Source organism: Bacillus sp. FJAT-27225 (genome assembly GCF_001685025.1).
Lineage (GTDB): Bacteria > Bacillota > Bacilli > Bacillales > Cytobacillaceae > Bacillus_D.
On record NZ_MAYU01000012.1, the window covers coordinates 457,014 to 687,699 of the forward strand.

216 protein-coding genes, 7 pseudogenes, 3 riboswitches and 1 other annotated feature (2 of these 227 only partly in view) are annotated in these 230,686 nt (G+C 42.3%); of the genes and pseudogenes, 69 read left to right on the forward strand and 154 right to left on the reverse strand.

The features are described 5' to 3' along the window. Window positions 1-134: the beginning of a LegC family aminotransferase gene (locus tag A8F94_RS09685; RefSeq protein WP_066199011.1), read on the reverse strand. Its footprint begins 1,048 nt before the window's first position; only the first 134 of its 1,182 coding nucleotides appear in the window; its start codon is at window positions 132-134; the stop codon falls past the left edge of the window. Beyond that, entirely contained in the window at window positions 131-1,135 is a 1,005-nt protein-coding gene (locus tag A8F94_RS09690; RefSeq protein WP_066199014.1) for an NAD-dependent 4,6-dehydratase LegB, read from the reverse strand. The genes A8F94_RS09685 and A8F94_RS09690 overlap by 4 nt, the downstream gene beginning before the upstream one ends. A gap of 869 nt (window positions 1,136-2,004) precedes the next feature. Between A8F94_RS09690 and A8F94_RS09695 the strand changes: the two genes are divergently transcribed. After that, window positions 2,005-2,274: a hypothetical protein gene (locus A8F94_RS09695; RefSeq protein WP_066199017.1), complete on the forward strand. Its 270-nt coding sequence runs from the start codon at window positions 2,005-2,007 to the stop codon at window positions 2,272-2,274. A gap of 635 nt (window positions 2,275-2,909) precedes the next feature. Here the strand turns inward: A8F94_RS09695 and A8F94_RS09700 are convergent. The 9 genes from A8F94_RS09700 to A8F94_RS09740 all read right to left on the reverse strand — a co-directional run bounded on the left by A8F94_RS09700 (window position 2,910) and on the right by A8F94_RS09740 (window position 15,378). Next, window positions 2,910-4,853, reverse strand: coding sequence for a glycoside hydrolase family 125 protein (locus A8F94_RS09700; protein ID WP_066199019.1), 1,944 nt, complete (start codon window positions 4,851-4,853; stop codon window positions 2,910-2,912). Between the two features lie 186 nt (window positions 4,854-5,039). Continuing rightward, on the reverse strand, window positions 5,040-6,146 hold the full coding sequence (locus A8F94_RS09705; protein ID WP_066199021.1) for an ABC transporter ATP-binding protein: 1,107 nt from the start codon (window positions 6,144-6,146) through the stop codon (window positions 5,040-5,042). Window positions 6,147-6,171: 25 nt separating this feature from the next. Further along, the gene (locus A8F94_RS09710; RefSeq protein ID WP_066199023.1) at window positions 6,172-7,020 is read right to left on the reverse strand and encodes a carbohydrate ABC transporter permease; all 849 of its coding nucleotides are present in this window, start codon (window positions 7,018-7,020) and stop codon (window positions 6,172-6,174) included. A gap of 12 nt (window positions 7,021-7,032) precedes the next feature. Then, window positions 7,033-7,959 (reverse strand): carbohydrate ABC transporter permease, encoded by a 927-nt coding sequence (locus A8F94_RS09715; protein WP_066199025.1) that lies wholly within the window; start codon window positions 7,957-7,959, stop codon window positions 7,033-7,035. Between the two features lie 75 nt (window positions 7,960-8,034). Continuing rightward, window positions 8,035-9,495 (reverse strand): extracellular solute-binding protein, encoded by a 1,461-nt coding sequence (locus tag A8F94_RS09720; RefSeq protein ID WP_066199027.1) that lies wholly within the window; start codon window positions 9,493-9,495, stop codon window positions 8,035-8,037. A 14-nt stretch (window positions 9,496-9,509) separates the two neighbouring features. Next, entirely contained in the window at window positions 9,510-10,688 is a 1,179-nt protein-coding gene (locus A8F94_RS09725) for a glycerate kinase family protein (RefSeq protein ID WP_066199030.1), read from the reverse strand. Window positions 10,689-10,906: 218 nt separating this feature from the next. Next, complete coding sequence (locus A8F94_RS09730; protein WP_066199033.1) at window positions 10,907-12,271, reverse strand: glycosyltransferase family 4 protein; 1,365 nt, start codon at window positions 12,269-12,271, stop codon at window positions 10,907-10,909. Between the two features lie 12 nt (window positions 12,272-12,283). Continuing rightward, entirely contained in the window at window positions 12,284-14,029 is a 1,746-nt protein-coding gene (locus A8F94_RS09735) for a sugar phosphorylase (protein ID WP_254660827.1), read from the reverse strand. A 158-nt stretch (window positions 14,030-14,187) separates the two neighbouring features. Beyond that, window positions 14,188-15,378, reverse strand: a complete 1,191-nt coding sequence (locus tag A8F94_RS09740) for a CdaR family transcriptional regulator (RefSeq protein WP_066199037.1) — start codon at window positions 15,376-15,378, stop codon at window positions 14,188-14,190. A 164-nt stretch (window positions 15,379-15,542) separates the two neighbouring features. Between A8F94_RS09740 and A8F94_RS25710 the strand changes: the two genes are divergently transcribed. Beyond that, window positions 15,543-15,911, forward strand: coding sequence for a hypothetical protein (locus tag A8F94_RS25710; RefSeq protein WP_066199043.1), 369 nt, complete (start codon window positions 15,543-15,545; stop codon window positions 15,909-15,911). 41 nt (window positions 15,912-15,952) lie between these two features. Here the strand turns inward: A8F94_RS25710 and A8F94_RS09750 are convergent, their stop codons facing one another. From A8F94_RS09750 to A8F94_RS09755, 3 genes and pseudogenes are all read right to left on the reverse strand, one after another. Continuing rightward, complete coding sequence (locus A8F94_RS09750) at window positions 15,953-16,156, reverse strand: hypothetical protein (RefSeq protein WP_066199048.1); 204 nt, start codon at window positions 16,154-16,156, stop codon at window positions 15,953-15,955. After that, window positions 16,153-16,251 (reverse strand): annotated as a pseudogene (locus tag A8F94_RS26170) (AAA family ATPase); the annotation flags it as partial. The pseudogene A8F94_RS26170 and the gene A8F94_RS09750, both read right to left, overlap by 4 nt. Further along, window positions 16,250-16,822 (reverse strand): annotated as a pseudogene (locus A8F94_RS09755) (ROK family protein); the annotation flags it as partial. The pseudogenes A8F94_RS26170 and A8F94_RS09755, both read right to left, overlap by 2 nt. Before the next feature lie 352 nt (window positions 16,823-17,174). On the opposite strand from A8F94_RS09755, the pseudogene A8F94_RS24960 reads away from it, so the two are divergent. Continuing rightward, window positions 17,175-18,504 (forward strand): annotated as a pseudogene (locus A8F94_RS24960) (IS3 family transposase). 302 nt (window positions 18,505-18,806) lie between these two features. Continuing rightward, a riboswitch (cyclic di-GMP riboswitch) is annotated at window positions 18,807-18,891 on the reverse strand. Between the two features lie 176 nt (window positions 18,892-19,067). Here the strand turns inward: A8F94_RS24960 and manA are convergent. Beyond that, window positions 19,068-19,907: a mannose-6-phosphate isomerase, class I gene (gene manA, locus A8F94_RS09770; RefSeq protein ID WP_368072780.1), complete on the reverse strand. Its 840-nt coding sequence runs from the start codon at window positions 19,905-19,907 to the stop codon at window positions 19,068-19,070. Window positions 19,908-20,363: 456 nt separating this feature from the next. On the opposite strand from manA, the gene A8F94_RS09775 reads away from it, so the two are divergent. Both A8F94_RS09775 and A8F94_RS24965 read left to right on the forward strand, forming a co-directional pair. Continuing rightward, window positions 20,364-21,008, forward strand: a complete 645-nt coding sequence (locus A8F94_RS09775) for a hypothetical protein (protein WP_066199053.1) — start codon at window positions 20,364-20,366, stop codon at window positions 21,006-21,008. A gap of 361 nt (window positions 21,009-21,369) precedes the next feature. Beyond that, window positions 21,370-21,474 (forward strand): annotated as a pseudogene (locus tag A8F94_RS24965) (IS3 family transposase); the annotation flags it as partial. A 162-nt stretch (window positions 21,475-21,636) separates the two neighbouring features. Here the strand turns inward: A8F94_RS24965 and wecB are convergent. Then, window positions 21,637-22,737, reverse strand: coding sequence for a non-hydrolyzing UDP-N-acetylglucosamine 2-epimerase (wecB, locus tag A8F94_RS09780; protein ID WP_066199058.1), 1,101 nt, complete (start codon window positions 22,735-22,737; stop codon window positions 21,637-21,639). A gap of 1,839 nt (window positions 22,738-24,576) precedes the next feature. Between wecB and A8F94_RS09785 the strand changes: the two genes are divergently transcribed. Further along, a complete protein-coding gene (locus A8F94_RS09785) occupies window positions 24,577-25,167 on the forward strand; it encodes a serine O-acetyltransferase (protein ID WP_066199062.1) in 591 nt (196 codons plus the stop codon). Between the two features lie 458 nt (window positions 25,168-25,625). Here A8F94_RS09785 and A8F94_RS09790 read toward each other — a convergent pair whose 3' ends face one another. After that, window positions 25,626-26,954: a UDP-glucose dehydrogenase family protein gene (locus tag A8F94_RS09790; RefSeq protein ID WP_066200419.1), complete on the reverse strand. Its 1,329-nt coding sequence runs from the start codon at window positions 26,952-26,954 to the stop codon at window positions 25,626-25,628. A gap of 294 nt (window positions 26,955-27,248) precedes the next feature. Between A8F94_RS09790 and A8F94_RS09795 the strand changes: the two genes are divergently transcribed. After that, window positions 27,249-27,989 carry a polysaccharide lyase gene (locus tag A8F94_RS09795; protein WP_066199065.1) on the forward strand — a complete coding sequence of 247 codons (741 nt, stop codon included), beginning with the start codon at window positions 27,249-27,251 and terminating at the stop codon, window positions 27,987-27,989. Window positions 27,990-28,162: 173 nt separating this feature from the next. Here A8F94_RS09795 and A8F94_RS09800 read toward each other — a convergent pair whose 3' ends face one another. The 16 genes from A8F94_RS09800 to A8F94_RS09875 all read right to left on the reverse strand — a co-directional run bounded on the left by A8F94_RS09800 (window position 28,163) and on the right by A8F94_RS09875 (window position 49,790). Beyond that, complete coding sequence (locus A8F94_RS09800) at window positions 28,163-29,608, reverse strand: flippase (protein WP_077247639.1); 1,446 nt, start codon at window positions 29,606-29,608, stop codon at window positions 28,163-28,165. Window positions 29,609-29,702: 94 nt separating this feature from the next. Beyond that, complete coding sequence (locus A8F94_RS09805) at window positions 29,703-30,467, reverse strand: glycosyltransferase family 32 protein (protein ID WP_066199068.1); 765 nt, start codon at window positions 30,465-30,467, stop codon at window positions 29,703-29,705. Between the two features lie 34 nt (window positions 30,468-30,501). Next, window positions 30,502-31,845: a hypothetical protein gene (locus A8F94_RS09810; RefSeq protein ID WP_066199069.1), complete on the reverse strand. Its 1,344-nt coding sequence runs from the start codon at window positions 31,843-31,845 to the stop codon at window positions 30,502-30,504. A gap of 559 nt (window positions 31,846-32,404) precedes the next feature. Next, window positions 32,405-34,123: a hypothetical protein gene (locus tag A8F94_RS09815; RefSeq protein ID WP_254660828.1), complete on the reverse strand. Its 1,719-nt coding sequence runs from the start codon at window positions 34,121-34,123 to the stop codon at window positions 32,405-32,407. Between the two features lie 95 nt (window positions 34,124-34,218). After that, window positions 34,219-35,268, reverse strand: coding sequence for a glycosyltransferase family 4 protein (locus tag A8F94_RS09820; RefSeq protein ID WP_066199079.1), 1,050 nt, complete (start codon window positions 35,266-35,268; stop codon window positions 34,219-34,221). A 19-nt stretch (window positions 35,269-35,287) separates the two neighbouring features. Beyond that, window positions 35,288-35,767 (reverse strand): PssE/Cps14G family polysaccharide biosynthesis glycosyltransferase, encoded by a 480-nt coding sequence (gene pssE, locus A8F94_RS09825; RefSeq protein ID WP_066199082.1) that lies wholly within the window; start codon window positions 35,765-35,767, stop codon window positions 35,288-35,290. Beyond that, entirely contained in the window at window positions 35,764-36,219 is a 456-nt protein-coding gene (gene pssD, locus A8F94_RS09830) for a PssD/Cps14F family polysaccharide biosynthesis glycosyltransferase (protein ID WP_066199084.1), read from the reverse strand. The genes pssE and pssD overlap by 4 nt, the downstream gene beginning before the upstream one ends. A gap of 102 nt (window positions 36,220-36,321) precedes the next feature. Further along, the gene (locus A8F94_RS09835; RefSeq protein ID WP_066200427.1) at window positions 36,322-36,975 is read right to left on the reverse strand and encodes a sugar transferase; all 654 of its coding nucleotides are present in this window, start codon (window positions 36,973-36,975) and stop codon (window positions 36,322-36,324) included. Window positions 36,976-37,020: 45 nt separating this feature from the next. Further along, entirely contained in the window at window positions 37,021-37,914 is an 894-nt protein-coding gene (gene galU, locus A8F94_RS09840; protein ID WP_066199087.1) for a UTP--glucose-1-phosphate uridylyltransferase GalU, read from the reverse strand. Window positions 37,915-38,317: 403 nt separating this feature from the next. Continuing rightward, window positions 38,318-39,082 carry a tyrosine-protein phosphatase gene (locus tag A8F94_RS09845; protein ID WP_066199090.1) on the reverse strand — a complete coding sequence of 255 codons (765 nt, stop codon included), beginning with the start codon at window positions 39,080-39,082 and terminating at the stop codon, window positions 38,318-38,320. 97 nt (window positions 39,083-39,179) lie between these two features. After that, complete coding sequence (locus tag A8F94_RS09850; RefSeq protein ID WP_066199093.1) at window positions 39,180-39,890, reverse strand: CpsD/CapB family tyrosine-protein kinase; 711 nt, start codon at window positions 39,888-39,890, stop codon at window positions 39,180-39,182. Then, window positions 39,880-40,629, reverse strand: a complete 750-nt coding sequence (locus A8F94_RS09855) for a YveK family protein (protein ID WP_066199096.1) — start codon at window positions 40,627-40,629, stop codon at window positions 39,880-39,882. Before A8F94_RS09855 ends, A8F94_RS09850 begins: the two co-directional genes overlap by 11 nt. Window positions 40,630-40,934: 305 nt before the next feature. Beyond that, a complete protein-coding gene (locus A8F94_RS09860; RefSeq protein ID WP_066199099.1) occupies window positions 40,935-42,719 on the reverse strand; it encodes an acyl-CoA dehydrogenase family protein in 1,785 nt (594 codons plus the stop codon). Between the two features lie 97 nt (window positions 42,720-42,816). Beyond that, window positions 42,817-43,992, reverse strand: a complete 1,176-nt coding sequence (locus tag A8F94_RS09865) for an acetyl-CoA C-acetyltransferase (protein WP_066199102.1) — start codon at window positions 43,990-43,992, stop codon at window positions 42,817-42,819. Window positions 43,993-44,148: 156 nt separating this feature from the next. Further along, window positions 44,149-46,518: a 3-hydroxyacyl-CoA dehydrogenase/enoyl-CoA hydratase family protein gene (locus A8F94_RS09870; RefSeq protein ID WP_175384406.1), complete on the reverse strand. Its 2,370-nt coding sequence runs from the start codon at window positions 46,516-46,518 to the stop codon at window positions 44,149-44,151. A gap of 368 nt (window positions 46,519-46,886) precedes the next feature. Then, window positions 46,887-49,790 (reverse strand): NB-ARC domain-containing protein, encoded by a 2,904-nt coding sequence (locus A8F94_RS09875; protein ID WP_066199108.1) that lies wholly within the window; start codon window positions 49,788-49,790, stop codon window positions 46,887-46,889. A 216-nt stretch (window positions 49,791-50,006) separates the two neighbouring features. Between A8F94_RS09875 and A8F94_RS09880 the strand changes: the two genes are divergently transcribed. Then, window positions 50,007-50,654 carry a hypothetical protein gene (locus A8F94_RS09880; RefSeq protein WP_175384388.1) on the forward strand — a complete coding sequence of 216 codons (648 nt, stop codon included), beginning with the start codon at window positions 50,007-50,009 and terminating at the stop codon, window positions 50,652-50,654. Between the two features lie 141 nt (window positions 50,655-50,795). On the opposite strand, the gene A8F94_RS09885 is transcribed toward A8F94_RS09880, so the two are convergent. The 5 genes from A8F94_RS09885 to A8F94_RS09905 all read right to left on the reverse strand — a co-directional run bounded on the left by A8F94_RS09885 (window position 50,796) and on the right by A8F94_RS09905 (window position 59,398). After that, a complete protein-coding gene (locus tag A8F94_RS09885) occupies window positions 50,796-51,662 on the reverse strand; it encodes a DUF4435 domain-containing protein (protein ID WP_066199114.1) in 867 nt (288 codons plus the stop codon). Further along, a complete protein-coding gene (locus A8F94_RS09890) occupies window positions 51,655-53,043 on the reverse strand; it encodes an AAA family ATPase (RefSeq protein WP_077247640.1) in 1,389 nt (462 codons plus the stop codon). Before A8F94_RS09890 ends, A8F94_RS09885 begins: the two co-directional genes overlap by 8 nt. A gap of 780 nt (window positions 53,044-53,823) precedes the next feature. Further along, entirely contained in the window at window positions 53,824-54,780 is a 957-nt protein-coding gene (locus tag A8F94_RS09895) for a PstS family phosphate ABC transporter substrate-binding protein (RefSeq protein ID WP_066199116.1), read from the reverse strand. A gap of 1,108 nt (window positions 54,781-55,888) precedes the next feature. Next, window positions 55,889-57,571, reverse strand: a complete 1,683-nt coding sequence (argS, locus tag A8F94_RS09900) for an arginine--tRNA ligase (RefSeq protein ID WP_066199118.1) — start codon at window positions 57,569-57,571, stop codon at window positions 55,889-55,891. 45 nt (window positions 57,572-57,616) lie between these two features. After that, window positions 57,617-57,842 (reverse strand) — a binding site (T-box leader). Between the two features lie 419 nt (window positions 57,843-58,261). Beyond that, window positions 58,262-59,398: a DUF2515 family protein gene (locus A8F94_RS09905; protein WP_066199121.1), complete on the reverse strand. Its 1,137-nt coding sequence runs from the start codon at window positions 59,396-59,398 to the stop codon at window positions 58,262-58,264. A gap of 102 nt (window positions 59,399-59,500) precedes the next feature. Between A8F94_RS09905 and shc the strand changes: the two genes are divergently transcribed. Further along, window positions 59,501-61,396 (forward strand): squalene--hopene cyclase, encoded by a 1,896-nt coding sequence (gene shc / locus A8F94_RS09910; RefSeq protein WP_066199127.1) that lies wholly within the window; start codon window positions 59,501-59,503, stop codon window positions 61,394-61,396. A gap of 101 nt (window positions 61,397-61,497) precedes the next feature. Further along, window positions 61,498-62,028 carry an HXXEE domain-containing protein gene (locus A8F94_RS09915; RefSeq protein WP_066199129.1) on the forward strand — a complete coding sequence of 177 codons (531 nt, stop codon included), beginning with the start codon at window positions 61,498-61,500 and terminating at the stop codon, window positions 62,026-62,028. 172 nt (window positions 62,029-62,200) lie between these two features. Here the strand turns inward: A8F94_RS09915 and A8F94_RS09920 are convergent, their stop codons facing one another. Together A8F94_RS09920 and A8F94_RS09925 are read right to left on the reverse strand one after the other, a co-directional pair. Next, window positions 62,201-64,834: a PxKF domain-containing protein gene (locus A8F94_RS09920; RefSeq protein ID WP_066199133.1), complete on the reverse strand. Its 2,634-nt coding sequence runs from the start codon at window positions 64,832-64,834 to the stop codon at window positions 62,201-62,203. A 29-nt stretch (window positions 64,835-64,863) separates the two neighbouring features. After that, a riboswitch (cyclic di-GMP riboswitch) is annotated at window positions 64,864-64,945 on the reverse strand. Window positions 64,946-65,159: 214 nt separating this feature from the next. Continuing rightward, window positions 65,160-66,023 (reverse strand): hypothetical protein, encoded by an 864-nt coding sequence (locus A8F94_RS09925; RefSeq protein WP_066199136.1) that lies wholly within the window; start codon window positions 66,021-66,023, stop codon window positions 65,160-65,162. A gap of 290 nt (window positions 66,024-66,313) precedes the next feature. Between A8F94_RS09925 and A8F94_RS09930 the strand changes: the two genes are divergently transcribed. Further along, a complete protein-coding gene (locus tag A8F94_RS09930) occupies window positions 66,314-66,712 on the forward strand; it encodes a lipoprotein (protein ID WP_066199139.1) in 399 nt (132 codons plus the stop codon). Window positions 66,713-66,779: 67 nt separating this feature from the next. Here A8F94_RS09930 and A8F94_RS09935 read toward each other — a convergent pair whose 3' ends face one another. Then, window positions 66,780-67,151, reverse strand: coding sequence for a hypothetical protein (locus tag A8F94_RS09935; protein WP_066199141.1), 372 nt, complete (start codon window positions 67,149-67,151; stop codon window positions 66,780-66,782). Between the two features lie 213 nt (window positions 67,152-67,364). On the opposite strand from A8F94_RS09935, the gene A8F94_RS09940 reads away from it, so the two are divergent. Both A8F94_RS09940 and A8F94_RS09945 read left to right on the forward strand, forming a co-directional pair. Then, on the forward strand, window positions 67,365-67,835 hold the full coding sequence (locus A8F94_RS09940) for a GrpB family protein (protein ID WP_066199143.1): 471 nt from the start codon (window positions 67,365-67,367) through the stop codon (window positions 67,833-67,835). A 141-nt stretch (window positions 67,836-67,976) separates the two neighbouring features. Beyond that, window positions 67,977-68,528 carry a GNAT family N-acetyltransferase gene (locus tag A8F94_RS09945; RefSeq protein WP_066199146.1) on the forward strand — a complete coding sequence of 184 codons (552 nt, stop codon included), beginning with the start codon at window positions 67,977-67,979 and terminating at the stop codon, window positions 68,526-68,528. Between the two features lie 60 nt (window positions 68,529-68,588). On the opposite strand, the gene pdxT is transcribed toward A8F94_RS09945, so the two are convergent. After that, window positions 68,589-69,191 (reverse strand): pyridoxal 5'-phosphate synthase glutaminase subunit PdxT, encoded by a 603-nt coding sequence (pdxT, locus tag A8F94_RS09950; RefSeq protein ID WP_066200433.1) that lies wholly within the window; start codon window positions 69,189-69,191, stop codon window positions 68,589-68,591. A 4-nt stretch (window positions 69,192-69,195) separates the two neighbouring features. Then, entirely contained in the window at window positions 69,196-70,080 is an 885-nt protein-coding gene (gene pdxS / locus A8F94_RS09955; RefSeq protein ID WP_066199147.1) for a pyridoxal 5'-phosphate synthase lyase subunit PdxS, read from the reverse strand. A gap of 105 nt (window positions 70,081-70,185) precedes the next feature. Here pdxS and pdxR point away from each other — a divergent pair, with 105 nt between their 5' ends. Then, the gene (gene pdxR / locus A8F94_RS09960; protein ID WP_175384389.1) at window positions 70,186-71,586 is read left to right on the forward strand and encodes a MocR-like pyridoxine biosynthesis transcription factor PdxR; all 1,401 of its coding nucleotides are present in this window, start codon (window positions 70,186-70,188) and stop codon (window positions 71,584-71,586) included. An 817-nt stretch (window positions 71,587-72,403) separates the two neighbouring features. On the opposite strand, the gene A8F94_RS09965 is transcribed toward pdxR, so the two are convergent. From A8F94_RS09965 to A8F94_RS10035, 14 genes and pseudogenes are all read right to left on the reverse strand, one after another. Then, on the reverse strand, window positions 72,404-73,261 hold the full coding sequence (locus A8F94_RS09965; RefSeq protein WP_066199148.1) for a MurR/RpiR family transcriptional regulator: 858 nt from the start codon (window positions 73,259-73,261) through the stop codon (window positions 72,404-72,406). A 12-nt stretch (window positions 73,262-73,273) separates the two neighbouring features. Next, window positions 73,274-74,161, reverse strand: a complete 888-nt coding sequence (locus A8F94_RS09970; RefSeq protein ID WP_066199153.1) for an ROK family protein — start codon at window positions 74,159-74,161, stop codon at window positions 73,274-73,276. Between the two features lie 87 nt (window positions 74,162-74,248). Continuing rightward, on the reverse strand, window positions 74,249-74,938 hold the full coding sequence (locus tag A8F94_RS09975) for an N-acetylmannosamine-6-phosphate 2-epimerase (protein ID WP_066199159.1): 690 nt from the start codon (window positions 74,936-74,938) through the stop codon (window positions 74,249-74,251). 23 nt (window positions 74,939-74,961) lie between these two features. Next, window positions 74,962-75,810, reverse strand: a complete 849-nt coding sequence (locus tag A8F94_RS09980) for a carbohydrate ABC transporter permease (RefSeq protein WP_066199161.1) — start codon at window positions 75,808-75,810, stop codon at window positions 74,962-74,964. An 11-nt stretch (window positions 75,811-75,821) separates the two neighbouring features. Beyond that, window positions 75,822-76,697: a carbohydrate ABC transporter permease gene (locus tag A8F94_RS09985; protein ID WP_066199166.1), complete on the reverse strand. Its 876-nt coding sequence runs from the start codon at window positions 76,695-76,697 to the stop codon at window positions 75,822-75,824. 72 nt (window positions 76,698-76,769) lie between these two features. Further along, complete coding sequence (locus A8F94_RS09990) at window positions 76,770-78,152, reverse strand: ABC transporter substrate-binding protein (RefSeq protein WP_066199168.1); 1,383 nt, start codon at window positions 78,150-78,152, stop codon at window positions 76,770-76,772. Next, window positions 78,149-78,805 (reverse strand): SGNH/GDSL hydrolase family protein, encoded by a 657-nt coding sequence (locus A8F94_RS09995; RefSeq protein ID WP_066199170.1) that lies wholly within the window; start codon window positions 78,803-78,805, stop codon window positions 78,149-78,151. Before A8F94_RS09995 ends, A8F94_RS09990 begins: the two co-directional genes overlap by 4 nt. 3 nt (window positions 78,806-78,808) lie before the next feature. Then, window positions 78,809-79,720, reverse strand: coding sequence for a dihydrodipicolinate synthase family protein (locus tag A8F94_RS10000; protein WP_066199172.1), 912 nt, complete (start codon window positions 79,718-79,720; stop codon window positions 78,809-78,811). A gap of 124 nt (window positions 79,721-79,844) precedes the next feature. Beyond that, window positions 79,845-81,515, reverse strand: coding sequence for an FAD-binding protein (locus A8F94_RS10005; protein WP_139070061.1), 1,671 nt, complete (start codon window positions 81,513-81,515; stop codon window positions 79,845-79,847). Window positions 81,516-81,529: 14 nt separating this feature from the next. Beyond that, window positions 81,530-81,981: pseudogene (locus tag A8F94_RS26535) on the reverse strand (YhcH/YjgK/YiaL family protein). Window positions 81,982-82,752: 771 nt separating this feature from the next. Next, window positions 82,753-83,121, reverse strand: a complete 369-nt coding sequence (locus A8F94_RS10020; protein ID WP_066200439.1) for a DUF488 domain-containing protein — start codon at window positions 83,119-83,121, stop codon at window positions 82,753-82,755. 129 nt (window positions 83,122-83,250) lie between these two features. Beyond that, entirely contained in the window at window positions 83,251-83,781 is a 531-nt protein-coding gene (gene lepB / locus A8F94_RS10025) for a signal peptidase I (protein ID WP_066199181.1), read from the reverse strand. Window positions 83,782-83,907: 126 nt separating this feature from the next. Further along, window positions 83,908-84,672 (reverse strand): class I SAM-dependent methyltransferase, encoded by a 765-nt coding sequence (locus A8F94_RS10030; protein WP_066199184.1) that lies wholly within the window; start codon window positions 84,670-84,672, stop codon window positions 83,908-83,910. A 74-nt stretch (window positions 84,673-84,746) separates the two neighbouring features. Continuing rightward, a complete protein-coding gene (locus A8F94_RS10035; RefSeq protein WP_066199187.1) occupies window positions 84,747-84,944 on the reverse strand; it encodes a hypothetical protein in 198 nt (65 codons plus the stop codon). Window positions 84,945-85,055: 111 nt separating this feature from the next. On the opposite strand from A8F94_RS10035, the gene A8F94_RS10040 reads away from it, so the two are divergent. Next, window positions 85,056-85,895, forward strand: coding sequence for a DUF1206 domain-containing protein (locus tag A8F94_RS10040; RefSeq protein WP_066199189.1), 840 nt, complete (start codon window positions 85,056-85,058; stop codon window positions 85,893-85,895). Window positions 85,896-86,037: 142 nt separating this feature from the next. On the opposite strand, the gene A8F94_RS10045 is transcribed toward A8F94_RS10040, so the two are convergent. Both A8F94_RS10045 and A8F94_RS10050 read right to left on the reverse strand, forming a co-directional pair. Then, window positions 86,038-86,850: a GNAT family N-acetyltransferase gene (locus A8F94_RS10045; RefSeq protein ID WP_066199193.1), complete on the reverse strand. Its 813-nt coding sequence runs from the start codon at window positions 86,848-86,850 to the stop codon at window positions 86,038-86,040. 17 nt (window positions 86,851-86,867) lie between these two features. Beyond that, window positions 86,868-87,362 (reverse strand): YfbM family protein, encoded by a 495-nt coding sequence (locus A8F94_RS10050; RefSeq protein ID WP_066199197.1) that lies wholly within the window; start codon window positions 87,360-87,362, stop codon window positions 86,868-86,870. A 222-nt stretch (window positions 87,363-87,584) separates the two neighbouring features. On the opposite strand from A8F94_RS10050, the gene A8F94_RS10055 reads away from it, so the two are divergent. The 3 genes from A8F94_RS10055 to A8F94_RS24970 all read left to right on the forward strand — a co-directional run bounded on the left by A8F94_RS10055 (window position 87,585) and on the right by A8F94_RS24970 (window position 89,286). Then, a complete protein-coding gene (locus tag A8F94_RS10055; protein ID WP_066199200.1) occupies window positions 87,585-87,800 on the forward strand; it encodes a hypothetical protein in 216 nt (71 codons plus the stop codon). Window positions 87,801-87,991: 191 nt separating this feature from the next. After that, window positions 87,992-89,098, forward strand: a complete 1,107-nt coding sequence (locus A8F94_RS10060) for an NAD(P)/FAD-dependent oxidoreductase (protein WP_077247643.1) — start codon at window positions 87,992-87,994, stop codon at window positions 89,096-89,098. Next, the gene (locus A8F94_RS24970; protein ID WP_139070062.1) at window positions 89,074-89,286 is read left to right on the forward strand and encodes an FAD-binding oxidoreductase; all 213 of its coding nucleotides are present in this window, start codon (window positions 89,074-89,076) and stop codon (window positions 89,284-89,286) included. The genes A8F94_RS10060 and A8F94_RS24970 overlap by 25 nt, the downstream gene beginning before the upstream one ends. A gap of 57 nt (window positions 89,287-89,343) precedes the next feature. Here the strand turns inward: A8F94_RS24970 and A8F94_RS10065 are convergent, their stop codons facing one another. Continuing rightward, window positions 89,344-89,673, reverse strand: coding sequence for an ASCH domain-containing protein (locus A8F94_RS10065; RefSeq protein ID WP_441294184.1), 330 nt, complete (start codon window positions 89,671-89,673; stop codon window positions 89,344-89,346). A 308-nt stretch (window positions 89,674-89,981) separates the two neighbouring features. Here A8F94_RS10065 and A8F94_RS10070 point away from each other — a divergent pair, with 308 nt between their 5' ends. The 4 genes from A8F94_RS10070 (at window position 89,982) to A8F94_RS10085 (ending at window position 93,039) form a co-directional block, all read left to right on the forward strand. Then, window positions 89,982-90,527 (forward strand): hypothetical protein, encoded by a 546-nt coding sequence (locus A8F94_RS10070; protein ID WP_066199210.1) that lies wholly within the window; start codon window positions 89,982-89,984, stop codon window positions 90,525-90,527. 276 nt (window positions 90,528-90,803) lie between these two features. Next, the gene (locus tag A8F94_RS10075; protein ID WP_077247645.1) at window positions 90,804-91,361 is read left to right on the forward strand and encodes a sigma-70 family RNA polymerase sigma factor; all 558 of its coding nucleotides are present in this window, start codon (window positions 90,804-90,806) and stop codon (window positions 91,359-91,361) included. Further along, window positions 91,315-92,130, forward strand: a complete 816-nt coding sequence (locus A8F94_RS10080; RefSeq protein ID WP_066199213.1) for a hypothetical protein — start codon at window positions 91,315-91,317, stop codon at window positions 92,128-92,130. Before A8F94_RS10075 ends, A8F94_RS10080 begins: the two co-directional genes overlap by 47 nt. A gap of 267 nt (window positions 92,131-92,397) precedes the next feature. Next, the gene (locus tag A8F94_RS10085) at window positions 92,398-93,039 is read left to right on the forward strand and encodes a hypothetical protein (protein ID WP_066199216.1); all 642 of its coding nucleotides are present in this window, start codon (window positions 92,398-92,400) and stop codon (window positions 93,037-93,039) included. 23 nt (window positions 93,040-93,062) lie between these two features. Here the strand turns inward: A8F94_RS10085 and A8F94_RS10090 are convergent, their stop codons facing one another. Both A8F94_RS10090 and A8F94_RS10095 read right to left on the reverse strand, forming a co-directional pair. Further along, window positions 93,063-93,470 carry a hypothetical protein gene (locus A8F94_RS10090; protein WP_254660830.1) on the reverse strand — a complete coding sequence of 136 codons (408 nt, stop codon included), beginning with the start codon at window positions 93,468-93,470 and terminating at the stop codon, window positions 93,063-93,065. Between the two features lie 79 nt (window positions 93,471-93,549). Further along, window positions 93,550-93,984 (reverse strand): hypothetical protein, encoded by a 435-nt coding sequence (locus A8F94_RS10095; RefSeq protein ID WP_066199222.1) that lies wholly within the window; start codon window positions 93,982-93,984, stop codon window positions 93,550-93,552. Between the two features lie 116 nt (window positions 93,985-94,100). On the opposite strand from A8F94_RS10095, the gene A8F94_RS10100 reads away from it, so the two are divergent. Then, a complete protein-coding gene (locus tag A8F94_RS10100; RefSeq protein WP_066199224.1) occupies window positions 94,101-94,367 on the forward strand; it encodes a hypothetical protein in 267 nt (88 codons plus the stop codon). A gap of 212 nt (window positions 94,368-94,579) precedes the next feature. On the opposite strand, the gene A8F94_RS10105 is transcribed toward A8F94_RS10100, so the two are convergent. From A8F94_RS10105 to A8F94_RS10120, 3 genes are all read right to left on the reverse strand, one after another. Then, the gene (locus A8F94_RS10105) at window positions 94,580-94,993 is read right to left on the reverse strand and encodes a hypothetical protein (RefSeq protein ID WP_066199226.1); all 414 of its coding nucleotides are present in this window, start codon (window positions 94,991-94,993) and stop codon (window positions 94,580-94,582) included. A gap of 46 nt (window positions 94,994-95,039) precedes the next feature. Next, the gene (locus tag A8F94_RS10110) at window positions 95,040-95,483 is read right to left on the reverse strand and encodes an SMI1/KNR4 family protein (RefSeq protein ID WP_066199230.1); all 444 of its coding nucleotides are present in this window, start codon (window positions 95,481-95,483) and stop codon (window positions 95,040-95,042) included. 315 nt (window positions 95,484-95,798) lie between these two features. Then, window positions 95,799-96,152: a hypothetical protein gene (locus A8F94_RS10120; RefSeq protein ID WP_066199238.1), complete on the reverse strand. Its 354-nt coding sequence runs from the start codon at window positions 96,150-96,152 to the stop codon at window positions 95,799-95,801. A gap of 659 nt (window positions 96,153-96,811) precedes the next feature. Here A8F94_RS10120 and A8F94_RS10125 point away from each other — a divergent pair. Next, on the forward strand, window positions 96,812-97,000 hold the full coding sequence (locus A8F94_RS10125; protein ID WP_066199245.1) for an aspartyl-phosphate phosphatase Spo0E family protein: 189 nt from the start codon (window positions 96,812-96,814) through the stop codon (window positions 96,998-97,000). 322 nt (window positions 97,001-97,322) lie between these two features. Here the strand turns inward: A8F94_RS10125 and A8F94_RS10130 are convergent, their stop codons facing one another. After that, complete coding sequence (locus tag A8F94_RS10130) at window positions 97,323-98,261, reverse strand: DMT family transporter (RefSeq protein ID WP_066199248.1); 939 nt, start codon at window positions 98,259-98,261, stop codon at window positions 97,323-97,325. A gap of 324 nt (window positions 98,262-98,585) precedes the next feature. On the opposite strand from A8F94_RS10130, the gene A8F94_RS24975 reads away from it, so the two are divergent. From A8F94_RS24975 to arr, 6 genes are all read left to right on the forward strand, one after another. Further along, complete coding sequence (locus A8F94_RS24975) at window positions 98,586-98,720, forward strand: YuzL family protein (RefSeq protein ID WP_077247646.1); 135 nt, start codon at window positions 98,586-98,588, stop codon at window positions 98,718-98,720. A gap of 32 nt (window positions 98,721-98,752) precedes the next feature. After that, entirely contained in the window at window positions 98,753-99,007 is a 255-nt protein-coding gene (locus tag A8F94_RS10140) for a hypothetical protein (RefSeq protein WP_139070063.1), read from the forward strand. A gap of 132 nt (window positions 99,008-99,139) precedes the next feature. Next, window positions 99,140-99,403: a cysteine-rich CWC family protein gene (locus A8F94_RS24980; RefSeq protein WP_077247647.1), complete on the forward strand. Its 264-nt coding sequence runs from the start codon at window positions 99,140-99,142 to the stop codon at window positions 99,401-99,403. Window positions 99,404-99,636: 233 nt separating this feature from the next. Beyond that, on the forward strand, window positions 99,637-99,915 hold the full coding sequence (locus A8F94_RS10145; protein WP_066199255.1) for a hypothetical protein: 279 nt from the start codon (window positions 99,637-99,639) through the stop codon (window positions 99,913-99,915). Between the two features lie 9 nt (window positions 99,916-99,924). Next, on the forward strand, window positions 99,925-100,263 hold the full coding sequence (locus A8F94_RS10150; protein ID WP_066199258.1) for a spore coat protein: 339 nt from the start codon (window positions 99,925-99,927) through the stop codon (window positions 100,261-100,263). 231 nt (window positions 100,264-100,494) lie between these two features. Beyond that, window positions 100,495-100,911, forward strand: coding sequence for an NAD(+)--rifampin ADP-ribosyltransferase (gene arr / locus A8F94_RS10155; protein ID WP_066199261.1), 417 nt, complete (start codon window positions 100,495-100,497; stop codon window positions 100,909-100,911). Between the two features lie 47 nt (window positions 100,912-100,958). On the opposite strand, the gene A8F94_RS10160 is transcribed toward arr, so the two are convergent. The 12 genes from A8F94_RS10160 to A8F94_RS10215 form a co-directional block, all read right to left on the reverse strand. Continuing rightward, complete coding sequence (locus A8F94_RS10160; RefSeq protein WP_066199264.1) at window positions 100,959-101,240, reverse strand: hypothetical protein; 282 nt, start codon at window positions 101,238-101,240, stop codon at window positions 100,959-100,961. A gap of 507 nt (window positions 101,241-101,747) precedes the next feature. Further along, window positions 101,748-102,941 carry an enoyl-ACP reductase FabV gene (gene fabV / locus A8F94_RS10165; RefSeq protein WP_066199268.1) on the reverse strand — a complete coding sequence of 398 codons (1,194 nt, stop codon included), beginning with the start codon at window positions 102,939-102,941 and terminating at the stop codon, window positions 101,748-101,750. Between the two features lie 53 nt (window positions 102,942-102,994). After that, window positions 102,995-103,405, reverse strand: a complete 411-nt coding sequence (locus tag A8F94_RS10170; protein ID WP_066199271.1) for a MaoC family dehydratase — start codon at window positions 103,403-103,405, stop codon at window positions 102,995-102,997. 158 nt (window positions 103,406-103,563) lie between these two features. Beyond that, entirely contained in the window at window positions 103,564-104,901 is a 1,338-nt protein-coding gene (locus A8F94_RS10175; protein WP_066199274.1) for an acetyl-CoA hydrolase/transferase family protein, read from the reverse strand. Then, window positions 104,879-105,928 (reverse strand): 3-oxoacyl-ACP synthase, encoded by a 1,050-nt coding sequence (locus A8F94_RS10180; RefSeq protein WP_066199277.1) that lies wholly within the window; start codon window positions 105,926-105,928, stop codon window positions 104,879-104,881. The genes A8F94_RS10175 and A8F94_RS10180 overlap by 23 nt, the downstream gene beginning before the upstream one ends. An 81-nt stretch (window positions 105,929-106,009) precedes the next feature. Next, window positions 106,010-106,825, reverse strand: a complete 816-nt coding sequence (locus A8F94_RS10185) for an alpha/beta fold hydrolase (protein WP_066199280.1) — start codon at window positions 106,823-106,825, stop codon at window positions 106,010-106,012. 227 nt (window positions 106,826-107,052) lie between these two features. After that, on the reverse strand, window positions 107,053-108,318 hold the full coding sequence (locus A8F94_RS10190) for an ABC transporter substrate-binding protein (RefSeq protein WP_066199283.1): 1,266 nt from the start codon (window positions 108,316-108,318) through the stop codon (window positions 107,053-107,055). Window positions 108,319-108,806: 488 nt separating this feature from the next. After that, a complete protein-coding gene (locus A8F94_RS10195) occupies window positions 108,807-109,514 on the reverse strand; it encodes an ABC transporter ATP-binding protein (protein WP_066199286.1) in 708 nt (235 codons plus the stop codon). Continuing rightward, a complete protein-coding gene (locus A8F94_RS10200; RefSeq protein ID WP_066199288.1) occupies window positions 109,507-110,289 on the reverse strand; it encodes an ABC transporter ATP-binding protein in 783 nt (260 codons plus the stop codon). The genes A8F94_RS10195 and A8F94_RS10200 overlap by 8 nt, the downstream gene beginning before the upstream one ends. Before the next feature lie 2 nt (window positions 110,290-110,291). Then, the gene (locus A8F94_RS10205; protein ID WP_066199291.1) at window positions 110,292-111,296 is read right to left on the reverse strand and encodes a branched-chain amino acid ABC transporter permease; all 1,005 of its coding nucleotides are present in this window, start codon (window positions 111,294-111,296) and stop codon (window positions 110,292-110,294) included. A 3-nt stretch (window positions 111,297-111,299) separates the two neighbouring features. Then, the gene (locus A8F94_RS10210) at window positions 111,300-112,172 is read right to left on the reverse strand and encodes a branched-chain amino acid ABC transporter permease (protein ID WP_066199293.1); all 873 of its coding nucleotides are present in this window, start codon (window positions 112,170-112,172) and stop codon (window positions 111,300-111,302) included. Between the two features lie 360 nt (window positions 112,173-112,532). Further along, window positions 112,533-113,957: a sigma-54 interaction domain-containing protein gene (locus A8F94_RS10215; RefSeq protein WP_066199295.1), complete on the reverse strand. Its 1,425-nt coding sequence runs from the start codon at window positions 113,955-113,957 to the stop codon at window positions 112,533-112,535. A gap of 164 nt (window positions 113,958-114,121) precedes the next feature. On the opposite strand from A8F94_RS10215, the gene A8F94_RS10220 reads away from it, so the two are divergent. Beyond that, window positions 114,122-114,601 (forward strand): DinB family protein, encoded by a 480-nt coding sequence (locus tag A8F94_RS10220; protein ID WP_066199297.1) that lies wholly within the window; start codon window positions 114,122-114,124, stop codon window positions 114,599-114,601. A 128-nt stretch (window positions 114,602-114,729) separates the two neighbouring features. Here the strand turns inward: A8F94_RS10220 and A8F94_RS10225 are convergent, their stop codons facing one another. The 3 genes from A8F94_RS10225 to A8F94_RS10235 all read right to left on the reverse strand — a co-directional run bounded on the left by A8F94_RS10225 (window position 114,730) and on the right by A8F94_RS10235 (window position 116,036). Next, window positions 114,730-115,089 carry a hypothetical protein gene (locus A8F94_RS10225; RefSeq protein WP_066199300.1) on the reverse strand — a complete coding sequence of 120 codons (360 nt, stop codon included), beginning with the start codon at window positions 115,087-115,089 and terminating at the stop codon, window positions 114,730-114,732. A gap of 247 nt (window positions 115,090-115,336) precedes the next feature. Beyond that, window positions 115,337-115,549 (reverse strand): helix-turn-helix domain-containing protein, encoded by a 213-nt coding sequence (locus tag A8F94_RS10230; protein WP_066199303.1) that lies wholly within the window; start codon window positions 115,547-115,549, stop codon window positions 115,337-115,339. Window positions 115,550-115,559: 10 nt separating this feature from the next. Beyond that, window positions 115,560-116,036 carry a DUF2975 domain-containing protein gene (locus A8F94_RS10235; protein ID WP_066199305.1) on the reverse strand — a complete coding sequence of 159 codons (477 nt, stop codon included), beginning with the start codon at window positions 116,034-116,036 and terminating at the stop codon, window positions 115,560-115,562. Between the two features lie 754 nt (window positions 116,037-116,790). Between A8F94_RS10235 and fabG the strand changes: the two genes are divergently transcribed. From fabG to A8F94_RS10255, 4 genes are all read left to right on the forward strand, one after another. Continuing rightward, window positions 116,791-117,531, forward strand: a complete 741-nt coding sequence (fabG, locus tag A8F94_RS10240) for a 3-oxoacyl-ACP reductase FabG (RefSeq protein WP_066199308.1) — start codon at window positions 116,791-116,793, stop codon at window positions 117,529-117,531. Between the two features lie 94 nt (window positions 117,532-117,625). After that, window positions 117,626-118,456: an alpha/beta fold hydrolase gene (locus tag A8F94_RS10245; RefSeq protein WP_066199311.1), complete on the forward strand. Its 831-nt coding sequence runs from the start codon at window positions 117,626-117,628 to the stop codon at window positions 118,454-118,456. Between the two features lie 130 nt (window positions 118,457-118,586). After that, on the forward strand, window positions 118,587-118,793 hold the full coding sequence (locus A8F94_RS10250; protein ID WP_066199314.1) for a hypothetical protein: 207 nt from the start codon (window positions 118,587-118,589) through the stop codon (window positions 118,791-118,793). Window positions 118,794-118,866: 73 nt separating this feature from the next. Then, window positions 118,867-119,325: a hypothetical protein gene (locus A8F94_RS10255; RefSeq protein WP_066199317.1), complete on the forward strand. Its 459-nt coding sequence runs from the start codon at window positions 118,867-118,869 to the stop codon at window positions 119,323-119,325. Window positions 119,326-119,375: 50 nt separating this feature from the next. On the opposite strand, the gene A8F94_RS10260 is transcribed toward A8F94_RS10255, so the two are convergent. From A8F94_RS10260 to A8F94_RS10280, 5 genes are all read right to left on the reverse strand, one after another. Continuing rightward, the gene (locus A8F94_RS10260) at window positions 119,376-119,636 is read right to left on the reverse strand and encodes a DUF2573 family protein (RefSeq protein ID WP_066199320.1); all 261 of its coding nucleotides are present in this window, start codon (window positions 119,634-119,636) and stop codon (window positions 119,376-119,378) included. Next, window positions 119,593-120,405: an IucA/IucC family C-terminal-domain containing protein gene (locus A8F94_RS10265; RefSeq protein ID WP_066199323.1), complete on the reverse strand. Its 813-nt coding sequence runs from the start codon at window positions 120,403-120,405 to the stop codon at window positions 119,593-119,595. The genes A8F94_RS10260 and A8F94_RS10265 overlap by 44 nt, the downstream gene beginning before the upstream one ends. Window positions 120,406-120,571: 166 nt before the next feature. Continuing rightward, window positions 120,572-121,393 (reverse strand): ABC transporter ATP-binding protein, encoded by an 822-nt coding sequence (locus A8F94_RS10270; RefSeq protein WP_066199325.1) that lies wholly within the window; start codon window positions 121,391-121,393, stop codon window positions 120,572-120,574. A gap of 64 nt (window positions 121,394-121,457) precedes the next feature. Continuing rightward, window positions 121,458-122,513: a FecCD family ABC transporter permease gene (locus A8F94_RS10275; RefSeq protein ID WP_066199328.1), complete on the reverse strand. Its 1,056-nt coding sequence runs from the start codon at window positions 122,511-122,513 to the stop codon at window positions 121,458-121,460. Continuing rightward, complete coding sequence (locus A8F94_RS10280; protein ID WP_066199330.1) at window positions 122,510-123,514, reverse strand: FecCD family ABC transporter permease; 1,005 nt, start codon at window positions 123,512-123,514, stop codon at window positions 122,510-122,512. The genes A8F94_RS10275 and A8F94_RS10280 overlap by 4 nt, the downstream gene beginning before the upstream one ends. Window positions 123,515-123,858: 344 nt before the next feature. Here A8F94_RS10280 and A8F94_RS10285 point away from each other — a divergent pair, with 344 nt between their 5' ends. The 4 genes from A8F94_RS10285 (at window position 123,859) to A8F94_RS10300 (ending at window position 128,749) form a co-directional block, all read left to right on the forward strand. Next, on the forward strand, window positions 123,859-124,827 hold the full coding sequence (locus A8F94_RS10285; RefSeq protein WP_066199333.1) for an ABC transporter substrate-binding protein: 969 nt from the start codon (window positions 123,859-123,861) through the stop codon (window positions 124,825-124,827). Between the two features lie 276 nt (window positions 124,828-125,103). After that, window positions 125,104-126,576, forward strand: coding sequence for a spore germination protein (locus A8F94_RS10290; RefSeq protein WP_066199336.1), 1,473 nt, complete (start codon window positions 125,104-125,106; stop codon window positions 126,574-126,576). A 24-nt stretch (window positions 126,577-126,600) separates the two neighbouring features. Beyond that, entirely contained in the window at window positions 126,601-127,692 is a 1,092-nt protein-coding gene (locus tag A8F94_RS10295) for a GerAB/ArcD/ProY family transporter (protein ID WP_254660843.1), read from the forward strand. Next, on the forward strand, window positions 127,679-128,749 hold the full coding sequence (locus tag A8F94_RS10300; RefSeq protein WP_077247651.1) for a Ger(x)C family spore germination protein: 1,071 nt from the start codon (window positions 127,679-127,681) through the stop codon (window positions 128,747-128,749). The genes A8F94_RS10295 and A8F94_RS10300 overlap by 14 nt, the downstream gene beginning before the upstream one ends. Window positions 128,750-128,920: 171 nt before the next feature. Here A8F94_RS10300 and A8F94_RS10305 read toward each other — a convergent pair whose 3' ends face one another. Beyond that, window positions 128,921-130,084 (reverse strand): FtsW/RodA/SpoVE family cell cycle protein, encoded by a 1,164-nt coding sequence (locus tag A8F94_RS10305; protein WP_066199342.1) that lies wholly within the window; start codon window positions 130,082-130,084, stop codon window positions 128,921-128,923. Between the two features lie 694 nt (window positions 130,085-130,778). On the opposite strand from A8F94_RS10305, the gene A8F94_RS10310 reads away from it, so the two are divergent. Then, a complete protein-coding gene (locus A8F94_RS10310) occupies window positions 130,779-131,561 on the forward strand; it encodes an undecaprenyl-diphosphate phosphatase (protein WP_066199346.1) in 783 nt (260 codons plus the stop codon). Window positions 131,562-132,011: 450 nt separating this feature from the next. Here A8F94_RS10310 and A8F94_RS10320 read toward each other — a convergent pair whose 3' ends face one another. The 3 genes from A8F94_RS10320 to A8F94_RS10325 form a co-directional block, all read right to left on the reverse strand. Then, entirely contained in the window at window positions 132,012-132,662 is a 651-nt protein-coding gene (locus A8F94_RS10320) for an FMN-dependent NADH-azoreductase (RefSeq protein ID WP_066199354.1), read from the reverse strand. A 170-nt stretch (window positions 132,663-132,832) separates the two neighbouring features. Next, window positions 132,833-132,991 (reverse strand): hypothetical protein, encoded by a 159-nt coding sequence (locus tag A8F94_RS25715; protein ID WP_175384391.1) that lies wholly within the window; start codon window positions 132,989-132,991, stop codon window positions 132,833-132,835. A gap of 72 nt (window positions 132,992-133,063) precedes the next feature. Beyond that, a complete protein-coding gene (locus A8F94_RS10325; RefSeq protein ID WP_066199357.1) occupies window positions 133,064-133,372 on the reverse strand; it encodes a hypothetical protein in 309 nt (102 codons plus the stop codon). A 267-nt stretch (window positions 133,373-133,639) separates the two neighbouring features. On the opposite strand from A8F94_RS10325, the gene A8F94_RS10330 reads away from it, so the two are divergent. From A8F94_RS10330 to A8F94_RS10350, 5 genes are all read left to right on the forward strand, one after another. Further along, the gene (locus tag A8F94_RS10330; protein ID WP_066199360.1) at window positions 133,640-134,587 is read left to right on the forward strand and encodes a helix-turn-helix transcriptional regulator; all 948 of its coding nucleotides are present in this window, start codon (window positions 133,640-133,642) and stop codon (window positions 134,585-134,587) included. After that, window positions 134,580-135,440 (forward strand): substrate-binding domain-containing protein, encoded by an 861-nt coding sequence (locus tag A8F94_RS10335; protein WP_066199362.1) that lies wholly within the window; start codon window positions 134,580-134,582, stop codon window positions 135,438-135,440. Before A8F94_RS10330 ends, A8F94_RS10335 begins: the two co-directional genes overlap by 8 nt. A 385-nt stretch (window positions 135,441-135,825) precedes the next feature. Next, window positions 135,826-136,524, forward strand: a complete 699-nt coding sequence (locus tag A8F94_RS10340; protein WP_066199364.1) for an ABC transporter permease — start codon at window positions 135,826-135,828, stop codon at window positions 136,522-136,524. Continuing rightward, on the forward strand, window positions 136,521-137,255 hold the full coding sequence (locus tag A8F94_RS10345; RefSeq protein ID WP_066199370.1) for an ABC transporter ATP-binding protein: 735 nt from the start codon (window positions 136,521-136,523) through the stop codon (window positions 137,253-137,255). Before A8F94_RS10340 ends, A8F94_RS10345 begins: the two co-directional genes overlap by 4 nt. Before the next feature lie 81 nt (window positions 137,256-137,336). Continuing rightward, window positions 137,337-137,807, forward strand: a complete 471-nt coding sequence (locus tag A8F94_RS10350; protein ID WP_066199372.1) for a hypothetical protein — start codon at window positions 137,337-137,339, stop codon at window positions 137,805-137,807. A gap of 380 nt (window positions 137,808-138,187) precedes the next feature. Here A8F94_RS10350 and A8F94_RS10355 read toward each other — a convergent pair whose 3' ends face one another. From A8F94_RS10355 to A8F94_RS10400, 11 genes are all read right to left on the reverse strand, one after another. After that, window positions 138,188-139,012, reverse strand: a complete 825-nt coding sequence (locus A8F94_RS10355; RefSeq protein WP_066199374.1) for a hypothetical protein — start codon at window positions 139,010-139,012, stop codon at window positions 138,188-138,190. 15 nt (window positions 139,013-139,027) lie between these two features. Next, window positions 139,028-139,504, reverse strand: a complete 477-nt coding sequence (locus A8F94_RS10360; protein WP_066199376.1) for an Hsp20/alpha crystallin family protein — start codon at window positions 139,502-139,504, stop codon at window positions 139,028-139,030. Window positions 139,505-139,647: 143 nt separating this feature from the next. Further along, window positions 139,648-140,115 (reverse strand): hypothetical protein, encoded by a 468-nt coding sequence (locus A8F94_RS10365; protein ID WP_066199378.1) that lies wholly within the window; start codon window positions 140,113-140,115, stop codon window positions 139,648-139,650. Between the two features lie 24 nt (window positions 140,116-140,139). Next, window positions 140,140-140,382: a spore germination protein gene (locus tag A8F94_RS10370; protein WP_066199380.1), complete on the reverse strand. Its 243-nt coding sequence runs from the start codon at window positions 140,380-140,382 to the stop codon at window positions 140,140-140,142. 15 nt (window positions 140,383-140,397) lie between these two features. Next, the gene (locus A8F94_RS10375) at window positions 140,398-140,640 is read right to left on the reverse strand and encodes a spore germination protein (RefSeq protein ID WP_066199382.1); all 243 of its coding nucleotides are present in this window, start codon (window positions 140,638-140,640) and stop codon (window positions 140,398-140,400) included. Between the two features lie 68 nt (window positions 140,641-140,708). Beyond that, the gene (locus A8F94_RS10380; RefSeq protein WP_066199384.1) at window positions 140,709-140,924 is read right to left on the reverse strand and encodes a spore germination protein; all 216 of its coding nucleotides are present in this window, start codon (window positions 140,922-140,924) and stop codon (window positions 140,709-140,711) included. A gap of 121 nt (window positions 140,925-141,045) precedes the next feature. Next, entirely contained in the window at window positions 141,046-141,795 is a 750-nt protein-coding gene (locus A8F94_RS10385; RefSeq protein WP_066199386.1) for a CPBP family glutamic-type intramembrane protease, read from the reverse strand. Then, the gene (locus tag A8F94_RS10390; RefSeq protein ID WP_066199391.1) at window positions 141,792-142,775 is read right to left on the reverse strand and encodes a DMT family transporter; all 984 of its coding nucleotides are present in this window, start codon (window positions 142,773-142,775) and stop codon (window positions 141,792-141,794) included. Before A8F94_RS10390 ends, A8F94_RS10385 begins: the two co-directional genes overlap by 4 nt. Before the next feature lie 551 nt (window positions 142,776-143,326). After that, the gene (locus A8F94_RS10395) at window positions 143,327-143,677 is read right to left on the reverse strand and encodes a YkgJ family cysteine cluster protein (RefSeq protein WP_066199393.1); all 351 of its coding nucleotides are present in this window, start codon (window positions 143,675-143,677) and stop codon (window positions 143,327-143,329) included. Between the two features lie 60 nt (window positions 143,678-143,737). Continuing rightward, window positions 143,738-143,860: a hypothetical protein gene (locus A8F94_RS26360; protein ID WP_302621305.1), complete on the reverse strand. Its 123-nt coding sequence runs from the start codon at window positions 143,858-143,860 to the stop codon at window positions 143,738-143,740. A 12-nt stretch (window positions 143,861-143,872) separates the two neighbouring features. Then, entirely contained in the window at window positions 143,873-144,352 is a 480-nt protein-coding gene (locus A8F94_RS10400; protein WP_066199397.1) for an NADPH-dependent FMN reductase, read from the reverse strand. Window positions 144,353-144,543: 191 nt separating this feature from the next. On the opposite strand from A8F94_RS10400, the gene A8F94_RS10405 reads away from it, so the two are divergent. Beyond that, entirely contained in the window at window positions 144,544-145,857 is a 1,314-nt protein-coding gene (locus tag A8F94_RS10405; RefSeq protein ID WP_066199401.1) for a helix-turn-helix domain-containing protein, read from the forward strand. A gap of 37 nt (window positions 145,858-145,894) precedes the next feature. Here A8F94_RS10405 and A8F94_RS10410 read toward each other — a convergent pair whose 3' ends face one another. From A8F94_RS10410 to A8F94_RS10425, 4 genes and pseudogenes are all read right to left on the reverse strand, one after another. Continuing rightward, complete coding sequence (locus A8F94_RS10410; RefSeq protein WP_066199405.1) at window positions 145,895-146,494, reverse strand: short chain dehydrogenase; 600 nt, start codon at window positions 146,492-146,494, stop codon at window positions 145,895-145,897. Continuing rightward, a complete protein-coding gene (locus A8F94_RS10415; protein WP_066199408.1) occupies window positions 146,491-147,831 on the reverse strand; it encodes an MFS transporter in 1,341 nt (446 codons plus the stop codon). Before A8F94_RS10415 ends, A8F94_RS10410 begins: the two co-directional genes overlap by 4 nt. A gap of 17 nt (window positions 147,832-147,848) precedes the next feature. Continuing rightward, window positions 147,849-148,689 (reverse strand): annotated as a pseudogene (locus A8F94_RS10420) (hypothetical protein). 348 nt (window positions 148,690-149,037) lie between these two features. Continuing rightward, window positions 149,038-149,274 carry a hypothetical protein gene (locus A8F94_RS10425; RefSeq protein ID WP_139070065.1) on the reverse strand — a complete coding sequence of 79 codons (237 nt, stop codon included), beginning with the start codon at window positions 149,272-149,274 and terminating at the stop codon, window positions 149,038-149,040. 398 nt (window positions 149,275-149,672) lie between these two features. On the opposite strand from A8F94_RS10425, the gene A8F94_RS10430 reads away from it, so the two are divergent. Next, window positions 149,673-150,854, forward strand: coding sequence for an SDR family oxidoreductase (locus A8F94_RS10430; protein WP_077247692.1), 1,182 nt, complete (start codon window positions 149,673-149,675; stop codon window positions 150,852-150,854). 35 nt (window positions 150,855-150,889) lie between these two features. On the opposite strand, the gene A8F94_RS10435 is transcribed toward A8F94_RS10430, so the two are convergent. Both A8F94_RS10435 and A8F94_RS26365 read right to left on the reverse strand, forming a co-directional pair. Next, complete coding sequence (locus tag A8F94_RS10435; protein ID WP_066199416.1) at window positions 150,890-151,240, reverse strand: hypothetical protein; 351 nt, start codon at window positions 151,238-151,240, stop codon at window positions 150,890-150,892. Window positions 151,241-151,267: 27 nt separating this feature from the next. After that, window positions 151,268-151,402, reverse strand: a complete 135-nt coding sequence (locus tag A8F94_RS26365) for a hypothetical protein (RefSeq protein WP_302621306.1) — start codon at window positions 151,400-151,402, stop codon at window positions 151,268-151,270. Between the two features lie 184 nt (window positions 151,403-151,586). Between A8F94_RS26365 and A8F94_RS10440 the strand changes: the two genes are divergently transcribed. The 3 genes from A8F94_RS10440 to A8F94_RS10450 all read left to right on the forward strand — a co-directional run bounded on the left by A8F94_RS10440 (window position 151,587) and on the right by A8F94_RS10450 (window position 157,320). Then, window positions 151,587-154,841 (forward strand): glycosyltransferase, encoded by a 3,255-nt coding sequence (locus tag A8F94_RS10440; protein ID WP_066199418.1) that lies wholly within the window; start codon window positions 151,587-151,589, stop codon window positions 154,839-154,841. Window positions 154,842-155,101: 260 nt separating this feature from the next. Then, a complete protein-coding gene (locus tag A8F94_RS10445; protein WP_066199420.1) occupies window positions 155,102-155,767 on the forward strand; it encodes a hypothetical protein in 666 nt (221 codons plus the stop codon). Window positions 155,768-155,790: 23 nt separating this feature from the next. Then, on the forward strand, window positions 155,791-157,320 hold the full coding sequence (locus tag A8F94_RS10450) for a glycine betaine uptake BCCT transporter (RefSeq protein ID WP_066199425.1): 1,530 nt from the start codon (window positions 155,791-155,793) through the stop codon (window positions 157,318-157,320). A gap of 50 nt (window positions 157,321-157,370) precedes the next feature. On the opposite strand, the gene A8F94_RS10455 is transcribed toward A8F94_RS10450, so the two are convergent. Next, the gene (locus A8F94_RS10455; protein WP_066199427.1) at window positions 157,371-157,637 is read right to left on the reverse strand and encodes a hypothetical protein; all 267 of its coding nucleotides are present in this window, start codon (window positions 157,635-157,637) and stop codon (window positions 157,371-157,373) included. A 132-nt stretch (window positions 157,638-157,769) separates the two neighbouring features. Between A8F94_RS10455 and rluF the strand changes: the two genes are divergently transcribed. Then, window positions 157,770-158,477 (forward strand): 23S rRNA pseudouridine(2604) synthase RluF, encoded by a 708-nt coding sequence (rluF, locus tag A8F94_RS10460; RefSeq protein WP_066199429.1) that lies wholly within the window; start codon window positions 157,770-157,772, stop codon window positions 158,475-158,477. 256 nt (window positions 158,478-158,733) lie between these two features. Here rluF and A8F94_RS10465 read toward each other — a convergent pair whose 3' ends face one another. Continuing rightward, complete coding sequence (locus A8F94_RS10465) at window positions 158,734-159,672, reverse strand: hypothetical protein (RefSeq protein WP_066199434.1); 939 nt, start codon at window positions 159,670-159,672, stop codon at window positions 158,734-158,736. A 529-nt stretch (window positions 159,673-160,201) separates the two neighbouring features. Continuing rightward, a riboswitch (cyclic di-GMP riboswitch) is annotated at window positions 160,202-160,285 on the forward strand. A gap of 28 nt (window positions 160,286-160,313) precedes the next feature. On the opposite strand from A8F94_RS10465, the gene A8F94_RS10470 reads away from it, so the two are divergent. The 4 genes and pseudogenes from A8F94_RS10470 to A8F94_RS25720 all read left to right on the forward strand — a co-directional run bounded on the left by A8F94_RS10470 (window position 160,314) and on the right by A8F94_RS25720 (window position 165,333). Beyond that, window positions 160,314-163,376, forward strand: a complete 3,063-nt coding sequence (locus tag A8F94_RS10470) for an Ig-like domain repeat protein (protein WP_066199438.1) — start codon at window positions 160,314-160,316, stop codon at window positions 163,374-163,376. Window positions 163,377-163,821: 445 nt separating this feature from the next. Then, window positions 163,822-164,322: pseudogene (locus tag A8F94_RS26540) on the forward strand (transposase); the annotation flags it as partial. Between the two features lie 62 nt (window positions 164,323-164,384). Further along, the gene (locus A8F94_RS26545) at window positions 164,385-164,558 is read left to right on the forward strand and encodes an IS3 family transposase (RefSeq protein WP_368072785.1); all 174 of its coding nucleotides are present in this window, start codon (window positions 164,385-164,387) and stop codon (window positions 164,556-164,558) included. Between the two features lie 637 nt (window positions 164,559-165,195). Further along, complete coding sequence (locus A8F94_RS25720) at window positions 165,196-165,333, forward strand: hypothetical protein (RefSeq protein ID WP_175384392.1); 138 nt, start codon at window positions 165,196-165,198, stop codon at window positions 165,331-165,333. A gap of 188 nt (window positions 165,334-165,521) precedes the next feature. On the opposite strand, the gene A8F94_RS10485 is transcribed toward A8F94_RS25720, so the two are convergent. The 15 genes from A8F94_RS10485 to ligD (A8F94_RS10555) all read right to left on the reverse strand — a co-directional run bounded on the left by A8F94_RS10485 (window position 165,522) and on the right by ligD (A8F94_RS10555) (window position 180,900). Then, the gene (locus A8F94_RS10485; protein WP_066199444.1) at window positions 165,522-166,343 is read right to left on the reverse strand and encodes a carbohydrate ABC transporter permease; all 822 of its coding nucleotides are present in this window, start codon (window positions 166,341-166,343) and stop codon (window positions 165,522-165,524) included. Then, complete coding sequence (locus A8F94_RS10490) at window positions 166,340-167,218, reverse strand: carbohydrate ABC transporter permease (protein WP_066199447.1); 879 nt, start codon at window positions 167,216-167,218, stop codon at window positions 166,340-166,342. Before A8F94_RS10490 ends, A8F94_RS10485 begins: the two co-directional genes overlap by 4 nt. 103 nt (window positions 167,219-167,321) lie before the next feature. Next, window positions 167,322-168,638, reverse strand: coding sequence for an ABC transporter substrate-binding protein (locus A8F94_RS10495; protein WP_066199449.1), 1,317 nt, complete (start codon window positions 168,636-168,638; stop codon window positions 167,322-167,324). Between the two features lie 166 nt (window positions 168,639-168,804). Beyond that, a complete protein-coding gene (gene iolC / locus A8F94_RS10500) occupies window positions 168,805-169,806 on the reverse strand; it encodes a 5-dehydro-2-deoxygluconokinase (RefSeq protein WP_066199452.1) in 1,002 nt (333 codons plus the stop codon). 31 nt (window positions 169,807-169,837) lie between these two features. Then, window positions 169,838-170,872: a zinc-dependent alcohol dehydrogenase gene (locus A8F94_RS10505; protein ID WP_066199457.1), complete on the reverse strand. Its 1,035-nt coding sequence runs from the start codon at window positions 170,870-170,872 to the stop codon at window positions 169,838-169,840. 94 nt (window positions 170,873-170,966) lie between these two features. Continuing rightward, window positions 170,967-172,115, reverse strand: a complete 1,149-nt coding sequence (gene dgoD, locus A8F94_RS10510; protein WP_066199460.1) for a galactonate dehydratase — start codon at window positions 172,113-172,115, stop codon at window positions 170,967-170,969. Between the two features lie 5 nt (window positions 172,116-172,120). Further along, window positions 172,121-172,771 carry a bifunctional 4-hydroxy-2-oxoglutarate aldolase/2-dehydro-3-deoxy-phosphogluconate aldolase gene (locus tag A8F94_RS10515; RefSeq protein WP_066199462.1) on the reverse strand — a complete coding sequence of 217 codons (651 nt, stop codon included), beginning with the start codon at window positions 172,769-172,771 and terminating at the stop codon, window positions 172,121-172,123. Window positions 172,772-172,782: 11 nt separating this feature from the next. Then, complete coding sequence (locus tag A8F94_RS10520) at window positions 172,783-173,748, reverse strand: sugar kinase (RefSeq protein ID WP_066199464.1); 966 nt, start codon at window positions 173,746-173,748, stop codon at window positions 172,783-172,785. Window positions 173,749-173,862: 114 nt separating this feature from the next. Then, entirely contained in the window at window positions 173,863-174,879 is a 1,017-nt protein-coding gene (locus tag A8F94_RS10525) for a LacI family DNA-binding transcriptional regulator (RefSeq protein ID WP_066199467.1), read from the reverse strand. A 271-nt stretch (window positions 174,880-175,150) separates the two neighbouring features. Next, entirely contained in the window at window positions 175,151-176,560 is a 1,410-nt protein-coding gene (locus A8F94_RS10530; RefSeq protein WP_066199470.1) for a GntP family permease, read from the reverse strand. A gap of 139 nt (window positions 176,561-176,699) precedes the next feature. Then, window positions 176,700-177,728: a 4-hydroxy-2-oxovalerate aldolase gene (gene dmpG, locus A8F94_RS10535; protein WP_066199476.1), complete on the reverse strand. Its 1,029-nt coding sequence runs from the start codon at window positions 177,726-177,728 to the stop codon at window positions 176,700-176,702. A 23-nt stretch (window positions 177,729-177,751) separates the two neighbouring features. Then, window positions 177,752-178,639: an acetaldehyde dehydrogenase (acetylating) gene (locus A8F94_RS10540; protein ID WP_066199479.1), complete on the reverse strand. Its 888-nt coding sequence runs from the start codon at window positions 178,637-178,639 to the stop codon at window positions 177,752-177,754. Window positions 178,640-178,676: 37 nt separating this feature from the next. Then, on the reverse strand, window positions 178,677-179,447 hold the full coding sequence (locus tag A8F94_RS10545; protein WP_066199483.1) for an IclR family transcriptional regulator: 771 nt from the start codon (window positions 179,445-179,447) through the stop codon (window positions 178,677-178,679). A 188-nt stretch (window positions 179,448-179,635) separates the two neighbouring features. Further along, window positions 179,636-179,905 (reverse strand): iron-sulfur cluster biosynthesis, encoded by a 270-nt coding sequence (locus A8F94_RS10550; RefSeq protein ID WP_066199485.1) that lies wholly within the window; start codon window positions 179,903-179,905, stop codon window positions 179,636-179,638. A 74-nt stretch (window positions 179,906-179,979) separates the two neighbouring features. After that, window positions 179,980-180,900 (reverse strand): non-homologous end-joining DNA ligase, encoded by a 921-nt coding sequence (gene ligD, locus A8F94_RS10555; RefSeq protein WP_139070066.1) that lies wholly within the window; start codon window positions 180,898-180,900, stop codon window positions 179,980-179,982. Between the two features lie 105 nt (window positions 180,901-181,005). On the opposite strand from ligD (A8F94_RS10555), the gene ligD (A8F94_RS10560) reads away from it, so the two are divergent. After that, window positions 181,006-181,893: a non-homologous end-joining DNA ligase gene (ligD, locus tag A8F94_RS10560; protein ID WP_066200450.1), complete on the forward strand. Its 888-nt coding sequence runs from the start codon at window positions 181,006-181,008 to the stop codon at window positions 181,891-181,893. 224 nt (window positions 181,894-182,117) lie between these two features. Here the strand turns inward: ligD (A8F94_RS10560) and A8F94_RS10565 are convergent, their stop codons facing one another. After that, on the reverse strand, window positions 182,118-184,160 hold the full coding sequence (locus tag A8F94_RS10565) for a sigma 54-interacting transcriptional regulator (protein WP_077247655.1): 2,043 nt from the start codon (window positions 184,158-184,160) through the stop codon (window positions 182,118-182,120). A gap of 177 nt (window positions 184,161-184,337) precedes the next feature. Between A8F94_RS10565 and A8F94_RS10570 the strand changes: the two genes are divergently transcribed. From A8F94_RS10570 to A8F94_RS10580, 3 genes are all read left to right on the forward strand, one after another. Then, on the forward strand, window positions 184,338-185,759 hold the full coding sequence (locus A8F94_RS10570) for a YfcC family protein (protein WP_066199490.1): 1,422 nt from the start codon (window positions 184,338-184,340) through the stop codon (window positions 185,757-185,759). Between the two features lie 39 nt (window positions 185,760-185,798). Beyond that, window positions 185,799-186,971, forward strand: coding sequence for a beta-aspartyl-peptidase (gene iadA / locus A8F94_RS10575; protein WP_066199492.1), 1,173 nt, complete (start codon window positions 185,799-185,801; stop codon window positions 186,969-186,971). Window positions 186,972-187,137: 166 nt separating this feature from the next. Continuing rightward, complete coding sequence (locus A8F94_RS10580) at window positions 187,138-188,445, forward strand: cyanophycinase (protein ID WP_066199497.1); 1,308 nt, start codon at window positions 187,138-187,140, stop codon at window positions 188,443-188,445. Between the two features lie 203 nt (window positions 188,446-188,648). Here A8F94_RS10580 and A8F94_RS10585 read toward each other — a convergent pair whose 3' ends face one another. The 11 genes from A8F94_RS10585 to A8F94_RS10635 all read right to left on the reverse strand — a co-directional run bounded on the left by A8F94_RS10585 (window position 188,649) and on the right by A8F94_RS10635 (window position 204,478). After that, the gene (locus tag A8F94_RS10585; protein ID WP_066199500.1) at window positions 188,649-189,917 is read right to left on the reverse strand and encodes an OFA family MFS transporter; all 1,269 of its coding nucleotides are present in this window, start codon (window positions 189,915-189,917) and stop codon (window positions 188,649-188,651) included. A 395-nt stretch (window positions 189,918-190,312) separates the two neighbouring features. After that, entirely contained in the window at window positions 190,313-190,732 is a 420-nt protein-coding gene (locus A8F94_RS10590) for a hypothetical protein (RefSeq protein WP_066199502.1), read from the reverse strand. A gap of 13 nt (window positions 190,733-190,745) precedes the next feature. After that, window positions 190,746-191,747, reverse strand: coding sequence for an ABC transporter ATP-binding protein (locus A8F94_RS10595; protein WP_066199506.1), 1,002 nt, complete (start codon window positions 191,745-191,747; stop codon window positions 190,746-190,748). Beyond that, the gene (locus A8F94_RS10600) at window positions 191,740-192,765 is read right to left on the reverse strand and encodes an ABC transporter ATP-binding protein (protein WP_066199509.1); all 1,026 of its coding nucleotides are present in this window, start codon (window positions 192,763-192,765) and stop codon (window positions 191,740-191,742) included. Before A8F94_RS10600 ends, A8F94_RS10595 begins: the two co-directional genes overlap by 8 nt. A gap of 20 nt (window positions 192,766-192,785) precedes the next feature. Next, complete coding sequence (locus A8F94_RS10605; protein WP_066199513.1) at window positions 192,786-193,643, reverse strand: ABC transporter permease; 858 nt, start codon at window positions 193,641-193,643, stop codon at window positions 192,786-192,788. A gap of 24 nt (window positions 193,644-193,667) precedes the next feature. Beyond that, a complete protein-coding gene (locus tag A8F94_RS10610; RefSeq protein ID WP_066199516.1) occupies window positions 193,668-194,612 on the reverse strand; it encodes an ABC transporter permease in 945 nt (314 codons plus the stop codon). A gap of 86 nt (window positions 194,613-194,698) precedes the next feature. Further along, window positions 194,699-196,297: an ABC transporter substrate-binding protein gene (locus tag A8F94_RS10615; RefSeq protein WP_066199519.1), complete on the reverse strand. Its 1,599-nt coding sequence runs from the start codon at window positions 196,295-196,297 to the stop codon at window positions 194,699-194,701. Window positions 196,298-196,315: 18 nt separating this feature from the next. Beyond that, entirely contained in the window at window positions 196,316-197,479 is a 1,164-nt protein-coding gene (locus tag A8F94_RS10620; protein WP_066200452.1) for a M20 metallopeptidase family protein, read from the reverse strand. A 1,075-nt stretch (window positions 197,480-198,554) separates the two neighbouring features. Beyond that, complete coding sequence (locus A8F94_RS10625; RefSeq protein ID WP_254660845.1) at window positions 198,555-200,099, reverse strand: right-handed parallel beta-helix repeat-containing protein; 1,545 nt, start codon at window positions 200,097-200,099, stop codon at window positions 198,555-198,557. Window positions 200,100-200,272: 173 nt separating this feature from the next. Continuing rightward, entirely contained in the window at window positions 200,273-202,702 is a 2,430-nt protein-coding gene (locus A8F94_RS10630; RefSeq protein WP_077247656.1) for a beta-glucosidase, read from the reverse strand. Window positions 202,703-203,515: 813 nt separating this feature from the next. Beyond that, on the reverse strand, window positions 203,516-204,478 hold the full coding sequence (locus A8F94_RS10635; protein ID WP_066199526.1) for a helix-turn-helix transcriptional regulator: 963 nt from the start codon (window positions 204,476-204,478) through the stop codon (window positions 203,516-203,518). A 109-nt stretch (window positions 204,479-204,587) separates the two neighbouring features. Between A8F94_RS10635 and A8F94_RS10640 the strand changes: the two genes are divergently transcribed. Further along, entirely contained in the window at window positions 204,588-205,067 is a 480-nt protein-coding gene (locus tag A8F94_RS10640; protein WP_066199528.1) for a GyrI-like domain-containing protein, read from the forward strand. Window positions 205,068-205,109: 42 nt separating this feature from the next. Then, window positions 205,110-205,574 carry a phage tail protein gene (locus A8F94_RS10645; protein ID WP_066199530.1) on the forward strand — a complete coding sequence of 155 codons (465 nt, stop codon included), beginning with the start codon at window positions 205,110-205,112 and terminating at the stop codon, window positions 205,572-205,574. A gap of 198 nt (window positions 205,575-205,772) precedes the next feature. Here A8F94_RS10645 and A8F94_RS10650 read toward each other — a convergent pair whose 3' ends face one another. After that, window positions 205,773-206,879: a hypothetical protein gene (locus A8F94_RS10650; protein ID WP_066199532.1), complete on the reverse strand. Its 1,107-nt coding sequence runs from the start codon at window positions 206,877-206,879 to the stop codon at window positions 205,773-205,775. 193 nt (window positions 206,880-207,072) lie between these two features. Next, the gene (locus A8F94_RS10655; protein WP_066199534.1) at window positions 207,073-207,924 is read right to left on the reverse strand and encodes a CPBP family intramembrane glutamic endopeptidase; all 852 of its coding nucleotides are present in this window, start codon (window positions 207,922-207,924) and stop codon (window positions 207,073-207,075) included. A gap of 184 nt (window positions 207,925-208,108) precedes the next feature. Here A8F94_RS10655 and A8F94_RS10660 point away from each other — a divergent pair, with 184 nt between their 5' ends. Continuing rightward, entirely contained in the window at window positions 208,109-208,747 is a 639-nt protein-coding gene (locus A8F94_RS10660) for a hypothetical protein (protein ID WP_066199537.1), read from the forward strand. A gap of 443 nt (window positions 208,748-209,190) precedes the next feature. Here A8F94_RS10660 and A8F94_RS10665 read toward each other — a convergent pair whose 3' ends face one another. The 3 genes from A8F94_RS10665 to A8F94_RS10675 all read right to left on the reverse strand — a co-directional run bounded on the left by A8F94_RS10665 (window position 209,191) and on the right by A8F94_RS10675 (window position 211,605). Then, a complete protein-coding gene (locus A8F94_RS10665) occupies window positions 209,191-209,706 on the reverse strand; it encodes a hypothetical protein (protein WP_175384394.1) in 516 nt (171 codons plus the stop codon). Window positions 209,707-209,711: 5 nt separating this feature from the next. After that, the gene (locus A8F94_RS10670; protein ID WP_066199541.1) at window positions 209,712-210,185 is read right to left on the reverse strand and encodes an RNA polymerase sigma factor; all 474 of its coding nucleotides are present in this window, start codon (window positions 210,183-210,185) and stop codon (window positions 209,712-209,714) included. 352 nt (window positions 210,186-210,537) lie between these two features. Next, window positions 210,538-211,605, reverse strand: a complete 1,068-nt coding sequence (locus A8F94_RS10675) for a GGDEF domain-containing protein (RefSeq protein WP_066199545.1) — start codon at window positions 211,603-211,605, stop codon at window positions 210,538-210,540. 282 nt (window positions 211,606-211,887) lie between these two features. On the opposite strand from A8F94_RS10675, the gene A8F94_RS10680 reads away from it, so the two are divergent. Both A8F94_RS10680 and A8F94_RS10685 read left to right on the forward strand, forming a co-directional pair. Then, window positions 211,888-212,223 carry a hypothetical protein gene (locus tag A8F94_RS10680; protein ID WP_066199547.1) on the forward strand — a complete coding sequence of 112 codons (336 nt, stop codon included), beginning with the start codon at window positions 211,888-211,890 and terminating at the stop codon, window positions 212,221-212,223. A gap of 75 nt (window positions 212,224-212,298) precedes the next feature. Then, on the forward strand, window positions 212,299-212,589 hold the full coding sequence (locus A8F94_RS10685) for a WXG100 family type VII secretion target (protein ID WP_066199549.1): 291 nt from the start codon (window positions 212,299-212,301) through the stop codon (window positions 212,587-212,589). Between the two features lie 45 nt (window positions 212,590-212,634). On the opposite strand, the gene A8F94_RS10690 is transcribed toward A8F94_RS10685, so the two are convergent. From A8F94_RS10690 to A8F94_RS25725, 3 genes are read right to left on the reverse strand one after another with little or no spacing between them, the layout of a single operon-like run. Beyond that, window positions 212,635-214,008 carry a sensor histidine kinase gene (locus tag A8F94_RS10690; RefSeq protein ID WP_066199551.1) on the reverse strand — a complete coding sequence of 458 codons (1,374 nt, stop codon included), beginning with the start codon at window positions 214,006-214,008 and terminating at the stop codon, window positions 212,635-212,637. Then, window positions 213,986-214,702, reverse strand: coding sequence for a response regulator transcription factor (locus A8F94_RS10695; RefSeq protein WP_066199554.1), 717 nt, complete (start codon window positions 214,700-214,702; stop codon window positions 213,986-213,988). The genes A8F94_RS10690 and A8F94_RS10695 overlap by 23 nt, the downstream gene beginning before the upstream one ends. A 3-nt stretch (window positions 214,703-214,705) precedes the next feature. After that, window positions 214,706-214,843: a hypothetical protein gene (locus tag A8F94_RS25725; RefSeq protein WP_175384395.1), complete on the reverse strand. Its 138-nt coding sequence runs from the start codon at window positions 214,841-214,843 to the stop codon at window positions 214,706-214,708. Between the two features lie 839 nt (window positions 214,844-215,682). Between A8F94_RS25725 and A8F94_RS10705 the strand changes: the two genes are divergently transcribed. The 3 genes from A8F94_RS10705 to A8F94_RS10710 all read left to right on the forward strand — a co-directional run bounded on the left by A8F94_RS10705 (window position 215,683) and on the right by A8F94_RS10710 (window position 217,903). Next, window positions 215,683-216,801, forward strand: a complete 1,119-nt coding sequence (locus A8F94_RS10705; RefSeq protein WP_175384396.1) for a sensor histidine kinase — start codon at window positions 215,683-215,685, stop codon at window positions 216,799-216,801. A gap of 11 nt (window positions 216,802-216,812) precedes the next feature. Then, window positions 216,813-217,088 (forward strand): ATP-binding protein, encoded by a 276-nt coding sequence (locus A8F94_RS26650; protein ID WP_139070068.1) that lies wholly within the window; start codon window positions 216,813-216,815, stop codon window positions 217,086-217,088. Between the two features lie 185 nt (window positions 217,089-217,273). Then, window positions 217,274-217,903: a hypothetical protein gene (locus tag A8F94_RS10710; protein ID WP_066199561.1), complete on the forward strand. Its 630-nt coding sequence runs from the start codon at window positions 217,274-217,276 to the stop codon at window positions 217,901-217,903. A gap of 167 nt (window positions 217,904-218,070) precedes the next feature. On the opposite strand, the gene A8F94_RS10715 is transcribed toward A8F94_RS10710, so the two are convergent. From A8F94_RS10715 to A8F94_RS10740, 6 genes are all read right to left on the reverse strand, one after another. Further along, window positions 218,071-218,814: a Crp/Fnr family transcriptional regulator gene (locus tag A8F94_RS10715; protein WP_066199565.1), complete on the reverse strand. Its 744-nt coding sequence runs from the start codon at window positions 218,812-218,814 to the stop codon at window positions 218,071-218,073. A gap of 88 nt (window positions 218,815-218,902) precedes the next feature. Continuing rightward, window positions 218,903-219,124 carry a heavy-metal-associated domain-containing protein gene (locus tag A8F94_RS10720; protein ID WP_066199569.1) on the reverse strand — a complete coding sequence of 74 codons (222 nt, stop codon included), beginning with the start codon at window positions 219,122-219,124 and terminating at the stop codon, window positions 218,903-218,905. A 281-nt stretch (window positions 219,125-219,405) separates the two neighbouring features. Beyond that, the gene (locus tag A8F94_RS10725) at window positions 219,406-220,374 is read right to left on the reverse strand and encodes a sugar phosphate isomerase/epimerase family protein (RefSeq protein ID WP_066199570.1); all 969 of its coding nucleotides are present in this window, start codon (window positions 220,372-220,374) and stop codon (window positions 219,406-219,408) included. After that, on the reverse strand, window positions 220,374-221,414 hold the full coding sequence (locus A8F94_RS10730; protein WP_066199571.1) for a Gfo/Idh/MocA family protein: 1,041 nt from the start codon (window positions 221,412-221,414) through the stop codon (window positions 220,374-220,376). Before A8F94_RS10730 ends, A8F94_RS10725 begins: the two co-directional genes overlap by 1 nt. 14 nt (window positions 221,415-221,428) lie before the next feature. Beyond that, complete coding sequence (locus A8F94_RS10735) at window positions 221,429-222,505, reverse strand: Gfo/Idh/MocA family protein (protein ID WP_066199574.1); 1,077 nt, start codon at window positions 222,503-222,505, stop codon at window positions 221,429-221,431. 6 nt (window positions 222,506-222,511) lie between these two features. Next, complete coding sequence (locus A8F94_RS10740) at window positions 222,512-223,291, reverse strand: sugar phosphate isomerase/epimerase family protein (protein ID WP_066199576.1); 780 nt, start codon at window positions 223,289-223,291, stop codon at window positions 222,512-222,514. Between the two features lie 139 nt (window positions 223,292-223,430). Here A8F94_RS10740 and A8F94_RS10745 point away from each other — a divergent pair, with 139 nt between their 5' ends. After that, window positions 223,431-224,219: an AraC family transcriptional regulator gene (locus A8F94_RS10745; RefSeq protein WP_066199579.1), complete on the forward strand. Its 789-nt coding sequence runs from the start codon at window positions 223,431-223,433 to the stop codon at window positions 224,217-224,219. A gap of 324 nt (window positions 224,220-224,543) precedes the next feature. Then, window positions 224,544-225,605, forward strand: a complete 1,062-nt coding sequence (locus A8F94_RS10750; RefSeq protein WP_066200457.1) for an LLM class flavin-dependent oxidoreductase — start codon at window positions 224,544-224,546, stop codon at window positions 225,603-225,605. A 281-nt stretch (window positions 225,606-225,886) separates the two neighbouring features. Here A8F94_RS10750 and A8F94_RS10755 read toward each other — a convergent pair whose 3' ends face one another. From A8F94_RS10755 to A8F94_RS10770, 4 genes are all read right to left on the reverse strand, one after another. After that, entirely contained in the window at window positions 225,887-227,137 is a 1,251-nt protein-coding gene (locus tag A8F94_RS10755) for a hypothetical protein (RefSeq protein WP_066199582.1), read from the reverse strand. 215 nt (window positions 227,138-227,352) lie between these two features. Beyond that, a complete protein-coding gene (locus tag A8F94_RS10760) occupies window positions 227,353-228,396 on the reverse strand; it encodes a phosphotransferase (RefSeq protein WP_066199585.1) in 1,044 nt (347 codons plus the stop codon). Window positions 228,397-228,663: 267 nt separating this feature from the next. Then, window positions 228,664-230,187 carry a flotillin family protein gene (locus tag A8F94_RS10765; protein WP_139070070.1) on the reverse strand — a complete coding sequence of 508 codons (1,524 nt, stop codon included), beginning with the start codon at window positions 230,185-230,187 and terminating at the stop codon, window positions 228,664-228,666. Between the two features lie 11 nt (window positions 230,188-230,198). Then, window positions 230,199-230,686, reverse strand: partial view of a hypothetical protein gene (locus tag A8F94_RS10770; protein ID WP_066199588.1) — the 3' portion only. The gene runs 55 nt beyond the window's last position; the window shows 488 of its 543 coding nt (coding positions 56-543); its start codon lies beyond the right edge, outside the window; the stop codon is at window positions 230,199-230,201.

Consider the following 230,686-nt stretch of genomic DNA (forward strand, 5'->3'; position numbering starts at 1 on the left):
TCGATGCACTCTTTAACATACTCCCATTCATTTCCTCTGAAGACAGGTTCGTGAAGCGCGATGAAGTCTCTTTCTTTGGGCAAAACATTCCTTAACTTTTCTACTAGTAAAGGCGTATTGAACTGGTTCATCATATGTTGTATATGTCGGCTTTGTATGCCTTAAGATTTTCTGGATTAGTGAACCATTCAGCCGTTTCGGAAATCCCTCTTCTGAAACCTTCCAAACCGCCATATGCAGGTTCCCAGCCCAATAGTTTTTTCGCCTTAGAATTATCCGCCCATAACCGTTCAACTTCACTCTTTTCCGGCCTCAACCGTACATCTTCAGTTTCAATTTCAATTTCGGATCCCATCACTTCGGCAATCACCTTGACAGTATCGCCAATTGAAATTTCGTAATTGCTTCCGATATTGATTACTTCACCGAGCGAATTTTTTGATTCAGCAACAGAAATGAAACCATTCACTGTATCTTTGACATAGTTGAAATCCCTTGTTGGGGACAAGGAACCCAGTTTAATTTTTCTTTGGCCATTTGCTATTTGCGTAATGATGGTCGGAATAACTGCACGAGCGGATTGCCTTGGTCCGTATGTATTGAAGGGTCTGATAATTGCAACAGGTGTTTCAAAAGATGTGTAAAATGACATTGCAATTTGGTCAGCGCCGATTTTTGAAGCAGAATAAGGAGATTGCCCCTGCAGCGGATGCTCTTCTGTAATTGGCACGAATCTAGCTGTTCCATATACTTCGCTTGTCGAAGTATGGACGACTTTTTCCACGCCAAGTTCCCTCGCCGCCTGGACAACATTCAACGTTCCTTTCACATTTGTATCAACATATGTATCCGGTGAATGGTATGAATAGGGAATCGCGATTAACGCAGCCAGGTTAAGGACGACGTCACAATCCTTCATTGCAGTTTTCACACCATATGGGTCTCTGATATCACCAGAGAAAATTTCAAGATTTTCTTTGATTTCCTTAGGTGACTGGTCCAGCCATCCCCATGAATTAAAGGAATTGTACAGAACGAATGCCTTTACATTATGGCCTCTTCTTACTAATTCCTCAGTTAAATGGGAACCAATAAATCCATCAGCACCCGTTATAAGAATCTTTTTGCCTTTCATTGTTTTCCTCCTCGTGTTATTCCTCGTAAAATCGACAATAACATTTGCAAAAACCCACGTAAAAAAAGTTTTTATTACTCATTTCTCACAACTTTCTGATTCCCTGTAAAATTTTAGAGGTTTTTGTCATGTATTTTCATTATTAAATCATACTATTGTAAAATAATTAAGGCATTTATGTATATTCTGTTCTTTTGTCTTACTCAACAAGTCTTAAAACACGAAATTTTCAGACCTATAGACCTACGTCGCTATAGTAATTTTTACTTATTCCCAATTTATTGCTTGACTCTTGCATTTTTAAATAAATTCCTATAAAAGGGCATACGGGTAGTGCAATCAAAAATCAGGCTTTTTTAAGCGATTAGTTTGAGGGTTTTCAACACATTATCCAATGGTGTGTTGGCCCAGCGTTCCTAGTACACATAGACGACCAGCTGGCCAAACATGCCGCTTCTGTTTTTTTTGACTGCTACTCCGAATGTGATGGTTGTTTCCTTTGACCATTCCACTCTTCTGAGTTCCAGGAAATTCTGTGTAAGGTACTGGATGGCTCAATACCGTTGGATGGCCTTGAATGAAAGCATCTGGTAATGGTCAAATCCCATCATTTCCTTGAAATAGCGGTAAGCCTTCTCGATTTTCCAGCGGATTTGGACTCAAGTTATTAAGCGATTCGATATGATTATTTTAGAGAACCAGACTAAAAAAAAGAATTGAGAGAAATGAAAAGGACCAGGAGTTATCGAGGTTAATAAATGAATTGAAAGAAACGGGGACACTTCTAATTTCATATTTTGGGCTAGACAAAAGTGGTAATAGTGAGTTTATAGATTATATGGTTAACCCATAAAGGCTGGTTCAAAACCATGACAATCAAATCGGCCAAGATTGAGAGTTTTGAAGAGTATTCGCAGTTTAAAAGTTTAAAGGAGTTTAACAGCCATATCGAACAGTGGCTCGCTTTGCATAAGAGGGAGTTTTCAAAAGGGGAGTTGATCGGGATGAAGCGGCTGATCCGCTTTTCGGCAAAGATTGCCGGCGGCTGCAATGCCAAAACCGCGACAATCCTAAAAAACACAAGCAACCCCTTGGAAAGTTATTTATTATATCGGATATGTGATATCTACTGTTTTTGAAATTTCAAGCAAAAGGCAACCTCCCATCCTAATAAATTCAAAAAAATTCAAAGAAAGTCTAAAATAATTCGGCTTATAATTTATTAGGGAGGGGCACGTTGCTCTTTATTTTCAGAAAATAAAAGAACCGGGACTTCTAGAGTAATAAGGCCCTTTAACACAACAATTCATTCAAAAAAATACGACAAACCTCGGGAAGTGAACAGGCACCTATATCATCATCATAGAGGAAGAAGAGTGGGGAGGGTTCTGGGTTTGCCAATCGCAAACCCAGAACCCTCCTCTTTTCGCCCTTCGGCATTCAACCCAGTATCCCTTCAAATTCACTAAATATCAACTTACCGCCGGGTGATAACCTAAAAATAGATTAGTAATCTATTTTTAGGTTAACACCATCCCTAACAACTGGGAACAATCATAGGGGCAATTTAGAACAGTGCCTAGCTTTATGGCCTCGTCACCTTTTCCTTTTGCAAAATGGTCCTATGCTCCATTGTGCAAACTAACCGAGTCTTCACCACACCCCGTTTTTGGGCATCTTCAATAGTGGGTGTTTCTTCATTATGAACAAGCACTGCCTCACCTTAATGATACTTAGGAGTATCGTACTAGCTATTAAAAATCACAGCCTTATTCTAATCGGCCTGACTTTTTTTCAAAAGGATGACACTTGAGATAAACGCTCCTGGCCAGGAAAACCAGTGGCGTGAAGCTATCTCCCCACTTTCTTCATATACTGCCTCGGAGAATAAACCATCCCATTGTACCACTTGTTTAAGCTTTCGGCTCACATATTCTTCCTGTTCTTTATCGCCGGTCAACCACGCAAACAACAGCTCCTGCCCATCACCAAGCGGCCATTTATTAGGGGTATGGACCGAACCAAGCCCTTCAAATGGGCCAGGATAATAACCGCCCTTGTTCGCCTCGGAAAACGCAAACTTCATCGTTTCAACCCAAACAGGGTCTGTTTTTTCGCAAAATCCCCATAAAGGAGCATATACGGTCGGTAAATCATTTGCGTCATGATAAAGTTGATAATTACCCTCAAGGTCAGTTAAATAGGCAAATAACTCTTTTTCACTACTTTTAGTGATAAAATTAGCAAGACAATCACGTTTTACCTTATTGGCTAAGACACTATAATCCACTTCACTTAGATTTAGCTCCTTGTTCACCTTATCCAATTTCATTAACATATGCCACACTAGAACCTGGCTCGAGAAATGGTAGGGATACTCAACCTCATCATCAGCCGGTGTCTCACCTGTTTTGAAAAGCCAATGGTTTTCCGCCTTATGTTCATTAAGCATAAGCAGGATCTTATTGACATATGGAAAAAGTCTCAAAACCATACCATGATCACCAAACTCCAGGTAGTAATCGCATAACTCTAGAATCGGATAACATTGCTGATCAAGCTGGAAAATGGGGTCTTTACTTTGGCCATTGGTTAAATATGCACGCCCCCAATATCCGTCTGGCCGCTGGGCATCCTCAAACATCCAAATCAGATGGCCCTTGATTATCCTTTTTACCTCTTGGCGCCATGTTTCTTCTTGTTTTTCCGAAAGTGAATGAAATAATAGCTGCATCATATAATACGCATCACGATTCCAGGCAAGCGGCAATAATTGGTGGTCGGTTATGACGCAGATTGATTCGCCATTGGTGGGCACAGAACAACAAGATACAATATAGTTGATATTGCGGCTGATTACGAACTCTTTCCAGTCAATCGGCATCGTACTTGATTTTTCCACTAACTTGTCTTCAATGGAAGGGAAATAGTCATCTGCAATCAACTGTATCTGTTCTTGTTCATCCAATGCATAGACGGCTGTCAACACCTTCTTCTCATATGGCTGTATAGAAACGTAGAAAACCTGGTTCAAAGTAAATGGTTTGGTCGTTCTGATGTTTACATCTTCCAAGAGAACCGGTTCATTATTTTCAAAAATGGAAACCTCAGCCCTGGCTCCAAGATTGGGGTTTCTAATTACCAGTTTATTTCTTGACAAGGAAACATCCAGCACTGCACGGGGAATTGGTATTGGTCCGCCCTCGGTTAGCTGCCCATAGCTTGCACGATTCAAACTTAACTGGCCTATAACCTCCATTGGGAAAAGCATTTCTACATCCGTTTTATTCACTAGATTAATTTGTTGCTTCAGAAAATTAACTCCCCATTCTTTTTCAATAAAAAAGGAAGAAGATACGTCCACATCCGAATCATGAAAATAAAAATAGGGATGCTTATTGTCTAATAAATATATTTCAGGAGTTCCATTCCGTTTTTGTGGCAGCAAACCAAATCCGCTCGTCCCTACAGCAAGCTCCTTTCGATAATTTCTTACAAAAGACGGATCATACCACTTATCGTTTGGAAACTGCTCCATTGATGTTAAGGTGATATATCCGTGCTTTTGGTGCGGCCGATTGATTGAGCAAATTCGCCCATCAGGTGTAACACTAGCTGACATCGCCCCATTCCCAATATCAATTGGCTTTTGATTTGAACGATTCAATAGTGGTATCAAATCATAACTATTTATTTCTTCATGTATTTTCTGCAGCATTTGAATTAATCCTCCAATTTCAACATGAAAGTCCTGATTAACTGTAATAGAAAATAAGCTAGCAATTTATTTGCAAATACCTACAAACATTTATAAACCCTGTCAAGGTCAAGGCCGGAATATACCAAAGCTATAAAAAAAGCCAACCCTTTTTAAAAGAATTGACTTATTTTGTTTCTTCTTTTATTAAGCAAGTTTAGCCTCTTCATGATTCGCAGTATCATTATTAAAAAGGTGAAGCTTATCTTCCTTGAAAGTTAGATAAACTTGTTTATCAAGTGGAAAATTACTTCCAGGATCAATACGGATACTAAATAATTGTTTTCCTACCTCAACGGCGACAAAATCATCTGAACCAAGAGTTTCTGTCACAATCGAGGTACCGCTTATCGAGTTTTCCACATGGGACAGGCTAATTTGTAAATCTTCCGGCCGAACTCCAAGGACTACTTGCTTTTGGGTGATATTTTCCTTAATATATGGCTTCATATTAGTTGGCAAATACAACTTGGTCAACTCATTACGGAAGATAAACCGGCCATTTTCATCTACCAATTCGCCCTCCAGGAAGTTCATTGGCGGGCTGCCAATAAATCCAGCGACAAATTGATTTTGCGGTTTGTTATAAATCTCGGTTGGGCTGCCCATCTGCATGAGATCCCCATTTTTCATAATGGCGATTCGATCACTTAGCGTCATCGCTTCAGCCTGATCATGGGTTACATAAACAATGGTCGCCTTCAGCTGTTTGTGAATCCGTTTTAGCTCCGTTCTCATTTTTACACGCAGCTTGGCATCCAGGTTACTAAGCGGCTCGTCGAGAAGCAATACCTCCGGATCCAAGACTAGGGCCCTTCCCAAGGCAACCCTCTGCCGCTGGCCTCCGGATAATTCCGACGGCTTACGATTTCCCAATCCATTTAAATCAAGTAAATCCAATGCCCATTCAATCTTTTTATCCCGAATCTTTTTATCTGCTTTATTGATCTTTAAACCAAAGCCAATATTTGCAGCCACAGACATATGTGGAAATAGAGCATAACTTTGAAATACCATAGCAATTCCACGGTCTTTTGACTGTACGTTGTTTGCCAACTTGTCACCAATATATAAATGACCACCCGTAATGTCTTCCAAGCCGGCAATCATCCTAAGTGTAGTAGACTTTCCACAACCAGAAGGACCAACCAGTGATACAAATTCACCATCTCTTATATGAATACTTAAATCCTTTACGGCTTGAAAGCCATTTGGGTATCTTTTTTGAATGTGGTCAAGACGTAAATCCGCCATTTTTTCTCCTCCTAAGTAAGAAAACTTATTTCACAGCACCTGCCGTTGCTCCTGTTATCATGTATTTTTGAACAATAAAAGTAAAAAGAATAACAGGTAATGAAACTAGTAAGGATAGGGTTGCAATGGAAACAGGATTTGGTGAAAAAGTTCCTAATAGACTTTTTAGGTAAACCGGTAGTGGAATATTATCAGCTGACGATGTCGCAGTTATAAAATAGGAAAAGACAAACTCATTCCATGATAATAAGAATACATAAATGGCACCTGCAGCTAATCCTGGCAAAGCCACCGGTAAAATAATTCTGGTAAACGTATAAAATTTAGTTGCCCCCATGACTTGTGCTTGCTCCTCTAAATCTACCGGAATCGTTTGGAAAACTCCGATAGCAATCAAAATGATATACGGCAGACTAAGCAGAGAGTGGCCAAGAGCTACTTTTAACGTTATAGGTAGATTGGATAGTAAGCTGCTATTAAAAACATTGGCAACCGGTAAAACAGAAGAAATATCAGGGAATAACCGAACCGATAAAATCAAGAAAATCACAAAACCCATTCCCCAAAATTTAAACCTGGCCAGGGCATAGGCAGCAGGAGCACCCAACCCCAACGAAATTACAATCGTTAACAGGGCAATCTTCACACTAAACCAGGCACTTGACCAAAAGCGTCCGTCTGCTAAGTAATATTTATACATTTCCATAGTTGGTTCAAATGGCCACCAGGGTATGGGGTATTTACCACCAGTGACCCAACTGGTACGGTCACTTATTGAGTATTTAAACATAATGTAAATTGGAAATAGAACCACTAATATGGACATAACCATTAATGAAAACCAAATTACTTTTTCTCCGCTCCATTTTTTCATAATGTTCCCCCTCTATACCCTTACTAAATAATTTTTCATTACTTTTAAGAGCCAATTTAAGAACAAGGTGAAAAATACGATTAACACAATTAAAATAACACCTATAGCTGCTGCCATTCCCGGATTATTCAATTGGACGAAGTATTTTTCAATCAACACACCCAAGATTGGATATGATGGTGCCAGAATATAAGGGAAGATAAATTCTTTCCACGCTTCAATGGAGCGTAATACTAATACAGAAGAAATCGCGGGAATTAATAGTGGAATAGTGATGTACATAAATCGTTGTATACTATTAGCACCCATTGTTTTAGCCGCTTCATATTGCGATTCATCAATTGCTTGAAGTCCTGCCAGCAGGATTAACATGGAAATGGGAGTATCACGCCATACCTTGCCGATAATCGATAAGCTCATTGCCAATGTCTCATTGTTCAAGAAAGAGACCTCATGATTGACGACTTGTGGAAACCAGCTATATTCACCCATTAACATGCTTGTAACATGGCCGCCTTTTGCAAAAAGCAACAATAACGTTGAGGTTGTTACAATGGTTGGAATAGCCAAAGGCAGTAGAAAAATACTTCGTACAATTCCTATTCCTTTAAAACTCCGGTTAACAATCATTGCGGTCACTAATCCGGTGATCAGTTGAAGAGGAGTGGTAATTATTACAAATACAAATGTTCTTGAAAAGGCATCTTTAAATTCATTACTGTTAGTTAAATTAACAAAGTTTTCTAGCGTAGGGCTAGCTTCGGCCATTCCGCCAACATAGGTGGTTAATGACATTTTAAGGATAAAAAAGACAATAATTAAAAAGAAAGCCAATATATAAAGAAAACCCGGTATAAGTGAGATGAGTAGAAAACTATTCTTTTTTATCACATCTACAAAACTGTTTTTCTTGTTTCCAGTACCAACTGACAGCTCCATAAACGGTCCTCCATTTCACAAGACTAACAGTTAGAAGAAAGAGGGGAGTATCCCCTCTTTCCAATTAGTCATTTTTTACTTTCTTAATTGATCTGATTTAGGCCCATACTGTTCAGCCAGTCCTTGGTCAACTGTATATTTTTGGTCAACCACAATGTCATACCAGGCATTTAAATAGAGTTCAACATATTCTGGCCATGTTTGGACTTGAGGGATCTTTTGAACGCCTTCATCAAGTTGGCGATTTGCTACGTCAAAGACTTCTTGCATCCATTTTTCTTTAAATGTACCATTTAGGTCATTCATAATATCTTTTCTAACTGGCATCATACCAAATTGTTGCGTCTCTGCTTTATGGTTTGTTTCGTTCGTAATCCATCGTGCCAATTCATAAGATAATTTTGCATCAGGAGTGGAATTAGGAATGCCCCACCAGAATCCGGCCAATTGGGAACCATGTGTACCAACACGGGCAGGATTGCCATCTTTAAGTTCAAGTGAAACACCCTGTGGCATAATCGCTAATCCCATATCATCCGGATCTGCTAAATAACCCGTCATACTTGGATCAGAACCGCCATGGATGAAGAATGCATCAATTTGGTGCATGAATGCCAAATATACTTTACCATTTGCCATAGCCTGCCAAATTCCGCCGCCTGACCAGCCTTCTTCCCACATGCCGGGGTTATAAATTTTATTATTCTTATAGAAATTTTCCCATTGGAATGTATCTTTTACCGGCTGTGAATTCAAGTTAAGAACATCTTCTGGGGTTCCACCGGTTTGGTATACCTTTGTGACCAACTCAGTAACAGTACCTTCATACTTTTGCGCACGGTGGGCAATTCTTGGCTCCTTCTTTCCGTCATACTCTGTGTTTGCCCAGTAATAACCTACAACAGCAAGATCGTACCAATCCCACTCGTTTGGATCTGCCTCGAGCGTATAATCATCCGGAAGTCCTACTCCGTTTTCAGCTTTGAACATAGCTTGGATATCACTTTCAAACTTCTCCCAATTTTTAACGGCATCATTTACTTTTGATTTTACAAATAATAATGTGTTTGTTTCGAGCTTACGAGGAATATAGTACACTTTCCCATTAACAGTTCCCATTTCTACGGCAGCCTCAGTGTATTCTTCTAAATCCTTTTTATAGCCTTCACCAACGGCTGTTTCCAAGTCCATGATATAACCATTTTCAACAAATGGAACTAAATCAGAGTGCAGCGTCTTGACAAGGCCAATCGTCTTTTTGCCTTCATCAAGCTTTAGCACGTTTTGAAGGTCTACACTTGTTTGGTATGTACGAACGTTAATTTTTACCCCATATTCTTTTTCAAAAGATTTGATAATATTTTCTCTAAACCATTTGTCCTGAGCTTCCATCATACGGATATAGATTGTCATTTCTTTCGCCTTAAATTGATTCTTATCAGTTGACTGGCCTGTTTTTGAGTCAGGTGTACAAGCTGCCAGAATTCCAAGTAGCAGGATAAAAACCATTACAATCGAATACAGCTTTTTACTCATTATTACTATCCCTCCTAATTATCGTACTTGTTATTTCTTAAAGCCTTGCCTCCTTGAGTCTTCTGCCCTAACTCAATAGCGTTAATCAATCTTCTGGCCGTTTTTTCCAGAAGCTGTTCACCAGTGGTCATTGCTTGACTTAAAGTCATAACCTCATCCACAATGGGACAGACGAGATGAATTCCTTCTTGTTTAAGCTCTGAGGGGTAGCCCTCAAATTTACCGGTAAAGACCACTACCGGGACATTATATTTTTTTGCGATTCTGGAGATACCCACTGGGACTTTGCCATTTAAAGATTGCAAATCCAATTTTCCTTCCCCAGTAATCACAAGGTCGGCATCCTTTATGAGGTTTTCAAGACCACTTAATTCGGCAATTAATTCAAACCCGCTTCTCATTCTTACATTCAGGAACGAAAGCAGAGAAAAACCAAATCCGCCTGCCGCTCCACTTCCAGGAGTATTGGCTTCATTTTTGGAGACAGTTTGATTCACTAACGCGGCAAAACGCTCCATGCTGCCTTCATAAACGGATAACGCATTGTCTGAAATACCTTTTTGTGGTCCAAATACATATACAGCCCCGTTTTCGCCTAATAAGGGATTTGAAACATCCGAAGCCACAGTAATATCCACTTCATTCAGCCGCGGATCCATACCCGTTAAATCGATGACATGAACTTTATCCAGACATTCACCGGAACCTTTCAGAATTTGATAGTGTTTATCAAGAAAGGCCACTCCAAGCGCCTGCAAGAACCCTGTGCCTGCATCCACCGTTGCACTGCCGCCCAATCCGATAATGATTTTCTTTGCCCCCTGGTCCAATGCATGTTTAACCAACTGGCCCGTTCCGAATGTCGATGCTTTATATGGATTTAGTTCCGTATCAGATAACAACGGCAAACCCGACGCAGAAGCAGATTCAATGATGGCCGTTTTCTCTTCCGGCACCCATCCATACTCAGCCATAATCTCTCTTCCAAGTGGGTCCTCTGCCACTACTTTAACCTTTTCACCATGTAAAAAAGTTAAAAATGAATCAACAGTACCCTCACCACCATCTGCTACAGGAATTTTAATCGTGACAATTTTACTGTTTTCCTTTTTAATGCCTTCTTCAATTTTGAGCGCGGCACTCGTACTTGTAACTGACCCTTTAAAGGAATCAGGAGCAATCACAATTTTCATTTAATTCTCTCCTTTTTCAGAGCGCAGCTTTTGAACATTCTTGTTCCTAAATTGCAATTTTATCGACCAACGGTTTTGTTTCTGTGTGCACACTTTAGCTAAGAATATTTTTTATATTCACTAACTAATTCCTATCTTATCAAGGAAATAAAGCGTTTTCTATGTTATTCATAACAAATTCATTTCGGTTATTTTTGTTATGGAGAACAAAAAACCTCTTATGCATTTGCATAAAAGGTTTGTAATAAAGGAATATTCAGTAGGTACTGTTCAAGTGATAAATAAGAATAGTGTTTTCGGGCTACCTTAAAGTTTTCCTCTATCATCCGCTGATATAGTTCATGATCGGTTAATATAAGAACAGCCTCTCGGCTGGCATGGGTTATTTTTTCATCAGGCACAAACACCAGACCATCACTTGTCAGCTGGTAGTTGGCACCCAAGCTAATAAAGAAAAATCCTTTGTCCGCAATATCTGTTCCAAAAACCGGGTACTCATAAATAACAATCGGTTTTTGGGCGAATACGCCCTCCAACAGCTGATTCCCCCACCCCTCCAAAATACTGGGATAAGTAATCAAATCTGCGATTGAGTAGGCATCCCAAAGGGAGTAAATCTTTATATGATTATCCAGTCGTCTAGTGTGAGATATTTGTTCATGAATAAAAAGCATATTAACGTGTTGTTCGGCTGCTTTCTTCTTTAATAATTCCAAATAACGAGGGGTGGATTCAGGCATACCTGCCAACAAATAAACGACTTTTGTATTAGAAGTAATTTGCTTGCCATTATACAGTGTTTTCCCTTTCAGTTGAATCAAGTGTTTCTGTATCTCGGCAACCACATCAATGCCCAACTCAACGGCCTTTCTTTCTGTAATTCTGGTTGCTTGTAAAATGACTAGATCATCCTCACCGATTCCTATTGAACGTCGAAGATCATGGTTATATCCATCCGTTTTCCAAGGATCGCCATCAAAATCAAATACATTTGGCACCACCTCGGCCTGTAACCCTTTTCTTGTCTCTAATTGATCCCTAGCAATTTGATTGATTACAACATGATGGACATTTTCTATCCTAGGTGGAAAATATTTATCTAGCCAATCATGAATGAATCGACAAGTGGGTTGGCTATACCTTTCCCGTTCCCAGAAAAAATCATGATGATGGCACAACATGGGAATGTTCAGTTTCTTAGCCACACTACAAAAAGCAATAGCTGCAGGAAGACTCCAGCCTAATGAAAGGATGTTATTTGGGATAAGTAAATCTATTTTTTCATTTCGAATAAACTCCACTAATTTCTTCTCAATGCTTTCAGCAAACTTTAACATATCCTGTTTAAACGATAATTCATCCTCATAATCCATCATTCGTTCATATGCATTATAAACAAATTTATTATTAAGCGGATGCATATAGTAAAGTTCTTCAATCACATAGGCTTCGGTTTGACCTTGGCTTCCAGCCAGAAAGACAACTTCATGTCCCATGTTTTCAAATGCCCGCCTCCATTTGTCCATTTCTAATGATACTCCATCTGTCTCCCCTACCCTAAAATGGGCTAAAGCAATTTTCATTGATCTTCCTCCTTAGATTTGCGCTTTAAGCCACATGACTTGATAAGGAGAAAGGCAGATATTAATAATTCCATCTCTGACATCGATAATTTCTCCCGAAACAATATCATGAAATGCATGTAAATTCCTTGCTCTAAACCCCATGAATGTTTGCTGGACAGAAACAGGCCTGTTTGAAACGTTAATGATGACTAAAATTTCTTCCTGTTGGTCCGGAGAAATCCTCATAATAGAAAATAGACGATTATCAAAAAATAAGACTTTTTGTGCAGCATTCGGATGAAATGCCTTTTCTGCCTTCCGTAGTGCAATCATTTTTTTGAATCTCGTGAAGACCTGCGAGCGAATAGTTTTTGGATTTTTGAGCTCTTCCACCAATTTTTCCTTATTCAATCTTTCCCGATTAATAGAGCGAAATCGTCCTGTTTTCTCCACACCATTCAAATCATTTCCTGAACCTAACAAACTATGAATATAGATTCCCGGTACCCCCATCATGGATAATAAAATGGACTGTGCCGCAATAAATCTAGCGACCTTCACATCCTGGCAATCACCCGGTTGAGAGATTCCTTCCAAATAATTAATATTTAGTTCATAAGGACTTTTTGTACCGTCACCATTATCTTTATACGAGACGAACCCGCCATTTGCGATTACCTTGTCAACCATGCTTTGAATTTGCTTTTCTGGTAGGATTCCTTCTACAGGCCGAACCCCAATCCCATCATGGGAAGCCAGAAAATTAAAAAAGGTAGTTGTTTCAGAGGTTGGCTCCAATGAATCAGCCCATTTTAACAAGTAGGAGGCATCTCCCTGTTGGAACGAAAATAGGGTTAAAGGCGGTAAAGGAAATTGATAAACCATATGTGCTTCGTTATAACCATTACCAAAATAGCTGATATTGTCTTCATGTGGCACATTAGTTTCGGAAATAAGAATCGTGCCAGGAGCTACGGCATCCAATACGGTTCGATAGATTTGAATAATAGCATGGGTTTCTTCAAGGTGGATGCAACTGGTACCCTGTTTTTTCCAAAGAAAACCAATGGCATCCATTCTGATAAACCTGGCACCTTTTTGAACATAGAAAAGGAGCACTTCTAAAATAGCCAAAAATACCTTTTCATTTTCAAAATTCAGATCTATTTGGTCTTCACTAAAGGTAGTCCAAATATACTTGGTACCCTTGCTGGTTTCAAACTTAGTTAATAGCGGCAGGGCTCGAGGCCTTGTTACCTTGCTATAATCGGCATTTGGGTTGGCTGCAATAAAAAAGTTTTCGAATTCTGGATTCCCTTTTAGATATTCTTGAAACCAATCACTTTTTTGGGAGATATGATTAATGACTCCGTCAAACATTAAATCATACTTTTGGGAAAGGCGAAAAATATCATCCCAATCTCCTAACTCCAGATTGACCTGTTTATAATCGATGACAGAAAATCCATCATCGGATGAATATGGATAAAACGGCAATAGGTGTACAGAACTTAAATCCTTTTGTACGAATTCATTGAGAAATTCCGATAATGTTTGCAAAGGAAATTTTCCTGTTTCCTTTATCGAGTCACCGTAAGTAATTAACATGATATCGTTTTCATCCACCCACAAATTTTTGGGCGTTATTTTTCCGTAAGGATATTGTTTGATTAAAGTTTGGATACTTGCATAAATTGTTATTGCTTTGTTTTCACCGTATACCAAAGAGAGTTTATCCAGTATTACAACGGATTCTTCCTCGTTGAATTTTCCCACTTAAATCACCCTTTATTTACATTATAAGCCTTAAAATTAGTACAATTTTACTTATCACTATTGTTAATAGTACACAAAAGCTATGACAACTACCATATTACTAAAAACAAAAAAACCTTATGAATTTTAAGGTTTTTTTATTCTTGGTAACAAAATCTTTAATTGTTAATACTATAAAAAGAAAGCGCGGCATGTAAAAGAACGGCATCGGAAAACTTCCGTGGATCATAACCGGTAAGTTCTTTTATTTTCTTTAAGCGATATTGAACCGTATTCTTATGAACAAAAAGCTTTTCTGCTGTTTCATTGATAGATTGGTTCGATTGGAAAAAGACTTCCAAAGTTCTAACCGAAAACTCCATTTCCGGATAATCTTTTATTCTTAGGATTCTATCAATGAAATCATTACGGGATTCAAAAGAAATTTCTTCTATAAATGATTCTAATCCCAATTGATCATAAAATGTGATTCGCTTATTCTTCTGCGCGATGGCAACTGCTCTCATCGCTTCCTTATAGGATTTTGGAATTCCTCCCATTTCCGGATGATGCCTCCCGATACCAACAGAAACATCTAATTGATGTTTTTCCTTTAATAAAGTAACAACATTTTTTAAACGTGATTCAATCATTGTCTTTTGAAGTTTACTATCTATATTTGTATCAATCGTCAGTACAATGATAAATTTTGAACTTTCTGATGAAAAGACAATATCCTGCTTCTCATACTTAAATTGATTTTCAATTGTTTTTTGGATTGTTCTCCTAAGCTTTTGAATTTCCAGCTCACCCTCGACATTTGCTTGAGAGCTTTTTAGTTTATGATAAACATAATCATTAAAATCATTTAGTTTGATTATGACCGCAACTCTCGGTAAATGAACATTAATTCCTAATATCCAGCCTCTTGCAGCAAATAATTTATCGTTCTCCCAATTCGCGGAAATCCATTCATCAGTAAAAGACTCCTTCGCTCGAATTTCAAGATCGGTTTGCTTTTCCAGGTAGGCTTCCTTCAATAATATCTCGGCCATCTTTTTAATTACTTTGCCAAACGGATCTACAACTTTCTCTGGGCCCGTTATTCCAATGACTCCTACAATCTTACGATTCACAAAAACAGGAAGATTAATTCCTGGCTTAGCTCCCTTCAACAAATTTGACTCCGTAATTACCACTTTATGACCAGTTTGAATTGCCTCAAGCGCGCCTTCATGAATATCTCCGATTCTCGTTCTATCAATACTGGCAATAATTTTACCATCTTTGTTCATAAAGTTAATATTGCGATTAATGATTTTCTCCATTTCCTCGACGATTGATTGTGCTATCTCTGGTGTAATATCCATTCGAATCACCTGCAGCTTTAGTCTTCTCTAAATATAAATTGTACCATAAGAAGAAATTTCCCCCAAAAAAGTTAACTTATTTCATTTATGGAGATTTTAGTTTCTAGCATACGAATTGTTGCTGATAAAGAATGCTTCTGCCATTCCAGCTGGCGACATGGTAAATGGCTAAAATTTACACCAGAACAAAAACAACAGGGCGATACAATCTTCCTGTCGTAATCTATGAAGTGCTCTATGGTGACACCATCCCAAACCGGAAACAATCAAAGGTGCAAATTGGAACATTGCCAGTGCCTTTCTGGCCTGGTCACATTTCTCTTCTTACAACATTGGAAAACGATTCCGGTATATCTTTTTATTGCGACATTGCCATACAGCCAATTCAGTTATGTAGAAGGCTTTCTGGATATGAAATCGGCCAACTGGCTAATGGCCTGAGTATTGCGGAGAGAATGAGCCAGGTATGCATAGTTTTGAGCCAGCGATTGCGGACAAATGAGCCAGTAACTGCAGGGGGAGAGCCATTTTAATAGCCATCAGAGGCATGAAATTCTCTGATGGCTATCCTCTCTTACTTGAAATCTTTGCCCTCTAAATGATGTTCTATAATGTCTAGTGCTATTTTCACCAACTCATCTTTATCTATTTCACCTTCCTCTTCAACCATCAGGCATAACGGAAGAAGAGTGCTTTCGAGTTCGATGAGGACTTTTTCTGGTAAGTATCTGTGGAAGAAATAGGTGGCTATTCGATGTTCTACGTCTATTGGAGTCATCTTGATGCCACCAGACTATGACGTTCTCTCATGGAGACTTCTCCATCCATTAGTATTTTATAGGAATCATGGACTATACGGTCAAGAATCGCATCTTTCTCCCCACCGTTCCTCGATTGCCGGGCCAGCAGCCAAGCCCTCCAGGCAATCGCCATGATAAGGACATTTCCCTTTGTAACTGTCATTCGGATGACGCCTAACCAAGATATGACCCATTTCAGGATGGGACAAACCTTGAAGCAGTTTGCCTTGAACCACAGCGCCTGCGCCAATTCCAGTTCCCACCGTCATGTACAAACAACTGTCTAATCCTTTAGCAGCGCCGTGAACCGTCTCCCCAAGGGCGGCTACATTCACATCAGTATTGAAACCAATCGGTACGGAAAAGGCATCCTTCATTGCCCCAACAATATCAAAGTTTCTCCAGGGCAATTTAGGAGTAGAGGTAATCCTTCCATATGTCGGGCTTTCCCGATTGATATGAACGGGACCAAATGAGCCAATACCAATTGCGTTCAATTTATATTTTTTGAAAAATGACATTACCTCCGCCATCGTTTCCTCTGGAAAAGTTGTTCAAATCTTGATTCGGTCAACTATACGGGCGTTTTCGTCTCCTACCGCACAAACGAATTTTGTTCCTCCAGCTTCAATTGCACCAAACATGTTAAGTCCCCCCAGATCAATTATTTTTAAAAGCATGATGGTTCATGCTCTTTCAGAGAATGATATGAAATTGACATGTCACGACTTCAATCCTGAGAGTAGAACTCTCCTTCAGTAATGCCAATTCCCATATGATTACCTTTTTAATTCCTTTCCCTTGGTGATTCCAAAGCCTATGAGAACTTTTTTTGGGATTTAGCGCATGAATAAAACGGCACTCCTTTAGCTAAATGAACTGTACCCCGAATAATGGACACTTTGAAAAAAAGCGTCCGTTATTCGGGGCTTTTTGTGTTCTTAGAACCAGAACCCGTTTATAATCACATGAGAGATATGAGCGGAGGAAATAAGGTTGAGTAAGATAATATTTAATGAAATACAAATGAAACAATTAGAAGCTAACCCTAACGTGGAACATGTATCCGAACGTTCCATTGCTTATACATCTGATTTTAAAGTTAAATCAGTTAAAGAATATTTGACTGGGAAGAGTCCTTCCCAGATATTTATTGAACACGGTTTTGACCTACAAGTAATTGGCTCCCAAAAACCTAAGCAATGTCTTAGAAGGTGGAGGAACACCTTTAATGAATTTGGCGAGGATGGGCTCCTTACGGAACGTAGAGGGAAAGGGAGCTCCGGCAGACCGTCATCAAAGGAACTCACTGTGGAAGAAAGCCTAAAGAAGGCAGAAGCACGTATTAAGTATTTGGAGGCTGAGCTGGAATTTTTAAAAAAGTTAGAAGAACTCGAAAGGCAGGCATCAAAGAAGAGGAAGTAACAAAAACAGATAAGTTCATGTTAATTGAACAAGTCCTACGCAAGTATGGAATTACAGGTATGGTCACATATCTTTGTAAAATGGTTAGGGTAAGTCGAAGTAGTTTTTATACATGGCTTAAAGCTGAAGAAAGCAGGTTAGCCAGGAGAGAAAATGATCTTAAGGACTACGAACTTATCAAGGAAGTCTTCGATAAGAAGAAAGGAAAAGCAGGTGCTTTAGTTATAAAGATGATTCTGGAAAACGACAACCCAGTCATTATGAATCCAAAGAAAATCCGTCGAATCATGAAGACTTTTAACTTGGTTGCCAAAGTTAGACAGGTAAACCCGTACCGTAAAATGGCCAAGGCCAATCAGGAGCATAAGACCCTTCCAAATATTCTAAACAGGAAGTTCGATCAAGAAGAGCCGGGAAGATTTATCTTACAGATATTACTTATCTTTATTATGGCCAAGGGAAACCTGCCTATTTGTCTTGTGTCAAAGATGGTTCAACTAGAGAAATAATAGTGTATCATCTGTCCACCAATCTAAAAATGGACATTGTTTATAGTACTCTTAAAAAGTTGGAACAATCCTTTGGTGGAATGGTACACCCTGAAGCAATGATCCACTCGGACCAGGGCTTCCATTACACTCATCCCGAATTCCAAAAGAAAGTGAAGGAAATGAAGTTAATCCAATCCATGTCCCGGAAGGGAAACTGCTGGGACAATGCTCCAATGGAATACTTCTTTGGCCATATGAAGGATGAGGTGGAATATTCTGATTGCCAAACATTTAAGGAATTAGAGACTATAATCGGAAACTATATCGAGGAATACAACAATGATCGTTATCAATGGACATTAAACAAAATGACTCCGGCACAATACCGAAGTCATCTAATAGCTGCTTAGTTAAGGACCTTTTTTATTACTGTCCACTTTTTGGGGCATAGTTCAAAAGTTAAAGGGGTGCCGTTTTTTATTCAGTATTTTTTCTGAAGGAATAGAACTTCACTTGAGTTAACTAGTCCTTATCTGTTGTTGCGATTTTACAGTTTTAGTTTACAAATGGAGCATCACCATTTTTTGCAGCAACCATAATGCTCATGATGACAAGTGTGCTGAGTGAACCTATTAATAGTCCGGCTAGTAAAAACAACATAATATTACCTCCTGCTTTCTTTTACATAGTCCGCAGGATGTTGTTGCTCGTATTCGGTAACTGGCTGGCATAGTTAAAAACTTTAGCCCCTACTAGTTTTGCGTCGCCACCTTTCAATGACTTTGCCTTTTCGTACGAACTATGTATATTAAAATGGTATATAATTTTGTTACTAATAGCAATGGGAGATTAGTAATAATAGGAATTTTGCCTCAAAAAGTACATTAGTCCTAGTATATCGGATCTTCACTACAGAACCTCTCCGCCATTTTCTATTTTGAATCTCAAATGGAATTTCCCCGGAGTTCGTCTCCTAAGTGTGAGAGGCAATGAATTCAGCTTTCCCCTGGAGTTGATACCTTTTAATTCCGTAAGGCAAAATAAAGTTGCTGCCCTTTTTTAGTTCAAACTTTTGGCCATCAAGAGTAAGAACAGCTTCACCATCAAGGACACTAACCTGCATGAAATCAACCTCCATCTCTCGTAAGGACTTTCCATCCAAATTCCAGTGATAAACGGTAAAGTACTGCTCTTTCACAAGCTGTTTTTCGATAAGGCCCTCAAAAATCTCTTCTCTTTGCTCCATAGATGCCACTTGATGCGGAACTGAGGTTACTTGAAGAGAACGTTCAAGGTGCAATTCACGCTTGTTTCCTGTTGCATCGGTCCGGTTATAGTCATAAACGCGGTAGGTAATGTCCGAACTCTGCTGGGTTTCAAGGATAACAATACCTGCCCCAATTGCATGAATGGTGCCGCTTGGAACATAAAAGAAATCACCAGCCTTAACTTTTATACGTCTCAGCAATTTGTCCCATTCACCATGCTCGATCTTTTCTTCTAGTTCCTGCTGTGTTGTTGCATGATGTCCAAAGACAAGCTCCGCCCCTTCCTCAGCACTAATAATGTACCAGCATTCGGTTTTTCCGTAAGGCACCCCTTCTACTTCTCTGGCAAACCTGTCATCAGGATGGACCTGGACTGATAAATCATCAGCTGCATCAAGAATTTTGACCAACGGATACTCTTCTTCATTTCCTGCTTGTTTATTAAATAATTCACCATGCTCTTTCCAAGCATCTGCTAATGTTTTTCCCGCTAAGGGACCGTTTTGAATAACACTGCCCCATTTGGAAGGGCTGAAATTACCCAAGCTTCACCTGTTTTTTCAACCAGGAATCTGATAGTTAAAATCAGTTTTTAATTTGCTCTCACCCCAAATTCTTTCCTGAAAAACTGGCTTCAAAAAAATCGGTTCACTCGTAAACATTTGTCCTCCTACTTTCTCTAGCTGTAAAATTTCGTTTTATGTATAGAATTTAAGTTTCCTATGTCTTTTTCAATTAGATTCAGTATATCCTCAACGTCATCCGATTAGAGACTAGTGGGACATATTGTACTAATATTCTTTTCAACACGTTATTAACCATAACCACAATTCTGTCGTGGCTCACCTTCAACAATAAACTTATACACTAATATACTTATTATTGTATATGGGGATTAAAAGTTAATAGGAACTAGGTAAGAGGAATTTGAGCAGCTGATTGAAAAACTATACTATGACATAAGCACCTTGCTGTGACCTTCAAAAGGAGAGCTGATCGGGATGAAGCGGCTGATTCGCTTTTCGGCAAAGATTCCTGGCGTCTGCAATGCCAAAATCGGGACAATCCTGAAAGCGATTCATGCAGAATATGAGGAGAACGGAATATCCCGTTCCACATTCAAACGGATAGTTCAAAAGGCAATTGGATTGGGCATCCTTACCGTTCATGAAACCGAGCGCAAAAATGGCTCGCAGTCGAGCAACTTGTATGTGTTCAACCGTTTTCCCTCGAATGAACCACCCAAACCGGAAAAATTGAACCCCCCAGAAACTAGCAGTCCTTTAAAACAAAAAAATCAAAATCTTAGTAAACATCCCGAACCCGTTGAGCTTGATTCCACATTTACAAACGATCGGGTTCTACCAGCTTTCATCCACCTTGTCCAATCCTTCTTCCCATCCGCGAAGACCATCGAGGGGTATTGGAGAATGGCAAGAATCGCTGCCTACCGTAACAACAAAGAAAACGAACCCGACACAATCATTGAAACAGCCATCCATGCCTTTAAGCAGCTTATCGGTAAACTGAGGTCAAACAGATTCATCAGCAACCCATTCGCCTACTTTTACGGAATTCTCGAGAACAAATTCATGGAGCTGTACTTTGTGGAACTGGAAGAATTGGAGATGGAATCGTATTACTGAACATTAAGGTATTGCAGTTGAATCGAGCCACTTATGTGGAGTTTTGGGCCATCGGTTGCGGAAAAACGAGCCACCATTTGCTCAGTTGGAAGCCAATAATGGAACAATCGCTTAAAAAAAGAGAATCAGAACCAAAGCGTAGCTGCTTGCCATTGACTGAAACGTCTACTTCTTATAAGTCGATGGCGGGGAAGTTGTCCTTGTTAGTATAGTTGTAGGTAAGCCTCTTTTGTTTGAGCTAACCTGCATTCATACCACTACATGGACAAGAGTAAAGTTAAGGGTGGCTAAAAGATTCTAAATACAGAACTACTGTGCATTCTAATCAAGGCTTTTTTAAGTATTCTACCTCCAAAATAGAATTGAAGAATATATCAATTATTATAATAACAAGCGTATAAAGCAAAAATTGGCAGGTATGAGCCCGGTTCAATACCGGATCCATACCAACCAATTAGCTACTTAATATAAAACTCTAACTTTTTGGGGTCACATCACAATGCCTTTTTCATTTCAAATAACCAATCCAATATTCGGTGAAATAATTACTGTGAATAAAGAAAAGCCAGAAGTGAAGTCACCAAAATTAAAAGGATTTGAATGTATGCCGCATAAGTTTTTTAGTAATCTACTCTCTCTCTTCTAAAACATCAGCTATCCTTTTACTAGCAAAGCCATCACCATAAGGATTACTTGCCTGGCTCATTTTTTCATATTCTTCTTCATCCTCAAGAAGTAGTTTAAAGGTCTTATAAATATTCTCTTCATCTGTTCCAACCAATTTTAGTGTTCCAGCAGCAATTCCTTCAGGGCGCTCCGTTGTATCACGCATAACTAATACCGGTTTACCTAAGCTGGGTGCTTCCTCCTGAATACCTCCACTATCAGTCAGAATTAAATAGGATCTTGATAAAAGATTATGAAAATCTAAGACTTCTAAAGGCTCAATGATTCTAATTCTATCACAATCGCCAAAAATCTCATTAGCGGCTTCTCTTACAACTGGGTTCATATGAATCGGATAAATAGCTTTAATATCTGGGTGTTCATCCACGATCCGTTTAATAGCCCTAAACATGTTTCTCATTGGTTCACCGAGATTTTCTCTTCTATGAGCAGTAATCATTATAAGTCTACTATACGCTGCCCATTCAAGCTGTTCATGAAAATAATCTTTCCGTACTGTTGTTTTAAGTGCATCAATAGCAGTATTACCTGTTACATAAATAGTAGAAGGATCTTTTCCTTCTTTTAAGAGATTTTCTTTCGACATCTCAGTTGGAGCAAAGTTATATTTTGCTACAATTCCAACCGCCTGACGATTAAATTCTTCTGGATATGGGGAGTAAATGTTGTACGTCCTTAACCCCGCCTCAACATGACCAACTGGAATCTGAAGGTAGAAACAAGCTAGAGCTGTTACGAATGTCGTAGAAGTATCACCATGAACCAATACTACATCAGGCTTTACTTCTTCAAGGACTACTTTCATTTTTTCCAGAATATTAACTGTTACATCGAATAATGTTTGCTTTGCCTTCATAATAAATAGATCATAATCAGGCACAACATTAAAGGCATGCAAAACTTGATCAAGCATTTCTCTATGCTGACCCGTAACACAAACCACTGTTTCTAAATTTTCTCTTCTTTTTAATTCATTAACTAAAGGACACATTTTGATTGCCTCGGGTCTTGTGCCAAAGACAACCATTACCCTCTTCTTCATTGTCCACACCTACTCTTGCAAATTTTTTGCACATTCCGCATTTATTACTCTGAACCTCTAATCCCTTTATTTGAAAAAACAAAAAGCCAATTTCTCCTTATCCTGGCCGGTTAAGTCCAATATTACTAGCAGACATAACAAATAAATACTCATAGAATTTTTAAGGAGAAGTACTTCTCGTAGCATATTAGTAAGGCGAGATTTTGACTATCCGCCGACTTTCCCTTAAACGATCGGTATGTTCAGGCATCTCCGTACACGTCTTCATTTCCTTTAGTTATTTCCCAAGAGTGTTCGGTTATGTAATTATAACAGATTTTAAAAAAAGTTTACTATCCATTAGTTTGAGCACAAGTTTGTCACACCAATTTAGCTTCCAAATATTTAAGGAACACCAATTACTGAATATTCTTTAAAAGTCAATTTAAAGAAACAAAAAACTGTAACTAGTATCAGTTCCAAGTTATGTGCTTGGTTCTAATTGAAAGGATGAAAGGGTGGCCAAATGCATGACAATCATATCGGTCAAAGTTGAAAGTATTAAGGGATATATGTAGTTTACAAATTTTAGGGAGTTTAACAGTCGAAATTATACAGTGGCTTGATATGCACAAACGGGAATTTTCATAAGGGAAGCTGATGGGGATGAAGCGGTGAGTCATTTCTAGGGAAAAATCCCTCGCATTTGCAATAACAAAATCGGGACAATCCTAAACAAGAAAGTTTAACTTAAAGGGTCCAGTATTGTGAAACAACTAAAACAAGATAATAGGGAAGCGCCAGTGCACCTCCCTTAAAAAATACTTTAGATGGAGAAATTTCCATGAGGGAACACATCATGGATTAACAAGAGAGGTCTAACATAGCCTGTACGGCGGCAAAGCCCCTTGAACTGATCCTCTCGTCATACTAATTCCAATATTTTCTGTTAAAGAATTATAAAAATCATACCATACAATTGTCATATCGTAAGATATAATTACTAATTAGACGGAAGGTTTTAAGTGTTAAATATGCTGCCAATTTGTAATGAATTTCTTGCCATTCCTTAATATGGCAGAAGTGGTACATTCGAGTGGTAGTAAACAACTGTTTCTTTATTATTCTGAAGTATAATAATCACGTTCATCGCCTTTTTTTGCGGCAATCATTAAACTCATTGTGAAGAGTGTAGCTACAGATCCAAGTATAACTCCTATTACCAGCATTAGCATTTTGCCCCCGCCCCTAAGTTTCAGTTTGTTATTAAATATACCCGTTTCTTATTAATAGTATTCATACACAATATAAAATATTCGGGGGTAATAAGTACTTCCATTAAACACACCACTAAGTGAAGGCTACTAAGTAGGAAGCTATTGATTATAGCCGATTTAATGTCTAAAAAAATGGATAGACAGGAAAGTGAAGTCCCTTTAGTTAAGTTTTATTTGAACAAGTTCTATCTTCCTTTAAACAAGGATTTTGATTAATGAAGAAATGACAATATAATATTTTCTTAATAGAGTTAAAGTAATCACCTTCTTGGAGGCAGTTTTAGAATAAAAAGACAGCACAATTTTTTCATAAATAGTATAAGCTTAATTAGAGAAATCTTTACTTGTCCGTTACATTTACAACCTATAAATAAAATATCAAAGAATTTTTTTCCCTACTTGGAATAGTAACAACAAAACCAAATAGATGCTGGAATGTAAATAGGTTTACAAGTCAATGTAAGAAATTGAACTTAAAAAATGGAAATAATGTTAATATTGACTGACGAAGAGTAGAAAAAAATACAACCTAGCTTTATAATTAAGATGTCTGATAGTATCCTTAAAGAAGAGGTATTTTAAATTGATTAATAGTAAAAAGGATTACAAATATTACCTTCAAGCTGATAAAATAGCTAATCGTTACACCGACAAAAGATTCCCAGTTATTTGGTTTGATGAGATTTGGATATTTTTAAAACTTCTTAGGAAGACTGAGTACCTCAAAAATTGCAAAAAGGGGTTCATTGGAAAATTAAGATATAGTTTTTATAGAATTTTGTTAGAAAGAAAGAGTATTCAAATTGGTTTTTCTATACCCCTAAATGTATTTGGACCTGGTTTGTCTATATCTCACAGGGGAACTATTGTTGTGAATTCAAATGCAAAAATAGGTAGAAATTGTAGAGTTTCTACGGGAGTAACAATTGGTGATAGAACTGTTATTGGTGATAATGTTTTTATAGCCCCCGGTGTTATCTGTTTTGGAGGAGTTTCAATTGCCGACAATATCGCTATAGGAGCAAACAGTGTAGTTAATAAATCTTTTTTAACACCTAATGTTACAATTGCTGGCTCACCCGCTAATATTGTGAATAGTAACAGAGGGGCAACCGACCAAGTTGTTGTGTACGCAACAGAAATTTTGGATAGTCAGTTAAAAAGTAATTTCTAATCCAGGTAAAGCTTAAACAAAAGCTGCCAACACACTCCCGTATTGCCTTTTAGTACGGGATCCTTGGCGATTTAATTATTAAAACAATTCGAAGTGTAAGGTTACGCAACAACTTTACATTTCTATTTTTAAAAATAAAAAGACCTTGCCCGTCTTCCCACTCTCTCCACTGTAATCGCTTTATAGCAATTGAGAAGTGGTAGTAGCAAAAGGAATGCAGCAAGGTCTGAAGATAATTGATCAAATTATTACGGAATCAAAATCCATTTCTATAAATAAGATTTCCAAAACTCTAAAAAAGAATCGCCAAAAAATACAGCCTTCATTGTACTTATTTTGTTCAGTGGTGCGTGAGTTACTCTATAACTATCCCATGAGAATCTGTTTTTTGGATATATCATGCTATATTTCTCCTGAAAAAGGGAAAGGATAAATGTCCTTCCCCCAATCTTACTTTGTTACCAACTATTAAATAATACAGGTTTAAAATTATTTATGGTTTCCCTACCAATTGAGTCATAAGTAACATTGGCATTTTTAGCACTGGTTAAATCATAGCAGTTTCGACCATCCAGAATAATTGGCTTTTTCATTAACTCCCTGTATTTATTTAAATCAAACTCTTTTATTTCATCCCATTCTGTAAAAATAAAACAAATATCAGCATCCTTAATTGTTTGTTCGATTGATTCATAATAATCAATTTCATTTAAATAAAGTTTCTTGAAATTCTTTATCCCAACCGGGTCCCAGGCCTTTACCCTGGCTCCATCCTCCAGCAATATCGGAATATTTACCAAAGAGGGAGCTTCCCTTAAATCGTCAGTACCAGGTTTAAAGGTTAAACCAAGAACAGCAACATTCAATCCTTGGAGACTATCATAATATTTCCTGGATTTTTTGATTAGTTTAAGTTTCTGGTTTTCATTTACATCAATTGCAGCCTTGACTGTCTTTAACTCATGGTCATGAAAATTAGCCAGCCAGTGCAAGGCCTTTGTATCTTTGGGGAAACAAGAGCCTCCATAACCAATTCCAGCATTTAAGAAACGATTTCCAATTCTGCTGTCAAATCCCATACCAAGAGCCACATCCTCTATATCTGCTCCTACAATTTCACAAAGATTAGCAATTTCATTAATAAAAGAGATTTTTAAGGCCAAAAAATCATTTGAAGCATATTTAATCATCTCAGCACTTTTCTTGTTAGTTACAACTATAGGCACATTAAATTCCTTATAAACTTCTTTCAAAGTTTCGGCTCCAAATTCATCTTCTGCTCCGATTACAATCCTAGAGGCATGTAAAGTGTCTCTAATGGCTGTACCTTGAGCCAAGAATTCAGGGTTAGAGGCAACGGAAATACGTACAGGATTTTTTAATTTTCGTTTAATGAGATTTTCTACTCTGTCATTTGTCCCAATTGGAACAGTAGACTTAACTACAATAACACAATCCCTTTCAATGCATTCGGCAATTTGTTCAGCCACCCTAAAAACATAATTTAAATTTGCAGAACCATCTTGTTTTTCCGGAGTCCCTACTCCAATAAAAATTACCTCTGCATTCCTATATGCATTTTTATAATCCGTCGTAAACGAAAGACGCTCAATATTTTTGGTCATTAAGTCTTCTAGTCCAGGTTCATATATAGGGGATTGACCTGAGTTCATTAATGATACTTTGTTTTCATCTATATCTACACAAGTTACAAAATGTCCATAATTTGCAAGACAAACACCAGTTACTAGGCCTACATATCCTGTCCCTGCTACTGCTATTTTCATATATTTTTTCTCCCTCGTTTCACTTAATTTTTTTAATAAAATTCCAATCACTCTTTTCATTACCATTTCTTATTAAACAAAAAACTACCGATTACAACATTTCTCCTTTTCTATCTTATTTTTCTTTTTATTTTCCAGAAAAACCTCTAAGAAATCTCTATCATCTTAATCAACTTTCTTCCTTGAACTAACATAGTGTAAGAATAACTAAATGTTTTATTAATCATAAAAAAGGGGATTATACAAGTAATTATTCCATATTCCAAAAATCCCTAGGAAAGGAGAAAAATGAAAATGTTTTCAGATGCTATTAACAATGAGAAACTTGAGATTTATGTTGATGGATTTGAAGATAGTACTTTGAGAGCTTACTGGACACAACACACTGCAGGGCTCCCTTATTCACTAACATTGGATCCAACTGTTAAAAAATCAGGTAAGCAATCTTTACGTTTTGAATTAAATAAAAGCGATCCTCCATCAAATGTAGGTAGTCATAGAAGTGAAATTCACTTTCTTGATGAGGAACCTTTAGAAGAACACTGGTATGGATTTAGCATTTATCTACCCGATGATGGGGAAGAAAATTTTAGTTATGACACAGAACCAGAGATACTTGTTCAATGGCATGCGAATCCTGATATTGGAGAGGCAGAAGTGTCACCTCCCTTATCATTACAAACACATAAAGGTCGTTACGTTATTGTACAAAGATGGGAAGACGATCCCATAACTGAGCAAAATAAATTACCCATTTTTACAAAGGATTTAGGCGATTACGCACCTGATAAGGGCAAATGGGTAAATTGGGTTTTCCATGTTAAATGGGGATGGTTACCGGAACAAAATCCAATTACAGAAGTTTATAAAAACGGTAAGTTAGTATATAAAAGAAACGGCCATCCTAATACTTACAACGATAAGAAAGGCGTTTACCAAAAGCTAGGTATTTATAAATGGCCATGGGATGACCCAAATAATGGTTCTATATCAAGTAAAAGGGTTGTATATTTTGATAACTTTTGGAGGAAATAAGAAACGGAAATAGTCAAATCGGTGACATATGTAGCTTTTTTCCTTCAAAATTTTAATGAATTAATTATTGGAAACTAGTTAAATAAACTTAAACTAGTTTCCTTTTTATAAATAAAAAATTAAGTAAATTATATACAGACAGTAGTTTTATATAATAAATTGTAAGAGTAAAGTTAATTATGCTCTTTTTGCATTCCTAGTTTATTTTTTTTAAATTGGAATCTGTATAGTAAGACTTTAAGTTGCTGAAAAATTTCTTTATCACATATTATTATTATTATTAAATAGATCATCTCTAGTAGAATAAAACTAATAATAGGATATAGATTATAAAGTACTAGAAAATAAATACTTATTGCCACTAATGCTCCTATTAAATTTATAAATACCCCTTTAGCAAGAAAAGAAAAACCTCTAGGAACAAAGATACAAAGCCCAATTAATATTATAATTTCCGTAAGAATTGGTGCAAACGCTCCTCCAATCATCCCAAAGCTAGACCCTAAGATTGAATAACTTAAAATAGCTACTAATAAGCCAGTACTCATTATAATTGTACGTTTCTTTTGATTTCCCGTTGTAGTTAAGAAGTCGGCCATCGGATAATTTAGAGAATGAAAAATAACTAAAACCGATAAAATTGATAAAGCAACTGCAGATGGAATCCACTCCTTACCTAATATAGTAATTATCCAAAAATACGGATTAACTATAAATGGTAATGCTGCTCCAAATCCTAAAAAAGACATTAATTTTAACTCAATAAGTGATAGTTTTCGATGAGTCTCTCTATCTCCTTTGTTACCATACGAAAATAATCTTGGGTAAAAGGCAACAGCTATAACAGCTGGTATTTGATATAGGACAGATGGGATTTTAAAAGCTGTAGAAAAATAGCCTACTTCTTCCAAACTGGTGACCTTTTGTAATATGAGAGGACCAAGTTGCGGAATTATCATTAAAATTACTCCATTAATAGTAAAAGTGAGTAATTCGGCTAAAATTCTTTTATCCCAGCCTTTATGAATTTTGATATGCCTCGTAACTAAAAATATGGCGACAATTCCAACAAAAATACTTGAAAGCCCAAACAAAATTGCAATCTTTAATAGTGAAAAATTAAACAACATTCCCAATATTAATGCAGTAACGTTACCCAAGCCTTGCATAATTTGGATAATAGCATTAAACCCCATTTTCTCAATAACCTGAAAATATATGGTGCCAACCCCCTGGAATATAGCTCCATATATTGTTGGGATCACCATCCAATAGACGATATTTATTAGTTCGCTATCATGATATAGAATCTGTCCAAAGAAAAGAGTAAAAATAGTTACAATGAGTGCTAAAATTAATCTAACCCTTAGGTAACTACTTATTAAAACTCCTAAATTTCCTTCTTTTTTTGTTCCTTCACGAAGAAAAGTTTGACTTAACCCAGCATCCGTGAAATAAACAACAACAGAGGTAAAGGCTATTGCAACAGAGAAAATTCCATATTCCTTTGCCCCTGTAAATCTAGCAAAAAGAATCATTGAAATAGCAACCACAAAGCGAACTATCATATTTCCAAAAAACAGATATGACGCATTTTTTATAATATCTTTTAAATTCACTCTCTTCACCTTTATGCCCTAAAATATTAGAAATGGCTAATAGGATTTCATACTCATTGATACTTTAAATTGGTAAATACTTTTTGGGGAGAATTCAGCTATTCAAATGGTTGAGACCCAATATTCGCAATAATTTCCTCTTAACTTTCAGAACAGTATTCATGATTGTTTCGCCTAGAATTGAAAATAAAAATAACCTAATGGTCTTCTTTGTTTTTTGCTTATTATTTATCCAAGATCCATTAAAATGGTGAATACAATACGAATTTTCTGTAAGGTGTATATTCCCAGAAACATAATCTTTTGGACAGAAATAATCTTTAGGGTATATATGAAAACCATTTGTTAATAATTGAAAATTACCGTTAGGAATAAATCCACGTTCCAAACAAATATTTGTAATGATTTGAACATTTGTTGTTAAATCTAATTTTCCATTGGGTAAATAAAAACTGCGATTCTCATAGTATTGAATTAATTCTTCTAATACAGGATTATATTTTACAGCTCCCATTATCCCTGTAGGGATACTCCCATTACTTTCAAAACCACTAAAGCAACCCTTATCTAAAAAAACATCCAACTCTCTTACAATTTCTACATCTGTATCAAGGTAAATACCCCCATGATGATACAAAGCAAACAATCTAACATAATCGGACACAAAAGCCCACTTCTTCTCTTTATAAGCTTCTTGGACATATCGATTACTATTTATATCAAAATTCTCTTCATTCCATTCTATAATTTCATAATCAGGTAAATATTTCTTCCACGATTCCATACAACTTTTAATAAGTTCCGACTTTTCGTTTCCACCAAACCAACAATAATGTACAACTTTTGGTATATTTTCCATCCGTAATCACCATTCCCTATTATTGCTAAAAATACTAATCCCCATATTTTTTATACTTCGCAATACAATAGACATACGTCAATAAATAAAATAAAAAGTAATTTACATTGGATTTTACTCCAAATGAGGCAAATCCTGAAAGTGCAATAATAAAGATTATCACTAGAAACTTAAACTCTACTTTACGAATGATCAATACTAATAGTAAAATGTAAAGCAAAATAAAGTATCCTACGTCAAAAAACAACATTATCCATGGAATTTCAAGAATAATTGGTGTATTATATTTGCCTAATATTTGAATATTTTCCGTTGCTCCTCCTAAACCATATAAATTAAATGAAGTCCAATTATTAATAAAATAATCAAATAATAATAATCGAGCATTGGCGGAATCATCAGCGCTACCTGCTCGATTTATGAAAGTAGACCCTAAAGGGGTATTAAGAGTTATTAAAACCGTAGTCACAAGAACTGTAATAGTAAAAAAGAAATTTTTAGCTGTTTTCCAACCACCAGTAAAAACCTTCTCATTATATAGCAAAACTATAAAGGAAATAATAAATATGCTTCTAGAGCCAGTTAAAAGTATATCAATTGTAAATAGTAATAATAGAATAAACTTGAGCTTTACCTTTCTAATACTAATTTGAACCAAAATCATTGAAAAAAGGAAGAAAATTGCATTATTTAACGGGTGACCTATTATGGTTTTTATTCTATATCCCTCAACAAATTGAGACGCAAACCAAGATCCCTGGTTTTTATAAAGGCCTTGGAATATATTATACTGAACAAGAAACTCAAATATCCCTAAAACCCCAATTAATGCAGACAAAGATATAAATACTAAAACAGCGCTATTAATTTTTTTATAATCAACTTTCTTACTACAGTAAAAGAACAAAAAGAATGAAATAGGACCAAGATAATTATGGACTGCTAAAGATATCCCACTTATTCCCCTGTTCAAATAAGTTATTCCAAAAAATGCAAAGAGCACTAATAATGAAATTATTATTGTTTTGTCAATTAATATTCTTTTTTTTACCAACCCTTCAACCAAGTATAAAAAAAAGACAATTATCCAGGTAAATATAAAAGGATGAACTTTTAAAGCATTTAATCCATTATTGTTATTTATGTCTAGGAGAAATAATGGTCCTAACAATTCCAATGCGAAAATAAGCACAAATATAAAAAAATAGAATATTAACTCCTTACCTATTAACTTTGTTGTTAAGAACAAAACAATCCCTAATACAAAATATAAAAAATATCCATAATAACTGGTAGCTAGGAGAATTGAAAATAAAAGAATACAAAATAAAGGAAGAACAATAGTAATAGTAGATTCTTTTAATGATGTATTCAACAATGTCCTTCCCTCCCTTTAATTTATTCATTTATCTACGCCTTCAGTGGCTTTTTAAACATTCTCTAGTAAATACCCTAAAGAAATATGTTATTTCTTTAGTAGTAGTGATCAATTATTATCTTTGCACAATAGGGTTCTAGTTACTTATAATGACGTCCCCTCTGTGTTGTTGGGTCTGACCGCCGTATCGATTGAACGTACCAACCCACACTTCGTTCCTTCTATCTAAATCGAAAAAAACCTTACCGAACGAGTGTTGCTATTTCTAAGGGCTCTTGCTAGTACTTCAAATAAGGCGTACTGTATATGGCATCTGTGAGGTTTCATCCCTTCAAACTTTTGACATAGAAAAAAATCAGCTCATCAGGCTGCTTTTGAAGCAGGTCACCAGAAAATGGCGTGAAATCATCACCGCCTCCTTTTTCTTTTATAGTTTTAGAAAAGACTACAATTTAAATTAAAGGATTTATACATGGATACTAGATTAATTATATTAAAAAAGAAAAGGTTTTCCTTTTCTTTTACTGGCCAAGACTTTCACGATATAAAATGTGTCGTATCAGATATTTTCTTTAATGTAACTATCAAATAAGTTTACAAAACCCAATAAAGTAATTACTTGATCTTTTTCCGAAGCTGTTCCACCTTCAAATAATAAACGACAGTCAGCTTTTAATTCTATATTAGTTATTAGATTAATATTATTATTATAAAAGTCATGATAGAATTTCTTTAATTCAGGGTTAGTTTTATACCAGTAATCAGTTGGATGCATATGATTTTTAGTGCTTAATTTTAGGCCTAGTTTATTTCTAATAAGTTTTATAGCAGCTCCTGGGATGCTTGTCCATGGAACAGGTATCCCTTTTACAGTAATTGTCCTTCGATTTATTTTCCCTTTTACTTTTTCATAAACAAAGTTTGCAGCATCAGGATAGTATTCATTAATCCATTTTATATAAATTTTATGACCACTACGAAATTCAAGTGGTAAGGAAAGACAAAATTCTAAAAAGTCAATGTCCAAAAAGGGAGATATGGTTTCGGTATACTGGTACATTGGTTTTAATCCTGTGTTGACTCCGGTAAAACCACGATTATAAAATTTAAAAATTTCCATATCTTCTATATGGAATGCATTTTTAATACTATAATCAACTTTATCAATTAACTTCGTAGAATAAGCACCGGCTCCTGGGGTAAATGCCGACTTTTTTCCGTTATCGTAAAATGTTCCAATTATTACATCACCTAATTGTCCAGTATGAATTAAACCATACTTATCAAGGTTTATATTACTAACCATGCTCAATGTATGAGCAATTGTACTCGACTGACTTCTAGCGCCTGAAATTTTAATGGAATCCTTAAAATACTTATATAAATAAGTTCCATTATCAAGAGCCTTAAATAGCCACTCAGTTCTTAATCTATTCGTTATTTGCTTAGGAATTGTCTGATCCAAATAGTCAGATTGAGAAAAAGTATAATTCAACATGTTCTTATAACCAAGGTCATATGCTACCCAAGTTGTCATGCGAGAATCCAGTCCTCCACTTAATGCAACTAAATGTTTATAACCATATTCTAAATCTTTATCAAATGCTAATTTAACAGCCTTTTTAAAAAGTAAATCTATTTTCCTTGTAGCCTCTTTTTCAGAAATACTTTTAGGATTATTGTTTAAGGTAAAGTAATTTTCTATTTTTTTGATTTCTTTCGAGTAGCTTAGATAATGACCTGGTGTTAATCTATACACGTCTTGAAATAATGTTTCGTTACAAAGAACATGGGAATGCGTAAGCAAGCTGTACGCAGCATTTTTGTTTATCTTGAACTTTTTGCCATTAACCCTATTTATTATTTTTATTAACGCTTCAAAATCCGTTGCAAAAAAAAGGGTTTTATCTTCGTCCATATAATAAAAAACATCTTTATCCCCAATATGATTAGTAAAAAGATATAAGGAATTGTTTACTATTGAAAGCCCTGCGAAGGTACCACGGAACTCCTTGTAAAAAGTTTCAGGATTTGTAAAAGACATTGTTTCCAATAAACTAACCATACTATCATCTTGAATATCATATTTTTTAAACAATTCATGTTTATTTAGAATAACCCCATCAAGAACAAAACATTTGTTACCTTTTGAACAGAAGACTTTATCTCTAGTAAACTTTTTAATAGAATTCCTTATAACTTTCCCATAGAAATATGGTCCTTTAATTCTAATTTCTTCTTGTAATAAAGACTCGTTCATATCTATTACATCAAACATGTTTATTTCTTCTTTAAGATTATGTTTTTGACATGATATATAACCCGTAAAGCCTGGCATGAAGGTTCAACTCACTTTATAATTTGATATATAAATTATATTAAGCTTTGATATATCAATTTGAGATTTTCAATTGAATTATAAATATTATATTTAGACTCCACTTCTTTACTATTATTTTCTTGATATTTGCCCCAGTTCTGTGGATTGTTTAGAATTTCTAATAACCTTTGTGCCAGAGCTTCAGTATCACCTGGATTTACAATATATCCATTATCATCTTTAACCACTGAATTAATTGAACCCACGTTTGTTGATATTATTGGTAACCCGTAACTCATTGCTTCAAGGATGGACATGGGCATGCCTTCATTGTATGAAGGTAGGACATAAACAATAGATTTAAGGTAAATACCCTCAATTTTATTCTCATCAGAAATCCAGCCAGGAATTACAAACATATCCTCAACATTTTTCTCTTTAATAACTTTTTTGACATTTTCAATTTCACCATCCCCAGCTAAAAGAAACTTGTACTTACGGTCAATTTTACCTTTTACCTTGGACGCCACTTCAACTAAATCGTAAGTTCCCTTTCGTTTTGAGAGAACTCCCATTGTTGTTATATATACTTTTTCTTGGTTATTATTAATTTTTTTTGGGAAAACAGCATTATCTAAAGAAAGCACCCTTGAATTACAGATAGATTCATAATATTCCTTCCATTCTCTTCCCAAAGCAATTATTACATTTACTTTGTTTAAGGTTTCAGTAATTTGCCTTTTCTTCGCTTCAGAACCTTTACCAAAAAAATCTTTAAACTGAGAACCATGCATGTGAAGTATAATTGGAACTTTTTTAGCATTTAATAAATTTATGAATAACCTTTTACGAGTAAAACTTCCTTTATATGACATATGAATATGTGCAACGTCAAACTTCTCTTTAAAAATAAATAGTTTTAGACTAAACTTAAAATATTGGATTATATAAAAAAGTATATTAATAAAATGATTCATCCCATAATACGTTGGGAAATACTCAAGTTGTACTTTATTATCAAGTCCGGCTTCAAAATAATTTTTTACAACTCTCGTAATCCCCCCATTTACGCGTAAATGTGAACCTATCATTATTACCTTCAAATTTCGTTCACCCAATTCCTTATTTTGCTAAAAAGTTCTCAATTATATTAATAATGTTTTTAGTATTAGATTTATATTCTTTAAAATCTAACGTTTTTATCCTAATTAATGCATCTTTTAATTCCGCTGGATTTGATATGCCCAAGATTAGATTGGAGTTAGAAAATTGTTTAATGATCTCTACTTGATGATTATCAACATGTTCCCCAAATTCTACTTTTCTAGGAACCCCAATTACTCGTATTCCCTTTTTGATTCCATTAATTAAAGAGCCAGTACCACCATGTGAGACAATAATTTCACTATTTTCCATAGCTTCTAAAAATTCCTCATTACTTAAAAAAGATTTATATGCATATCCTACAGGCTTATAAGTCGAATAACCTGTTTGTGCAAAAACATTTTCACCGCTCAAAATTCGTAATGAAATTAAATCGTCTACTTCTTCTAGTAGACGATTAAATTGAAACTTTTGTGAACCAACAGTGATGAATATCAATATATCCCACCTCCGTACTTTGCATTAGGATAGATTTTTTTCATCTCTTCCCACTGAACTATAAATAAATCTGCAAATTTATACATTATTCTTCCTGTAATAGTTGGAGAATGGATTTTCGAAAAACTTTCAATAAATATAAGTTTTTTTCTAAATAACTTCGCCAACACACAAATAGGCACAGTCGCCAAAGCTCCTGTAGAAATAACCACATCAGGTTTTTCTCTAATAAAGATTATAATTGACTTAATTAGTATGGATACTATTTTTAATATAAATAATAGTTCTCTTCTGTTTATTTGAGTAACAAAGTATGTTTTTATACCCTTCGAATTTATTCCATAGTCAGTCTTTTCCGTAATAATATGACTATTATGTTCTTTCATCATTGGGTAAAGCATCATAAGTTGTTCGAAATGCCCCCCAGATGAAGCCACAAAACATATATTCAATAAACTCTTCCCTCTTTCTTATTATTTAAAAAGAAGGTAGCATTATTGTAACAAACTACCTCTCCACAAAAATCCTTTATTACACCCGGTTTGTTAATAAGATTAAAAAGCATCTTTTGATCCAAACATTACAATAATAGTCCTCAAAATAATTTTTGTATCTAGTGTTATAGATCGATTAGTTATATATTTTAAATCAAGCTCCACCATTTCTTCAAATCCAACACTATTTCTCGCGCTTACCTGCCAGAGTCCTGTACAGCCTGGTGTTACCAGTAATCTCTGCTTGTGATATTTTGTATATTCAGCAACTTCCCGGGGAAGTGGCGGTCTAGGGCCAACAAGGCTCATGTCGCCTTTTAGCACATTAATCAACTGCGGAAGTTCATCGATGCTTGTTTTACGGATAATCCTGCCGATTTTTGTAATCCGCGGATCTTCTTTCATTTTAAACATCGCACCGCTAATTTCATTATATTTTAACAGTTCTCCTAGCTTTTCTTCAGCATTAGAGACCATGGAACGGAATTTATACATATTGAATTCTTTACCGTTCAAACCTACACGTTTTTGAGAGAAGAAGACCTTCCCTTTTGGATCTTCCACTTTTATTAAAAGTGCTACAATCAGAAAGACAAAGCTTAGAGCAATTAGACCAGTAGCTGCTCCTATAATATCAATGAGTCTTTTGATAGCAATATAGTATTTTCCGGTACTCAGATTAATCCGATATGATTGCTGTTGTTTAAGATACATAGAATCAGTTTTTGCAAAATTGTCCAACCAAGTTCCCTTCCTTCCCTAAATCAATACCGATTCTTTTTTATAGGAAGCAATCAGTTCCTCTAGATATTTGAGCATATCTTCACTTATATCTTTATGCTGCAGCGCAAACTCAACAGTTGTTTTGACAAAGCCTAACTTTTCACCGACGTCGTAACGCTTGCCTTCAAAATTGTAAGCAAACACTCTCTGGATTTGGTTGAGTTGCTCAATAGCATCCGTCAATTGTATTTCCCCACCTGCCCCTGTCTCCTGCTTATCAAGGATCATAAATATTTCAGGAGTCAGGATGTAACGGCCCATAATTGCAAGGTTCGAAGGAGCAGTTCCCGGTTGAGGCTTTTCTACAAATCTCCTAACCTGGTAACGTCGGCTTTCGTGGTCTCCTGGATCAATCACACCATAACGGTGTGTCTCATTTTCAGATACCGCTTGTACCCCGATAATTGATGAATAAGTTTCTTCATATTGATTGATTAGCTGTTTAAGACATGGCGTGTCGCTTTGAACAATATCATCACCCAGCAAGACTGCGAATGGTTCATTTCCAATGAATTTCCGAGCTGACCATACTGCATGTCCAAGTCCTTTTGGTTGTTTCTGACGAATGTAATGAATATTTGCAAGTCCCGTAGAGTAACGTACTTTGTCTAGCAGGTCGAACTTTTCTTTTTCAATCAGGTTCTGTTCAAGTTCAGGAGCAAAATCAAAATGGTCTTCGATTGCACGTTTCCCTTTCCCAGTAACGATAATGATATCTTCTATGCCGGATGCAACTGCTTCTTCCACAATATATTGAATTGTAGGTTTATCGACTATCGGAAGCATTTCTTTCGGCATTGCCTTTGTAACTGGAAGGAACCTTGTACCAAGACCAGCTGCCGGAATAATTGCTTTACGTACCTTTCTCAATTGACTTCCCCCTATATACTTTTATATAATGTTGTTTACGAAATTTATTAAAATAAATAAATACCTAAAGGCAATACATGTTTAGCACATGTATTCACGTTAGGTATTTAAACCAACCATTATGAAAGCGCGACGAGCCCCCGTTCCTACAGCCGCTTTGAATGCGTTCGGTTTTGCCACTAGTCCGGTCGAAGAAACCGGGGCATCGTAAGGCGCTTGCGCTTTTATGTATCTGGGCATCTAACCCATCCTCACATCATGCAACCGACGACTGGCGTCTAAGGAGGGGTAGACTCTCCCACTGCATGACCGAGTGCTTCCATGGATAACGGACAGGATAGCCTCGCCGGCCAGGGAGTATTATCCCCTGGCAAATTATTGATCAATAATTCTTCATATCCAATCAAAATAGGCCAAGGAATTTTTTCTGTTTAATTCGTGAAGGTATGTCGCAGATGGCGTGCTTCCCTTCAAGCAGCAGCTCGGCATTTTCCTTTAACAGATAAACCATATCCGTGCCAAGTTGTGACTGAATTGTGCTATATGCTTCTACCAACATAAATCCGCGGTTCGTAGTGTTATGGGCATCCGATGCAAGGAAATGGGTTAGGTTAGATGAAAGAAGTTCCATTGTGAACTTCTTAATTTTTTTTCCGAATTTACCCACCGCGCTCGCCGCGGTAATTTGTGAAAGTGCCCCATTCTTTACCAGCCGATAGAGGATTTCAGGCCTTTGGATCAGTTCCTGATTCCGCTCGGGATGGGCAATGATTGGGGTGTACCCTTTCAGTTGAAGGTCAAAAAATAGCTTTTCGGTATAGTGCGGGACATTGCTCGAAGGGAATTCTACTAAAATATAGTTTGAATCTCCCAATGGCTGGATATCGCCGGTTTCAATCCCTTTTAAGAGCTCACCATGTATCCGTACTTCTTGGCCAGGTACTATCTTTATATCTATTTTTTCCTGTTGGAAAAGACGGTTAAGAGATTCTAGTTGTTCTTGGATAGCTTGCTTTGGATTCACTTCATGGCTATTTAAGTGATGCGGTGTGGCAATGATTGTTGAGATGCCTTGCTTAAGCGCAGCGTTTGCCATATTTATAGCATCTTCGGAGGTCTGTGCTCCGTCATCAACACCGGGGAGGATATGACAGTGAATATCGACCATTTTCCCACACTCTTTCCAATATAATGTCAAAATCGTATGACATTAATACTATCAACAACTTGCATTCTAGTAAAGAGGGGGAAAATGTCGAACCCTGTTACTTTCCTCCGTAGTATTGATAGTAATAGTAATCGTTACCCTTTATTTCCTTATGGTTCAGAACCGTACCCAGCAGCTTTCCCTGGGCAGCTTCAAGCAGTTCTTTCGCCTTTGTGACCTGCTCGATAATGGTCTTCCCGCTATAGATGACAAGCAAAGTGCCATCACACTTATTGGCAAGAATTTGCGCATCTGTTACCGCGAGAACTGGCGGTGTATCAAAGAGCACAATGTCAAAATGGCTATAAGCCGTTTCAAACAGCTGATTCATCGTAGCGGCACCAAGCAACTCGGCAGGGTTTGGAGGAATCGGTCCACTCGTCATAATAAACAGGTTTTCCACTTCGGTTTCCCTGATGGCTTCTTCAAACTGAATTTGCTTTGTCAACACATTCGTAAGGCCATACGTATTAGGTAGACTGAAAGTGTAATGAACCGTCGGCCTTCTCAAGTCGCTATCAATTAGCAATACCTTTTTTCCAGTCTGTGCGAAAACGACTGCCATGTTTGCTGCTGTTGTTGACTTTCCTTCGGCTGGGCCTGATGAAGTTATCATCAATGAACGAATTTCCCTGTCCACTGAGGAGAACTGGATATTCGTACGGATCGTCCGGTATTGTTCAGATATAGTCGATTTTGGGTCGAACAGGGTGACAAGCTTGACTCTTTTGTCACCTGTTTGAGGTTTTTTTCGCCTATTAAGAGCCAATGGTCTCACTCCTTGATGTTCTTGATCTTCTTTCTTGTCGCTTCGCCTTCATTTCGGCAAGCTGATCGCTATCAATTGTCGCGATTACGCCAAGGACAGGAAGACCAAGGATACGGTCAATATCCTGTTCTGTTTTAACAGTATTGTCAAAGTACTCTAGTAGGAAGGCAAGGCCGACACCCGCCATTAATCCAACTACAATCGCGATTGCTACATTCAGGAGCGGCCTTGGCTTGATTGGTGACGGATCTTCTGCATATTTTGCCCAGGTAAGTATTTGAACGTTGTCGACCTTCATAAGGTTTTTGATTTCTGTTTCAAAAACCGATGAAACTTCATTTACAATATCAACGGCCAGTTTAGGATTAGGATCCTCAACTGTTACTCTGATAACCTGAGATTCTCCCTCACTTGTAACTGATATTTTCGAGTTGAGATCAATAGAATTATCCATATCAAGATTTTCTTTAACTTTATCCAGGATTTTAGGAGTTTTAATAACTACGCTATACGTATTAATTAACTCAAGGTTAGTTTGTATCTCATTAAGGTTAATCAATGACTGGTCACTTTTCGCGGAATTTACAATTATCTGTGTCGAAGCCTGATAGATCGGTGTCAGAAAAAAGAATGAGACAATCCCGCTGGCAAATGCAGCAACAATTGTAATAGATAGTATCATTACGAGGCGTTTTTTCAGAGTTTCGAGCAATTCCTTCAAACTTATTGTTTCTTCCATTTTGGTCCCCCTGGTTTTCGTGTCAAACTTTCACTATTATAGCATGATAGTGTCGAGAAAAATGTGTTAATATAACAAACTTTTTACTTTTGTTACATGCTCACTGAAACAATTAAACCACAAAATTGTTAAATATTGTAGGGTTTTTCAGAATTTCTATATTTTGGATGGTTTATTTTGGCGAGATTGGGGAATATATAAAAGTTTTGATGTGCAATGCGTTACAAAAACCTGCGCTAGTGCGCAGGTTTTTGTGTTTTTCTATTAAACTATGAACTTTGCCCAATTTTCTAGGGGATCTCATATTAAACTACAAACTTCTCTGCTTCGATTAGCTTTTGGGCTGCCAGGCGTTTCTTGGCGACGACGTTAATCGGGGTATGGCGAGTGAACTTCCTGAGTGCTGCAAGTAGCATGCGGAGAGTATCGCCTTCTTCTGTAGCAAGAAGGGTTTCTTTCGCGTGCTGCTCAATTTCGTTGAAGGCTTCCTGGCAGAAGATTTGAGTATACAGGAGCTTCTGCTGGGATTTCTCCAGGCCTTGCTTTGTGATAGCCTTTTCGGTTCTTAGGACGGCAGATTCCATTGCATAGGCATTAGATATGATGTCGGCAATGTTGACGAGGATTTCCTGTTCCTGTTCAAGTTTTTTGCCGAACTTTTGGGCAGCAAGACCGGCTGCGAGCAGGCCAATTTTTTTCGCGTTGGTAACGAGATGCTTTTCCTGGGCGAGCGGTTCGTCACCTGGCTCTTCCGGCATCATCATCATCAACTCTTCCTGAAGCTTCATTGCTTTTTCAAAAAGAGGCAGTTCGCCTTTCATTGCTTTGCGGATGAAGGTGCCTGGGACTAGCAGGCGGTTGATTTCGTTTGTGCCTTCAAAGATTCGGTTGATTCGTGAGTCGCGGTAAGCACGTTCGATTTCGTACTCAGCCATGAAGCCGTAGCCCCCGTGGATTTGGACACCTTCGTCTACAACATAGTCAAGCGTTTCGGTTGCGAATACTTTGTTCATCGAACATTCAATTGCGTACTCGGCGATTGACTTGGCAACCTGAAGGCCGTCTTTTGCTTCCTCTTCGGAGAGGCGGCCCATGCGGTCTTCGAAAAGGCCGACTGTACGCCAGACGGAGCTTTCCGTTGCATAAATTTTTGACGCCATCGTGGCGAGCTTTTCTTTTGTCAGGTTAAAGCTTGAAATCGGTGTTTTGAACTGCTGTCTTTGGTTTGCGTATTGGACGGTGATTTCAAAGGCGCGCTTTGCCCCGCCGTTCGCACCGACACCAAGCTTGTAGCGTCCGATGTTCAGGATGTTGAAGGCAATGACATGGCCTTTGCCCGGTTCGCCAAGTAGGTTTTCTTTCGGCACTTCGGCATCCTGAAGAATTAGTGTACGGGTAGACGATGATTTGATTCCCATTTTCTTTTCTTCAGCACCAGTGGAGACGCCTGGGAACTCGCGCTCAACAATGAATGCGGAGAACTGTTCGCCATCAATTTTCGCATAGACAATGAAGACATCGGCGAATGCAGAGTTGGTGATCCACTGCTTTTCCCCGTTGAGGATGTAATGGGTTCCCGCCGCGTTCAGCTTGGCGGTTGTTTTTGCCCCAAGTGCATCGGACCCGGATGATGGCTCAGTCAGGGCGTAAGCAGCGAGCTTCTCGCCAGTTGCCAGGTCAGGGAGATACTTCTGCTTCTGCTCTTCGTTTCCGAACAAGACGATTGGCAGGGAACCGATACCGACATGGGCTCCGTGGGAAATCGAGAAACCGCCAGCACGGGCCATTTTTTCAGCGATAACAGAAGAGCTTACTTTATCAAGGCCCAGGCCGCCGTATTCTTCTGGAACATCTGCGCCTAAAAGGCCAAGTTCGCCGGCTTCTTTTAGCAGTTTGACGGAACGGTCGAACTCATGGTTTTCGAGGTGCTCGATTTGTGGAAGCACAGATTTAGTGATGAACTCCTCGGTTGTCTTCGCAATCATTTTATGCTCTTCGGTAAAGTCTTCCGGGGTAAAGACACGGTCAGGCGATACATCCTCAATCAGAAAGCTGCCGCCCTTGATGGACTGGTCGAGCGTGTTGGTCATTTTGATTCCTCCGTTTCGTTTAGGCCAATATTTTCGGTTTTATCGGCGAGTTTCTACCATTATATATGCGTAAATGAAGGCGCTTTAAATAGAACGTTTAAAGAAGTTCGAACACACCGGCTGCGCCCATTCCTCCACCGATACACATGGTGACAACACCGAATTGCTCGTTGCGGCGTTTCAGCTCGTGAATCAGGGACAAAGTGAGCTTTGCTCCGGTACAGCCCAGTGGATGGCCAAGAGCGATTGCACCGCCGTTGACGTTCACTTTGTCTTCGTCAAGGCCGAGTTCACGAATGATCTGGATGGCCTGGGAAGCGAACGCCTCGTTCAGTTCAATCAGCGAGATGTCGCTTAATTCAAGCCCGGCCAGCTTCAATGCTTTCGGGATTGCGACAACCGGACCGACACCCATAATTTCTGGCGGAACTCCACCAACTGCAAACGAGCGGAATTTCGCAAGCGGCTTAAGGCCAAGCGATTCTGCTTTTTCTCGCTCCATGACCATGACAGCAGCTGCGCCGTCACTAGTTTGGGATGCGTTACCGGCTGTAACTGTGCCGTTAACTGAGAAGGCCGGACGTAGTTTTGCGAGTGTTTCCATGTTTGTTTCTGGCCGGACGCCTTCGTCCTGGGCGAACTGGAAGGATTTTTCCTTTAGCTTGTTGTCATTGCCGATAGAGCAGATCGTGACGTCGACTGGGACGATTTCGTCCTGGAATTTGCCTTCCTGGATGGCGCGGGCAGCACGCTGATGGCTACGGACGGCAAACGCATCCTGGTCCTCACGGGATATGCCGAATCTTATTGCGACTTCCTCTGCCGTGTGTCCCATGCTCATGTAATATTGTGGTGCGGTTTCAGCGAGTTTGATATTCGGACGGGTTACGTGGCCCATCATCGGCACCATGCTCATCGATTCGGCTCCGCCGGCAAGGACGGTGTCGGCGTGGCCAATCATGATTCGTTCTGCCGCATAAGCGATTGCCTGCAGACCGGATGAGCAATAGCGGTTGATGGTGATTGCCGGAACTTCGTAAGGAAGCCCGGCAAGGCCCGCGATGTTGCGCGCCATGTTCAGGCCCTGTTCGGCCTCCGGCATCGCGCAGCCGATAATCAAATCATCTATGTTTCCTTCATAATTGCCGGCGCGCTTCAAGGTTTCCTTGATGACTAGCGCACCGAGATCGTCGGGGCGGACCCCGGCGAGCGAACCTTTCTTCGCTTTCCCTACGGGTGTGCGCGCTCCGGCAACAATCACCGCTTCTCTCATTGGTTTCCCTCTCTTTCGCTCTACTATTATATGAATCTAGGCGGCTGGGTACCGGGAGGTGCCCGTCGCCAAATGATTGTGCGTAGATATGAGTTGCCTGCTTTAGAGCGTAGGCGCCGGCGCAAGCCGGCTTTTTCCAAAAGCGCCTTTAAGCTCTTAGTTCCTTAGCGGTTTGCCTTTGACGAGCATGTGCTGCATGCGCTGCTGGGATTTTGGTTCGGCGACGAGGCTTAGGAATGCTTCGCGCTCGAGGTCGAGCAGATATTGTTCGTCGACTTCGGTGCCGTATGGGACTCTGCCTCCAGCGATAACGTATGCAAGTTTCTTGGCAATCTTCATATCGTGCTCGGAGATGTAGCCGGACAGCTGCATCGCCTGGGCTCCGAGGATGAGTGCGGCATAGCCGGTTTCACCTGTGACCGGAACTTTTTTGCGGACAGGCGGCTTGTAGCCTGCTTCGTAAAGGCCAAGTGCTGCCTGCTTGGCATCGTAGAGCTGATGGTCAGCGTTGACCGAGATACCGTCTGCAAAGTTCAGGAAGTTGTTTTCGCGCGTTTCGGCTCCGGATGTGGAGACTTTCGCCATCGCGATTGTTTCGAATACTTTTGCCGCGACTTTCATCAGGTCGAAGTCGACTCCTTTTGGCAGCGAGTTGAGGTGCTTGATGTACAGCTCCTTGTTTCCGCCTCCGCCCGGGATAAGGCCGACACCTACTTCGACGAGGCCCATGTAGGTTTCCTGTGTGGCCTGGATGTGTGCAGCAGGAAGGCAAACTTCAGCTCCGCCGCCGAGTGTCATCTGGAATGGTGCAACGACGACCGGCTTTGGAGAGTATTTGATTTTCATCATTGTGTTCTGGAACATCTTGACGACCATATCAAGGTCCCAGATGTTGTCGTCCTGGGCTTCCATTAGAATCATTGCCAGGTTCGCACCAACGCAGAAGTTCTTGCCCTGGTTGCCGATGACGAGACCTTTGTAGTTCTTTTCAACCTCGTCGATGGCGAAGTTAATCATCTGGAGGATGTCAGGTCCGATTGCATTGTTTTGCGAATGGAACTCAAGAAGTGCGATGCCATCACCGATGTCGATCAAGCTTGCACCGGAGTTCTTTTTGATGACGCCTTTTTCTTTTTTGATTTGCTTTAGATTGATTACCTTTGGGTTCACGTTGAGCGGTTTGTACTCGCCGTTGTCGTAATAGGTGTTTTCTTTATAGAATGACGTGTGGCCGGCAGCGAGCATGTCGTAGATCCAGCCCGATACTTCGCGGCCTTCCTCCTGCATTTTCGCAACCGATTTTTCAATGCCGATTGCATCCCATGCTTCGAACGGACCCTGTTCCCAGCCAAATCCCCATTTCATCGCACAGTCGATTGATGGGATGTCGTCTGCGATGGTGCCGAGCAGGTCTGCGGAATAAATCAGGACGGGACTGAAGATGTTCCAAAGCAGCTCGCCAGCGCGGTCATTTGCGTATACAAGCGCTTTCAATTTATTTGCTGTGCCTTTTTCTTGATTGGCCAGTTCGGTTGCAGCCGTTTTCAGTCTTTTCCGAGGTCCGTAGGTTAGTGTTGATGGGTCGAGTTCAAGGATTTCCTTGCCTTGCTTTAGGAAGAACCCTTGGCCGGATTTGCTGCCGAGCCAGCCTTTTTCGAGCATTTGGTTCATGAATTCTGGAACGGTGAAGACTTCTTTCTCATCACCCTCGGCCTGATCACGGACGTTTTTGGCAACATGGACAAATGTGTCAAGACCGACGACATCAAGTGTACGGAATGTTGCTGATTTCGGGCGGCCGATCAGTGGACCAGTGATTGAGTCGACTTCGCCAACAGAATAACGGCCTTTCAGCATTTCTCTAAGTGTGACTAGCAGGCCGTAGGTGCCGATTCGGTTGGCAATGAAGTTTGGTGTGTCTTTTGCGACAACGACGCCCTTGCCGAGTGTGTCTTCGCCGAAGGTCTTCATGAAGCTGAGCACTTCAGGGTCGGTGTGTTGGGTCGGGATGATTTCCAGTAGTTTTAAGTATCTTGGCGGGTTGAAGAAATGTGTGCCGAGGAAGTGCTTTTGGAAATCCTTGCTGCGCCCTTCTGCCATTGCTTCTACTGAGATACCGGATGTGTTGGATGAGACGATGCTACCTGGTTTGCGGTACTGGTCTACTTTTTCAAATACTTGCTTCTTTATGTTGAGGTTCTCGGTGACGACTTCGATGATCCAGTCGACTTCTTTTATTCGGTGGATGTCGTCTTCAAGGTTGCCTGCTTCGATAAGGTTCAGGTTTTCTTTGACTGTGAGCGGTGCCGGCTTTTGCTTAAGCAGCTTCTGGAGCGACTCGGTGGCTATGCGGTTACGGACTTGTTTGTCTTGAAGTGTAAGTCCTTTTGCTTGTTCGGCCTGATTCAGTTCTCTTGGGACGATGTCGAGGACAAGCGTCGGAATGCCGATGTTCGCAAGGTGTGCGGCAATCCCTGAGCCCATGACTCCGGATCCAAGAACGGCAGCTTTTCTAATCGATTGAATCACATTTGTCTCCCCTTTCTTTTTTGCGTTAGGGTGTGGGTTGAGTGGCTGAAATGCGGTCTTAACGCAGTTGATTAGTTGATGGGCTAGTCGGTTGATTGGTTGAGCAGGATTGTCTCGTTGTTGTTGAATGAACGCTCATTCATTTTCTGGGCAAAAAAATATTGGCTTTGTTTCCATGACTGAGCCTCGTTACTTCTAATAATAAAATATTTAGAAAATTGGTGCAACAAATAAGTGGGATGAAAATTAATATATATTTGGGGTGGTCTGCTTTTTTCTAAACGGGATCAACGTGAAAAGTAAGTGAGGCATCAATAAATTAGAAAAAGGCTATTAAAACATATGCCTTTTTCTAATTTAGATTATTAAATTAACGATAAGTTCAGTTTCTTGCCCTTTTCATTGACATGTTCAATAAGTACTTCAACATAATTACCTTTTACAAATAAGAGGTCAAGATTGGCGACCTGTTCGTCATTTAGCTTTGAGATGTGTAATAAACCAACATAATCATCTATTTTTCCGAATACCCCATGCTTTTTATTTGTACCTGTAATAAGTATGCTAATTTTTTCTCCTTTTTCAATTTTATAATCATTATTAAGGGTGGATTGGAGATTGTTTTTACAGTTGATTAAGGTTTCATGTATATGATTCGGTAAATTATTTAAACCAAAATTTATTAATATGAATGTGTTTTCACGATTTACAAGATTTGTATCAATTTCAGAAATATTATTAAGTTCAGTTCCTAGTTTTACAATGGCATTTATTGCCGAGGTCAAATTTGATTTTATTAATTCCTTATTTTTTCCAGAAATAATTTGGTTTGCATCATTTTCAGTAATGATTCTTACTAATTTTTTTTGATAGTCTGAGATAAATTTTGCGATTCTCTGTTTGAATTTATACCTAACTTTAGTAATAAGGTCTAAATCATCATTAGAATTTTTAATTTTAATTTTCCTATCTGTAATTAACCGTTTTCCTTCATAAGTGATAAGTAAAGAAAAAATTAAAATCTCATCATTGACATTAATATTTTGTTTATCTAATGACTTAAGATAATTTTTTAGCACTTTACATGCTATTTCAACATCTCCTTCTTCTTTAAGCATTAATGCATACATACGAATTAAATCGATATGGGAAAATGTTAAGTGTGAAAACTCTTTATAAAGATTTATTGCGTATTTCCTCGAATTCATATTTTTTAAGTAACCAGTAATGCCACTTAAAGCTTTAATTTTTAATTCCTCACTGCAATTGTCATCATTTAATAATTTTCGGTACGCATCTATATTTTCTTGTTCAGTCTTATAGTCCCTATCTCTACCTAATTTTTCAAGTAAGTCGATATAAATATTTGTAGTGTTATTTTTCCAGCCAATCTGTTCGATAATCGAATTGATAGTCTCTTTTAATTCATTATCGATACCATTATAATAATCTTCCATTATCCTTAGAATATCTTCTGAATAAATCCTGTGTAATTCGTTAGAATCCTTTATTGTAATACGTAAATTGTTTAACTCATCCAAGGCTTCATCCACATTAAATTGGAATTGAAGATCGTTTAACAAATACCTTAGTACAGAAATATTTATAGATAGGGATTCTTTAATAATAATGGGGTAAGAATACTTAAAAATAAGTTTAGCTTCGTACGGTAAGTAATCATAAAGTCTATCATATAAGAATTTCTTAGCGTTTTCACTATTTGCAAGTGTCTTAAAGTGGTCATCTACAAAGCTATAGCTTTTATACATATATGCAAATTGATACAAGAAAAGCGGTCTTCCTTCTGTTGCTTTATGTATTAAATCCATTTTCGAAGAATCAGAGACTAATTCGTCGATTCTTTCCATATTCCATTTAAATTCAGATTTAAATACATTTGTTAGGAAGTCAATTGAAGCGTTTTCATTAAGTTCAACACTAGTCAATTGTTCTCCGGTTAATCCATGCTTTATTCTGCTAGTGAAAATTACTTTGTGGTAATTAATATTAAGTTTTTTTGCAAAATCAATGATTTGTTCTCTTTCATTCTCATTGAATGTTTCAAAGTCATCTATTACAAAAAGTGCTTTTTGTGATATTGAAAAAATTTTATCTTTAAACACATCAATATTTTGTAGGAAATAATCATATTCAAGCATAGGCTCAAAAAGTACTTGTGAAATCTTATAGACAACTTCATTTAAAGATCTAATGTTATTTTCAATTGTCTCAATTTCTCCACTCATATAGTTGAATTTTCTATCTTTAGCAGAAATGAAAACTACATAATCGAATAATTTCTTAGAGTCATTAAAAAGCCTATTACATATATGTTGGACCAGTGCAGTTTTACCTACACCCCCATGGCCCCATAAAGTCAAGGCAACGCTTGAATTGTTTTTAATTAAAAAATCATAGATGCCTTTCTCTAAGGTTTTATCCAAATTAAAATACTCAGAATAATTATTTTCAAACTTATTCATGATTAATCCATTTAAGCTTAGCTTTCTCTCTTGATCGGGACTATAAAACAAATCTTTTATTTCTTCCCACTCTAAATAATAATCATCCTCTCCTAGAATTTTTGAATATTTTATTCTGCCAGTTAATTTTTCTTCTAATTTTAAAAATAACAAAGCTGTCTCTTCATCCTGTAAATGTATAAATGGTGATACTTTTATATAAAAATTTGGCTTACTGGGTGCTGAAATATAAGTATTATACAATTTTAACTCTGACCCAAAAAAGTATTTTGGGGTAACTGACCATTCATCAAATTCTCCATCGGGGCCGATTCTATAACCATAATATTCATCCTGATCCTTACCTTCTACATAATAGTAAAAGTATTCTGACTTTAATACATCCACCTCATTAGTTAATATTTCATATAAATCAACCATTGAATCATTAAATTTGTTCAATTCAACTTCAGTCATTGTAAAGCCATGGCCATATTTATTATTTCTTATATTTGGGAAATTATTTAGTGTTGTTTTTACTTTTTTATTAATAAATATTTCTTTAGATAAATCAAATTCACGGAGATATTTAATATAATGCCCAGTCGAAAGTTTACTAGAGTCATAGATAAATTTAGAGTGACTATCAAAATCAATCTCATTTTTATTTTTTTCTAACAGATATGCAATGGATAATGTAAATAAATAATCTGTTCTCTGTCTTAAAATACTCTGAAAGATTACTGTATTTTCCTTTCTCCTATACCTTTTTATACGATTATTAAATTTATTAATGATAAAATCCAAAATTAGTCATCCATTCTAATAGATTTTAAGTATATTTTAAGTACATTAATAAAAAAAATCAATAATATTTCTATATTTTTACATTTGTAAATACTTTAAAAAAACGTAATATAGATTACTTGAAGTGACCCATATCATAAGTAAATGAGGTCATGGAGGTCGAAAAAACCGGAAGCTGTCACCAAAGTAAAGGTTGCTATTTTGAAAGACGGCGGTATGGGGAAAGTACAATCTCATTCAGGCGTGAGAATCTCCCTCGAGCGACTGGGCTTTGATGTAACCGAACTTCATCCGCAGCAGGTAGCTGCATCAGGGCTTAGCGGTTTCGATGTATTTGTTTATAGCGGAAGTGCCAATTTAGTATCATTCAACTCCAGCGCCGCCAATAAGGAATTTACGCTTGCAAATGAAGCTGAATACATTGCTTTTAAAGAAAACGTGAATGAGTTTGTCGAACAGAACGGCAGATTTATTGCAGTCGGTGCAGGTGCTTCCCGTGTTGCAAAAACACTTGGGCTGACCGACGTGACTGTAAATACTGGGTCTTCAAGCAGCAACGGAATTGTACGGGTTGACTATAAAGGAACTAGAATCACAGTGGGATATGGAGCCAATGACGTGGGATTTGTTTATGGTCCTGTCTGGTATACGAATACAGACAATAAAAATGTCGAAGCAACCTTTGCCACAAGTCCGGACTTTTTTGAATCCGGCCACTGGAAAAACCGTGAAGCAGCATCAGGTCAGGCTATTATTGTTGAAGAAAAGAACCGCCCTGTAACGCTGATTGGCATAGAAGCAGGCTTCCGAAACCATACAGATTACTTATTCAGGCTCCTATCGAATTCGATTTTTGACAAGTAAAAATACAGAGGGACAAAACGTTAAAATCGCAGATCTAATCACATAGCAAATAACAAAAAATTTTCAACAAAAATCACAGTATCTTCACAAACAAAAAAGGCTTAGAGCTCTAAGCCTTTTTTGTTTTATCTTATTAAAATTTTAAGCAGACATTAATTCTGTTATAGAATCTTTTACATAATCTAATTTAGATATATCAAAATGATTAATCAGGTGCCATTTGAAATCGTCGTGGTTAAACTTTGATTCAATAATTACCCGTATATACCAACATAAACTATCTAATAAAAATTTCCCACATATCAAATTGAAAAAATCTTCTCCATTTATGTCGATATACTTTTCTTTTATTATCAAAATTTCGGCTTCTGCTCTGTTGTCGAGAGAATTAACAAAATCCCAATATCTATCGAAAGCACCGTCTTGTCTTTCAAATCCTGTTGTGGCATCAATAAATTCCCCTGTTGATCTTGATACAGTTGGATGCTCGGGATAATACTTCTTCACAAAACTATATGCCAAGAAAAGCTTCGTAGCTTGTCCAACTACTAAATCTCTCCACCAAGAAAATTTTAATTTCTCCTTCACTTCGTGGTCTAGACACTTCAATCTACCTTTTGAAAATTGAACACAAGCATCTTCATCAATAAAATAGTTTTCTATATTGTATGTTTTTAAATATATAAAGTAAGGATTTTCTATCATTTCCTCTGAATTAATATATCTGTCAAAGTCTCCATCAACAATATAAAGGTTTTTTATTTTTGGGTTGCTTGGATTATTGATTCCAAATTCTTCAAACCTGTCTTCTACTCCGCTTTTTCCTCCAGCCGAAAATATACTTCTAATTTTATAGTTCTCTCCGAGTAGACGCTTAAAAATTGTTTCGTATTCATATTCTTTTCCTGAATCCTCCACAAAAATGTTAATATCATTTAAATCTTGATAATACATATATCTAGTGGCGGATGCTTCAGATGAATACAACAATTCATCTGAATCACTCATTTAGTAACTCCACCTTTTCCACATATTTTTTCTCTAACTTATACATTTTATTTCTATTTCTACCAATAATCTCAGGGGAATGAGTTGCAAATATCAATTGGATATTTTTATTTATTTCTAAAGTCTTTTCAACAAACCTTTTTTGCCAAGATAAATGTAGTGATAGTTCAGGCTCATCAACAACAAAAATACCAGAAGTACTACTTTTAACACTAAAAATTAAATTAGCGAAAAAAGTAACTAATTGCTTTTCCCCTGAAGAAAGATATTGAATACTTATGGGTTTATTACTGTATTTAGTAATAAAGAAAACTCTACCAACTGAATTTATAATAATTTCCTTCTCGTCTTCACTATTTCCGATAAACTCATTCATAGTACTGAGAAAAATTTCAATAGGCTTTCTTGCTAAAGACTTTCTTTGTTCCATTTTTTCAGCAAGAATAACTAAATTTTTTATTTTAGAAATTTCTTGGAATTTAATAACTAAATCAAGAGGTAAACCTTCAAACTCATTCTTTTGGAAGGTTGAAAACTCATTAATAAACTCTGCAAAAAATTTATTATAATCTTCCTCCTCTGATTTATCTATGAGCTCTAATTCTTTAAGTATTTTTATATATGCCTTTTTTGTTTTTTGAAGTTCAGAAACTGTATTTCCTTGCTTCAATATATCTTTAACCAAGTTATCTATAGAATATTGACGATTAACCTCTAATAAAGATTTTAAAATTTTGTTTCTAAATTCATCGCTAAATTTAGAAATGGTCGAATTAATTCGTGAATAGTTAAAACTGATTAACGCTTCAATTTTCATCATAGCAATATCTTTATTATCAAAATCATTATTATAATCATCATCTGATGGTATACTACGTAATCTTCTCATCATAAAATAATCAATTTCGTCTTCATATTCATATAAAACTGATGAACGATTTAAAGGGAGGTACACATAATTAAAAGTTTGTTTAATCGTATTTAAAAAATCATATTGATCAAAATAATAGCGGAAAACTTCACGAGAATCTTGTGGATTTTTTCTACTAATTTCATGAACAGATCCTTTTATTATTTTATAATCCTTATTATTAAAAATAACTTTCAAATTACTCTTACTTCTAATTATTTTTATTGTTTTACTTTTTTCATTCTTAACACTTGAAGTATATAGTAATTCAATTTCTTTAAAATCATAATTAAACAACTTATAAAGTTGTCCAGTAATGATAGCTTCAGTTATATTTAAAATTGTTGTTTTACCACACCCATTTGTCCCATAGATAAATGTTACATCTGAGTTAAAATCTATATTATAGTCAAAATATCCATATAAATTTCTAACGTTAAGACTTACTAATTTCACAAATTTATCCCCCATATTATATTCTCCTTATTATATAATATTTTCTATATAATTACCATTTTATTCATATAATATATGTGAGTAGCCTAAATATTAGAATAAAGAATAGACTTGATTAGGAAGGAATATATAAGTTATTGAAGGATTTGATGTTCAAGGCTCTCAAGATAACGGTAAAACAACTGTAATAGCAAGCAACAATAGTTCTGAAATTATTAGCATGTAAGTTCATTACGTAATATATGATGCTGATATGATGAGAAGCCTTGTAGAAGAGAATATACATCCGGGGAATTCTTGGGGCTAGCGCCATTTTATGTTGGTATGTGTAAATTCAGTTGGCATTAATAGCTATTATTTAGCAAAGAAACAGAGTGATGAATAGTTGGAAATATAAATAGCATAACACCAGGGATTTACACCCGAAATTGAAGCACTACTTCTATGGTAACGACTATTCAATAAGGAAAAAAGAAAACGGAAACCAGCACTCAAGTAATTGTTGGTTTTTGCTGTTATTTGTTTCTAATTATGCCAAGTCCTTATTGAAACAACTATAGATGTATGGGCAAAGAATGATAATCAGCCTGTATCCATTGACATTTATATGATGATAAAAATTTAAGTAAGGTTAATTTACCATACCGAAAAATCCTCATTAGTAAATTTTAAGGTATAGGTGAATATTCTTTAGCCTTTCCAGGACACAGGACTAATAAAAAATAATGCGTGCCGACTTAAGGTCAGCACGCAATTACTGTAGAGCGGGATATGCTGCCTTTAATTAAGGCCAGGTTATTTTTTGACTGCTTCCAGTTCCTTTAGGACCAATTCTACATCCTCATCAGATAATGGGGCAAAGCCTGTTTCCGCTGCCACATCCTTGGCATTTTTCATCGTATAAATCGCGTAATCAAGAACCTGTGCCTTTTCCTTTGCATGGCCTACATTTAGATAAGTAAATACCGGGCGAGTAAATGGAGCATACTCTCCATCTTCTGCAATAGTGTCCAATGAAGGTTCAACTGGGCCGTTCCCAAAATCCACCTTAACTGCAGCTAGCTTTTCCTTATTGCTGTTATAGTATCCATAGCCAAAAAATGCAATTGCATTTTTGTCTTTGGAAACAAGATCTACGAGAGTGGAATAATCCTGCTGCAGGTTAATATTTTCTGGCAGGTCCTGCTCGTCGAGGATGTTTTCAAACATAAATTCATAGGTTCCGTGGTTTTCATTCGGTCCATATGTTTTAATTTCTTCAGCCGGGAAGTCAGGTCGTACATCGGACCATTTCTTTTTCTCCTTGCTTGCCAGGAAGATATCGATGATTTCCTGTTCGGTCAGCTCAGTAGCCCAGTCATTTTCCTTATTGATGACAAATGTGAGACCATCAAGCGCAACCTTCATCTCCTGAACATCGATTCCAAGCTCGTCTGCCTTGGCCTGCTCTTCTTCCTTAATTGTCCTGGATGCATCATTAAAATCTGTTCCATCCTCGATTAGGAATTTTTTAAAACCAGCCGACGTTCCAGCCCGGCTTACTTCAACTGATACATCACCGTTTTTATCCATATAATTTTCAGCCATTTTCGCCATGAACGGATAAACTGTTCCAGAACCGTCTATCACAACGCTGCCTTCAAGTTCATTTTTTGCGCCGCTGGCCTTTGAGTCGTCGTTCCCGCAAGCAGCAGTGAATGCCATTACTCCTGCCATCAGCAGGCCCAGTCCCATTTTTCTGTAAAGTTTCATTTTGTAATTCCCCCTAGTATCAAATGTTCTTCCAACATCTTTCATTATAGAGGGGGAGTTTTAAGCTAGAATGAAGTTATTGCAAATAATTGTAAATGTTCAGTAAATTATCGGATGAAAAAATGATACCTAAGCTTAAACAATTCCTCTTACGCCAATGAATCCCCTTGGTTACAACTCTTTACCTACCCATTCCTAATACATTTCTTCATTTACTCTTATCATCCGGTCCAGCCAAGTAGGAAAGCCGCAAAGTAAATCGTGTACAGGTAAACCCAGTAAAATCAAATGCTTTTTCGGATTATTGTGGACCGCAATATGGGTAACGCTCTACTTCTATGCGAACCAGCTCATCGGTATCAATGAAAGCGGAACGATGATTAACATTCATCGCACCAGTATTCAATCAAGAGACATCTGGCTTCAATATTGGCCATTGGTTGTAGCGCTTATCGCTTTTAAAATTGTACTAGCAATCTATAAATTCATTAAAGGACAATGGACAAAAAGAATGGCAGTCGTTAATACCTTATTGAATTCGCCACAACAGTGATTTTCTCTATGGTTTTACTAACTCCTAACATATTTAATCCAGAATTTCTGCATTACAAAAATGAGTTCGAAAATATTAATTCCTGGTTAATCTCTTTCCTTATCATCATCTTTAGTGTATTCGTAGCCATTAATACATATAGAAGGTTTCCGTAAAGCCAGGGCCACTGAATAAGCGCCGGCTACAGTGTTAGTAATTGCTCCAAATCAACTATAAGATGGAATTGTTTCTGCGATTATTATAAGAGTCATAGTTGGCAGAAAAATCGCAATAAATTATTGACATCTTACGTGAAAGGGTTATATTGCTTTGACAAGGAGGTGTTACAGATGTCTATTATTATCTATTTTCCTGACCCCAAACAACTCGAAGATTTCTATTATGGGCAAATTGAAGTAACAGAATAAACTTCACAGTCGGAGGAAATTGCGTATTAACAAGGGGTGAGCATGCTAACCTTGTTAGTTGTTTCCCCCCCTAAACTGGGACGATTCTATTTACTGGTGGCTCTCCAGATAAATAAATCTGGCGAATTAGAACTGTCCACCCTTTGCTTTACATCTCTTCCGGCGCCTGCAGCCCCAATAGTCGCAGTCCCTCTTGAAGAGTGATTTTCACTGCATATACGAGCGAGAGTCTTGCTTGTTTCAGCTCGCTGTCATCAAGAATTCGAACGGCGGCGTAGTATTTGTTGAACGCTCTGGACAACTCGATGACGTACTTGGCGATTTGGGACGGGTCGTAGTCCTCAATTGCACGTTTGATTGCTTCCGGAAAACCCATAAGGTTTGTGATGATTGGCCAGGCTTCCGGGTCCGAGATGCTGATGCTATCATCGTTTTCTTTGAAATCCCCTTTTCTTAGAAGCGAAGACGCACGGGCATCGGTGTATTGAACGTATGGTCCGGTTTCGCCTTCAAACCGCAGCATGTCTTCGAGCGAGAATTCAATATCGTTTTGGCGGAAGTTTTTCAGGTCATGGAAGATGACGGCCCCTGTTCCGACCTGGCGAGCAACTTCCTCTTTGTTCGTAAGGTTGGGGTTTTTCTTTTCGATATCGTCAAGGGCCAGTGAGATTGCTTCATTTAGGACCTCCTCCAACAGGACAACCTTCCCTTTCCGTGTCGACATTTTCTTGCCGTCCTTTAGCATCATCCCAAACGGAACATGGCTCATTCCCTTTTGCCATTCAAACCCCATATTTTCGAGAACGGCGAATACTTGTTTGAAGTGGAGCGTTTGCTCATTGCCGACCACATACAGTGATTTTGCAAACTGGTAGGTTTCCTGCCGGTAGATGGCCGCTGCCAGGTCGCGAGTCGCATAAAGAGTGGTGCCATCGCTTTTTTTAATAAGGCATGGCGGGAGATCCTCGAGCGAAACGACCTGCGCCCCTTCTGATTCCTCGAGAAGCTTCATGTCCTCAAGCATGTGGACAACTCTGTCCATCTTGTCATTGTAAAAGGCTTCCCCGTGATAGGAGTCAAACTCAATTCCCAATAACTCATAGATTTTTGCAAACTCCTTCAGGGATTCGTCGCGGAACCATTTCCAGAGAGCGATGGCTTCCGCGTCCGCTTCCTCCAGCTTTTTAAACCAGGCGCGGGCTTCGTTTTCCAGACTTGAATCGTTTACGGCTTCATCATGGAAGTGGACATACAATTTCAGCAGCTCTTTGATCGGCTGCTTTCTGACGGCAGCTCCGTCTCCCCATTTTTTATAGGCAACGATTAGCTTACCGAACTGGGTTCCCCAGTCGCCCAGATGATTAATCCGGATTGGGCGGTAGCCTGATTTTTCGGCGATCAGCGCAAGGGCATTGCCGATGACGGTCGACCGCAAATGCCCCATTGAAAATGGCTTCGCGATATTCGGTGATGAGAAATCGATCGTCATCATCTGGTCATTGCCGATTTTATTGTCGCCAAAGTGTTCTTTTTCAGAAAGGACTTTTTGAATGATTTGCTGTGAAACTAGTGATTTGTTGAGGAACACATTCACATAGCCGCCAACCGCCTCTACTTTTTCAAAAAGTGGTGCTTCAATTTTCTCTGCTAGTTCGGTTGCGATGCTCTGCGGCGATTTCCGGAGCAGCTTCGCCAGCTCGAAACATGGAAAAGCGAGGTCGCCCATGTTCTCGAACTTCGGTTTTTCAATCATCAGAATCAGTTTGTCTTTTTCAAGCTGCCCGTTTAAAGCACTGTACAGGTTGTCAGCAAACCCAGTCTTAAAGTTCATCGCTCTTCCCTCCAAAAATAAAAAGCCCCCGCCTCTTTTTGTTAAAAAAGAGACGGGAGCCTGATTCCATTCCCGCGGTACCACTCTGCTTGTTTTTGCCCATCAGCAAAAACCACTCGACATTCGTAACGGGGTCTCTCCCCGGCTATCCCTACTCTCTTCAGGACAGCATCTCAAAAGTGCGGTTCATCATTTGCTTCGCACCAGGCTCCCACCCTCCCCGGCTCGCTTCGCCACCACAAACAACTACTCTCTTCATCATCGATATTCGCGTATATTATTCTCTATTATATCCATTTAATTGAAAATGGCAACAACAGGGACGGTTCTTTTTGTAGAGAGGTTGCCCGGACAGGTAAAGGCGAGATTCACCCACGGCAAATTTTATCGCCCTCAATGAAGCATTTATCGCCCCTATTCACAAATCAGACACTTCAATAACTGACATCAAACAGTCCAAAGTGGTTGATTATATGTAAACATCGATATTCATCTCCCTCGTTTGATAAGATAATACACAAAAAATAGCGTTAATCCTTTCCCGGATTAACGCACCCCATTTTTATAAGTACCCCAAACTATCTCGAGCCTATTATCCCAATTACAAAGGTACATACCAGTGTCAGCAACACTGCTTGAATCTTTCCACATTGCTATCATTTGAACAGTATCGGGACCACCTCTCGCAAATTATTCTTCTTCCCGAAACAAAAGGGCTTCCTTCGCCATAACAGCAAGTTCAATTGTTTCAAGGGTTTTGCAATAATTCGTTAAAATCTCTCCGTCCATACTGACCTCTTTATGAATATAATCCAGAACATTCAAATCCTCAAACCAATCCCCTCTCTCCGCACCTTCATGATGGGTATTCGGCCAGGCGTATTTTAAAGGCGGGCTGTACAGCCGCTCAGCACCCTTCCTCAACTCGCAATTCTTGACCCGCCGCTTGTAAAGCGATCGAGGATAAGATTCATTTACATCATTAAATAAGTCAGGCCAATAATCTTTCCGCGAGCCGGTATGAGGGTGTTCATGCGCCCATTTCAACACCTGCCCTAGAATCTTTTCACGCTGAAAAAGAAGGGAATACAATTCTTTGCCGACTAAAATCCTTTCGTGGAGCGAAGTAAAATACCGGGAAGTGACGCCGGCAAGTGAAGCTTTCTCGCTTTTTTCCCCTGAACAGTAGGGAAAAAGAATGTTATTGAGCCGCAAAAAGTCATACATTTTAAAGCTGACTGTACCTGTTACGGTCTTTTTGAAATGATTATTTTGAATCAACCTTTTTTCCAAATAGCTTTGTTCATTTATCACCATTGCAATCGCCAATGTATAGCTATCCCCACTGCGCCAAAAATAACGCCACATCGATTCCATGAAGGTGGAGATGTGAAGAAAGGGTAAGAGATGGAACATTTCTCGGCTGCCTCTCATACTCAGGTCATAAACCAAAAATTGAGGAAACACATCTTGAAAGATCAACCAGCTGCCGCGTTCCAAAAAGGGAAAAATAGCTTTCTGGTCTCCTTCAGGCAGAAGTTTTGTAAGCAACTCTCCTTTTAAATCCGTCATGTTCCATCCGACGTTTCGCGATACCATATGTCCGAGAAGGGCCCAATGTATTTCGGGGTGCTGAAGATAAAACTGAAAATAAGCTTGCGTCCGTGTTACATTGTTTTGGTTAAGTAGTCTCGTCTGTTCCTTTATAAGGTGAATACGTTGTTTATCTTTTTCTGATAAACAGGGCAGAACGCCGGAAGATTGCTTTTTCATCTTTTTTTTCAATTCTTTTTTTACATCTGAGAAAGAGTCCAGCAAAAACGGCATCACCCTTTATTTGAGTGTATCGGTTCCCCTTCAAAGGAATGCATATTCATATTGCCCACGGAATATGAATACAAAGATGAATATTCGGAGAGGATGGGTCATATGAGGCACCGGGCATACAAGGAAATGAACAAAATCGCTAATCAGTTGGTTCAGGACCAATCAAAGGACGGGGCCTGGCGTTATCCTTTCGAGACCGGTATCGCGTCAGACTGCAGTATGATTATTTTATTACGGACATTGGAGATAGATGATGAGGAGTTCATAAAAGAATTGGTGAAACGTATCGCCGGAAAACAGCAGGAAGACGGGTCATGGAAGCTGTTTCATGATGAGGAAAAAGGAAATTTGACATCCACAGTGGAAGCGTATTATGCCCTTCTTTATTCTGGCTACCGGAATCCAAAAGACCGGGAAATCGTGGCAGCAAGAAGGTTTATTTTAGCCAACGGAGGGGCCACGGAAGTCCATATGTTTTTGAAAATCTTGTTGGCCGTAACAGGACAATGCGAGTGGCCGCACTTCCCCATTAATATAGAGGTAATGCTTTTACCCGACTCCTTCCCAATTAATCTTTTTGACCTCTCCGTATACTGCAGAGCGAACCTTATCCCCTTTTTAATTCTCGCTAACACTAATTTTCGCAAGAGAACGCAACGCTCGCCCAATCTGTCCGATTTGTTTCAAAAAAGAGAGGTTCGTTTTTTTGCAGAGGATTTAACTGAAGAGACCCGTTCGGTGATCAAATGGATTAAACAGGGGATTCAGGGTCTGAAATACCATGGAAACCTTCGCGAATTAACATTATATAGAGCCGAAAAATATATGCTGGACCGAATCGAACCGGACGGTACCTTTTTAAATTATTTCAGCTCGACTTCTCTCATGATTTATGCCTTACTGGCGAGGGGGTATCCGACTACACATCCAGTGATTACTCGTGCCGTCCAAGGTTTAAAAGCGATGACTTGCCGGATTGACGGAGAACTTCACTGCCAGTACACGACCGCTACGGTCTGGAATACGGCTTTAATTAATGTTGCGCTGCAAGAATCCGGGCTCCCCTATTCATCCAATACTGTTCAACAGGCAAATCATTATATTCTCTCCCGCCAGCATCTTAAATACGGGGATTGGGTCATTCATGAACCGAACCTGGCCCCGGGAGGCTGGGGATTTGCGGACCTGAACACAATCCACCCAGATATCGACGACACAACAGCTGCACTGAGGGCGATCCGTACTTTGGCCACAGAGCAAGTCGATTGTCGGCAGGCATGGAACCGTGGAGTAAATTGGCTCATTTCGATGCAAAACAATGACGGAGGCTGGGCGGCTTTCGAAAAGAATGTGGATAAGAAAGTACTGAATTTGTTACCGATAGAGGGTGGAAAAGATTTATTGATTGATCCGTCGACAGCTGATTTAACGGGAAGGACTTTGGAGTTTTTCGGAAACTATACCCATTTGGACCTTCACCATCCGATGGTGAAAGATGGAATTAGTTGGCTGTTAAAGCATCAAATTTCGGACGGCTCCTGGGTTGGGCGATGGGGCGTGTATATTTATGGCACATGGGCAGCTGTAACCGGATTGGTTGCAGTTGGGGTTCCCCCGAATCATCCAGCTATTCAAAAGGCTCTCACCTGGCTGCGGAAAATTCAAAATCCCGATGGGGGTTGGGGAGAATCGTGTAAAAGTGATATCAAAAATAGGTATGTGCCATTGGGCGAAAGCACCCGCACTCACACTGCCTGGGCACTTGACACCCTCATCTCGGCCGCAACTGGAGTTACACCTGAAATTGAAAACGGTGCAGCTTTTTTAATAGATAGGAAGGAAAAAGAGTGGACGACGGCCTACCCAAAAGGAAGGGGCATGGCAGGCTCCTTTTACCTCAATTATCATTGTTATGAATATGTTTTTCCGTTGATCGCCCTGGCCCATTATCAAAAATTAGCAGGTGGGCAGCTACTAACGGGTAAGGAATTTAATTAAGGATATTCAAATAATCTCCTGAGTGACCCTTGGCATATTTTTTTACCCCGTCCCATAAAATGAACAAACCACAACACCCACTAAAAGGAGGCAGACAAAAGATGCTGGAGGCCCTCCATCCATTTTTGGATCTTAAAACAGTAATTTGGCTGTTTCCCATCATATTTATTTTCCATGACTTAGAAGAAATCATAACCATCGAATCATCCATGGCTGCAAGCAAAAACATCTATCCGAAAACGAACTTCATCGAACAAACAGTTAGAATGAGAGAAAAACTAGGTTCGACTGCTGCCGAGCTGGCTGTTTCGGCTACATGGATTTTACTGATTATCTCCTTCACTACAGTGATGACATCCAGGGGAGGGAGTTTTCTTTTATTTATAGCCATCCTTAATTTATTTGTTTTGCAGGCATTCATGCATATTGTTCAAACCATTATGTTCAAGGGCTACACACCAGGCATCCTAACGTCACTGCTCCTCCTTATCCCTTACTGCCTCGTTACCTATTTTTTTTTAGTCGAAAACGGAAAGTTGGACTGGCATTTACTATTCATCAGCCTTCCGGTTAGTTTGGTTATGATTATGGTTTTCCTAGTTGGCAATCTGTTAGGCCGGTATTTTATTTGATGACTGGCCCAGGACTTTTACTGTAATCGTGTTGGTTAATAAGAGGGATTACTTAGTGCACTTAATTTGCAGTAAGTTACCTTGAGATGGATTATCAAGGCATTGATTTGATGCAAATGAAGTCCTCAAAAAAACCACTCTATTATAGCAGAGTGGTTTTTCTTTGAAGATTCTATTTAAGACCAATTTCAACTGTATATGATTTTCCGTCATTCAGTGTAATTGTGATGTTATACTGACCTTTTTCATACCCCTTTGTACTTAAGTTAAAGATATACTGATTTGAAGTAGCATTGTATCTAAAAAGATTTCCAGTAGTCGCTGCACTAGTTGAAACTGCCTCTATTACATTCCCTTGAGCTTCCGCACCTACTTTCTTAAAACTAATTGTTGCAATTGCAGATGAAACAAATCCTCCTTGGGCATCTCTTAGCTGGAATTTCACCGGAACTGTACTGCCAGCTTTAAAAATGCTGGATCCGTTCTGGTTGATTGGCTGGAGGATTCCGCTGTAGTTGTAGACAATGGTATAGGTTTTCACAACTGTATTTCCAGCTCTATCTGTAGCTTTTACAGTGAATGTTCCAATTTTGCTAGTATCTATTGTACCGCTTTCTTCAGTTACAAGCCCTGATAGTGAATCACTTGCGGTCCAATTGACAACTTGGTTAAGGGTAAATGTAGCGCCATCTTCAACACCTAAGATTTCAGGAGTGGTTTTATCAATATTTATGCCTGAAACAGCGGTTGATTTAGAGTTCCCAGCTTTATCAAAAGCATTACCCTCGACTGATTGGGCCTTACCTTCACCTAATGTAACTGGTTTTGTGTAACTTGCTATCCCGGACAAGCTATCATCAGCCCTAAAGGTGACAGTTACATCATTGTTATACCAGCCATTTTCATTGGCCTGCCGGTCAACAGATCCAGAAATGGTTGGAGCAGTTTTATCAATATTTATACCGGACACAGTAGTTGATTTAGAGTTGCCAGCTTTATCAAAGGCAATACCCTCGACAGATTGGGACTCACCTTCACCCAATGTAACTGGATTTGTGTAACTTGCTATACCTGACAAGCTATCATCTGCTGTAAATTTAACCGTGACATCTGTGTTATACCAACCATTTGAATTAGCATTCCTGTCAGTACTGCCACTAATAGTTGGAGCGGTTTTATCAATATTTATACCATATACAGTAGTTGATTTAGAGTTTCCAGCCTTATCAAAGGCTATACCCTCGACAGACTGGTCCTTACCTTCAACCAATGTAACTGGATTTGTGTAACTTGCTATACCTGACAAGCTATCATCTGCTGTAAATTTAACCGTGACATCTGTGTTATACCAACCATTTGAATTAGCATTCCTGTCAGTACTGCCACTAATAGTTGGAGCGGTTTTATCAATATTTATACCATATACAGTAGTTGATTTAGAGTTTCCAGCCTTATCAAAGGCTATACCCTCGACAGACTGGTCCTTACCTTCAACCAATGTAACTGGATTTGTGTAACTTGCTATACCTGACAAGCTATCATCTGCTGTAAATTTAACCGTGACATCTGTGTTATACCAACCATTTGAATTAGCATTCCTGTCAGTACTGCCACTAATAGTTGGAGCGGTTTTGTCAATATTTATACCGGATACAGTAGTAGATTTAGAGTTACCAGCTTTATCAACGGCAATACCTTCGACAGATTGGGACTCACCTTCATCTAATGTAACTGGATTTGTGTAACTTGCTATACCAGACAAACTATCATCTGCTGTAAATTTAACCGTGACATCTGTGTTATACCAACCATTTGAATTAGCATTCCTGTCTGTACTGCCACTAATAGTTGGAGCGGTTTTGTCAATATTAAGGCTAATACTTCCTGTGCCTACATTCCCAGCCTTGTCAGTTGCACTACCAGTAATGATTTGATCTGCTCCTTCTGCACTGATTGTCACTGGTTCATCGACTGATGCAACGCCTGAACCATTAACATCAGAAGCCTTAAAAGATACTTGTACATCACTGTTATACCAGCCATATTCATTTAGATCTTTATCGGCAGATGCCGTTACTAATGGATTAATAGAGTCATAGAAATACGTAAAGCGCACTGGTTCGCTTTCATTGCCGGCAGCGTCTTTGGCTGAAACGGTTACTGTATTGTTTCCTTGTGAAGCTACAGGTAAATCTAATTCTTGCCTTCCTGTTTGTAATGCACCTTTTGATTCACCATTCACAAATACTTCACTAGCTTCATCAAGTGTAAATGCAAATCGGTTTGGGAGTGTGATGGCGTTGTAAAAACCACTGAGTGGGTTTTCGAGTGTGATAATAGGTGCTGTGGTATCTGCTGGAGCTTGAATAATATTAATATTTACGTTATCAGCCTTTTCATCTACTACTTTATCGTTTCCACTTTCATCAGTGGAGGTCATATTCACCCTAGGTGTAACTGTCCCTGATGCAGTAATAGGAATAGTGTACTCTAGGGTTACTTGCTTCTTCACATTAAGTTCATTGGCTTTAAAAGAAACAGTTTTGCTAGGTTTTCCATCAAAATTTGCAGTTACAGTAACTGCACTTGTTTCATTTGTTCCGAATGGAATTACAGAAATCATTATAGGGACCATTATAGTCTCCCCGGGCTTTCCTGAGATGATAGTACCCTGCTCTGCGACAAGTTCAGCCTTAAGTTCCCCCTGCGCCAACGCAACTCCGGCTGGTATTAATCCAGAAATCATAAGGGCAGTTAGTGAAGCTACAGCCTTTTTCTTAAAGCTGGATTTCTTTTTTCTCTTCATTTTTTCGCCTCTCCTCTCAGATTTACAAACTAAGAGGGCCGGTTACACTACTAGCTCCTTATAGCCCAAGTGTCCAGTTACAGGCTATAATTCATCGCTTCCCAATCATAGAGCCTAATAAAATATGTATAGTATCAACTAGACAAGGTTGGATACAACATGAATAATTCGTTATATCGAACAATATCTATGAGGAAATTATAGTTTAAACTGAAGTTGAAATAAACCTTTTCTAGTCGACAATGAACGATAAAAAACGACAAAAGGCTAACGTGACGGTTCTTGTTAGTCAGAGAGTCGCTAATGGGTATGAGATCCGTCCCTCTTAATCTTGTGACTTCTTCTTAAATTCTTCGTAATATTGCTTGAATTCTTCTTCTCTTATAGCTGTAAAGGATAGTATTTCGCCTGTTGTCCAAAATGACAGGGTGAAACTAGTTGCGTCCCCTTGAAACTCGCCTTCCAGCTTTACGTCTTTTCCGTCTACATTGGTGTAGAATTCAACTATTTTTCCGTCAGTTATCCCGTTTAAATTGTATGTGGTTCCTTTGTACGGTGTGTTGGCATCTCCTGTGTCAGTCATGATGAGTAGAGAGCCCGACAGTTCACCTTGCTGCAAGGCTTCATCGATTTTTATGAACAGCTGATGCTCTTCCCCTGAGAAGGAAAGATATCCGTACATACTGTTTAAATCACTGAAAAATTGCCGGATCTGCTCATTTTCTTTTGACTCGGTATTATAATCTAGTAACGCAATAACGTATTCATCGAGTTCCTTTTGATTAACGGGATTGTACAAGATTGCTTCCGGGTCGCCGTGTCTTTTTACGGAAAGATGTGGTCCAGAAAATGCAATGTCATAGGTAATCATTTTTCCGTCTTTATTTACTGTTAATTCATAGCCATTCTCGGTTTTCTTCCCAGTCAGGCGGTATCTCTGTCTCACAAGTGAAGGCGGCTCCCCGTCTTCTTCAATCAGTTTGCCATTGTGAAAATACCCTTCTATTTCCCCTTTTCGGCTATCCAGCTCAAACCAGTAAATCCTGGCGTTGTCGGTGTATACATAGGCTTCATGTTGGTTTAAAGGTTCGGCACGGACTTCTGCCTCGGTCTTTTCCCACCAGGCTGCAATCCCAATCAGCAATCCCGCTACAGCAGCCACCAGTCCCCAAACTTTTAACCTTCTCATTCGTTTGCCCTCCTGGACCTTTTTTCCGAATTTGAATTTGTGAGATTGCCAGCCTGTAAAGCGATCAGGCTGCCGTACTGGTTACTTAAGAAACGTATTCATTAAATTGACGATGGTTCCGCTAAAGTGTCTCATGTCGATATAAAAGTTTGAGACTTTATATTTTCTAACCAGCCTTAAGAGTAGTTATTTTTTAGCAAAGTAGAACTTTAAGTATATAGATATTCTATGTACATAGTGTTAAGATGTAATAGGGTGTAAATTTCGTTTTATTAAAAGGGGGCTTTTTCATGAAAAAGGTATTGGTGTTACTTTTGGCAGCAATCGTACTGGCTGGATGTGCTGGAAAAGGGAAGACCGCTGAACAACATGGCAAGGGGATTTCTGTGGAAATGGCTGGGTCGCCAACGATCAAGCATATTACGGTGGTTCAGTATGTAAATGGAAGAGAAATTGTCGGTGAAAGCGTAATTAACGCAGATGGAAGTGCACTTAGTAATGGGGAAAATGTGTGGTTTGATGTTCCATTATCCAAAAAGGACAAGCTTGAAATAGCACTCGAATATAGTGAAAAGAATGATGGAACAAATCCTCGGACTACACGAAGAGTTGACATTAGTGAAGCAAGGGCATGGGTGACCTTAAAGTTAAATGAAGAAAATCAATTGGAATTTGTCAACGCGAAATAGCAGTCAAGGGGGGACCGTTCTACTTAGCGACCTAAGTAAAACTGTCCCCCCTTTTGTCATTTTGTAACTAGGCTTCTGGGTTAGGCCTGAATATGTTGACGATTTTCATAACAATTTTTTTTAGAAGCTCGTAATGGGCGAACATTAAGAGAATATACCATTCTATTAAACAGCCGAGCGGGTAATCATAGGGATCTCCGTTGATTTTTTCTTCGATATCATTTGTTACCCCCAGCACGACCGAGCAGCCAACAAAATAGAGGTACTGCCTCAATGCATACATCCAATCACTCTGGTCCCCGCCAATTGCTACAATTACGCTAAAAATAGCGACTACAAAGAACCACACACTTGCGAATAACGATACGAACATGACTATAAAGCGAATAAATCCAAAAATAATTAAAGCCAATGTTTTTAAAAATTTTAAAATGTTCAACACCCCAACCTGCTTACGGAATCCTTTATAGCATCGTATTTCTTAAAAACCCCAAATTATGTACTATTATATAATTTTCTCATAAAGCATGTGAACCTGACAAACTTTCAAGAAGGATTACGATGCTTTATGTTGAATTTCATAGAACAGAAGAACGTAATGTAATGGAGGGCGATTTAAACGGAGACGGTTAATTTTACTAAAAGCAATGCTATCTTTGAAAAGGTTGAGGAAACTTTTTTGCGGCACAAAGCCGTAATCTTAAAAGTACTGCCAGAAGCAGATATCCAGCACGTTGGAAGTTCAGCAGTCCCAAACAGCCTGACAAAGGGGGATTTGGATATACAAGTCAGGGTTAGCGCAACTGACTTTCCAGAAGCAGTCCGGAAACTTTCAAAGTTGTATCAGCTTAACGAGGGCAGTTCAAAAACGGAATCGTTCAGAGCGTTTAAAGACGATTCAGAAGTTCTCCCTTTGGGTGTGCAGCTAACTGTTATCGATTCAGAACTTGATATCTTCTGGAAACTACGAGATGTTTTGCTGTCAAATGATAAGTACAGAAAGAAATATGATGATTTGAAGAGAAAATATGAAGGAAGAGATATGGAACTTTATAGAGAGGCAAAAAACAGCTTCTTCGAAAGGTTAATGGAAACGCCGGAGTTTAAACGTGTAGATGGCTAAAGGGACGGGTCTCTCATTGGCACTATTTATTAGTTCATTTCTTTACACAAAACCAAAGACAGGAAAAGGCCCGGGGCAAAATAGGACGGGTTCGGTTTTCGAGCACATAAATAAGGAAGTATTTCTAGATGAGGTGTTTGATTGTATAAGGTAGGAACTGAAACAGAAAGATTAGTTATTCGATTACTAGAAGAGAAAGATTATTCCACATGGCTTACACAATATGAAAATCGGTTCCCTTCTCAACATAAATACGATGAAGGGAAATTGGATATGAGCATCTGTACGAAGGAATGGTTCCGGGATTTAGTTACTAAACATCATCAGATGGCCGAGAATGACGAGGTATATGTGTTTGGGGTGTTTAGAAAAGCAGATCATGCTCATATTGGCTTTATAGACTTTTCGACAATTATGAGGGAAGAATATCAATGGGCCAGGTTTGGATATACAATACATAACCAATTCTGGAGGCAAGGTTATGGTAAAGAAGCCGTAAAAGCAGCAATTGATTTTGCATTTGAAAAATTAAATTACCATCGGATAGAAGCCCATATAAACCTTGATAATATAGCATCTATAAAGATAGCAGAAAGCGTTGGAATGGTTTATGAATGCACGAGGAAAGGGTTCATTTACGAAGACGACAAATGGACTGATCATCTAGTATACGTTATAAATGCAAAGTCATAGTGAATGGGGACGGCTCTACTTAGCGAAAGCTTAATAGAACCGTCCCCGTTTGCTGTGTTGTTAGTTCGCTTCAGCTAATGAGAAACGTCCCTCTTTGCTGAGTGTGACCATTTCAATGAAGTGGCGCATAATTCGGGTGTCTTGTGTAAGTTCAGGGTGGAAGGAGCAGCCAAGGAATTGGCCGTCTTGAGCCAGGACAATCCGGTCTTCGTGAGTTGCGAGGACTTTGACGTTTTCCCCGACCGATACGATATGCGGTGCCCGGATGAAGACGGCGGGAATGTCTTCGCCGACTCCTTCAACAGACAGTTCGACTTGGAAGCTGTCAACTTGCCGCCCGAATGAGTTCCGTTCGACGACTGCGTCCATTACGCCTAGATGCGGCGCATCGTAACCGACGATTTCTTTTGCCAAAAGAATCAGGCCCGCACATGTTCCGAACATCGGAACGCCTTGGGCGGCTAATCCGTGGATTGGCTCAAGCAACTCGTAACGGTCAAGCAGCTTCCGCATGGTTGTGCTTTCCCCGCCAGGTAGTACGAGGCCGTCCAGTTCCTGGAGATCTCCAACTGATTTGACCGCAACTGCCTCGCAGCCTAGCTCTTCAATTTGCCTCACATGCTCTCTGACTGCACCTTGTAATGCCAGTACTCCGATTTTCAGCATCTTACCAGCCACGTTCCTGCATCCGTTCTGTTGGATGAAGTGTTGAAATATCGATGCCTTTCATCGGCGTGCCCAGCTCTTTAGAAATTTCGGCAATCAGTTTGTAGTCCTGGTAGTGAGTTGTTGCTTCTACAATTGCGCGAGCGAACTTCTCAGGGTTTTCGGATTTGAAAATGCCTGAACCAACAAATACGCCATCCGCCCCCAGTTCCATCATTAGCGCAGCATCAGCAGGTGTCGCTACTCCGCCGGCAGCAAAATTAACAACTGGCAGGCGTCCAAGTTTTTTAATTTCCAACAGCAATTCAAATGGTGCTCCAAGATTTTTTGCTTCCGTCATCAATTCATCTTCGTTCATACCGACGACGCGTCGTACTTGTGCATTCACTTTTCTGATATGGCGAACTGCTTCAACGATGTTTCCTGTTCCTGGTTCACCTTTTGTGCGAAGCATTGACGCTCCTTCACCGATCCGGCGCGCAGCTTCTCCTAAATCACGGCAACCGCAAACGAACGGTACAGTGTAATTGCTTTTTAAAAGATGAAATTCTTCGTCAGCAGGTGTTAATACTTCACTTTCGTCTATGTAGTCGACACCCATTGCTTCCAGCACGCGTGCTTCAACGATGTGGCCAATTCGTGCTTTTGCCATGACCGGAATCGATACAGCATTCAGCACTTCCTCAACGATGCGGGGATCTGCCATACGGGCAACTCCGCCATTCTTACGGATATCGGATGGAACTGCCTCAAGCGCCATAACCGCAACTGCGCCTGCAGCTTCAGCGATTTTTGCCTGCTCCGCATTGATAACGTCCATGATGACGCCGCCCTTTTGCATTTCGGCCATTCCACGTTTTACTAGTTCGGTTCCAAGCTGTTTCATGAAAAAACCCTCCAATAAGTTAATAATTTTCAGTATAATAGATATTGACTATAGTAAAAGACTCAGTTTTTCGAAAAACGCTAAGGTCAGTTTGGAGGGTTGCAAATGGATATGCTGATGTTTAGGTTGGATAAGAGTACAGACAAGCCCTTATATGACCAGCTTTATAGCGGAATAAAGGAAGCGATTATCCATAAGCAAATCGCTGTCGGCACGAAATTGCCTTCTAAAAGAAAACTGGCTGATTTCCTGAATATCAGCCAAACGACGGTTGAAATTGCTTACGCCCAGCTTCTAGCGGAAGGCTTTATCGTATCGCGGCCGCGGGTGGGTTTTTTTGTCGAAGAGATTGATGAATTGCCTTATGTCGAAAAAGAAGTGCTGGATTTGCCTGTTGAGCGGGATGTGAAAAAATCGTACGAATTCGACTTCCATCCCGGAAAAATAGATGGGGACTCGTTTCCGTTTTCAGTTTGGCGGAAATACGCAAAAGATTTATTTGAAGACGGTTCAAAGGAACTTTTGCAAATTGGCGAACCTCAAGGGGAATACGCGCTGCGGGCAGAAATTGCGAACTATCTTTTTCAATCGAGGGGAATTGTCTGCCGGCCGGAACAGATTGTGATTGGCTCGGGGACGGAGCATCTGCTGCCGATGATTTTGCGATTGTTGGAGAACGACTCGAAGTTTGCCCTCGAGAACCCAGGATATTCTGCGATTCCGAGAATACACTTGCGGGGCAGCGCCATTCCGGTGCCGGTTGATGAAGATGGTCTGGTTGTCGACGAACTTGAAAATACAAACGCCAATGTTGTGTACATTACCCCCTCTCACCAGTTTCCGACCGGAGCCGTTTTATCAGCAGCCAGGAGAACGCAGCTGTTGAAATGGGCGTCAGCGGATGAAAATCGCTATATCATTGAGGACGACTATGATAGCGAGTTTCGCTATATTGGAAAGCCAATTCCTGCGTTACATGGGCTGGACAAGAACGGGAAGGTTATTTACATCAGCACGTTTACCAAGTCGTTAATGCCATCATTGCGGGTGGCCTATATGGTGCTGCCAGCTACTTTGCTTAGGAAATACAAGGAGACCTTCAGCTATTACTCGGCAACCGTACCACGGTTCGACCAGCACATTTTGGCCAGCTTCATGAGGGACGGGCATTTTTCAAAACACCTGAACCGGATGCGGAAAATTTACGGCAAAAAGCATGACAAAATCACGCAGGTGTTTGAGACGTATTATCCTGATGTCGCATTCACCGGCGACCAGGCCGGGATGCATATTTTAATTTCTGTGCCGCTTGCTAAGAATGAAGCGGAATTAAAGCAGATTGCAGCGGATCACGGCATCGCTATTTATCCGGTAAGCGATTATTTGCTGCGGCCTATTGAGTATGCACATCCTACTTTCTTATTGGGTTTTGGCGGCATTCCGCTCGAGCACCTTGAAGCAGGCATCCATCGGTTGATGAAGTGTTGGGGGATGGCTGAAGGGTAAGGTTCTGGTTTGCGGGGTGAGTATGCCAGCGGCTGATTGTTAAAATTTACAGGATAGCAAACTTTCGTTATAGGAAATTTGTGTACTGGTGAGGACAAACAATTTCCGGTTGAGACGCACAAAAGGAAATTGTTTACAAAAATAATAGTTGAATACTGATAAGATCGTAAAGATGTGTGAGACTCGTTCGAAAATGAATTGCATTTTCTCCTGCTGGTTTTAAAAAGGCTCTCAACGATCTGGCGTCGGGTTGTCTAACAAGGTGTTCGTGGACGTTTTGATTGTCTAGATCCGATGAAATATCCACCAACAAGGTATTCGTGGACGTTTTGGGTGTCTAGAACCGATGAAACGTCCACCAACAAGGTATTCGTGGACGTTTTGGTTGTCTAGAACCGATGAAACGTCCACCAACAAGGTATTCGTGGACATTTTGGGTGTCTAGAACAGATGAAATGTCCACCAACCAATTAGTTGTGGCTTCCCCTGTATTGAGTTTAATAAACACTTAGGATTTCATTGACTGATTTACAATCCTTTAGGTTTTTTCCTGGCAGCCATTGGTACCGTTTTGGGCCCTGCACACACCCAAAATGTCACTAATAGCTTGTATTGGTACCATTTCAGGCCTTGCATACAAGCAAAACGTTACCAATAGCGCGTATTAGTAACGTTTTAGACCTCGCACACACGCAAAACGTCACCAATAGCTCTGGGATGCAGAGAAATACACGAAAGACCCAGTCCAAATGACCGGGCCTTTCATTATGTTGAAAGTTGGCTAACCAGAGCCGCCCCCTTAACCGCCTATTCACTGCTACAGCATTTTTTCAATAACAGAATTAGCGGTCAATTCCTTGTTTTGCGCTGATTCCTTGAATGTTCGTTTGAAATACTCCACATACAGAAGGTCGAGCAGGTATAGCTGTGAGATTTTTGCGCTTAGGCTGCCGCCTTGGAGCGGGCCTTCATTGGCACCGCAAAGCAGGGTGATATCCGCATAATTCGTTAGCGGCGATTTGGCGAATCGGGTGATGGAGATGATTTTGGCTCCCCGTTCTTTTACTACTTTTGCGACATCGATGGTATCCTTAGTTGATCCTGAATAAGAGATTAACACGGCGACATCGTTTTCCGACATCAACGCGGCTGACATCACCTGCAGATGTGTGTCAAGCGAGCATTCGGTTTTATTAGTGATCCGTATAAACTTATTCTTGGCTTCCATAGCCGTCATGAGTGAGGCTCCAACTCCGAAAAAGTGAATTCGGTTTGCCGCTATCATATAATCGATTGCCAACGAGATACCGCTTTCATTTAGCAGGTTGCGGGTTTGTGTTAGGGCATTTACAGTTGTTCTTAAAATTTTCGAAGACAGGTCCCCAATTGTATCATTCATCGTAATTTCGCTTGATAGCTGAGGAGTCCCTTCGTCTTGTGATGATACGCTGTGAGCGAGGACGATTTTAAATTCTTGATATCCTTTCAGATTCATTGTTTTACAGAATCTAAAAACACTAGACTCACCTACATTGCAGGCATCAGCAAGGTCTGTGATCGACATATAAAGAACATCTTTTGTATTCTCAATGATGTAGTCCGCAACTTTTTTTTCGGTATTCGTAAAAGCGTTATATCTTGAACGAATCAGTGAAAAAATGTCGACATTTGCCATGATACACTCCTTTTAATCCTCACTTCGCAGGTGAAGTGAAATTGCCCCCAGCATCCCGGCTTTATTTCCTAACGAAGCTTTGATTATTTTTACATCAGAAAAGCTTTCCATAATACTTTCTTGTACTTGATCAGAAACTTTTTCTACTAGGAATTCCTGCTCCATGACACCGCCGCCGACAATAATCGCAGGCGGGTTGAAAATATGGATCAATGATGCCAGCCCCAGGGCGGCTTCCTCAACCCAATCGTTCACGACGTTTTCTAACGCAGAATTCCCTAGCTTGATTTTACCAAAAATAACCTTGCCATTTGTACATTCTGGATCAATTTCCATTGCTTTTTTTACTAGGGCGGTTGTAGAAGCATATGTTTCGTAGCACCCGCGTCCGCCGCAGTTACATTGATTGCCGTGAGGATGGGTGATCATATGCCCAAATTCGCCGGCAACCCCCTTGGCTCCTTTGTAAACCTTTGAATCAAGGATGATGGCTCCGCCTATCCCGGTTCCGTATGTTAAACAGAGGAAATCTGTAAATTGCCGTCCGGCGCCAAAATATTTTTCCCCTAACGCCGCGGCGTTTACATCGTTTTCGACCTTAACAGGCACTTTAAATGTTCCCTCTAAAATCTCTTTTAATCGTGTTCCGGTATAATTTGGGATGTTTTCATTGGCGTAAATAATAGAACCTTCTTCACTGTCAACCTGCCCGGCAGTACTTATGCCGATCGCATCGAAGCCAGTAAATCCTGAAATAATCTTAATCAGTTTTTCTACTATATATGGGCCGCCCTTTTTACTTTCAGTATCATATTCTTGAAATAGCTCTATATTTCCTGCTTCATCGGAGAGGCATGTCTTGATTGAAGTACCCCCGATATCGATGGCAACTATTTTCACCTTATTCACCCTCTCGCTACTTACACGTTAAGAAACAAAATCCCGCGAGAGACTCGAGGGATTATGCTTTGGAAAAAATTTTCTCCATTAAAGAATGGCGTTGACAAACCTTTTCGTAATTTCCATCGGCCTTGTGATCGCTGTGCCGACTACAGCTGTATGAACTCCAGCTTCAAAAACAGCCTTTAATTGTTCAGGTGTCCAAATGCCTCCCTCGGCAATTACCGGGACCGGCAGTTCACTAGCCAACTTCCGAAGCATCTCCGTGTCAGGCAGCGTTCTTCCTTGTGTGTAGTCAGTATAGCCACTCAACGTCGACCCAACACAATCAAAGCCAAGTTCGTATGCTTTCTTTCCTTCTTCAAAAGTAGAACAATCTGCCATAAAGAGTTGGTCTTTATATTTTTCTTTTATAACAGGAAATACTTCTTCGATCGTCTTGCCGTCAGGCCTGATTCGATTGGTCGCATCCAGGGCAATGATATCGACACCTTCCTGATAAAGAAGGTCAATTTCTTCTAAAGTAGGAGTAATAAACACATCGGAATCGTCAAAGACGCGCTTGATAATACCGATAATTGGCAAATCAACTGTTTTCTTGATTTCCCTTATATCTTCTACACTATTAGCACGAATACCCTTTGCCCCGCCAAGTTTGGCTGCATATGCCATTCTGCCCATAATAAATGGGCTATGAAGCGGCTCCTCGGGCAGAGCTTGGCAGGAAACAATTAAATTTCCTTTAAGCTGGTCAAAAATTTTATTCTTATTATCCATTTATAGCAACTCCAAGTAAAATTTTATCCTTTTTCTGCACCAATCGCCAAACCTTTAGTAAAGTATTTTTGGAAGAAAATAAAGATGACGATCATCGGGATTGCTGCAACTGTTGCCCCTGCCATCTTATAGGCAAAGTTCGGGTTTAGATCCTGCATTAATGAAGCAATACCAACCATTAACGTTTTCGATTCCGAACTCTGGCCAACAACGAGCTGCCATAGGTAATCGTTCCATACCGTTACGAAGTTCAAAATGAACAGGGCACCAATACCTGGTTTTACAATCGGCATAATGATCTTGTAGAAGGTATAAAATTCACCCGCGCCGTCAATCTTGGCGGCTTCCCGAAGTGAGTCAGGGATTGAGTCAAAGAATCCCTTCAGCAAGAATACCCCAAAGGCTGTCGCTACGTTCGGCCAAATCATCCCCTGAAGCGAATTGACCATGCCGAAATCCTGGATAATCCTGAACAATGGAACAATCATCACTTCTTTTGGAATCATTAAGCTGGAAATAAAGATAATGTAGATAACATTCTTCCCTTTAAACTTGAGCTTTGAAAATGCATAGGCTGCAAGGGAACTAACGATAATCACGGCAATCGTGGTAACTAACGAGACATAAATACTATTAAATGTCCATTTCAAGGCCGGCTGGTTCTGGAACACATCTATATAGTTACTCCAAGTAAATGTAGTCGGGAACCAATCTGGCGGCATTTTTATAACATCGGCACTATTTTTAAATGAGCTGGTAACTAACCAGTAAAGAGGAAACAGGTTCAGGATTGCAAAGAATATAACAATCACGTTTGCAACAACGTCAACCGTTTCTCTTTTTCGTTTATTTTTATTTTTCTCCTTCAACATCACCTGTCACCTCAATCCTTCTTAAACATTGCTCTTAATTGTGGAACCGATAACGCCAATGTAATCAAGAACATAATCACGCCGACAGCAGAAGCAATTCCGAGCTGGTTGTACTTAAAGGCGTTATTATACAAGAAGTACATTAGTGTCGTTGATGCATTGTTTGGTCCTCCGCCAGTTAAGAGTTGGATGACAACGAAGATTTTTAAAACGGCGATAATATTAATAATTGTAATATAGATTGTAGTAGGTTTTACCAATGGAATCAGAATTTTAAAGATGATCGTCTTACGGCTGGCACCATCCACTTCTGCCGCTTCAAAAAGTTCCTTTGGAACCCCGATCATCGAAGCTATATAAAGAATGATCGCTTGACCAACGTTAGTTGCAAAAGTCACGAATATAATCACGGGCAATACGGTGTTCGGATTCCCCAACAGGTTTATCTGCCCCATATCCATCTGCTTCATGATATACGAAATTAATCCATTTGCCGGATTAAGCAAAAAGCTCCAAACCATACTCATTACAACCATTGAAACCATTACCGGGATGTAATAGGCTCCTCTAATAAACGAAACATATTTTGCGTTTTTATCGAATACAGCCGCAGACACAAACAAGGCAAATGCTACTGTTAAAGCAACTATACAAACGACGAATATGACGGTATTGATTGTCGATTTGACAAACACAGGGTTTTCAAACAGCCTTTGATAGTTTTCAAAACCGACAAATACTTGATTAGTGTAGTTAATTTTGTATAAGGATAAGCGAATTCCTTCAATGATTGGATAGACAAGGAATAGTAAAAACAGGATCAGCTGCGGAGCGATAAACAAGTATCCTGTCATATTCTCCTTAAAAACATGCTTGTTAAACTTCATAAAGATCCTTAACCTTTCTAACAGTAAAGCCCCAAAGGAGGGGCTTTATTGTTTATGTTTTAACGAAGAAGGTTATTCAATGGCAGAGTTTTCTCTCGCTTCTTTTATGATTCGGTTGCCATTCTTCTCATAATCCTTGACCGCATCTTCTGGTGACTTCTGGCCTGTAAAGAGCGCTTGCAGTTCAGGATATAACGCCTGTCTCAACTCGCTGTAACCAGGTACGCTTCCTGTAAAGTTGAACAAGTATGGAGAGTTTTTATCATACGCTTCAAATAATGGGTTTTCTGACTTAAATTCATCTACCACAGACGTTCTGACAGGAACACCATTTTTCGATGCTTTAACGAGTTCAGGATCAGTCGAGAAGAATTTAACAAAATCCTTACTTACTTTCATTCTAGTTTCATCTTGTGTATTAAATACTGCCGCGCCGGACACATACGTAAAGCTTAATGGGTCGCCGCTTTCAGATGGAATGTTTGCTAGTCTGATATCGAATTTAGGTGCTTTCCCTTCCTCCATTTCCGCTTTTGTGTTATTAAATAAAACGGAGTTTGTGAAGGCGATTGCAATTTTTTGGTTTTTAAACATAGCCAGTACGTCGTTGGAAGAAACAGATTCTGCACCAGGATTGCTCAAACCGGCATCATATGTTTTCTTTAACCATTCAGCTGCTTTTGCACCCTTCTCATCACCAACGATAATATTTCCTTTTTTATCAAAGAACTCACTGCCAAACATCCTTAAATAAGCAAGATTCCATGTATCACCTTGATTATTCAGCGCATAAAGGCCCATTGGATACGTATCGTTTGGCAACTTTTCCTTTAGCGTATTTAAAATTGTTTCATATTCTTCGAGAGTCCATGTTTTAATTTCATTCTCATCGCCGATATATTCTTCAAGGCCTGCCTCTTTAAACATATCTGCATTGTAGGATAACGTTCCCGGCATATGGGAGAACGGATAGAAGTAAATATCTTCTCCAAAGGTCACGCTGTCCCAATAACTTTGGTCAATATCCTTCTTTGCATCCTCGTCGACAATATCATTTAGAGGAACCAATGCACCGCGATGAGCGTAGTCACCCATGGCAAATGTACTTTCAAAGAAGATATCTGGCGGAGTACCGCCGTTTAATTTAACGTTCAACAGTTCATCACGCTGGTCACTGGCAATGACTTCCACGTTTACTTTAACGTCATGCTCCTTGTATTGCTCTGAGAATTTTTCGGCAGCATGCTTGAAGAAGCTGTCATAATCTGCCCCTTGTTCAGAGGAATCCATGACACCCTTCCATTGCGGCGTCAGCATCAGGGACAATTCGACTGTTTTTCCGTCTGATGATCCTCCAGACGATTTGCCGGACTCATCACTTGAACATCCAGCCAAGAAAACGGAAGCTGCCAGGATGCCGGATAAAGCGGTTGCAAAAAAACGCTTTTTTCTCATATCTTTCTCTCCCTTGATAACATAGTTTTTAGTTTATTGAAGACAAGCTCTGCGAGAAGCTTGTGTCCTTCCTCATCTAAATGCATAAAATCAACCGTATTCATTGGAACCATGCCTTTTGTATCGAGAAAGTCTATTTCCTCCAGTTGCAAGAGTTCCGCCAAGTGCAGGGATAACTCTGCCGACTTGATGTCACAGCCTTTTCCCATCGATTTTCCTACTTCGGTATCGAAGTACTCCTTGCCAATCGGAGGCGGAGCAATTACCAGCACGTTCGGACCTTCGCCGTTTATGCCGGCAGGCGTACTTTTGGCTTTTTTCGCGAGCCGTGCGATCCCTTGTGCAATGTTATACGAAGTGAAATGAAATCTCTCTTTCGTGTCATTTGTACCTAACATGATGATGACCATTTCAAGCGGCGCATGGCTCATTAAACACGGATGGATATAATTCAGGCCATTTAATCCTTCAAAGAGAGGATCATCGATAACAGCCGTCCTCCCCGAAAGCCCTTCTTCCACAACCTGAAACTGTTCGCCCAGCTTTTCAGCAAGAAGGCTTGTCCATCTGACGCCTTCTGGAAATCGTTCCTGGGATTTTGCATCAAAGCCCCACGTATTCGAATCACCGAAGCAGACGATTCTTCTTTTCATTTTTTATGCCCTGTATTTTTGAATTGTATTGTCAATGTGATCCTTAATTTCTGCTACCTTATTCAAATCCTCGCCTGTTACTGGCTCAAGCGGGCCTCGTACGCTTCCGATATTGACGCCTCTTAATTTCAACAGCTCTTTAATGGCGGAATACATATGGCCATTCAAGGAACATAAAGCAATGATGATGTCGTTAATATCACGCTGAATGTTTTTTGCTTGTTCAAAATTGCCGGTCGAAACGAACTCTTCTGCTTTTAACAGCAATTCAGGCATTGCCGCATATGTGCCGCCAATTCCGCTGTCTGCCCCAATCAACCTTCCGGATACATACTGTTCATCCGGGCCATTGAAGACGATAAAGTTTTCTCCGGCAGCCGCTTTGAATCTTTCAATATCCATTACTGGCATGGAGGAGTTTTTTACACCAATTACCTTTTTGTTTTCTATCAACTTTTTAAAGGTTGGAATTGATAGATTGTATCCAGTTGTCTGTGGAATGTTATAAATAATAAATGGCAGTTCAGTCGCGTCGATAATCTCTGTCCAATACTTGATTACCGAACTGTCAGGCAGTTTAAAGTAAATTGGCGGAATAGCAGATAGCGCATCATACCCGAGCTCTGCCGCATATTTTGCCAGGATAACACTTTCTCTTGTTGAAGGCGCACCAACATGGGCAATCAATGTCAGCTTTCCTTTAAGAGCTTCGGCAACATATTTCAGCGTTGCCTTTCTTTCTTCAAGATTTTGATAAATGCATTCCCCTGAGCTTCCACCGACATAAAGGCCTTTGACACCCTTTTCAAAAAGGTAGTTGCATAGATCCTTTGTTCTAGCCTCCGATACTTCTCCCGACTCATCGTAACAAGCATAGAATGCAGGGATAATACCTTTATACTTTTCTAGATTCATGTCTTTCCCCACCTGAATTATTATTTTGATATCGTTTACATTTTGAATATAACATATATTAAGAGTTTTGCAACTAATTTTCTTCATCTTATTTGTTTTTGGAAAAAATTTTCACCTTTTGGTTTTATGTTTTTTCAAAATACATGGTAATATCCTCTTTTTCCAGTGAAACAAATAACCTTTTATTATACGATTCTTGCTCCTCCGGATAGTCCTCGCGATAATGTGCCCCTCTGCTCTCTCTTCTTTCCAGCATTGCTTTTAAGAGGAGTTCCGAAAGTATCAGGAAGTTTCTAGCTTTAAACGCACTTTTTCGCTCTTTTACTGAAGTGATAAAGGATTCCATATTGAAGGAAGACTTAATTTCGGCGATTTTTTCCAAAGCCGCTTGAAGATTTTTTTCAGTGCGAATCACGTTTCCATGAAACCACATGATTTCCCTGACTGCATCCATTACTTCGTTCGGTGTCAGCGAAGCTTGTGTTTCCTTTGAATACGGCTGGATTAGACGAGTCAGGTGAGTCGCCACCTCGTCAGGATTGATGTCTACCCGTTCTGCGCTTTTTACAAATTCCAGGCAATCCTGCGCGGCTCGTTTCCCAAACACCATGCATGCTCCGGTTGAATTCCCGCCCAAACGGTTGGCTCCTTCTATCCCCCCGGCCAGTTCGCCGATCGCATAAAGCCCGGGTATCCCAGTTCTGCCATGGCCATCGATTTTCACCCCGCCATTGCTGGCATGGGCAAAAGGCGCGATTTTCATTTTATCTCTGGCCAAGTTGATGCCGCGGTCTTCCAGCCAATTCAAATAAATGGTATAGAAATCGCCTTCATTTTTGTAAATGTCAGCATCATAGAGTAGCTCGAACCCATCCTCATTTTTCGTTTTTAAAATCTCTTTCATCATCGCAATATCGAAATATTTGGACGGCAGAGAGTTGGTAAATGGACCATGTGTACTTCGAATTTCAAAGAGCTCTTCCTTCGTCATACCTTCGGGAAGCACTTCTTTTAAAATGCTTTTTCCTTCCGCATCGACAAAATCGCGGCAATAATTAAGGGTATGCTCTCCCCATAACGTCTTATATTTTGGCGAGGTAAAGCCCGGAATAAACTGAATGAATTCCATATTAACGAGGTTAGCCCCTGCCTCAAGCGCCAGGATATGCCCCGAACCATCCACATCATTCGGATTCAAATTGTGTTTGTAAATATTGCCGAATCCGCCTGTCGCAAGGACGACTGCCTTACAGTTAATCATGATAAAATCATTATCATGGTTCAGCAGAATCGCTCCGGTAATTCTCTCGCCGTCCTTCAACAAGGTAACGACAGCTGTTCTTTCCATCAGAGAGATGTTCGGATAACTCTCCATAATGTCAGTAACATTCTCCCTGATTTTGTCCCAGTCCTTCAGCATGTAAATCGTTCTGCCGTTGTTGGCGAAGCAGGCTTTTCGGTCATCAGAAAGCTTATATGGCTCAATACCGATTTCAGGATATTCCTTGACCCTGTCTTGAATCTCTTCGATATATATTTTCGCCATTTCCCTGTCCTGCATATTATGGCTGACAGCTTCTATATCCTCCAAAAACACCGTTTTGTCTTCTTCGTTTTTTGTTACCTGTGTTCCCAGGGAAGCCTTTAGTGGAAAAAAACTTGACCCGGAACATAGCTGAGTTTTAGTAGACATAATGATGTCCTGTCCGGCCTTCGCCAATTCCATACTTACCTTCAAACCTGCAATCCCGCTGCCAACAACCAAGACATCTGTTGTCAAGATCTCTTTAATCATTTGCATTGCACATCCTACAATTTTATTTTAAAAACTACTTTCCTTACCTTCTCGGGCCCCTCCACCTTAATGCCGGTCATATGCGCATCGCTTGGAAATAACAGCATAAAATTACCTTGTTCCAGCTTTACCTTGGACCGCACCTTGCCATCCAGCAGGTAAAAATCATCCTGTGCCTCGTAATCCTGTTTGACAGTCATTCTGTCGAATTGCTCATGGGCGATAAATTCCTTGCCTTCAAGAATATAATAAGATCAAGATACTTTTTGTGAGATTCCCAGAAGCGTTCCTCTTCCGTTTTTGTCTCGTATTCTATTAAATTGAAAAAAATCTCTTCACCCTCTACTTCGTGCATCCCTGGTTGCAGATCCGTGAACGAGTGGGATTGAATGTACCGAACGGCCTGATTCACCTTTTCATCTATGCCTTTATACAGCTCAAAATTTTGAAGATGATCTGCTATCATTTCTAGTCGCTCCTTATTTTTGCGAGTAAAACGCTTTCACAAAAACTATATCACAATAAAATGAAAGCGCAATTATTTTCTTTTAAATTTATATTTTTGGAAAAAATTTTCACCAAAATGTTAATGAGGAGGGTGCTCGTTTGGCAAGATTAATGGTCAACCAGTGGGGGCGGTACTCGTTTGCAGGATAAGCACTCCGCGGCTATTTTTATAAGGGGCTAAAACGTGCGCAAGGCCAGTTTCATTGATCATCCGGTTTTAAAGGGAAATTATAGTGTGGATGATGTCCCACAATTTCCGGTTGAGGCCTGTAGAAGGAAATTATTATACTGGAGAGTGTAGACAATTTCCGTTTTGGGGGAACTTAGGAGAAAACGGTTCGAATTTACGGATAAGAACTTCGAATTTACAGATAAAGGATTTTATTTACGGATAAGAGCTCGGAATTTACGAGTAAAGGCTTAAAATTTACGGGTAGGAGCTCGAAATTTACGGATAAAAGCTTAAAATTTATGGGTAGGAGCTCGGAATTTACGGATAACAGCTTAAAATATACGGATTGCCGGTTGTTCCCGAAAGGAATGATGACTGATGAGGACATGGAGACGTTATTCAGGGATATGATGGGGAAAGGCTGATCTAAAGGGGGCTTTGAATCAGCCTTTTTAGTTAGGAAATAATAAAGCTGTCCCTTAAAAAGAATCGTCATCAACGAGTTTTGGGGCAGCTTCTTATTTGATAGTAGACGGTTGGACTTTTGTTGCCCGGATGTCACCTTCCGATCCGGCTTATTAGCTCCTCATACAATACAACCGCATGGTTATGGATTTGGTCCTTTGCTCCGTACAAAATTGTTACCCGTTCATTGTCAGCTGTTTCAAGAATTTGGTTTAGGAGTTTTTGCTTCTGTTTATCTCTACGAAGCTCGTTCGTATACCGTTCGCGGAACTCCTCAAACAGTTCCGGCTTATGGCAAAACCACTCCCTTAATTTACTGCTCGGAGCAATATCCTTACACCAATAGCGCAGCCTGGCAGACTCTTTTGAAATCCCCCGCGGCCAAATCCGGTCCACCAAAATCCGGCATCCATCTGTTTCATCATACGGCTCATAAATTCGCTTTAACAAAATAGTGCTCATCCTCATCCGATCACCCATTTCCTTTTTAAATTAAATGCGTTCTCGTTCCCCCAACTATATAAAGGCCCGGTCAACCTCGGACCGAGCCTGCTTTATTTGGTTGGTTAAGAGAACCATCCTCTTTGCCAATTATTTATCGAGGATTTTAACATCCTGGATCGGCCAGAAGACGATGTTGGTTTTGCCGATGACTTTGTCCATGGAAACCGGGCCGATGTGGCGGCTGTCCATGCTTTTACGGCGGTTGTCACCCATGACGAAAATATTGTTTTTTGGAACGGTGAAGGTGAAGTCGGATGTAAGCGGACCGTTGTCACCGGAAGCACGGAGTTCCTTTTTGTATTCATCAAGGTATTCTTCCTCATAGTCCTTACCGTTAACGTATAGCTTGTCGTTTTTGTATTCTACCTTATCACCGGGCAGGCCGATGATGCGTTTGATGTAGTTTTCTTCCTCATTTGCGTGGAAGACCACGATGTCAAAGCGTTCCAGATCGCCGATTTTATTGACCATCATTCGTTCGTTGTTATGTAAAGTTGGCATCATTGACGCCCCTTCTACTACGACTGGTGTAAACAGGAATGCCCTGACAACAACGACGATAGCAAGGGCGACTCCAATTGATTTCATCCATTCCCATACTTCTTTTCTGTTAGCCATATAAATCACCCTTTCAGTGAGGCTGTCCTTGGGGTCATTTTACCACAACTATCCATTCAGTCATAATCCAAAGGAGTAACTTGTTTCTAGAAATTGGGTGAAGCTCTACTCCTCTATTCATTCTGGCTAGAGGATTGCCAGGCAGACGTAAATCATTTGGGTGCTTTCATTGGTTAGAGGGGATTGCCTCCAATCCCCGAAGGCGTGTAGAATCCTAAATCCATTTGCGGATAGGATTCGTTCCATTTCTTTTGGATAGACGTAACGGAGGCTGATGTTGGTTGTTTTTTCATCGACGACTTTGCCAGCGCCTGTCCGGAATCTTCTCATTGTTTTATTATGCTGAATCTGATTAAGGGAGTCATATGTACTCAAGCCGAAAACATCTACGGTTAATCCTGTTTGAGGATCGTCATATGTTCTCCACAGTTCTTCTTCACTTGCTGCAAGCAGCTCTTCTTCATTTGGAAACCGTGTTCCAAAAATAAACAGGCCATTGGCTTCCAAGTGTCTATGTACTGAGGATAAAAACGAATCCTGGTCTTCGTTGGTAAGGAAATGCTGAAACGAATTGCCAATCGTATAAGCGAGCGGTGATTTCACATCCAGGTTAAGGGTGCGGCAATCCTGCCCGACCCAATTAATTTGAAGTTCCAGTTTTTCTGCTTTTCTCTTCGCTTCTTCAAGCATTCCAGCATGAATATCGACACCAATTAGGTCCAGTCCCCTCTTTGCCAATGGAATCGTGCCCCGCCCGGTTCCACAGGCTATATCGAGTATCGGGCCTCGCATGCCGTTTGTCCATTTTAGTAAAAACTCAATATCGTCTGTGTAGGTATCATTTTCCGTATCATAAAGAATTGGGTTTTGGTATTCTTCAAAGTTATCCATTTTCATTCCCTCCTCCGAGCTATCTGAGTTTCATAAAAAAGCGTTAATCCTTCATGGATTGACACGACATTCGTTCAATTAGAAGTGTGATTTATTTTTCTCAGAGTCATTACATTACCAATAACACCGATAGAGCCGGAAACGGCAAAGACAATCGGAATTACCAATAGCTGAACATCTTCTGGAATTTCGTTTAGTAATCGATAAACTCCAAACAGGCAAATTAGAAGAGAACCAATTAATCCAATAAGCACTTTTGCTTTAGTTTTCATCACACCCACCACCGTATCCTAATAATACCATTTTGCCAGCAGTTTTCTGTTTCCTTTTCCTATAAAGCGGGAATTCAGAGTTAAGAGACTTGTAGAGGATGTGTCCCTAGCATGAATATGCCGTCAAAAGCATTGACGATGAATAAAGTGAAAGAAGTGAAACCATGGGTGCGCCGCTTTGGCCGGTTTGGTTATATTGCGAAAGGTTTCGTCTATGGAATGATTGGAGTTCTTGCCGCTTTGGCAGCAATCGGGGCAGAAGGTGACATTACCGGAACATCGGGTGTTCTTCAATCAATCGCAGAAATGCCATTTGGAGAAGTTGTTTTAACGTTAATCGGTGTTGGCTTAATCGGGTACATTTCATGGGAGTTCATTCGGGCGATAAAGGATCCAGAAAATGAAGGGACAGATGCGAAGGGCCTGGTTAAAAGAACCGGGTACTTTGTAAGCGGGATTATTTATACGAACGTAGCGTACGCTGCAATCAAACTGGCAAGCCACACGGGTAGTGCGGGTGGTGAAAATTCGGAGAGGACGATTTCAGCCAAGTTGATGGAGCAGCCATTCGGGGTGTGGCTGGTCGGATTGGTCGGAGCTATTATCATCGGATATGGCGTTGTCGAACTTTATACTGGGGCCAAAGAGAAATTCATGGCCAGGTTCAAAACATATGAAATGAATGACAAGGAACGGAAAATCGCCAGGCTGTCAGGAAAAATCGGGCTGATTTCACGAGGAATTGTTTTAATTATGATTGGGTATTTCTTCGTGCGCACGGCATACACTCACGACCCCAATGAATCCAAAGGCCTGGAAGGTGCTTTAACAGAACTGGCAAACCAGCCATATGGCCAGTATATCTTGGGAATCGTAGCAGTTGGACTTGCTTTATATGGAATCTACCAAATCATTCGGGGACGCTACCAGTATATGAATTTTGGAAAGTAGATTGAATTGAGCTGCCCGGTTGGCGTACTGTCGGCAAAGGGGGGCTCATTTGCGCATCGTTCCTATACCCCCTCAAAAATATTTCCTTGGAAATTGTCGAAATAGATTCGGATGTGGTTACGCCCTTTTTGATTTCCTATTGTCAAAAGGGAAATTCATAGCCTGTGTATGTAAAACAAAGTTTGAAGCCTGTCTGTTCCGCGACTGCGACGGATGGTTTGTTGCTTTTCATGCAGTCCCAGTAAGCGGTACCTCCCCTTTCAAGGCACTCTTTTGCATAAATGGCGGCCAGTATTTGGGCAAGCTTTTTGCCGCGATGGGTCTTGGCTGTTTCAATATCCACGCAATGGACGTTTTCATGAACAAAACCAGTAAAGCAGATGCTTACGATATCGTTGTTGTGAATGATGCAATATCCGAGTCCATTTTTGAAAAATTGCTGTGGTGTTGGCCAAAACGAACGAATTTTCGAGTGCAAAAAATCGATATTCTTAATGTTATCGGAGTTGTACAACGCATTATTGATCGGTTCTATCTTGTACCCTCCCGGTAGACTAATGGCGGTTTCCGGGAGCTTGTCTATCTTGTAGACAAGCTGCTCCCATGTGCCAAGCTTTCGGTTTTCGAAGACAGTTTCAATTGTTTGATTCCAGCCAGGATGGTTGCCCATTCCTTCAAACCATTCCAGGCCCGCTTTCCTGGCTCCGGGGATAATCGTGTCGGTGAGAAATGAATGTAGATGAGAGTTAAATTGGTCATTTTTCTCGTTTCCAATAAAGATGAAGCCATCGTTATTACCGAGCCAGATCAAGCCTGATTCGGGGTTATCAGGGTTGTCAACGAAAATGCGGCCGGGGTTGATGCCAGACACGACTGCTTTTGCCTCCAACTGGCCAGCCGGGTTCAGGAGAGGCTGGCATTTATCGAAATTATGTTGTTGCAGTTCGGTTATCATCGTCTACCGCCTCTCGCCTATGCAATCACCATCAGCATCGCCTCGTTATTTTCAGCGGCTGTTTTATAGTAATTGACAAGGAAGTCATAGTATTCGATTAAATAGTCTTTATCTTCAGCGCTCCAGCGGTTGCCCATCGGATAGATGTCATTGGCGTTCAGTGCCTCTATATTGAATCGCTCGGCAAGTTGTGAGGCTGGGATTTGCTTGAGTTCGTCGTATAGTCGAGCGACTTCTTGTGGTTCGAAATAACGGGCCGGTCCATAATCAGAAATATCTTCTCCGATTTCGGTTCCGCCAAGGACGGCTTTGCCAATGTTATCAGGGATTTCGTCTTCGCCTGTTTCCCCAGTTAGAAGAAAATAAATCCCGTGCCACGATTTGTCGATGTCGAGTTCAAGATCCTGGATATCATCCGACGTGTCGTAAATATCCCAGAATTCTTCTGGATTTGCTTTCAGTTCCCTAAGCAGTTCGGGTTTAATTCTGTAAAAGCTAGCATACATACCCATGGTTAACTCTCCTTTTCATAGCGAATGATAATGTTTTTCAAAAAGTAAGCTTTCGGGTATAGTCTATCCAACAGTGTCCTTCCTAGCGCCTACCTGCTGTTTATTATTTATTCTCTTTTTTATTGTTGTTTCCTGCTTCATTCCTATAATTACCATGACCGGGCAGGATTGCCAACACTTTGTTCCGGGAAAATAAGTGAAAAGCTTTCAGGAGGGATTGTTATGGGCTTTGGGAAACTTGAAAAGCTTGGAGACGATCTGCGTGAAGCCGGACACAAACGCCGTCAGCTGGTCGAACAGATTTACGAAGAAGTGAACCAGGGTGATTCCCAGGCATCACAGCAGCTTTACCAGGAATTGAAAGATGTATCTGACCAGGCCATTGACATTATTGAGCGGCAGAAGGAAATTGTTGATAGTGAGTTGGGCAAAATGTAGCAGGTATCGGCCTGCTACATTTTTTTCGGCAAATTAAGATCCTTTAAGGCTTTCGTTTAGCACAGTTCCGCAAAGCAGAGCCGTCTCCCCTTAGCCATCGCAGCGGCGGACCAGAACGAGTGTCCTTTGTATTTTAATTCAAATGGATTCTGGAGATAGTATAGGTATGGTTGATTTTCAGGAGGATTTGTATGGATTTGCATTCTGGTACGTTTTTTTGGCCGACGACTTTCCCCGATGCCCCTTCCTACCCTGCTCTTGAGGCGGATATTGAATGCGATATTGTGATTGTGGGCGGCGGCAGTTCGGGTGCGCAGTGTGCCTATTATTTGGCCGGGACCGGGCTTGATGTGGTGCTCGTTGAAAAAGCGCAAATTGGGAGCGGGACAACGAGTGCGACGTCGGCGTTGATTCAATATGCAGGTGAAACGATGTATACCAAGCTTGTTGACCGGTTTGGCAAAGAGTACATAAGGCAGCATTTAGACTTGATAAAGGATGCGATTAATGATATTGAGCGGGCAGCCAGAGACGGGCGAATCGACAGTGAATTTGTGCGGCGGGATACGCTCTATGTCGCTAGCTCCGGGAGTGATGTAGGGCGGCTTGAGGCGGAGTATGATTTACTGAGAGGGTTCGGCTTTAATGTGGATTTTTGGCAGAAGGCTGAGATTAAAAAGCGGTTTGGCTTTAACCGGGAGGCAGCGATTTATTCGTTTAACGATGGAGAAATGAACCCGTTCCGGTTCACCCATGCACTCATTGATTATGCGGTTGAAAAAGGGATGCGGGTGTTTGAGGCGACCGTGGTAGTTGGGTGTGAGTATGAGGATGCTTCCGGGGGTTTTGGCAGAGGGGTCGGTGAGGGAGCCCAGTGGAATCAAGTTGGTTTGGCGAGCAAGGATAAGGAAGCCAAACCTGGAAGCGTAGTGTTGCGGACTTCCAGTGGGCATACCATCAAGGCGCGTAGGGCCATTTTTTCGACAGGGTATGAAGGTTTGGATATCAAGGCCGAGCAGAAGGCGTCGATTACGAGCACGTATGTGGTGACGACGAGCCGAGTTGGGGGTCTGACCCCAATGCTGTTGTGGGAAACGGCGGCTCCATTCTTGTTCATGCGGACGACTCCGGATGGGCGTTTTATAATTGGCGGCCATGATGAGGATGTGTCGGATGCGAGCGAGCGGGATATGAAGCTTGATGAGAAGCGGGATAGGCTGATGGAAGAGCTCGGGAAGCTGTTCCGGGTGTCGAGGCCGAGGCTGAGTATTGTGTGGGGGCGTTTTTTGCGTCGGTAAGTGATGGGATGCCAATCGTTGGGTTGTATGATGAATTTCCGGGCTGTTACTTTTTGTTTGCGTTCGGGGATAACGGGATGGTGTATGGGCAGCTGCTGGCAAAGCTCATTGCGCGTGATATTGTTGAGGGTGACTGCAGGGAGCTTGGGTTGTACTTACGGGAACGGCCGCTGATTGGGAGAGTGTGAAGAGTTCATCGTTCGTTTGAAAAAGCAATGGGGATATTGCCGCCATTGCTTTTTTACTTATATTGGATTGTAATTGCCAACGTTCGTTCCCCATTCTTTCTCTTGTTCAGGAGTATAGATTTCATAAGTCCCGTCTATCATTCCGTTCATTGCCCATCCTTCACAATCGAAATCTTCAAACGGAATATCTTTATACATCTCATAAAATGTTTTGTATTCCCTAAGTTCTGTTACTTGGACGGTTAAAGTTTCATCTTGTTCTGGAATTTTAATAAATTCGATTGTATCGCCAACTCTAATTTTCCGTCTCTTTTCATCATTTAACCGAACTTCTACCTTCTTTTTTCCCTCAATGATTGATTGAAAATATTCTTCATGCAAACCCATTTTATGTACGATTTCATTTCACCTCATTATAAAACTGTGTTGGGATCGGAGTTTTCATATACCCTGTAATCGCTTTGTCCCTTTTTACTAGTTATATCAATAAGAATTCGTTTTGTCTTGTTTCTGTTTTGATGGAGTTGTTGCCGGTCTATGATTCAACCTTAAAAGGTATACCCTTTGAGAAAGCCTACCTGACTTCGAGTTTGCGAACCGGGCAAAGTAAAAACGTCCCGATTCGCTATTTTCCAGAAGGATTTTTGTAAAATTCCGCGAATTAATTTATATATATTGCCAAAAAGAGGTGGATTATGGAAGAGGAACAGTTACTAAAGGAAATGAAGAGTATTTTATTAAATGAAATACCGAAAGCTGTAAAAAGCATAAGATTAGAATCAGGGGAAATGGTTTGTTACATATCTCTGCTTGGTACCGATTATGAGCCCGTTCTAGGTTATATTACTTTGGGTATAGAATCTCACCGAAAAGAAATCATTGAAGAATACGGCATTGAAGACAAGTACAGTATTTGGAACTCTGGAAATATGCCAATTAACTATCAAACTACCATTGAAGACTCGACCTTTAGGGCACATCAAGATCAGCTGGCAGAATTATTGCGAGGCGACCGATGGGAAGAAATTTGGGCGGCATGCCAAGCACTTCGTTTTGAAATTGCGATGGAGTTAAACTCCTATAATTGGGGCGAGTTTCTTCCGGTGACTGAGGACTTTGTTGTTTTTTCAGAGTGGGAAGCCATTGATGTTGAGAACGGGGATTTGGTCCCGAGTATTCCACAGGAAAAGATGAACGTGCTTGTAGAAAAAGGGCTGGTGAATGAACGGGAAAATGACTGATAAAGCTTATATTCAAAGAGCAGCGAGTGAGTTCGCTGCTCTTTTTCATTGTGAACCCGCAGGGATAGATTATAGTGAATTCAAGGACTTAGGAGAGCAGATTAGTTGGGCTCCCCTGTCGTTTCACGCCAAGATAACCTGATATGTATCGAGATTCATTTTTAGTACATTTAAATGCCAACTGTTTTCAAACGGCTTTCGTCTAAAGAGTAAGAGAAAGCGATTTACTAAGTAAGGAAGCATAGAACCGTCCCTGCTTCCCTGGAGGTGAATAGATTGGAGAAGGATTTAGTAGTTGCCGACTTGATGGAACGGTATGGAACGAAAGTGCTGCATTTGGCGTATTCGTTTGTCCGGAATCGCGCGACTGCTGAAGATTTAGCACAGGAAATTTTCATTAAATGCTATAAGCAGTTGGATTCGTTCAAGGGGGATTCGTCTCTTCAGACGTGGCTGTATCGCGTGGCGGTGAATCACTGTAAGGACCATGTGAAGAGCTGGCATTATCGGCGGGTGCAGGCGAGTGAGTATGTTTCCAGTCTTATTAAGGGGCAGGAGCATGGTCCAGAGGAACATTTTTTACAAAAAGCAAAGCGGGATGCGCTCATAGAGGAGGTCCTCCGGTTACCTATGAAATACAGGGAAGTGATCATCCTTGCCTATTTCCACGAGTTGACGATGAATGAAATTGGCGAGGTATGCGGGGTCAACGTGAACACTGTGAAATCACGAGCTTCTAAGGCAAAGGAACTGCTGCGGAAATCAATGGCTGAGAGGAGTGGTTGGGATGGAGAAGAGATTGAAGGAAGCCAAAGAAAGAATGTTCAAGGATGAACTGGCCAATTGGGAATTCTCGGCTGAGATGAAGCAGAATGTGATGCAGTCTATCCGTTCCGGGGAAAAGAGGACCCCATTTTCAAAAAAGCTATTGCCATCGTTATTGAGTGTGGCTCTTGTAATGATGGTTTTTGGAGGGCTGTATCAATATGTCGTCATGCCTGGGTTGAAAAATTCAAATGTGATTCAGCCTGGCGGCGGCAATCCCGGTCTGGAAACTGCTGAGGATGAACCGGATCAAGTTGAGCCTAGTGACAAGGAAGAGATTCCGTCAGGTGAGACTGAGGAAGAGCCAGACAAATCTCCTGTTGTGGTGACTCCGGATGATAATGATTCTTCTGTACCCGATGCGGTTCCTGCGCCTGATCTGATGGAGCTTCTGGTAAAGTTTGATAAAGCTCTTGATGCAATAGTAGAGACGGCGATTGAACCTGATTTTAAGCTGCCTGGCTTTAAAACAAAGCAGGAACTATATGAGCATTTGGGGGATCATGCCGTTCTGGATGTGCTGGAACGAAATTTAGAGCACCATTTTAAAGAAAAGCCAGATGGATTGTACCTGTTGCCTCAGGAAGGCCCACTTTATATTGTACCCTCTGCCCCATATAAAACCGTTAAGCTGACTGAAACGTCTTACAGGTTCACGCAGGTCACCGACTCTGATATGCATGGCGATGATTATATGGTTGAGGTATGGTTTGAATATATTGATGGTAAATGGCTGATCACGTGGTGGGAAAGGTCAACACCCGGGGAGCATAGGTGAAGATAGTTAAATTGTCTTGAGCATTTGCCGGGATATTGGGAGGTTGCTTCACTTACGCTACTTCAATTTAGAAGTTTGGCCGCAAACAGAACAAGACCCCTTTGCTGTAAGGTTTTATGTAGTTGGCTAACTAGAACAGTCCCTAGTTGGCCTACATTTTTGCGTAGTTTTTGGAATTTATGCGCACTATTGAAATTCCTCCTTCTTGGCAAACCAGATTCGCCCCAATTGGTTTATAATGGATATAATTCTTTAGGGGGGATTTGGATGGAGATTTTGAATGGGTCATCTGTTTCGAGGGGTAAGGAGATTGCGTATACGTTATTTAAGCAGGACGGGGCTGCGGTTGGGCTGGCAATTGTTCTGCCGGGTTTGGGGTATACTGCGCAGGCTCCGCTGTTGCATTTTGCAACTGGGATTTATTTTGATGCGGGATATGATGTGCTGCAAGTGAATTATAAATATTCACGAGATGAGATGAAAGCCTTAAGTGGTGTGGAGTTTTCGGGTGATGTTCGAGCGGTGCTTGATTATGTCCTGAGCGAGTCTACATATACTGAGTTTTCTATTATCGGCAAGTCGATTGGAACGATTGCGTTGAGCTATTTGCTTAAGGATGACCGGTTTAAGTCGGCTCGAGCAATCTGGCTAACCCCGCTTCTTGATTCTGATCATGTTTTTGACGTAATGTCATCGAGTGGCCATGACGGGTTGGTTGTGATTGGCGATGAAGATCCTATTTTTATCGAGGAACGGTTTTCAGAATTACAGAAACTGCCTCATTTGAACTGTCATTTAATTGAAGGCACGGAACACAGTTTGCAGCTCAAAGGAGATGCAATCGGGTCGATTGATGTGCTGAAGGATGTCATGAAGCTGGTCGACGGGTTTTGCAGGAAAGAAATATAATTCCAAAATAGGCCATGGGGGCTTTAGTCTTCCCTATGGCCTAAAACAACTATCTCACAGTTGTTAATTGAATAGTTGTTCAAAAAAGCCAAAGCTTTTTCAGTTACAACGAGCTCCCCTTTTGCAGAAAGACAAAAGTCATGTCCAGACCAATTTTTAAATTGTTCCCCCTCTAATTCCACGGTCCCTTGAGGTATAAATCTAACAAAGTTTGGAAGCTCTATGTCCGGATATAATTCTTCAAATTCGTCTGAGGCAGTTACCAAGCAATCTTGCAACGTAAAACCCTTAAATTCACTTTGTTTCAACCCTTCTGCCAATCTGCTGGACACTATGAAAGCCGGAGTTGACTCTACAAGTTCGTCCCCTAGCCACCCATCAAACTCATAATGCAGGAATTTCACTTTTCCGGATATGCCTCCGCGTTTCACATCTTCTTCAGTTCCATATACTGTTCTTTCACCATGTCCGCCAGAAACCTCTGGCTCTAAAAAGTATAAGTATGCCGCCTCATGAACTTTGTTTTGGCAAATGAGAATCTCCCCCCTCTGCGCAGATGTTGATGAAGAGAATGTAGAGTGGGAAAAGGAACATGACGCCTAATGCCAGGAGCCCGGCACCCGCACTGATTTCGTCTCCTCCGTGTGTAATTGGGAATAGTGCACCGATTATGTATTGGAATAGAGCGAAATATGGCAGCCAAAGGAGTATCGACCAGAAGCGGATTTTCCGCTGGCCAAGCCATTTTTTCGAGAAAAAGTAGGCAAGGAAGCCCCCTGCGATTGCAATGATTAAACCGGCGATATCGGTTATGGTTGAGACGGTTTGGCTGTCCATCCCAGTAAGCCGGTCGATACGGTATGTGTTCAACATGAGTTCGATTGGAATCAAAATGATGAAGGCGTACAAGATGCTGATTGCGTTTAGTTTAAGGATGTCGTTCATAGGCTCTCCTCTATTTGTTTTTTTTCGGGCTTGGTGAAGAAACTTCTTCTTTTGTAAGAATAATCCACTAAAATAGTAGTATGTTGGTACAAAATGAAATGTGGGGGCGGAAAGTGATGAAACAAATAATTTCAGCTTTTTTTCTATCGCTACTTTTAATAATGAGCGGTTGTAACAACTCCTCAGTGCCGCCGAAAATCTCCAAAGAGGAAGCAAAATCAGTTGTGTTATTACAACATGGGAAAGTTAAAATCATTTCAGTTAGTCATCAGGACAATGAGTATATTGTTAAATGGGAAGACAAAGCAAACTGCTCGAGTGGAACCGACTATGTTGACGACGATAATGGAGAGATAACAAAAGCTGAAATGAAGATGTGTTAGCTTGCCCGACCTATAATTATGAGGTCTTTTCTTATGTAGTTCTTCACATCTATTTTGATTTTTAGCACCCGAATTCTATTAAATTATCCGGAAGATTAAATGGCCCTCTTCTAGTTGAGGGAGACCTCATGAGGGTTAATTTTACAATTAGAAGGTTTGGATACCTTACCAACCAGTGATTTTGTATAAAGGGATAGCCTACTATCCCTTTATTAATCCCACCAAATAGAGAAAACCTTATACCCCTCTTTTAGATCAGGTGCAACTGGTGGCTTGCCAAAAGCATAACCTTCATCAATTTCAGATGGTTGTAGTTGTTCGGTCCATTCTTCTACCTCTGACATTTCAGCGGAAGTGAGGATGTAAATTCTTTCCGAGAATGCCCAATAGTCCTCATCATCCTCAATCTCCATAATTTCCACCAGCACATCCTGAACATTCTCCTTATTTCTAATTCCGAGTAACACATTATAAAAAGCCTCAATGCCAGGGTGTTCTAAAAGATTGCAGCCAATCGAGCCTTCATCTTCATTTCCTTCAAAAAAGTCTTCCAGTGATATAATCGGAGCAGTTGGTGCATCTGGATACCCTTGATCAATTATTTTCTCCTCTAACTTTTTCCTCAAATAAATAGCCCCTTTCGTTAGCTAATATACTAACTTTCGTTTCGCACTAAACCGATTGATTTAACCCAACCTCTATAAGATAATCAAACAAATTTTCATAGTTCGTTTCTTCAACTTTATTTGTCTCATGGTCATAGAACATGATCCTTGAACCACAAACCCCTCTTTCAATTGAGAACCCAAAGAAATCACCTGTCCCAACATCAGAAACCGCTAAAAAGGAATGCGTTTTCATAAATCCTAATTCTTTATTTAAGCTGACAATATTCCAATCGCCCGGACTTACTGAAAATAGTGTAGTGAAGGCAAAGTAGCCCCCACCAAAATCCTTTACAAAACTTTTGTATTCATCAGGTAAGGTAAGCGACAGTACTTTTTCAGCCTTCTCAATTTGATAATCTTTGGCTTTAGGTTCTGATTCTAATTCAAGCCATATTGGTCGTTTGTCCCTGGCTTCATTAACAATTTTAAGAAACTCATTATAGTTCATACTACTCAACTCCAAGAAACCGATTTAATTCTTTAGATTAGAAACATATTTAAACGCTGAGACATACTTTTTCTTTAATCCAGGCCTTGAAAAGTTATCGTTCAATGTTTGCTCCGCTTTTTCGACTTTCCCCAAAGCAATATAAGAAGCGGTGATATAAAGTACCCACTTTTCCGATGGCAACGGCCTTTGATCTTGCTGTTCATATCCGTTAACAATCCCGCTAGCTGAACTATAATCATCCAGAAAAGCAAAAACCCACTTTCTAAAAACTTCCCCGATTTCATTGCCTAACTCTATTATTTCTTGTTCTCCTTAAATCAGCCATCTGCTTTGGTATTCCTTGGGCAGTAACGTATCAATTGGCTGCCTAATGGTCAGTTCAGGAGCATTGGCAAGCAATAATTTGTCCTCCACCATTTTGGTCACGTGTGCATTGACTTCTGGAATTCCAATTCGCACCCATGGATATATATGTGTAATAGAATCGGGGGCATATTTTGGGTTTACAAACATATTCATTTCTATGTATTGTGTGGCACATACACTCTTTCTTTTGTAGACGGTAGAATTTTTGGATCGTTTGAACTTCTGAGATTCACAGACTGGATCAAGGTATTCTTTTAACATCGATAACAGCCATTGCTTCCCTTCTTTAAGACCTACCACTAATCCACCTCCTGGCCTCGATCGTTCTATTGCCGTAAGAATTAGTAGCATTTTGCTCTTTTAAATGTAACAACACCTACTTGCTCACTTACTTATAGCTTACTAGTTTTTACAAAAAGAAAAAACCCCAAAAGGCAAAAAAAGCCAATTGGGGTTTGCTGTCTACATTTTATTCCAAAATATGTTGGGCCTCCTACACCTTTTCCCCACTGGGATTCTTCTTTAGGATAATGTGGGGCGTAGCTAAACTTGAATTAGCTGGGGGCTTGGAGCGTAGACCAATTTTTTCAAAAAAGCGCTCTTGAAGGTCTTACGGATTAGTTCTCTCATCTTTAAAAAAACAAGGATTGATGAAAGTGTAGCCAAGTGGGATGCTGAGTGGATTATTCACAATTTGATCGAGACATACTGGATAATGTGTGGAGATTTTGCAGGATGGACTGAACCGGCAAGAGGCTTGCTTTTTTTTATTGATTATTAAAGGTTTGGTCATAATTTGTTCATATTTGTACGGTATGCTTAGTTTGTGGTGAAAAGGACCCCAACCTTTTTCATACTCACTCCCCCTTTTATTATATATAGAGAGATACCATCAAACCCCTTAATTTTCCGGCTCTCGGGCCGGAACTTTTTTTGTATTTTTACGGAGGAGGTTTTTTATGGAAAGGCACATTAACATGGACCCGAAAGAGCTATTAAAAAATATTGAGTGTTTGCGGTCTGAACTGATTGTAAGGAGTACTCAGTTTGGCTTTGCACATGAAAAAACACTGAAGCTCAGCCATGAACTGGATCGCTACATCCTGCAATACCAGCGATTGATGGCAGCGGCTCCAGCTATAAGATAAGGCTCTATCCATTACTTAATGGAAGAGCCTTTTTGTTACGAGTAAATTTGCGGATAGGAACGATAAACTTCCGGGAAACCACCCAAAATTTACGGGTAAGATACATAAATTTAAGGATAGAGTTGGAGAAACTGTCCGGCGGGTCTCCTATATTGTGGATAGGGAGTAAGGCGGTGCGCATAAAATTTGAAAAGTACGCGTAAATTTCTAAAAGTGCGCATAATTCCTGAAAAGTGCGCATAAACTTCTAAGATATGCGCATAAATCCTGAAAAGTGCTCATAAAAATAAATAGGTTTGAACACACCTCATAAGAATCTACACTACGCCGCATCTTTTTCCGGCTTGTCTCCTTCTTTCTTTTCCCCAAAATAGTTTGTTCCAAGTACCCCAACAATAATCAGGATGGACCCAATGATGTGATACGAGTACACATCCTCATTTAGGATGACTGCGCCAGCGACAATCGAAATGACGGTTGACATGTTTCCAAATACGCTCATCCTTGAAGCGGGAATTTTTGAAATGGCGAAGTTGGATAACAGGGACGTCAGGAACGAGGCGAGGACGCCCAGGAACAAAATCGCGACGATGTAGCCCGGATTGGTCATCGGCTTGGCAAAACTGGATAGGGTGCCGTTGTACAGGTGCAGGCCAATTGCAATCACGTTAAAAATGAGGAAGCCGACGCCCAGCATGAAGTAGGTAATTTCAATCGGGTCGTATTCCTTTGTGAGTTTTCGGGCCATGACGGTATAGCCGGCAATCGACAGGCATGACAGCATCATATAAATGATTCCCTTCCAGTCGGCAAAAGAAATTGAGCTCCCTTTCATGACGAAAATAAAGATCACTCCTCCTACCGAAATGACGATGGACAGTTTTTGCAGCAAGTTGGTTCGCTCTCTTAAAAAGATCGACGCGAGAATTAGCGTAAGGATTGGGATAATTGCTGAAAGAATGCCTGCTTCCGATGACGAGATCGTTTCAAGGCCGTACGCCTGAAAGATGAAGAATGACGTTGGGTATAACAGTGTTAACGGCAGGACCCTCAAGTATTGGCGGAAGCGGCCGAAATCGGTTTTGATGACTTTTATAGCCATAAGGAAACTGACGGCCAGGAACGCAGCCGTGAATCGGAATGCCAGCGTATCGAGAGGGCTCGACGCTTCGACTGCCTGTTTTGTAAAAAGAAAGGAAAGTCCGACAATCAGCGCGTTCAGCGTCGCGCTCATATAGCCGAGATAGGTTGCTTTTTTCATGTTTCACCACTCACTTCTGTTTCCGGGGAGACTTCCCCCCAACTTACGATGTTGATTTAAGAAAACGTTAATGATTTTTTTAGTTTGGGTTTATATTTATTCGTTACTCTGGAATTATGAAAAGTCCTCCAACTTTTCTACCCTCCCCCCTTTGACTCGAAACAAACCCCTGCCCGGCCATATTTGGCCGGATATTTTTTGCTCAGAGGGAACACCTATTAGAAACCAGTTATCGTCTGTACCAATCGTTGACGCAGAATGATGGGAAACTGGCCGAGGTTTTTCAATAAAGAATGGGTACGCTAAGTAACGGGGTGATTTTTGATGGCGAAGCTGAAGAAGGATCCGTCGGATGCGGGAGTCAGCGCGGCGAGTGTGAAGGGCAATGCGGGACCGCACAATATTCGGCACCGCAAGAATAAAGTAAACAGCCAAAATAATCAGTTCAAAAAGCATTAATGTTAGGGGCGCCCTCGGTGGGTGCCCTTTTTGTGTGGCAAGGAAATGTTGCTGCTGCCCCGTGCTGCTGGCAAATCCCCCTTGGGGAGCTCTATTTCGCCGGCAAAGGAGAGCCATCCACCTTTGCATCAGTAGCGGATGAACATGTCGATGAAGAGGTAAATCATCATGAGGAAAATGATGACGATGAATGTAAAGAAAGTATAGTATATACCGTTTGGGAGCTGGTTTTTGAATCGTGGCGCGAGGACAAGGAGAGCGGCACCGATCAAGATTTGGGCGGCTAATTGAAGAAGCGCGCGGTAGATTCCTTCTGTTGTGAAGGCATAGATAATCGTTGCCAAACCGATTATCGCAAGAATAATTGGGAGTTTTCTCATAAAAGTACACCTTTCGTTTTTCTTTCATCATATCACTAAATGCTCAATTCTTGGACTGGCTGTTTGCTGTACAATGGAGGTAGACGGATTGGGGAGAGTGATGGTGTGTCTGGTAAACGTTGTCCGATTTGCGGAGGAGAAAATGGATGTACGGCTGGGGAGAAGGTGCCGTGCTGGTGTGCGCTTGAGGAGTTTCCACAAGGCATTTTTGATTTGGTGCCTCCGGAAAGTTTGCGGAAGGATTGTATTTGCAAAAGCTGTTTACATAAATTTAAGGAAGAGCTTGAGGCGCAGGGGCGATGAGTCCCTGCGTTTTTCTTTTTGAGTAAGAAATGGGATTATAGTTTTTGTTTATATCTCGGATTGTTTTAGTTTGTCCAAAGGATTTCCGCCTCTTCGGTCTCCTTAATTTGCTGTGACCAAAAGAACCGTCACTCTTGGTTCTGTTCCCGTGAACCTCGTTTGCTGCACATGGTATAAGGCGGAGTGTTTTGGGGATGTTAAGGGTGCAGGAATTTTTGTTGGGAGGTTTTGTTATGCAGCAACAGAATCAGGGTACGCAAGGTCAGCAGCAATATATGCAGCAGCCGCCGAATGTTTTGTCGGGGAAGGATGCACTGTATTTGACGGATATGCTGACATGGAATTTGAATGCAGCAAAGAAGGCACATTTTTTCGCACAGCATTGCCAGATTGAAGCGATGCGTGCCGAGGCGGAGAAAGTGTGCGAGATGCATGAGCGCCACTATGAGAAGATCCTTGGCCATTTGAGTGCGCATGAGAATCAAAATCCGCAGCAGTATATGCAGCAATAGGAGGTGCACATGATGAATAATTCGATTTCTAATCCAGCCACAAAGGTTGAGAAGAATCCATCGATGAATGACCGCGATTTTATCAATGATTTGCTGTCTACGGAGAAGTATTTGAAAGATGGATACAATGTGTTTCTGAATGAAGCCAGCCATTCAGGCTTGTACAACGATGTACTCGAGATTTTCAACGAGACTCAGAATTGTCAGCGCCATTTGTACAATGTCATGTTCCAGGAAGGCTGGTATAAGGTGGAGCCAGCTCAGAACCAGACACTTCAGCAAAAAGCCCAGCAGTTTGAGGGGTACCGGAACCAACTGCCGAATCACGGCGGCGGGCAGATGCAGTAATAGTTTAAAAACGAGAAGTCCTCTTTGGGTGTAACGGGTTCCGTTTTGGAGGATTTAGCACATAAAATCCCAATAAAAATAGGCAGCCATTTCGCTGCCTTTTTCTTGTGGTTTTTTAATCATTCCTCTACTTATATTATACATCTTATTATAAACAATTTATAGACTGCTCTTTTTGTAATTCCTATACTATACTGTTATTTACAAATCCAAGAGAAGAGGTGTATCAGTATGAATGACAAAAAAGATGTCTTAGATAAAGGTCCATTTTTTCATGGTACTAAAGCAGATTTAAAAATTGGAGATTTATTAGAACCACAACACTTATCAAATTACCAAGATAAAAAATCTAACTATATATACTTTACCGCAACATTAGATGCTGCTAAATGGGGTGCTGAATTAGCGACATCTAAAGCAAAAGAAAGAATTTTCATTGTAGAGCCATTAGGTGATTTTGAAAATGATCCGAATTTAACTGACAAAAGATTTCCTGGAAACCCAACACGGTCTTATAGGTCTAAATATCCTTTGAAGATTATAGCAGAATTAAGTTCATGGGAAAGACATTCTGATGAACAAATAAATCATATGCTTGCATCTTTAAAAAAGTTACGTGAACAAGGAAAAGCTGTAATAGACGATTAATCCTAAAAATTGCAGGACCACCAGGGGCTTTTACGGTCCATATTGTATTAAGACCAAGCCAATTCGACTAAAAGGAGAAGCAGAAAGGCACCCAATAGAATGATATAGGCAGTGACTACATTTTTAGTGACCTTATTCTGAAGGAATGCACTGTAACATGAACAAGTCAGGGCAGCCATAAAAAGTAGCATTGCGATGCTTCTGTACTTGGAATATGTACCATAGTTGATGGTTACAAAAACATAGACCGCTACTCCAATTACGCCTAAGACATTACTGGCAACGCGCAACTGTTTAGTCATTTTTTCGGGTTTAGCTTTGTTCTCCATCAGGTCCCTCCTAGGGGCAAGTGGCATCGACTTTATAACGGAATTTTACCATATAAAGGTGGTTATAAGTATTTATTTTAAGCTCCGGATCTGTGGAAAAGGAATTTTGGTGAAATGTATTCGAATGCTGTAGTTGCTCTTTAAAAACTTGATAAAAGAGTGCAGTTGGCACATGGTGATTTTTTATGTTCAGGGTGAGTTACTAGTAAAATAGAGCTATCATTTCTGGTTATTTCAGTTAACGAGAAGCATGAAAATAACTAGTACAGCTTGAAGGCTAACTAGTAGGGCTTGAAGGTATACTAGTGATGCCTAGTAGCCATTAATTGCTATACATTTAAAATTTCACTAGTAATACATGAAAATCATGCCTGTAATTGTAGTCAATTAACTAGTTATGATGGCACCTTCCACCCGGTATAAGCTGACCATAAGCACACAAAAAGGACCCTTTCCATAACGACTGAAGGGTCCGCTGTATGATTGGGCCCGCCTCAAACATTAACCCTATGGCTGCAATTTTTTCAAAGCATCGATATCCAGTTCCTCGTCATAGTCAACACCTTCAATCTCGAAGCCGTTCAGTTCCATGAATTCTTTTTTAAAAAGGTCAATGGCTGTAAGGTTGTGAATATTGTCCTGGTTGACCTCGGCCATGATCGCGGTGACTTCCTGCTGGACGTCGTCGCGAAGCTCCCAGTAATCTGGGCGGATGCGGCGCTCGCCGTCCAGTTCGCGGGCATTTCCGTAAAACATGTCGGTGAAGAAACGGTATTTGTGCATGATTGGCGTTTCGTGCAGGCCTTTTTCGAGCATGACCTTGTACAGTGTTGATGCATAGATCGGGAAGGTTGGGATGACTGCGCTTGCCTTGGTGGTGACGGCTTTACTGACGCAGATTACGGCTTCCCCACCGATTCTTTCATAAAGGATTTCATTGAGCGTATTGGCGGTGTCTTCGGCATGACGCTTTGCGCGGCCGAGCGTGCCTGCTCCGTAGAATGCCTGGGTGACTTCCGGCCCGATATAGGAATATAAAGTTGTTTTGAAGCCTTCCGTAAGGACGCCCGCTTCGTTCAGTGCATGAATCCAGCACTCCCAGTCCTCGCCGCCCATTACCTTGACGGTGTTTTCAATTTCCTCTTCCGTTGCCGGCTCGATTACCTGCTCATAGAGCTCGCCGGTTTCGAGATTGATGTTCGTTCCAGAGACAGTTTCGCCGATTGGTTTGATGACGGAACGGTAGGTGATTCCTGTATCAGGATCCTTCCGCATCCCCGAGGCGAGACTGTAAACGAGCAGATCGATTTTTCCGCCAAATTCATTTTTTACATACTCAATGACGGCTTCTTTCATTTCATTTGAAAACGCATCGCCAATGAAGTTTTTCGCAATCAGGCCTTCCTTCTCGGCTTCTTCTTTGAAAAAAATGTTGTTCCACCAGCCCGCGGTCGCTAACCGATCGTCGGTAATGCCTTTTTCAAAAGAAACACCTATTGTGTCTGCGCCTGTCCCAAACGCCGTGACAACGCGGGATGCGAGTCCATAGCTGGAAGATGCACCGAGGATGAGCACCTTTTTTGGGCCATCAAAGCGAGGCTGCCCTTTTATATAGTCGATTTGTTTTTGCAGCGCGGCCTTGCAGCCGATTGGATGGGCTGCCCTTGAAACATTGCCTTTTAATTTTGCTTCTATGATCATTTGTCATGTCTCCTTTTTAAAAAGTAGATTTTACTTTGCTGCGGTGATGACCTTCATTCGGCTTTCGGCGGGATGACCTTCGCCCTGCCTTCAAGAACGACGTCTCCGTGCTGGTTGTAGCAGGTGGTTGCTAGCTCTAAGATTTTGAACTTGCCTTTGTCGATAAATTCAATGGCCTCGACTTCTGCGGTGATGGTGTCCCCGATGAAGACGGGCTTTGTGAATTTCATTTCCTGGCTCAGGTAGATGGTGCCCGGACCTGGGAGTTTCATTGCGAGCACGGCAGATATGAAGCCGCCGCTCAGCATTCCATGTGCAATCCTTGTTTTGAACGGCGTGCCTTGTGCGTATTGTTCATTCACATGCGCCGGGTTCAGGTCGCCGGTGATGCCGGCGAACAGATAGACATCGCTTTCTGTCACTGTTTTTGCCATTGAAGCTTTGTCGCCAATCTTAATTGCCATGATGGTTGCCTCCTCATTAAGTTTGCTCACTATTTCACAAGATATCTTACTAAAATAAGAGACAGCTAGAAAGGGAGTTTGCAAAAAGTACATACTTTCCGCCCGTCTCTTATTTAGTTTTTATTCAAATTACCTGACGACCATTCACCAAACGCCCTTTACCAGAGCATAAGGCTGCGGGCTTCTTCCCTCAACTGATCCCGGAAGTCGGGGTGAGCGATCGAGATGAGCATGTCGACGCGCTCGCGGATGGATGTGCCGGTCAGGTGAGCCACTCCGTATTCGGTGACGACGTAGTCGACGTCGTTTCGGGATAGCGAGACGACTGCTCCCTGGGTCAGCCTCGGGACGATTTTTGAGATGGTCTTGCGTTCACTTGATCCCGGGACGCGGACGTTGGCTGTCGAGTACAAGGCGATGAATGATTTTCCACCAGCCGACAACTGAGCGCCGATTGCAGTGTCTGCCTGGCCGCCGGTGCCGCTGAATTGGCGGTGGCCGATCGACTCCGAGCAGCATTGGCCGGTCAGGTCAATTTCGAGTGTTGTGTTGATCGAAATCATTTTATGGTTTTGTCCAATTACGTACGGGTCGTTGACGTAGCTGCCGTTTAGGATCAGGACACCCGGGTTGTTGTTGATAAAATCGTACAGCTTTTTCGTACCGAGTGCGAAGGTGGCGACCATTTTTCCAGGGTGAAGGGTTTTCTTTTTCCCAGTAACGGCGCCTGCTTCAAAAAGGTCAACCATGCCGTCTGTGAACATTTCGGTGTGGATGCCAAGGTCCTTCTTGCTCTTCAGCTCGTAGGCAACTGCGTTTGGGATGCCGCCGATGCCAAGCTGAATCGTTGAACCGTCCTCAATCAGGCCGGCGATTTGCCTGCCGATGATCCGGTCCTTCTCATTCGGTTCCGGGGATGGGAACAGCGGAACCTCGTAGTTTGCTTCGATTAGATAGTCGATTTCCGAAATATGAATTGTTGTATCCCCGAACGTACGCGGCATGTTTGGATTCACTTCAAGAATTACCAGGTCGGCGACTTCAGCAAGTTCTTTTTCATAAGTAGCACTGAGGCTAAGCGACAGGTAGCCATGCTCATCCATCGGTGAAGCCACACCAGCGAAAATATTGACGTGGCGGTGGTCATGGCGCCTTTTCCCGGCAAAATGCAAGTGGTTCGGGATGTAGGAAACCGTCCCGGCCTCGTGCATTTTCCGGACGGCCGGCATGTAAAACCAGCCTTCCATCAGGAAGCGTTCCTTGTAGTCGGTGGCGCTGAAATAAGGATATTCAAGGATCGGCAGGCAGGTTGAGACCCTGATGCCTTCAATATGCTCGGGCAATTTGTGCAGCTTGGACAGGAAGCTGCGCGGTTCGGCTGCGGCGAGCCCGGAGACGATGTGGTCGCCGCTTTTCACAAAGCTGAGCGCTTTTTCGACGGATATTTTTTTAGCAAAATAAAGGTCGCTGTATTTATTGGATGTGAGTGTCGCCATGATCAATCGGCCCCCATTTGATGACATTTGCAGCCCACGCATAGCCGATTCCCGCGGAAATCATTGAGATGACGGTTCCGTCCTCGACCTTGCCTTGCTCAAGTGCGAGATGCAAGGAGAGAATCTGGTCGATTTGCCCAAGATGGCCGTATTCGCTCAAATAGATGGTCTGCTCTTCGGTCAGCCCAAGCGTTTCAAGCATGAATTTGTGCATCGAGTATTTGAAGTGCAGGACAGCCAGGTAGCCGAGTTCTTCCTTGGCAACGCCGGATTTCTCAAAAGCCCGGCCGATGCACTGGAACCAGTTTGGCATCGAAACTTCGTTCAGGCGGTCCTTCATATGCTTTTCGTCAAATAGCCTTAGAGATTTATAGGCTTCTTCGTAGTTTTCAGGCGTAATCGGTTTTTCAGTGCCTCCGTACTCGACGCCTGCATCACGCGCCATCGATCCGTCGGTCATGATGTGCGAGCCGAGCAGGATGTTGCGGCCGAGGTTCTTTTTCAAAATAATCGCCCCGCCTCCGGCTGCCAGGTTATACATCATTGACATCGCCCTGTCGGTGTAGTCAACGAAATCGCCGTTCCGGTAGCCACCGACAATCATGACGGTGTTCAGGTCAGGATCAGACATCATCATGTCCTTGGCAATTTTCATCGCTGAAACGGTTGTACAGCAGCGCTGTTGGAGGTCGATGCCCCACGCATTGGTCGCACCGATTTTTTCCTGGATATAGATGGCTGAAGTGGTCAGCGGGTACTCTTTCCACTCCTCGCCAATCGAGATAACCAGGTCGATTTCTTTCGGGTCAATTCCTGTGTTTTTAATGGCAGCAAGACCGGCTTGCACGCCCATTTCCTGGGTTCCGTCATTTTCGCCAGGGATCGGCTTTTCCTTGATGCCGAGTTTGTTGACTATTGCTTCCTCTGTCCAGACGCCATTTGTTGCTTCGGCTATTTCCTTCGCGGTCATTCTTGGAGTGGGGATATAAATGCCAGTCCCCAATATTCCAACATGTGTTTTTGTCACGTCTATCTCCTCCTTTGAGGATTTTTTATAGTTTAAAAAACTGCAGTTACAATTGAGTTGCGGAGCCAATTTTACGTGCGGTCAATTATCCACACAAAGCCTTTCGTTCAGGAAGTTGATGATTAGTTGATTTGTTTCTTCGGGTGCTTCCATGAAAAACAGATGCCCGGTTTGTTCAATGATGGCAACGCGTGACCCGGCAATTTGCTCATTAAGAAGCCGCGCATTCTCGTAAGGAACGACCCGGTCTCCGCTGCCAGCGATAATCAGCGTTTCGGCGGAAATCGTCTGGACGCGGTCTTCGGCGTTGAACGATGCCCCGGCGAACAGCTGGCGCTGGTAGGCTTCCTTCGGCTGCGGGTTTTTCTTTTGCTCAGCGATGATAAAATCGAGAATGTCCTGGTTCTGCTCGACTGTTTCCAAGTTCAATGCGGTGGAAACCGCGTAGCGAGCACGCTCCGGGTCACTGCCCTTGCTTGCGCCCTGCAGCATGATTTCGAGCGTCTCCTTCGGGATCGGAATGCTGTTTGTCCCTCCGAATGAGGTGCTGCACAAGATGAGCTTGTCGACCATTTCCGGATGGCAAATCGCTAATTCCTGAGCGATGAAGCCGCCCATCGAGACTCCGAGGATATGTGCTTTTTCTATATTCAAGGCCTTTAGAAGTGCGGCCGTATCTTCCGCAAATAATTGAATAGAGTACTCCATATCAGGTTTGTCGGTGTAGCCGACGCCTCTGTTGTCAAAAATGACAACCTGGAACTGTTTCGATAGCTCCTCGACTTGGCGGGCCCACATCCAGCTTGCGTAGCCAAGCCCTTCCAGCAACACAAGAGGCGGGCCTTCTCCATGCAATTCATAGTAAAATTCAATTCCATTCGCATTTACTTTTGTCACAAAACGGATCTCCCTTCTCTTGAAGATGCTAGAAAAATAGAAACGTAGAGTGCAATCTTGTTTCAACGCTCAGTGCCTATGAGGACACTACAGGCGCGTTTTGCTGTCCGGAAGGGTGTCGGATTTCCGTACACTGCCGGAAACTGCTACATTTTGCTTCCTATTTGAAGAAGGGACTCCTAAATGCCAGGGGGAGCGGCATTTAGGAATCCACTTTTTCCAGAATATTATTCGAATTCCATGTACTCGGTTTCAAGTTTAAAGATGAAGCTGCCGTTTGCATCCTGGTCAACCTTGCTAAGCGCCATCTTCGTTACACCTTCACGCTTGCCGTCTTTATAGCTGATTTCAGGAGCAAGGCCATCAGTAAAGGTCATGCCGTTCATTGCTTCAACATAGCCTTCCCATGACAGGTTGTCGCCAGCGGCTTTCAGTCCTGCCACAAATGTTTCAGCTGCAACCCAGCCAGCCATTGTGTACGCGTTAATAACCTTTTGATTTGGGAAGTACTTAGCCATTGCATCCATCAATGGCTTCAGTTTTGCTTCATCTGCTTCAACCCAGCCCATTACATACAGGTTCTTGATGACATTTGGAGCGCCTGGTGCAGCAAGTGCAAGGAATGATGCATCAGCGTTTGAATAAGTTGTGATCATTGGAACATTGAAGTTTACTTTTTCGAATTCCTTCAGGATCCCGGTTGTTGCGCCAGCGAGAGCATAGACGATGACGACATCAGGGTTAAGAGCTTTTGCTTTTTGGACAGGTACAGTAAAGTCTGTGTCGGCAGCGCTGACCGCCAATTTGCCTTCATTCTTCAGTATGTCTTCCTTGCCAAGTGCTTTCAGGCCATCTTGGAACCCTTCAAGGCCGTCGCGGCCAGTATCATCGTTTTGGTAAATAACAACTACGTTCTTAGCATTAAATTTTTCAACCGCATATTTCGCTTTCAGCTTGCCTTCGTAAAAATAGTTCGGCTGGACCGGGAAGAAGTTTTCGCCGGATTTTGTCAGCTGCTTCGCACCAGAACCGAAGTATACAGCCGGAATGCCTTCGTCTTTTACAATGCTTTCAGTCGCCATAACGCCTGGTGTTCCAAGCTGGCCAACGATTGCGAATACTTCATCATCATAGACAAGCTCTTCCATTGCCTGAACGGCTTTGTCTGGCTTGAATTCGTCGTCTTTCTTGAGCAGTTCGATTTTGCGGCCGTTGACTCCGCCTTCGTCATTTACTTTTTTCAAATACGCTTCCATGCCCTCGAAGTACGGAGTACCGATGAAAGCCAATGTACCGGATTGAACGCCGATGGTGCCGATTTTCACTGTGTCGTCAGTCACGCCCTGTGCCAATTCCACTTTCTCTTTCTCTTTCTCTTTTTCCTTTTCCTTGCCGCTGCTGGTGGACGTGGTGCCGCCTGAGCATGCTGCGAGTGAAAACAGGAGGATAAAAACCAAAGCGACTAACGAACCTCTTTGCCAAAATTTTCTCATGACGTTGATCTCCCTTTTTATGGTTTTTGTATTTGCATCCAGGCTGGTGTGGCCTGGGGAATGCCGTTTGTAAGTGTACGAGATTGCTGGGGATGGTGCGGTTTTAGATTTGGACTTGTTGCGAAATTGGTCCGACGGACTATTGGTGATGTTTTGAAGCTCAGACCTTTGTGAAACATGAGCAGAATTGGTTTGGTCTCGCCACCATGTAAAATGTCTCTAAACTCGGTTTGAAGCGCCGGACTCTGCACAGTGTGTCCAAGACGGGTTATTGGCGACATTTCAGAGCTCAAACTATCGCGAAACGGTGCCAAGACGGTCTATTGGCATCGTTTTGAACCTAGAAACTCGGTGAAATGTGCCCAAGACGATGTATTGGAAACATTTCGAACCTCGAAAACTACTGAAACGTGTCCAATAACCTGATAAGAGTCAGGAACCCGGGAAATGAGAACAGTCCCTGTTTACCAACAACCCGTGAACGGTTTCTAGTGCCCGCCCAGATACGCTTGTTTGATTTCCGGGTCGTTTTTGATGTCGGCGGCTGGCCCGTGGTGGGTGACTTTGCCGGTTTCGAGAATGTAGGCGTAGTGGCTGATGCCGAGCGCCTGATTGGCGTTTTGTTCTACGAGGAAGACGGTTGTGCCTTCTGCGTTTATATCTTTGATAATCGTAAAAATGTCTTTTACAATCAGCGGCGCGAGCCCGAGTGATGGTTCATCCAAAAGCAGCAGCTTCGGTTTCGCCATCAATGCCCTTCCGATAGCGAGCATTTGCTGCTCCCCGCCAGATAAGGTTCCGGCGAACTGCTTCTCCCGTTCTTTCAGTCTTGGAAAATACGTATATACTTTTTCAAGTGAGTCGGCGGCAGCCTTTTTGTCCTTCTGGGTGTAGGCGCCGATTTGCAGGTTTTCTTTTACCGAAAGCTCGGGGAATACTTGCCTTCCTTCCGGTGACTGGACTATGCCGTGCTTGACCACCTTGTCAGGAGATTGCCCGGTCAAGTCTGTCCCTTTAAAAGTGACGTTTCCATTTTGCGGTTTCACAAGCCCGGAAATCACTTTCAGAATTGATGTTTTCCCGGCACCATTCGCACCTAGGAGGGTGACAATATTGCCTTCTTTTATTTCAAGAGATACATTTTTAAGGGCATGAATGTAACCGTAGTAAGCGTCAATATTTTCAAGCTTAAGCATGTACCTCATCCTCCTTACCAAGATACGCTTCCTGCACGGCCTGGTCGTTCTGGATTTCCTTTGGTGTGCCCTCGGCCAGCTTTTTGCCGAAGTTAATGGCGCAAATGCGCTCGCACACCTCCATGACGAGATTCATATCGTGTTCGACGAGCAAAATCGTGATGCCGAATTCGTCGCGGATTTTTTTAATCAAATTGGTCAGTACCTGGGTTTCGCTATGGTTCATCCCGGCTGCCGGCTCATCGAGGATGATCATCTTCGGGTCGGACATGAGCGCGCGCCCGAGTTCAATCAGCTTCATGACACCGTACGGCTGGGCCGCACCCGGCTGATGCTCGATGCCGCGAATACCGAGGAAATCCATGATTCCAAGTGCTTTTTCGCGAATTCGCTTTTCTTCCCGTCGTACGTTTGGAAGAAGGAAGCCTTGTGCCAGGAATCCGCCCTTCGTTTGGTGGTGCTGGCCGATGATCAGATTTTCAAGGACGGTCAGGTTCTTGAACAGTTCAACGTTTTGGAACGTCCGGACGAGGCCAATATCAATCATTTGATGGACCTTGTAATTGAGTAAATTCGTGCTGCCCTGGAAGGTCATTTTTCCAGTATCAGGCCGGTAAAAGCCGCTGATGCAGTTGAACACGGTAGTTTTTCCAGCACCGTTCGGACCAATCAAGCCGTAAATCTGGTTCTGTCCGACAGTGAAACTTAAGTTGTCAACCGCCTTCAGGCCTCCGAAGGAAATCGACAGCCCCTCTATTTGTAAAATTGGTTCCATCGTTATCCCTCCAGTCCTTTCGCCTGTTTTGGCTGCTTTGACTTGTTACTAAATGTGGCTTTCAGCTGCGTACCAATTCTGGCGATTCCATGCGGCAGGAACATGATGACAAGAATCATCGCAGCCCCTGTGAAAATGCTGGCAACGTTTTTAATGTCCTGCAGCGCTTCAATGTCCTTGATGAATTCGGGAATGAAGACGATAAATGCGGCACCAAGGATACTGCCCGGAATGGAGGCAAGGCCGCCAATGACCACCATCGCAAGCAGGTTCAAGCTGAGGTCTATTCCCCATTGGTTCGGTTCTGTGAAGCGGATCAGGTGGACATATAAGCTGCCGCCGATTCCCGCGTAAAAAGCGCTAAGCGCAAACGCAATCAATTTATATTTGAAAAGAGAGATGCCCATCGCCTGGGCGGCACTTTCACTGTCGCGCATCGCAATCAGTGCCCGGCCTGTTTTTGACGATAAAAGGTTGTGGGCAAACAGGATCAGCAGCACCAGGATGATGATCACGAACACGAAGTAATGCTCGCGGTCGCGGAGTGCGAAGCCGAAAACTTCAGGGAAGCTTGCCCGCATACCCGAAAATCCGTTCGTGAATGGAATCCATTCCTTGAATACCTGCTGGATGGCGACACCGAATCCAAGAGTCGCAATCGCCAGGTAATGGCCTTCAAGCCGGAGTGCAGCGAGGCCAAGGATCAGGCCGATTGCGGTTGGAATCAGCCCGGAGAGCAGCAGGCTCAACAAAAACGGCAGCTCAAAGTTTGCTGTGATATACGCCGATATATAGGCGCCAAGACCCATGAATGCGGCATGCCCGAGTGAGATTTGCCCGGCATAGCCAAGCAGGATGTTGAAGCCGATCGCCACAATCGAATAGATGACAATCAGGTTCATCATTGTCATTGTTGACCGCTCGAACTCCATAATCAGCGGCAAGCTAGCGACAACCAGCCCGCCGAGTATATAAAGGAATGGTTTGTTTTTTAACAAGCCCTTCATGCCTTACACCTTCTTCCGATGAACTTTGCCGAACAAGCCAGTAGGTTTGACGATCAGGATAATAATGAGCAATGCGTATACAATGACGGTTTTCCATTGCAGCGAGATATAGTAGCCTACGAGGTTGTCAAACACCCCGATGATAAAGCCTCCGACAACCGGACCGACGAACGATCCGAACCCGCCAAGCACCGCCGCGATAAACGACTTCAAGTGAACCTCGCCCATCATCGTTGTCGATACGTTTGTGGTTGGTGCGATTAAAATTCCCGCAATTGCGCCGAGGACGGTCGCGATGATCCACGATAACGAGTAGACTTTTGAAACCGGGACTCCCATCAGTTTCGCAGTCGTTTCATTCTGGGCAGTGGCCCGGATGGCGATGCCCATCAATGTATTTTTCATAAGGTAAAATAAAATGGCCATGATGATGAGCGTGATGGAAATAATGAAAATCGCGTTTGGCTGGATGATAACGTCAGCAACGTTGATATTGTCCATTGTTAACGCTTTCCTAAATGGGTGCATGTCGATGCCGAAAATCGCCGACGCTCCCCCATTGAACACCATAATCAGACCGAGCGTGATGATCATCTTGCTGACAAGCGTCGCCTTTGCGGCCGGGCGAATGAACACTCTCTCGACGAGGAAGCCGAGCACGACTGCGAACAAAATCGCGCCGATAAACGCCGCCGGATAGGACATCGTTTCCTGAAAAAGCGTAAATGCCATGAAGGCACTGAACATCGCCATCTCCCCCTGCGCGAAGTTGATGACATCCGACGTCCTGTAAATTAAAACAAGGCCAAGGGCAGCCAGGGCATACAAACTGCCAGTTTCCAAGCCTGCTATCACGTTTTGTAAAAACTCAACCATATATAGCCCTCCTTTTCTTGCATAATTGAATTCTGCTTTTCTATTTCTACACTCCTATACTTTGCAACTATCGTGCCAAGTTTTAGTGAAGCGCATTTAAAATCTCAAAATAACGTTTGAAAGCTTGATAGCTCGCTGTTTTTTTAAAATGAAAAATGGCTTGGAACTGGTCCAAGCCATTTTTAGTGATAAAGTTTTTGAAAACGCTTACGATTTAGGTGTCCGGAAATCCGACAGTTGTTTGGAATTGCGACATCGGGGATCAATAGCGCTGAATTATTTCAAATCCCGCTGAATTAATCTCAAAGTCGCTGAATTATTTTTCCGAGTAAGCCGAATAACCACGTGTCGGGAGGCAAATCACGTTACCGGCACATCCAATTGATATTTTTCGATTTTGTCATAAAGGCTGGATCGGCTGATGTTGAGGATTTCGGCAACTTTTACTTTGTTATAGTTTAATTCTTCGAGGCAGTTCTTGATAATTTCCTTCTCGGTTTCTTCTAAAATACCCTCTAATCCAGTTCCGAGTTTGTGCTGCTTTTTGCATTTGGTGATGCTGTATGGCAGATGGACAGACTGAATCAAGTTTGTATCGGTCAGGTTGATGGCGCGCTCGAGCACGTTCTCAAGCTCCCTTACGTTGCCTGGCCAATGATAGTTCAGCAAATGTTCCATTGCATGCTTGGAAATGGCCGTTACATATACACCGAGTTGGCTGGAAAGCTTTTTCAGAAGCATGTTTGCCAATGCTTCCGTATCGTTTTCGCGTTCTCGGAGCGGCGGGATTTCAATTGACATGACATTCAGCCGGTAAAATAAATCTTCGCGGAATGTCCCTTCCTCGACCATTTTTTCAAGGTTCTTGTTGGTTGCGGCAATAACGCGGACATCGACGGGAATCGTTTTGGTACCGCCAACCCTCTCGATCTCTTTTTCCTGAAGAACGCGGAGCAGCTTTGCCTGCATGCTGAGCGGCATGTCGCCAATTTCGTCGAGAAAAATGCTGCCGTTATGTGCAAGTTCGAATTTTCCAGGCTTGCCGCCTTTTTTGGCTCCGGTAAACGCACCGTCACTGTACCCGAACAGCTCGGACTCCAGCAGTTCACCCGGGATTGCAGCACAGTTCACTTTTACGAAACGCTGGCGAGCCCGGTTCGACGAATGGTGGATCGCATGCGCAAACAGCTCCTTGCCTGTCCCGCTTTCGCCTAACAACAGCACATTTGATTTTGTTTGCGAAGCGCGCCTTCCCATGTAAATGGCCAGCACCATTTTTTCGCTCGTGCCAATGATGTTCTCCCAGCTGTATTTGGCGCCCTGGATTTTCTCGAGCTGCTGTTCGGCGTAATTGAGCGCTGTCTCGAGCAGCTTGTTCTTTTCAATAATATCCTTGAACTCCTTGACGTCCTGGAACAAGAGCATCCCGAAGCCATAGGCAACCTCATGATTCTCGTCAAGGACCGGGATGCGGTGGACGATTGCTGTTTTGCCGCTTTTGAAGCGGTGCTTCCAGGCAATCTCGGGCCTTTTTGTTGTAAAAACGTACGGGAACCTCGAAAATTCATCAACCTCCAGTACTGGTTTGCCGATGATTTCTTCCTTTGGAAACCCAAGATAGTCGGCGAAAATCTGGTTGATCATTTTCACCTTCGTGTCTTTTCCTATTAAAATAACCGGTACTGAAATTGGGTCGAAAATTTTTTCAACAGTATTCAGGAATGCCTGTGATCCCAGAAGTTCCATTTCTAAAGAGGTCACAACACTTGAGCCTACCTGCCCCATTCATTCCCCTCCTTTTCTGTTTCTTCCTCTCTTTTATTTTATAAAAATATTCATTGATATTTCCATATAATATTGGATAATTTTGGACAAAAGCAGATAAGTGTGAATAAATACGGTAAATGTTTATGATAATAATAAAGTTCATTAAGTTTAGGAGTGGTAGTATGTACAGAACAGTCAGTGATTTTCTCGGAGAATGGTCGAACGCTTCAGGTGGAACGTTACAGGTCCTCGAGTCTTTGACAGATGAAAAATTAAATCAGGCAATCGTTGAAGGACACAGCACACTAGGCTGGCTGGGCTGGCACTTGGCGACGAGCGTGCCGTTTTTTGCCGGACAAGCCGGATTGAAGGTAGCGATGCCTGGTGACCCAGGTTCCGTTCCCTCAAAGGCAAACGAGATTGCCGATGCCTATAAAAAAGCTTCTGAAGAATTGGTGCGTGAAGTGGAGACCAATTTGACTGATGAAAGCATGGTTGAAACTGTTGAAGCCCTTGGGCAGAAGATGCCAAGAGGTGCAGTTTTGAGGCTGTTCATTGACCACCAGACACACCACCGCGGCCAAATGACGGTGCTTCTCCGCCAGGCTGGATTGAATGTACCGGGAGTTATGGGCCCTACTCGGGAAGATCAACAGAAATAAAAGTGTATGCCCAAAGCACCACGGGTTTAGTTTTGTAGTACAAACATCGAATAAACCATGCTATTCACTGCTTGCAAGTAAATTAGCATAGAAAAATGGTTGGAGATTGCTCCAGCCATTTTTCCTTTCTACGGTCCAGGAATAAACCCTGCCCACTCATTGTTTAAAATAAATCCAGATAGTAATATACCAATTATAATTAACCCTACTATACATTTTTTTGTTAAACTAGCAGAGCCCATTGACCAGTACACCCAATAAACCAATCCAACATATTTCCCAATAATGAATAGACAAATTACTAGCATCGCCAAAATCGGTATTCCCATAAGAATTAACCCTATCCATAAAATTACAAAGTAATCAATAGATATAAATGATTCTAATACGGTATTCTCAGATGCAATTGACTCATAGTACCCTGTACCAATTACGACATAAATAGAAACAATACCAATCCCTATTAATATCTTTTTCCACTTCTCCACCTTCACCGCTCCCCTAGGTATCTATGTATTTCTGGGCATTTTTTCTTTACTACAGGGATCCTTCCACAGTTATATAAGCTCACCCTAAAATTTTAACATAAATATCCAGAAACCCATTTTTTTATTTTTACTGACTATAACTTCATGGGTGCTAATTTACTCATACAAAAAAAAAGCAGCCCAATTCGGTTGTGAATTGGACTGCTTCTTTGTTTTTGTACTCAAAAATCTGTATATGCTTTTGTGGTTATTCTTCGTCGCTTTTGTACTCAAGGATGTCCCCCGGCTGGCAATCAAGTGCTTTGCAGATTGCTTCAAGGGTGGAAAAGCGAATTGCTTTGGCCTTGCCGTTTTTTAAAATGGATAGGTTCGCCATGGTGATTCCGACCTTCTCCGAAAGTTCGGTTACGCTCATTTTCCTTTTGGCCAACATGACATCAATATTTATAATAATCGCCATTGTTTTCACCTCAGACCGTTAAATCATTTTCGGATTTTATATCAATCGCTTCTTTTAAAAGCCTTTGGAGGACTGCAGCGAACACAGCTATTACCATCCCCGCGAACACTGGGGCCGCTCCGACGAAGACCAGGCCAGGTGCATCATCCAGCTCCGCCACCATAAATACAAACGGCAGAATGACAGCATATACACCGCTAAAAAAGATGCCCGAGAATTTAATCCTCTTCAGGGCCTTCACGGACAAATCGGAGAAAGCCTCGTTCCTATCAATAAAGCCCAACAGTTTAAACGCCTGGTACAATGCAGCGAAAAATGGAATCGCCGAGACGTACAGGCCGATGACAATCGGATACAGGATATGGGCATAATCCGGATTTGCCGGGTTCTTTGCCAGCCAGAACAGGCCGAATGTACCCAATGCCAGAACTGGAGTTCCAATTAGAAAAACAGCCATTCTTAAAAATAACGTAGATCCTCGTTTCATAAAAAGCACCTCTCTGTTTTATCGTTAGATTGATAATAGCATGTTATTTATTGATTATCAATAAATATTTATCAATTTTCATATTATATTTATCGAATTTCTTTGCTGTAACAGAGTTGTAACTCGGTATTGCTAGTCTAAGGAAGGATGCAGGCAGATAAGTGGCGAATATAGGGATGCAGAGATAGAGGAATTCCGACATTGCGATGCAAATCGTTTTTAGGCGGTGTGCTCAAGACAATTTGGGGTGGGCAAATTGTCCACGACAACCATGTTAGTGGACGTTTCGGCCGGTTCAGAACTGCGAATTGTCCACAAAACCCATGTTGGTGGATGTTTTGGCTGGTCCAGAACTGCGAATTGTCCACGAAACCCATGGTGGTGGAGTTTTGGCTGGTTCAGAACTGCGAATTGTCCACGAAACCCATGGTGGTGGATGTTCTGACTTGTCTGAACTTCAACATTTTCTCAAAAGACCTGTTTCAGGACATTTTTAGGATTACTAGTGTCAGATTGTCCTTTAAGAACAGGTTCGAGGACATTGTGATTCTGAGACGACGGTTGTAAAATGTGCCAACTTGGTATAAGTGCTATGCGAAGGCAAACTGGTGTCGGATTTCTGGACAGTGTCAGTGTTTTCCTACACAGCTGGCGGAGGCCAATTTTTCCAAAAGCGGGGGTTGGCTTTGAATTTTCAAGTTGGCAAGGTTCTTGCATAGTAAAAGGTTGATTAATTATTTAGGAGGTTTGCAGGATGAGATTGAAGGACAAGGTTGCGGTTGTGACTGGCGGAGGCCGAGGAATTGGCGAGGCGACGGCTGTGAGGTTTGCGGCTGAGGGCGCGAAGGTGGTTGTGGCAGATGTTACTTCTGAGGATATCGACCGGACTGTGGCAATGATTGTGGAAGCTGGCGGCACGGCCGTTGGGATGGTTGTCGATGTGACAAACGGCGAGCAGGTTGAAAAAATGGTCAAGGACACTGTGGAGCAATTTGGAAGCGTTGACATTGTAGTGAACAACGCGGGGATTACGGCTGATGCGACGCTGATGAAGATGGAAGAAGCCCAGTGGGAGCGCGTGATCGATGTGAATTTGAAGGGTGTATTCATGGTTGGCCAGGCGGCCGCGAGGGTGATGAAGGAGCAGCAGCGCGGGGTTATTTTGAATGCGTCTTCGGTTGTCGGCTTGTACGGCAACTTTGGGCAGACGAATTATGCGGCAACGAAATGGGGCGTCATCGGGATGACGAAGACGTGGGCGAAGGAGCTTGGCCGGTACGGCATCCGTGTCAATGCAGTGGCCCCTGGATTCATTAATACGCCTATGGTGGCGAAAATGCCGGAGAAGGTTATTGAGATGATGAAAGGCAAATCGGTGCTCGGGATTTTGGGTGAACCTTCGGATATCGCGAATGCGTATTTGTTCCTGGCGAGCGACGAGGCGCGGTATGTGACCGGGACTGTGCTGAGTGTCGATGGCGGGGTTGTGCTGTAATTCACAAGGGGTCTGACCCCTACCCTGAGGGGGTATCCGGATTCGGGGGCGAATTTAGGCGGGTTGGCCCCCTATTACATAGGAGGTGCTTGGGATGCCGGTTATGACGATTCATGGAAATGATTTGTTTTACGAGGTGTTTGGGCCGGAGGATGCAAAGGAAACGGTGATGTTTTTAAACGGGGTAATGACGACGACAAGCTCGTGGGCGCTGTATTATCCGCTGTTTGAAAAATTGGGGTACCGGGTTGTTTTGCACGATTTCAAAGGGCAGATGAAGTCGGCGAAGCCTCCGGGACCGTATTCGTTCCGGGGGCACGCCGACGATGCGGTTGCTTTGCTGGATGAGCTTGGTGTCAACGGTCCGGTGCATTTAATTGGAACGTCGTATGGAGGAGAGGTTGCGGTTCGGTTTGCAATTGATTATCCGGAACGGGCGGCTTCACTAGTAGTGATTGATTCGACGAGTGAGCTGGATGAGACGACGAAGCTGTTTGTTGAGGGCTGGAAGCAGCTCGCGCTCACGTCCAAGGGTGAGGCGTTCTTTTGGGGCGCTGCTCCTTCGCTTTATTACAATGCGTTTATTGTGCAGAACAAGGAATTTTTGGCGGAGCGGGCCCGGATGATGAATGAGATTGATGACGAATATTTTGCCGGCCAGGTCACGCTGTATGAAACGTTCCTCCGCGATGCGGATTTTACGGATGAGCTTGGGAAGGTTGCGTGCCCAGCGCTGGTTGTGGTCGGTGAGAACGATATTTTGAAACCGCGGTGGTCTTCGGACATTTTGGCTAAGGGAATCGCCGGGGCCGAATATATGGTGATTCCGGAGTGCGGCCATGTGGCGATTTTCGAGAAGCCTGAGGTATTGAAGTCGGCAATGGTTGGGTTTGTGGTGAAGAATAGCGAGCTTGGGAGAGCATAGATGAAGTAAGGAGCAATTTCCGGTGTCGGGGATTGCTTCTTTTTTTCGTGGAATTTTCTGAAAACTAGTTGACCTCCATTCTCGTTTTGTGTAAAATTACACCAAAAGGGCATTTTAGGAGGTTGGTTGAATGAAAAAGGCATTCCCTGTTCTTCCGCTAGTTGTATCTACTATAGGTTTTCTTTTGTTTATCGTTATGAGTGGGATTATCGGAGGTCATTCATTCGAAGACTCACAGAACCCTTCCTTTCTGCATAAAATTATCTATGCGCTTACTCATTCGGTTTATCCTTTTGTGGCGATTGGCTTTTGCTGTGGGCCGTTGCAGCTCTTGTAGTGGTGATCAGGAAAAGGAGTTTAAGATATTAAAGCAGGCAGAAAAAAGTCAAATCTGGAACGAGGTAATTGCAATGAAACTAAAATTATTTACTTTCCTTATCTGTTCATATTTACTTTCTTTTTCAATAAACTTAATTCCATCAGTGAAACATCCAGACTCATCTATGAATATATTCAATTTACTTGCTACAGCTTTGTTCTTGTTCGCTTTGCTAGTATTTATTAAAGAGGGATTGGATAGTGGTAAAGCTATTAAAGGAGTAAAGGTATTTTTACTAGCGGGATTTATATCCTGCTTAGTTGTTTATGTTATTAAAATGTTTGAGGGGTCAATGATGGATTCAGCTATTTTGGATATAATCGTGTCTATTCAGTATCCACTTTATTTGCTGTTTACAACACCGTTGTTTGGAGTGAACTACTTATTTGATATGGGGTATGAGACTTTCACGTTGTGGATGTCGGTTGTATATGCTCTTGCTTACATAGCAAACGGTGACAGTTCTACTTTGCCAGAAACGCGCTCCTGAGCTGTGAAGGAGCGCGTTTTTATGAAAAATATAAACTCAAGCGGCTGTTGCTAACGAGAACTGTCTCCACTTTGCCTCTTTTGTTCGTTGAGGCGTTTGATTTCGAGCATGAGTGCCTTCATTTCGTTCTTGGCGTCCGGGTAGAGTGCGTTCCAGTGCTGGGCGAGTGCCGGCATCGTTTTGGCGATGTGTGTGTACAGTGCATACATTTTCACTTTTTCGGTTGTTTCTTCGTCGGATTGGCCAACGAGTAGCTCGGCGTATTTTTCAAGTAAGGCTTCGAGCTGCTTCACAAATGTTGTCTGTTCCATTGGCGCATTTCCCCTCCATTTCCAGCCGCCTGCACGGGCATGTTTTGCAGCGTGTGTCTCTGTCCCCCGTTAAATAGGAGAAGCAGCACGTTTTGCGGACGCGGACGAGTTCGTCCAGGTCGTCCAGATACGTTTTTTCAGAATAGAATTTGGTGATTGGGTTTCGGCGGTATTTCCCGAAGACCGCCCCTTCCGCTTTGTTAAAAATAAAATCAAAATCATCGTTGGCCTGGGTTTGGCCTTCGAGTTCCGATTCATACAGCCACATGACGTAGATGGCGACATTTTCCCATAGGATAAGTTTTGAGACGCCGGTGACCTTTCCGAGCAGATCGATGAGCGGGAATAGGTGCCCGGCAAATAGTTCGGTGAGTACTTGCTTGAACCATTCATTGCGGTGTCCCCCATCCCACTTCTCCGCTTCCATGTTCGAAAAATAAAACTTCGGAAGCCATGTTCCCTTCCCGGTTGGCGGCTCAAAGTAGATGTTTTCGGGCTGGAGGTCGAGCTTTTTGTTCCACTTGGTAACGCTGTACAGCGACAGCACAGCGATGAACGCATATCGCTTCATGAACACCGAAGCAGCGACCTTCGGTGAGTCGGTTTGGATCACCGGCATGATTGACTCGATGAATGCCTTGAGTGTATCGGAATCGAGCAGCGCTGATACCTGAATCATCCCCTTTTTCGGGATATCAGTAAAGCGGTATGCCTTCAGTGTTGTTTTCTCTGCGATGGTAAGTGGATTCCTCTTAGTTTTCAGCTTCATTGGAGATACACCGTCCTTTGCGGGATGCGGATTGTTTATCTTAGGTTGGACCCGGACCCGGTATCTAATAATTAGGACTAACATTTGTCTAATTAGGACAAACGCATAACCTGGTAAAATTCACAATTTCACAAGGGGTCTGACCCCTACCCCCAGTGGGTATCCCTTAGTTGGCGGCCGCTTGTTTTAGGATGCAGCGGCCTTTGCCGTATGGGATGCAGAGCGGTGTGCCGAAGAGCGGGTCGATGGTGACTTCGCAGTCCATGTCGAAGACGTTTTTTACTAATGAGCAGTTGATGACGACTTCGGGCCGGCCCTGGGCATAGATGGCTTTTTCCTTGATGGCAACGATGTTGTGCGCGTAGCGGCAAGCCAGGTTCAGGTCGTGGAGGACCATGACGATGGTCCGGCCTTCGCGCTCGTTCAGTTCCCAGAGAAGATCGAGGATTTCGATCTGGTGGGTCATGTCAAGGTATGTTGTCGGCTCATCCAGCAACAAGATATCGGTATCCTGAGCCAGTGTCATCGCTATCCAGGCACGCTGGCGCTGGCCGCCGGATAGGGAGTCGACTGGACGGTCCTTCAAGTCGTCAAGATTGGTTGCCTTCAGGGCATCATTTACTTTGCGCTCATCTTCTTCTGACCATTGCTTCAGCCAGGATTGGTATGGGTAGCGGCCCTGTTTGACGAGCTGTAGTACGGTCAGGCCTTCCGGCGCGACGGGTGTCTGCGGAAGGATGGCCATGTTACGGGCAACTTCCCTTGTTGATAGTTTTGAGATAGCTTTGCCTTCAAGTAGGACATTGCCGGATTTCGGCTTCAAGAGGCGTGCGATTGAGCGGAGCAAGGTCGATTTTCCGCAGCCGTTCCCTCCGATGAAGACGGTGATTTCACCTTTCGGAATGGTGAGATTCAGTTCGTTTATGATAAGCGTATCTCCATAGGACAGGGTCAGGTCTTTCGTCTCGATCGCGGTTGCTTGCGTCAATTCAGACAGCTCCTTTTAAAGATTTTTCGGGTGGTGACGGACACGCCCCAGAATTTATCGAATGTCACTGGTTTCTTGTTTTAAAAAGCAGATAGATAAAGTATGGCGCGCCGATTGCGGCAGTGAAAACGCCCGCCGGGACTTCGAGCGGCGAGAACATCGTGCGCCCGATTAGGTCGGCCGCCATGACAAGGATTCCGCCGATGACGGCTGATACCGGGAGCAGTGCTCCGAACGATGAGCCGACTAACCTTCGCGCCATATGCGGCGCCATGAGTCCGACGAAGCCGATGCCGCCTGCGAATGCGACGGATGTTCCAATCAGCCCGGTTGCAATGGTAAGCAGTACGAGCCGCTGTTTCTGGACGCGCGAACCCAGGCCGGTTGCAACCTCGTCACCGAGTTCCTGGATGTTCAGATTCCGGGCGGCGATGAGCGCGAGTAGGATTAAAATCAGTGTTGCCGGGAGGGCGATTGAAACGTTTGCCCAAGTCGATCCGTAAACGGTTCCGGTCAGCCAGATGTTTGCCTGGCTTGCCTGAAAGATTGGTCCGAGAATCATCATTAACGTTGTCAGTGCCTTCATGAGCGCCATCAGGCCGATGCCAATCAGGACGAGCCGAATTGGCGAGACGCCATTTTTCCAGGCCAAGATGTAGACGAGGAAAGCGGCTAGTGCGGCACCAATGAAGGCAGCTACTGGCATCCAGGCGATCGGGACGGTTAGTGCGTTGTTTTCATCACTAAAAATTGCAAGGAATCCCACGACCGCTACAGATGCGCCGCCGGTGATGCCGAGTATGTCAGGCGATGCGAGCGGGTTGCGGATCATTCCTTGCAGGATGCTGCCCGCGACGGCAAGTCCCATCCCGACGACAAGAGCGATGATGATTCGCGGGAGCCGGAAAGACGTGATGATTAGCCGGTCCATTTCAGTTCCCCCGCCAAAGAAGGTTGAGATCACGGTGAGCGGACTGATTTTCATTTCGCCCACGCCGGTGCTGATGATAAATAGCGCGGCTGCGGCGATTGCCAAGGTGAGGAACTTAATCAGTGCTTTTTTATCAAGGAGGAAAGAGATTTTTCCTTTTAGTATACGTATCGTTCTGAATTGACTCATCGGCTATTGAACCCCTTCCTCGCAATATAAATGAAAAACGGGGTACCGATAATTGCTGTTGTGACGCCGACCGGGACTTCCTGCGGCATAAGCAGGTAGCGGCTGGCAATGTCGGCGGCAAGCAGAAGCATGGCGCCGAGCAGTGCTGCGAAGGGAATCGTCCAGCGATGATCGATGCCAACAATGCTTCTCGTAATATGTGGGATGACGATGCCGATGAACCCAATTGGCCCCGCGACGGCAACGGCCCCTCCCGCAAGCAGTATAACGAGCACGCCAAGGGCAATTTTAACAAAAGCGGTGTTAAGCCCGAGGCCTTTCGCGACGTCTTCCCCCATCGCCAGAACGTTCATCTTTCCGGCGATTAAAAGCGAGCCAAGCCAGCCGGCGATCAGGTATGGCAGGACGGCGGTCAGGTTTTCAAGGTCGCGGCCTGAAACCGAACCGGCAAGCCAGAACAGGACTTGCTCGAGCGCCGCTTCGTTCAGGACAAGCAGACCCTGTGTGAGGCTTGCGAACATCGCAGTGATTGCCGCCCCGGCGAGTGTCAGCTTCATCGGCGTAAGCCCTTCACGGCCGAATGAGCCGATTACGTAGATGCCGATAGCCGCCACGGCTGCACCGAAGAAACTCAGCCATGTGAAGGCCTGGAGGCTATCGACTTTCAGGAGCGTCACGGCGATAACCACCATCATTCCCGCACCCGCGTTGACACCGAAAATATCGGGTGACGCAAGCGGGTTTTTGGTCAATGTTTGCAGCAAAACTCCGGCGATGCCGAGGCTTGCTCCGACTGCTGCCGCAATCAAGGCGCGCGGAAGCCGGACTGATTCGATAATAATATGTTCATTGGATCCATTGAAGTTTGTGAATGCATCAATGGCCATTTTGATAGTTGTGTCTGTGTAGCCAAAGACAATGCTTGCCCCCATTAGGACAAGTAGCGAAATGATGGCGGCGAATAAGCCAGCCCATTTTAACGCTTTGTTTTTCAGGACCATGATTGCTGTTCCGGCCTTTCTAACATACTTAGTATCATTATTGTTCTTATATACTAGTCTAAGTTGATGGAGCAACCCTGTCAATGATTCTGATAATCATTTTCATTTAGAAATCCTCACTTTTCATAAAATTATCACTAGATAAGTTAGCATCGATTTGGAAAATTCTGCTCCCTCTCTCAACTTAATATGAATAAAGATACTCTTTTTGAAAACTTTGTGAATTAAAGTGAATAATTGAGAACAATTTTCATTTAAAGCGTTGACATGAGCGTTGTATGATTTTATTATGAAGTTGTCATTGAAAATGATTATCAATTACAATTTGCAGGAGGACTACTACGATGAGGCGATTTAAATCGATATTTGTGCTGATTACTTTATTTTCTTTGTTTTTGCTGGCTGCTTGCTGGAAGGGCAGCGATGACTCAGCCCAAGGTGGCGGAGAGGAAACTGCGAAAAAGGGGAATACGAGCTACACTGTGGAGCATGCGATGGGCTCGACGACACTTGAGAAAACACCCGAGCGTGTGGTCATTTTAACAAATGAGGGTACTGAAGCTTTGTTAGCACTTGGCATTAAGCCGGTAGGTGCGGTTCAGTCGTGGACAGGCGACCCTTGGTATGATCATATTGAGGATGAGATGAAGGATGCCAAGGTTGTTGGGGTTGAGAGCCAGGTGAATGTTGAGGCGATTGCGGCACTGAAGCCTGATTTAATCATCGGGAATAAGATGCGCCAGGAAGAGATTTATGAGCAGCTGAAGGCGATTGCGCCGACTGTGTTCGCGGAGACGCTCCGCGGTGATTGGAAGGAGAATTTCAAGCTGTATGCCCAGGCTGTGAATAAGACAGCTGAAGGTGATAAGGTGCTTTCGGATTATACAAAGCGGATTGAGGATTTGAAGGGTAAGCTTGGCGACAAGGTGAATATGGAAGTGTCGATGGTCCGGTTTATGGCTGGCGATGTCCGGATTTATCATAATGATTCCTTCTCAGGGGTAATCTTGAAGGAGATTGGCTTTAAGCGCCCTGCCGAGCAGGATAAACCCGATTTCGCTGAAAAGAATGTGACGAAGGAACGAATTCCAGCGATGGAAGGCGACATCCTCTTCTACTTCACGTATGAGGAAGGCGATGGCAAGGCTTCCGAACTTGAAAAAAATTGGACCAATGACCCTTTGTTTAAGAACCTTGAAGTGGCCAAGGCTGGGAACGTCCATAAGGTTTCCGACACAATTTGGAACACGGCCGGTGGCGTAATTGCGGCTAAACTGATGCTGGATGATATTGAGAAGATTATGGTGAAGTAGAGTTTTTTGCTTGGAATTGCAAAGGGTGATTCAGTTTTTAGTATTGATGATTACCCTCCCCTTTTAATATTTTTGCACCCGCCCGGTTTTGTGGCGGGTGCTTTTTTTGTTTTTCGGGGCTATCCGTCCGCGTGGAAAAGACACCCCCACAGGGGAATGCGGGTTTCGGTGATGTATTGTCCACGGCAGGGGTCTGACCCCCGAATATTTTTTCCTTTTCAGGTGATAATAAGTTTACTTTTTGGGGTGTTTTGTTTGTGTTAGGGGGTGTTCGGTGTGCGGAAGAAGCCGGAGGGCGAGGTTCCTCTTTCGGAGGAGATTAAGGGTTCGAGTGATTTTGTGGTTAAGAGGTACAAGAATCGAAAGACAGGAGTTTCGTTTCACCTGTCGTATTTTTCGACGCTTGTTGATGAGCAGCTGGTCCAGAAAAGTATCCTCCCTTATTTAATTGGTAAGGATTTTGAGTTTATTTCTGATGTTCCGGCCGTTGTGCCTATGACGGGAGCTACTTTGACAGAGGACCTTTCTGAAGTCGAAGAGAAATTGATGCTTGGTTTTTTATTATTGACTGTCGATAGCGATCCAGGGAATTTTGCGCTTTTTGAAGCTAAGTTGGTAAATGTGCGGTCGATTTCTCCCCCTGAGGTCGAGTTCAGTGTCCTTGGCCCGAAAGAAGCGTTTGTCGAATCCCTTACCCAGAATACAAATATGGTCCGAAAACGCCTCCCAATAAAGGAGCTTATGATTGAAGAATTTTCGGTTGGGACGCTTTCGAAATCGAGGGTTGCCGTTTTTCATATTGAAGGGATAACCAACCCCGAAAATGTGAAGACGATGACAGACCGAATCAAAGCCATTGATTTTGATACGATTGTGGATAGTTCGTATATTGTCCAGTTGATATCTGATAATAAATATTCGCCGTTCCCCCTGTTTTTGGATACAGAGAGGCCGGACCGGGTCGTATCGGTTCTGTCCGAGGGGAAGGTAGTCGCGATTGTGGAGGGTTCCCCACATGCTATCATTGGCCCGACTACCCTTAGTGAATTTTTTAGCGCGTTTGACGACTATTTTTTGAATTGGATTTTGGCATCATTCTTGAGATTGCTTCGCGTATTTGCCATTCTGTTTTCGTTGCTGATTACTCCTTTGTATGTGGCGGTGCTTTCCTATCATTATGAATTAATTCCGAAGGATTTGATGAGCACGCTTGTCAGTTCAAGAAGGCTTGTTCCTCTTCCCCCTATACTTGAAGCCCTGTTTTTGGAACTGGTGATTGAACTTTTACGGGAAGCAGGTGCCAGGCTGCCATCAAAGGTCGGCCAGACAATCGGCATTGTTGGCGGTATAGTCATTGGGACTGCTTCCGTGGAAGCAGGGCTGACAAGTAATGTCCTGCTCATCTTCGTCGCTTTGGCCGCACTCGCTTCATTTACAACGCCGATTTATAAAATGGGGAATGCGGTGCGGATTTTACGCTTTCCATTTTTACTTTTTGCCTCATTATGGGGAATTCTCGGAATTGTCTTTTGTTTTTCCTTAATGATGACCCATTTGATCAGGCTAAAGTCCCTGAACCGTCCTTTCCTTCAGCCTTTTTATCCGCCTAGGATTGCTGACAATAAAGATACACTCGTAAGGCTTTCATTCACTTGGCAAAAAACAAGGCCAATGTTTTTACGTACGTTAAATCCTGTTCGCTTTAATCCAAAGGTAATGAAAAAAAATAGGGAAGATATTGACGAATAAATGGGGGTGGTAAGCTTGTCGGCTGTGAAAATACCAGAAAAGTACCAAGTCTCGACATTCTTTACCTTCTTCCTAGTACACACAATGCAATTTGGAATTGGTGTTCTCGGTTTCCAGCGGATTATTGCTGTAGAGGCGGGATATGATGCCTGGATTTCCGTTATTGTTGCAGGATTGCTTATCCATCCTATTTTATGGATGGCCTTTAAAATGATGAGCATCGCTGAAGGCGATATCGTGTCCATCCACCAATATGCTTTTGGTAACACAGTTGGAAAATTGCTTACAATCCCCTTTATTGTTTATTGCATCCTGACAAGTATCACGACGCTGAGGACTTTTATTGAAGTCGTCCAAGTATGGATGTTCCAGGATTTAAGCACCTTTTGGTTCGGGCTTGCCTTTTTACTGCTCACGGTCTATATCATTTACGGCGGATTCAGAACCGTGACTGGGATTGTGTTTTTTAGTGTTATTCTTCCATCCTATATACTCGTAATGTTCCTTTATACAATCCCTTTTTCAGATTTTACGAATTTGCTCCCGATCCTCGATCATTCGGTTAAAGATTTGGCGAAAGCATCAACTAAAATGTCGTTAACCTATATTGGATGGGAACTCATTCTAGTCTATTTGCCTTTTATTAAAAATGGCCAACAGTCGCAAAAGTTTGCTCATTGGGGGTTACTATTAACGACATTTATTTATACCTATATTACGATTATCTCATTTGCTTTTTTTTCCCAAGGGCAGCTAGAGCGGACAGTCTGGGCGACTTTGTCAATGTTTAAGATTGTTGAAATGCCTTTTGTTGAACGGTTTGAATATGTCGGAATTGCCACCTGGGGCCTGATTATTTTGCCAAATATATGCCTCGGAATATGGGCAGCGACCCGGTGCCTGAAACGGGCATTTCAGGTAAGGCAAAAAAATGGGGTAATTGGTGTTTCACTTGTTTGTCTAATCGTTTCTGTTCTCCTTACAGGACGCGGCAAGGTGGACATGATTAATACTGTGACGGGACAGGTAGGTTTATGGTTCAACTTTGCCTATTTGCCTTTATTATTTTTGGCCGTACTAGTGGCTAGGAAGGTGAAAAAACGTGCTAAAACGTAGCCTGCATTGTGTACTGGCAGCCTTTTTGCTAACAGGGTGTGTACAAAAGGAAATCATTGATGATGTATCTCTCGTCACCGGTATTGGATATGATGCCGCCAAGAATGGAAAAATTGAAGGCACCGCTCTCATGCCATTTTATCTTCCGGACCAAAAGGTTGAGAACAACACCATTACCGCCGTAGGCTCACCGACCCGTGATCTTTTTAGGCTTTACCAGCAAAGCTCGTCAGATCCTGTAGTTGGCGGTTCCCTTGAGGTCGCTCTGTTTGGAAAGGATTTTGCTGCCAAGCATGGGGTTTACCAGGTTCTAGATTCTCTCCAACGTGATCCAGGAGTTGGCTCAAATGCTTTTTTTGCAATTGCAGACGGGAAGGCGAAAGATTTACTGAATGGAAAATTCGGAAAAAAAGGGAATGCTTCGTACATTTCAGACCTAATCAAGCACAATTCAAAAAACAGGGATTTGCCAAGGACGAATATGCACCTGTTCCTGTCGGATTATTTTAAAACCGGCAAAAGTGCCTATCTTCCCATTCTAAAATTGAAGGGGAAAAATCACGTAAAGATTGCAGGTATTGGGGTTTTTAAAGACGATAAGTTGGTATATTCGATACCTGAGAAAGATTTATTCTATTTTAAATTGCTTGTTGAAAAATATAGTGAGGGAACAATCAAGGTTGTAACCGGAAAACAAGAGGCTGTTGTCGAGAGCCTCAGTTCGGAATACAAGCGGAAGCTGGTGAAACGGAATCCCTATGAATTAACCGTCGATATTGAAGTGAAAGGCTTGATTCACCAGTATACTGGAAGAAACATGGACAAAAAGATCGTTAACGACATAAAACGGGCACTCAAAGGCCAAATCGAATCAGAATGCACGGACCTCATTAAGCAATTTCAAAAAGAAAAAATCGATCCCATCGGCCTCACCCACTTCGTCAAAACAAAAACCCGTGGCTTTGATTATGAAGGATGGAAGAAAAATGACTACAATAATATGAAAGTCACCGTAAACGCAAAAGTTAACATCTATGAGACCGGGGTTATCCAATAGGGAAGTATTTAGGGGTCAGACCCCTCTCGTGGACTTTTCTTGATTTTTGTCTTCCTACAGCGGACACATTTAGAAAGGGTGCCTTTTTATGGGGCACCCTTTTTTCTATTCGCTCAACTTTTTTTGACATTCTATTTGCTTCTTTCACTGTCTATACGGTTTGGGACTAAGTTATTCTGTGGTTGAGAACATATAGCGTTTATGGTGGTAACGAATTGAGAATATCAAGGCTATGGCGAGCATATTTCCCATGAGCGAGCTGCCTCCGTATGAGACGAACGGGAGCGGGATGCCCGTGATTGGCAGAAGCCCAATTGTCATGCCGACGTTCTGGAATACGTGGAAGGTGATCATCGAGATGACACCGACGCAAATGTACGTGTAGTAGTTGTTTTTCGTTTCCATACCCACCTTAGTAATATGGTAAATAAGGATGAAGAACAAGCTGATCAGGACGCTTGCGCCTATAAAGCCAAATTGCTCACCGATTACCGAAAAAATGAAATCAGTATGGCTTTCCGGCAAATAGACTTGAAGTTTGCCAAGGCCCTTCCCATCTGTTTGGCCAGATCCAATCGCCAGCAGAGATTGGGTCAGCTGGTAGCCGATTGTACTTTGATAGTTGAATGGGTCAAGCCAGGAGTATATTCGGCCAAATTGGTATGGTTGAACGCCGAGGTATTTTTCTAGTATTTCAGGCTTCCAAATGACAAGTGAGAGGATTCCTCCCGCCAGGAGTGCCCCGCCACCAAATATAGGGACGAGAAGTTTCCATGTAATCCCCGCTATAAAAATCATACCTGCCATTATCGCGAGGAAAACAAGCGATGTTCCGAGGTCAGGCTGCTGCATGACGAGCAGCAGCGGAACGAATGTGACCGCGCCAATTTTTAATAGCAGCATAAAGTCGCTGCCAATGGATTTTACTTGATATTTCTGATTATGGTCCCATATGACCCTAGACAAAGCAAGGATGATAAATACCTTAACGAATTCCGATGGCTGCAATGATCCGATGCCAGGGGCACGGAACCACGATTTCGCACCGTTGATTCGAGGAGCAATCGATTCTGGAGCGATAATGACAGCCAGCAGCAACAGAAGGCCGAAGCCATACGCATACCAGGTCACCTTCTTTAACTGGTCGGAATCAAGAGTAATGACCCCAGCAATAATCCCGCAGCCGACCGCGTACCAGACGATTTGCTTAATTAAAAAGTTGCCTCCGTACTGCCCTGAACTTGTCTGCGCACTATAAATAGCCACACAGCTTGCCAAAAACAATAAGAAGAGAATCAGTGCCAAACTATAATCAATTTTCGAATGTTGCTTCATTAATCGGAACTCTCCTTTGTAGCAGAAATCGTACGGATGGGGGTCTGACCCCCAAGAAAGACAATTTTGCTACTTTGTCCACGTTGGGGGTCAGACCCCTAAAATGGACAATTCTTTATTTTTGTCCACCCGGTGTGGACCTTTTTGTTAATAACGTCGAATCTTGTCGTACCTACAATAGTTCATTATATTTTCTTCCGGGGAAATTCTCAATTATTTAGGGATGTCTGGTTAAAATTGGCTGGTTGGTATGTTGTTCCACCTACATAGTTCCCCTCGCGGTGCTTCGATTGCCGCGCAGCAAAAACTTAAGAAAATCTCACCCGACACATACAGTCACGAATATCCCTTATAACCTCTGCCCCTTCTCAACCTCTTTTGAACTCCTAAAAAACCTGGCTCAGCGATATTTGTTCTTGACGACTTAAAACGCCGCCCACTACAATAAAATGGTGTGTATTGGAAATTCACTTTTAGTGTTTCCTCTCTATTATTAAACACGCGAAATATTTGCGATTTTTCATCATATATTTGTAGGGGCCTGTCTCGCTTCAAACGTTAATCAGATGGACCGTTTTTCGGATGTTCTTGGGCAATCCGCCCGAGTACATTTTGCTCTAAATTGGAAAGTAAAAATGTCCTTGAGCATTTTAATCGAGGACGATTGATGTTACATAAGTATTGGAGGTTCGGTATGTTATCAAAAATTGAAGCGTTTATCCTTGGGCTAATTCAGGGTTTGACGGAGTTTTTGCCAATCAGTTCAACTGGCCATCTGTATCTTGGCCGCAATTTGTTTGGGCTCCAGGAAGCGGGGCTGTTGCTCGACACGATGCTGCACGTCGGGACACTGGCGGCTGTGTTCGTCTTTTACCGGCATGAGTTTTTAAAAATTCTCAAAAACCCGTTTGGCAAGCTGACCTGGCTGCTGGTGGTTGGTACGATTCCGGCGGTGGTAGTTGGATTGACACTCGAGGATTATATTGACAAAATCTCAAAGACCGGTTCGACTATCGGCTGGGAATTCCTGATTACCGGTTTGTTTTTGTGGATGGCTGATTCGATTAAAAACGGCCAAAAGAAAATGGAGGACATCTCCTACAAGGATTCGTTCATTATTGGCTTGTTCCAGGCAGCCGCGATCATGCCGGCGATTTCCCGCTCCGGTTTCACGATTGTTGCGGCGCTTTGGCGGAAGCTTGACCGCGAGACGGCTGCCTACTTCTCGTTCCTCCTTTCCACCCCTGCTATTGTCGGCGCGGTGCTCCTTCAGTCTCTTGATTTGATGGAAGGCACTGGCGAACAAATTTCACTTTCCGCGCTGGTTGTCGGAATCATTTCGTCGGCGATTTTCGGCTATATCGCAATAAAGTGGATGATCGGCTATTTGAAAAATCATTCGCTGAAGCCTTTCGCAATTTATGTATGGATTTTGGGCGTGGCTGTCCTGGCGTTCCAGTTTACAGGGAAGTTTTGAATCTCGCTGGGTGCGGCGGATGGTTCCGGTTTTCGTGTAAAAAATAGTTTAATTCATTTGGGGGATTCTTTCCCTTTTTAAAGGAGGAACCCTGTGTTATATCTGTACAGATACAATTCTGCCTATATCCCCATACATTTCTTACTGTGGTGTTCAATGGCATTGGGATACTATATGTCCACTGGGAAAAACGACTGGCTAGTTAATGCTTTGATGGGTTCTTTCATACTAAATGCGATTGGTTCGATTCCGATGCTCATTCAGTATTTTAAGAAAAGACAACAAATAAGATTTATTGAAGTCCTACTAACTTTCGCGATTTTTCTAATTCCATATTGGATAATAGCCGTCTTAATGAGAATCTTTCTATTTTGAACTAGACCCGGATATTTTATAAAAAAACTCGCCGATAGTTGGCGAGTTTTGCTTTTTTATAAGAACACCGTCCCGTTACCCCCGGGCCATTTCGCGTGCGGCTGCTGCGGCCTTCTCTTTGGCTGCTTCCATGATGGCCGGTACTTCTTTCGGGAAGTGGTCGACGCCTTCCGCATAGACGGTCGGCAGGACTTCCATGCCAAGGAAGGCTAGAGCGGTTGTCAGGTACTGATCGCCAAAGTTTAAATCCTTCAACGGGCCTTCCGAATAAATGCCGCCGCGTGTTTGCAGGTGAATCGCTTTGCGGCCAGTCAACAGGCCATGGCGGTTGCCTGGGTCTGGATTGAACGTCTTCCCGGCAATGAACAGGTTATCCATAAACGCCTTCAAAACCGCTGGTGAACCAAGGTTCCAGATCGGCGACACAAACACATAGTAATCATTGTCGATGAACTGATCCGCTAACTCATGCATCGAGGAGATTGCCTTTTGTTCACCCTCGGACAACTCGTCGAATTTCTTGCCCATAAAGCTAAGTTTGGCGCGGGCATAAAGCATATCCATATCAATATTCGGGATATCCATGTCATAAAGGTGCATATGAGTAATTTCAACATCCGGCTGCTCTTGCTTGAACGCTTCAATAAACGCATCGCCAAGCTGCATGCCTTTCGAAAATTTGCTGTCCGGTTTCGGAGTTGCCGTTACATAGAGAAGCTTTGCCATTAAAAACATCCCTTTCCTTTGTATACTACCTCTCATTTTATAGTAAAAACCATCTGTGCATCGTTGAACAATCAGTGACGAATATGGACATTGTGTGAAGGACTTTTTTGGAAAAATGGGTCGACGCTCTCAAACCCGGCTTTTACATGCCGTATGCAAACGCCCCTAGTCTACTCTCCGGCTTCTCCACCGAAAGAGTCCTCAAAAAGCACGTCCCCATTACTGTCCAAATACTTATACTCTAAAATAGAGTGCTCCACATAATCTTCTGTTGGAAGTTTTTCTATAAAAACTTTCTTATCATTAACCTTGGCCACATCCTCAAACAATTGTTGCCCAGCTTCATCCTTGAGGGAATAGCTGACACTGTGCGCTTCCGGTATATTTGCCCAGCCCCAAATCTACCAGTCCTCAAGATCTCCTGGCTGGCTGATAGTCAAAACTTTAAAACCGATTGTGTCCTCAATGTATTGCGCATTCTCGCCATTTCCATCGTATCTGTAACCGCGATTTGATTTGGAGAATGTATTCATGGTGATAAACCTCTGACCCGCAAAATCATTACTTGCAAATATGGCGATTTGGTTCTCGTCATCCTGATACAAAACCTCTGTATCTTCACGGCCTGAATCCTCGAGTGCTTCTTGAAGAGTTGGTGCAGAACAGCCTGTCATAAAAGCAACCATAACCAATACAAGTACTTTTCTCATATCATTTCCCCTGTCTCCGCTTGGGGATTTTATTATAATTTACACACTTTTGTAAGAATTCTCTTTTACTATTAAAATCCCTTCCTATGCCTATTTCAAAAACTAAACCAAATAAAACTAAACAAAACTTAACAAAACTACATAAAATTCAACGATTTGTAACAAAACTCACTTCCGCTTTATTTTGAAATCGTTTACTATGAAACTATCAAATCAAATGGCCATTGTTATAAACTAAACCAAACCCAATTAAAGGAGGCTTCTTCCGTGGAAATTAAAGCGTATACACCGGATGAAGTAGCTCAAATTTTTCAAATATCAAAGCATACCGTCTACGAGATGATCAAGCGCGGTGAGCTGCAGGCATTCAAGGTCGGCAATAAAATGCGGATTGAACACGAAGAAATTGAACGATACAAGGAATCGATGAAGGCGCCTGTCCGAAAACCGGTACAGGAAACCGCCACGCCCGGCACACTCCAGCAAATTCAGGCGCGGCTCGCCGGCAGCCATGATTTTCTTGTCGAGCATCTTGTAAAAGAAGCGTCGGCAACGCTTGGGGTCCAAGTTCAACCTACATACATCGGAAGCCTTGAGGGGCTGATGATGCTTTACCGCGGACAAGCGGATATTGCGGCGATGCATTTGCTTGACCCGACATCTCATCAATACAACCTGCCATTTATCCATCAGCTGTTTGTTTATGAAACAATCAGTGTGGTCAGGTTTGCGGCTCGGGAGCAGGGATTTATTGTTGCAAAAGGAAATCCAAAGAGCATCAGCGATTTCAATGACCTTACCCGAAAGGATGTCAGATTTATCAACCGTCAAAAAGGATCCGGGACGCGCTTCCTGCTGGATTCGAAGCTTCTCGCGAGCGGAATTAACCCTTCCGCCATCAATGGCTACGAAACAGAGGAATGGACACATTTGTCGACCGCCTCTCATATCTCCCGCTGCTCAGCCGATGTTGCGTTCGGAATTCGCTCAGCGGCGGGCCATCTCGGCCTTGATTTTATCCCGGTTGCCAAGGAACAATTCGACCTCGTGTTCCGTTGGACAGATGAAAACCGAGAGACGCTCGCTAAACTTGTTCTATTTTTACAAAGCAAAGAATTTAAAAAGAGCCTTTCCGACCTAGAAGGCTATGACATCACAGAACTCGGCAGCATTCTATTCCAAACGAAACAACAGGAGGAATCTGTCAATGCTTAAAAACCGTTATTTGCACATCATCATTTCTCTTTTGCTTCTCGCCCTTGCCGCATGCGGCAACTCGGACGAAACAGCTGGCGCAAAAAAGGAACCGGAAAAGAAAGACGAGCCGAAGGAATTGATTCTCGCAACAACAACCAGCACCCAAGACAGCGGCCTGCTTGACGAGCTGCTTCCGATTTTTGAAGAAAAGTATAATGCCAATGTAAAAACAATTGCGGTTGGTACTGGCCAGGCACTTGAAATGGGTAAAAAAGGCGAAGCGGATGTGCTTCTGACACACTCCCCTGCCTCCGAAAAAGAGCTAGTTGACGCTGGTGATGTAACCAACTACAAGCGCGTTATGTACAATGACTTCATCCTCGTTGGCCCGTCCAGCGACCCTGCTGGTATAAAAGGTATGCAGACTGGGGAAGCGTTCAAGAAGCTATTCGATTCAAAAGCAATCTTTGTTTCCCGCGGCGATGACTCCGGCACTCACAAGAAAGAGCTCGGCATTTGGACGAATCTTGGCATCACTCCGGCTGGCGACAACTATGTCTCCACTGGCCAGGGCATGGGCCCAACTTTGCAAATCACATCCGAAAAGCAAGGCTACACCCTGACTGACCGCGCGACCTTCCTTGCGCAGGAAAAGAACTTGAAAGACGTTGTGGTCATTGTTGAAGGCGACAAAGACCTGCAAAATATCTATCACGTCATGCAGGTGAACCCTGACAAAAATGACAAAATCAACTCTGAAGGTGCGAAACAATTCGTCGAATTCATGATCGCCGACGATACTCAAAACACAATCGAGGAATTCGGCAAAAAAGAATACGGCCAATCCCTATTTTTCAAATACACCGAATAGGTTTTGTAAACCGGGACGGTTCTCATTAACCAAAACGAGGTAACCGAGGATAACTTGTTTGCCCACTTAAATGGTAGAGTTCAGGAAAAACCCTATCCTGTTTCTATAGAGGGACTCCTTCCCTTAACTTGCCCCCGTTTTCGCCAAGGACGGGGGTATCCTATTTAAGAGATTGACTTAACAATTCGCACGTCATGCCAGGGGCAACTTCCTTTCAGAAATGTTTTATAGTTAAATAGAATAAGAGGCCTGATTGGCCTTATAACGCACTAGACTTTCTTCCTCTGGCCATTATTAATACGCATAAGACGTTTATTTTAGCGCACCAAAACACCTTTACTCATACAAACTGCTTGTCCCTATTAACTAGAAAGGCTTGGCTGCGATGGATTTGATTGTTGATGGATTTAGAAAAGCGATTGAGATGATTCTGTCGGGTGACAGTGAGATTATAGAAATTACGTTGCTGACTCTTCAGGTGTGTTTCCGGGCGATTCTGTTCAGTACGCTTGTCGGGATTCCGCTCGGGATGCTGATTGGACTTACCCAGTTCCGCGGAAGCCGCGTTGTGATGGTATTTATCAACATCGGAATGGGCATCCCGCCAGTTGTCGCAGGTCTCACTATTACGATGCTCTTGTGGCGTTCGGGCCCGCTTGGCGACCTGTCGCTGCTCTACTCGCCGACCGCGATTGTGCTTGCGCAAATCCTGGTATCACTCCCTATCGTGACTGGCCTGACGGCATCCGCGTTCCAGGGGCTAGATCCAAAGCTTATTTTACAAATAAAGGCTCTCGGGGCAACAAGAGTTCAAACACTCTGGCTGCTGATAAAAGAAACGCGCATCGCAATCCTGGCCGCTGTCATGGCAGGGTTTGGGCGCGTCATTTCCGAGGTTGGCGCAGCGATGATGGTCGGCGGCAACATCAAGGGTGATACGCGCATCCTGACCACGACAATTGTAATGGAGGTCGGCAAGGGAAACTTTGATGTAGCGATTGCATTGTCGTTTATCCTGATGACACTGGCATTCATGATTACTTTATTCCTGACAACACTTCAGCAAAGGAAGCGTCCGCTATGAATCCATACTTGCAGTTCCATAATATCGAGCATTATTTTGGTGAAAGAAAAGTGTTGGATATTCCTGAGTTTACGATTTACAGCGGGGATTTCCTGGGTGTCATGGGACCAAACGGCGCTGGCAAAAGTACGTTTTTAAAAATTGCCTCATTTTTGGAGGCGCCAGTCGCCGGAACTATTTCCTACAAGAATGAGCCCGTTCCTGCAGGCGGAGCGTCACTTGAGCTGCGGAGAAGGTTTTCGATTGCACTGCAGCAGCCCCTGCTTTTGGACACGACAGTTTTTCAAAATATCGCAGTCGGGCTGAAGCTGAGGAGGTTAGCCCGCCGCGAAATCAACGAGCGCGTGGAGCTATGGATGGATCGGTTCCAAATCAGCCATCTGGCCCGAAAAAACGCCCGGTTTTTGTCTGGCGGTGAAGCGCAGCGTGTATCGATTGCGCGGGCGATGATTATTGAACCGGAAATCTTGTTCCTGGACGAGCCGTTCTCGGCACTCGACTTTCCGACAAAAATCAAGCTGATGGAAGACTTCCGCGAAATATTTGCCGACTCCGGAACGACAGCAATGTTCGTCAGCCACGATCTCATGGAAGTAAAATTTTTGACATCCAGGCTTGCGATTATGGTAAACGGTGAAATCACACAGACCGGTCCAACCCAGGAAATCATCGACCAGCCAAACAGCCAATCCGCCCCCTTCCTCGAAGTCTGGAAAAAATACACCGGATAACGTACGTTTCTGGTTTACCGGATTTGGTTAGAGCCAGGAGCTTGTTCTCAGCCAGTTATCCTTTTAATTGGAGATAATCGAATGAAGCCTTTTAAAACGCCTCTTTATAAAACGATCGTATTTATTCTGATTGGAATCGGCATTTTGCTGATGCCCTTATCCGATTTGGACGGACTGCGCTCGAATTTGTCAGGTTTTGCAGCTCTAATGATCATGGGACTTTTCTTCCTGTCCATTGGGCTGTATTTGTTTCGGAATAGAATCAATGGACAAGGTTTCTTTTGGGATGATGAAGGCGTGGTGGTTGATTACAACGGAAACAAGGTGTTTTGGGACGAGATTGAGGATATCCAAATGCGGCGTTCGGGGGACGGTTATCGTTCAACCGTCATTTATGCACACTATTCTCACCATGAAAAGATTCGATTACGGCATGGCCAAAAGCTTCCAACTCCCGATCATGCCATCCAATGGACGTGGATTTCACAGCCGAAGAAGTTTCATAGCGAGCTGTTGAAAGCGTGGAAGACCAAACTGGAACAGATTGAATAAAGCAGGGGAAGCTGGCGTAGATAGTACCGGGATCTCAACTGTTATTTTTCAGTAAAAATAAAAAGCCCAGTTAATTATGCTAATCATTGGAGACGTTTCGAACCCCTTCCTAGCCTGAAACGGTACCAATACGCGTTATTGGTGACATTTCACTTGTCTTTCGAACCTAAAACGTGCCCGATACTCCCTATTGGGCACATTTCGTACGTTCTTTGCACATGAAACGGTTCCAATAAAGCTAGACATGTATTGCCGGTTCCATCAAAATTCTCTAGCGGTGCTGTGGATAAGTGGTTTTCCTGTGATTTTGTGGATAAAACCGGTGGATAACAGGAAAAACAGCGTCCAAATTCCCTTTTCAACGCCGTGGTCTCCGATCGTTATTCAGTTTCCTTTTCATTATCGGTTCCCTTTTTATTATCCATTTTCTTTTCGTCTTCTTCAGACTGGTTGAGTTTTTCCTTTTTCTCTTTTAGCTTTTGGGTAACCTTTTCCCACTCTTCGAGGAACTCAGCCGGCACCATCCCTTTTTCGAAGGTTGTGCCGATGTTCAAGTTTCCGGAAAGCTCCCTGATTCCGAGGTTACGGAATGAATTTTCCTGGTCAAATTGGTCGACATACATTTTATCAACCTTGAATTGATGATAAATGATGATTGGCCGATGATTGTTCATCCCCGCTTGTTCAGCACTGGATTTCTGTCCGATTTCCCCTGAATCACTGCCATAAGCTTCACCGACACAGCTATTACCGCTCTGCAACTGTTCAGCATAGCCGCCATCAGGCTCTAATGTTCCTTCTCTCGTTTTACTGCCTTCCACAATCCCTTTCAACAGATCTTTGCACACCTGCAATTCCTTTTCTGTTTCGGCAAGGCGCTTTTCCGTTTGGTAAAGACGGGAAGACATCTCGTGCATTGAACGACGAATCGGCTCGAGTTCGGCACGAAGCTCTTCTTTCATAGACCGGCGAATCGCACCAAGCTCCGCCCTAACTGCTTCCTGAACAATCCGGTTTATCTCCCTATCCTTTTTGCTCTCGTTGCTTTTCAGCTTCATCAAGCCGAGCTGCTTTTCGATTTGCCCAATCCGCTTTATTTCAACTTCCAACGTATTTATCCGCTTTAATTGCCTTTCAAGGTCAGCTGTTTTTTGCTGGACATTGCCAAGTACCGTATCCTCTTGCGTTTGTTTTTTGAAAGGCATCGTTATCCCCGCCTTTTACCGAATCATGATTGGTTCTTCTCTTGTGAATTTCCGGGCGTAGGTAATAATCAGGAGGCCATTTTCAAACCTGGCATGAATTGCCCGGCTTTCTGTCGGCTCGGGCAGCTCGATGGTGCGCTGAAATTCTCCGTACTTCCGCTCGTTTCGGACGGCCATTCCGTTGATCATCGGCTGCTGGAGGATTCCTTTTACCAAAAGCTTCGTGCCAGACACTGACAGGGCAATATCCTCCTTCATGGCACCCGGAATTTCCATTAGGAGGATCACATCTGTTTCGGTCAGAAAAATATCGGTTCTTGGAAAATCAGCGGGTCGGGATTGCCTCTTTGGCTTGATTACGCCACTTTCCGCCTCTGCCAGCATGCCCTCCATTCCATCCATTCGATCCTCTTCAAAAACCATCTCCCAAAACTTCCCGTTCTGATATTGCTGTGTGATTTCCATCCATTGTTTTATTTTTTCAAAATCCATATCCGTCCACCTCTTTGAATGAAACTATGCCCTTCCGTCAAATTGCCCGGACGGATTCCAAGTTTTCTACCCGAACCCTTAACAAGGGGTCTGACCCTTGCCATCACTTTGGCAAACGAGAATCGTCCCCATCAGCCTATCCTTCATTCCACAATCGGGACGGCGACTTCGGTCATTTGCGGGTCCTGGCGCTTTTTCATTTTGATCTGCAAATACTGGTCCTTGTATTCCGAAACCGTGTCCTTCATTTTTACAAGCGACGGCAGTGTAAAGACAGTTTTTTCGACTGCACCGGGAAGCCCTTCAATCATAAGCTGATTGGTATTGTGGTAGATTTTCAGGTTTGCCAGTACTTTTTCGTCCTCGATAAAAAGCCTCACATATACATGCTCATGGCTTTCAAATATGCTGGCAGTCATAGGATAGGAGCCAGATTCCTGCTTTGTTTCAGGCTCCTGTGCGACCGCCTCCTCAATCATCGACTTTTGGCTCATTGCCGTTGACATTGACTTCTCGATCATGTCATGTACGTATTTTTGAATATCATTATTTAAATAATTTTCGCCAAGCCATTTAGGCAGCCCGCCTTTTGGAAAAAGAAACGGCAGCATGCTCGGTTCCCCCCTTTTAACATGTTAAAACTGATTGCTGATTGGCATTGAAGGATTCGCAATTTGATCCTGGTCACTTACATCTGGATCGATATGATTATTGCCCATAAGAGATGTGGATGGCGATATGTCCCCTAAAGAGAAATTCGCCCCGATGAACTTTGTGTTGGCCGTATGGCTGTTATGGATGGTCGCACCGATATCAAAGTTTCCATTATGGGTTATTCCATTCGTTTTTATATTAAAAATATTTATAAAATAAGGCATGGTGTACCCCTCTCATTAAAGCTGCTTTGAGTTGACATTGGCTGGATTCGCAACATCGCCTTGATCGTTAACATCTGGATCAATGAAGACATTTTCCATACCGGAAGTGGTTGGTGAAGTATCCCCGTAGGACGAATTGGTCCCCTGAGATTTTGTATTCGCTGTGGGCGAGTTATGGAGGGCGTCGCCTATATTGAGGGAGCCATTATTGGAGATACTGTTTATTTTAATGCTGTATATGTTGATATTTACGGGCATATTCTCGCCTCCCTGCATCTGGTTGGTTATGTATATGCCCAACTTGCCTTTTTGGTTAAAAAAATGCCCTATTGCGCTTCACTTTGCTGGGATTTGGATACGTCGATAGACTTGTTATGTTCGTTCAGTTCATACACATTGGACTGGTCGCCGAATGACCAGGAAGCCCCGGTCGCTTTTATATTGCTCGTATGGCTGTTCTGAAGCGTCGAACCGAGGTTGATGTTGCCGTTTGTGGAAATGATATTCGTTTTCATCCGGTGGACGATGATATTATTCTTCATGCCTTCACCCTCTCAAGGATACCTATCTCTACCTATATATGATGATAGCCCTCGTTATGTCCCTGTTCCGGCTGTCCACAAATCAAAAGGAAGCCCCCGAAATCCGGCGGCCTCCCCCTATTCACCCTATTGAGTTAATGAATATCTGTATGACCAATTGAAGGTCCATAAGAAAGTGAACGACCACTATCGGCCACAGCCTTTTTGTTTTTGCAAAAATAAACCCGACAATGATGGCGAGCGGGATAAAGGCTACAACACGCCAGAGCATATAATCCGCTTCAAAGACGAGCGGCAGAAATGCATGCTGCAAGGCAAGCCCCAGGCTAACCAGTAATAAAGCAGAAGTTTTTCCGCTTAACCTCGGGAGTGCATACCCAATATAGAGCGGCAGCTCGACCAAGGCATTTGTCAATGGAAAAACAATTAACGCAATTGCCGCAAACAAGACAGGCAGCTCCTGAAAATGGGTGGCGGGCGGTATGAATGAACCAAGAATTAAATAGGAAGAAACATACAACGGGACCGCCCCGCCCACTATTCCAGCGACCAGCAGGATTGCATACTCCTGAACCTTCTTCCATCCTCTGATAGGCGGACCGGCAAACATGCTTTTGTAGGAAAGGCCTTCTTTTTTTAAAAAGTGCCTTATGATAAAAAATGTCAGGATGTTTGCGGCGATTGCCTGGTATGGCCACCATTTCTCTGCCGCTTTAATCGGGTTATCAAAGCCCGCCAGCGCAACAATCCCTACAATTGCAAAACCTGTCACAATAAATAACAAGGACCTCAAGATCAGAGAGAAGTACACCCTTTTGTGCGTGCTTTTTTCAACCAATGCACCCTTGTTCATTGAGTAGTTGACATTCATGAAATGGCCTCCTTTTTCTTTTGTACGGCTGGTAAAGTCGTCGGCTTTTTTGTTTTATAAAAATTGGTCCCGAGAACCCCGAGGATGATAAAACATGAGCCAAGGATATGATGAAACCTTATATCCTCATGCAAAAACAGTGCGCCGGCTAGAATTGAAATGACGGTTGAAAGGTTAGAGAAAACACTCATCTTGGAGGCCGTTAATTTAGAAAGGATAAAGTTCGATAAAAAAGCGGTAAGCATTGTCGCAAAAATGCCCAAAAACAAGACTGAGAGGATGAAATCAAGGTGAGTAAGATTTTTAACGTAATCGGCCGCCTTCCCTTCTGAAATTTTTACAACGATAGCGGAAAGGTTGAAGAAGATAAAGCCGAACGTGACCATGATGTAGGTTAACTGGATGGGTGAAAAAGAATCGGATAAAAAACGGGTCAGCACTGCATAGCCTGACAGGGCAATAGTTGATAGAATCAATAATCCGATCCCTATCAAATGGCTGATTGACAAGTGGAATGCCACGCCATTCATCACAAAAACAAAGACGACTCCAAAAATCGATAAAGAAATAAACAGGGATTGCATGACATTTACTCTTTCCTTAATAAAGACGGCAGCCAGTAGCGCTGTAACGGCCGGGGAAAAAGCGATTATGATGCCGCCCTCGGCTGAAGATGTAAATTTGAGCCCCAGCGCCTGAAAGCTGAAAAACAATGTTGGGTAAAACAATGCCAGCACCAGCAATGAACCTAGTTGCTTCTTGCTTCTCCCTTTTAGTGAAAGCTTGCCGCTTTTGCCAGTCACTTTCATAAAAACACTTAATGCAATCCAGCCAATTAAAAATCGATACCCAAGTGTTTCAATTGGAGATGTCGCTTCCAATGCAACTTTCGTAAACAAGAACGATAAACCAACAATGACTGCATTCGCAATTGCTGCCACATAAACGATATGTTTCGCCAACCCTACCCCTTCTTTCATTTCCAACCTTCCGCCGGCACACTGTACGAGGCAAGCAGATTGTTGGTTAGTTGATTGTGTTCAAAGTGATACATGTTCAGGGTCCATCGGTTCGTGGACATTTCCCCTTTATCGGACAGCCCCATAATGTACTAGAAACGTTGGTACACGGGACGAACCGCTCTTCGCAAAACACAATTCCGTCTTTTAATTTGCTTTATCGGACGAATCACTCTTCGGAAAACGAAGTTCCGTCTTTTAATTTGCTTTATCGGACGAATCACTCTTCGGAAAACGAAGTTCCGTCCATTAAACTACTTTTATCGGACGATTCACTCCCCGGAAAACGAGGTTCCGTCCATTAAACTAGCTTTACCGGACGAATCACTCCTCGCAAAACGAAGTTCCGTCCTTTAAACTACTTTTATTAGACGAATCACTCCCCGGAAAACGATGTTCCGTCCATTAAACTAGCTTTACCGAACGAATCACTCCCCGCGAAACACGGTGGCGTTCTTTAAATGGTTTTATGACCATGCTAAAGGACACTAAAGCTTATACAGCAAAATTCTTTAGATAAAATAGTCCCATTTAAAATCTATTGATAGAACGCCAACCGGTTCATCATCAGAAAGCTGCAATTTCTTAACTGCGAGTTCTGGTTGTCGAAAACAAACCAGCCCTTGATAATAGCCAAATTTTCGGCAGATTTCTGGTCTGTCAGCATGAATACCGCATCTATCATTCTCCTGATCGTAGAAAATGCACGTGCCTGTGAATCGCTGTTGTGTTTGTAAGGAGAGTCGCATCTTTGCCGGCATTCTCTTAATCCTCTTTTTAATCCTTTTCAGTTCTTTTTCGGTAACTGGAACAGGGCCGCAGCAAAGGCCTCTGCATCCCTCGCAAGGAAGAGTTTGAACCATTGGAATCTCCTTTCGCCGGAAAATTATTCTTCTGCTTTTGACGTTCTTGTTTCTATAAAGTTACGAATTTACGAAGTTTTTATTTTTGGACTCCGCCAGTCCCTGTTTGCTCATCATCACACTGTGCGTCTCTTCCCCGATTTCCATAACCAGTGCAGCGACCAGATTCTGCTGGGCTTCCAACGTCCTGCCATCTTAAATCTCGCCGTCTGCGGTGAATTTTGAGGAAGCCTGGGGAATCAGCACTTCCGGCCTTCGCAGTAATTGTACATTCAGTGCAAAAAGAATTTCCCTCAGATGCAACTGCGCGCGGACGGTTCCCAGCATTCCGGGCGTGGCTCCGATTACACTTACCAACTTGTTTGATAATGGCATCCCGGCTGCCGGGCGGGAAAGCCAATCGACAGCATTTTTTAGAACGCCTGGAACCGAAGAGTTGTATTCTGGGGTACTAATGATAACTGCGTCAGCATTCCCCACTGTTTCTGCAAGCCGTTTGACAGCAATGGGCAGATTCTCTTCCAAATCGGTGTTATATAACGGAATGTCTGAAAGGTCGGCTAGCTCAAATGTCCAATCACCTGGTAATGCTCTGCCTACACATGTTAAAAGCTGTTTGTTAATTGAGCTTTCTCTAAGGCTTCCGCAGATTCCAACAATATTGATTTTCTTCATTCCATCTCCACTCCTCATAATTGGTTTCTAAGATTATTTTATTTTTTATATGAGAAAAGAAAAACTCGTTAAATTTCATAAAATTTTTTGAAAAAAATCAATGTTTTTGAAGTATGCATTTAACTAAAAGTGCAAATTTCCAAAATTATGAAATATAATAAGTGTACGCTAGTGGATCGGGGGACGTAATCATGGTGGGGGACAGGATTAAAAAACTTAGAATCTTTAAGAATATGACTCAAGATGCATTAGTGGATGGGATTGCCTCGATTGCTTACTTGAGTAAGGTAGAAAATGGGCAAACAAAGCCTTCAGAGCAATTTTTAGGGAGAATCGCCGATAGGTTCGGGATTGAACCAGCCATTTTACTGCAACCATCTTCTCTTCCAGATATTGAAGAAAGAGCAAGACGCATTTTATATGGTTATTGGAAAAAGAAAATCCTTAGTGACAGCGATATTGCATTGCTGAAATTGCTTTCAACGGAAATGCAATCAAACAAGGTGCTACTTATGGTCTTTTCCGTATTAATCCGTTTTTTTTACAGCGATTCAAGGTTTGTTGAAGCGAAGGAAGCCTATACTCTTTCAAAACGAGTCGTGAACCTTGGGAATGGCGATACCGATAAGGAAGAAATCTATTATTACGTCTTTGCTTGCGGCGTTCTGCATTATGAATTATACGAATTTCAGATTGCCCATGATTATTTTTTACTAGCGGAAAAGCATCTTCCCGACGATGACTGGCAAAAAGGGAGGGTCTATTACAATCTCAGCCTTGTACATGAAAGGATTACCGTTGATAAAGCCATTTCTCTTGCGTATTCGGAAAAAGCCTATCATTTTATGAAAAAAGCCGGTGATGCAAACAGGACGGTGAAAATCCTATTGTTCCGGGCTATCCAGTTCCTTTCCATATTCAAACCCAATGAGGCGCTAGAGTGCACTTTCGAAGCACAGAATCTTGTTTCCCACACAGACAATGACCTTAGGTTAAAGTCCTCAATCGTTTTTAATTTTGGAAGGGTCTTTCAAATGAAGGGAAACTATCCGGAATCTATCAAGTATTACAAAGAGTTTATCGAGATAGTCAAAGACCTTTTTCCCGAAAAGGCAATCAGAGGGTATAAACGGCTCGCTGAAATCCATATTCATCTAAAAGAATGGGATCTCGCCGATCATTATCTTGAACTTGCCCGGGGCGTTGCCAGGGAATACAAAAAGGTTTTCTTTGACCAGGAAATGATGCTGCTCGAAATTTTCACTTATAAAATCAAGCAATTAGACGATAAATATGAAAAAGAGATGCAGAAGCTGCTTACATACTGTATAAAACAGGATGACCTTGCACTCGGAAAATATTTGGCCTCGGAACTTGGCGTTTATTTTCATGAAAGGCAGGCATACAAAAAGGCCTCCTCATTTTTCAAACAGGCATATAATCTTGAAAAGAAACATAAGAGCGATGAGCAGCTGGTAGCAGAAGGACTGCCGTTCGAATTTTAAACAATCACGGCCAACCTTAAAAAGTTGGCCGCAATTCTTAATAGACTGTATATGTTCGGCCGGTCTGCCCGCCCTCGACGCTTTTTTGGTAAGCCAAAGCAACCCTGCTGGCCGGGACTGGTTCAAAGCCCGGGAAGTATGGGCCATATTTCTTGATGGATTCCGCAATAATACCTGGGCTGACTGTGTTAATCCGGATACCCCTCGGCATTTCAATTGCGGCTGCCCTGACGAATGACTTTAAGCCTCCGCTTACCATGGCCGACGATATTCCGCCGATAATCGGATCGTCCATGATAATCCCGGTTGTCAGGGTAAAACTTCCCCGATCATTCACATAGTCAATTCCCAGCAGAACTACATTCATTTGCCCTTTCAGCTTGTTTTGAATCGAGATATCATTGTTTTCAGGAGTCAGCTCGTCAATTTTTCCAAAATAGGTTTCTCCCGCGGTGCAGACAACCGCATCTACATTCCCCACCTCAGCGTACATGTCCTTGATGCTCTGCGGTGAAGTTAAGTCAACATAAACCTCTCCGCCAGTACGGCTTGCTGAAATGATTTCGTGCCGATTGCCCAAATGTTCCGCTACTGCTTTTCCAATCGTGCCACTCGCGCCGATTTGTAGAATTCTCATCTCTGAACCTCCACTCTTTTTAATGTTGCCAGTAAAACCAAACTGACCATCGACAAGATTGCAACTGCCAAATAAACGAAGGTAAAGCCGTTAGTGAATGTTATGAGGATAATGCCCGCTATAGTCGGCCCCATTGTTGAGCCCATTGATCTGAACAAACTTAAATAGCCAATTGCCGATCCGGTTTCCTGCAGCGCAATATGCTGCATAATCATGACATTTAATGGCGCACCGATGATAATGCCAATTCCAAACCCCATAACCACAATTGTTAAAATGAGTGTGATAACGGAGCTCACTAACAAATATAGGGATAAGCCGCCGACAAGTGTAATCAAGAAGCCTGCAAACAATACGTTCCTGGCACCAATTTTATCAACCAGAATTCCGCCGACTAGCGAGGCAACCATAGACGAAACCGCCAGCGGGGTTACACCGATTCCCGCTTCTCCCTTACTAAGTCCCAGAATCTCTTCCCCAAACATAGGCAGCAGGTTGATGGTCGTAGCCATAATAAAGCCTGATGCAAGGGATAGAAGCAAAATGAACAACGTATTTCTATTCGCAAAAAACTTCATATTCATAATTGGATCTTTTGCTTTCTTTTCAACAAGGCTTAGGGGTATGAATATGGCAACACCAATTCCAATTAAGACGAGATTCTCGATCGTTATGCCAAGCATGATACTTAGAATCGATGCTGTGAGTAGCACAATGCCGTAGCTGTCGATTGGCTTTTTTACTAGCTGTTGTTCGATTTCGACTTTCGTCAGGAGCAGCAGGATGATCAAAGTAATTGGGATGTTGATAAGAAAAATCCATTGCCATTGAAGATAGGCGATAATTCCTGCGCCCGCAACTGGGCCCAAAATACTCCCAAGTCCAAAAATGACTCCAATATAACCAAGGTATTTGCCCCTTTGCTCAGTAGGATAGGATGCGGCGATTTGCGCGGCAGTAATCGGAAAGATCCCTCCGGTACCTATTGCCTGGATTGCTCTCCCGACCAGGAAAAATGCAAAGTTTGGTGAAATGGCTGATAGAAGTGATCCTATTGCAAATAAAAGAATTCCTGCCGTAAATACGTTTTTCCTTCCAAACCGGTCAGACAATTTCCCCATTACCGGAATACTGACCGAAAAGAATAACGTGTAAATGGTGAAACTCCAGACTCCCCATGAAGCAGCGATTCCATAATGCTCATTAATTGAGCTTAATGCCGGGCCTACAATTCCATTGTCGAGGGCTCCCATAAAAATACCAAGTAAAAAGGTAACTAAAACAAGCTTTTTTGGTAATGTTCTTTGTTTCGCAGCCTGGATTGTGAGTGAACCCATTTTCCCACCCCTTCCCCCTAAAGAATAATGCCAACTGATTTTTCTTGCGGTGCTTTTCTATTTACATGGAAAATGTATCTTAAAGCGGATTTCATCACCGCTTCTTTCCCGCCGCTTTTTATTGAATTGCCGAAGGCGCCATACAAACTTTCAAAGTTAACGTCCAGCAATTTATTCCTTATTTCTTCCACTTCAAAAGCTGCCAATGGAATCCGGTTCGGATGGCTATACAGAAAACTGACCCAGCCTGGATCAGGCACAATGAAAATCGTGTCTCCAACCATCAGCGAGCCGTTTCCATTTGATCCATTTTTCCAAAGCATGACCGAACTGCCATCAAAGTGCCCTCCCAATCTAAGGACAGTCAGTTCAGGATTGAGTTCAATGCTTTCTCCTTCCCCAAAAATATACCGCCCTGATTTCCTTGTTATCCACTCCGAATCCGAAGAATGGATATAGATTGGGCAATCAAAGGCATCCGCCCACCACCATCGAACTGTAATAATGGGGATGTGAAAGAACAATCCCTTTAAGGCCTCCAATGCCGTCTATCAACTGCTTCGTTTCAACATCTAAAAACGTAATGCAATCCCATAGGAAATTTCCATATTCGGTTTTAATGATATAGGCGGTTTGGCCAATTCCTACCTGAGGTTCAGTCTTGATCGTATACAGGTTTTCCTCAGCTTTTTGAAAAACATTTCTGTAACTGCCGTTCAGCAGCTGTTCAAGTGTTGTCCAGCTCTGCCCGCTGGCCGGCACATATTGCCGTTCATCAGAACAAATGATGCAGCTTTCAGGAAAGTGAGTTGACCTTTCGTATTGCACCCCGCAATTTGAACAAATGAAATTTTCCATACATAAGCCCCCCTGGCGATTAATTTTGATCACACTAAAACTATAAACTTGCTGATATGAAACAAAAATACGTTAAATTGGACGAAATTAACTGCTCATTTTCGAGTTTTTTTATTTCGTGATTTAACCTTTCGTTTGTTCAATGGGAGACCACACTTTGGGACGGGCAGCACATCTATCCGTAAAATTTAATAGCTCATCCGTAAATTAAGAGCGCCTATCCGTAAAATTTAATGGCTTATCCGTAAATTTGGAACGCTTTCCCGCAAATTTAGAGAATTTAGTATTGTCTTTATGTAATCTTTTTCGTATACTGATGCTTTCTATCTTCTGCTGCCCGGAAATGGGTTAATCCACATCTTTTTTCGCAAATGGCGGTGCTTTCCGCTCATCCACAAAATGTGGATACCCACGCCCAATAATCAAAAGGCTGCGCACTTTGAGACATTTTGGTTGTGGATAAGCAGGTTTTCCTGTGGTTTTGTGGATAAGAAGGGGTTGTTTTTGGGGATAAAGTGACTTTTCTGACTTTTTTTGTTTCAGTTGAATTGTTGATAAGTAGTTCCTCCGCTGCTCTTTTTCCACTCCAGGCACTTCGACGTATCGGGAACTAAACATACTATGAATGACATTTCACACCATCCTTTAACCGTTTATTGATTACATTTTGAACCTCTCCAGAGCCCGAAGCGATGCCAATACAGCTTATTGATTACATTTTGAACCTCCTAAGAGCTCGAAATGTTACCAATCTCCTCTCTTAAAAATTTTTCACCCCGTTCCAAGTCCCAAGTTATCATTCATCCTTTCGCTCTTCATCCCATTTTCCTATTTATTCCAATTCCCCATCCATTTTAGTTGCCAATTTCATTCCAACACCTCGCTCGTCCCCGCCCCCACTTTTCCAATGGTTACCTCCCTCTGCGGCCGGGTAAATGGTTAAAGGTATTCACCAACTATGAGGAGGGATTGAAGTGGATTCATTGAAAGGCCTTCATAAACTGCCTTCAGCTGATCAATCAATCGAGGAATCCAATGCTAACGAATTTACTAAATTGAAACTGAAAAAACTTAAAGACCAGGTAATTGTCATAACAGGAGCATCGAGTGGAATTGGCCTGACTACAGCTCGGATGGCTGCGAAACAAGGCGCAAAGGTTGTGGCGGCGGCAAGAAATGAGCAAGCCCTACTCGAGCTGGTCAGCGAGATAAATGCTGAGGGCGGCCTGTCCACCTATTGTGTCGCCGATGTGGGCAGCGAGGATGATGTGAAAAGAATTGCGAATACTGCAATTGAGGTATATGGCGGCTTTGACACGTGGGTGAATACTGCCGGGGTTTCTATTTTTGGAAAAGCGACTGATGTGGAAATAGAAGACATGCGGCGTATGTTTGATACGAATTTCTGGGGTGCGGTGTACGGGTCCAGAGTGGCAGTTGAGCATTTCAAACAACGGGGTGTGCCAGGTGCGCTTATTAATGTCGGCAGTTTGTTCGGGGACAGGGGTACTGTTGTTCAGTCGACCTATTCGGCAGCCAAGTTTGCGCTGCATGGTTTTACAGAAAACCTGCGGATGGAGCTGGAGAAAGAAAGGGCGCCTGTATCGGTGACATTGATTCACCCTGTGAGGATTGATACGCCTTACAATGAGCATGCGGTGAGTTATTTGGAAAAACAGCCTTCCCATGTCGGAATGATGTATGCTCCGGAGGCAGTAGCTGAGGCGATTCTCTTTGCGGCAGGCCATCCTAAGCGGGATATGTACGTGGGCTCCCAGGCGAAATTTATTGCTGCATTTGGCAGGCTTGCTCCCCGTCTCATGGACAAGTGGATGGAGCAAACAATGTTCAGAACCCAGCATGACGACCGCCCATCCAATCCGCGCGAGGAAAGTGCTTTGTACAAGCCTGGCTATGGAATGCAAGAACGAGGGACAAACTCTGGCTGGATCCGGGAAAGAAGCTGGTATGTCAAAGCAACCAAGCGTCCGCTCGTCACTGCACTGGCCCTGGCTGGTGCCGGGGCATCGCTATGGGCGGTCACGAGAAACAAACGGAATGCTTCAAACGATTCTCCTAAACATAGAACAGATGTGAGGACTGAATACAGACCGACGCCACCAGGCGACCATGTCGTGCTAAAACCCGTTCCAAATCCCGAATAAGTTATCAGGCATGGGCTCACTGCAGTCCATGCCTTTCATTTTTTCCTGCTAAAATCCACATAAATAACATTCTCCCCAGGCTCAAACTCCAAAATATTCTGGTTAAATGAATCCTTTAGTTCATTTAATAACAGTTCCTTCAATTTAATCAGCTTTGCAGGGCCTATCCCCGGCATGGACTCAGAAATAATGATTTGATAGTCCGGCTGGTCTTTGTAAAAGCGGATGATTCCCGCGCCTTTCCTCTCATTTTTCCCTATTGATACCGTGAAATCAAAACGCTGCTCTACATGGGAAGTTAAATCAGGCAGTCCGAGATTCTGATAAATCTCCGGAATCGGATGATAGGCTGGAGGACCGGTAAATCCAACGCTAATAAGTTCCAAATCAAAAACCTCGCTTCCTTATTCCTGCTAGTATTTTTCCGTGTTGAGTGCGGACTTATAACCATGTGGATCATTGATTTGTTGACGTTTGAACAAATCATCATCCAGAAGCCCGCTGTTCAGCAACCCTACTGAATAAAAGATTTCAAAAACATTTCCCATGGCCTTCCCCGTTCTCCATAGATGCTCACTCCGGAACCTCTGCAAACAGCCCTTTTCCATATAACGGGCTGTTTTATTAGTGAATAAAAAGCTTGCCTGCATACAATATTGCGAATGTCAAAAAGGTTTGTCTTACGAGAATCCTTTTTCACCTAGTGAAAGAACGCGATAAGGGGGGAACCAGATGTCAGTAAACAACAAGAACTTCGTGTTTCAGGATTCTACCGGCAAACGATGGAACCGGTTAGTCGTCATCCTGCTTTCAGTATTTCTTTTCCTATTCGTCCTTCTATCCGCCATTGGCCAAAGCCTTTTTCAAAATCCAGTTCTTCCCCAGATATCCTTTGGAGTAAAAGAGGAAATTCAGCCAATTAACGAGCCTTTAAACAAAAATGGGAAACCAGCCAAGCTTGGCGGCGGCAGCCAAAAACCATATAAAGTTCCCAGGGAGGAACTATACGGTTTTTACTTAGCCGATGATGCAGTTAGCAAAAAAACAGTCACAAGGAATATTCATGTCCTAGGTGTCCTGGTTCCAAATTGGTACTGGCTTGATTCCGATTATGACCTTCAAACGAACAAGGAAAAGGATATTATAAAGCTGGCGGAAAAAAACGGTGTTAAGCTCATGCCCCGCTTCTCTCTGCATGAGGATACGGATGAGGATAAGTTTCAACAACTTCTTAAATCGGTTGAATCTCGCCGGGCTCTGGCCACCTCCCTGCATGAGAGGGTCAAAGAAGATAAGTTTGCCGGAATCAATATAGATATATGGCAAATCCGCACTGAAAACCGGGGACACTTTACAGCTTTTGTCTCCGAGTTATCCCAACGTTTTTCTGCTGATGGCCTTAAGGTGACACTAACGGTTTCTCCAGATCATCCAGCCTATGAGTATAAAAAGCTGGCTGAAGTCTCGGACCGGGTCTTCGTTAAATTTTTCAAGGAACTCCCCGAAATGGAGCGTCCGGGCCCTGTTGCTTCTATTGAATGGTTTCAGGAAACATTAAAAAGGCTGCCAATCCCTCGCGAGAAAATCATTGTTTCGCTGAGCAATGAGGGATATGAGTGGGATATGGATAAACAAGAGCTGGTCAATCACCTGCAGTTCCATGAAGTGATGAGGGCGGCTTCGAGTTCGGGCCTTACAGTTCAATGGGATTCCAACAGCATGAACCCTTATATACGGTTTACAAAGAACGGCGTGCCCCAATTAATCTGGTTTCTCGATGCAGTCACTTCATACAACCAAATCAAGCTGGGGCTGGCGCTCGGTGTGAAAGGTGTTGGCATTGAGCAGCTTGGATATGAAGACCCTGGGCTATGGAAGTATTTGACCGACACATCCCGAATGGAAGCAAACAGTGAAAAATTAAAGACAATGGAAAACCCTATCCCGATTATGAATATAGGATACGGGGAAATCCTTAGAATCTCATCAAAATCCCAGGAAGGAAGCAGAATCCTTCAACTCGGTTCGAACGGCTATATTACCAAAGAATCCTACACAGATTATCCTCTCCCCTACTACATCGAACGGTATGGTGAGCAACAAGGAAAGGTCATTGTCCTATCCTTTGACGACGGGCCCGAGCCAACTTACACACCGAAAATACTCGATATATTAAGCGAGGAACAGGTTCGTGCCTCCTTCTATGTTGTTGGCCGCCAGGCAGCACTATATCCAGATATCCTTGAACGAATTCACCGAGAGGCACATGAGATAGGCAATCATACGTTTAGCCATTCTGATATCCAAAAAAGCGGTCCCTACATGCTTCAGGCTGAACTTAATTCAACCCAGCGACTAATCCAGCAGATTACCGGACATTCCACGAATCTTTACCGGCCTCCCTATACTCCGGACTTGTTAGTCGAAAACGCCATGGAGTTAACCCCCTTTTTGCAGGCTCAGGAAATGGGCTACACGATGGTGGGCTCCTACATTGACACGAAGGATTGGAACACGGGCTCCAGTGAAGAAATCGTTGCAAGACTGCTCAATAATCTGGAAGGCGGCAACATTGTCCTTTTTCATGATGCGGGGGGCGACAGGTCGGCTACGGTAGAAGCACTTCCAAAAATCATAAAAGCATTAAAGGATGAAGGATATACGTTTGCCACCGTTTCAGACTTGATTGGCAAACAAAGGCTTGATGTCATGCCTCCTGTCGAAGAGGAGACCTTTCCTTATTTGAAATTCTATAAACTAGCCAATACGCTGTTTATCTGGACAATAAAGTTTTGCTCCGCTTTTTTCATACTCGGTATTGTGATGGGAATCATCCGGTTGCTTCTATTGTTCTTTTTCAGTCTAAAACACGGCAGAAGGAAGCCTCTTGCCAAATCGTCACTACCATATGAACCTTTTGTCAGTATCATTATCCCCGCTTATAACGAAGAAAAAGTCATTAAACCAACAATCAAATCCATATTAAAGAGCCAATACAAGAACTATGAAGTCATTATCGTAAATGATGGATCGACTGATAACACGTATAAAAAGGTTAAAAAAATTGCTAATAAAAATACGATTGTCCGCCAAATCATTAAAGAAAATGAAGGTAAAACAGCAGCGCTCAATAGTGGCATTTTAGAGTCACATGGTGACATCATTATTACGATGGATGCAGATACTTCAATCGCACCAGATGCTATTTCACGCCTTGTCACGCATTTCAAAGATAAGAAGGTTGCCGGTGTGTCTGGAAATGTACGAATCGGCAATTTACAAAACATGCTGACCCTCTGGCAGCATATTGAATATGTAACTGGCTTCAATCTCGAGAAAAGGGCCTTTCATGAATTGAATTGCATCACCGTCGTTCCGGGCGCAATAGGCGCTTTAAGAAAAAGTGCAATTATTGAAGCTGGTTTATTTAAAGATGATACGTTGGCAGAGGATACCGATATCACCCTGAAATTAATCCGGATGGGGTACCGTATTCATTACGAGCCTGATGCCTATGCCTATACGGAAGCACCTGAAACTGTTAAAAGCTTTGTAAAACAGCGTTTCAGATGGTCATACGGAATATTGCAATGCTTATGGAAGCATTCGGGAGCCCTTTTCAGCCGAAAAAATAAAGGGCTTGGCTTTGTCGGACTGCCTTACATGTGGTTTCAATATGTATTTCAAGCCTTCTCCCCGCTCATTGATATCGTTTTCCTTATTGGGTTATTTGGGGATACGGAAAGAATTATCACATATTATCTACTATTCTTTCTCGTAGACCTGCTCGTCAGCTTTTACGCTTTTTGGCTTGAACGAACCAGCTACAGGCCACTTTTCCATTTGATAGTCCAACGCTTTATCTATCGCCAGCTATTGGTCTATTCCATTTGGAAAGCCTTCATATATGCCGGAAAAGGAATTTTGATCGGCTGGAACAAATTGCAGAGATCAGGAAACGTGAAGCTTCCGGTTAAGAAATACTAATCGGATTAAAGTAAAGGTTTAGAAGGGGCAGTTGAATCCTTCCCAAATCTTTAGTAACAGGGAACCGTTTTGGGGTCCCTGTTTTGTTGTTTTTCAATGGTTCTGAGGACAAATTGGCGCGGGGCAGGGCCAAAGTTTTGGTTCAAGGTTTTCTGAATTTAAAAAGCAGCATTAAAAACAGGTTACTTATCATGTTTTTTCTAAAAAAAGGCATCCTAAGAAAAACCAGCGACCGAGCACGAGAAGAAAGGTGATATGATGTGAAGCTGTATCAAATCAGAAAAGGCCAATTTGTATACTATAATAACGAGTTGCACAAGGTATATGGAATAAAGCCTATGTACAAGCTGTCCGTCCATCTGTATAAGCTGAGAGATATGTCCCAGCATATAACCGATGCGGCAAGTGTGGAGCGATACATACCAAAAGAAAATGACAGCTTTATTTTTGACCATAATGTTTACACTCTCAGAAATAACCAAAAGCCGGTGGCAGGGGATTTAATTTTAATAAACAATCCGGCTCCCGATACGCTTGACCATTATTCACTGAATGAAATAGAAGTAGTGGAAACAGTGGATCATAAAGGAGTTATTACGAGTGACTTGAACGGGATCAAGCATAGCGAGTATTTATTGATGGTTCCTGGCCGCGCCCCTGACAGCCACCCGATTGATTATAAGGACATGACAAATATGGTGGAAGACGTTGATGACAATTCCGGTCAAATCGTACATCCATATGCCGGCTTTTCTGTACAGCTGGGGGATGTTTTCAAAAAGAACGATCCTGGGATACTGATTGAAGTAATGGTCATTGCAATCAAAGGGCAAACCATTTATCTGGGCGGCGGCTTTGAGGTAGCCCAAGACGAGTTGATTAATTCGGATAAGTGGGAATTTCAATACAACCCATTTAACAACTGAACGATGATTTCCAGGAGGTTTTTATGGAAAAATTCAAAGAAAATGCCGTGTTTTTTATATCATTGGCGCTTACCCTCATTTTCATTATATGGGGTGTTTTTTTCACAGAAAGTTTAACGAAGGTTACCAACGCCGTTTACAACGGCTCAATTGATTACCTTGGCTGGGTATATCTTGGTTCGACCCTATTTTTTGTGGTTTTTTCCGTCTATTTACTGTTTTCAAAGTATGGAAATATCCGGCTTGGCAGAAAAACAGATAAGCCAGATTTCAGTACTGGCTCCTGGCTTGCGATGCTGTTCGGTGCAGGGATGGGAATCGGTATCGTCTACTGGAGTGTCGCGGAGCCAATCACCCATTATACAGCTCCACCATATGGGGAACCGTATACGGTTGAGGCTGCAAATACTGCGATGAAGTATACTTTTTTCCATTGGGGATTTCATCCGTGGGCTATCTATACAGTAATTGGCCTTGCGCTTGCTTTTTTTCAATATAACAAAAGGCTGCCTGCGTCTATCAGTTCCGCGTTCCATCCGATTTTGGGAGATAAGATCCATGGCCCGATCGGGAAGACAATCGATATCCTTTCCATCTTTGCAACCGTATTTGGGATTGCCACATCGCTAGGGCTTGGTGCAATGCAGGTTACTGCCGGCATGCATGCTATTTTCAGGGTCCCTAATACGCTGTTTGTCCAACTGGTTGTAATTGTTGTCGCAACGGTAATTTTCATTATTTCACTCAATACTGGCATTGATAGAGGGATTAAATATTTATCCAACGCTGCGATTATCCTGTCTTTTTTAATTATGCTGATCATTGTGTTCGTGGGACCGGCCTTGACTATCGTTCAAGTGTTCTTTAATACGATGGGGCTTTATATCAATGACTTTGTAAAAATGAGCCTCAGGTTAACACCATTTAGCAAGGGTGGAGAATGGATTGCCTCCTGGACCTTGTTCTATTGGGCATGGTGGATTGCTTGGGCGCCGTTCGTTGGCATGTTCATCGCAAGGATTTCTAAAGGCAGGACCATTAAGGAATTTGTGATTGGGGTGCTGATTGTCCCTACAATCGGGACTTGCGTCTGGATGTCCGTCTTTGGCGGATCGGCACTTAAACTGGTCCAGGACCAGGGAAATAATGACCTTGCTAACAATATTGCAGAAAATGTATCGCTTGCAATTTTTACATTCTTCGACTATCTTCCGTTAAGCTCACTTTTAAGCATTGTTGGCTTTGCGGTAGTGGCGATTTATTATATCACCGTGGCCGATACCGCGACGTTCGTTTTGGGGATGCTGAGCGAAGGCGGGACGCTGAATCCGTCCAATAAAATCAAGATGACCTGGGGTGTTATCCAATCAGCTGTTGCAGCTGTATTGCTGCTGGCCGGCGGGTTGAACGTTCTGCAAACTGCTTCAATTGGAGCGGCACTTCCTTTCACCTTTATCCTGCTGGCAATGAGCTACTCGTTACTGAAAGGCCTGGAAAAGGAAATGGAATCACAGCCACAAAGAGGTGCAAAACGAAGCATTCAGCATACGTAACAAATCTAAAACTCGCATAAATTGATATGCGAGTTTTATTGTTGAAATCACTATCTATTCGAAAAGCAGAATCTATCAACTAGCCAATTGATGCTTTTAGGGGACAACCTACTGTATGTTCCATTTAGATGTTTCTCAAAGAGAGCTGCTGACTCTAACAGTGATTTTTGATTATCAGGAAAACTGTAAATCTCATCAATTAAAAAGCGAATTTTTTCAAAATCTTCAAGGGGCATGTCATTGGGTTTTTTCATAAATGACCATTTGCTAGACCATTCCTGAATAATTAAATTAACTTCTTCCCAATCAATTTCCATTTGAACGCCTCCGATTTTTCCATGGTTACGAAAAAACTCACTCCGATGGCCAATGTTTTGTTTTATCTTTCAGTATACGGATAAAGTATGGTTAAATGGAATAAAAATGATATCTACTTAAGGATGGTTTACATGCGAATCAATAAATATATTAGCGAGTCTGGAAAAGCCTCAAGACGGCAGGCCGATAAATTAATTTTGGAAGGACGAGTTACCATCAATGGGAAGCGCGCTGAAATCGGCAGCCAAGTAAATCCTGGCGATAATGTTCTCGTGAATGGGGACCCCATCCGTGTGGCTAGAAACAATGTGTATATTGCCTTAAATAAACCTGTAGGCATTACGAGTACAACAGAAAAAGGTGTAAAGGGAAATATAGTTGATTTAGTTAACCATCCATTACGGATATTTAATATTGGCCGCCTGGACAAAGATTCAGAGGGCTTAATCCTTATGACCAACGATGGCGACATTGTTAACGAAATCCTTCGTTCTGAAAATAGGCATGAAAAGGAATATATCGTTTCAGTCGACAAGCCCATTACCCCCGAATTTTTGAAGAGGATGTCCGAGGGTGTAAAAATATTGGGAACAAAAACACTTCCTTGTGAAGTACGGCAATTATCCAAATTCGAGTTTCAGATTATACTGACGCAGGGGCTGAACCGCCAAATTCGCCGCATGTGTGAGGCGTTAGGCTACGAAGTTTACAGATTGCGGAGAATACGGATTATGAATATCCATTTGGGAAATCTCCCTCCTGGACAATGGAGAGACTTATCAAAGAAAGAGAAGACTCAACTATTCAGAGAGCTCAACTATGAGCCAAAAGAATGGTAAGAAGCTGAATAACTTTTTCAACAATAAAGAGCATTATATTTATATTGCTATGCACATTAGGGTAACCTCTTTTTAGGACCCTTCATAAGGCTTCCCAATTTGTTCAATCTTACTATTCCGCCAGTCTGCGGGCATAGTTGATTTTTCCAATTCGCCAGGAGTGTACTACTCTTGGCCTTTTTCTTTTGCTTATTTAGTTATCTAACGATTGGTGATCTACCCGATTCAATCGTGTTTTTTATAGGCTTTTTGGCAGCTAACACTTTTCCACAATTTCGAGTTTTTCCTTTTGGATGGAGTCCAGCTTCTTCATCTCTTCCGCAAATTTCCCTTTCAACATCGCCAACACATCGCTTACTTTATCGTAATGGCTTTCAGTTTGGTCAATCATATCATTGATTTTGGTTTGAACCATATAGTCAGCGATGAACCCATCGAAGAAGAAATCCGCAAACCTTAACATATCAGAGATGTGAATATCCTGGTTCAAATCAATTTTTACATCAAGTAATTCTTTTTGAAAAAGCCGCATGCTTTTGCGGGCTTCATATAAATCCTCTTCCGCATCGTCTATGTGCTGATGCTTGATCATACCGGAAATCGTACCGCCGCCGAACATATCCCACTGGCCCCATGACGCAGCCTTGTCAAGCGACGTTAAAGCCATGTCAAGATTCTCCTTCACACGCTGTCCGGCTGTAATTGCCTCTTGGAGTTCAGCTATATTTGCCTGGAGGATACTTTCTTGTTCAGCCAGTTCAAATAGTGTCGCCGCAAAGGGGGATATGCTCTCTTTTATCAGTATTTCTTTTTGCTTAAGAAGCTGTTGGTACTCCTGTTTGGAGAATTTCACGGCTTGGAGTTTTTCTTGCAGTATTATGATGGCTTGTTCTATATCCTCTTTCACTTTCTCAGCTTCTACTAAAGCGTGCTCTGCCGTGATCAATTCTTGCCGTTCCTTTGAGAGTTTCTCATCCCTTGTCCCAGACAACGTTGCAAATAAGTAAGTCAATCCGAAGCGTTCCAGCCTCTTTACATCTTCTTGTTCTATTTCAAAATCATCCTGCAATTGAGCAATACGCTCCTTCAGCTTCTCCAATTCTTCCTGATAATCCACAAGCTGCATGTTATATTTAGTCGCCTTCCGCAATTCACCCTGAAATACCATTAGCTTTGCGTTGATCTCTGAAAACAATGGCTCCCCCTCCTATTCGTAATTACATATACGTCTTTAGCAAATAAAAGTTTCCAAATTATAGTTAAATATGGAAGTTTATATTCAATTCAGACCTTCGAGTAGATGATAAATTAGCTCAATCTTTTACACCTTTAACCTGATTTCTTATGACATGTAATCAAAATCTTGCTTCAGCGCAACAAGGTCGCTGCAGTTCAGCAACCTTGTTGCGATTTTTTATGAAATCATTTAAAAGATAAGCAACTTTAATATAGGAAAAACTGTCAAGTGATTTTTTATTACTTTTCTGTGAACGAATGAGACAGTTTTCAACATTCCGTGTATCAATATGCTGGTCTTTTTTTACTATATTTAGGATTTCGGGTCGAAATCGGCAAAAACCTGTCGCACAGAAATGATATCTCTTACCTCTCAATTTATTTATAATAATCCTTGGTAGCAGATTCGACACAATAAACTAGGAAGAAAACCCTATCTATCAAAAGATATTGTGAAGGGTTTTTCGATAAGTTCATTCTATGTCGCCTTTTACCTGGGAAGCAATGACATATAACCTTTAACTGGACACTTGGGTTATATAGAGCTAGTAGTGTAACCGGCCCTCTTAAATAAAGTTATTTACTTTTAGGAGGAATAAGATGAACAAGCACCAAGGAAGAAAGTTAGGCACACTCGTACTAGCAAGTTCATTAGTTTTTAGCCCATTTGCCCCTGCCGTTAATGCCGCACCTGCCCCTGCGAAAACAGAATCTTCTACTTCTACTGGAACTGGAAGGACAGAGTTAAACAAAGTTACTGGTGTTACTACTTTAAACCCGATCCCTGCACGTGTTGATAACACAGTCCTACTAAGTGGGACAGCCGTGATTGATGGACCAAAATTAGAATTAAAAGTTAATGGTAAAGTTGTACAGGCAAAAACGAAAAAGCTTTCTGATAAGCTTTGGACTTTTGAAATTAATCATCAATTAAAGCCAGAAAATCTTTCTAATAATAAAGACGAGCAAATCTCTGTTGAGGCCTATACGGTTTATGAGAATGGGAAAAATGCAGGTGCCTTCCATACAGGTGCACAACCAATTACCAAGACTGTTGATTTAACCCCACCTCAAATTAAATTTAATGAATACACGAAGGATTGGACGAACCAAAGCATTACTGTGGTTGCCAGTATTAATGAAGAAGGTAAGCTTAATGCCGAGAGCCATACATTTCATGAGAATGGCAGTTTTACCTTTACTGCTACTGATTTAGCTGGAAATACATCCTCTGAAACAGTAACGATTGATAATATTGATAAGGTTGTACCTAAAGCCAAAGTCGAGTATTCAACTACTTCCCCAATTAATGATGATGTTGTCGCAACCATTGTGCCTTCCGAAGATGTTAACTATACAAATGTTAATGAATTACCAGAAACGATTAGCTTTGATGCGGATGCCAAAACGCTTACCTTTATTGAGAACGGTAGCTTTGAATTGAAATTTGTTGACCGAGCTGGTAACCCAGGATCAGTACTTGTGAAGGTTGAAAATATTGATAAAGAGGCCCCAGTCGGTTCAATAACCTATTCAACTACTGCTTGGACGAACCAAGATGTAACAGCAACAGTAGGAACAACTGAACCAGTTGAATTTACAAATCTTAATACTTTACCGGAAACTGTTAAATTTATTGAAATTGATGACAAAACTTTCAATCTTACTTTTTCAAAAAATGAAAGTATTACCTTAAAGTTTAAAGATGCAGCTGGTAACAACGGAGAGGTAGAAGTAAATGTAGCGAACATTGATAAAGTCGCTCCTACGGCTGCAGTGAATTATTCAGTTGATGGGCCGACTAATCAAGACGTTGTTGTTACTATCGAGCCAAGCGAAGAAGTAACGATCCTGAACAACGAAGGTTCTCCTTCAAAAACTTTTATCGAAAACGGCGAGTTTGAATTTATTTTTGTCGATAAAGCTGGTAACAGAGGGACCGCAAAAGTAAGTGTTCAGAATATCGATAAGCTTGCTCCTGAAATCACAATAAGTGAGTATTCAACAGAATGGACAAATCAGGATATTACAGTTACTGCCAGCATGAATGAAGAGGGTTCACTAAATGCAACAAACCATACTTTCACAAAAAATGGTAGCTTTGAGTTTGTAGCGACAGACCTTGCCGGGAATGTTACTAGACATACCGTCCAAATTTCAAACATTGATAAGGTTGCTCCTGAGATTGAGGTACTTCCATATAAAGAAAATTGGACAAATCAAGACGTTACAGTTGAAGTTAAAATGAATGAAGAAGGTACACTAAATAAAACAAGCCATACCTTCACCGAAAACGGCACATTTACTTTTATTGCAACTGACCGGGCTGGAAATGTAACCGAACTTCCAGTTATAATTTCCAATATTGATAAAGTGGCTCCTAAGATTATCATTGAAGATTATATTACTTATCCAACTAATGAAGACATAACTGTGAAAGTAAGCATGGACGAACCTGGTACACTTAATCAAGAAAGCTACACTTTTACGGAAAATGGTGAGTTCGAGTTTATTGCTACTGACCGCGCTGGCAATGAAACTAAGAAGCTAGTAACAATTTCAAACATCGACAAGGAAGCACCAGTCATTACTGTCTTTAACTACAACACTGCACCAACAAACCAAGATGTGGTTGTTACAGCTGAAACCAATGAAGGAACTCTAAACACAAAAAGCCATACATTTACAGAGAACGGTTCTTTTAACTTTATTGCAACTGATGCTGCTGGTAACGTAACAGTTAAAACGATCTCCATCACAAACATTGACAAAACAGCACCAGTCATTACTGTAAATTCTTACAACACAGATCCAACAAATCAGGATGTTGTAGTAACAGTAACAACTAATGAAGGTACTTTAAACGCCTCTTCTCATACTTTCGAACAGAATGGCGAATTTGAATTTGTTGCAACAGATGAGGCCGGTAATGTTACTAGAAAAACTGTAAAGGTTTCAAATATCGATAAGACACCACCAACAGTTAACAATGTAATCAATGGCTTTGCATATAACACTGATATTGTTCCTACCTTCATTGAAGGAACAGCTACCTTAAATGGATCCGAGTTTGCTTCTGGTACAACTGTTTCTGCTGAAGGAACCTATTCTTTAGTGGTTACAGACGCAGCAGGAAATGTAACAACTGTTATGTTTACAATTGATAAAACAGCTCCAGTAGTGAGTGGTGTAGTAAACAATCAAACTTACAGGGTAGACGTTACTCCTACCTTTAATGAAGGAACAGCCACCTTAAATGGAAACACATTCCTTTCTGGCACCCCAATTTCTGCTGCAGGGACGTATAAACTTGTTGTAAGAGACGTAGCCGGAAACGAAACAACTGTTACCTTTACAATTGATAAAACTGCACCTAAACTAACAAATGTGACAGCCTTTAACGCTACGGGAAGTAATAAATTGACAACTGTTGCAGGTGGATTTGCAGAACCAGATGCAACCATAGACATTTATTTAGTTAATAACAATGGTACAAAGGGTAAAATGATTGGAAGTACAATAGTTAAACTAGATGGCAGCTTCAGTTTTGAACTAAAGGATAAGGAAGCACTAAATAATAATACCAAACTAATTGTAACCGCTACCGATAAAGCAGGTAATGTATCTGAAGTTACTGTTACTGTTGTAAATCAACAAAATTAATTGATTCTCGTTATCAAATCGACTATCTGTCTTAATTGGCAGATAGTCGATTTTTATTTTTTTAAAAATACCGATAAAGGTTTTCTTCTAGTTCGTGTAGAAATCAATCTTAATATAAATAGAGAGATTTAGGCGAATCTGTTTGTCTACAAATAAAACCAGTGCAACAGCAAAACTCCGGGATATGAAAGTACCGTCGAAATCTATTAAAAAAAAGCCAATACCGGCCTTAGCTATTCTTGAGGAGTTACGAATTTGGGCAGAGGAGGGCTTTTACATTAACAGATTGACAGAAGTTACAGGAGTAAATTGATCTTTGTACTATTATCACACGGGAGAGGACGAGGAAGCTGAATCGAAAGGGAAACGAGGAAGCCCTATTCCAGGTTTTTCGAAAACCCGCTGCGGCAAAATTGTTCCTGACCCCCAAATTGAAGAGTACTTGATGGAAGCAGTTGAAGGTGAGGCGGCAGTTTACGGAGTAAAGAACCTAACGCAATACCTTAAGGATGAACATAAGCTGATCATCAATCACAAAAAGGTTCATCGCTTATGTGCTGGCTTGGGAATCCTTTTGCCACAAAGGACGGGGGTATCCAAATACCCTAAGAAACTTGTAAGGAACCGGCTCATTACAGCCCCTAATCAACTTTGGCAGCTTGATATAAAGTATGGATCGATTGAAGGAAGCGGTAGATTTTTCTCACTGGCTTGTGCCATTGATGTCTTTGACAGAAGCATTGTAGGCTATTACAGATGCTCGGAATGCCAAGCACAAGACATAACTGGAATGCTTAAAGAAGCAATCATCAGGAGGAACCTACAGGTTCCCCAAGAAGAGGACGGCCATTGCATCATAATCAGGACAGATAATGGCCCTCAGTTCGTAAGCAACCACTTTGGTGAATTTTGTGAGATGAATATGATTTACCACGAAAGAATACCTCCAAAATCGCCTAACTACAATGCCTTTATTGAGTCGTTTTTCAGTATTATCGAGCGGGATGTATACCGTCGTATTCTTTCGAGTTTTTTGAAGAAGCGTACTACCGTATTGACGAATACATTGAGTTTTATAACGAGAGACGATACCATGGCAGCCTGAGGCGCATGTCACCTAAGAAGTTTATTGAGAAGTACCAAGACATAGGTTACCCTGCAGAAATGGCAATCAGCCTGTAAGCAGGCAGAGGTACTCCTTATTCACTTGCCAACCAACTAGATGATGTAGCGAAAGGGTCAAGCGGTTTGGGCTTGACGCTGTAGCGAAATCATCTAAAATGGCAAAAAAGTGAGGAAGGAATACCGAAAAGTGAAAAACTGAGACAAAGCTAGAAAATTAAAGGTAGTGTCAGGAATTAAGGGGTCAAACCGAGGTAATGGCCACTACCGGATTCTAAAACAATTAATAAAATAGCATCTGCAGTAAAACAAGCCAACGTGGTTTTGGCTTGTTTTTTACGTTTAAAAGTGTGGTAGTTTCCATTTTATTCGTAAATTTTAGTTGTTTTCCCGTAAATTTATTGCGCTTTCCCGTAAACTTTTCAGTTTTTCCCGTAAATTTGCCCGTCTTGCGATAAGTTTTCCATAGCCGCCATAAAAAAGGATTTAATGAACCGGCCCAATTCACTGTCCTGCTTAGTGAGGAATACAATAACAGATTTTTTTGGTTTTTTTCTTCTTGTACGTATGGAAAAGACACCCAAACGCAGGAATACGGGTTGTACCGGCGTGGTGTACACGGCAGGGGTCTGACCCCTTTAATATTTAATGTCATTTTTATACGTTAAACCAAACTATATGGAAAGAGGTGATTAGAATGGAAAAGGGAAATTCTAATGAAAAGAGTAAAAAGTACACTATGTTAACGTTTCTTGAAGAGGTAAAAGGAAAAAATCTAATGGATTGGGGCGAAATCGAATTAGCCGAAACCGTCCTCCATGGCAGGAATAGCTAAAAGACACTCTAAATGAAAATCACAAGACAAAGCACTAATTCTTAACAATTAATAAGCAGCAGGCCCGAATTCAAAATGAATTCGGGCCTGTGATATTCTCTTCCTGTTTTTCCAAGTGAGGCTATTTCACTGCCCCTCCTATACCAACGAAAAGTGAAGTCCATTTATGTCTTCCTCCGATTGCCTTTTTACCCTTTTACTGCCCCACCGGTTAAGCCTGCGATAATATATCGCTGCATGATTAAGGCGATAACGAGAACAGGCAAAGTAATAATAACAGACGCAGCCATCAGCCCTCCCCAATTGATTTCGGAATATGAGAGGAAATTGAATACGGCGATTGGAAGTGTTCTTGTTTTTTCTCCTGCCAATATGAGCGAGAACATGAAATTGTTCCACGAAAAGATGAAGGCAAGAATAGAAGCTGTTACAATTCCTGGCCATGAAATCGGAAGCAGGATGCGAATGAATGCTCCTGTTGTGGTACATCCGTCCACCCGTGCAGATTCTTCCAATTCACCAGGAAGACTTTCGAAAAACGGTATCATTACCCAAATAATGAAGGGCATCGTGACAAGCATATGGCTCATTGTAAGTGCCGTGTAGGTATCGATCATCTGAAGCTTTGAAAAAATAATGAACCACGGGATAAGAAAGGAAATCCCCGGCACGATTCTGGCTATCAAAATCAACAGACCAAGACTATGCTGTTTATATTTCGCGATACCGTAAGCGGCAGGAAGACCCAGCAAAAGGCCTAAAACAGTAGAGGCGACAGCAACCAAAAAGCTGTTAATGATAAAATCCATGAATGCATACTGCGTAAAGACACTCGTATAGTTATCCAGACTTGGGGTGAATCCGAACAGATTGGATGTATCCAGAATCTGCTGCTGCGTTTTAAACGAAGCTAAAATCATCCAAAGGAACGGCAGGAGAAACAAAAAGAGTATGAGATACACAGAGAAGTTTGTAAAAATTGATAAAATTGTCCTCTTTTTCTTATTCATAGGGAGACACCTGCCTTTTTACGTAACGCAACCACGAGAACGCTAAGCGACAAAACAATGACAAAGAAAACCATTAACAAACTTGAAGCCTTCCCTATTTGGAAATATTGAAATCCAAGCACATATCCATAAATGTTTAGAGTCTGGGAGGACGTACCAGGGCCACCCTGTGTGGTGGCATAAATGATATCAAATGTTTTCAGAGCATCAATCAGCCTCAGTAAAACGGCTGAATAAATAGTCGGCTGCAATAACGGAAGAGTAATTTTCCAGAAAATCTGAAATCGGTTCGCACCGTCGACTATCGCGGCTTCATACGGATCCTTCGGAAGGGAGACAAGGCCTGCAAGGACGATAAGCGCGATCATCGGCGTCCATTCCCAGACGTCAATAAAAATTAACGAGGGCAAGACCAAATCAGGCGATGCCAGCCATTCTTGTGGTGGAAGGCCAATAGCTTGCAGAAAAATATTTGCGATCCCTACGTTTGGTTCATAAATAAGGACCCACACAAGTCCAACAGCAACGGGCGTGGCAACCATTGGAAGAAGGAACAGTGTTTTTACAATGCCTTTTCCGATAATATGTGCATTCATTAGAAGGGCCAACCCCACCCCAAGAATCGTTTGGATAATAACAGCGGCGGTTGTAAAATAAAATGTTGTCCACAAGGATTCCTTGAAGAGTTCATCCTTGAACAATTCCTTATAATTATCAATGGCCACCCAGGCAGGCGGATTGATATTAGACATATCCCAAGTATGGAAACTGAGCCAGGCTGTGTAACCAACTGGAAAAATCATCATAAGCCCAACGAACAGAATCGCTGGCATAGGGTAAATCCATTTGATATTCTTATCAATCCAGTTTGACATGCTGCCTCTCCTTTTCTTCAACAGTATGTAAAAAGAAAATGACTTTCGGCCGCCATATTAAAGAGCCTAATATCTGACCGAAAGTCATCTTATGAATGCTGAATTATTCTTTGTCCAGGATATCCTGGAATGCTTTGTTTGATTTTTTAGCGGCACCTTCTACGTCTTTGCCTTCTATTGCCGCGTTGATGACATCACCAATGACATCGCGTGCTGCGCCGACATTGACGATCGCTGGGCGATCATAAGGAACACCCGTTTCATTGTTCGTCTTGATTGCTTCGGTCAAATCAGCCGGGAATTTCGCAATGGCTTCAGGAGACTCCCAAACTGATTTGAGGGCGCCAGTGATTCCATTCGACTGAAGTTTCGTAACGACATCCTTGCTTGTGGCCCACTTTACGAATTCCCACGCTGCGTCTTTTTTCTCTGAATTTGCACCAATTGCAACAGCCCAGGCAGGAGGAGCAGTAGCTTTTCTTCCTTTAGGGCCTTCTGGGAACGGGGCAAATCCGACGTTTTCAGCGACACTTGATTTGGAAGGATCGGTTGCATTCGTATAAAGAGCAGAAGCATCAGTATAGAATACTGCTTTTCCTTGGGTAAACACAGCCATCGCTTCCGGCCAGCTCATGTTAAGAGTTCCCGGAGGGCCGTATTCCTTCAACAATGTTCCGTAATATTCGAACGCCTCAATAGCTTCAGGTGTATCAAGCGTTGCTTTACCATCCTTCATGAAGTCTCCGCCAAATGAGTACAGGTAGTTTGAGAACTGAGTGACAGATGGTGCCCGCTTTCCACGGGATACAAATCCGTATAATCCATTCTTTGGATCATTGAGCTGCTTCGCCTGCTCTTTTAATTCATCCAACGTTTTAGGAGGCTGAAGTCCAGCTTTATCCAGTATGTCTTTTCTATAATATAGGACTGTCGTTTCTGTGATAATTGGCAGGCCGTATAGCCTATCCCCATTTGTTACACTTCCAAGAGCTGAGGGGATAAAATCGTCGGTAGAATAATTTCCTTTTGAAATGTAATCATTAAGTGTGGCAAAATAACCATTCTTCTCAAATTGCTTTCCGTCTTGAAGAGGACGGAACATGACCACATCGATGCTCTTTGCGTTTGCAGCAAATTCAACGGACGTTTTTTGAGATAACTGGTCCTCAAAATAGCTGTCTACTCTTACGGAAATACCAGTTTGCTTTTCAAACTCAGGAAGGAGCGGCTTAATGGCTTCTGTCCATGGATGGTTCGATGCTACAAGACGAATAGTTTGTGGCGTCTTTGCATTTCCATCAACAGGTTTCGAAACCTCCTTTTTATCCCCTCCGCTGCACCCAGCGAGCATTGCACTCAGGCCGATAACAGCTGCAAGAGCAGCACTGGCCTTTTGTAAGCGATTCCACCTTTGTTTCATTCTAATCCCCCTTTTGAAATTTGTTTTAATTTTATATATACGATGCAAGGGCGTTCCTGCGAAAGCTCCTTGCCCGGTATATAACAAGAAAAAATTACGATTCGTTAATTTCCCCCCGGCCGTTCCTCTGACCTTCAACTCAACGGGTAGGAATTTTCTCTTTCCCTCATTCAGTCCCAACTGCGTTGCACTTCTCAATATACGCATCGACTTCCCTGACAGTCGGCATGGCATCCGAGCAGCTGTGGCTAGAGATAACAATGGAAGCTGCGGCTGCGCCAAATTCCATGGACTTTTCAATGCTCCAACCGTTCATCAAGCCATAGATGAACCCGGACGCGTACGAATCCCCTGCACCGAAGGTTTTGATGACTTTAGCAGGAAAAGTAGCTCCCTTAAATTGGCCGCCCTCTTTTGTATAGGAGATTGACCCCTCTTTCCCATGTTTAATGACGACAATTTTCGCATTATGTTTAAACCATTTCCCTGCTGTTACTTCATCGGAATGTATATGGTTTTCATCAAACTGTTCCATCATATTGAATTCCTCACGGGTTCCGATGATGACGTCGCACTTTTCTGCCGCCAGGCTATAGTAAATAGCTGTTTCTTCAGGAGATTTCCATGTGTAGGGACGGTAATCGATATCAAAAAATACGGCCGTCCCATGTTTCCTTGCATATTTTAAGACAAGGAAAACAGCCTCCCTTGAAGGGGATTTTGAGAGTGCTGTACCAGAAATCAAAATAGCTTTTGCCTTCTTTACATACGCCTCTGAAATATCAGCAGGCATAAGGTTAAGGTCTGCCACATTATCGCGGTACATAAGAATGCTGCAATCTTCAGGATTTTTGATTTCCGTAAATGTTAGGCCCGTCACGCTGCCCTTTTCATCGGTAATGACATTGGAAGTGTCGATTCCATTTTCATTCAGGTAATTCCTTATAAAGCGGCCCATTTGGTCGTCTGAAACCCGCCCTATAAACCCGCTTTTCAACCCCAGGCGTGATGTCCCTATAGCGATATTGGCCGGCGAACCGCCAACATACTTTGTAAAGGTAATCGTTTCTTCCATCGGCCGGTTAATTTCATTTGCATTAAGATCGATGCATAATCGTCCAACCGATATCAAATCCAGCTCTTTACCTTCACTGAATGTTAAACCCATTCCCTTGTCCCTCCTTGGGCTCCCATCTAACCTAGTCTCCATTTGGTACAAACAGAACCTTGAATCCTTCTTTGTTTTCAACACTTTCAATCGCTCTTCTCCACTCATCGAGCGGCCATTTCATGGATATCAGAGGGGCGACATTCACCTGTTTGTTTTCCAGCATACGGAGAGCTCGTTCCCATGATGTCGGTTCAGATGCAAATCCATTTGTCATATTGATTTCTTTCGTAAGTGCGAGATCCAAATCAAATTCAATTTTTTTCCCGTACAATCCAACCTGGACATACAATCCAGTCTTTTTCAATAAGTGAAGGCATGAGTTGGCGGAAGCCGCGGCCCCCGCGCATTCAAATGCGACATCAACACCCATTTCTCCAGTCAGAGCAGCTACTTTCTCATGAACATCTTCCTTGTCCACCATTATTGTCGCGATAGCACCTAACTCTGAAGCCAGCTTCAATCGTTCCTTATCATGTGAAGTTCCCGTCACAATAACGTTCCCTCCGCTTGCTTTGGCGAGTTGCATCGTCAGCAGCCCGATTGTTCCTGGACCGGATACAAGGACATAATCCCCCGCTTTTACTGTCCCGCGTTCGATAACACAGCGAACCATGCATGCTAGGGGCTCTGTAAGAACCGCCTCATCCATAGACACATTATCGGGAATTTTGAAGGCAATTTCCGCAGGGATTGCCATATACTCTGCAAAGGCTCCATTTACACCCGAACCTATTGAAAGCCTCTTTTTACAGAGCATGTACAATCCGGAACGGCAATAATAGCATGCTCTGCATGTGACTGCCGCTGTAAGTGAGACGATCCTGTCGCCAATTTGAAGTCCGGTGACATTCGTGCCAACTTCGACGATCGTGCCGGAATATTCATGGCCCATAACAACCGGGGGTTTATAGGAAAATTCATCATGGATAATATGTATGTCGGTACCGCAAATCCCCGCCGCATGGATTTTAACTTTCACTTCATGGGGTTTAACATCAGGCTCAGCGATATCCAGCAGTTCTACCCCTTCCAGCCCTTCTCTTACCTTTAAGAGCGCTTTCAAATTCATCCTCCTTTTCTATCTGATAGATTAGGTGCTCTTAGTCTATTAAGTATTTTTACTACCATTATTTAAAAATCCCAAAATAATCAACAGTTTACCACTCTGCAACTGAACCATCCGTATGTCTCCACACCGGGTTTTTCCAGTTGTGGCCTATTTCTGCCATCTTGCGGACATATTCCTCGTTCACTTCAATTCCAAGACCCGGATTGGCCGGCATCTTTACAAAACCATTTTCGTATTTGAAAACTGAGTGGTCCATAATATAGTCCAGCAAGTCATTTCCCTGATTATAGTGAATGCCGAGGCTTTGCTCCTGAATGAAAGCATTGTGGGATACAGCATCCACTTGCAAACAAGCAGCCAGGGCAATTGGCCCTAATGGACAGTGGGGAGCAAGTGCTATATCATATGCCTCCGCCATGGCTGCAATTTTACGCACTTCTGAAATCCCGCCTGCATGTGACAGGTCTGGCTGTATGATATCCACATATCCATCAGCGAGTATTTTTTTAAAATCCCAGCGCGAAAACATTCTTTCCCCTGTTGCAATTGGGATGTTCGTATGGCTGGCTATATCCCTTAGTGCTTCGTTATTTTCAGCCAATACTGGTTCCTCGATGAACATAGGTCTGAATGCTTCGAGCTCTTTTGCGAGAATTTTTGCCATTGGTTTATGTACACGTCCATGGAAATCAATTCCTATCCCAAAATCCCTGCCTCCAACATCTCTCACAGCGGCTATCCGCGCTACAGCCTGATCTATTTTTTCATATGAATCGATATATTGGAGTTCTTCGGTGGCATTCATTTTTACGGCAGTAAAACCCGCTTCCTTTGCGGTCCTGGCTGCTTCTGCAACGTCAATCGGCCGATCACCGCCAATCCAGCTGTATACACGAATGGAGTCTCTAACCGGACCACCAAGCAACTCATATACCGGTGCATGATGAAATTTCCCTTTAATATCCCATAGCGCCTGGTCAATGCCGGAAATCGCACTCATTGTAATTGCGCCGCCACGGTAAAAACCTGCCCGATACAGCACCTGCCAGTGATCCTCAATCTTGAGAGGATCTTTGCCGATTAAATACTCACTCAATTCTTCTACCGCAGCTTTAACCGTTGCTGCACGTCCTTCTACTACTGGTTCTCCCCAGCCTGTAATGCCTTCATCCGTCTCTATTTTTAAAAACAGCCAACGAGGCGGAACGAGAAAAGTCTCCATTTTTGTGATTTTCATATTCTTTATTCCTCCTGGCGGGCTTGTTTAATTAACGTTACGAACTTGGAAGCGATGTCGGTTATTCCTTTATAGTTGCCTTCTGCAATTGCTTGTTTATTTAGTAATGTACCGCCTACCCCCACGGCAGCCGCGCCGCTTTTTATGAATTCCGAAACATTATCTAATGAGACTCCGCCTGTGGGCATCATTGGGATATGGCCAAGCGGCCCCTTTAGTTCCCTTATGTATTTCGGACCGAGGGAACCGGCAGGGAAAATCTTCAGAATATCAGCTCCAGCCTGATAGGCCTTAACCATTTCGGTTGGCGTCATTACACCTGGAATCGAAATCTTCCCGTAGCGGCTTGTCATTTCAATTGTCTTTTCATCGATTATTGGTGAGAATATAAAATCAGAACCAGCCTCAATGGCTGTTTTTGCTGTTTCGGCATCAAGAACCGTTCCAGCCCCAACAAGGACTTGCTCTCCAAATTCGTTTTTAAGTTGTTTAATCATTCGAAAAGCGCCGGGAGTATCGACAGTGATTTCAAGCGCTCCCACTCCTCCGCTAACAAGCGCTTCAGCAATAAAGGAAATTTGGTCAGCTTCCGGCCTCCGGATCACTGCTACCAAACCGGATTGACTTAACCGTTGAATATTCATCAACTTTTCCATGGAATCCCCCCTCACCTTTTTACATCCTGATTATCTTTGGCGCCCTTGATCAATTGTTCAACTTCTTCATTATTCGGGAGTCCTTCTACATCTCCGTTCACTCCCACGACAATAGCACCAACTGCATTTCCTCGTTTCACAGCTTCGGAAATCGGCTCATTTCTCAACATTCCACTGATTACCCCAGCGGCAAATCCATCGCCCGCACCTACAGGGTCAACGATCTGGGAAACCGGAAAGCCATCAACATAACCTTTATCACTGCCGGCTTGATAATAGGCCCCCTTTTCACCAAGCTTAACAATGATTGTTTTGTCACCTTTAAGACAAAGCTGGTCAGCTATTTCTTCTGGCGTATTTTTCCCGGTCATTATTTCACCTTCATCGAGGCCGGGAAGAATGATATCTGCAGCTTCGGCGATTTCGGTAATGACCGGCTTTGCTTCTTCTCTGCTCCATAATTTGAGCCGAATATTTGGGTCAAAGACAATTTTCACTTTATGTTTTTTGGCAATTTCAATCGCTTTGAAAACTGCCATGCGGATTGATTCACTTAAGGCTGGCGTAATGCCAGTCAAATGCAGGAATTTTGCTCCGGCAATATATTCCTCGTCTAAATCCTCAGAAGCTAGCAAACTCGCTGCAGAGTTCTTTCGATAATAATAAACACTAATATTTGTCGGAGATCTTTTTTCTTTAAAGAAAAGACCGGTTGGCGCTTCGTCTGTGTATACACATCGTGAAGTATCAACACCATGGCCACGAATAAATTGATGGATATACCTTCCGAAAGGATCATCACCAAGCTTGCTGAACCAGCCAGTGGTATGGCCTAATTTTTGCAAACCTATTGCAAGGTTTGATTCTGCACCGCCGATTTGCTTCATGAACCTATGATTATATTCAAGTGGCAGCATTTGTTCGGGATTAAACAAAACCATTGTTTCCCCGAAGGTTACTACATCTAACTTCTTCAATTTAAGTTCCTCCAGGCAATGTCGAAGTCTAGTAAAGGAGAAAAAGGTTGTAGCGAAAATTTGATTTCTTTCGTTTGGAGCTCCCCAGAAGGGATTATTCTTTCAAACCAACCATCACGTTTTACTGTCAGGGATGGTTCCCGGCAATAAAGTCGGCTGAAATCGGTGAACCCGCGGCTCTATAATTTCTTTATTTTTATTAATCTTTTTTAAAAGCAGTGAAGCCGCTTTATTCCCAATTTCAAATGTAGGCTGAGAGAAGATTGAGAGAGACGGTTCCAAAATAGAGGCAAATGGGACATCATCTATACCTACAACCGCTAAGTCCTCTGGAATTCGAAAACCCTCATTTTTTGCAAACCTAAGAATTTCAAATAAAGTTAGATCATTCGATGCAATTACTGCCGTTGGCGGATCTGGCAGGGAAAAGATTTCTTTTAACCCTGATTGAAGCTCGTTCACCTTCATACTCTTGATATATTCATCCATAACTGGCAGCTGATGTTTTTCCAAGGCGTTTTTATAACCGTTAATCCTTTCAATCCTCGGCGAAATTCGTTTTTCTAAGGAAGGGGTAACTAATCCAATCTTCTTATGGCCTAAACTAATTAAATGCTCTACAGCCATTAAAGAAGCGTTTTCATTGTCTAATAAAAAAACGTCTATTGGAACGTCTTCGATGATACGGTCTATGAAGACAACAGGGTAGTTTTTCTTAACCATCGAATGATACAAATCGAGGTTTCCTCCTGAAGGAACAATTGCCATCCCATCAACCTGCTTGGCAAGCAGCATTTGGATGTAATTCTCTTCCTTAGCAGGATCATCGTCGGCGTTGCAGACAATTACATGAAAATCATTTTCTCTGCATGTGTCCTCAATCGCACGAATAACTTGAGTTGAAAAAGAATGAAGAATATTGGAAACGATCACACCAATCGTAGAAGTTCGTCTTTGCTTCAAACTTCTGGCGATGATGTTGGGATGGTATCCTAGTGTGTCAATCGCCTGGCCAATTCTCATTTTTGTCTCTTCACTCATATACATATATCGTTTGTTGAGATATTGTGAAACGGTGCTTTTAGATACCCCTGCGAGTCTGGCCACATCAGCAATTGTTACTCGTTCCATTTTTATCTCCTCATCCAAAGTTACTAAACCGAGTTACTAAATCGATTTATGAAACCAGTATATAGCAACTTGTAAACGGTTTCAAGTCTGTATATTGCGAAAAAAATAAATATTTAAAAAACTATTTTGATATATTTTTACACCAACTTACATTGGATAAGAGCTGAAAATGAAAGGTATATTCATTAGATGGCCGATTTGCCCCACCTATCAACAGCCACCAAAAAAAGGCATCCCTGGCCTAAGCCGGAATGCCTTTTACTATGAATGTTTAGATAATACCAGTCAGCAGGTATACTCCAATGATGAAGAATGCCGCGATTGTTTTGATGATAGTGATCGCAAAGATATCCCGATAGGATTGCTTATGGGTCAGGCCGGTAATTGCCAGCAAGGTGATAACTGCTCCGTTGTGCGGCAGTGTATCCATACCGCCTGATGCCATTGAAATGACGCGGTGCATAACCTCTAGCGGAATATCAAACTGATTTGCTAGTTTGATATACGTGTCACTCATCATACCAAGTGTAATCGCGATACCCGCTGATGCTGAACCTGAAATCGCGGATAGGACGTTCGTTGTGACAGCACCGTTCACCAACGGATGTTGGAATACGGACGCGATTCCATCCCTGGCAATTTTGAAGCCAGGAAGGTTTGAGATTACTGCACCAAATCCATATTCGGTAGCAGAGTTCATGATGGCGAGCAACGCACCCGCAACACCGATTTTCGAGCCTTCTTTAAAGTCCATGACAACCGGTTTGTGATTATAAAGAATGGTTGTGATAACCCCTACAATCAATGCAATTTCGACTGACCAAATTCCAACTACTTTGGACGTTTCGATACTCGGGAATGCAAGGCCGATCGCATCAAAGTCAAATCCGTTTGGATACCATTTTGGAATAATCGTGGTAAACGCTTTATTCAGTACAGCAACTAGGATAACCGGAACGAATGCGAAAATTCGGCGTCCAACACTTTCATGTTCATTCAAATCGATTTCTACTTGATTTTCTTCTTTTATCGTACCGAATGAATCATATCCTTCGCCGGCCTTTGCTGCTTTTTTGCGGCGTGATTCAAGGTATAGCATACCGAATACGAAAATGAAAATTGCACCGATGATGCCAAGCCATGGAGCGGAATAAAGATCTGTTTTAAAAAATGTTGTCGGAATGACGTTTTGCACCTGTGGCGATCCAGGCAGGGCGTCCATTGTAAAGGTGAAGGAACCAAGCGCAATTGTACCTGGAATTAACCGTTTTGGAATGTTTGAATCCTTGAACAAGTGCCTTGCAAACGGGTAGACTGCGAATGCTACAACGACCAAGCTAACGCCGCTGTAGGTTAAAATGGCTGCAAGCAAAACGATGACAAGCATTGCCCTTTTTTGGCCAACGACTTTAATTAATGTAGTCGCGATGCTTTTTGCAAGCCCAGACATTTCTACGACCTTACCAAACATAGCCCCCAGCAGGAAAATCGGGAAGTATAGTTGAATATACTCAACCATTTTCCCCATAAATACATTGGAGTACCATGGTAAAATCCAGGCTGGTTCAGTTAAAAGTACGGCAAACAATGCACAGATTGGAGCAAAAATAATGACAGTGAAACCACGATATGCGATAAACATTAGCATGCCGAGCGCTAATAGAATTATAACAAGTTCCATAAAATATCCCCTCTGACGTATGACTTGTGTAGTTGTGAAGTTTAGATAGAAGCGCTTTCAAGTGATAGTTAATACGATTCCCTGCTTAGGTATAAGAGAAGGATACAAGCCGTTCCCCTCCCTTAAACCATAGTCAGAGTTAACCTATGACACTAGCTTTCTTACTTTTCGCAATTTCGGCTGCGACTTCGACAATCATATCCTCTTGTCCGCCAACAACCTTGCGTTTGCCAAGTTCTATTAAAATATCACGGGAATCAACGCCGAATTTTTCAGCGGCGCGCTTTGCATGAAGGGCAAAGCTTGAGTATACTCCAGCATAGCCAAGTGTCAGGCTGTCCTTGGTGATTTCCTGTGGAACTTGAAGGATTGGTGCGACAATGTCCTCAGCCAAATCCATCATTTTATACAAATCGACCCCAGTTTTAATTCCCATCCGGTCAAGGACTGCGATGAGTACTTCTGTCTGTGTATTGCCGGCACCAGCACCAAGGCAGCGTACACTTCCATCAATTCTTGTAGCGCCTTCTTCAATCGCAGCAAGTGTATTGGCCATTGCCAGGGACAAGTTGTTGTGGCCATGGAAGCCGACATTGATGCCAACCGATTGCTTCAAGGCACGAATCCGTTCACGAACCTGATTAGGGAGCAGGAAGCCCGCGGAGTCAACCACGTACACTGTATCTGCGCCATACGATTCCATCAATTTCGCCTGCTCGACAAGCTTGTCAACTGGGGCCATATGGTTCATCATCAGGAATCCGACTGTTTCCATACCAAGTTCCTTTGCATAAGCGATGTGCTGTGGTGCAACGTCAGCTTCGGTTACATGAGTTGCAATCCGGGCCATTTTCGCTCCAAGGTTAGCAGCTTCCTTAAGATCTTGAAGGGTGCCGATTCCTGGCAAAAGCAGGACCGCAATCTTTGATTTATCCGCTACTGATACGGCCGCTTCAATCAATTCCATTTCATTTGTACGGGAAAGCCCGTATTGCAAGGAAGATCCCGCCAGTCCGTCCCCGTGGGAAACTTCGATATAAGGGACATTTGCGTCATTCAAGGCCTTGGCAATTTTCAGTACCTGGTCTACCGTATATTGATGGGCAATCGCATGGCTTCCGTCACGCAATGCCACTTCTGTAATAAGAATATCTCGTTCAGTTGTCATGATTCGTTAACCCCTTCCTTAGCTCAAACAGTTTCTTTGGCCAATAGATTTTTCGCAAATTCTTCAGCAATCTTGACTCCGGCAGCGGTCATGATATCGAGGTTGCCTGAGTACTTAGGCAGGTAATCTCCTGCTCCTTCAACTTGAAGGAAGATGGTGACTTGGTTGCCTTCAAAGATTGGCTCGGTGCGGAGCTTATAACCAGGAACATACGATTGAACGACCTCCGCCATCTCATCGATTGACTTCCGGATTGCCTCCTCGTCCATTGTGCCTTCTTCAACGAGTGTGTAGACGGTATCACGCATCATGATTGGAGGCTCGGCCGGGTTCAAGATCATGATCGCTTTTCCTTTTTTCGCTCCGCCGACAACCTCGATCGCACGAGAAGTCGTTTCAGTGAATTCATCTATATTTGCCCGCGTTCCAGGACCAGCGCTTCGGCTCGAAATGGTTGCAACGATTTCGGCGTATTCAACCGAGCTTACGCGGTTAACTGCATGGACCATTGGGATGGTAGCCTGTCCGCCGCATGTAATCAAATTGATGTTGTCCTTCTCAAGATGTTCACCAATGTTTACTGCCGCACATACATAAGGACCGACCGCTGCAGGAGTCATATCAATTACCTTGATTCCTGCCTCCTTTAAAACTTTTGCGTTGTAAAGGTGAGCCTTGGCTGATGTTGCGTCAAATACCATATCTGCTTCAAGGTTTGGATCTGCAAGAAATCCATCAATCCCTGTATCAACAGCCGCATAGCCCATTTCCATCGCACGGCGCAATCCGTCCGATTGTGGATCAATTCCAATTACAGCCGTCAGCTCCAGCAACTCTGAGCGGCCAAGTTTAATCATTAAATCTGTACCAATGTTCCCTGAACCGAGAACAGCAACTTTAACTTTTGACAAAGTAATTCTCCTCTCCGTGGATGTTTATATTTCTAAATTAAATGTGCATCTTATAACCCAATTGCCTTGATATTTCAGCCGCGGCACCTTTTATTCCGGCAATCACTTTAGGAAGTTTCTCTTCATCAAGCCGCATTTTTGGAGCAGCACAGCTAATTGAAGATACAACCTTGCCTTGGTGATTGAAAATCGGTGCGGCAATGCATTTTAGCCCCAACTCGATTTCTTCATCATCTACCGCATATCCCTGCCCGCGGACAACAGCGAGGTGGTTTTTGATGTCTTTCGGATTCGTTAATGTAAACTCGGTAAACGGTTTCAAAATAGCCTTTGATAATAGCCGATCCACCTCATCTTCACTTAAGTGTGCAAGAATGGCCTTTCCGACACCAGTACAATGGATCGGCGCCCTTTTTCCCGTATGGGAGTAGATCGTAAGTGCCCGTGGACCTTCCACTTTCTCGATATAAATAATTTCATCACGCTCAAAAATGGTAAGGTGTACGGTTTCATTTAGCTCTTCAACTAGTTTCCGGATGATAGGCTTGGCAATATTTCCAATATCGAGATGTTTGCCAACGAAGTTACCCAGTTCAAAAAGCTTAATTCCTAATCGGTATTTCTGATTCTCGGGATTTTGCTGAAGATAGCCCCTATGCTCAAGAGTCTTAATAATCCCGTGGACCGTGCTTTTTGAAAGTCCCAGGTAATCGCTAATCTCTTTAATACTCAATTCAGGGTGTGACGCCACAAACAATTCCAGGATATCTGCCGCTCTTTCAACTGATTGAATTAAGCGCTCAGCCATTGGCACCCTCCTATCGTTCGGCATTATCGAATGCCGTTCGCAAATTAATTTTGTTAACGGTTTCATTCTAATTCTCAAAATTTATTATGTCAATATATTTTACTCAAAAAACTTTTCACCAACAATTTACTGGTTGGCAGTTCCTTGATAAATAAAAAAACCTGTCTCCATTAGGAAACAGGTGCATCTTATAGAACCTCGAATTGTTTAAAGCCGGTATGATCCCGGATAAAATCAAGTTTTTTATTCCTGAAATAATGACATTCCCCTTTATCAATAATGAAGTCCAGCACTGAGATTGTTTGGATTTCATCCGTTTCCGCTGCAGCATTTTCCACTGTTACCTTAACCTTCATAAAACAGCTTTTCCGCATTTGCAGCCGGACCAGCCTCCCAACAGTTGAAGCTTTTAGCCTGGCCTGCAGCTCCTCTATGGCTGCTTCTGTCACCTCGAACATGCAATCATCCCTTTACTATTACTTAAGAATTAATTATAGCTTAATAGTAAGGTTAGACAACTTTCATTGAGATTTTAAGTATCAAGCAAACAGTCTTCCGGCGGATATTCAATGAATCCCTCAATGCTTGGCTGCCTTAGCGCTCCTCCTTCTGTCCATTCGGCAAATTTTATCTTCACGGTCATTTCCGGCCGTACCCAGATGGCATCCTTATGGCGCTGAGGTATCTTGTTGAAAGGAAGCTGCCCGGTTACGATTTCTGTTAATTCTTTCGTTAGTTCTCTCCAATCACTTTGTGTCATTTTTCCTGTCCCGGTATGTCCCACATAATGAAGTGCCCCATTAGAATCATATAACCCAAGCAAGATTGAACTAACTGTATTATGTCTTAGAGTAAAACCTCCAATGACTGCGATAATATCCTGAAAGTTTTTCACCTTAAGCCAATCTTCCCTCTTCTTCCCAATTGAATAGGGGGAACCCAGCCTTTTCAGCACAATGCCTTCCATCTCTTGCTCCTTAATTGCGTTAAATAAGCTTTCGGTCTGGCTGATTGTCGGAACGAGCTGTATATGTTCATTAGTGGTGATAATCCGAGATAGAATCTCGTTTCTCTCATGAAACGGTTTATGATCAATCCACATGCCATTCAAGTAGATAATGTCAAAAATCATATAAACAATTGGAACAGACTCGGCTGTACTCCTTATCCGATCGATATTCCTCAAACCATCCCGCCTCATAACCCGTTGAAAAGAAGGTCTGCCCTTTTCACCTAAAGAAATCACTTCACCATCCAAAATGACGGAACTGGTGCTGCAATAGTCTTGAATGTTCGCTATCTCAGGATAGTGCATTGTCCGCTCATTCTTTTTGCGATTATAAAGCCGTACTCCGGCATCATCCGCATAGGTTAAAACCCGCACACCGTCCCATTTCACTTGTGCAATCCATTCCTCTCCATCCGGGATGGCAATACTAGCAACCGGCTCCATTGGAAATATTGGTTCCAGATGTATCACTCCAATTTTAAATAATACATAGTTTTAACAATAAGATTTGAAAATATAGAGAAAGAGGAGGTTTTTCTGGTGAAGGAAATGGTTGTCGATGGCAAAAGGATTGACATTACGCACCCGGACAAAATGATTTGGGAGTCGCAAAGGATCACAAAGTTGGACTATATTCACTATTTACTAAATGTGTCGCAGTATATGATCGAACATGCAAAAGACAGGCTATTAATGGCGTGGCTCTATCCCCATGGAATAGCTGGCAAAAAAATCGAAAAAAGGTCGGTTCCCCAGTCTGCACCGGAATGGATCAGCAGCATTTTCTATAAAAACAAAGACAGAATGCTATTAAATGACACTGCTACACTCGTTTGGGCCGCAAACTACGGAGCGATTGAATTTCACGTTCCATTTGATCGCTATGATAAGCCCGATTTCCCTCTGGAAATGGTGTTTGATTTAGATCCTCCAGATGATGCAAGCTTTAATTTAGTCGTAGAGGTGTCTTTAAAGTTAAAGGAGCTTCTTCAATCCCTCGGCCTCCTATCTATTCCAAGAACATCAGGTTCGGCAGGGCTTCAAGTGTTCGTGCCAATTCAACCCATTTATACTTTTGAAAAAACGAGGAAAATTACTACCTTTATTGCAAATTATTTTCTGGAACAACTACCGAATCAGGTTACGATTGAGCGAGTCGTTTCCAAAAGAGGAAACAAGCTTTATTTTGATTACCTGCAGCTGTGGAGAGGGAGAACAATGCCGGTTGTCTATTCGCCGAGAGCCAAACGAAATGCAACGGTTGCCACCCCGCTGACCTGGTCTGAATTAGAAGGAGGTATACAACCTGCACAATTTACTATGTTAAACATCATGAAAAGGATAGAAGAAAAAGGAGATTTGTTTAAGCCGTTAACCACAGATAAACGCAATCAATCCCTCGATGAAATTTTAAGGTTTATTGAAAAGAAAATGTAAATTCCATTAATCCGAAACAGTTGATACAAATGATTTACCCTAAAACTACTTTTGATTTCATCTATTAATCCCCTTACATAAATTTTATTTATGATCATCTTATTCATTAAATTCAATTACATCATTTCTACTTGAAGTAAAATGCCACCAGATTTTTGGTGGCATTTTTACAAACACTTATTTATACTACCGCTGCACCCTGTTTATTTAAGAGGCGGCTGTTATTATGTTGCATGTAATTCAAGCTGGTGTAAATACTCTACCCCCATTGTGGTAATTTTTGTGCCGGTTCTTCCCCGTCCTTTTGTAATGAAGCCTTTGCTTTCGAGGTAATCCAATCGTCTGCGAACCTGCTGCGGCGATAAAAAAGAACCGGTTTCCTCGCTAACCATTGAAATATACTGTCGACTTGCCGGCTTACCATTTTCATTACAGTGTTTAATGGCTTCAAGGATAAGTTTATATTCATATATTTCTAATAAAGTCTCAGGAAGTGAATAGTTGGTTACTATCTCTTGTTTCCCCTTTTTTTGAATGCGGCTGTAAGGAATGTCGTTCAGTTCAATTTTATTCCCGTTACAAATGGTGAGCATATAGTCAATCGTGCTTTTTAGTTCACGGATATTACCTAACCATTCATGTTTTTGCAGCTGTTCTGATAGATTTTCTTCAACTTTGACCCATTTTCCGCTTTTCGTAATAAAATGTTTGACCAAAAACGGGATATCCGATCTTCGTGCTCGAAGCGGCGGCACAGAAAGAGTAAGAACGTTCAAGCGGTAAAATAAATCAGAACGAAATGAACCTTCCTGCGATTTTTGTTGAATGTTCTTATTTGTTGCCGCGATGACCCTGACATTTACGGGTATGACTTTTCCCCCACCGATTCGCCGCAGTTCTTTCTCCTGAAGGACCCGTAATAAATGGGATTGAACGGTAAGACTAATATCACCAATTTCATCCAAAAAAATCGTCCCATTATCCGCTAATTCGAACAGTCCCTTTTTCCCACCTTTTTTCGCACCGGTAAAAGCTCCTTCCTCGTAGCCGAACAATTCACTTTCAAGTAAATTTTCGGATAAAGCACTGCAGTTAATGGCAATAAACGGCTGATTTTTTCGCATTGAATGAAGATGGATTGAGTGGGCGAATAATTCTTTTCCTGTTCCTGTTTCCCCTTGAATTAAAATCGGATGCTCAGAGAGAGCTAGTTTTTTGGCAATTTGTTTCGTTTCTTTGAGGAGTGGGTGTTCGCCAACAATATCATCAAAGTTGTATTTTGCGTAAAATCCTTTGTTTTTTAAATCTCTTTGCGCCATTTTTCCGACTTCAAACGCTTGATGAATACTTTTAAAAGTCGCTACAATTGTATTTTCAGTTTCCATTTGATGACGGTAAATCACAATATCAACACCGTAAATAGTGAAAAATTTACTTTCTTCATTACTATGTAAGATAAAGTCAATAATATCTTTTTGGACGATTACTTCGTCTAATTGTTTATTGATGGCGTCTTCAATTGGATGATGAAAAAGGGCCTCTAAGCGCCGGTTAAAAACGGTGACTCGATGTTGTTGGTTTATTGCTAAAATGCCGTCATCGACAGTGTTGACCACATTTTGAATATGCTGTTTCATTTGCTTTTCATTTTGTTCCGCAAATGATAACTCCCGTTGTAAATCAATAATGTTCCGAATATATCTTTCTGAAATCAATGACGAAATTTTTTCCCCTAAACAAAAGTATTCTACTACTTTTAAAATCGTTGCCATATCAAATAGCCGAACACCAATATCAATTACTTTTTTTATAGAAGGCGGACAAAGATGGATTTCGCCGGGAGATATGGCGATATCGATATTTTCATAAAAAATTTGGTCCTTCTTAAATGGTATGAATCGTAAATGATCAATACCTAACTGATAAAGCGATTCGATTACTTCAATCGTTGCGAAATCATCATCATTAACTATCAGAACATCCGAATGTACTGGTATTTTTAACAGCTGGTCGATAAATCGATGATGAATTGTCCGTTTTCCAACCATCATTTCTTTGCCGGTAATCTGACACGTCTCATACGCTTCTAACCTTGTCACTTCCGATGAAAACAAAAAGAAATCATCTGTCAGTTGGGTGGGGAGGCCTTCATCGGTGGAAAAAACTTCAATTTGAACGTAATCTCCCAACAACTTATGCAGCTGCTCATGCAAAACTCTTTTTGTTTGCCTGCTTCCAGTAATTAAGGTGAGTGATTGTTTGATGATAAAGCCCTCCTTTTGGTGTTATTGGTTCTATTATATTACCAAAAAGAACCAATGAAGACCAATAAAAAGTTTCCAATGGTTTAAATATTCAGAATTTATATAATTTTCGAGTTGGCATGATAATTGCATTCTAATTAAGCGTAATGCACAAAAAAGAAACAAAAGGGAGAGGGTTTTATGAGTCAAGTAAGCAAGACGGTGGAGCCGCAAGCCCCGCAAAAAAAGAAGCCGGTACACATCAATGCCTTTGCGTTACTATTTGGGGTAGTAATCCTGGCGATGATTTTAACATGGGTTTTGCCAGCAGGAGAATACAACCGAATAGAAGTAGATGGCAGAACATCGGTCGAGGCAGATTCATTTAAATGGACGGAATCCTCACCAGTAAATCCATTCGATATGGTGAAAGCCATTCATCAAGGGATGGTGGAAGCAAGCGGAATTATTTTCTTTGTATTAATCATTGGAGGATTTTTTGGTGTTTTTAGTGCGACAGGGACAATTGATGTCTTAATTGCGACAATGGCACGAAAATTAGCGAAACGGGAAAAGCTGTTAATTCCGATCATGATGCTGTTCTTTGCTGCCGGAGGATCATTAATGGGGATGGCCGAAGAGGGATTAGCTTATATACCTTTATTAATTCCGCTTGCAATCGCCCTTGGTTTTGACACGATTGTCGGAATGGCCATTGTGCTCCTTGGTGCGGCTGCTGGTTTTACAACGGCCGTTATGAATCCGTTTACAGTCGGGATTGCCCAAGGGATTGCTGAACTGCCATTATTCTCAGGGATTGGATTACGATTAATCTTGTTTGTTGTTGTTTATCTTGTGTCCGTGATTTTTGTTTATCGTTATGCGATGAAGGTAAAACGAAATCCCGAATTAGGTTTTTATGGAAACTACGACCAGTCAGCTACCGACAAACTGCTGAATTCAAAAGTGAATATGACAACAAAGCACAAGCTAATACTTGGAGCATTTCTATCAACTTATGTCGTTCTCGCCTATGGGGTTATTAAATACGAGTGGTACCTTTCCGAGATTGCGGCGTTATTTATTATTTTAACGATTGTTATTGGCATCATTGGTAAACTTTCTATTGATGATCTTGTGAAAAACTTTATGAGCGGGTCCGCTGCTTTAATAACCGGTGCGTTAATTATAGGGGTATCGCGCGCGACGTTAGTTGTCTTAAACCAAGGGCATATCGTCGATCCGATGCTGCACGGTATATCGGAAGCGATTAGTCATGTTCCTGGAACGATCAGTGTTATCGGCATGTATAGTTTCCAAACAGTCATTCACTTTATTTTAGCATCTGGAAGCGGCCATGCGATGTTAACGATGCCAATTATGACACCGCTCGCTGATTTGCTTGATATTACAAGACAAACTGCTGTTCTATCGTTTTCATTTGCTGATGGAATCGGAAATATTATTTTCCCAACGGCCGGTACTTTAATGGCTGGATTAGCGATCGCCGGGATTCCGTGGACGAAATGGGCAAAATGGGTTCTGCCGTTAGTGATTATCCAATTTGTCATCGGCTTAATTGCAGTCGTTATCGCACATTTGATAAATTACGGTCCCTTTTAAAATGAGTACATCCAGATTGAACTCAGGAGGGGATTACAGTTGCTTACTTTAATAAAAAATGGTGAAGTGTATGCACCTCATTATTTAGGCAAGAAAGATATTTTACTAGTTGATAGTAAAATCGGTTATATAAGAGAGTTCATTGAACTTCCTAACAATTTCGTTCCGATTTCAGTTATTGATGCTTCGGAAAGAATCGTTGCTCCAGGTTTTATCGATGCCCATGTTCATATCATTGGGGGAGGTGGCGAAGGTGGCTTCAAAACCCGGACCCCAGAGTTGATGTTAACGGATTTAACGACTGCGGGCATTACGACGGTTGTCGGACTTCTTGGTACGGACGGGACGACGAGAAGAATGGAAAGCCTGCTCGCGAAAGCGAACGGCTTAGAGGGAGAAGGCGTGACTTGCTTTATTCATACAGGTTCGTACCAATTGCCAGTAAGAACGATCACGAACAAAATTGAGGAAGATATCATTTTTATCGACAAAATTATAGGGGTTGGCGAAATTGCCATCGCCGATCATCGGTCATCTGAACCAACGGTGGATGAAATTGCAAAAGTTGCTACCGCTGCACGAAATGGCGGGATATTAGCTGGTAAGGCCGGCCTTGTTGAGATTCATGTCGGCGACGGGAAAGATAAGCTTTCTTTGCTTGAGAAAGTGGTTAAACAAACGAATGTCCCTATTTCCCACTTTCATCCAACCCATATTAACCGAAATGAAGAATTATTTATGGCTGGAATTGAGTATGCCAAAAATGGCGGATACATCGATTTAACAACGAGCACGGTCCCGCAGTATTTAGAAGAAGGGGAAGTGAAATGCAGCAAAGCATTGAAGCTGATGCTTGATGCAGGGGTACCGCTAGAGAATATCACTTTTTCTTCTGATGGCCAAGGCAGTCTGCCAGCTTTTAACGAAAATGGAGAATTAATTGGACTTGATGTCGGAAAGGTTTCTTCATTATATAAGGAGGTAAGAGATGCCGTCATAAATGATGGGGTTTCATTAGAAGCGGCGTTGCAAGTCATTACATTAAACCCGGCGAATGTACTTAAGCTTTCGCACAAAGGCCGCATCGAGGCAGGAACAGATGCTGACATTGTTTTACTTGATAAAGAGACTCTCGAAATTGCCACTGTCATCTCCAAAGGTAAAGTGATGGTCAACAATAAAGTGCCGATCGTTAAAGGTACATTTGAATAAAAAAACACAAGCTCCTTTTTCTGCGCCGCAACGACTGGACCCCTCCCGACGAGGATTGAGGAAACACGAATTGCAGGAAGTAAGTCCACCCGGCGCTGGAGCTAGACATTTCTCTAACTTGAAAAACAATGCTTACTCATTGAATAAAAAATTGGAGGGACTAAGGTTGAGAAAATTATCCATTATTTTTGTTCTTGTGTTAACGATGTTTTCGATAACGGTATCATCTTTTGATGTAGGAGCTACTGAGAATAATAATGTATCTAAGAATGATGGTTCGCTCGTCATTGTTGGTGGTGCCCTGGATTCAGATAATGAGGCGGTTTACAAAAAATACTTAACCCTAGCTCAACAATATCAAGGGAAATCTCTTAAAGATATAAAGATTGCCATTATTCCTGCTGGCAGCGCTGAACCGATTGGAAGTGCTAATTCATATAAAGATGATTTCATTCAATACGGTGTTTCTGCAGCGAATGTTTATACGGTACCAATCGCAGTAATTGATGATCCTTCGACAAAGGAAGTGGATGAATCTACGTGGAAGAATAATGGCAATAGTACCGAAATAGCAAAAAATATAGAGGAAGTAGATGCAATTTGGTTTGTCGGCGGCGACCAATTACGTCATGTTAAAACGTTAGTGGCCCCAGATGGAAAAGATACAGTCGTATTACAAGCGATTCGAAAAATATATGAAAACGGAGCGGTTCTAGGCGGTTCAAGTGCGGGTGCTGCGATTATGAGCAACCCTATGATTGCGAATGGAACGAGTGTCAGTGCCTTAACTGAAGGTGTCCATCTTCTTAAGAACTTTGATCAGGAAATAGATAATGATCAACTGTTTCTAACAACTGGCTTCGGATTTTTTCCACATGGAATTGTTGACCAGCATTTCCTCCAACGCGGACGATTTGGGCGTTTACTAGTGGCAACACAATATAACAAAACACGTTATGGCTTTGGAATTGATGAAAATTCCGCTATGGTATATCATGGCGCGGATGACAGTATAGAAGTTGTTGGCGAGAGCGGTTTATTAATCATCGATTTACAGGAGGCGACAACACCTAAAGGGAAGCGCTTTGCGATGAATAATGCAACGATGCACTACTTGGAAAAAGGTGACCGTTTTAACGTAACTGCCGGGACGTTCGATCTTAATAAAAAGCATGAATCGACAAAAGGGATTGAATACTACAGCGAAAATCCAATGGCAACCGATATCTTCGGTGCGCAAGTATTAAAAAAGGTTCTAACTGAAGATCTAATCGATAACGAGGCCAAAAAAGCAGAGGCCATTTGGTTTGACATGAAAGATGACAAAAAAGGAATCGGCTTCAAATTTACCTTTAGAAAAACAGACAAAACGGAAGGGTTCTGGGGCAGAATTGACAAAGTTGGATCTTACGCCGCATTAAATGTTCAAATGGACGTTGAACCGATTACAATCAAAATCCAAACAGATAAATAGAATACCGCTACAACAAAGACTCTAATCCATAACTCATGGAATAGAGTCTTTTAATTTCAAGTATGGCTGTCCAGAGAGGGTAAAATTATAATTCTATAAAGACCACATTGTTGAATCCTTTTTTTACTATTTTTGATTCAATGGCAGAAACAATGGGAGGCTGATCAATTAGGTGCCTTCACTATCAGGTATCTCCCTCTAGTTTACCCTATTGCCATTTCTTCTTTCCGATTAAATTCTTTACTTTCCAAGTTCACTTTTTCAGGTTTAACAACGAATATACTAATTAAAGTCGCAATCGCGAACAAAGCCATAACGACATATAACACCATGTCATAGGATTGTGTTTTTTCCAGAACAAATGCACTGAGCTGATTGCCTGTCAGTCCTGCCCAAGCCCAGGCAGATAACGCTAATCCATGCACAGTTGAAATACTATTTAAACCAAAGCGGTCGGACAGTAGTGGCGGCAAAGATGAAAATCCGCCACCGTAACCAGCATTGACAATACAAAGCAAGGCAATAATCAGGATTGCAATAGAATTATTCATACCATCAAATACAACGGTTAAAAGAATAGCTGCAATGGAGGAGATAAAAATAATCTTATAGATGGAGTTACGATCATTTAATCGATCACCCCATGAAGAGAAAACGATCCGTCCGCCCGCATTGAAAACAGCTGTTAACGAACTGACCAACCCAATCGCCCCAAATCCAATGAATGCCAGAATGCCTTTTTCTTGTGAAATTAAAGCTAATCCACATGTAATATTAATATAGAACATCAACCAAATACCGATAAATGTTTTATTTGTTAACACTTTTCCATAACTAAAGTTTTGCATATGTACACTTTCTTCCTCATGTCCGGCTGGTTTCTTTAATGCCAAGTGCCCAGCAACCATCATGACTAAATAGATACCCGCCAAAACATAAAACATCGTATAGATATTTGCGGGATTTACTAGTATTCCTTCATTGTTTCTTTCTCCTAACAACTTTTCCATTAAAGGACTTGCAATGACCTTCGCCAAGCCAAAGCCTGCAACAGCAAGGCCTGTCGCTAACCCTTTTTGCTCCTTAAACCAGAGCATTAATGTTTTTACTGGTGTTAAATAACCAATTCCAAGCCCAATACCCATAACAATTCCATATGAAAGATAAATACCAATCAATGACTTTTGATAAATAAAGAAACCTGTTCCTGCCATCCCGACAACAAAAAAGATCGCAGCAAGCAGGGATGACTTATGAATGTCCTTTTCGACAAATTTCCCGCCAAAAGCTGCAGACATTCCAAGAACAAAAATGGCTATACTAAATGCCCATTCCACTTCCCCTACTGGTTTCCCAATGTAAGAGGCAATATCGCCCTTAAACAATGACCAACAGTAAACTGTTCCAATACTGCAGTGAATCAATAAAGCTGGAAGTACAGCGCGAATCCACTTATTTTCAAACTTGTCCATATACTAACCCCTCCGTTTTAACTTAACCTGAATTACGAACGTTAAAACCAATCTATAAAGTTTTAGTTCGATTTTAAACCAAATAAATATGTTATTCGAATTAATTTTTAGGTAATGTTTAAGTATTCACGAACGATTATATATCATCTTTGCGCATAAATAAATAGTAAATGTTATATTTAGATAATTACTTTCTTCCTTTCAACAAAAAAACTAAATAAAATCACCTCAATTTTTAATAAAAAAAACAGCCTAATCATATTGACACTAGACTGTTTCCAGGTGGTTTATTTACTTACGGACCAACTCATCACAACGTAATTAAACGAGGTTTTTGTTTTAAAGCTAAGGGGGAGAGATAAATCTCCACCACACCTATTTTTGTTCAATTAGATTTAAACCAATTCAATTTGAAGAACTGAATTTCCGTTTACTTCTTCCTCTTGGATGGTCCAATTTTTAGATAGAAGACTTGTTAATTGTTTACGTTCTTCCGGATGAAGATGTAATCCTCGAATTCCTCTTTCCGTTGTTTGATAATCTACCTCATCAACTTTATTAAATTTTAATTTCAATAAATTTTTCAAACCATTAAAAGTCACGAATTTCACTTGATATCCATCTTCAACAATCGTTTGAAAGGCAGCAGGATCCTTCTCCCTTAAGCTTAGCAAATTAGTAAAATCAAAAGATTCATGTATATGATTCCAAGCTTTACTATCCTTTGCTTCTAGTAATTCTTGATTCGTTACACCCTTACTTTTTAGCGTTTCGATCATATATGCATCCATTAAAGAAATCTTTTGCAGCTCCATACATTTTCTCCTTTCACTCACGGGCTAACTCCTCTTGCTTGTTTTCGATTGGATAAAAACAGGACACAAAGTGGCCGGTCGAATTCTTTTCATCTAAACCAGGTACATTTTCTTTACAAAAGTCCGTAGCCAATGGACATCTTGTATGAAAGACACATCCGCTTGGAGGATTCGATGGAGATGGCAATTCCCCTTTTAAAATAATACGCTCCCGCTTTTTTTCCTCGGCAGGGTATGGCAGTGGGATAGCGGACAGTAATGCGTTTGTATATGGATGACGGGCATTCTTATACAAGGATTCGCTATCTGACATTTCCATCATCTTGCCCAGATACATCACACCGACTTTATCTGAAATATGTCTAATCACCGATAAATCGTGAGCAATAAATAGATAGGTTAGACCTAATTCCGCCTGCAGATCTTCCAGCAGATTAATGACTTGTGCCTGAACGGACACATCTAGTGCACTCACTGGTTCATCTAATACAATTAATTTTGGATTTAGCGCCAGGGCGCGAGCGATTCCAATCCTTTGGCGCTGTCCCCCGGAAAATTGATGCGGCAATTTGTTATAGTCATCTGGTTTTAACCCTACTAATTCCATTAATTCCTGTACACGTTTTTTTAGATTAGTTGTTAGATTGTACGCTTTTAAAGGCGCAGCAATAATGTCTCCCGCCTTCATCCTGGGATTAAGGCTTGTATATGGGTCCTGATAGACCATCTGGATATGCCGCCTTAGCTGGTGCAATTCTTTTGCATTATAGTTTAAAACACTTTCCCCTTCGAATAAAACATCACCAGAAGTTGGTTTTAATAAGCCAACGATGGTACGGGCAAGTGTACTTTTCCCACACCCCGATTCACCAACTATTCCTAAGGTTTCCCCTTTATTCAAAGTAAAACTTACGCCATTCACTGCTTTTACATAGTTTGTTGTTCTTTGAAAAACTCCTTGCTTCATAGGAAAGTGCATCTTCAAATCACGTACTTCCAATAAAGGTTCAGACATGTTCCAGCCCCCTTTCCTGCTGTATCTTTTCTATACGTGTTTTCGCTTGTTGGAACTCCTCTTCAGATAAAATGCATGCTGCAGAGTGGCCAGCTGATCGTTCCGTTAATTGGGGATCAATCATTTTACATTGTTCCGTTGCGAAAGGGCAGCGCGGATGAAAATTACACCCACTTGGCGGATGAATTAAATTTGGGGGCTGCCCCTCTATATTAAGCAGACGTCCACGAGATTCAGAATCGATACGCGGCAGCGATCTAAGCAAAGACCATGTATAAGGCATGGAAGTGTGAAAGAAAATATCTTTCACATTCCCCTTTTCTACAATTCTTCCTGAATACATAACAAGAACTTTCTCTGCCATTTGAGCAATGACACCCAAATCGTGAGAGATGATAATTATAGCCGTACCATACTTTTCTTGGATACTTTTCATAAGTTCCAATATTTGTGCTTGTATCGTAACATCCAGCGCTGTCGTCGGTTCATCTGCAATCAGTATTTTCGGGTTGCATGCAAGTGCAATCGCAATTAAGACACGCTGGCGCATTCCACCTGAAAATTGATGCGGATAAGCATTCAACCTATTCTCCGGATCAGGAATGCCTACATCCGTTAATAGTTCAATCGCTCTCTGTCTCGCTTTTCTTTTTGGCATAGGATGGTGTGTCACTATCGCTTCCATCAATTGATCCCCTATTTTCAGTACGGGATTTAAACTGGACATTGGATCTTGGTAAACCATTGCAATCTCATTGCCGCGTATTTTCCGAAGTTCTTTTTCATTTAATTGGAGCAAATTTCTTCCTTCAAACACTATTTCTCCTTGCGGGTAGAAGATCGGGGGCTTAGGATTCAGCTGCATAATAGAATGAGCTAGAACACTTTTTCCACTTCCCGATTCACCTACTATGCCGATTGTTTCACCTGGTTTAATTGCAAAGGATACCCCATCAACTGCCTTTACTATCCCATCTGGCGTATCAATATAAGCCTTCAAATTGTTTACCTCAAGCACCAGCTATCCCTCCCTTATACTCATGATGCATATTGTTGTTTCTGTTCGAACAGCCGTTTTTTTCGTTTCTTCTTCCCTTTGGCATAAGGGTCGAAGGCATCTCTAAGCCCATCTCCTAAAATATTTAATGCGAGGACTGTCATGACGATAAAAATACCAGGAAAAATTGAAAACCAAGGCGCCATTGTAATATAAATCTGTGCTTCTTGCAGCATGTTTCCCCATGTTGGTATCGATGGCTCAACGCCAACACCTAAGAAGCTTAGTGCTGCTTCTGCCAGGATCGATCTTGCAAAAATAAACGTTCCTTGCACAATAATCGGAGATAATACGTTAGGAAGAATGTATCTCGTTAAAATCACAGGATCCTTAACTCCCGAAGTTTTGGCAGCTTCAACATATTGAATATTCTTAACTTGAAGAACACTGGAGCGTACGACCCGTGTTATAACAGGCCAAAACGAAAACGTTAACGCGATAATAATATTCGTCACACTTCCGCCTAAAGCTGCGACAAGAGCGAGAGCTAATAGTAACGACGGAAAAGCGAGCATACCGTCAATAATCCGCATGATAATCGCATCTACTTTTTTGTAATATCCTGCGACAAGACCGGTTATTGTTCCTAATATCGTTGACAGCAGGGCAACTGTAAAACCGACAAATAAGGAAACCCTAGCAGCGATAATCGTTTGACCAAAGAGATCCCGGCCAAAATGATCCGTTCCAAACCAATTCTCCGATGATGGCGGCATTAATCGCAGACTTGAATCCATAACACTTGGAGATACAGGAAGCCACCATGCAGCTGTTATGGTTGCTAAACATAATAAAATTAAAAAGACAAAAGGAATAAGATTTCGTTTTCTTCTTAACATGAGGGCACCTCCTTTTTGACTGAATCAATCATAGCGAATTCTTGGATCTAAAAAGGCATATAACAGGTCGACAATTAAATTAACGAGTACGTAAACAATGGCAATGAATAATACGACACCTTGTATCACCGGATAATCCCTGCGATGAATCGAATCAATTAATAACTGCCCAATACCAGGAATCGTAAAAATCGTTTCAGCAATCACTGTTCCCCCGAGAAGGCCAGCCACTGTCAGGCCTATTACGGTTGTTGTTGGGATAAGCGCATTGGATAACACATGCTTTATTAGCACAGTACTTTCTTTCACACCTTTTCCTCGCGCTGTTTTCGTATAATCTTGATTCATCGATTCAAGCATACTATCCCGAAGCATCCGGGCAATTAGGCCAATTTCCACCGTGGCCAGAACAATCCCTGGCAAAAGTAAATGATGCAGCCAATTCCATATTCCATCGGCAATTGGTACGTATCCAGCTACTGGGAAAATAGGTATGGTAACACCAAAGCCAAGAACCAACAGTAACGCTAACCAAAACTCAGGAATAGAAGTCCCTAGCAGGGAACCAGATAAAAACAAAGGGTCCATTACTGTATTGCGCTTCCATACAATAAAAATAGCCGTTGGTATCGCAATAATCAGAGTTAATACCATCGATACAATCATTAAACTAAATGTCGGGCCAATTCGTTCTGCAATAATTTCAGATACCGGCTGTTCAGAATAGATCGATTGTCCTAAGGCACCTGTCAAGATACTCCCTAACCAGTCAAAGTATTGAACAACTTTTGGTTTATCCAGCCCTAATTGTTGTTCCAATTGTTCGACAGCCTCAGGAGAACTATCTTCTCCTAATATAAGGAAAGCAGGGTTGCCTGGCGTTAGGTGAATAATCATAAATACAATGATACTAACTATGAATAGAACAGGAATGATAGCGTAAAGTCTTCGTATCGTATAATGCAACACCCTTATTCCCTCCTTTATGTTCGTCTACTAAATAAAACGAGGGAGCCAGTGTCATAGAAAACTGACATGACTCCCTCTATTTGTCATTACTTCTTCCAAGTATTCCAGAATCGCGGACCAATCCAGGCATCGTATTCTTGGATTTCGTCACTCATTATATCTAATGTCGTTTCATTTGCTATTTTTAAGAAAGGAAGCTCCTCCGATACGGTTTTGTTCATTTCTGCTAATACTTTTTGCCTTTCTTCAGAAGACGCTGCCAAAGCCCATTGATCCATCAATTCTGCCCAGCGCTCGCTGTTATACCAGCCACTGCTGTTCTTATCGAGAACAAGGAATCCCAACTCATTTGGTGAAAATCTGGTTGAATACCCAATCGTAACGATATCCCAACTTCCAGGATTCTGCCATTTCTCTAAATACGTTGCCCATTCATATGGCTCGAGTTTGACTTTAAATCCAACCGCTTCAAGCTGTTGTTCCGCCATTTGAGAAATACGTTTATATCCTTCATTATTGTTGGAATACATAATGGTAATAGTTTCACCATTATAATCCGATTCTTCCAGAAGTTTTTTTGCTTTATCCTTATCATGCACCAAGTAGGAATCTGTTCCTTCGGCATTATATAATTCCGTTTGCGTTGGATCAAACAGTGCTCCGTCCATCTTGTAGAATTCTTTATTCCCGTAAGTAGATTTTGCAATTTCCTCTTTATCCAAAGCATATTGTAAAGCTTGGCGAACTTTCAAATCATCAAACGGCGGCTCTGATTTATCCGGAATAAGCATTGAATACCCATTGATATACGTCACTGCATTTGTATTTGGTGTATTTTCAATGACTTCGTATAAATCTGTTGGAATGGCTTGAGCATAATCATATAAATCAGTTTTTAAACCATTCAATTTCACTTGTGGATCCTTTACAATTAAGAAGTTGATTTGATCAAGGTTCGCTTCTTTTTTTCCTGTAAGTCCGCCCCAATCTGTTTCTTCACGCTGGGAGTAATCATCGAACTTCTTAATCACAATTTGCTTGCCGCGTTCCCATTTTTCAAATTTATATGGACCCGTTCCAATTAGCTGTGCCGGAACTAAAGGCTTTTCCCCTGCTTCTTCTGCAATTTCCTTTGGTATAATAACTAACCCTGTTTTAGGTGCAGCCATATCATCAAGAAAACCGTTATATACTTCATTTAAATTAATTTCTACTGTCAATTCATCCAATGCTTTTACTTCTTCAATGAATTTACCTGCAGTTTTACCAACAGAAGATACAAGCTTCCATCTTTCAAGGGATGCTACTACATCTTCTGCCGCAACAGTTGTACCATCATGAAAATTCACACCTTCTCTAATCTTTATGGTGTAAACCTTTTGATCATCTGAAACGCTATAATCTTCAGCTATCATCGGTTTAACAGCATAATCTTTATCAAGAGCCACTAATGTTTCAAAAATATGCCATGCAATGTCTCTTGTCGGACTTGAAGCATTTGACATGAGGTCCAATGTATCTGGCTCACTGTTATAAGCAACATCGACTATTCCGCCAGTTTGTTTTTCTCCAGCTTTCTTATTTGCTTCTCCAGACTTACCGGATTGGCTGTCATTACCACAAGCCGCCAAAATAAGTGACAATATGAAAATAGTAAATAGGGGTAAAGCACGTTTTAAACGCATTCTGATCTCTCCTCGCAGTTAGTCAACTAAATAGTGTAAAGCAATTTTTATAAATGTCTTTTCAATATTAAGCAAAGCTCTCTCATCAATATCAAATTTTGGATGATGGTGAGGATAATGAGTGCTTTCGCTTTCATTTCTAGATCCTACTTTGAAAAAAGTTCCCGGTTTTTCTTTTAAAAAGTAGGCAAAGTCTTCTGCACCCATTGATGGCTCCAACTCAACAACCGCTTCCTCATTAAATATCTCTTTCACTAACCGTCCTACGGTTACTGTCTCTTCATGATGATTAAATAAGGATGGGTAGCCTCGTAGAAAGTCAATCTCATAGTTTGCGTGATTTGCACTTGTTATTCCTTTCACAATGGAGTGTATTTCAGTTTCAATTAAATCGCGTACATCCTCATCAAAGGTTCTTACCGTTCCTTCAATTTTAGCTTCATCTGGAATGACATTAAATGCAGCGCCTGCCTGGAATACACCCAATGTAACAACAGCAGGTTTCAAGGGGTTTACTCTGCGGCTTACAATTTTTTGCAGGGATTGAACAATCTCACTGCCAATAACAATGGGATCTATCGATTCATTCGGCCTGGCACCATGTCCCCCATGTCCTTTAACCGTTATCTTAAACTTATCAACTGCCGCCATTTTATATCCACTGCCAACAGCGACTTGACCTAATGGGATATCCGATGCGAGATGCGCACCAAACACATAATCCACTTCATCGAGAATTCCCTCTTCAATCATATATTTTGCTCCTCCCGGCGGCTTCTCCTCAGCCGGTTGGAAAACAAAGAGAATTTTCCCCTTTAGTCGGTCCTTATATCTGCTTAGCAATTGTGCAGTCCCAAGAAGTGCTGCTGTATGGCCATCATGCCCACAAGCATGCATCACACCTGGATTAACAGATGCATATGGCGCATCATTTGCTTCATAGATAGGCAGAGCATCAAAATCCGCACGTAAAGCAATAGTCTTGCCTGGCTCTTTTCCCTCCAATTCCGCCACAATCCCATGACCGCCAATTTGTTTTTTCACAGGAAGCCCAAAGCTTCTCAATTTTTCTTCTATAAAGATTGCCGTGTTTTTTTCTTCAAAGGATAACTCTGGATGTTTATGTAAATGTCTACGCCAATTCTGAACATCTGAAAATTGCGCATCCACTTCATCAAAAATAGATGAAAAACCGTTAACTTGAGGCACTATTAAATCCCCCACATTCTTTAAATTATGTTCGGAAAATATAATGAGTTTACAAAATTTATAAAGTAATATTACCCCTATTATTCCTACAGGTCAACTCGGTTTAGTATAGGAGCATTATAAATTATTAAATACTACCAGTAAAGCGAAACATTTCCTACTCCTCATTTACCTATGATATGGTTCATCGCATCATGTTCAATTAGCTAATCGCAATTTCACCTTATGAAACTCTTCAGGATACTTTGAGCAAAAATGCACAAGAAATTATACTGGGAGAAGACATTTGGCTCTTTAAGCTGAAGGCAAGAAGGTCCCCCAAAACTTAGTTCGTGGATTAATTGGCGGCTGGCATGTAGCAAAAACTCCACCAACACCTAGTTCGTGGATTAATTGACAGCTGGCATGTAGCAAAAACTCCACCAACACTTTGTTCGTGGATTAATTGGCAGCTGGCATGTAGAACTGTTAAAACCTTTATTATTAAAATTAAACTATTACTCGAATCGGCTAAGAAAATACGTTCCATGACTTTCAACTATTTCTTTATTAATCAAAAGCAATCCACCAAGAATGTTTTGCATTTTACTATGAGGAACGTATTGTCGGTATCCGCCGTTTAGCCGTTACTGTATTTCGCCATAAAAGGGTCATGCTCACCGCGGAAGAAATATGAGGGGCACTATAAAATATATCGCCCTAAATCCGGATTCATACAGTAAAGCATCACAAAGGAAATCGGGCTTTGGACACCATTCATTAGGTAAGCGGAAAACAGGGAGCGATCTGAATAAGTTAAAAGTTTGGTCAGCTTATGCTGCTAGGTCTTGTACAATCAAAAAAACCCTCAAAATCCTGCATCACAAGCAGGTTTTTGAGGATTTTTGATAGTCCAGTTAGTAATAACAAACTTATCATTAAGCGGACAAGAAAAATCACCCTAAGCTACGTGAGGCTAATAGGGTGATTTTCCGTCTTTAGAGACCAAAATAATAAAGTTTATACTTATACTAATCGTATATAAAGGATAAAAACGTTGAGCGTGTTACTAATTTGAATTAGTCGACCTGCTCATTTCAATTCCGTCTGCCACCCTTAGCTTAGCTCCGTCGATGGCGTCAACGACGTTTTCGCTCATGCTGAGGTCTTCTCCGGCATCGACTCTGATGCCGTTGGCTGCCTGTCGAATGACGTTCTGTTCAATCCTGATGCCTGAGGGAATTCCCTTCCCCCGTCCGTCAGTACCGCGGTCCTCATTGAGCCGGATGGCCCAGAATCCGTCAGTTCCTCCAGTAATGTGGTTACCTTGCAGTTTCGTGCCCGGTGCATTGCGGACCTCAATGCCGGTCTTCGAATCCTCTCCGGCGATAATCCTATTACTTTCAATGAGGGTGTCAGGAGTTCCCAGGATAACGAGGATTCCCTGACGGTTTCCAATCAAGTGGTTGGAGTGCACCCAGTTTCCAGGACCCGAGGCGTCGTGTTTGTTCTTGGCCCCGCCGGAATTGCCAAGCGCAATACCGGCCCGCTGCCCGCCAATGACCGTGTTGTCCCGGATTTCGTTCAGGTATTCACCCTCACCGTGCAGATCGATGGCGTCGAGATGGCTGCCGACGATGGTGTTCTCCGCCACGAGATTGTTATGCGTGGGGAACTGCAACAGAATAGCGTGCCTGAGATGCCTGCCATCAAAGGTATTGCCTATGACGACATTGTGCCGGGAATCGTTGGCAGCATCCGGGTCGCGCTGGTCCCTTGAACCCTCGACAGCGATCCCGTAGCCCTGTCCACCAGGGCCGATGGCTGTTGCCTCGCTGATGTAATTTCCAGTGAGGGTTATTTCACGGCTGGCTTTTACGGAGATGCCGTGGCGCTCGAACTTGCGGATGCCAAGGTTCTCCACCAGGACACGGGAACTTGCCTTCCCTTCACGAGCTCCAATGTAAACTCCGTACATCGGGCCGCCACCCGCGTCGCCATCGTCGGTATCCTCTCCTAGTGGACCTTCATGACGTGAGGTTATGGTGAAGTCAGCGATGATAACGTCACGGATGCCGGAGCCCCGGATCACCCGGCTGTCATCCTCTCCATCGAGGGATGTCAACAACACAGTGCGCTCCTGTCCCTCGCCGCGCAGATCCACACCACTGCGCAACACGATGTTAGCCGATTTGTCAGCCGGGTCAGTAGAGCGCAGGTCATACGTTCCAGCCGGGAGCACAACTTCATCACCCGGTTCAGCCGCCTCCAGGGCCGCCCGGATAGCTTCGGCGTCATCTTGTGAATCAGGATCCGGATCTGCCCCGAAGTCTGTGACATCAATGGTTTTTCCCGTGACTGGCCCTGGCTTCGGTACCTCAATCGGCTCGCCGGAGCGGTCCACCAAGCCTGGTACTTGCCAGTCCCCTTGCTCGGACGGAGACGGTTCTGCGGCTTCATTATTTCCAGAAGGAGCAGTTTCAACGGCTTCATCGTTCACAGCCGGCGGGTCGGATTTCTGGTTAGTGCATGCGGTCAAGGTGACCGTCAGACCTAGAGCAGCCCACCATAAAAGCACCGAATTTCGCCGACCTTTCCAAACAAATCCCTTCATCACTTCTCACGTCCTCCCCTATTTCTTAGCGTCCCTCTCGTCGCCCATCCAGGTATCGAGATAAAAAGGTAAGCCCGCGGGCCTCGGCTTGATTCACCGTGCTCGCGGGCTCACAATCTTCAGAATGCCTGACGACACCTACCTGTCATCAACGTCATCCCATGGCCAGGGGTCTATCGATTAGATTTCCCCTTGCCTTTGTTATCTTCCTTGCTGAGTTTGAAGTTCATTGGAACATCCTTTTCCAACGGTGTGTCTGCAGAGGAACCACCGACATGTACGCGGTACTTTCCGTCAGCAGTTGCCCAGTCGCCGTCAGCCCAGTTTGCAAGGTTGTCCGGGTCTTCCGGAACGAAATAAGAGAACGGGTGGTTAGAGTCTGCATGGTTAATCTGTACAGTCACACGCTCGCTCTCACCAGGCTCAAGGTCAACCTTCTCGAAGTTAACGAGACGCTTGGCAGGCTGTCCCGCCTCGTCCGGCAGAGTCAGGTAGACTTGTGCAGCTTCTTTACCGGCAACGTCACCTGTGTTCGTGATTGTGAATGACACTTCAAGACCGGACAACGCGTCTTTTTTGCCATTTCCTTCACCACGGACCTTTTTCACTTTTAAATCGTCATACTCAAAAGTTGTATATGACAGGCCGTATCCGAATGGGAAGAGCGGCTTCACGTTATTCGCTTCGTACCAGCGGTAGCCCATCTCAAGGCCTTCTGTGTACTTAGCGATTAGCTGGTCGGAACCGTCCCCGTACGGGCCAGGGCCACCTATCTTACCAGTATCTTGACGAGTTCCCGGGTACTGCTCCTCGGTCGCGAATGCAGCTTCGCGCTCGGTAGCACCGAAAGTCGCAGGAAGCTTACCGGAAGGATTAACCTTACCGTAGAGCAGGTTAGCGACAGCATTGCCATCCTCCATGCCTGGGAACCACGCCTGGAGAACTGCAGGTACTTCATCTAGCCACGGCATTAGCACCGTACCAGAAGTCTTCAAGACAACAGCGGTGTTCTCCGCGTTGGCCTTTAGAACAGCGTCAATCAGCGGCTCCTGCTCCACCCAGTCTTCTCGATCTTTATGCTCATCGAGGTCGATGGCTGGGAAGCCAAGGGTATCGCGGTCCGCAGTCTCATGCGGGTTGTCGCCGATCATCAGCAGTACAACGTCGGACTCAGCAGCCAGCTTGGCGGCAGCTTTCGGATCACGGCCATCGTTGTACGTTACTTTGGTGTCGTAGCCCAATTCGTTAATTACATTTTCTAAGCCTTCTTGTGGTGTAACTGTGTATGGCGCATTTACGTTATCGTTATTGTCCCGAACGGAGCGTGGAGACATCTTAGCCTCACCGGCGAACCATTCTAGACCGATCAGTGCGATAGACTTCGTCTTGCCGTCAAGTGGCAGGAAGTTGTCTTCGTTCTTTAATAGAACAGAGCCTTCCTCAGCCATTTTACGCGCGCTGGCGCCGTTGGCCATCGGATCGACGATTTCCGGCAAGAACTTGTCATAAGGCTCATCCATGTGGCCAAATTCAATCATTTTGATATAACGCGGACGAAGAAGATTGTCGATGTCGTCCTCGGTTACCTCACCAGAATCAAGAGCATCCTGGATTTTCTCCTGAGTGTAGTACTGAGGTGCCCAGTCGAGCTCAACATTCATGCCCGCCTTGATAGCAGCAACTGTGTCGTGAACTGCGCGACGGTCACTCATGACGTAACCATCGAAGCCCCACTTGACACGAAGAGCATCTTGAAGCAGTTCAGAACTGTCACAGGCATATGTGCCGTTGACATCCGGGAACGAGCACATTACGGAAGCCGGGTCAGCATCCTTTACAGTCATTTCGAAAGGCAGCATGTACAGTTCATTCATAGCCTGTGAAGGAACCTGGACACCCATCGTCCAACGCTCAGTCTCTTGCTCGTTGCCGGCAAGGTGCTTAAGCTGGGCCTGGACACCCTGGTCCTGAATTCCCTTAACCTGCTCGGTCGCCAAAGCACCAGTCAGGTATGGATCTTCACTAAAGTACTCATAGTTCCGTCCATTGTACGGGTGACGCACAAGGTTCATACCCGGTCCGAGTAACACATGATGTGCGAATGCACGAGTCTCCTCGCCGAGGATTCGGCCGGCCTCATAGTTCAAATCACGATCGAATGTAGCAGCCATCGCCAGAGTGGACGGCAATCCCGTCGCAAGCGGATCATTTCCACATGATCCGCCCTTCACGCCTGTACCGCCGTTGGTCATTCGGATTGTCGGAATACCGAGTTCCTCAATTCCACGGATCTGCCGGCCAGTGTCCTGCCACTCACATCCAGGAAGGGTACCTTGGGGCGCGAATTCGCCGTTCTGGTACTTGCTAGTACCGCCCCTCTTGATAACGACCGGATCACCCTTGTCGTTCTCATTGAATCGTGAAATGGCGATTTGCTGGATTTTCTGTTCCATTGTCATTGCATCAAGAAGCAGCTCGGTGCGCTCCTCTGCAGAGAGCTTGGTGTTCATCCAGGGTTTAGTCGTTTCCGCATTAGCAGGCATTACTAATGAAGACATGAAGATAATTGCTGTAATAAAAATTAAATTAAAGCGTCTATTCATTCTCATTCTCTCCCTAACTCTATTTGTCTAAATTGAATTAATTCGTTTAACCATCTATCACTCCTTTAATGCCGAACAAGAACCTAAGTATAAAGAAAAACTATTACACTATAATGAATAGGTGTTTACAAAACAGTTACAAAGCATAGCAATATAAACCAATTCTTTATATACCATAATCACTACATCACCCCTAATAATTATAGCAATATAACGAAAATCATTAAGCAAGTGTAAACGAATGATTACAAAACAATAACAAAAACCAAGCAACGGTCATAAAGAGTAATTGGACTTCAGCCGAACTACCAATATACTCCTGCTATCTATTGAGTAAATCTGGCCTATTCTTTGTTCGTTTTATATAGAGGCAATTGATTTATTCCAAGAACTATTAGGATTTATTCTAGTGGGAGATGAGGTGAGGAAGACCTAAGATGTCCTGTCCTTATGCAGGTAACCAGTAAGGGGAGAATAAGAGGAGATTTCCGGTTAAATGGAATATTGGGCTATGGACTGAGGTGTATAAGGGGAGATTTTCCGGTTATGCAATTCAAAAGGCCCTAGTATCATATTTTTTGAGCCAATAAGCGGAATCTCTCCGTCTATTTAAGCTTTTTTTTAATAATAATAACTAAAAATAGCCTGTACCATTGGTCCCTGTTGTCTAAGGGATCAATGTGTTTACGCGGATTTCATCTTCGGAAAGAATGCCCGAGAATGTGTACTACATCGTGCGTACCGCACTTTTGGAACCTGCATATCCCGGGTAGTCGGTTGGCGTTAGCTATTGTTAGTTTTAACCGGCACTTCTTACGGGCAGAATAAGGACAATCTTTCTTTAAAACTTTCGATGAGTTCGCCCGGCATTTCCCTAACCTTGATATCTTGACCCAGGAAAAGCAGCCAACTTGTTATTTCAGCCAGTTCTTCGGGGTTATTGACATTGACGAAAGTCTTTAAAATAGCTGTAGCTTGGTAAGGATCGGTATAGGAAATGGATACCTTTAAAGGATGGTATTTTTTAAACTGGGCAATCGCCTTTGGACCAAGTTCAAGTACAATATTAATGGCTTCTTCCTGCTTCGCTAGTTTTTCTATAACTTTTTTCCTGCTCAACCTTTTTTCTGGATGAAAAGATTCGACATTGGTTAAATTGTCAACAGGAAAGATTTTTCTCTTTTCTTCTTTCACGTCAAAGCCTTCAATTAGCCAAAGGCTTTTTTCACGATAAAGGTGCAAGAGATAAATGGGATAAGACTTAATCTCTTTCTCTTCTTTAATGGTAATTAGTAAATAGCTATCCCGAAGAAGAATTTGGATAAGTTTTTCCAATATAGGGTGGGGCAGGTCTGACAGATCAAGCAAGTCGGGATTATGGGGGTTGGTCCCTTCAAAAAGCAGGATTTGATTTAGGTGAACCAAATCCTCTTGCTGATTTTCCGAGATCAGGCCCAGTAGCTTTTCAGCTAAAGAATGACGGCTCTTTAAGTAAGGAAGTTGTTGATTTCTTGTGGCCATAAAGGCAATAAAAAGAGCTTTGACCTCATTATCGGTAAAGCGGACAACAGGGAGGACAGAGTTTTGCATAACAAAATAACCCCCATCCCTTCCAACTTCAGCGACAAGCGGCATCCCCATTGCTTCAATTTCTCTTATATCCCGGATAGCTGTCGAACGGGAAACATTAAATTCCCGCATGATTTCAGAAATTGTGAAGTGCGCACGGTTGTTGATATAGCGCATAATGGTATTAATTCGTTCAACTTTTTTCATCAAGACTCCTAAACAGTATCATTTTTTGACATGATTTAAAGATAGTATAAACTCATCAGGTGAAAAAACATATCATTTGATTAATTTTACGAAAAGGAAGGTTTTGAACATGGCAGATTATACTATAGAAGAAAAAAACAGCTTTACCGTTTTAGGTATTGGAACTGAGCTTAAAAGTGATTACACGGACTACGTTGGCATTAACAAAGAAAAGGCTGACTTTTGGCGGGCTGTCAGAGAAGATGGAAGGCTAGACGCCTTAAAAACAGTTGCCTCCAATGACTATATTTTCACTGTGAACGAAGCGGTGAATAACAAGATGATGCATTATGCTGGCGTAATGACAGATGAAACGTTACCGGAAGCAACCAGAGTAATCCAATTTCCAAAGGGGGAATACGTGGTTGTTAAAGGGGAAGCGAATACGGCTGAGGAATTGAGTAACACGCTTACCGGCATTGCCTTTGGCCAAGTGTTGCCGGAAGTAACGGATTATGCCTATGTTGGCGGGCCAAATGCTGCAGTTGAGATGGGACAGCGAAATGGCCAGGTATATGGTGAGTTCTGGATTCCTGTTGTCAGGAAATAAAGGTGTTACAGCCAGTCAATATTAGTTAAAGGAGGGATGGAATTGTCCTATACCGTTGACTTTAAAAATGTTTCTACTGTTGGGTTAGAGTCTTCTCCAGTAGCAGAAGCGCTTGCCGGTTTACGCGCAAATGAAGCCCGTTACTTCATGAACAAATACAAGCATGAATTTACGGTTGTACCAGCCAGTGAGTCCAGCGAAACTCTTGAATATGTGAACCGAATTTTGAAGGAAGAGCGCGATATTGAGTTTGCTGCCAAACCTTTGGAAACGTCGCGTTTTCAAGTTGAAAACATCAAATGGACCTATGTCTTTTACGAGGATGGCCTCTCGATTAATGTCTTGTATACGGTTGATGACCCTAAGAAACGAGCCGTTGGTTTTAAGCTTTCCGAGGGAATGGAAGTACCGAAGGAGCTGGAAGGGAAGTTTAAGTTTGCCAGGCGGAAGTCTAAACTGGCCGGAACCATCCGGGGATCGTATTTTGTGATAAAAGGGGAATATTAAGGCAGGCAAAAAACGTAGAATTCGGTCGTTTAGTGAAGTTGGCCTTTCACGAAAAATGCAGATCATGCATACACTAACAGAACAGCACCTCTCCAGAAAATTGGAGGGGTGCTGTTCTGTTTCGCAAAAAGCTTGTCTATTGATGGTACGATTCAGCAGCTCAAAAATAACTGCCATTTAGGAAAAATTCCGGCCTGCTTATTTAAGTATAAATCTCTCCCAATACGCTTCTAATTGCCCTTTTTGTTTAGGGTTCAGATGTTCGTTTTGTAAAAGTTCCATTTTGCAATCTAATGCTTTTTCTGTGTTGCCAAGTTTACTATATTCCTTGCCAATCAATAATTGCAAATAGGATTTAATAGATAAACTAGCAAATGGATTGAAAAATGAATCCAATCTAGTTTTATCAACAACCCCTGTATAAGTAAAGGTTCGTTCATCCCTAGCCTTTTGAAGGAGTATATTATATTTATTGATTCGTTCCTCATTTGAGTAATGATTTCGATTAAATAACAATGTAAACAACTCTACTTCAATAGAAGAATCTTGCTTGTTTAATTTTCCAATCACTTCTTCCAGCCATTCATAATCTATTTCATATTGGCTCTGAACCCCTAACAAGTTAAATGCTGCTATTGCGAAAAAATCTTCTACATGTTGATTTTTTACAATTTCGCTTTCCTCAGGGTAACCAAAGGAAGAAGGTTGAATTATTTCAATATCTTTTTCTTGTTTAAGGATTTCTTCTATATCGTATTTATGCATATGACCGACTATAATCAATAAAGTTTTCCCATTATATTGGTTAGCAATCTTTTTAATTCGCATTGCCTGCATATATGTTCTATACAAAAAGAGCCGTCTCGGAAAATCATGTTGGTCGTTCGTCGGAATCTCCATCCAATTTTTTATTTTCCCTTTGATTTCTGGACGCTCAGAATAAAAGAAGTCTTCTTCAAGTGTAGGAAAATACTTGAAATCGTTATAATGATTATTTTGTCTAATAAGTGGCGGGTCATCTATATTTGAAATATTCCAGGCTAGCAATTGATCTTCAGTTGATAAATTCCAATCAAACGGATGAATTTGTATACCCTTTTTCAAGGCATAAGGCACACATATGTTTTGCTGTTCATATGTAAATTCGTAATAATCACCACGAACAAAGCTTTCTGGAGACCTTTCAATACCAATCCCATCTGGTTTAACCCGTTCCATAAAAGCACGATATGCAGCGGGCTGGCATTCCTTTGAAACAAGTTGATACGAATGATTTACCCCTAAAATAACCACTTTTGATTTCATCTATTATTCCCCTTAAATAAGTTGTTTTCTTATTTACGGATGATGTATGAATTAGATTCAATTCCGTCATTTCTAAATATAAAATAAAAATGCCACCGATGTTTTGGCAGCATTTTTATAAACCGTACTTACTTATGATACGGGTTTCCGTGACTATTCAACATGAGGATCTAAAAAAGTTAGTTGGATTTCTTTATAATGTAATAGAATCTTTCTTGGATTTCGTTTTACTGAAGGCCAGCGTGACGATAGTTAGTACATACATTAATACAGCAGGAATAGACGCCTCAATTCCAAAGGCACCACCTGTTATCCAAACACTATCCGATTTAAACCGGAATAGAATTAGCGAGGATTGGCTTTTACCATTTTCTAATACAAATTGTACCATGTTAGAGTTGAGGAAAAAGTTCCATAAAATATGCACCACTACAGCATTCCAAACACTCCCTGTCCTATAGACAATAAGCGAAAACATTGTACCCGCCAAGGCACCTGCAATAAGGGTCAAGCATATATCTAGTAACTGCTGTTCATTAGCTGAAAGTAAATGTAGTACTCCAAAAACGCCCGAAGTGACAAAAATAGCAATTGCCACATTCCATTTGTCCTCGATTATCTTAAACAAATAGCCACGGAACAAAACTTCTTCGATTATCCCTGCCGAACACGCTGTTATGAACGATCCGATAATAAACGGTAGTACTGTACTAAGAGAAATTTGGTCTTGTTTTTCAAAAATAACGAATGGTGATAGTACATAAAACGCAATTACTATAAAAGGCATGGCTATTCCAAGAAAAATCCATGTTTTTTTCAATTTAAATGGCTTTTGAACCCGAAAGTATACACTTTCTTTATTAAAGAAACGTTTTACATACAACCAAAGCAAACCAACAGTAATCCCAATTCGTAAAAGTTCTTTTACTACCACTCGAACTGTACCATTACCAATATTATCTGTTAGCGGATTTACAAAAATAGCAACTGCCAAAAACAGGAGAACCAGCATTAAACAATGAGTCACCACTTTTCCCCAGTGCATTTCTTTAGCTCCTTTTTAAAGTTATAAGAGGATAATAAACATTGCGTATAGTGAATCTTTTACAATATTATATGTTACTAAGGATGGGGATATATTTCTCCAAAACCATTTGTACGTACTCAAAACCAGAGAAGAAGAATATCTTATTAAGGCAATAGTGAAAACTCTGGAGGGGGATGTGTGGATGGGAAATGGCGGCCAAGGCGAAACTTCTTCCACAATAGGGTACCCAAGTAACAGGAGGCTGGGTCTGGCTTCCATTGGGGCAATAACAGGCGGGTCACTTTTGGCCCTTGATAACATTTGGCAAGGATACCTCGATGTGACCCCTGGAAATGACGGGATTCTGCACGATGTGACTCATTATGCTTATTATCTTAATAACTCCATGCTATTTTTGGCAATGTGTGGTTTGCTACTTGGACTTTACGGACTCCACAATCGAGTTACAGCTGCAAATGCTGGATTTATGTGGCGAACAGGGGTCTTTCTTTCAGGAATCGGACAGGGGAGTTTTGCAATTGGGGCATTAGCGTTTATTTTACACGGCTTCTTTGGCTTTAAATCTTTCATGGATTTGGTCAATTTAGCCGCGGGAATCGGCAATATTGTAATGTATCTTGGCGCCCTTCCACTTGGACTGGTGCTCCGCCGCAGGAATGATTTTCCTCGTATCGCAGCTATGTTATTCCTTCTGACGGTACCCGCAGTTGCCGTCGCCATGATTGTTATATACAGCATTAATCCGCTCGTCGGTGGTTTATTATCTGGCGGTTTGTACGGTCTAGCTTGGATCATGTCAGGGTTCTATTTAAAGAAATAAGGTAAGCGAATACGAATCCAGGGAACTTCTAAAGGCATTCTATTAAGGGGACAATTCATACTTTTGTATAGAATCGTCCCTTGTTTTATTTTAGGTTAGCAATCAATAAAACCAGTAGGTTTTAAGACATAACTAAAAAACACATCGAGTTTACTTTGTCTTTTACTCTAAGAGAACTCAACAAAACCGTAGGTCGATAAGTAACCTTATAAACGTAAATTTTCCCGTATTAAGTTACCTTGTTTCTTGTTAATTTAAAATCTCATTTACTTTTGATACGGTTCACCGTGATGTATCTAAATGAGGTTCCCTTGGGTTTATAAAAAAACATCCTTCCCCCTCATTTGTTACAGGCTGTCAGAAAAACTGCCAAATACTTATGTTCTTTAATCAAGCGCCATATCCGTCGATTTCAAGACAAATTGGATAGGTGGACAACCTTTTTATCTAATTGGATTCTCAAAGTTCCAGTTAGTATAGATTACGGCTGCAGTCACTGGATCTGCCGTCGTGTCTTCCGTAAAACCACCTATAAGATTGCCCACTCTAAATGTAGGCTCAAATAACTGTTTTTCCTTAGGTGGTGCTGTTGGACCATCTATCCCCAACTCTGTTTCATCTGTGACCACTACTTTCATTCCGTTATCCAACATAAAGCTCGTTCCGTCTTCTCCAACTTCCGTGATAACTCCGTCGATATTAACGATTGCTTTCGCACTAGGACCTGAGTTATCCACCACAATTCTCTCCGTCAAATCTAATGCTGCATCGTTGTTTATATTGGTTAAAGCAACCACAGCTATTACTGCACAAGCAACTAAACTTCCAACTATTAATTTTATATTTTTCATATTGGCCCTCTTTTCTTTTTTCTCATATTCCATCATCTCTTTTTGCATTTTGCTCTTAAATTCTTCGGAAGCATGAATCTGCTTCATCACTTTCTTATAAGCACTCATCACGCCTAACTCCCTTCTTCTAAAATGATTTTTAGCTTCATTCGAACCCTTCTCAGCTTTGAACCTACCGTGTTTACATTCATCTCTAATAGGTCGGCAATTTCTGCAGTCGTGTAGCCTTCGTAATAATGTAGATAAACAATAACCCTCTCTTTTGGATCAAGTTCAAAAATTTCAGGGAGTACAATCTGTTCCTCTTTTGCAATAAACGTCATATCTTCTGTTATAGGTAACGTCTTCTTGACGCGGGAGGACTTAAAATAATCTTTGCATTTATTAAAAGTCACTTTGATGAGCCAAGCCTTTAAATGTATTTCACTATCAAAGGACTTTTTCTGTCTCATAAGTGTCACATAGACCTCTTGAACAATGTCCTCAGCCTCAGACATATTTTTTGTCTGCTGCACAGCAATTCGTATTAAGGTGTCGCTATAAGTTTGAACAATTTCATGAACACGCAAGCCGGCGAACGTTTTCATACCCAACCCCCCTTCACTTTATAATACGATTCATTTTCGCTAATTCGTGCAAGAGATCATTTTTTTCGCAGAATTAATTCTATAAAATTAAATTTGCTGTTCATTAATGATAAACCTCAATAGAAAAAGGAGAGAGAACTTATCTATAATAGATAAATCCTCTCTCCCCAGTATCCTTCTTAAATACAGCCTTAGGAAATTTGGATATACTTTTTAAAAGTATTTATTAATTTTTATAGTATTGCTTTTTTGTACAATATAAAGTTATATCGGTAAAATAATTTAACACTTTAATGATTTAGAAGAAATAAAAAACCTCATTTACTTATGATAAGGTTCACCCCGCCACATCCTAAGCACACACCCGATTCCTCCCGGTTTTCTTGGCACGGTATAGACAATCGTCAGCTTTTTGGATCAGTTGGTTGATTTCTCTGGTTGATTCCGGGAATGAAGCGACACCAATTGAGACCGTGATGTTAATTTTCTTTTTGTTGGATAGGTCAAATTCGGTGTCTGCAACCTTTGTCCGGATTTGTTCCGCAATTTTTTCAGCTTCGGCTTTGGCTGTCCCTGGGAGGATAATCGAAAACTCCTCTCCCCCATTCCTGGCAGCGATGCCACGTGTTGCTGCGGCATTTGCGAGGATTTCAGCGAGCTGCTTCAATATTTTATCACCATCGGGATGGCCGAATTTATCGTTGATCGCTTTAAAATAATCGATATCCATTGTCAATAGAGAGAGTGCTCCGCCTGTCTGCGTTGAAACGGATACTTCCCTGTTCCATATTTCATCGAATTGCCTGACATTGTTAAGGCCGGTGAGAAAATCCTTTGTTGCTGATTCCTGAAGCTTTCGGTAGTTTCGGTTCGTGCGGACGATGTACTCCACCATATAGCAAATCACCATTCCTCCTAAGAACGAAAAAAGCCCGTAGAAAAAATACAGCTCGCCGAGCAGGGCCTTGTCTTTGACCAAAAACGTAATCGCAATACAAAAAAGCAGTATATGTATTTGGTTGACAATGTTGAATTTCATGAAAGCTGACAAGTTGCGCCTGGCAACATACGAACCAATGAAGGCAAGCAACATTAAAACGGCGAAAGCTGTATACGAGGAAGGACTGACTCCAAAAAACAGGAATCGGTTCATCGAGATAATTACTGCAGCCACCAACCCGCTGCGAAGTCCTCCGTACAGCGAAACAATGATGACGGCAAAATTCCTGAAGTCGACAATGGTGTGGTCAGCCACTTTTACCGAAAACAGCATGAGCACCGAGCCCATTATCCCGGCTGCGATTCCTCCCAGCAGTTTCATTTTCGCCGATGAATTCATTGGTTTTAATCTAAACAGCTGCCCTGCAACAGCCAGAAATGATAACAAGATCGCTATATTTGAAATAAGGTCTTTATACATTGGGAACTCCTTTCACTATCAATCCTATTTTACAATATTTACCCATCTCAAAATATGACTTTTTTCAACAATCTTCTACATTTTAAGGAACAAGCTGTTAATGTAAAAGGCCGCTTTTTGAATTGATTTTACTCGTAACTATTAAGATGGCATTTACGCTTCAAAAAGCATTTCTTTTAAACACCGGTAATGGCAAAAATTAGAATATTGTTTTATAATAAAACCTATCTACATAGTGAATAACTTAAGTCGACATTTTTATAAGGACGGGTGACATACACGGTGCGTATCAATGTGAGTGAAGCCAGGCATCAGGCACAAATGCTTGGTAACAATGCAAGTACATTGCTGGCGATCAGGAAACAGTTGGAGTCCTTTCAGGGCAGCCTGAATAGCCATTGGCAGGCAGAGGAAATGAATCATGTCAATCGGGCTATTAACAACATTCAAGATGAACTTTCAAGTATTGCGGCCACGCTAACCCAATTGGAAGCAGCGATTGTGCACACAGCACAGGCAATCAGACAGGAAGAGATAGCAGAAGAAGAGAGACAAAGGCAATTAGAGGAAGCAAAACAAAAAGAAAGAGAAATGATGCTCAAGCAAAATGGACGATGAAAATTTAATAGGCACTAGCAGATGGCTTATTCTATCAATCTTCCATAAACGTACAAGTAAAGAGGTGAAAAAACGATGAAGTTTAAAGTGGACACAAATAGTCTGGATCAAGCAGCAGCAAAGCTCCATCAGCATGCCAAAGATTGCGAAGTGATTGACAGGGAACTTCGCCATGCCGTTGGAAGCACCGGTGCGGCATGGGAAGGTGCCGATCAGACTGCTTTTGTTTCGGAAATAAAAGCTTCCATGACTGATTTTCAAAAAATATATACTGCCATGAAAAGGCATGCCGATTTTTTGGAAAACAGCTCCAAAGCCTATCGTAATGCCCAAAAGGATATCTTGAATATGGCCAGGCAGTTATAAAAATAAGCTACCCTTTGGAGGTAGCTTTTTTTATATTATCCGAGACTACTCCTTCTCCCTCGGAAACCAGAGAGTGAAGGTTGTGCCTTTATTCAGCTTGCTTTTCACCTGGATGCGGCCTTTATGGGCATCTATCAACGCTTTCACAATCGACAGGCCGATTCCAGCGCCACCTGTCTTCCGGTCGCGCGACTTGTCGCCCCGGTAGAACCGCTCAAAGATATGCGGCAGGTCTTCCTCCGCCATCCCCGCTCCTTCATCCTCAACCACAATTCCGACCGAGTAGGCGTTGTCACCATTCACTGACAGCGTAACTTGTCTGCCTTCAGGTGTATACTTCAACGCATTGTTGATGACGTTCGACAGGATTTGGCTAACCTTGTCCCTGTCGCCATAAAACCATTCCTCTTCCTCCGGCTCAATGTAATTGAGCGTGACACCTTTGTCGTGGAAGGCCGGCGAAAACATTTCCCACATCGACGACAGCACCATTCCGGCCTCCATTTTAACAAGTTCGAGCTGCATTTGCGGGTTTTCCGCTGCTAGAAGTTTTTCAAGCTCGTTGACAAGGCGGACGAGCCGCATCAATTCAAAATGGCTCTGCTTGAGGCGCTGCGGAGTCGGCTCCCAAATTCCATCCTGGTAGGCCTCGATCTGGCTGCGCAGCGTGGCAAGCGGTGTCCTCAGTTCATGGGCAAGGTCGCCAGTGAAATTCTTGCGAAGCATTTCCTCTTTTGACAATGATTCTGCGAGATTATTAAACGAGATTGCGAGCTGCTTGATTTCTTCAGGCAAGCCTCCGAGTGGAATCCGGATGTCCAGGTCGTGCTTTTGGAGCTGATTCGCCGCGAATTGAAGCTTGTTCAGACCCCGCATCATTGTTTTTGAAAAAAACATCGAAAAAATAATTGAAATGATGACCGTGATGCAGACAGCCCCAATGATATACAGCTGAATGATCTGAAGGAAATTTGATTCTTCCTGGACAAAGTCCAAAGAAAAAAACGCAACAACTTCGCCTGCCTTACCGCCATCGATCATGAGCGGATAGGACCTTGACTCAAGCCCTTCTTCATTTGCCGGGACTACTACACCCATCCCGTTCAAAACCGTCCTCAGCAGCAATGTGTTGTGCCGCACTCGCCCATTTGTATCATAAATTTGAAAATAAAGTTCTTCGCTTAACGCATATTCATGAGTCAGCCGTTTGAGCTGTTCGCTGTCAAACCTGCCAGACCGCTGGTAATCCGCCTTTGCCTGGTTGATGACCCGCTCAATCTTCTGTTCACGCCCCCGCTCCAAATACATATTGAAGCTCTTGTCAAAGCCCCACTGAATAAAAATGCTGACAATCACAATCCCGAGCATTGAGACAAGGAGCATATAAAAGAGAACTCTAGCTCTTAGCGTTCGCAGCATGCGGCGTACCCCCGAATTTGTAGCCCATTCCAAACACAGTCAGAACAAACTGGGGCTGCCTTGAATCCTGCTCGATTTTTTTGCGGAGATTCTTAATATGCGTGTCGACGCTCCGCTCATATCCCTCATAAAACATGCCTTCATCCTGAATTTTTTCCAATAGGTCCATCCGGCTGTAGACACGGCCCGGATTTTCTGCCATATTCGTCAAAAGCTTGTATTCTATCGGAGTCAGGCTGACAAGCTGTCCGCCAACAGTCACTTCTTTTTTCTCCGTATCAATTGTAAGCCCGCCCAGGAACTCAAGCTTTTCCGATTTTGGTTCAACTGTCTTTTTCATGCGCCGTAAAATTGCCTGAATCCGGACAACAACTTCACGAGGCGAAAATGGCTTCGTCACATAATCATCTGCGCCAATCACAATTCCGTTAATCTTATCTTCCTCAGTCCCCTTTGCCGTCAGCATTAATATCGGCACATCCGAATCCATCCTGATCAATCGGCAAACCTCTTCGCCGGAAATATCCGGCAGCATCAAATCCAACACTATTAAATTAGGATTTTCCGAACGCGCCTTCTTTAACGCGTCAACCCCGTTATCAGCCTTTACAACTTCATAGCCTTCTCGCACGAGATAGGCCTCGAGAACTTCCATAATCATCTGTTCATCGTCAACAAGCAGAATTTTCACCATAGATTATACACTCCTTCCGACACTTCCATCATACCATTCCGGAGTAAATTCTTTTTGTACGTTTTTTAACTCTTTTACGTCTTTTTTCTGAGCAACAAGTGCCTTTTGTTCATCTTCACAAAAACCACACATGTTCTTCATAGCTTCTACATTCCTATTTTTTAATATAAAGATGTGGAAAGGGGAAATAACCCTCATAAACCACTAACAGGAAAACCAAATCCTGAATTGCCTGGATCGCTAGCTATACAGCAAGCATGGTGGGGCCGTGCAGGCTGTGGGGTGTGCAACCCATGGCAAACCAGAATTCTGAATACGCATCATTGAATTTAACTTTGTTTCACCCAAGTTTGAACGAACTAGCTTTACCCTTAATTAACCTCCCTTTAATAATACAGGTGTCCGCGTGGCGGGCACCTCTTTTCTTTGGAAAAAAGGGAATAGCTCTGGCTGGCCAAGCTGGGCGGACAATCTCCGTCTTCACAAAAAACACATAAGTTCTTCATACCATTCACATTTTGATTTTTTATGATAAAGATGGGTTAAGAGAAGAACTGCTTCTTAAACAACCTACATTAACAATTTTGAGATGCCGACAGGGTCGAAGCTTTAAGTTTGCATAGTGGGGCTATGGAAATGTGAGCGGAACATCCGCCAGGCAAATCAGATCTAATATGTTTTACCCAATTTTAAACTATCTGCTTTACTTAATTAACCTCCCTTTTTGGGTGCCTGCAACAGTGCAGGCACCCCTTTTTTTGACCTTTTTTGTCAAACCCCTCCCTGAATGGTGTATTCTAAAGCTAAAAGATTACTAAAAATAGATTCTACTTTGCAGGAAAATATGGATACAAAGTGCTAATATGTACTTTAAAATGTTACCAATTAACCGTGTTTCCACATGGTTCGCTTATCCACACCCTTTCCGTCCAGCTTTAAAACTATGCAGTCACAGTCACTATACACCTGGAGGGCCTCCGATGAACAAAATTTCCTTGAAGATTGGTTTCTTCTTTTTCCTGGCGATATTCCTGCTCGAAACAGTCCTAATGTTTGCGCTACACAACAATATCATCCACTCCCGAGTCCACGATGAACTTAGCGCGCTAAAAACACGCGGCAACAACCACCGGGAAATCCTTGAGAAAAACTTTCACGAAGAAACGATCCGCCATATCGCATTGATGGAATCCCGAACTGATACAGTTGTCATCCTCACCGATTCGGCCGGTACAATTGTGATGTCATCAAACGAAGTTGCACCGGCGATGGAGGCAATCATGGCAAAGCGCCCCAGTGATATTTCCGGATTGGGAGTGATTCTCGAGGATGATTGGAAAGACAAACCGTATATCTCCTCTGCCTCCCCCGTTGATTTCCAGGATGGCACTGTTGGCACCGTATTTATGTTTCAGGGCACAGACAAAATTAAAGAACTGATCTCAGGGATGAACCAGCATTTTCTAATTGCAGGCCTCATGTCGCTTCTGTTTATGATTGGTGTGATTTTCTTTCTGTCACGGTTCCTGACCGAACCGCTTGTCCAGATGAACGAAGCAACAAAGAAAATTCGGAAGGGTGATTATTCCTTCACGCTTCCAAAGCGATCACGTGACGAGGTTGGCGAACTTGGCGAGTCCATCGAAATTCTCGCCCGTGAGCTTGATCGTTTAAAGAGTGAACGAAACGATTTTCTTGGGTCGATTTCGCATGAACTGCGGACTCCGCTCACGTACATTAAAGGGTATGCCGAAATCGCGCAGCGTCCGGAACTCGACCCGGGCGATCGCGACAAATACCTCGGAATTATTACCGAGGAAGCCAGCAAGCTCGCGAAACTCGTAAAGGAACTGTTCAACCTGGCTCGTATGGATGAAAACACCTTCTCTATCGACAAAATTTCCGTTGAGCTAAATCCTTATCTTCAAGGTATTTTCAACAAGATCGCTCCGGTTTTCGAGGAAAAGCGGATGAAGCTGGAACTTGTATGCCCGAATGATATTGCCGCCATCATCGACCCAGTCCGCTTCGAGCAAGTAATTCTCAACCTGTTGGTAACGCCCGCAAGTACTCCGATCCGGGTAAATCCGTCAACCTGAAAGTATCCAGAATGGCTGGCGGTCGTGCGGGAACAGCGGAGTCTGCGGCTTCATCCGATTCCAGACACATCCGAATTTCAATCCGTGACCAAGGCTGGGGCATCCCCGAAGAAGATTTGCCACGGATATTTGAACGCTTTTACCGCGTCGACAAGTCCCGGACCCGCGCCCTCGGCGGCAGCGGCCTCGGCCTTGCCATCGCCAAAGAACTTATCGAAGCACATGGAGGAACCATTACTGTCACCAGCGAGCAGGGCCATGGAACCGAGTTTGTGATTGAATTATAGAATCAGCAGGCCATCCCCGCTTCTGAGGGATGGCCTTTTATTATTTCAAACGAGTCTTGATCGAACCTCGTAAACTCGAAATCAGTGAAGAAAGTCCAGACATCCGCACATCCAAAAGAAGGAATTTACGTAAGAAAAACAGAAATAGTAATAAGCAGGGAAAATGACATTTTGGGGGTAATAGATTGGCAGATCAGGTGGATCGTTTCAAGTATCACGAAGAATTTGGAGAATATGACGGGTGGCTCACTGTAACCAGCCCTGCAGACCTGTTTGGAAGTGAAGAAATTGAACTTCTTGGCGGCTGCAATAGCAAGCCTCCCCTCTCAGCCGAAGCGCTTAATACAGTAAACTTTTTAAAAAAGGAATTTCACCATATTTATAAAACGGTACTTGAAACACTTTTTACTTTGCAGGAGGACGGATTGATCAAATGGGAAGTTTTCAACGAGGAAAACTACTCGTTCAGTCCAATTACTTTTTCAAGCAGCAGTGAGATCCATTCCTATATCGGCAAGCCTGTTTTCCGAATCCGGCCCGAGACTGTAAAGAATGGTTATACATACCTGGCGTTAACTTTTTATAAAGATAACCAACTGTCAATTGAGCACGGAATCACGTTCGTTTTTTGGAAAAACGACCTAATCCATCTTGACTTCACTGATGATATTTCCACAGTTGATGGAATCTACTATTACGAAAAAGACCCTGCGAAGTGGAAGGAAGGGTTATGGCGAGTCATGTTTGAGGCTGTCAAAGAGCGAACCCATAACGACAAAGACCTAATCCGTTCCAGGTGGCTACAGGAAAAATAGTTGGTGAATCCGCAGCGGTACTCAGAGCTAGAGCCAGGGCCATTCCACATTACCGGAATGGCCTTTTTCTTTAAGTATTGATAAAACTCTGAAATGTGTTGATAACTCTTCAAATTGTCTTGATAAAACTACTAACTATGCTCATAAATTAGCTTGCCTCCAACCAACTAGACGAGCAGCAGCCCGTCAAGGTCGAGGATTTCAATCCGCTTTTTCGGCTTCTGGAGAATCAGGCCTGCATCCTCAAACTCTGCCAGTTTCCGGCTGATCGTCTCAGGTGTTGTACCGAGATAGGAAGCAAGGTCCTTTCTGCTCATCGGGAGCTTGAATTCATGCGGGCGGGCTCCATCCTCGAGGCACTCAGCAAGGAACAGAGCAATCCGCGTTTCAACTTTTTCGGTGGCCGTCCGGGTGGTTTGTTTTTCCGACTGCTCCAGCCGGCTTGAGAACTCAGCCAGAATTTCCAACGAAATCTTCGGGTATTTCAGCAGGTATTGCTGGAGGTCTTCCCGGCTGATCATGCACGCCTCCGTATCAAGCATCGCTTCGGCAAAAGACTCATGAATGCCTTCGCTGAACAAAGCCAGCTCCCCGGTAAAATCACCAGGATTGAGGATGCGCACGAGCTGCTCCTTCCCTGATTCGGACAACCGATAAATCTTGACCTTCCCTTTATGGACAATGTAAAGAGAATCCGACTTGTCCCCGGCATGGTAGACAATTTCACCTTTCTTATAAAAAGCAGGCCGGACAGCATTCATGATTTCGTCCATTTGTGATGGCTCAAGATGATTAAAAATTGGAACCTGGGCAATGCAGGGTTTGTGCGTGTGCCCATGGTGCGTACAATGACCGCCATTTCCAGCTCCGCAACTGCTGCCAGCCTGATTATTCTTTTGAACGATGTTCATCCCACATCCCCCCCATTTTATATTGTTACCCTAATATTGCTTCTTTTTTCTGCATTCGTCCAGTTACTGGATGCAGTCGAAAACTTGGCTAAGACACCTTTGAGGACAAGACAGGATAACCTAATTTTGTAAGAATATTTTCAATCTGTACAGCTGTAATGGCTCCTGTTTCAAATTCCGCTTTCACTTTGTTAAGGTTAAAAATAACCTTTGCAGATGTGACACCAGCAGTTGTGCTGAGCGCAGTTTCAATTCGTTTGATGCAAGATGAACAGGTGAGCGGTTCAAGTTGAAACACAGCTTTTGACATAAGACAATTCCTCCTATTGGTTATGTCTTTAGTGTAAAGCCAGCTCAACTTTAAAAAATTGACGAGGAACAAGTTTTTGAGATTTTCAGTTTTCTTTTTTCAAAAGGGATTGTAGATGGACAGGGTAGTATCTCCATAGAAAAAGGTTCTCTTATGCCAGCTTCTCTGTCTGTCGACCGCCTGCAAAACGCAGTCAAAAGAGCCGGTTTCCGAGAGCAAAAAGTTCTATTAAAAAATCCCCCTGCACCAACACCGACAAGGGGATTTCTTCTACTATTCTTTTATGCCCACCACATATCAGCCGGTTTTTCACGGATGAGCACGTCGTTCAAGTTTTTCACAGCAGTGGAGAAGCCCTCCTCAACGGACATGAGGGGATCTTCGTGTTCAATGCTGACAACATAGTCATAATTGTACAACCGAAGGGCGCTGATCATATCGTTCCATTCCTGCAGCCCATGGCCACAGCCTACACTCCGGAACATCCAGGCGCGTGTCTGGACTTCACCGTATGGCTGCATGTCCGTTAGGCCGTACATATTGACATTGTCCTGGTCAATGTACGTATCTTTGGCATGGAAATGATGGATTGCACCTGCTTTGCCAAGAATTTTGATAGCAGCGACAGGGTCGATTCCCTGCCACCAGAGATGGCTTGGGTCGAGGTTCGCGCCAATTGCATCATTTGTTTTTTCGCGAAGCTTCAACATCGTATATGGAGTATGGACTAGGAAGCCCCCGTGGAGTTCAAGGCCAATCTTGACATTGTTCTCCTGAGCCAACTCACCAATTTCCTTCCAGTAAGGGACAAGTTTATTTTCCCACTGCCATGTCAAGACGTCGCCATACTCGGCTGGCCATGGGACGACTGGCCAATTCGGCTGTTTCGCCTCGTCACTGTCGCCGGCTGTTCCGGAAAAAGCATTGACGACCGGTACCCCAAGAAGCCCAGCCAGCTTGATCGTTTTCCTTAACACTTCATCCGATTCCCGCGCGAATTCCTTATCGGGAGTAATCGGATTGCCATGACAGCTGAACGCGCTGATTGTCAGTCCGCGCGATGTGACGGCTTTCAAGTAAGCCTCTCGTTTCCCTTCATCTTCAAGCAGTTCATCGAGGGGGCAATGCGCATTTCCCGGGTAACAGCCGGTTCCAATCTCAACTGCATCAAGGCCTGCCTTTTTTACATAATCGAGCATTTCTTCAAACGGTTTCTGTGAAAACAAAACGGTAAAGACGCCAAGTTTCATTACAGCAATACTTCCTTTCTCAAGGAAACGATTTTCTTTGTTTCCTGTGATTCAAGCGCAGCCAGGATGATTTGCAGTGACTTCATCCCTTCTTCGCCGGTGATTAACGGCTCGTTGTCTTCGAGGATGCTGTCGACAAAATGGTTGATGACGTGAGAGGTTGTTTGCCCGCCATCTTCGTTCGTCTGGATTTTGTCGAGCTTATGGTAGATTTCACTGCCGTCCTGATACTGTTCAATGAGTGAATAGTCAGGATGGTCTTCGAGGCGAAGGATTCCTTTTTCACCGTAAATGACCGTCGAGTTGTCCCCGCCAGTCACATAAGACCAGCTGGCCGTGAGTGTTCCAACGATCCCGCTTTCGGTACGAAGAATGCAGACTGCATTATCATCAACCTCGGTATTTTGCTTCGCACTCGTTTCGATAAATGCGCCGACTTCGGAAAACTCACCCAGCAAATAGCGCAGTAAATCAGCCTTGTGAACACCAAGGTCACCCATAGCACCTATAAATGCCTGCTCTTTGTTAAAAAACCAGCTGCCCGCCCCGTCGACGCTCCAGCCTTCAGGCCCAGGGTGGCCAAAGGTTGTTTTGAAGCTATAAATCTTGCCGAGTTTTCCGTTATCAATGATTTCCTTTGCCCGTTTATGGGAAGAGACAAACCGCTGGTTATGGGCAATCATCAGCTTTTTGCCGTTTGAACGGGCTGCAGCAATCATTTCATCCGCTTCCTGCTGGGAAGTGGCCATCGGCTTTTCACAAAGAACATGTTTTCCGGCATTCAAGGCAAAAATCGAAACCGGGGCATGCAGATAGTTGGGAAGGCACACACTGACTGCGTCGATTCCCTCAAGGCTGATTGCTTCCTTGTAGTCTGTAAAAGCGCGGGCACCATATAGCTTGGCAAATTCCTCTGCCCGTTCCGGAACAATGTCACAAACTGCCGCAATCTCAACCTGTTTATTCAAATGGTATTCTGGTAAATGACGATAGTTTGCGATGCTTCCACAACCGATTATCGCGACTTTTAATTTGCTCATAAACTCCATCTCCCTTATCCCTGATATTCAGCTTTCTTTACATGTACTTTTTGATAAGTGGTTTCCATTTGATAATGGCTGCCAGTTTCACTCGACTGGTGGATTCCGTGCATCATTTCCAGGACGTGCAGTGCCAGTTTCCCACTTGCATGCGGCTCTCTGCCATCCGTTATTGCATCCACCAGGTAACAGACCCCCAAGCCGCGCATATTGTCATATGCTTCCCCTTCAGGCTTGAGTTCGGTCCACTCATCCTCATTTTGCCGTTTTACCAAAAGAGGAAGATTGAAATAATTCGGATCGGGCAAACTGATCGTCCCGCGTTCCAGATAAACTTCGAGAAATGGTGTCCTTGCTGAGGACACATCAAAGCTGGTTGTAATGGTTGCACTGCCGCCAGCAGCAAATTCCAGGATGCCGCTAACATGAGTTGGAACCTCGACGGTGATGATATCACCGAATTTTTCCGGAGCGGTGATGACCCGTTCACTGAACGTAATTGCTGCCGAGCCAGTCAACCTTTTGACAGGACCAAACAGGTTCGCGAGCGCAGTCAGGTAATACGGGCCCATATCATACATAGGCCCACCGCCTTTTTGGTAAAAGAACTCAGGATTTGGGTGCCACGACTCCGGCCCGCGTGACATCATAAACGAAGAAGCCCCGACAATCCTTCCCAGTGAGCCTTCTTCAATCAGCTCGCCGGCAAGCTGGATGCTGCCGCCAAGAAATGTATCGGGAGCCGAACCAACGATAACCCTAAACTTCTCAGCCTCGGCAAGTACCCTTTTTCCATCTTCAAATGATACCGCCAATGGCTTTTCCGAATAAACATGTTTGCCATTGCGAATCGCTTCGATTGAGATTTCCGCGTGTACACTCGGAACCGTAAGATTAATGACAATGTCAATGTCCGGAGAAACCATCATATCCTCAACAGTCATACTTGCGATTCCGTATTTCAGTGCGGTCTCTGCCGCCTTTTCCATATGAATATCAGCGCAGGCGACAACTTCATATTTTTGAAAGCGTTTGCTGTTTTCGATATAAATACCGCTTATATTCCCACAGCCTACAATCCCTGCTTTCATTCCTCACTACCCCTTTACTTTTTCAGACAGGTATGGAAGCTGTGCCCGCAAATAGTTCAGGCTTATTTCGACGCTTTCGAAAGGATCGCGCCTGCATGCATCCTGCTCGACAATCCACCACTGAACGCCCGCTTCCTGGCCTGCGTCGAGAATTGCGTTTAAATCGATACTTCCAGTCCCAAGTTCAGCAAAGAATTGCTCCTCATCAGCCGTCATATCCTTCAAATGGACGAGCGGGGAACGGCCGGCGTAGCGGTTTAGCCAGCGGACCGGGTTTTCCCCTGCCTTACTCAGCCAGTAAACATCAAGCTCAGTGTTAAGGGCGTTTGAATCCGTATCTTCAAAAATGGTCTCCAGAGCCGTTCTTCCGTCTGATAATGGTTGAAGCTCAAAATCGTGATTATGATAACAAAGGGTGATTCCTTCAGCTTTTAACGTTTCTCCTATTTTATTAAGAGATGGTATCATGGAGAGGTAAAATTCCTCGTTTCTTAGTTCAAGCGGCAAATATGGACAAACTGCGTATTGGATGCCCACCGTCTTTAAATCATTAATAACCTTCTCCAAGTTTCCTTCCAGTTCCGGGAGAGGAATATGGGCAGAAACCGCCTGGAGGCCCAATTCTTCAATTAGCCCTTTCACTTCCTGGGCAGACAATCCTCCGAAACCGGCAAACTCAACACCATCATATCCAAGCTCCGCAACCTTTCGTAACGTGCCGGCAAAGTCTTTCTCGGCTTCCTCCCGCAATGTATACATTTGAACCGCTACAGGAATCTTTCTCATCTTCCAGCCTCGCTTCCCAATCATTTATTTCATTGACTATTCGAGTTAATGATAAAAGAATAGTTGGATTTTTAACATAAATGATATAATTGCGACATCCACTATTTTGCTATTTTAATAACTAAACGGATGGTGCCCGATGAAAACAACAATTCTTTTTTGCGGCTATTCCTACCATACACAGCCCTTTTACTCTGCCTATAAGTCAGGATATCCCTCCTACCTGTTCCGCCTCCAGACAGAAGGAACATGCAAAGCAACGGTTAATGGAAAGGAAGCGATTCTTACAAAAGGGGATCTTCTTCTTGTCCGGCCTGGTGATCAATATGATTTAATCGTTGAGGAAATGCCCAAAAACCAGTCGGTCATGAGCGGCGATTACCATGTGGCATGTGAGGGCGCATGGCTGGACGACTGGTGGGAACGCTGTGCCGAATCCGGAATAACCCGGATCCAAGTCGATGAAACGATTCTATCCTTATGGCGGCACCTCATCATAGAAGACCGCCGCCCATCTGCACTGCACTACAATGAACTATCCGATTATTTTTTGCGGGCGCTTTGCTTATCATTGGATCGGGCCATAAAAGAAACGTCTTCATCAAACAGCCTTCCATTTCCGGTTGCCAAAATGATGCGATACATTGAGGAGCACGCGACCACACCGCTCAAGCTGGAACAAGTGGCCAGGCATGCAGGGCTAAGTGTTTCACGGGCAGGACATCTTTTCAAAGAAAGTCTCGGAAAAACTATCATTGCTTACACTCTTGAAATTCGGCTGGCAGCTGCAGTCGAGAGAATGAAATATACAACGATGACACTTGAGCAGATAGCCGAAGAATGCGGATTTGGCGCCTACCCATATTTCCACAGGGTTTTTCAAAAGAAATACGGAATCTCACCTGGGGCATACCGGAGGATGGAGTAGGAAAAGAGTCAACAACTGCCACTTTCGGACCAGGCAGATAACCCGAAATTGACGAGAGGTATTGGTAACGTTTTGGGGGCTGGAGGCGCGCGAAATGGCACCAGCACGTTTTATTGGTAACGTTTCGGGCTCTGGAGACATGCGAAATGTCGCCAATACGGTTTATTGGTAACGTTTCGGGCTCTGGAGACATGCGAAATGTCGCCAATACGGTTTATTGGTAACGTTTCGGCTCTGGACCGCTGGAACACTAGGCAGTTCGCTTTGTTAAAAAACGGTTCTGTAGTATTCTTTTTCGTAAATAAAGGAAAGAAGGCTGGCCAGATGGAGAGGTATCGAATTAAACCGGGCAAAGGGCTCGAATTCGGGCTTTATACGCTCGGCGACCATATACCGGACCCGCATACAGGGAAGCGGATTCCTGCACAAGAGCGGATTCGGGAGCTGATTGAGCTCGCGCAGCTTGCCGAACAGGCGGGGCTGGACTTTTTCAGTGTTGGTGAAAGTCATCAGGAATATTTTACGACCCAAGCACACTCGGTAGTACTGTCAGCGATTGCCCAGGCAACGAGCAAAATAAAGATTGGCAGCTCATCGACGATTGTCAGCACCCTCGACCCGGTACGCGTATTTGAGGATTTTGCGACGATTGATCTGATATCGAATGGACGGGCGGAAATCATTGCCGGGCGTGCATCGCGAATTGGGCTGTTTGAGCTCCTTGGCTATGACATAAGGGATTATGAAGAGCTATATGAGGAAAAATTCGACTTGTTGCTGCAGATAAACGAGAAGGAAACACTCAACTGGAGCGGCAAGTTCCGTGCGCCACTCCGGAATGCGCGGGTAATCCCGCGCCCAGTAGACGGAAGCCTGCCGATATGGCGTGCAGTGGGAGGCGGACCGGAGAGTGCGGTAAAAGCCGGACAGGCCGGCGTCCCAATGATGCTTGCTATGCTTGGGGGAGCTGCGACGACCTTTAAGTATTCGGTAGATGCCTATCGGGCGTCGGCCGAGCGAAGCGGTTTTAACAAAAACGAACTTCCAGTGGCAACTGCAGGATTCCTTTTTCCAGCCGAAACGACTCAGGATGCGCTCAGGGAGTATCATCCTTACATCAATGAGGGAATGAAACTAACGAATGGACGCGGGTTTCCATGGGTCGGATTTCAGCACGGTGGTGAGCTGGAAAATGTAATGAATGTTGGCAGCCCTCAGCAGATTGTTGAGAAGATACTGTATCAACATGAGCTGTTTGGCCATCAGCGCTATATCGGGCAAATGGATTTTGGCGGTGTTCCGTTTGAGAAGCTGAAGCGAAATATTGAGCTGATTGCAACCAAAATCTTACCTGATGTGAAAAAGTATACGGCGAGCAAGGAGTAAAAATGGACGCCAGGGTTGGGTCATAGACAGAATTTGGGTTAAAACAATGAGTGTCTATACAGAAGCGATTCTCCAACAAGTGCGGATTTTCCCCTTTCCACAGAAAATCCCCTCTCGGTTCGAACCGGAGGGGTTTTGTTTATGTCTGTAATAATCTGAAAGTGGCGATTTCCGCCAATTGTTTGCCATCCCGGCAACATGACACCTGGCGCATTAAGCTTGTTTGCCATTCTGTCAGTATGTGGCAGAAATATTGACGTAATGCTTCGTCTGCCAGCCGGTTATCGGCTCAAATGGCTTTTCTTGTATGCGGTAATCCGGTCGAGAATCCCGCTTTTCATCACAAAACTCTTCACTTTCTTGTATTCTTCAGCGGTTGCGCCTGACCATTGCGAAGCGGGATTGCGATAGCTGCGCAAGGCATCGATTGTGCTTGTGTACTCTTCATACATTACTGCGCTGGCAAAGTCCGCAATCGGCTGGCTGCGCATGTAGGCTGCAACTTGGCTGAGGGAGCGCGCCTTTGTTTTGCCTTCTATCTTACTAATAATCTCGTTCATTTCCCTTTCAATCACACCCATCAGGGACGCGATGTGGGTCGCATAAGGAAACAAATCCATCGAGTCCTTGTATTGCCTCTCCGCAGTAAGGGCAGCTGCCAGCCTTCTTCTTGACTCTTCAGTCAGATACCGGTAGTGATAATAGAAAAATTGGTAATCGTTATGGAGCTCATTGATTGCCTTAAAGGTTATCCTCACCGACGGCAGCCTTGGCTGTGACCGGGCAAGGGCATCTTCCAAGTCCATAAAGCTTAGCTTCAAATCCACCAGCACATCGTCTTTGTGAAGAAGCTCGGCTGTATCAAGGACAGCCTTGGCCGGAATATACGCGGACTGAATAATTTCATAGCCTGCAACAGCTTCAAGACGGATTGCCGAGTAATCAGCAGCACTTCCTGCCGGGAGGGCAAAATATTCAGTGTTGATGGACTCGGCAATATCGCGGACGAGCAGCTTTTCCCCCTCGTTCAAAGTTGGCCGCAGCCTGTACCTCCGCTTCAGTTTCGCAGCTTCTTCATCGTGAAGGTATTCATTTTTCGCAAATTGTGAATCCAGGATGTAGGAATCGAGAAAGGCTTGCTCATCAAAAACGGCTTCGGTCGGCACAAGCTTATGCAGGGAATAAGCCAGGAACTTCACCTTTTCATCCGACTCCTCCTCACACGCCTTAATCAGAAGTGTAAAGAGGCCAAGTACAAACTCCCTCGGATTTTTAAGGTAGTCATGGCCGGTTTCGGGAAAAAGTGTATGGTAAACGTTTCGGTGCAGCCGCCTCTGTTCAAGTTCCATCTCTGCAAGCTGGAACTTCAGCATTTCCTTATCGATTTTATAAAAAAGTACATCCAGGTTCCCGTTGTAATAAAGCCGTTCAATTTCTTTGTTCTTTATTGGCAGTTCAAGGTCGTACGATTCTATGTATACCAGCACTCCGCCGGGACATTTCGTAATTTTAAAGCCATCTAGTGTAATCATGCTGTCCACCTTTTTTAAAAAATAAGTCCACTTTTAATTGTAAAGTAAAATTTGAGTTCCGACCAAGGTTCTTTTTTATAATCAAGAGTGGTTTTCGGTAATTCCGCAAGGGTTCTAATATCTGTCCCATATCATGACTAAAACGCGCTCATGTCTGATGCCTGTCCTTGAACCGCAACGCATCGGTGCCCTTGAAGCGGGATACCTTTGTCCTATTAGTCAATTAAAAAACCGTTCTTCATTTCTATCAATGCCTGGCGGAAGCTGCCTTCGAAATTCTCACCTTTAGGATTCAAGGCGTGTTCACAACGGGCTGTGTAGGCCATCGTATAGGTTGCTGCTGCCGCTATTTTCATGAGTTCTTTTTTGGTAAAAGTTCTGCCGCGATGCCGCTCGTATTCCTTTACAAAAAGGTATACTTCCTCCCGGGAGGGGGTGATTTTCGTATCGATATCCCAGGTTGTCGGGAATGTTGCTGCTGCGATTCCGAGCAGGTTCAGTTCATCATCCACCGCGAGGCTGTCCCAATCGTAGACCATCACAACTTTGTCATCCTTAAGCCGTAAGTTCTTAAGCGACCAGTCGGCGTGTCCAAGGACGGTTTCCCCTTTGAAGCTTTGTGCGGCCAATTTTGCCTCCAACGCGATTTCGTCGATCCATTCAGCCCCTTTCGCCGTTTTTTCAAAATCAAACAAGGCATTGTGCGGTACCGGGTAAAGGGTCCGGCTTTCGTACAGCCTGCCGCGGGTGATACCTGGCCGTGTTGCGAGGGGCCTGGCACATATGATCAATTCGGCAAAAGCCTGAGCCGTTGCGTTTCGGATAGTCGGGTTGTGGGCGTCCTGCTGCTCACCGACATCCTCGTATGAGTCAACAGTCATGATTGCCTCGCCGAATTTCCGGGGCGGAAGGATTACTTTCGGGCATGGGAAGCCGTCTGTTGCCAGGTGTGACTGGACTTCTGAAACGGCTGTTAAGGTATCAATAGAGATTGAATTTAAATCATCTCCTGCGGTCTGCTTGTGGGCCTTGAGGAAAACCTTCCTTCCATCTTCGAGCACTAGGCCAAACGAAGCGCCGACGCTAAAGCCTACATATAGGCATCTTGCAACGGGAATGCCGAGTTCTGTTTTACAAAATTCCTCAATTCTAGTGGTGATTGCAATGGGGTCGGTTGATTGAAGAATCGATTCTGCAAGAATTCGGTTGTTTTCGATTTTCAGGCTGTCTGACAAAGCTTCTATCAGGTTTTTTTGCACCCTTATCGCCTCTCCTTTTTGTACAGTTTCGTCTCCGTTAAGGCTGCTGCCGTTAAACAGGAAGCTTTCTTGTATTCATTCAGGGACGAGCCGTTTTGACTTAGTGCTATTTTAGAATTGTGCTGGCTTTTTGGGTCACCTTTTTAATAGATATTTTTAAACTCTATCATCGATATTCAAACTCTTTATAGCATTTACACTAAGGCGCAGCAAATTATCCAAAAAAATATAGCCCGGAACAAGTCCCGGGCTACCTCTTTTACCGACTTAAACCTTCGCAGGCTCTTTCTTTTCTTCCTTCACGGTTCCCTCAAGGACTGCCGGGCGAACTCCACTTTTGCCGGAGTAGTTTTCAAGCAGTTCTTTCAGGTCAATTCCGCTTGATGCTTTCAGGGTCTCCTGAAGGCCGGCCATCAGGTTGGTGGCATAGCCAGTGACGCGGTTTGCGCCGCTGCCGGAGCCGCCACCACCAGTGTCGACAATGCTGATCTTATCAATGTTGGCAAGTGGTGCAGCAACTTGCTTCGCATATTCAGGAAGCATTCTGACAATCATGTCCATGACAGCTGCCTGGCCAAACAGGTCGAACGCTTCGGCGATCTTTTGCTTCGCTTCCGCTTCGGCAAGACCTTTCAGGCGGATGATTTCGGCATCCGATTCACCCTGTGCCCTGACAGCATCCGCTTTCGCAAGACCGTCGAGGCGGATGCGCTCGGCTTCTGCCTTTGCCATCGCTTCAATCCGGTATTTGTTGGCTTCAGCTTCAGCCATTTGCTTTGCCTTTTCAGCGGCAGCAGCCTGCTCAACGGAGTAGCGGTCTGCGTCTGCCTTCTTCTTAACTTCTGAATCGTACTGCCGCTCACGGCGCTGGATTTCTTTTTCCTCGAGCTCGATTTGCTTTTGGCGCTCGATGATTTTAATTTGCATTTCCTGTTCAGTTACCTGCTGCTTGGAGCGGGCTGTTTCAAGATCGTACGCCTGGTCGGCACGAGCTTTCGCAATGTCCTGCTCAGCACGGAATTCTGCTACTTTCAGCTGGTTCGTTTTTTCAGCTTCGGCGATTTCAGTAGCTCGCTCAAGCTCGGCGCGTTTCGCTGACTTCGCGGCTTCCGCCCTTTTGACACGTGTTTCCATTTCTGCCTCGGCCGTTGCAATATCGGCATCGCGCTTAACCTGGGCAATTCGCGGCTTACCGAGTGAATCAAGGTAGCCATTCTTATCACGAACATCCTTAATGGTAAACGATACAATCACAAGTCCCATTTTTGCAAGGTCCTGTGAAGCAACGCGCTGGACTTCCTGTGAGAACTTATCGCGGTTTTTATAGATTTCTTCAACTGTCATTGAGCCGAGGATGGAACGAAGATGCCCTTCAAGGACCTCTTTCGCTTCATTTTCGCGGTCTGCCGTAGCTTTGCCAAGGAACTGCTCGGCTGCAGTCGCGATTTCGGAAATCGAACCGCCAATTTTAATAATTGCAACGCCATCCGCCATGACCGGAACGCCCTGTTCTGTATACACTTCAGGCGTGGTTACTTCCAGCTTGCTGGACAAAAGGCTAAGCGGCTGGGACTGTTGGAATACTGGAAAAATAAAGGCACCGCCACCGCGGATAATTTTGATTTTATTGCCAGACTCGTCAAGGTGGACATTCTTGTTGCCAAGCATACTGCCTGTGACAATCAACGCCTCATCCGGACCCGCTGTCTTATACTTCGTGACGAATACACCCAAAAGCGCAATAATAATAAATGCGGCAACCCCTATTGGAACCCAAAACATCATTTCCATTCAATCTCCTCCTAGATCCATTCGTTTTCTATTTTTTCTCTAACTGCAACCTGAAGCACACCATTGACTGTATCAACAATTAGGACATCGTGCCCATTGGCGATTTCCGCGCCATCAAAGCTTTTCGCAGGCTTTGAGATCCGCCCGCTAATCGAGTCGATCATCACTTCACCGTACCCATCTGTGGGAATGGACGTAATCACCTTGCCAATCCTGCCCCTCAAATCAGATTCAGTGTAGGTCAGTGAGACCTCCGCGTTCCTAACCGGCACAAACACGAATACATTCAGCAGGGTGACAAGAATAACAGAAAGGACTGAACAAATAATTAAAATGACAACATGCGACAGAGGCGTCAATTTTTCAAAAATAAACCCTCCGGCAGATAAAAATGTAACGAATGAGAACAAAAGCACAGGATTAAAAAAGTCCAGCCCGTCCAGAGCTCCATCGAGCAGATCACTGAAGAACACATAAAGCAGTGTCAATCCCCCAGCAA

Bases quoted from the DNA above. Each gene is read 5' to 3' on its own strand.
- A8F94_RS10205 (WP_066199291.1), bottom strand. From the start codon at position 111,296: ATGAAGGGCTTGTTAAAAAACAAACCATTCCTTTATATACTCGGCGGG.
- fabV (WP_066199268.1), bottom strand. From the start codon at position 102,941: ATGATCATAGAAGCAAAATTAAAAGGCAATGTTTCAAGGGCAGCCCAT.
- A8F94_RS10285 (WP_066199333.1), top strand. From the start codon at position 123,859: ATGAGGCGATTTAAATCGATATTTGTGCTGATTACTTTATTTTCTTTG.
- A8F94_RS09750 (WP_066199048.1), bottom strand. From the start codon at position 16,156: ATGACTCCAATAGACGTAGAACATCGAATAGCCACCTATTTCTTCCAC.
- A8F94_RS10585 (WP_066199500.1), bottom strand. From the start codon at position 189,917: ATGGACAAGTTTGAAAATAAGTGGATTCGCGCTGTACTTCCAGCTTTA.
- A8F94_RS10755 (WP_066199582.1), bottom strand. From the start codon at position 227,137: ATGATTACACTAGATGGCTTTAAAATTACGAAATGTCCCGGCGGAGTG.
- A8F94_RS09895 (WP_066199116.1), bottom strand. From the start codon at position 54,780: ATGAAACTTTACAGAAAAATGGGACTGGGCCTGCTGATGGCAGGAGTA.
- A8F94_RS10005 (WP_139070061.1), bottom strand. From the start codon at position 81,515: ATGATTAAAGAGATCTTGACAACAGATGTCTTGGTTGTTGGCAGCGGG.
- A8F94_RS10675 (WP_066199545.1), bottom strand. From the start codon at position 211,605: ATGTATAAAGACCTTATTTCAAATATAGCGATCTTGTTATCATTTCTG.
- A8F94_RS09905 (WP_066199121.1), bottom strand. From the start codon at position 59,398: ATGCCGTTTTTGCTGGACTCTTTCTCAGATGTAAAAAAAGAATTGAAA.
- A8F94_RS09705 (WP_066199021.1), bottom strand. From the start codon at position 6,146: ATGGCGGATTTACGTCTTGACCACATTCAAAAAAGATACCCAAATGGC.
- A8F94_RS10065 (WP_441294184.1), bottom strand. From the start codon at position 89,673: ATGGGTTTGCATGAAGAATATTTTCAATCAATCATTGAGGGAAAAAAG.
- A8F94_RS10345 (WP_066199370.1), top strand. From the start codon at position 136,521: ATGAATCCATACTTGCAGTTCCATAATATCGAGCATTATTTTGGTGAA.
- wecB (WP_066199058.1), bottom strand. From the start codon at position 22,737: ATGAAGAAGAGGGTAATGGTTGTCTTTGGCACAAGACCCGAGGCAATC.
- A8F94_RS10685 (WP_066199549.1), top strand. From the start codon at position 212,299: ATGAAGTTTAAAGTGGACACAAATAGTCTGGATCAAGCAGCAGCAAAG.
- A8F94_RS24975 (WP_077247646.1), top strand. From the start codon at position 98,586: ATGGCGAAGCTGAAGAAGGATCCGTCGGATGCGGGAGTCAGCGCGGCG.
- A8F94_RS10550 (WP_066199485.1), bottom strand. From the start codon at position 179,905: ATGTTCGAGGTGACAGAAGCAGCCATAGAGGAGCTGCAGGCCAGGCTA.
- A8F94_RS10360 (WP_066199376.1), bottom strand. From the start codon at position 139,504: ATGGATTTTGAAAAAATAAAACAATGGATGGAAATCACACAGCAATAT.
- A8F94_RS10250 (WP_066199314.1), top strand. From the start codon at position 118,587: ATGAAAAAGGCATTCCCTGTTCTTCCGCTAGTTGTATCTACTATAGGT.
- A8F94_RS09860 (WP_066199099.1), bottom strand. From the start codon at position 42,719: ATGACCAACACGCTCGACCAGTCCATCAAGGGCGGCAGCTTTCTGATT.
- A8F94_RS10375 (WP_066199382.1), bottom strand. From the start codon at position 140,640: ATGCCCGTAAATATCAACATATACAGCATTAAAATAAACAGTATCTCC.
- A8F94_RS09720 (WP_066199027.1), bottom strand. From the start codon at position 9,495: ATGAGTAAAAAGCTGTATTCGATTGTAATGGTTTTTATCCTGCTACTT.
- A8F94_RS10110 (WP_066199230.1), bottom strand. From the start codon at position 95,483: ATGAACTATAATGAGTTTCTTAAAATTGTTAATGAAGCCAGGGACAAA.
- A8F94_RS10210 (WP_066199293.1), bottom strand. From the start codon at position 112,172: ATGGTTGAGTTTTTACAAAACGTGATAGCAGGCTTGGAAACTGGCAGT.
- A8F94_RS10035 (WP_066199187.1), bottom strand. From the start codon at position 84,944: ATGAAAACTAAAGCAAAAGTGCTTATTGGATTAATTGGTTCTCTTCTA.
- A8F94_RS10455 (WP_066199427.1), bottom strand. From the start codon at position 157,637: ATGGAAATTGATTGGGAAGAAGTTAATTTAATTATTCAGGAATGGTCT.
- A8F94_RS10410 (WP_066199405.1), bottom strand. From the start codon at position 146,494: ATGAGAATTCTACAAATCGGCGCGAGTGGCACGATTGGAAAAGCAGTA.
- A8F94_RS25720 (WP_175384392.1), top strand. From the start codon at position 165,196: ATGGAAAAGGGAAATTCTAATGAAAAGAGTAAAAAGTACACTATGTTA.
- A8F94_RS09715 (WP_066199025.1), bottom strand. From the start codon at position 7,959: ATGGAGCTGTCAGTTGGTACTGGAAACAAGAAAAACAGTTTTGTAGAT.
- A8F94_RS10385 (WP_066199386.1), bottom strand. From the start codon at position 141,795: ATGAATGTCAACTACTCAATGAACAAGGGTGCATTGGTTGAAAAAAGC.
- A8F94_RS09845 (WP_066199090.1), bottom strand. From the start codon at position 39,082: ATGGTCGATATTCACTGTCATATCCTCCCCGGTGTTGATGACGGAGCA.
- A8F94_RS10195 (WP_066199286.1), bottom strand. From the start codon at position 109,514: ATGCTTAAGCTTGAAAATATTGACGCTTACTACGGTTACATTCATGCC.
- A8F94_RS10030 (WP_066199184.1), bottom strand. From the start codon at position 84,672: ATGGATAACTTTGAAGAATACCAAAACCCAATTCTTTATGATACGGAA.
- A8F94_RS10125 (WP_066199245.1), top strand. From the start codon at position 96,812: ATGGAAAGGCACATTAACATGGACCCGAAAGAGCTATTAAAAAATATT.
- rluF (WP_066199429.1), top strand. From the start codon at position 157,770: ATGCGAATCAATAAATATATTAGCGAGTCTGGAAAAGCCTCAAGACGG.
- A8F94_RS10355 (WP_066199374.1), bottom strand. From the start codon at position 139,012: ATGCCTTTCAAAAAACAAACGCAAGAGGATACGGTACTTGGCAATGTC.
- A8F94_RS10635 (WP_066199526.1), bottom strand. From the start codon at position 204,478: ATGAAAAAAGTTGAACGAATTAATACCATTATGCGCTATATCAACAAC.
- A8F94_RS10020 (WP_066200439.1), bottom strand. From the start codon at position 83,121: ATGAGCACTATTTTGTTAAAGCGAATTTATGAGCCGTATGATGAAACA.
- A8F94_RS09925 (WP_066199136.1), bottom strand. From the start codon at position 66,023: ATGAGAAGGTTAAAAGTTTGGGGACTGGTGGCTGCTGTAGCGGGATTG.
- A8F94_RS09995 (WP_066199170.1), bottom strand. From the start codon at position 78,805: ATGAAAAGAAGAATCGTCTGCTTCGGTGATTCGAATACGTGGGGCTTT.
- A8F94_RS10545 (WP_066199483.1), bottom strand. From the start codon at position 179,447: ATGGCTGAGCGCTTAATTCAATCAGTTGAAAGAGCGGCAGATATCCTG.
- A8F94_RS10365 (WP_066199378.1), bottom strand. From the start codon at position 140,115: ATGCTGCCGTTTCTTTTTCCAAAAGGCGGGCTGCCTAAATGGCTTGGC.
- A8F94_RS10390 (WP_066199391.1), bottom strand. From the start codon at position 142,775: ATGAAAGAAGGGGTAGGGTTGGCGAAACATATCGTTTATGTGGCAGCA.
- A8F94_RS09985 (WP_066199166.1), bottom strand. From the start codon at position 76,697: ATGAAGTTTAACAAGCATGTTTTTAAGGAGAATATGACAGGATACTTG.
- A8F94_RS10625 (WP_254660845.1), bottom strand. From the start codon at position 200,099: ATGAAGGGATTTGTTTGGAAAGGTCGGCGAAATTCGGTGCTTTTATGG.
- A8F94_RS09710 (WP_066199023.1), bottom strand. From the start codon at position 7,020: ATGAAAAAATGGAGCGGAGAAAAAGTAATTTGGTTTTCATTAATGGTT.
- A8F94_RS10335 (WP_066199362.1), top strand. From the start codon at position 134,580: ATGCTTAAAAACCGTTATTTGCACATCATCATTTCTCTTTTGCTTCTC.
- A8F94_RS10370 (WP_066199380.1), bottom strand. From the start codon at position 140,382: ATGCCTTATTTTATAAATATTTTTAATATAAAAACGAATGGAATAACC.
- A8F94_RS10045 (WP_066199193.1), bottom strand. From the start codon at position 86,850: ATGATAACCGAACTGCAACAACATAATTTCGATAAATGCCAGCCTCTC.
- A8F94_RS10100 (WP_066199224.1), top strand. From the start codon at position 94,101: ATGAAACAAATAATTTCAGCTTTTTTTCTATCGCTACTTTTAATAATG.
- A8F94_RS10200 (WP_066199288.1), bottom strand. From the start codon at position 110,289: ATGGAACCAATTTTACAAATAGAGGGGCTGTCGATTTCCTTCGGAGGC.
- A8F94_RS10310 (WP_066199346.1), top strand. From the start codon at position 130,779: ATGTTATCAAAAATTGAAGCGTTTATCCTTGGGCTAATTCAGGGTTTG.
- A8F94_RS09890 (WP_077247640.1), bottom strand. From the start codon at position 53,043: ATGGGGGATAAATTTGTGAAATTAGTAAGTCTTAACGTTAGAAATTTA.
- A8F94_RS09920 (WP_066199133.1), bottom strand. From the start codon at position 64,834: ATGAAGAGAAAAAAGAAATCCAGCTTTAAGAAAAAGGCTGTAGCTTCA.
- A8F94_RS10665 (WP_175384394.1), bottom strand. From the start codon at position 209,706: ATGAGTGCTTATAAGAAAGTGATGAAGCAGATTCATGCTTCCGAAGAA.
- A8F94_RS10490 (WP_066199447.1), bottom strand. From the start codon at position 167,218: ATGTCAAACTGGATTGATAAGAATATCAAATGGATTTACCCTATGCCA.
- A8F94_RS10725 (WP_066199570.1), bottom strand. From the start codon at position 220,374: ATGAAACTTGGCGTCTTTACCGTTTTGTTTTCACAGAAACCGTTTGAA.
- A8F94_RS10765 (WP_139070070.1), bottom strand. From the start codon at position 230,187: ATGGAAATGATGTTTTGGGTTCCAATAGGGGTTGCCGCATTTATTATT.
- A8F94_RS10280 (WP_066199330.1), bottom strand. From the start codon at position 123,514: ATGGTCCTGAAAAACAAAGCGTTAAAATGGGCTGGCTTATTCGCCGCC.
- A8F94_RS10730 (WP_066199571.1), bottom strand. From the start codon at position 221,414: ATGAGCAAATTAAAAGTCGCGATAATCGGTTGTGGAAGCATCGCAAAC.
- A8F94_RS10265 (WP_066199323.1), bottom strand. From the start codon at position 120,405: ATGAAGCTGAAAACTAAGAGGAATCCACTTACCATCGCAGAGAAAACA.
- A8F94_RS10595 (WP_066199506.1), bottom strand. From the start codon at position 191,747: ATGTCTGAACCTTTATTGGAAGTACGTGATTTGAAGATGCACTTTCCT.
- A8F94_RS09690 (WP_066199014.1), bottom strand. From the start codon at position 1,135: ATGAAAGGCAAAAAGATTCTTATAACGGGTGCTGATGGATTTATTGGT.
- A8F94_RS10695 (WP_066199554.1), bottom strand. From the start codon at position 214,702: ATGGTGAAAATTCTGCTTGTTGACGATGAACAGATGATTATGGAAGTT.
- A8F94_RS10640 (WP_066199528.1), top strand. From the start codon at position 204,588: ATGGCAGATTATACTATAGAAGAAAAAAACAGCTTTACCGTTTTAGGT.
- A8F94_RS10440 (WP_066199418.1), top strand. From the start codon at position 151,587: ATGTCAGTAAACAACAAGAACTTCGTGTTTCAGGATTCTACCGGCAAA.
- A8F94_RS09915 (WP_066199129.1), top strand. From the start codon at position 61,498: ATGCTGGAGGCCCTCCATCCATTTTTGGATCTTAAAACAGTAATTTGG.
- A8F94_RS10190 (WP_066199283.1), bottom strand. From the start codon at position 108,318: ATGAGAAAATTTTGGCAAAGAGGTTCGTTAGTCGCTTTGGTTTTTATC.
- A8F94_RS10415 (WP_066199408.1), bottom strand. From the start codon at position 147,831: ATGGGTTCACTCACAATCCAGGCTGCGAAACAAAGAACATTACCAAAA.
- A8F94_RS09805 (WP_066199068.1), bottom strand. From the start codon at position 30,467: ATGGAAAATATACCAAAAGTTGTACATTATTGTTGGTTTGGTGGAAAC.
- A8F94_RS10705 (WP_175384396.1), top strand. From the start codon at position 215,683: ATGAACAAAATTTCCTTGAAGATTGGTTTCTTCTTTTTCCTGGCGATA.
- A8F94_RS10350 (WP_066199372.1), top strand. From the start codon at position 137,337: ATGAAGCCTTTTAAAACGCCTCTTTATAAAACGATCGTATTTATTCTG.
- A8F94_RS26365 (WP_302621306.1), bottom strand. From the start codon at position 151,402: ATGGGAAATGTTTTTGAAATCTTTTATTCAGTAGGGTTGCTGAACAGC.
- A8F94_RS10055 (WP_066199200.1), top strand. From the start codon at position 87,585: ATGGGCTTTGGGAAACTTGAAAAGCTTGGAGACGATCTGCGTGAAGCC.
- argS (WP_066199118.1), bottom strand. From the start codon at position 57,571: ATGAACTTTAAGACTGGGTTTGCTGACAACCTGTACAGTGCTTTAAAC.
- A8F94_RS25710 (WP_066199043.1), top strand. From the start codon at position 15,543: ATGGCTAAAATTTACACCAGAACAAAAACAACAGGGCGATACAATCTT.
- A8F94_RS09835 (WP_066200427.1), bottom strand. From the start codon at position 36,975: ATGTATCTTAAACAACAGCAATCATATCGGATTAATCTGAGTACCGGA.
- A8F94_RS10740 (WP_066199576.1), bottom strand. From the start codon at position 223,291: ATGAGAAAGATTCCTGTAGCGGTTCAAATGTATACATTGCGGGAGGAA.
- iolC (WP_066199452.1), bottom strand. From the start codon at position 169,806: ATGGGTTTAACATTCAGTGAAGGTAAAGAGCTGGATTTGATATCGGTT.
- A8F94_RS10175 (WP_066199274.1), bottom strand. From the start codon at position 104,901: ATGGCGACACTCACATCCAATAAATACAGCGACCTTTATTTTGCTAAA.
- A8F94_RS10215 (WP_066199295.1), bottom strand. From the start codon at position 113,957: ATGGGGCAGGTAGGCTCAAGTGTTGTGACCTCTTTAGAAATGGAACTT.
- A8F94_RS10525 (WP_066199467.1), bottom strand. From the start codon at position 174,879: ATGGAACGAGTAACAATTGCTGATGTGGCCAGACTCGCAGGGGTATCT.
- A8F94_RS10080 (WP_066199213.1), top strand. From the start codon at position 91,315: ATGGAGAAGAGATTGAAGGAAGCCAAAGAAAGAATGTTCAAGGATGAA.
- arr (WP_066199261.1), top strand. From the start codon at position 100,495: ATGAATGACAAAAAAGATGTCTTAGATAAAGGTCCATTTTTTCATGGT.
- A8F94_RS10745 (WP_066199579.1), top strand. From the start codon at position 223,431: ATGAAAACAACAATTCTTTTTTGCGGCTATTCCTACCATACACAGCCC.
- A8F94_RS10040 (WP_066199189.1), top strand. From the start codon at position 85,056: ATGAATATGCCGTCAAAAGCATTGACGATGAATAAAGTGAAAGAAGTG.
- A8F94_RS10670 (WP_066199541.1), bottom strand. From the start codon at position 210,185: ATGAAAACGTTCGCCGGCTTGCGTGTTCATGAAATTGTTCAAACTTAT.
- A8F94_RS10530 (WP_066199470.1), bottom strand. From the start codon at position 176,560: ATGGAACTTGTTATAATTCTATTAGCGCTCGGCATGCTAATGTTTATC.
- A8F94_RS09865 (WP_066199102.1), bottom strand. From the start codon at position 43,992: ATGAGAGAAGCGGTGATTGTTGCCGGAGCGCGCACACCCGTAGGGAAA.
- A8F94_RS10735 (WP_066199574.1), bottom strand. From the start codon at position 222,505: ATGAAAGCAGGGATTGTAGGCTGTGGGAATATAAGCGGTATTTATATC.
- A8F94_RS10085 (WP_066199216.1), top strand. From the start codon at position 92,398: ATGGAGATTTTGAATGGGTCATCTGTTTCGAGGGGTAAGGAGATTGCG.
- A8F94_RS10340 (WP_066199364.1), top strand. From the start codon at position 135,826: ATGGATTTGATTGTTGATGGATTTAGAAAAGCGATTGAGATGATTCTG.
- A8F94_RS10405 (WP_066199401.1), top strand. From the start codon at position 144,544: ATGGTGGGGGACAGGATTAAAAAACTTAGAATCTTTAAGAATATGACT.
- A8F94_RS10060 (WP_077247643.1), top strand. From the start codon at position 87,992: ATGGATTTGCATTCTGGTACGTTTTTTTGGCCGACGACTTTCCCCGAT.
- A8F94_RS10590 (WP_066199502.1), bottom strand. From the start codon at position 190,732: ATGGAGCTGCAAAAGATTTCTTTAATGGATGCATATATGATCGAAACG.
- A8F94_RS09695 (WP_066199017.1), top strand. From the start codon at position 2,005: ATGACAATCAAATCGGCCAAGATTGAGAGTTTTGAAGAGTATTCGCAG.
- A8F94_RS10570 (WP_066199490.1), top strand. From the start codon at position 184,338: ATGAGTCAAGTAAGCAAGACGGTGGAGCCGCAAGCCCCGCAAAAAAAG.
- A8F94_RS10255 (WP_066199317.1), top strand. From the start codon at position 118,867: ATGAAACTAAAATTATTTACTTTCCTTATCTGTTCATATTTACTTTCT.
- A8F94_RS09700 (WP_066199019.1), bottom strand. From the start codon at position 4,853: ATGCTGCAGAAAATACATGAAGAAATAAATAGTTATGATTTGATACCA.
- A8F94_RS10170 (WP_066199271.1), bottom strand. From the start codon at position 103,405: ATGGCAATTAAGATTGGCGACAAAGCTTCAATGGCAAAAACAGTGACA.
- A8F94_RS24980 (WP_077247647.1), top strand. From the start codon at position 99,140: ATGCTCAATTCTTGGACTGGCTGTTTGCTGTACAATGGAGGTAGACGG.
- A8F94_RS10470 (WP_066199438.1), top strand. From the start codon at position 160,314: ATGAACAAGCACCAAGGAAGAAAGTTAGGCACACTCGTACTAGCAAGT.
- dmpG (WP_066199476.1), bottom strand. From the start codon at position 177,728: ATGACAACTGAACGAGATATTCTTATTACAGAAGTGGCATTGCGTGAC.
- ligD (WP_066200450.1), top strand. From the start codon at position 181,006: ATGGTTGTCGATGGCAAAAGGATTGACATTACGCACCCGGACAAAATG.
- A8F94_RS10150 (WP_066199258.1), top strand. From the start codon at position 99,925: ATGATGAATAATTCGATTTCTAATCCAGCCACAAAGGTTGAGAAGAAT.
- A8F94_RS10660 (WP_066199537.1), top strand. From the start codon at position 208,109: ATGGGAAATGGCGGCCAAGGCGAAACTTCTTCCACAATAGGGTACCCA.
- A8F94_RS09725 (WP_066199030.1), bottom strand. From the start codon at position 10,688: ATGAAAATTGTGATTGCTCCTGATTCCTTTAAAGGGTCAGTTACAAGT.
- A8F94_RS09775 (WP_066199053.1), top strand. From the start codon at position 20,364: ATGAAGCGGCTGATTCGCTTTTCGGCAAAGATTCCTGGCGTCTGCAAT.
- A8F94_RS10095 (WP_066199222.1), bottom strand. From the start codon at position 93,984: ATGAACGACATCCTTAAACTAAACGCAATCAGCATCTTGTACGCCTTC.
- A8F94_RS10395 (WP_066199393.1), bottom strand. From the start codon at position 143,677: ATGGTTCAAACTCTTCCTTGCGAGGGATGCAGAGGCCTTTGCTGCGGC.
- A8F94_RS10615 (WP_066199519.1), bottom strand. From the start codon at position 196,297: ATGCGTTTAAAACGTGCTTTACCCCTATTTACTATTTTCATATTGTCA.
- A8F94_RS10160 (WP_066199264.1), bottom strand. From the start codon at position 101,240: ATGGAGAACAAAGCTAAACCCGAAAAAATGACTAAACAGTTGCGCGTT.
- A8F94_RS10320 (WP_066199354.1), bottom strand. From the start codon at position 132,662: ATGGCAAAGCTTCTCTATGTAACGGCAACTCCGAAACCGGACAGCAAA.
- A8F94_RS10245 (WP_066199311.1), top strand. From the start codon at position 117,626: ATGCCGGTTATGACGATTCATGGAAATGATTTGTTTTACGAGGTGTTT.
- dgoD (WP_066199460.1), bottom strand. From the start codon at position 172,115: ATGAAAATCACAAAAATGGAGACTTTTCTCGTTCCGCCTCGTTGGCTG.
- A8F94_RS10305 (WP_066199342.1), bottom strand. From the start codon at position 130,084: ATGAAGCAACATTCGAAAATTGATTATAGTTTGGCACTGATTCTCTTC.
- A8F94_RS09855 (WP_066199096.1), bottom strand. From the start codon at position 40,629: ATGGAAGAAACAATAAGTTTGAAGGAATTGCTCGAAACTCTGAAAAAA.
- fabG (WP_066199308.1), top strand. From the start codon at position 116,791: ATGAGATTGAAGGACAAGGTTGCGGTTGTGACTGGCGGAGGCCGAGGA.
- A8F94_RS09795 (WP_066199065.1), top strand. From the start codon at position 27,249: ATGTTTTCAGATGCTATTAACAATGAGAAACTTGAGATTTATGTTGAT.
- A8F94_RS10690 (WP_066199551.1), bottom strand. From the start codon at position 214,008: ATGCTGCGAACGCTAAGAGCTAGAGTTCTCTTTTATATGCTCCTTGTC.
- A8F94_RS10230 (WP_066199303.1), bottom strand. From the start codon at position 115,549: ATGGCGATTATTATAAATATTGATGTCATGTTGGCCAAAAGGAAAATG.
- A8F94_RS25725 (WP_175384395.1), bottom strand. From the start codon at position 214,843: ATGAAGAACATGTGTGGTTTTTGTGAAGATGAACAAAAGGCACTTGTT.
- A8F94_RS09885 (WP_066199114.1), bottom strand. From the start codon at position 51,662: ATGAGTGATTCAGATGAATTGTTGTATTCATCTGAAGCATCCGCCACT.
- A8F94_RS10220 (WP_066199297.1), top strand. From the start codon at position 114,122: ATGTACAGAACAGTCAGTGATTTTCTCGGAGAATGGTCGAACGCTTCA.
- A8F94_RS09975 (WP_066199159.1), bottom strand. From the start codon at position 74,938: ATGGATAATAAGAATAAAATTTTTGACCAGCTTAAAGGAAATTTAATT.
- A8F94_RS09740 (WP_066199037.1), bottom strand. From the start codon at position 15,378: ATGGATATTACACCAGAGATAGCACAATCAATCGTCGAGGAAATGGAG.
- A8F94_RS10630 (WP_077247656.1), bottom strand. From the start codon at position 202,702: ATGAATAGACGCTTTAATTTAATTTTTATTACAGCAATTATCTTCATG.
- A8F94_RS10650 (WP_066199532.1), bottom strand. From the start codon at position 206,879: ATGAAATCAAAAGTGGTTATTTTAGGGGTAAATCATTCGTATCAACTT.
- A8F94_RS10260 (WP_066199320.1), bottom strand. From the start codon at position 119,636: ATGGAACAGACAACATTTGTGAAGCAGCTCGAAGCCTTACTTGAAAAA.
- A8F94_RS10380 (WP_066199384.1), bottom strand. From the start codon at position 140,924: ATGAAGAATAATATCATCGTCCACCGGATGAAAACGAATATCATTTCC.
- A8F94_RS09880 (WP_175384388.1), top strand. From the start codon at position 50,007: ATGGGGAAAGTACAATCTCATTCAGGCGTGAGAATCTCCCTCGAGCGA.
- A8F94_RS09930 (WP_066199139.1), top strand. From the start codon at position 66,314: ATGAAAAAGGTATTGGTGTTACTTTTGGCAGCAATCGTACTGGCTGGA.
- A8F94_RS10715 (WP_066199565.1), bottom strand. From the start codon at position 218,814: ATGAACATCGTTCAAAAGAATAATCAGGCTGGCAGCAGTTGCGGAGCT.
- A8F94_RS10130 (WP_066199248.1), bottom strand. From the start codon at position 98,261: ATGAAAAAAGCAACCTATCTCGGCTATATGAGCGCGACGCTGAACGCG.
- A8F94_RS26650 (WP_139070068.1), top strand. From the start codon at position 216,813: ATGGCTGGCGGTCGTGCGGGAACAGCGGAGTCTGCGGCTTCATCCGAT.
- A8F94_RS10485 (WP_066199444.1), bottom strand. From the start codon at position 166,343: ATGAATAAGAAAAAGAGGACAATTTTATCAATTTTTACAAACTTCTCT.
- A8F94_RS09815 (WP_254660828.1), bottom strand. From the start codon at position 34,123: ATGTTTGATGTAATAGATATGAACGAGTCTTTATTACAAGAAGAAATT.
- A8F94_RS10145 (WP_066199255.1), top strand. From the start codon at position 99,637: ATGCAGCAACAGAATCAGGGTACGCAAGGTCAGCAGCAATATATGCAG.
- pdxR (WP_175384389.1), top strand. From the start codon at position 70,186: ATGGATATGCTGATGTTTAGGTTGGATAAGAGTACAGACAAGCCCTTA.
- A8F94_RS09980 (WP_066199161.1), bottom strand. From the start codon at position 75,810: ATGTTGAAGGAGAAAAATAAAAATAAACGAAAAAGAGAAACGGTTGAC.
- A8F94_RS10000 (WP_066199172.1), bottom strand. From the start codon at position 79,720: ATGAATCTAGAAAAGTATAAAGGTATTATCCCTGCATTCTATGCTTGT.
- A8F94_RS10495 (WP_066199449.1), bottom strand. From the start codon at position 168,638: ATGAAACAAAGGTGGAATCGCTTACAAAAGGCCAGTGCTGCTCTTGCA.
- A8F94_RS09990 (WP_066199168.1), bottom strand. From the start codon at position 78,152: ATGAGAAAAAAGCGTTTTTTTGCAACCGCTTTATCCGGCATCCTGGCA.
- shc (WP_066199127.1), top strand. From the start codon at position 59,501: ATGAGGCACCGGGCATACAAGGAAATGAACAAAATCGCTAATCAGTTG.
- lepB (WP_066199181.1), bottom strand. From the start codon at position 83,781: ATGGCTAACAGAAAAGAAGTATGGGAATGGATGAAATCAATTGGAGTC.
- A8F94_RS10450 (WP_066199425.1), top strand. From the start codon at position 155,791: ATGGAAAAATTCAAAGAAAATGCCGTGTTTTTTATATCATTGGCGCTT.
- ligD (WP_139070066.1), bottom strand. From the start codon at position 180,900: ATGGAGCCGGTTGCTAGTATTGCCATCCCGGATGGAGAGGAATGGATT.
- pdxS (WP_066199147.1), bottom strand. From the start codon at position 70,080: ATGAAACAGCTTGGAACCGAACTAGTAAAACGTGGAATGGCCGAAATG.
- A8F94_RS10400 (WP_066199397.1), bottom strand. From the start codon at position 144,352: ATGAAGAAAATCAATATTGTTGGAATCTGCGGAAGCCTTAGAGAAAGC.
- A8F94_RS09790 (WP_066200419.1), bottom strand. From the start codon at position 26,954: ATGAAAATAGCAGTAGCAGGGACAGGATATGTAGGCCTAGTAACTGGT.
- A8F94_RS10050 (WP_066199197.1), bottom strand. From the start codon at position 87,362: ATGGGTATGTATGCTAGCTTTTACAGAATTAAACCCGAACTGCTTAGG.
- A8F94_RS10750 (WP_066200457.1), top strand. From the start codon at position 224,544: ATGGAGAGGTATCGAATTAAACCGGGCAAAGGGCTCGAATTCGGGCTT.
- A8F94_RS09730 (WP_066199033.1), bottom strand. From the start codon at position 12,271: ATGAAAATTGCTTTAGCCCATTTTAGGGTAGGGGAGACAGATGGAGTA.
- A8F94_RS10655 (WP_066199534.1), bottom strand. From the start codon at position 207,924: ATGCACTGGGGAAAAGTGGTGACTCATTGTTTAATGCTGGTTCTCCTG.
- A8F94_RS10070 (WP_066199210.1), top strand. From the start codon at position 89,982: ATGGAAGAGGAACAGTTACTAAAGGAAATGAAGAGTATTTTATTAAAT.
- A8F94_RS10275 (WP_066199328.1), bottom strand. From the start codon at position 122,513: ATGAGTCAATTCAGAACGATACGTATACTAAAAGGAAAAATCTCTTTC.
- A8F94_RS10515 (WP_066199462.1), bottom strand. From the start codon at position 172,771: ATGGAAAAGTTGATGAATATTCAACGGTTAAGTCAATCCGGTTTGGTA.
- A8F94_RS10605 (WP_066199513.1), bottom strand. From the start codon at position 193,643: ATGTTAAGAAGAAAACGAAATCTTATTCCTTTTGTCTTTTTAATTTTA.
- A8F94_RS10720 (WP_066199569.1), bottom strand. From the start codon at position 219,124: ATGTCAAAAGCTGTGTTTCAACTTGAACCGCTCACCTGTTCATCTTGC.
- A8F94_RS10235 (WP_066199305.1), bottom strand. From the start codon at position 116,036: ATGAAACGAGGATCTACGTTATTTTTAAGAATGGCTGTTTTTCTAATT.
- A8F94_RS09965 (WP_066199148.1), bottom strand. From the start codon at position 73,261: ATGGCAAATGTCGACATTTTTTCACTGATTCGTTCAAGATATAACGCT.
- A8F94_RS10325 (WP_066199357.1), bottom strand. From the start codon at position 133,372: ATGAGAAAAGTACTTGTATTGGTTATGGTTGCTTTTATGACAGGCTGT.